Raw genomic sequence first — 186,679 nt, 5'->3', positions numbered from 1 at the left:
TGTAAATCATGCACTGGCTTTTAACACACTGTTGAGTTCTCAAGAAACGGACGCGTTCACCGTCAACCACCCGGCCGCACTCGCTTCGTTATGTCGTAATTCTTTCAGCTCCCGCGACCCGAGTCAAATTGACTCTTTTCGCGAAACCTGCCGAGAATTTCCGACCGCCCCTTTCGGGACAACCCCTTAAACGTACTCCCGCATCCGATTCCTGTCGAACCAGACACACCGGCGACATGACGACAACCGGCACGGAGCTGCTTGAGAAGGTTCCCCCGGACAGCCGACGATCAACGCCGGCTGGGTGGGACTGGTGAACTCTATGTACGACTCCGCCACCCGTCAAATCAACGCCCCACAGCAGCCCCCACACATCCCGTCTTGCCGTACGAAGCCGATATTGGTGGATATGAAACACCGTGAGCGATCATCCGACCCCGGACGCTGACCACGCCACCGACTTCGGCGGCCGCCCTGAATTCCAGCCACCTCATCCCCTACGGCCCTCGTCTCCGGTGAGTCCTCCCCGACGGGTCCTCACATCCGCCCGTCCTCATCTCCAGGCTTCCGCACCCACCGCTTCCCACCCATCCCCGGCCCTCACCTCCAGCCGCCCCCGTCTTCGGCAGCCCTCACCTCAGCGCTCCTCACCCCCGGGCACTCCCCGCCTCACTGGTCCCCGCCTCCAGTGCCCCGCACCTCCGGTTGATCCTCACCCTCAGCGCTCCCTCACCCTCAGCGCTCCCAGCTTCCGGTGATCCGCACCCTCACCGTTCCCACCGTCAGCGCTCCCAGCTTCCGGTGATCCGCACCCTCACCGTTCCCACCGTCAGTGGTCGGCGTCTCTGGGGGTCCGCGCATCAGGGGTCCTCATCCCCAACGCTCCCTGTCTCAGTGGTCCCCGCCACCGGTGCCCCACACATCCGGTGGTCCTCACCCCTCAGCACTCCCCGCCCTTAGCGCTCCCAGCTTCCGGTGGTCCGCACCCTCAGCGTTCCCCCGTCAGCGTTCCCACCGTCAGTGGTCGGCGTCTCCAGGGTCCTCGCCTCAGCGCGCCGCCCTCAGCGGTCCGCGACTCAGTGATCCTCGCCCACAGCCCTCCCCACCCTCTGTGGTCCCCGTCTCCAGTGGTACCCGCCTCCAGGAGTCCTCGCCTCCGGTGCTCCCGCCTCCGGTGACCCTCCCCCCTGCGATCCTCATACTCAGCGGTCCGCGCCTCTGGCGGTCCTCAGCCTCAGCGCTCCCTCGCCTCCATCGCTCACCCCGTGGCTCCTCCCCCCACATGGCCCGCCTTCGATGGCTCGTCTCTGGTGGTCCTCATCTGGTGGGCCTTGCCTTCGGTGGGGTCGATCTCCGCGCACGGAACGTCTTCCGGTCCATCCGGTACGGCGGGCGTTCGATGACTGCCCGCCGACGGAAAGTGTCGGTGGCCGGACGTAGCGTCGGTTTCATGTACGTCGAACGGAGCCCAGGAGCGTCGCTCGCCGAGCGGATCGCCTGCGTCTGGGTGCAGGACAGCGCCGCTGAGGGCACCCAGCTCGTCGTGCCCGACGCATGTGTCGACCTGATCTGGGGGCCTGACGGTCCCCATGTGGCGGGCCCGGACACGGGTCCGGTGCCGGTACGGATGCGCGCGGGCGACGTCTACCGGGGTATCAGGTTCAGGCCGGGCGCGTTGGGCGGGGCGCTCGGTGTTCCGGCGGACGAGTTGAGGGATGGCAGGATCCCGTTCGAGGAGCTGGGGCTTCCCTCGGACCTCACGCTGAAGGAACTGGCCGAGCGGCTGCGTGCCACGGCGGCTCCCGACCCTGCCGCGCCGGCCATCGCGGGGGCGCTGCGCGAGGGGTCGTCGGTGCGGCAGGTGGCGTGGGACCTCGGGCTGAGCGAGCGTCATCTGCATCGGCGGTCGGTGGCGGCGTTCGGCTACTCGCCGAAGGTGTTGCAGCGGATCGTACGGTTCCAGCGGGCGTTGCGATTGGCCAGGTCAGGTGTGCCGCTGGCGAGGGTGGCTGTCGACAGCGGCTACACCGACCAGGCGCACCTCTCCCACGACGTCAAGCGGTTGAGCGGCGTCTCCATGGGGCGTCTCCTCGATCCCTCGCCACCCTCCGCGGAGGGCTTTTGACGACGAGATGTCCGGCCGACTCTGGGGTCTCCGAGAGGGTTTCCATCCGCACGACACGCTGCGTGGAATGGGCTGCGGGTGGGGCCGCGTCCGACGGGTACGGCGGGGTGGGGCGACGAACAGAGGGGGGCGGGCCGGTCAGGGGGGGCGGGCCGGTCAGGGGGTGGGGCGGCCGTAGGCGTGGAGGGTGTTGAGGCGGGCGAGCGTCAGATGTCCGCCCCATTCGTGTCGTACGACGGGCGTCCACATGGGGAAGTTCGGCTCCCACCCGCCCTCGGGCGTCCTGGTCTCCAGCAGCGCGTCCAGGTGCCGCCCAATCGTCTCGTCCGTGAACAGCGACAGTCGCCGCATCGGGGCGGGGGCGAAGTCGAGGGGGAAGTGCGCCTCGCCGGTCGCGTGGGGGTCCATCGACACCATGGCCAGGATCGACTCCTTCAGCCTGGCGAACTCCGACAGCGCCCGGTCCTCGTCGTCCACCAGGTCGAGGAAGGTGAGGACGGCGCGCGCCTGGTACGGCGAGGTCTGCTCGATCTCGGCGATCGCGTCCCAGCAGAACGCCGTGGCGGGCCCCAGCCACGGATGGTCGACGGCGTGCTTGTGCAGGAGCCCGGCGAGGGAGGCGGTCGGGATGAGGTTGCCCGGCGGGTCGTCGTCGGTCTGCCACCACGGCGCGTGGGGCGCCTCGTTCACGCTGGGCAGCACGAACGGCACGCCGCCGTCCTTCGTCGTCACCGAGGAGAGGTAGTCGCAGGCGGCCGGCACCATCGGGTCGTCGAAGGCGTCGAGCTCGTCGAGGATCCAGAACGCCATCTCCACGGGTTCTGGCTGGCTGGTGGTGCCGCGCAGGTCGGGTTCGAGCGCGTGGGCGAAGCCGCCGTCGGGGTTCTGGTAGGCGCGCAGGGCCTGCAGGACGCGCTCCTTCGAGCCGCCCTTGAAGAGCGCCTCGTACCTGAGCCGGTCGAGCAGCCTGGCGTTGAGCTGGATGTAGCGCTCCACGGTGCTTTCCATGAGATCGACCTTATTGCAGCGGCGCCGGCGGGGGATTGTAGGAATCGGCCACCCCGCCGACAATCACCGGCATGGAGCAGCGGCGATGGGATGACGACGAGCGGTTCACCGGGGTGGGCGACGGCTCGGCGATGCTGCCGGCCGTACACGATCTGGCGGCGGTGATGGCGCGGGACGGGTGGGTGACCGAGGATCCCGACGCCCATCTCCTGCCCCATCTGAGGGCCGTTCCCGGCTGGCGGGTGGTGGGCGAGCGGCTGGGCGGGGACGGCGTCTACGAGGTGACGGCCCGCCCCGACGAGCCGTTGGAGGGCATCGACGTGCACCGGGCGGCGATCAGGCTGCTGTCGGCGATCGCCGAGCCGTCGTTCTTCGTACGGCAGCTCGGCCCCGGCGTGTTCGAGTGCGTGACGGGGGTGATGCCGGGTGATCCTCCCGGGTACGCCACGCACGGGCATCTCGTCCGGCTGTTCGTCACCTAGAAAAAGATCACTTCAGGTGGAAGACGGGGCCGCGCGGGTGGAACGGCAGGCGGGCGCCCTGCGGTGTCAGGAACGCGTGCTCGCGTCTGATCCGTAGCACGTCGCAGTCCCCGTCGGTGATCAGCAGGATCGGCCCGTCCCGGGGGAAGTCGTCGGCGCGCTCGATCAGGTTGACGCCCGGCTGCAGGAACGTGCCGCCCCGCCCGCGCACCCGGACCTTCGTCGCGATCTCCTCCACCGGCAGGTATCCGGCGTCGTAGGCGGCGGCGTCGCAGAACACCACGCGGGCGCGCGGCACGTCGCGGGCGATGGCGTAGGAGGCGATGGCGCCGAGCGCCTTGCCGAGGAGCTTGGTGTCCATCGAATCGGAGGTGTCGAGGACGACGCCGAACGTCGCCAGGCCAGCCGGGCCGCGGGATGTCGGGGGTGGCGGCCTGGCGGCGGGAGGCGCGAGCGTAGGAGCGGCGCTTCTCGACGGCGGGCACGTGCTCGTCGAACCAGCGGGCGAGCCTGGCGTCCCACGGCAGCGGCGGCTGGTCGAGCGCGCGGATCTCCTGCTCCAGCCCGTACGGCACCAGCCCCCGCCCGCGCAGGGTGGCGAGTTTGCGCAGGCGGCGCAGGTCGGTGGCGATCCTGTCGTAGACGGCCTCGGCCGACATCCTGGCCAGCGTGGGGTCGTGCAGGAGGCCTTCGGGCATCTCGCCGACGCCCATCTCGACCAGCCAGCCGTTGATCACGTAGTCGCAGGCGAGGTTCCAGAGGTAGGGGTCGCGCCCACCGAGGCGTTCGCCGTGCCGGAGGGCGGCGTGCAGCATCTCGTGGGCCAGGACGAAGCGCCATTCATCGGCGGAGAGACCGGCCAGCGGGTTGACGTAGATCTCGGCGGCCTCGGCGCTGACGGCGGCGATCGAGATGTCCCAGCCTCTGGCCAGGTCGGCGTCGGCGACGACGGTCATGCCGGCGGCCAGCGCGCCGAGCAGCGGGTAGGAGGAGACGAACCAGCTCAGCGCCCGGTCCCATGACCCGTCCTGCCGGGTGCGGGGTGAGCGTGACCGTTGCCTGCATCCCATCAGCGTGACGATCTCCGCGGAAAAACACATCGCAATTTCGGCGGCGCCTCCCGTAGCCTGCTCGCATGTACTGCATATGTTTCGCGCGTCTGCGCAGCGGCCGGGCTCTGGCTCGCTAGCTTCGCAGGACGCGAGCCCAGGGCCCGTCGAGATCCCATTCGTCTCGAGGACCCGAGAGGGCTTTTGCTGTGGCGCAGAACTTCGCGCACGGAAACTATTCGCACACCCAGAAGAACGCCAGGAACAGCGGTGGCGGTCGCACGCCCAGAGATCGGGCGCGGCGTGAGCTCTCGCAGAACTTCCTGGTCGATCGGCATGCCGTTGACCTGTTGGTCAAGACGGCACGGCCGAGCGGTCTCGTGCTCGAACCGGGCGCGGGCGAGGGAGTGCTCACGATGGCGCTGGCCCGGGCGGGCGCCGACGTCGTGGGCTACGAGATCGACCCGTTGCTGGTGGCCAAGCTCAAGGCCAGGACCAAACTGAAGATCGTCAAGGCCGACTTCACGACCGTGCGGCCGCCGGCGGAGCCGTTCGCGGTCGTGGGGAACATCCCGTACTCGATCACTACCGAGATCGTCGACTGGTGCCTGCGGGCGCCTGAGCTGACCTCCGCGACCCTGCTCACCCAGTTGGAGTACGCCCGCAAGCGCAGCGGCGACTTCGGCAGGTGGAGCCTGGTCACGGTGGAGAACTGGCCGTGGTTCTCCTGGGAACTGCTCGGCAGGATCGGCAGGGAGAGCTTCAGGCCCGTCCCCGCGGTCGACTCGGCGATCCTGCGGATCGAGCGGCGGCCCGAGCCGCTCGTCGAGGACGGCGGCGCGTGGCAGGACCTGGTCGAGCTGGGCTTCTCCGGTGTCGGCGGCTCGCTGTACGCCTCGCTCAACCGGCACTACGACGGGGTGCAGGCGGCCTTCGAGCGGGCGGGCATCGCCCGTGACACGGTCGTGGCGTACGTCCATCCCGACCAGTGGGTGACGCTCTACCGGTGCCTGCACCACCGGTAGGAGCGCTCAGCCGGTGACCTCGGCCTTGACGGCCGGGGGCGGCGCGGGCGGCAGGGGCGCGGCGGAGGAGATCCGCCGCGCCCACGGCATGGCCAGGGCCAGCACGGGAAGCAGCACGACGGAGGCCATCGACCAGCCGGGGTGCCAGGACGACCAGATGTGCCAGCTCTGGGTCATCCAGAGGTAGCCGATCGCGGCCCACAGCGAGGTGCCGATGATGGCAGGCCAGGCGAACCGGGTGGGCCTGGCGACCAGGAACGGCATGAACCACAGCAGATACTGCGCGCCCAGGCGCGGGGTGACGACCATGAAGGCCAGCAGGATCGCGGTGGTCAGGTCGATGGGGTCGGCCCTGCGCCACACCCAGCAGACGACCAGGACCGTGGCGTAGATCAGGTAGGTGCCGATCTTCGCCGGGGTGGCCCAGAGCTCCCAGTTGCCCCCGGTGTGGATGGCCGTCCAGCCCCACTCGCCGATGATCGGCCGGATGTCGCTCATGACCTCCATCACCTTGGGGAGGTCGGCCAGCGACGTGCCCGCGAAGATCGGCAGCGTGACGAGGAAGAACACCGGCGGGATGCCGGTGGCGGCCAGTCCGATGAGGCGCGCCCTGAAGTGCGGCAGCAGCAGGAGCATGCCGGGGATGAGCCAGATCGGCCAGCTCTTGGCGCACAGCGCCAGCCCCATGAGCAGGCCCGCCCACAGGGCCCTGCGGTAGGAGGGCGCCTCCGCAGCCGTGAAGGTGAAGGCCTTCCTGAGGTCGAAGCTCGCGATGCCCTCGCGGACCGTCATCGTGAGGCCGGGTCTGGCGGGGTCGCCGGGACCGCGGGCGACCACGAAGGCGGCCACGCCGAAGACGAGGGCGACCGGCTCGACCTGGCCGTGGACGGAGGCGACCAGCAGCGCCAGCGGGTTGAGCGCGTACTGCAGGGCGCGCAGCGACGCCCGCGGCCCGCCGGCCAGCTTCGCCACCAGCGGGATCAGCACGATGTCGGCGACCACGGTGACCAGGCGGCCCGCGTACTCCCACGGGATGCCCAGCCACAGCAGGATCCCGTAGACGTAGGGGATGGTCGGCAGGAAGTGCCAGCCGCCGTTGCTGCCGAGCACGGGGTCCTGCCTGTTGAGCACCGCCTCGCCGGCCGGCTTGAAGCTGTTGACGAAGTCGACGGGCTGCCAGGTGTCGATCGCCGACGTGTACATGATCAGGACACGCACCGCCACTCCGACCGCGATCGCGAGCCAGAGCGGGGGCCGCCAGTCACGCCACTGGGCGATGAGAGCGAACACGACACCTGAGACGAGGACGACCCCCGTGAGCACTGCGTAGTCCATGGCGGGTCCTAGCCTGCCGCACGTTCGGAGGTACTGTCACCCGAAAGGCGGGTCGCAGCATGCCGGATCATCACTCTGTGTGTTCAATTAGGAGCATGGGGGGATCACGGGGCAACGCGGTGCTGGTCGGGCTTTACAGAGAGGCGCGCAGCAGGCTCGCCGACCCAGTTACGGCCTGGGCGCAACTGACGGCCAATCCACAGCTACGGCAGGCCTACCAGCGGGGCAGGGGCAACGAGGTGGCGCCGGTCGGCGACGACGAGGTCGCCGAGCTGGTGGCGGCCGCCCACGTGCACACGATCGCCGCCTACGGGCCCGACAGGGTCGCCGCCCACTCCACTTCCATGATCTCCAGGTTCGTCGGCCTGATCGGCGGCGCGGTCCTGGTCGACCAGCCGCTGGCCGCCAGGCAGGTCTTCGGGCCCTGTTCCGAGGTGCCCGAGCCCGCCGACTGGGAGCAGGCCGCCTACGCGATCATGTGGGGCGAGAACGACCGCGCGATCCGCTCCCCCGACGCGCACTGGCTGGTGGCGGGCCGCTACAAGGGGCAGAAGGTGGTCGCGATCGGCAGCCACCCGATGCGGCTGTCGGACGAGACGATCGTGGTCCGCTCGGGCACCGACGCCGCGCTGGCCATGGCGATGGGGCACGTGCTGCTGAAGGAGTTCCACCTGGAGCGGCCCGCGTTCGCCGAGCACGCCAAGCAGCGCACCGACCTGCCGTTCCTGGTCAGGCTGCGGGAGCGCGCCGACGGCTACGTCGCCCACCGCTTCCTCAACGCCGCCGACCTCGGCGACACCTCGCCCACCGCCACGCTGAAGACCGTGGTGCTGGCCAGGGGCGGCAGGCCCGTGGTGCCGAACGGGTCGCTCGGCTTCCGCCGCGACCCCGCGAGGTGGAACCTGACGCTGGAGACCGACCCCGCTCTCACCATGTACGGCAAGGGCGGCGGCAGTGTCGAGCTCCTGCTGCCGCGTTTCGACGAGGGTTCTGGGGTGCTGCGCAGGGGGGTGCCGGTCGTGCGGGTCGGCGACCACGTGGTGACGACGGTCTACGACCTGCTGCTCGCCCAGTACGGCGTGGCCCGCGACGACCTTCCAGGCTCGTGGCCGGTCGACTACGAGGACGCGCGGGAGCCGTACACACCTGGTTGGCAGGAGCCGATCACCGGCGTCAGCGCCTCGCGGGCGGTCAAGGTGGCGCGCGAGCTGGGTGAGACGGCGCTGCGCACCGGCGGCAGGTGCATGATCATGCCGGGCCGGCTGGGCACCGAGCACGCAGACACCGCGCACCGGGCGATGCTCGCGCTGCTGGTGCTGACGGGCTCGGCGGGGGTGCGCGGCGGCGGCTGGGGCGGGCCGAGGGGCGAGGGCGAGCGGGTGGTGGAGACGGGGATCTACTTCTACCTGCACGCCGACCGGTGGCGCTACGACTGCACCGATGTGGGGATGCTGTCGTGGCAGCTCGGCGAGGGCCTGTTCAACGACCGCGCGCCGTGGCCGGTGCTGGCCGAGGCGGTGCGCGAGGGCTGGCTGCACATGGCGCCCGAGTACGACCGCAACCCGCTCGACCTGGTGTCTGAGCCGGGGCGCCGCGCCTGCGACGAGCCGGACGATCCACGCAACTGGCCGAGGGTGCTGACGCTCGCCCATGGCGACCAGGTGGACCCCTGCTTCGTCCACCACCTGGTCAACGGGAAGCTCGACCTGCTGGTGGGCGCCTCCCAGTACGCCGACGTGCCGCTGCCCGATGTGCGGATGCTGGCCGAGGCGTTCGGCAAGCTGGCCGTGGAGCACCTGGGCACGCGCAGGGAGCTGGTGCGCGGCCATCTCGTGGAGCGCAACTACCCCGAGACCGCGGCGCTGCTGGCCGCCGTGCCGGGGCCTGCCGTACGGCCCGAGGGCATGCCGTGGCTGACGCTGACGGGCCGTATGCACACGCTCGTCGACCACGACTGGATGCACGAGTACGGCGAGGCGCTGCCCACCTACCGCCCGCCGGGCACGGGGCAGCACATCAAGCCGACGGTGATGGTCAGGCACCGCGGGCAGGAGGGCTGACCAGCCGCCAGGACAGCACGTAGGGCCCGGCTCGCCGTCCCGGGAGCGGCGCGTTCTCTCGGGACGGCGGCCGGGCAGGCGCTCGGAAGGGCCGAGCGCCGGGGGGTGCGGCCCGCCGTCCCGAGGTGGAGGCGCGTGTCGCTCGGGGCGGCGGGCCGGGCAGGCGCTCGGCAGGAGCGAGCGCCTGGATCAGAATCCCGCGGTGGTCGTGGTGAGGGCGACGGCGGCTGTCAGGGCGAGCACGATGCGTCTCATGGCATTCCCCGCAGGTGGGGCTTGACGGTCTTGGAGAAGTTCCAGTTGTGGCTGGCGTCCCAGTTGATGGACCAGGTCATCGCGCCCCTGATGTCGGGGTAGGCGCGGGGAGGGACGAACGAGCCGCAGCCGGTCCGCTTGGCCAGGCAGTCGAGCGCCTGGTTGATCAGGCTCGGCGCGATGATGCCGCCGCCCGCCGCGCCGGGGCCCGCGGGCAGGCCGAGGGCGACCTGGTCGGGGCGCAGGCCGTTCTCGAGCTGGATGCAGGCCAGCGCGACCATGAAGTTGACGGTGCCCTGCGAGTAGGCGGCGTTCTGGTCGCAGCCGAGCATGGCGCCGGAGTTGTAGTACTGCGTGTGGACGACGGTGAGGATGTCCTTGATCGACAGGGCCAGCTTGAAGTACTCGGCGCCCGTCGACTGCATGTCGATCGTCTGCGGGGCCATCGTGATGATGAGGTCGGCGCCCGCCTTCGACCGCAGCGACCTGAGGGCCTGGGCCATGTAGGTGGCGTTGAGCCCGTTCTCCAGGTCGATGTCGACGCCGTCAAAGCCGTAGCTCCGCATGAGGGCGTGGACGGAGTCGGCGAACGTCGTGGCCGCGGCGGCGCTGGCGACCTGGACGCGGCCCGCCTCGCCGCCGACGGACAGGATGACCTTCTTGCCGCGCTGGTGCAGGGCGGCGACGTCGGCCTTGAACTGGGCGTCGGTGTAGCCGCCGACGGCGGTGGCCAGGCCGGGGTCGATGCCGAAGACGACCTCGCCGGGGGTCGAGGTGGCCTCGCCGAAGGCGATCGCGACCAGGTCGTACTCGTCGGGGACGGCCGACAGCTTGAGCTCGACGGCGGGGTTGACGAAGTTGTGCCAGTAGCCGGTGAGGAAGTGCCGCGGCAGCGGGCCCGTCGTGCACCCCGCGGTGGTGGCGGTGGCGTCGCGTCCGGCCGATTCGCCGACGGAGTTGTAGGCCTTGACGGTGTAGGTGTGCGTCTCGCAGGCGCCCAGGCCTGAGACGGTGGCGGTGGTGCCTGTGACGGTGGTTCTGAGGGTCGAGCCCTCGTAGATCCGGTAGCCGGTGACCGTGCCGCTTGCCGTACCCCAGGAGAGGGTGATGGCGGAGGTCGTGGCGGTGGCGGTGGCGGGGCCCGGCTGACCGGGGACCCCCGGCTGGGGTCCGCCGCCGCCGTCGCAGGAGGCGCCGTTGATCGTGCAGCCGGTGATTCCGGGGAAGTTGCCGGGGCTGCCGTTGAAGCCGAAGCTCGTGGTGGCCCCGGCGGCGAGCGGTCCTGCCCAGCTCGGCGGGGTGAAGGTGTAGTGCTGGCCGGTGCGGGACATGCTCGCGTCCCAGGCCGACGGGATGGAGTGTCCGGCGGGGACGTCGAACTGGACGTTCCAGGCGACGGGGGCGGCGGTGCCGTTGGTGATCGTCACCCTGCCCTCGAAGCCCGAGCCCCAGTCGGCGGCTTTGGTGAAGGTGGCGGTGAGGCCCGCGGCGTACGCGGGCGGGGCGACCAGGGCGAAGGCGAGGGTGATCAGGGCGATCACGGAAGCGCGTAATCTCACGCTGTTCCCTCTCTATTTTTAGGAAAGTTTCCTAAGAGTTGGCGCGATCGTAACCTTGACACCCACCCCTTACAAGGCCCAAAAATGCGCCCCTCCCGGCCTGCGAAGAGGCCGGGAGGGGCGGGCGTTCGCCGAGGTTACGGCGTGTGCGTGATCTTCACGTCGTCGACGGCCGCCTCGACCAGAGAGGCGGTGGAGGCGTCCGCCGCGTCGATGACGACCCTGACCGTCTGGCCCGCGTGCGAGCTCAGATCGGCGCTCGCCACCGTCCACGAGCCGTTCCTGTTGGCGGCGGCTCCCGCCTGGTTGACGACCGTGGTCGTGGTGGAGCCGACCACCCGCACCCTGAAGTAGTCGGCGCTGGAGGAGTTCGAGCCGTGCGCCAGGTACCACGACAGCGACAGGTTGAGCGTCCCCGAGGCCGGCAGGGCGATCGGCGGCGACTGGATGGTGGTGACGCCGCCGTCGATGTCGTAGGCCCCGGCGGACGAGCCGGCCAGGCGGCCCGTCACCAGGTCGTTGACGCCGCTGACCGTGGTACCGAGCTGCTTGGCGCCGGAGGAGGAGGTGGCGGCGGGGTCGCCGCGCTCCCACAGGCCGGTGGTGGCGGTGTCGGTGCCGCCGGGGTTGGCCGTCCAGCCGGTGGCGGTCTCGAAGGTGTCGGAGTAGACGGTGGTGCCGCCGCCGGTCCCGCAGTACTGGGCCTCCTTGCCGATGATCCGGTAAACGCAGTCGGAGTACTCGAGGAAGCGCAGCACGGCCTCCCTGTTGCGGGTGGTCTGCGGGACGATCTGCTCGTCGGGCGGGTAGAAGCCGGGGCTGGCCCCCGTCGGGTACATCTCGAACGTGAAGCTGAAGATCTTGTGGACGCCCCACAGCCAGTCGTCGATCGTGCCGTCGGTGATGTAGAGGTCGCTGGCCTGCTCGGGGGTGTAGTTGTTGGTGGCGGCCATGTTCTGGCCGAGCGTGGCGTGCGCGTCCCTGTCGTCCTGGGTCAGGCCCGGCGCGGTGTCGCTGAAGGTGTAGCCGTACGGCCACAGGACCAGCTCGCTGTAGGTGTGCCAGTCGATGTGCGACTTGATCTGCTGCACGCCGCCGACGACGCGGCCGCGCACCCAGTCGGCCACCGCCTTGACCTCGGGCGTGGACTCGACGGACGGGCCGCGGTAGGTGTCGCTGGACGGCGAACCCGACGAGCCGCCGCAGCAGCCCCAGTTGTAGCCCCAGTTGCGGTTCATGTCGGTGCCGACGGCCGAGGAGCCCGAGTTGGGCTGCCGGTTCTTGCGCCAGGACCGGTAGGAGCCGGTGGCGATGTCGTACTCGCCGCCGTCGGGGTTGAGATCCGGCATGATCCAGATCTCGCGGGTGTTGACCAGGTTGGTGATGCGCGCGTCGCTGCCGTAGCCCTCGGCCAGCAGGTGCATGATGTACAGCGCCATCTCGACCGTGAGGTGCTCGCGGGCGTGCTGGTGGGCGGTGAACAGCACCTCTGGCTCGGCCTCGTCGGAGCCGACGTTGTCGCTGATCTTGATGCCGATCAGCTGCCTGCCCTCGTAGGAGTTGCCGTAGACGAACTTACTGGCGATCGCCGGATGGGCGGCCACCAGCGCGTTGACGTCCGCGGTCATCTCCGCGTAGTTGTGGTAGCCGGAGTCCGACGGAGGGAAGTCAAAGGCCCTCGCATCGGACCGGGGTAACGGGGACGACAGCTCCACGACCTTGTAGCCGAGCCGCTTGATCGCGGCGAGCTCGGCCGCGGTGGCGGTGACCACCACCGAGTCGGCGGCCACCTCCTCGATCGCCGCGCCCGTGGCCGCCACCGCGCTGCGCTGCCGCGCGTCGGCCGGGCCCTGCACCCTGTAGTGCTTGTTGGGCGGCGGTTCCGCGCTCGCCCCTGCCCCTGTCACGCCGGTCAGGCAGATCAGGGCCAGAACGGACAACAGGATGACTAATCGGCTTCTCACCTTCAGCCTCCTCAGGCTTGACGGGTGTCTGCACTGAGAGTGAAGAAGGTCCCACAGCCGGAAAAGGCCCAATTTTCTAGAAGTGCAGAAGGGCGTCGCTCAACGGCTTCCTCGTCAGGTCGGGCACCTGCGCGTCGGGTGCGGCGTAGCCCACGGGGAAGAGGATGTAGGGCCGCTCGTTGCCCGGTCGCGCGCAGATCTCGCTGAGGAAGGCCATCGGGTTGGGCGTGTGCGTGAGCGTCGACAGGCCCATCGTGTGCAGCGCGGTGATGAACAGCCCGCACGCGATGCCCACGCTCTCGTTGACGTAGTAGTGCTTGACCCGGCCGCCGTCGGGGCGCACGCCGTACTTCTCGGCGAAGCACACCACGATCCACGGCACCACCTCGAGATAGCCCTTGTCGGAGGTGGTCTCCAGCGGCGCGAGCGCCTCCCGCCACTCGGGGGTCAGCCGCCCGCCCTCGTAGTTCTGGCGCTCCTCGACCTCGGCGGCCTGCCTGATCCGCTGCTTGGTCGCGGGGTCACCGATCAGCACGAACTTCCACGGCTGCTGGTGCGCGCCCGACGGCGCGGTGTTGGCGGCCATGACGGCCAGTTCGACGCACTCCCTGGGCACGGGTTCGGCACTGAAGAAGCGCACGCTGCGCCGCCGGTCGACGTGCTCGTAGAAGGCGCGGCCCCTGCGGATCATCTCCGCCTCGTCATATCGGTCGGCCGCATACGGGATGAACGGATACTTGTGCTCCATGGCTCCGCAGTGTTCGCATGGGTGACGATCGTGACAACACCCGGCGTTCTATGCTGCCAAATACGCACTCATCTGCTGTTTGAGGAGCCGGATTGCCAGCACGCCGTACCGGACTGGACGAACTCGACCTGCTGATCCTGCGCCTGGTGCGGGAGCGGCCGCGTACCGGGCTGCTGGAGATCGCCCGCCTGGCGGGCGTGGCGCGCGGGACCGTGCAGGCGCGGCTGGACCGGATGGCCGCCGACGGCGTGATCACCGGCTTCGGCCCCACCCTGTCGCCCGCCGCGCTCGGCTACCCGGTGCAGGCCTTCACCACGCTGGAGGTCGAGCAGGCCTCCCGCGAGCACATCTCCTCGGCCCTGCACGCCATCCCGGAGCTGCTGGAGGCCTACATCGTCACCGGCCCAGGCGACGTCTGGTGCCGCCTGGCCGGGCGCGACAACGAGCACATCCAGCAGGTCATCGACGGCATGCTGACCATCCCGGGGGTACGGCGGAGCACGACCGTCATCACGCTGTCGGAGGTCGTCGCCCACCGGGTCCACCCGCTGGCAGGCCTGGGCCGCGCCGACCGGTAGGTAGGGCCCGCGCCAGCCGCGCGGGCCCCGTATATCTAGTCCGCGCGCACCCTTTCCCTGATCCACACGCCCGCGGGCTTGAGCCTGGAGGTTCCGGCGAACGGGCCGTTCGGGCAGGTGCCGGTGGTGAAGACGGCGCCCGAACGGTGGTCGTCGGAGTAGTTCCAGTTCACCCAGCTGATCTTCTTCTGCGCCATCAGGTCGATGTACTGCTGCGACCTGGTGAAGTTGTTGGCCCCTTCACCCGCCGCGTTCTGCGTGCCGAACTCCGACACGAAGATCGGGATCTGGTCGGCCGCCCTCGACAGCGCGTTCAGGTAGTCCGAGCCGTGGGTGGCGGCGTAGAAGTGGAAGGTGTACATGATGTTGGTCGCGTTGACCGGGTTGTCGACGACCTCGCTCTCGTCCGACTCGTCGGAGACGCCGAGCGACGACCACGCGCGGGTCCCCACGAGGATCGGGGTGTCGGGGTCGTGCTGCCTGATCACCGGGATGAGCTGGTGGGCGTAGTTCCTGATCGTCGACCACGACACGTAGTTCGGCTCGTTGGCGATCTCGTACAGCAGGTTGTTCTTGCCGCTGTGCCGCTGCGCGATCTCGGTGAAGAACGTCTTGGCCCTGCTCAGGTTCACCATCGGGTCGCCGGGGTCGAGGATGTGCCAGTCGACGATCGCGTACATGCCGCGCGCCGTGGCCATCTCGATCAGGTTGTGCACCCGGTCGGTGAACAGCCGCGGGTTGGTCTCGTACCCGTCGTCCTGGATGTACATCGAGATCCGCAGGACGTCGGCCTTCCAGTCGGTGGCCAGCGCGTCCAGTGAGGCGGCGTTGAGGCACTGCGAGTACCACTGCAGGCCGTGCGAGCTCATGCCGCGCAGCTGGATCTGCTCGCCGCGCTCGTTGCACAGCCGTACCCCGCACACTACGAGCTGGCCGTTGGCCTCCACGGGAGTGCCGGAGCCGCCCGCCCTGGTGGTGGCGGTGACGGCGGCGCTCCTGTCGGACTCGTTGTCCGACGGGTCGCGGGCGGTCACGGTGTAGGTGTGCGTCGAGGAGGGCGCCAGCCCGGTGATCGTCGCCGAGGTGCCGCTCACGGTCGCCTTCAGCGCCGAGCCCTCGTAGACCCGGTAGTCCTTGATCGTCCCGCTGTTGTCGGTCGAGGCGTTCCACGCCAGCGTGATCGAGCTGGACGTCGTGGCCGTCGAGCGCACGTTGCCGGGCGTCGACGGCTTCTGCGTGTCGGGCGGCCCGGCGGCGGAGACCGTCAGCCGGTCCAGGTTGGGCCCGCCGTTCGCGGTCGTCGCGGTGGCGCGCACGGTGTTGGCCCCCGCGTTCAGCGCGGCGGTGACCGTGGTGTCGGCCCAGGTGCTCCACGCGCCCGTGCCGGGGAAGTCGTGGTTGACGGGGGTCCCGTTGACCGCGATGGCCATCGGGCGGTTGACGGTGGTGCCGTTGGCGTAGCGGAAGGTCAGCGCCGCGTTCCCGGCCGCCGCCGCGTTCACGGTGAACTCGACGGAGGAGCCCGTGACGTTGGCGTAGTCGACGAAGCCGCTGCCGGTGTATCCGGCGTGCTTGGTGTCCACGATGCCCTGCGAGATGGCCGCGTTCTCCGCCTGGTACTCGTTCGGCTGGGCGGCCACCTCGATGTCGGCGTAGTCGAGGTTGGGCCCGCCGTTGGCGGTGGTGGCGGTGGCGCGGATGGTGTTGGCGCCCGCGTTCACGGGCGCCGTGAGGGTCGTCGAGGCCCAGGTGGACCAGGCTCCCGTGCCGGGGAAGTCGTGGTTCACGCTGGTCCCGTTGACCGCGATGGCCATCGGGCGGTTGACGGTGGTGCCGTTGGCGTAGCGGAGCACGATCGTGGCGGTGCCCGCCGTCGCGGCGGTCACGGTGAACTCGACGGAGGAGCCCTCGACGTTGTCGTAGTTGACGAAGCCGGCGCCGCTGAATCCGGCGTGGTTGGACTCGACCGTTGCCTGGGAGACGGTGGCGTTCTCCGCCTCGTGGCGCGTGGGCGCCTGGGCGAGGGCGGGTGCCGCCAAGCCGGTGGTGAGGAGCGCGGTCAGGGCGAGGAAGCGGATGGGTCGGAGCATCGCCTCTCCGGTTTGTTAGGAAACTTAACTAACGAGCAATTCGGAGAATAGGTCTGACCACTTCGCCACACAAGGCCCAAAGGTGCTTTGACGCAAGATAGTTAGACGTCTTACTATCTGCCGCATGAGAACCTGGATCCGCAACGCCCGCGTCTTCGACGGACTGCAGACCATCGCGAGCGCCGACGTCCTCATCGACGGCGCCCTGATCGCCGAGCCCGACAGCCGCCCCGCCGACCTCGAGATCGACGGCTCGGGCAAGACCCTGCTGCCGGGCCTGATCGACGCCCACACCCACACCTTCGACGGCGACCTCGCCCAGGCGCTGAGGTTCGGCGTCACGACCGAGCTCGACCTGTTCTGCCTGCCCGGCAACCTCGCCCGCCAGCGCCGCGCCGCCGCCGAGCGGGACGACGTGGCCGACCTGCGCAGCTCGGGCGTCCTGGCCACCGCGCCGGGCGGGCACCCCAGCCAGCTCATGGACTCGCCAGGCGTGCGGGACCTGGGCGACGCGGCGGGGCCGTTCGACACCGTCGCCGACGCGGGCCAGGCCAAGGCGTTCGTCGAGGCCAGGCTGGCCGAGGGCGCCGACTACCTGAAGATCGTGGTCGACAGCGGGCACGTGGGCGGCCTCGACCTGCCCGTCCTGTCCCCCAGCACCGTGGCCGCCCTCGTCGAGGCGGGCCATGCGGCGGGGCTGCTGACCATCGCGCACGCCGTCACCACGCGCGACGCCCTCGTCGCGCTCGACGCGGGCATCGACGGGCTGGCGCACGTCGTCACCGACCCGATGAGCGAGGACCTCGCTGCCAGGATCGCCGCGCAGGGCGTGTTCGTGGTCAGCACGCTGACCTACTTCGAGGCCGTGCTGAACGACCCCAGCGGTGCCGAGCTGGTGCGGGACGAGCGGATCGGCTCGAAGCTGCCCGAGCAGGCCAGGGCCGCGCTCGACCGCGACACCGGCCTCATCCCCGTGCACCCAAACGGGGTCCGCAACGCCGTACAGGCGGCTGGGACGCTGCACCGGGCGGGGGTCGCGCTGCTGGCGGGCACCGACGCCAACCCGTGGGCGCCGGTGCACGGCGCCAGCATGCACCGCGAGGTGCTGCTGCTGACCGAGGCGGGCCTCAGCGCCGAGCAGGCGCTCGCGGCCGCCACCAGCGTGCCCGCCCGCCACTTCGGCCTGACCGACCGGGGCAGGATCGCTCCGGGCCTGCGCGCGGACCTGCTGCTGGTCGACGGCGACCCGACCACCGACATCACCGCCACCCGCTCGATCAGCGAGATCTGGCGGCGAGGGGTACGGCAGGCTCCCTAGGCGTCCTGGGCAGCGCGCAGCATGCCGCGCAGGATGGCGTCGAGCGTGTCGGCCTCCTGCGCGGTGAGCCTGGCGGCCAGCCTGGCCAGGTTGGCCGCGTGTTCGGTGAGCGTGGCGTCGATGACCTCGCGCCCCTGCTCGGTGAGCGAGACGCGGAAGCTGCGCCGGTCGGCCGGATCGAGGGTGCGCTCCACCAGCCCCGCCGCCTCCAGCCGGTCGATGCGGTTGGTCATGCCCGCGCGCGACATCATCAGCACGTCCGACAGCTCGGAGGGGATCTGCGTGTACGGCGGGCCCGACCGGCGCAGCGCCGCCAGCACGTCGAACTCGCCGGGACGCAGCCCGTGACGGCGGAAGACCTGCTCCACGGCCGTCTCCACCAGCCGCGACGCCTGCGCGAGGCGGGCGAAGACCCCCATCGCCGACAGGTCGAGATCCGGACGCTCGCGCCGCCACTGGGTGAGGATGACGTCGATCGCGTCCTGCTCGCTGCTCATGGTCCGACTGTATTGGACGCCTGATCGCCCTCCGCCGGGTCGGTATCCGGACATATGGCGATACTGTGAAAACCATGTTCTTCGGCGTCACCGACATCTGGACGTATGTGGCAGGAGCCTTCTTCATCATCCTGCTGCCCGGCCCCAACTCCCTCTACGTCCTCGCGCTGGCCGCCCAGCGCGGCGTGCGCGAGGGGTACAAGGCGGCGGCGGGCGTCTTCGTCGGCGACACCGTCCTCATGGTGCTGGCCGCGGCGGGCGCCGCGTCGCTGCTGCGCTCCAACGCGGTGCTGTTCACGGTCGTGAAGTACGCGGGGGCGGGCTACCTGGCGTGGATCGGCTTCCAGATGATCAGGGGCGCGTGGCAGGCGTGGCGCTCCCCCGACACCGCGCGGGCTCCGGCCAACGCGCTGGTCGACGAGCGCGGCGCGCGTCCGTTCCGCAAGGCGTTGACGATCAGCCTGCTGAACCCGAAGGCGATCCTGTTCTTCGTCTCCTTCTTCATCCAGTTCGTGGATCCCTCGTACGGGGCTCCGGCCGTGCCGTTCCTCATCCTGGGCGCGATCATCCAGGTGTTCAGCGTGATGTACCTGTCGGCGCTCATCTTCGGGGGAACCTTCCTGGCCGGGCAGTTCCGCACCAGGAGGAGGCTGTCGGCCACGCTCACCTCCGGAGTCGGCGCGCTCTTCGTGGGGTTCGGCGCCAAGCTGGCCACGGCCAGTTTGGGCTGATCTGACCGTGGCACTCCCGGGCGTCGGGTACGGTAAGCCACCGGTGCTTTGCGTGCCGGGATATCACATCGTCCCGTAGCCCGACGGCAGCGTTCGCTGATGCCTGGTCTCGCCATCTCTGGGTAGCCGCTGCTCGTGGACCGAACGACGGAGCAGAGTTGAACCATCCCCCAGTCGTGCTGCCGCGCCTGACCGCCATGGTGAGACAGGCGGTCCCTCGCCTGCTCGAAGCCGTCGTCGCTCCGCTGGCCGTCTTCTACGCCGCGTTCGGCCTGCTGGGCGAGACCGGCGCGCTGGTGGCGGTCGCCTCATGGGTATACCTCGGGGTGGCGTGGCGGCTGGTGCGGCGGACCAGGGTGCCCGCGACGATGATCGTGGCAGCGGTCGCGATCACCGCCCGCACGGTGGTGGCCCTCTGGACCGGCAACATCACGTTCTACCTGATCCAGCCGGAGGTCGGCACCATCTGCCTCAGCATGGTCTTCCTCGCCTCGGTCCGGCTGAACAAGCCCATGGTCCAGAAGCTCACGCTCGACTACATCCACCTGCCCCAGGCGGTGCTCAAGCACGAGCGGATGCGCAAGTTCTTCGCCAGGATCACCCTGCTGTGGGGATTCGTCCTGCTGACCAACTCGACCGTGAGCATCTGGCTGGCCATCCACCAGACCCTCGGCACCTACTTCCTGATGCGCACCTCAGCGGTGGCCGCTATCAGCGGGCTGGCGATCGCCTTCTCGCTGTGGGCCTTCAAGCGGGTCCTGCGCCGCCTCCACCACGCCCCCGCCTGACCTCTCGATCAGCAGGAACGTTCCAGCGAGCCCCAGCACCAGCCCGGTCAGCATCGAGAACAGCTCCACCAGGTTGGTCGCGACCATGGGCACCTTCGGGGCCAGCGGGCCCGCGGTGACGACGACGATCATCGTGTAGAGGCCCCAGGCGAACAGGTGGCCGCTGCCCAGCCACGCGACCACCACGGCCCACGGCGCGTGCCCGCCCAGCAGCCTCAGGTACGCGATGGCGGCCCCGATGACGAGCACGGCCCCGAGGGCCTGCGTGATGCTTCCGGGAACGGTCCGGGCCGCCGCCACGGCCGGGTCCAGGCCCGCGGTGCCGCCGAAGGCCCAGTACAGGTTCGCGCCGCCGACGATCAGGGTCACCAGCAGGCTGCCGCGCCCCACGACGTGCTGGAACGGCACGGACGTCCGCACGGCGGCGGGCCTGAGGACCCACGGCCACCTGTCACGGGTATATAGGGCGAAGGCGACGGTCAGCCCCATCCCCTGCAGCGAGAAACCCCCGTAGACGGCCAGGTAGACCCAGCCCTCCAGCGTGTCGCCGGTGAAGAAGACACCGGGACCCTGGAGCAGCAGGGTCAGCGGCAGGGCGGTGAGGATCTGCGCCAGCAGCGCGATGCCGACCCAGATGGGCAGCAGCACCAGCCACGCCGGCAGGCGCATCCCCCACCGCGTCGTGAAGGCCAGCGCGAGGCAGAGGCCGACGAGGTCCATGCCGAAGGTCATGGCGTTGAGCCCGACCATCGCGCCCGATGCCATCGCCGCCGGGTCGAGCACGCCCACCGTGCTCCCGGTCAGCCAGAAGATCTTGATGGTGAGGTAGGGCAGGGTGGCGGCCATCGCGACGGCCGCCGCCGTGATTCTGCCGATGCCTGCCTGGGGAACGTCCATGCCGTCGAATCTGCCCGGCCCGGGCGCCGCGGTCCTCACGCGTCGTGGGGATCTCCCTCCCCCGCGTGGGGGAGGACGACCAGTTCGAAGCCGTCGTCCACCGGGCCCGCCGTCATCGTGCCGCCCGCCAGCCGTACTCGCTCGCGCAGGCCGGTCAGGCCCATGCCGCCGGACAGCGCGGTGGATCTGCCGCGGGCGGGGCCGTTGCGCACCGAGATCCGGCCGGGCGCGACCGTTACCCGCACCCACGCCCCCGGGGCGTGTTTGGCGGCATTGGTCAGTCCCTCCTGGACGACCCGGTGCGCCAGCGCGGGCACGGGACCCGGAGCGATCTCCACGGCGACCTCCATCCCCGAGTCCCTGGCCCGCTCGACGAGGGCGGTGAGGTCCTCGTCGACGGGGGCGAGCGGGGCGGGATCGACGTCGTCGCGCAGCAGGCCGACGATCTGCCGCAGCCGTTCGGTGGCCTCCGACGCGGCCACGCGCAGCTCTCCCGCCGCCTTGGCCTGGGCGGGCGTGAGCCCCGGCGCGATCTCGAGCCCGGCCGCGCGCACGGCGATCAGGGCCAGGTCGTGGCCGAGCGAGTCGTGCATGTCGTGCGCGATGCGGGTGCGCTCGCGCAGCCTGGCCTGCGCGGCCACCGACTGCTGCGTCCGCTCGCGTTGCAGCAGCACCCCCTGCCTGAGCACCCCCAGCAGGTACGGCACGACGTAGCAGCCGACGAGCCCCGAGACCATCGTGACCCACAGCCGCAGCAGCCCTCCCTGCGACAGCACGACCCCCGCCCCGACCACGGCCGCCGCGCCGAAGACGACCACCGCGGGCCAGGTGCGCGCCAGCCGGCGGCCGGTCAGGTAGGCGTACCAGACCACGGCCAGGGTGGTGGGCGTCAGCGGGAAGATCTTCACGGCGAGCAGCGACAGCGGCCACGCCTGGTCACCCGTGGCCTGGCCCCCGCTGAAGTCCCAGCTGGCCGTGGCCAGCCCCTCGTCGAAGGCCCACGGCCCCAGCGGCAGCAGGACCACGACCGCGGCGAGCGGCCACGGCCTGCCCACCGCGACCGCCACCCCGAGCAGCAGCACCCGCCCGCCCGTCACGAACAGGAACCGTCCGGGCTCGGCGAACGGGTCGGGTCCCGAGGCGGCGGCCAGGACGGACAGGAAGAACCACAGGAGCAGGTCGTAGACCAGTTGACGGGGTTGGCGGCGCATGCGGAAGACGCTATCGGGCCGCCCCAGGCGACCGCCTCTGCCGAAAGTCAGGTACGGCCCGCCGTACCGGAAACGGTGGTGCGGGCACCACCTCGGACCTCAACGCCCGCACCAGTGTGCCCGCTCTCCTTCCCAGGTTGGATCAATGGACATGACGAAAGTAGGGGGCCGACCGTACCGATCGTCCGATGTGGGGGAACCGCCTCGATCCCTAGGTTCGAGGAGGTAGATCCCTGAGATTTCCAGGGGACGGCCGGGGTTCGTCCGGGGGCTTTTCCCCGATGCCACCGGGCTGATCCACCGCCACTCTGAGAGAACTCCTCCACAGACCGGAGCTCACACATGTCCCACGCCATCCTCGACCTGCTCAACCAGGTGATGACCTCGCCCTGGTTGTACGTCGCGCTGTTCGCGCTGGCGGTGCTCGACGGGTTCTTCCCCATCGTGCCCGCCGAGACGGCGGTCATCACCGCGGGCGTGTTCGCGGCCTCGACCGGCGACCCGAACCTGTGGCTGGTGATCGTCCTGGCCGCCGTCGGAGCCTTCGTGGGCGACCACATCTCCTACTTCATCGGCAGCAAGGCCGGAAAGCGGCTGAAGGGCAAGAAGGCCTACGTATGGGCGCAGCAGGCACTCGCCGAGCGTGGCGGCCTGTTGCTCGTCGTGGCCCGCTACATCCCCGGCGGCAGGACCGCGGCCACCCTGACCATGGGCGGCGTCCGCTATCCGCGCAGGTCGTTCGCGTTCTTCGACGCGATCGCGGCCGGGTCGTGGGCGGTCTACTCGGCGCTGATCGGCTTCTTCGGCGGCATGGCCTTCGAGAACGACCCGTTCAAGGGCCTGCTGCTCGGTCTCGGCATCGCGGTGTCGATCACCGCGATCGTCGAGCTCGTCCGCTGGCTGCGCAAGCGGCGTTCGCCGGGTTCCCACCGGGCGCTCGTCGCAGCCGAAGGCGAGTCCTGACTGTTCGCCCCCGCGTCCCTGAGCGGAGATCTCACGGACATCTCCCCATGTCTTCATCCAGGTGAAAGGAGTGCGCAATGACTGTGATCGCCGCGGCCGTGGCCCTGGTCGGCTCGTTGTTCTTCGCACTCGGCGCCGCTCTCCAGCAGTTCGAGGCCATCGGTTCGGGCTCGGCCAAGCCGAGCCTGCTGTCCCTCGCCAAGAAGCCCCGCTGGCTGCTCGGCGGGGTGTCGATCGCCGCGGGCGGAGGGCTGCACATCCTGGCCCTCGGCCTCGGCCCGCTGACCGTCGTCCAGCCGATGGGCGTGGCCAGCCTGCTGTTCGCGTTGCCGATCGCGGCCGGGCTCCACGGGCGCCGGCCGTCGCGCAACGAGCTGGCCGCGGCGGCCACGGTCGCCATCGGCCTGATCGGACTGGTGCTGCTGGTCCCCCCGCACCAGGGCCCCACGTACCTCAGCCCTGACGGGGCCGTCACCCTGCTCGCGGTCGCGGGCGTCGCGGCGGTCCTGCTGTGGGCGGGCGCGCGGGTCGCCTCCCCCGCGGGACGGGCCGCGCTCCTGGCCACCAGCGCGGGCGTGCTGTACGGCGCGACCGCGACCCTCGTGCGCGTCCTGGTCGACGGGACGTGGAACTGGTGGTACCTGCTGGCCCTTCCCGTCCCCGCGCTCCTGGCGCTCGTGCTCCTGCAGCGGGCCTACGCCGTCGGCCACTTCGGCGTCTCGTTCGCCTCGCTGCAGATCGCCGACCCGCTGACCGCCGTCGCCTTCGGCGCCCTGCTGCTCGGCGAGCCCCTCCCCCAGGGCGTCGTCCCGATCGCGGCCGCCGCGCTCACGGCGGCGGGCACGATCGCGCTCGCGCGCACCACCCCGCTCGAATCACACACCTAACTCGTAGGAGTCCCCCATCATGGCCATGCCGCTCGCCTCCTCGCCGACCGCCCGCCCGACCCTCGTGCCGGTGCCCACCAGGCCCCGCCGCGTGCTGATCTCGACCGACACCTACCCGCCCGACGTGAACGGCGCCGCCTACTTCACCCACCGCCTGGCCACGGGCCTGGCCGCGCGTGGCAACGACGTCCACGTGATCTGCCAGTCGGACGAGGGCCCCGCCAAGGCGTCGGTGGAGGACGGCGTGGTCGTGCACCGGCTGCGCTCGGCGCCGCTGCTGGTGCACCCGACGATGCGGGTGACGGTCCCGGCCAGGCTCGACCGCCTGGTGCGGGCCATCGAGCCCGACGTGCTGCACACCCAGGGCCACTTCGTGGTCGGCAGGGCGGCGATGGCCGCGGCGCGCAGGAACGGCGTGCCCATCGTGGCGACCAACCACTTCATGCCCGACAACCTGTTCCAGTTCGCGCACATCCCGGCCACGCTGCGGGAGAAGGCGGGCAGGCTGGCCTGGCGCGACTTCAGCAGGATCTTCTCCCGCGCCGACCACCTCACCACCCCCACCCCGCTGGCCGCCAAGCTGCTGGCCGACCAGGGCTTCGCGCGCGAGGTGGAGCCGGTCTCCTGCGGGATCGACCTGACCAGGTTCCACCCGCACGCCGAGCCGAAGGCGTGGGCGCGCAAGGCGTTCGGCCTGCCCGACCGCGAGACGATCCTGTTCGTGGGGCGGCTGGACGAGGAGAAGCGGCTCGACGAGCTGGTGCGGGCGCTGCCGTACGTGCTCAACAGCACCGACGCGCAGGTCGCGCTGGTCGGCAAGGGCAACCAGCGCGCCGAGTTGGAGCGGCTGGCCGGGCGGATCGGGGTCGGCGACCGGGTGTTCTTCCTCGGGTTCGTGCCCGACGAGGCGATGCCGCAGGCCTTCGCCGCCGCCGACGTGTTCGCCATGCCTGGCGTCGCCGAGCTGCAGAGCATCGCGACGCTGGAGGCCATGGCCAGCGGGCTGCCCGTGGTCGCGGCCGACGCGATGGCGCTGCCGCACCTGGTGGAGGACAACGGCTACCTGTTCGAGCCGGGCGACGTGATCGGCCTGGCCGGGCGCCTGACGGCGCTGCTGACCGACGCCGACCTGCGGGCCAGGGCGGGCAGGGCCAGCCGCGAGCTGGCGCTGACCCACGACCACCAGGCCTCGCTGGCCCGCTTCGAGGAGATCTACGCCGAGGTCGCCCGATGATCCTGGTGGCTCCCCTGGTCGCGGCGCTGCTGTGCCTGGCGGCGCTGGCCTACGCGCACCTGGCGCTGCCCCCGCAGCCGCTGGTCAGCGACTACGCGCTGGTTCCCGGCGGGATGCCCCTGGTCGTGGCCGGCATGCTGGCGCTGGCCTGCGGCTGCGTGTTCCTCGCCTACGGCCTGGCCGTGCGCGAGCCCGCCCGCACCGCGGCGGCCAGGATCCTGCTGATCGCCGCGGCCGCCGGCCTGATGCTGAGCGCGGTCTTCCCGACCGACCCCGGCATGGCCAAGTCGCTGTCCGGCGAGGTGCACCGGTGGGCCTCGGCGGTGGTGTTCACCTCGCTGCCCGTCGCGGGCTGGACGCTGGCCCGCGGCCGCGCCGCTCTCCCACGATGGAACCTGGTCAGGGCGCTGACCGTGACCTCCGTCGTCGTCCTGGCCGTCTACCTGGCCGCCCACCCCGCCTCGCTCACCTCGCCGTTCATCAGCGGGGAGGTCTACTACGGGCTGATGGAGCGGGCGGTGATCGTGGCCGAGGTCGTGCTGGTGGTCGTGATGGGCCTGGCCGCCTCCCTCGACCACCGCCTTCCCGTCGATCTGCCGGTGGCCCCGCGGGAGACCCGCATCGCCACGACCCCGCCCGCCGACCGGGCCAAGGCCGCGTGAGGGTTCGGCGGTCGCCGAACCCTCACGGGCCTACCGTAGAGACATGTCAGCTCAAGGTCTCGCCTCGTTCGCCGCGCTCATGGCCGATCCGACCAGGGCGGCGTTCTGCCTGGCCCTGCTCGACGGGCGGGCCTGGACGGCGGGCGAGCTCGCCAAGGCGGCCAAGGTCGCCCCTTCCACCGCCAGCGAACACCTCAGCAAGATGGTCGAGGGCGGCCTGCTCACCGAGGAACGGCAGGGCAGGCACCGCTATGTGCGGCTGGCCGACGCGGCCACCGCGCAACTCGTCGAGGACCTGGCCGCGCACGTCGAACCCGCCGCTCGCGGCTCCGCCCCCACGTCGTTGCGGGCGGCCAGCGCGTCGGCCGCGATGGCCAGGGCGCGCACCTGCTACGACCATCTCGCCGGACGCCTCGGCGTCGCCGTCACCGACGCCCTCCTGTCGCACGGCCTGCTGGAGCCCGGGTTCTCGCTGAGCGCCTCCGGCGCCGACTGGTTCGCCCGGCTCGGGATCGCGCTGGAGGCCAGCCGTACGCGGCCGATGGCCAGGCCGTGCCTCGACTGGACCGAACGCCGCCCCCACCTGGCCGGTACGGCAGGCGCCGCGCTGTGCCGCCACGCCTTCGAGGCCGGATGGGTCGCCAGGATCGGCGGTCAGCGGGCGCTGAAGGTGACCGACGCCGGCCTGACCAGCCTGACCGCGCTGCTGGAGATCCCCGCCGGCACACTTCGGCCCCACACTTCGGCGTAGGCCGAACTGACCGGGGCATACCGTCGTTCCATGCGCATCACCGGTTATGCGGAAGTCCGCGCCGTCCTGTCTGACACATCGTACGTTCCGCCGCCCCCGCCCGCGGACGCCGCCTACGGCACTCTGGGCTGGCTGCGCTCGCAGGTCTCCCGCTTCGCCGCGGGTGCCGTCCACGCCGAGCGCCGCGCCCTCGTCGAGGACCGGCTGTCGCGCCTGGACGCCGCCGCCCTCCGCACCGCCGCCGCCACGACCACCCGCGCCCTGCTCGACGGTTCCCCTCGCGACATGGCCGGGCGTGTCCTCGCCCACGGGGTTCCCGCAAGGGTGCTCGGTCACGCGCTCGGCGTCCACGACCTCGACGCCCTCGCGCCCGCCGTCGAGACCGCCGCCACCGGCTACCTGTCGGGCGTGGTCACCCCCGACATCGACGCCGCCGTGGCCCGGCTGCTCACGCTCGCCGACGTCCCCGAGATCACCATCCTGCTGCAGGCCCACGGCGCCACCACCGCGCTCCTGCGCAACGCCCTCGCCAGGCTCCACGAGGCGAGCAACCCCGAAGAACTCCTGCACCAGACCCTCCGCCACGACCCGCCCGTCAGCGCCACCAAGCGCGTCGACCCGGCAGGCGTGCTCGTCGAGGTCGACCTGACTCCCGACCTCGCCTTCGGCCACGGCCCCCGCCGCTGCCCCGGCTCCGGCCACGCCATGGCCATCGCCACCGGCATCCTCGAAACGATCATGGAGTACCGATGACCTTCGCCGACCTCCACCAGCCCGGCAACCCGCTCGTCCTGCCCAACGCCTGGGACTACGGCTCAGCCGCCTTCCTGGCCGCCCACGGCTACCCGGCCGTCGGCACCACGAGCCTCGGCGTCAGCGCCGTCCACGGCAAGCCCGACGCCGCCGCCGCGACCAAGGCGGAGACCCTCGACCTCGTCGATCTGGTCAAGGACCTGCCCGTCCACCTCACCGTGGACATCGAGAACGGCTTCGACGACGACCCCGCCGCCATCGCCGACCTGGTCGACCTGCTGGCGGGCATGAGCGTGGCGGGCGTCAACCTGGAGGACGGCCGCGCCGACGGCACCCTGCGCCCGATCGGCGAGCAGACCCGCATCCTGGAGGCGGTCACGGGCAGGGGCGTGTTCGTCAACGCCCGCACCGACGCGCTGTGGCACGGCACCGGCGACGACCCCTTCGAGCGCGTGCGCGCCTACACCGCCACGGGCGCCGACGGGATCTTCGTCCCCGGCACGAACGACCTGGGCACGATCTCCAAGCTCGTCGAGAGCACCCCGCTGCCGCTGAACGTGTTGTACGGCCCGCCCGTCGAGGACCTGGCGGGCGTGGGCGTCGCCAGGATCAGCACGGGCTCCCTGCTCTACCGCGCCGCGCTCCAGGGCGCGCTGGCCGTACTCCAGAAGGACGCGGCGCTGCCCACCTACGCCGAGATCGTGCGGCTCCTGCCCGAACCACGATAATCGGGGCATGCGCTTCGAGATCCTCGGTCCTGCCAGGGTGCGCGACGCCGAAGGGCGGCCGGTCGCGATCGGCGGGCCCAGGGTGCGCGCGCTGCTGGTCCTGCTGGCCATGGACGCCGGTCGCGTCGTCACCCAGGAACACCTGATCGACGGCCTCTACGGCGCCGAGCCGCCCGAGACGGCGGCCAACGCGCTGCAGTCCCAGGTCTCCAGGCTGCGCAGGGCGCTGGGCAGGGACCTGGTCGAGTTCCACCCGGCCGGCTACCGGCTCGCCGTGGAGGCGGCCGACGTCGACGCGCACCGCTTCGAGCTGCTGACCGCCCAGGCGCGCGAGGCCATGCGCACGGGCGATCCCGCACGCGCGGCCACCCTGTTCAGGGAGGCTCTGGACATGTGGCGGGGGACGCCGCTGGCCGACGCGCCGCTGGCGGAGGCGGCGGCGACCAGGCTGGTCGAGCTGCGTCTGTCCGCCGTCGAGGACAGGGTGCAGGCCGAGCTGGAGTTAGGGGCGCATCGCGAGCTCGCCGCCGAGCTGCGCGAGCTGGTCGCCGCGCACCCGTTACGCGAGCGCCTGCGCGCCCAGCTCATGCGGGCCCTGTACGGCAGCGGCCGCCAGGCCGAGGCGCTGGCCGCCTACGAGGAGGGGCGCAGGATCCTCGACGACGAACTCGGCGTCACGCCGGGCAGCGAGCTGGCCGCCGCCCACCTCGCCGTGCTGCGCGCCGACCCCTCGCTCGGCCCCGCCCGCCGGCCCGAGGGCGACGTATCGCGCAAGGGGCTGCGCGCGCAGCTGACCAGCTTCGTGGGCCGGGCCGACGACCTGGACCGGGTCCAGGCGCTGCTGGAGGAAGCGCGGCTGGTCACGCTCATCGGCCCCGGAGGCTCGGGCAAGACCAGGCTGGCCACCGAGGCGGCCGCCGTCGCGCCACGCGACGTGTGCTTCGTCGAGCTGGCCCCGATCAGCGACGAGGCGGACCTGGCGCAGGCCGTCGTGAGCGCGCTCGACCTGCGCGACTCCCTCCACGCGCCCGACCGAATCGCCGGCGACGCGGTGGCCAGGCTGGTCGCCGCGCTGGCCGAGCGCAGGCTGCTGCTCGTCCTCGACAACTGCGAGCACCTGGTCGCCGCCGCCGCCGCGCTGGCCGACCGGCTGCTGGCCGCCTGCCCCCACCTGCGGCTGATGGCCACCAGCCGCGAGGCGCTCGGCATCACCGGCGAGTCGATCTTCCCGGTCGCGCCGCTGCGCCTGCCGCCCCCCGGCGCGCCCGGCGCGCTCGACTACCCGGCGGTGCGGCTGTTCGCCGACCGGGCCGCCGCGGTCAGGCCCGGGTTCACCCTCGACGCCGAGGGCCACGTCATCCGGATCTGCAGGGCGCTCGACGGGCTGCCGCTGGCGATCGAGCTGGCCGCCGCCAGGCTGCGCTCCCTTTCCGTGGCCGAGGTGGCCGCGCGGCTCGACGACCGCTTCCGGCTGCTGGCGCGCGGCAGCCGTACGGCGCTGCCACGGCACCAGACGCTGCGCGCGGTGGTCGCGTGGAGCTGGGAGCTCCTGGACGCCGACGAGCAGGCGATGGCCAGGCGGCTGACGGTGTTCGTCGGCGGCGCGACGCTGGAGGCGGCCGAGCGGGTGTGCGGGCTGCCTGAGGAGCTGCTGACCTCGCTGGTGGAGAAGTCGCTGGTCGAGGTCGTCAACGAGCGTTACCGCATGCTGGAGACGATCAGGGCGTTCTGCGCCGAACGGCTGGCCGAGGCGGGCGAGGTCGACGCGCTCAGGCGGGCCCACGCCGCCCACTACCTCGACCTGGCCGTCACGGCCGACCCCCACTTGCGCAGGGCCGAGCAACTGGAGTGGCTGGCGCTGCTGGACGAGGAGCGCGACGACCTCCACGCGGCGCTGCGCTGGTCGCTCGGCGACGGCGACACCGCCACCGCGCTCACGCTGGTGGGCAGCCTCGGCTGCTACTGGTGGTTCAGGGGCAGGAGGGCGGAGGGCGCGGCCATGGCCGCCGAGGTGCTGGCGGCGGTCGAGCCTGGACCGACCGAGGAGTACGCCATGTGCGTGCTGGTCGCGGCGTGGGCCGACCACACCCAGGTGGACCTCGGGCCGGTGCGCTACGACGGGGAGTCGCCGTTCGGGTGGGAGTTCCTGAACGTGATGATGCCGATGTTCCACGGGCCGCCCGACAACTACGACATGATCGCGACCATGACGGCCGAGGCCATCGAGGAGCTGTCGCCGTGGATGCGCGGGCTGAGCCACGCCGGGCTCGCCTTCATGCGGCAGAACCTCGGCATGCCCGACGAGGCGTGGGCCCATCTGGAGCGGTCTCTCGAGGCCTTCCGCGCGCTCGGCGAGCGGTGGGGCAGCACGCTGGCGCTGTCGGGGATGGCCGACCTCGCCTACCAGGAGGGCGACCACGCGGCCGCCGTCGAGCTCGCGGGACAGGCCGAGGCCCTGGCCGAGGAGCTGGGCGCCGTCGAGGACCTGGCCGACTTCGGCTGCCGCAAGGCCGACGCCGTCGCCCATCTGGGCGACCTCGCCGAGGCCGAATGGCAGTACCTGCGCGTGGTGGAGCTGGCCACGCGCACCGGCGCCCGCGAGACGCTGGCGCGGGCGCACCTGGGCCTCGGCGGGGTGGCCATGTCCCGTGGCGAGCTGACGGAGGCGAAGGCGCTGATGGAGCAGGCGCTGAAGGAGTGCCCCACCGCCTGGTACAGCGCCGAGGACACGAGGATGCGCATCATGCTGGGCCTGGGCGAGGTGGCGCAGGCGGCAGGCGACGTCGAGACCGCCCGCCACTGGTACACCGCGGTCCTGACCGCCACCCACGGCAGCAACCTGCCGCTGGCCACCAAGGCGACGGAGGCCCTGTCAGCGCTCGGTGCGTGAACGGTCAGCGCGCGCCGCCAGGCTGCCGCCATGAACGTCAAATGGGGAAGCCTCGCCATCGCCTGCCTCGCCCAGCTGCTGCTGGCCATCGACCTGACCGTCCTGCACCTGGCGCTGCCCAAGCTGACCACCGACCTGAATCCGACCGTCACCGAGCAGCTGTGGATCGGCGACATGTACGGCTTCGCGCTCGCCGGCCTGCTGATCACCATGGGCAACCTGGGCGATCGGATCGGGCGCAAGAAGCTGCTGCTGATCGGCTCGGTCGCGTTCGGCGTCGCCTCGGCGATCACCGCCTACGCGCCCAGCGCCGAACTGCTGATCGCGGCCAGGGCGCTGCTCGGCATCGCCGGCGCCACGATCATGCCGTCCACGCTGTCGATCATCCGCAACGTGTTCACCGACCCGGCCGAGCGGACCATGGCGGTCGGCATCTGGGGCGGCATGGGCGCCGCGGGCTTCGCGCTCGGGCCGATCGTGGGCGGGCTGCTGCTCAACTCCTTCTGGTGGGGCTCGGTCTTCCTGATCAACCTGCCGGTCATGGCGCTGGTGCTGGTCGGCGGCGCCCTCGTGCTCCCCGAGTCGCGCAACCCCGACCCCGCGGCCATCGACCTCGCCAGCGCGGTGCTGTCGATCGTGGGCGTGGTGGCGGCCGTCTACACGCTCAAGAGCTGGGTCATCGACGGCTTCACCGCCAACGTCGCCGTCTCCGCCGCCCTGACCGTGGCAGGGCTCGGGCTGTTCGGATGGCGGCAGACGCGGCTGGCCGTACCGCTGGTGGACCTGCGGCTCTTCCGCCACCGGGCGTTCTCAGGCGCGGTGGGCGCCAACCTCTTCGCGATCTTCGGCATGATCGCGCTCAATCTGATCTTCGCGCAGTACATGCAGTACGTGCTGGGCTGGACGCCGCTGCAGGCCGGTCTCGCCTCCCTGCCCGGCGGCCTGGCGGGCGCGGTCGGCGGCGCGCTGGCCGCCCCGCTGGTCATGCGGTGGGGCCGCAACACCGTCGTGGCGCTCGGCCTGCTGGGCTCGGCCGCCTCCTTCGCCGTCTACAGCCAGGCGGACGCCACCACGACCTTCGGCTACCTGCTCATCGGGATGGTGATCGGCGGGCTCGGCGTGGGGTTCACCTTCGCCGTCACCAACGACACGATCCTGGCCGCGGTGCCCAAGGAGCGCGCCGGGGCCGCGGCGGCGCTGTCGGAGACGGCCTTCGAGCTGGGCGGGTCGCTCGGCATCGCGGTGCTCGGCAGCATCCTGGCCGGCGCCTACCGCGACAACCTGGTGGTGCCCGCCGGGCTGCCGCCCCAGGTCGCCGACAGCCTCGGCGGCGCGCTGGCCGTGGCGGGACAGGTGCCGCCTGCGGTCATCACGGCCGCCAAGCTCGCCTTCGTCGAGGCGCTCCAGCTGACCGCGCTCACCACGAGTGTCATGCTGGCGGTGCTGGCCCTGGCCGCCTTCCGCGCGCTGCGGGGAGTCCCCAAGGTCATCGGCGAGGACGTCCTCGCCCACGCCTGATCACCAGCGCCTCGCCGCTCATGTCCCACGACGTCTCGGGGAGCGCGCACCGCGTGAACACGGAGTGCGGTCAGGGGCGGTGGGCGGTGGGGAGCGGTGTGGTCGCGGGTTCGGGGACGGGGTGGAGGGTGCGCAGGCGCGCGAGGATGAGCAGCGCGACCACCCCCGTCATCGCCGGGGGCACGACGAAGGCCAGCGTCGGCCCGAAGCGGTCGACGAGCTGGCCGGCGACCGACGCCCCGGTCGCGATGCCGAGGCCGATCGCGCCCGTCAGCCAGGTGAACGCCTCGGTCCGCACCTCGGCGGGCGTCAGCCGTTCGATAATCGTGTAGCCGGTGATGATGACCGGCGCGATCACCAGCCCGGCCAGGCCCGCCGCGCCGAACAGGAGCAGGACCGAGCCGGCGAACATCAGCGCGCTGGTCGCCGCGGCGAGCAGGCCGAGCCCCCAGGCGAGGCGGGCGGGGGCGGAGACGCGCCAGCGGATCGCCCCGTACAGCAGGCCGCCGACGACGCTGGCGCCGGAGAAGGTGGCGTAGATGGGGCCCGCGAGGGCGGCCATGCCCAGCTCGGCGGTGAAGGAGGTGATGCCGACCTGCATGCTGCCGAAGACCGACCCCATCGCCAGGAAGCCGAGCGCGAGCACGGCGACGCCGCGCAGCCTGAGCACACCCCTGGTCGAGCGCACCTTGACCGGCATCGGCTCGGGCGCGCCGACCCTGGTGACGGCGAAGACGACGGTGCCGGTGAGGATGAGCGCCAGCGCGACCAGCAGCGCCACGACCGGCGAGTAGCCGGTGGACAGCAGCACCAGGAGCACGGGCGCGAGCGTGAACGTCAGCTCGTCGGTGATCGACTCGACGGCGAAGGCGGTGCCGAGCTTGCCCGAGCCGCCGAGCAGGTGCGACCAGCGGGCCCGGACCATGGCGCCGACCTGCGGCACGGAGGCGCCCGCGAGCGCGGCGGTCAGCACCAGCAGCGGCACGGCGCCGTGCGAGGCGGCCAGCGCGAGAAGCGTGCCGAGGGCGAGGGCGTGCACGGTGATCTGGGGCAGCAGCACGCGCGGCTGGCCGTACCTGTCGGCCAGGCGGCCCGTCTGGGGTCCGACGACGGCCTGTGCGATCGCCGCGGCCGCCGCGGCCACACCCGCCGCGCCGTACGAGCCGGTGGACCACTGCACCAGCAGCAGGATGCCGATCTGCAGCATCGCGTACGGCAGGCGCGCCACGAGCGCGGGTGCGAGGAAGCGCCAGGCGCCAGGGGTGGCGAGCACGTTCAGGTAGGAACTCAAGGGTCTCCGTCCAGGTCATGACGGAGCACCCGCTGCGAGGCACACCGCCGTGGTGGGCTTCGACCGGGGTAGATACCGCTGCGAGCGGCCGCCGTGCGGTCTGCCAAGGAACAACGCGACAAAGCATCATTTTATGTCAGCGGCGCGGGTGCGGCCGTCAGGACCGTCGGGGGCCGCGCAGCCACTGGGGTTCGCGCACGCAGCGCCGCTCCCGTTCGGGGGACAGCGCGCCCAGCCGCTCCCCCATCATCCTGGCCAGCCCCTCGATGGCCACGATGCCGCTGCCGTGGCTGGGCTGCCGATCCGTCTGTACGGCCAGCAGCAGGTCCCTGCCGGGCCCGTGGACGCGTCCGTAGCTGGTCACCGCCCAGGTGTTGTGGACGAACGGCCTGGGCGTCCAGCCGTTCTTCAGCGCCACCCTGTCGCCTGGCCTGGCCGCGGCGCTGATCCCCCACGCCTGGTCGCGCTGCACCTGCTCCATGAGCCGCAGCACCTGCTTCCTGTCGCTCTCCTTCAACCCCGGCCCGCCGCGCACGAGCACCCGCATGAGTTTGACGCGGTCGGCGGGGCTGGTGTTGGTGCCGCCCCAGTACTTGCTCGGCCCCGGCGTCGTCTCACGCAGGCCGAGACGGCTGTAGAGGCGGCTCATGCCCCCGCCGCCGCCGACCCGCCACCACAGCGCGTCGGCGGCCTTGTTGTCGCTCTCCCTGATCATGAGCTCGGCCAGGTCCCTCTCCTCAGCGGAGAGGCGATGCTGACGGGCCAGCAGCGCGGTCAGGATGTCGACCTTGGCGCCGCTCGCGGTGATCATGTCGTGTTCGTGCTCGCCGTACCCGAACCTGACGCCCGTGAGCAGGTCGTGGGCCATGAACACGACCCGGCCCGGCTGCCGGGCCAGGAAGCGCCTGACGTCGGTGTTCAGCGCGGCGCGGGAGGCGTCGGCGGCCTTCTGGTCCCTGTAGGTCTCCCGGCAGGGGCCTGGCAGGGTCAGCTTCATCGGTGCCAGCGTCACCACGGGCACCTGCGTGGCGCCGCATCCCGTGACGAGCAGCAGCGCCAGCACCGCCGAACGCATGTCCCACCCCCGCTATGGCACACGGGGGAAGTAACCGAACCTTTCCCGCTAGATCATGGGGCGACACCCGCTTTGAGGTGTTCGCTCATGAACTCCGCCGTCGCCTCGACCGCCTGCGTGACGTACGGCTCGGCGTCGTAGAGGTCGATGTGCCGCTTGGCGTCCAGCCACACGAGCCGCTTGGGCTGCCCCATGCGCTTGTAGGCCTCCTCGGCCCCCTCGGGCGAGCAGAACCTGTCGACGACGCCGTGCACGATCAGGCCGGGGCGGGGTGAGAGGAAGTCGGCGCCCATCATGTTGTCCATGGTGACCAGTTCGCGGATGCTTGCCACGCTCACCCTGTTGCGCCACGACGGCGACGAGGTGCCGCCGTAGTAGGCGTACGGCTCGTCGCCTGGCATGGCCGCGTCGCCGTCCTCGGCCACGGCGGGCACGTACTCCACCTCGCCGCCCTGGTCTTGCCGTTCGAGCACCTGCGTGAGGCCGGGCAGGACGGACTCGAAGTGCCTGCCGTAGGGGTTGTTGTAGGCGCCCGCGATGCCGGCGAACGCCTTCACTCTGGGGTCGAAGGCGGCGAACCTGAGCGCGTAGCCGCCGCCGAGGCAGACGCCGACCGCGCCGATCCGCTCGGGGTCGGCCTCCGGTCTGCCGCGCAGCAGCGACACGGCGGCCCTGAGGTCGGCCAGCTTGCCCTGCCAGTCCTCGTGCTGGCGGGGCAGGCCGCCCGACTCGCCCCAGTTGCGGTGGTCGAAGGCCAGCGTGACGAAGCCGTGGCCGGTGAGCCGTTCGGCGTACAGGCCGGTCACCTGGTCGCGGACGCCGGTGAAGGGGCCGGTGAAGACGAGGGCAGGGTGCGGCCCCTCGCCCTGGGGGATACGCAGGTCGCCGACGAGCGTGATCCCGTCGACCTCGAACTCGACTCTCATGCGTCCAGTCTGTCCCGATCGAGGACCGGCCCGCATCCGGACATCCTGGCCGACCCCGGCCAAGGTCGACGGGCCCGTCAGAAACCCCGGCCGAAGTTCGATGGGACCCACGCGTGCGGGCCTCACCACGTGACTTCGGCCGAGGTCTCGAGAGCTGCCTGTCAGGGGGGCGCACCGAAGAGCCGGGGTTACCCCAGGCACGCGGGGCGCGGGCTCGTCAGGCCGGGGTCAGGAGTCGAAGCCGAGGCCCATCCTGTCGAGGGTTCGCAGCCACAGGTTGCGCCGTCCCTGGTGCAGGTCCGCCTGGGCGATCGACCACCGGGTGAACTGGATCACCCCCGACCGCACGGGCTCGGGAGGGAACGGGACCGGCTTCTCGCGCACCATCGCCAGCTCGGTCCGCTCGGTGCGCTCCCCCGACAGCAGGTCGAGCATCACGTTCGCGCCGAACCTGGTCGCGCCGACGCCCATGCCGGTGTAGCCGACCGCGTAGGCGAGCCGCCCGCCGTGCGCCTGGCCGTAGAAGGCGCTGAAGCGGCTGCAGGTGTCGATGACGCCGCCCCACCGGTGGGTGAAGCGCAGCCCCGACAGCTGGGGGAAGGTGTCGTAGAAGTGCCCTGCCAGCTTGACGAAGGTCTCGTCGCGCTGCTCGTACTCGGGCTTGATCTGGCCGCCATTGTAGTAGACGGCGTCGTAGCCGCCCCACAGGATGCGGTTGTCGTCGGTGAGCCGGTAGTAGTGGAACTGGTTGGCCGAGTCGCCGACGCCCTGCCTGTTGCGCCATCCGACGGAGGCGAGCTGGGCCTCCGACATCGGCTCGGTCATCAGGGCGTAGTCGTAGACCGGCACGAGGAAGTGCTTGAGCCGCTTCAGCAGGGGCGGGAAGACGCCCGTGCCGAGCGCGACCTTGCCCGCCTTCGCCGTGCCGTACGGCGTGCGCAGCTCGATCGTGACGCCGTCGTCGGACAGCGACCTGACGGGGCTGCGCTCGTAGATGCGCACGCCCGCCTTGATGCACGCCTCGCGCAGGCCCCACGCCAGCTTGGCGGGGTCGACCATCGCGCACCCGCTGCGCTCCCACAGGCCGCCGAGGTAGGTGGGCGAGTTGACCTCGGCCCTGACCTGCTCCTGGTCCAGCGGCACGTAGTCGAGCCCGAGGTCCTCGATGAGGTCGAGGTGCTCGGACAGGTCGTCGAGCTGCCATGGCTCGGTGGCGACGTGCAGTTCGCCGGTGCGCTCGAAGGAGCAGTCGACGCCGTAGCGGGCGAGCGTCTGCTCGATCTCGTCGAGGTTCTCGACGCCCAGCCGCTCGAGGCGGTCGATGTCCTGCGGCCACCTGTCGAGGCCGTTGGGCAGCCCGTGCGTCAGCGTCGCCATGCAGAACCCGCCGTTGCGGCCGCTGGCCGCCCAGCCGATCCTGCGGCCCTCCAGCAGGACGACGTCCTGCGAGGGGTCCCTTTCCTTCGCCATCAGGGCGGTCCAGAGCCCGGAGAAGCCGCCGCCGACCACGACGAGGTCGGCCTTCGTGTTGCCGATGAGCCGCCGCAGCGGCTCGGGCCTGGCCGGGGTGTCCAGCCAGTACGGCTTGCGCTCCGCATCAGCAAGAGCCTTCAGCGGATCCACAAATCTCACATCCCTACGTGAGTGTTACTACAGCATTGAATTGATTGCCCGATCAGTCAGTTGACCGCGCGCGGGTTCCCCCCGCCTGAATCCGATCTCGCCTCCCTGTTCCTTGCCAAGGTCTCGCAGGACGCCGGTGTCAGACCACCTGGCCGCACACCGGCACCCCTACCCAGAACCCGCAGGCTGGCGGGGACGTTCCCCACCGCCTGTGGCGCATTATCCCGAAAACCCCCGCCGTGGGCGGGGGATCACGGTCATTGCTGGACGCGACGGCGCGCGGTCACCGAGTTGACGATGGCGATCGCGACGCCCACCGCGAAGATGAGCGTTCCCAGGATATTCACCTGGGGCGGGACACCGATGCGGGTGGCCCCCCAGATCCACAGCGGGAACGTCTGCATGGCGCCGCTGGTGAACTGGGTGATGACGAAGTCGTCGATGGAAAGCGCGAAGGCGAGCAGCGCGCCCGAGACCACGCCGGGCAGGATCATCGGGAACGTGATCCGCCAGAACGTGACCCACGGGGTGGCGCCCAGGTCCCTGGCGGCCTCCTCGATGGACGGGTCGAGCCCGACCACACGCGCCCTGACGGTGATCGCGACGAACGACACCGAGAACAGCACGTGCGCGATGAGCGCGGTGGTGAAACCCATGTCCACGCCGCTGCTGACGAACAGCGACAGCAGCGCGGCGCCCATGACCAGTTCGGGCGAGGAGATCGCGGCGAACATGACCAGGTTCGTCGCGCCCTGCCCCTTGAACCGGTAGCGGCCCAGCGCCAGGCCCAGCAACGTGCCGAGGACCGTGGTGATCAGCACCGATGCAACCGCGAGCTGCAGGGAGTTGATCACCGCGGCCGTCAGGTCGGGGTACTCGTCGAGCCGCCCCCACCACTTGAGCGTGAAGCCCTGCCAGGAGACGTTCGACTTGCTCTGCGTGTCGTTGAAGCCGAAGGCGATCATGACGGCGATCGGCAGGAACAGCCAGGCGATGATCACCCAGACGTAGATGAACAGCAGCCTGTCGGCGAGTCTGCGTGATCTCATCGCGCCGCCGCCTCCAGCACGTTCTCGGTGCCCAGCGCCTTGGCGTAGGCGAAGATGCCCACGAGCATGGCCGCCATCAGCGTGAACGACAGCGCCGAGGCCGTGGGGTAGTTGTTGTTGACCAGGTACTGCGTCTGGATGATGTTGCCGATCATCGTGTTCTGCGGGCCGCCGAGGATGGCGGCGTTCACGTAGTCGGCGGTCATCGGGACGAAGGTCATGAGCACACCCGCGAAGACGCCGGGCAGCGACAGCGGCAGCACGATCTTGCGGAACGCGGCCGTCCTGGTGGCGTAGAGGTCCTGGGCCGCCTCCACGACCCGCGGGTCCTGCCGCTCCAGTGCCACGTAGATCGGCAGGATCATGAACGGGAGGTAGTTGTAGACCAGCCCGCCCACGACGGCGACCGTGGTCTGCAGCACGTGGAAGTCGCCGGGCACCAGGCCCATCGCCTTCAACGGCTGCAGCACGATGCCCTCGTCGGCCAGCAGGAACTTCCACGACACCGTCCGCAGCACGAACGAGACGAAGAACGGCAGCAGCACGAGCAGCAGGTAGGTGGACTTCCTCGCCCCGCCTTTGAAGGCGATCCAGTAGGCGATGGGATAGGCGAGGGCGATCGAGATGATCGTCCCCGCCAGGCCGTAACCGACCGAACGCAGGAACTGCGTCTGGTACTGCACCAGGCTGTCGGTGAAGTTGGCGAAGTGGAAGGTCTGGACGAACCCGTCCACCACGTTGCCCTCCTGGGTGGATACCGAGGCCATGAAGACCATCGGCACCACCAGGAAGATCGCCAACCACAACCCGCCCGGAAGGATCAGCAGGTAGGGCGTGAGGCGCTTCATCGCGCTAGCCCTGGGTGATGGGTTGGAAGATGCTCTCGAAGAGCTGCTCCGTCTTGCTGTCCAGCAGCAGGTAGGAGCGCATCTTCGCCAGATCGGCCTCCGACGGGTAGATGAGCGGGCTCTTGGCGACCTGCTCAAGGAGCGCCTTGTCCTCGCCCGTAGCCTTGGCGGCGTCGGCGAGGACGATGTCCTTGGTGGCGGGCACCGGAGTGATGTAGTTGATGTACTCCACGAGCATCGCGGCGATCTTGGGCTGGTAGACGTAGTCCATCAGCGCGAGCGCGTCGACCGGGTTCTGCGCGGTCTTCGGGATGCACATGTTGTCGGTCCAGATCGTGGCGCCCTCCTGCGGCACCACGAACTTGAGGTTCTTGCCCTCGGCGACCTGCTGGAAGATGTCGCCCGACCAGGCCATCGAGATCCAGATGTCGCCGCGGACGAGCGCCTCGATGTAGTCGTTCTCGTAGTACTTGCGCACCAGGCCCGCGTCGCGCTGCTCCTGCAGCTTGGCGGCGGCCTTGCGCCAGTCGGCCTCCTTCGACTTGTCAGGGTCGATGCCGAGGGCGAACATCCCGAAGTTGGCGATCTCCTGGGCGTCGATCATCATGCCGACCTTGCCCTTGTACTTCGGGTTCCAGAGGTCGTTCATGCTCGTGACCTCGTCGACGTAGTCGGGGTTGTAGGCGATGCCCGTCACCCCGACCGTCCACGGGATCGTGTAGGTGTTGTTCGGGTCCCACGTCGGGTTCTTGACCTTCTGCGCCGCATTGGCGGCGAAGTTGGGCAGCTTGGCGTGGTCGAGCGGAGCCAGGTAGCCGAGGTTGATCGCCTTGGCGAGCTGGCTGCCGTTGGTCATGACCATCAGGTCGAAGCCGATGTCGGTGTTGGCGGCCAGCTGGGGCTGGATCTTGCCGAACCACGAACCGTTGTCCTGGATGGCCTCGGTGTAGGAGACCTTGATGCCCTTGTCCTTCTCGAACATCTGCAGGGACGGGTAGTTCTTGCCGTCCTTGTCGATGTAGAGCGGCCAGTTGGCGAAGCGCAGCACGCCGTTCTGCTTCTTGCCGGCCCAGAAGTCGGCGACGGCGTCCTGCTTCGGTGTTGCGGCTGTCTTCTTCCCCTCCACACCGCAGGCCGCGAGTGCCATCGCGGCGGCCGACATTCCGGCCAGCCTGAGTGCGTCGCGGCGACTGGTCGTCATGCCGCGTAGGAAGGCGGGGTTCGTGCGAACGTCCATGAGACGGGTATCAACTTCCAATCGCGTATGAGTGCTGCGGCTGCCACGAGAGCCAGACGTTGTCGCCACGTTCGGCGGTGGTCGACGCGTCGTGCGCGTTCTGCTCGAAGACGGTCACCTCCGCGCCGTCCGCCAGCCGTACGGCATAGCTGTTGTAGGTGCCCAGGTAGACGACCTCGGAGACGATGCCGGGGACGGCGCTGACGTTGTCCGCGGGCTTGTCGACGTCGATGATGATCTTCTCTGGGCGGACGGTCACGGTGATCTCGCCGTCCTGCTCGCCCGGGACCAGCACCCGCCCTCCCGCGACCTTCAGCACGCCCCCCGTGAGCGCGCCGGTCAGCAGGTTCGAGGTGCCGATGAAGCCTGCGACGAACGCGCTGGCGGGCTGCTCGTAGATCTCGCGGGGCGTGGCGAGCTGCTCGACCAGGCCGTCGTTCATGACGGCGATGCGGTCGCTCATGGTGAGCGCCTCGCTCTGGTCGTGGGTCACGTAGACGAAGGTGATGCCCACCTCGCGCTGGATGCGCTTCAGCTCGATCTGCATGGCCTGGCGCAGCTTCAGGTCGAGCGCGCCCAGCGGCTCGTCGAGCAGCAGCGCCTTGGGGTTGTTCACCAGGGCCCTGGCCAGGGCCACGCGCTGCTGCTGACCGCCGGACATCTCGCGCGGCCTGCGCTTCTCACGACCGGTCAGGTCGACGATGTCCAGGATCTCCCCGACGCGGCGCTTGATCTCCGCGTCGGGGGTCTTCTTCTGCTTGAGCCCGAAGGCCACGTTGTCCCACACGTTCATGTGCGGGAACAGGGCGTAGGACTGGAACACCATGTTCACGTCGCGCTTGTTCGGCGGGACGTTGGTGACGTCCTGGCCGTGGAGCTTGACCGTGCCGCGCGTGGGCTCCTCGAAGCCGGCGATCATCCGCATGGTGGTCGTCTTGCCGCAGCCCGAGGGGCCGAGGAGGGAGAAGAACTCTCCCTCCTCGATCGAGAGCGAGACGCCCTTGACAGCCTGGACGACCTCGCCATGCGAGAGGTACTCCTTGATCACGTCATCAAGGTCGATAGCGCTGGTCATACCAGGATTTATCCCACTCTTGTGTCGTTGCTATTCGCCGATGAAGTGCATGACGTGCTTTACCCGGGTGTAGTCGTGCAGGCCGAAGACCGACAGGTCCTTGCCGTAACCCGAGTGCTTGAAGCCGCCGTGCGGCATTTCGGAGACGAACGGGATGTGGGTGTTGACCCACACCACGCCGAAGTCGAGCTTGTTGGACATCCGCATGGCGCGGCCGTGGTCGGAGGTCCACACCGAACCCGACAGGCCGTACTGCACGCCGTTGGCCTTGGCCAGGGCGTCGGCCTCGTCGGTGAAGGTCTGGACGGTGATCACGGGCCCGAACACCTCGTTCTGGACCATCTCGTCGTCCTGCTGGAGGCCGTCGACGACGGTCGGCGCGAAGAAGTAGCCCTTGTCGCCGACCCGGTGGCCGCCGGTCAGGACCTTCGCGTGCGCGGGCAGCCGCTCGAAGAACCCGGAGACCTTGGCCAGCTGGTTCTCGTTGTTGAGCGGGCCGTACAGGGCCTCCTCGTTGGACAGGTCGCCGGTGACGGTCCCCGCGGCGGCCGCGCTGAGCGCCTCGACGAACTCGTCGTGCACGCTCTCGTGGACCAGCACGCGGCAGGCCGCGGTGCAGTCCTGGCCCGCGTTGTAGAGACCGGCGGTGGCGATGGCCTCGGCGGCCACCTTGAGGTCCTTGACGTCCTCGAACACCACGACCGGCGCCTTACCGCCGAGCTCGAGGTGCACGCGCTTGAGGTCCTCCGCCGCGGTCTTGGCGACGGCCATGCCCGCGCCGACGGAGCCGGTGATGGCGACCATCGACGCCGTCGGATGGCCGACGACCAGCGCGCCGGTCTCGCGGTCGCCGGTGACGACGTTGAAGACACCGGGCGGCAGCACGCTGCCGAGGATCTCGGCGAGCTTGAGCGTGGAGGCGGGAGTGGTGTCGGACGGCTTGAGCACGATGGTGTTGCCCGCGGCGAGCGCGGGGGCGATCTTCCAGACCGCCATCATCATCGGGTAGTTCCAGGGCGTGACCTGGCCGATGACGCCGACCGGCTCGTGCCTGATGACACTGGTGTGCTCGGCGAGGAACTCGCCGGCCGTGGGACCCTCCAGCGTGCGCGCCGCCCCCGCGAAGAAGCGGAAGTGGTCGGCGGCGACCGGAGTCTCGTCTTCGGCCATGCGGGCTCGGGGCTTGCCGGTGTTGAGGCACTCGGCCTCATTGATCTCGTCGGCCCGCGCGTCGATCGCGTCAGCGACCTTCAGCAGCAGTCCGGCGCGCTCGCCCGGCGTTTTCTGCCCCCACGATTCGAACGCGGCGGCCGCGGCGGCGTAAGCCGCGTCGACATCCTCCTGACCGGAGATGGGCGCCTGAACGTAGGCCTCTCCGGTGCAGGGGTCGATGATGTCGGAGAATCGGCCGCTCTTGGCGTCCACGAACTCACCGTTGATGAAGTTCTGCAGACGGGTGGTCAACGTTGACCTCCTGGTGAGGTGGCTGAGTTGTCGCGACTCTGACAGAGCGTCAGCATCGGGACAAGGGATTTCGTCGCGAAGATATCAAATTGCTACGAATTCGCTTGACAGAGTGCCCAGAACTGACACTATGTCGCATCAGGACCGCGCGAGTGCTGTGCGGCACAGGAGGGATTGCCCCGAAATGACGATGCCGCCCAAGGCACGCAGAGACGCCGATGGCAGGCCGGCCCAGGTCGTCCTCGATGACCTCTCCAAGCGCATCATCGAGGAGCTGCAGGAGGACGGCCGCAAGCCGTACGCGGCGATCGGCAAGGCGGTCGGACTCTCGGAAGCCGCGGTCCGACAGCGGGTTCAGCGACTCCAGACCGACGGGGTCATGCAGATCGTGGCCGTCACCGACCCGCTCACGCTGGGCTTCCCCCGCCAGGCGATGATCGGCATCAACTGCGAGGGCGACCTCGATCTCGTCGCCGACGAGCTCTCCTCGATCGAGGAGATCGACTATGTGGTGCTGACGGCGGGCTCTTTCGACGTCATCGTCGAGGTGGTGTGCGAGGGCGACCGTCATCTGCTGGAGATTCTCGGCAAAATCCGCGCGATCCCCGCAGTGCGCGCCACGGAGTCGTTCGTGTACCTGAAGCTCCGCAAGCAGACCTATTCGTGGGGTACCCGGTAAAACTTCCCCCTTTTTACGGCAAGCCGGGTCATGGCCACCGTGGTCACCGGTGGCCGTCCGTCCATCACGCGTGCTCCAGCGGGACTCCGCTACTGTCCGCAACGTCGCTCAGTCCAGGTCGACGCCGCCGTGGACGATGCGGCCGCCGACCATCGTGAGCAACACCTTCGTCTTGGCGATCTGCTCGGCGGGGACCTTCATGACGTTGCGGTCCAGCACGATCAGATCAGCGAACTTGCCCGCCTCCAGCGAGCCCGTGTACCTGTCCTGCCGGAGCTGGTAGGCGCCGTTGAAGGTCGCGGCGCGGATCGCGGCGGCCCTGCTGATGCGCTGGTGCGGGGTCATCGCGCCCTGCTTGGCGAACGGGCTGTCAGGGGCGGCCGTCCTGGTGATGACGGTCTTGATCGCGGTCCACTCGTCCAGCGGGTCGACCGGCCAGTCGCTCCCCAGTGAGACGCGCCCGCCTGCCCTGATCAGGTCACCCTCGGGCTCGTAGCGGGCCCACCGCTTCGGGCCGAGGTAGGGCTTGACCGACTCGACCGAGTCGGGAGCGGGCTTGGCCCAGTGGAAGCCCATGGCCGCGGTGACATCGAGCTTGCCGAACCGGGGCAGGTCGGCGGCGGCGACGAGCTCCGCGTGCGCGATCGCGGGCCTGGTCTTCGCGTGCCCGGCGGCGCGCATGGCGGCGTAGGCGTCCAGCGCGGTGCGGACCGCCCTGTCGCCGATGGCGTGGATGTGCGGGTCGAACCCGGCGGCGGCGAGCTTGCGCACCACCGCGTTCAGCTTGGCGGCCGTCCAGTACTGCGAGCCGATCTTCTTGCCCGCCACCCAGTGGTCGTGTTTGTGCACCAGGTACGGCTCCAGCAGCGCCGCCGTCTGGGCCGGGTACTGCAGCACCCCATCCATGAACAGCTTGGCGTTGTGGACGGAGACACCTGGCCTGGGCTTGGCGCGCCCGTCGTCGTAAACGCGCCGCAGCTTGGCCAGCCGCGGCACCGGGTCGGTGTCGGACACCTCGACCAGCGGCGCGAAGTGCGCCCGCGCGGTGAGCTTGCCCTGCTCGGCCAGCGTGGTGAAGGCGCGCAACGCCTCCTCGGTGGCGACGGCGTCCATGAAGGTGGTGACGCCCTGCTCGGCGAGCGCGGCCAGGGCCGTACGGGCGATCTTCAGGTTCTCCGCTCGGGTGGGAGCCGGGATCTTGGCTCCGACCAGGTCCTGAGCCCCGTCCTGCAGGATGCCGGTCGGCTCGCCCGCGGAGTCGCGTTCGATGGTGCCGTCGGAGGGGTCCTTCGTCTTGGCGGTGATCCCCGCCAGTTCCAGGGCCCTGCTGTTGACCAGGGAGGTGTGCCCGTCGCTCGAGGAGACCACGATGGGACGTCTGGTGTTCAGGGAGTCGAGGTCGGCCTTGGTCAGCTTCGTCCCCGCGGGACGGATCGCCTGCTGGTACCAGTGCACGACGCTGACCCAGCCGCCCGGCTCCTGCTCGGCCGTCTTGTCCAGGTACTCCTGGATGGTGGCCTGGACCTCCTCGACGGTCAGCGCGGCGTATTTCAGGTCGCAGTCGAGCAGCCCCTTGCCGCCGGACATCTCGTGCAGGTGCCCGTCGTGCAGGCCGGGCATCAGCATCCGCCCGCCCAGGTCGACCACCGTGGTCCCCTTGCCGGCGAACCGCATCGCGCCCTTGTCCGTGCCGACGTAGACGATGCGCCCGCCGGAGACGGCCAGCGCCTGGTGGACGCTGTCGTCGTCGTCCACGGTGTAGACGTAACCGTGGGTGAACACGTAGTCGGCGGGCGTCTGCGTGTCGGCGGAGGCGGGGCGGCCGAAGGCGGCCGCGAGCGCGCCGGAGATCAGTACGGCACGGCGGGGGAGGCTATTCTCCACGGGGTTCTCCTTGCGGGGTGGTGCACGCTTGGGGGGCGAATCGGGTGTGGATGGCGGGCTCGTCGACGGGGCGGGAGCGGATGGCTGAGCAGGGCAGGACGCAGGAGCGAGGCCGCCAGGCCCGCCGCAAGGTGGTGGAGGCGGCGCTGGCGGTGATCGCCGAGCGGCCTGTCGCGGAGATCCAGGTGCAGCAGATCGCCGACAGGGCGGGGATGAGCCCGGCCAGGGTGCTCTACTACTTCCAGTCAAGGGACCAGATCCTGGCCGAGACATTCCGGTGGAGCGAGCGCCTGCTGGCCGAGCGCCGCGGCAGAGAGCTCGGCGCGACCGGCGACCCGAAGGCGCGGCTCGACCGGTTCATCCGGCTCTACCTGCCCATCGACCGTCACGACGTGTCATGGAAACTGTGGCTCGAGGCGTGGTTGCGTTCGGTGACCAACGACGAGATGAGCCGCACGGCAGACGAGATCGACAACGCCTGGAAGCGGGATCTGACCGCGATCATCGACGACGGCGTCGCGAGCGGGATCTTCCGCTCGGTCGCCGTCGAGGCGTTCCTGGCCTCGTTCAACGCACTGCTCGACGGACTGGCGGTGCACGTGCTCATCGGCAGGATCGGCCAGGCGGAGGCCGTGCGAACCGCCGAGGAGCACGCGCTTGCTGAACTTGAATCAAGTTAAGGTTTTTACGGTGTGCCCGTCAATGGCGAAATGCCGTGTGGCGCGGTGGCGAAGCCACTGAATTCGCATGGTTCGCCGCGATGCACGATGAAATGAGGCCCGCGCGGGGCTGTGGCGGCTGGCACAGCCCCGCGGTCCCGCCTAGCGGAGCTGGATGGTGGCGATCTCCCACGCGCGCAGCGGCAGGCGGGCGGCGTCCACGGGCTCACCGGGACGCCCGCGCAGGTCGGCGCGGCGGGCCTCGGTGAACTCGCCCTCGATCGTCGCCACGGTGTCCGAGCCGGTCATGGCGACCATCCGCAGCTCCTTCCACCCGTCGCGGCGGCGCAGCGACGTCATGACGACGCCCTCGCCCCGCACCGAGAGGCCCGTGGCGGGGGCGGGCTGCGGCAGGTCCTTGTCCCCGGTCCCGGGAACGGCCAGGACGTCGTGCCTGAACACCTCGGCCGCCTCGGGGACCGCCGCCCACGTCCCCGTGTACGGCATCAGCGCCAGCCGCACCGAGCGCGGCCCTCTCGACTGCGCCGCGGGCGTCGGCAACTGGGGTCCGGCGGGCTCGGGCCTGAGGGCGTTGCGGTTGCGGGACAGGTAGCCGACCGAGCGCAGCAGCGTGAGGGCCAGCTCGTCGTCCACGAGCTCGTACTCGGTGACGTGCTCCAGCAGCGCGGCCACCCCGCCTGCGGCCACCCAGGAGGAGGCGGGGAAGGTCGGCAGCGGGGTCTCACCGCAGCCGCCCTCGGCCGTCAGGCCGCGCTCGACGACGGCGAACTGCCCTTCGGCGAAGGACGAGCCCGCCGCCTCGGCCAGCGGCACGTGCAGGCGGACCCGATGGTCGGCGCAGCGGTTGTCGAACTCCACGTGCAGCCTGACGTACGGCTCCCCGGCCCGCAGTTCCACCCGCGTGATGACGGTGACGCGCTCGACGGCCTCCGTGCGGGCGGGGTCGGGCAGCGGGTCGGCGGGCCCGTCGGCCTCGCTGACGTCGGTGCCCCTGGGCCAGGCGTAGACCCGCTCGACGTCGAGGGCGGCGACCAGCGGGCCGGAGCAGACCAGGCCGACCTCGACCGACTCGGGCTCATCGACCAGGCGGTCGGTGGCGGGCGGGGCATGGTTGTAGGTGTCACCCACGTCGCCACCGTCGACGACGCGGGCGGCGCCGGTGATCGTCACGCCGTCGCGGCCGGTGAGGGTGAGCGTGCCGTCCTCGGCGATCTCCACCCGCAGCAGCCCGTTGTCCAGCACCCGCCCCTCGGCCCGCACCCCGCGCCCCAGCGACGACCGTCCGTCGGCCGAGGTCTTCCCCGCGACCTCCGCGGAGACGGTGCCGAAGGAGGTGGCCGGAGTTTCCGGGGAGAACGGGGGCTGGGGGCGGACGCTGGTGTGGCCGAGAGCGGGGGTCTCCACCAGGGCGGCGACCGTCCTGCGGGGCTCGGCGACGATGCGGACGCGGGTGACCTCGCCCTCCGCCGCCTCCAGCGCCGCCGACACCTCCGCCACGTCGAACGTCGCCGCCGACTCGCGCGCCACCCTGAAGATCAGCACCCCGTCGGCGATCGACCAGCCGGTGATCTGCTGGCCGTACAGCTCGGTGCCGTGGACGAAGGAGAACGCCAGCGTGGGGTCCATCTCCTCGTCGAGCAGCAGCGTCGGCGCGTACTCGAGCGTCTGGACGGGCACGGCGCGCCCCGCGGCGTCGACCAGCGGGTCGTGGCCCGCCACGTCCATGAGCACCACGCCGGTGCGCGGGAAGGGCGAGGGGTTGACGACCAGGACCCCACCGGAGGGAACGGCGGCGGCCAGCCGCGAGGCCACCATGTCGCGGACGGCCTGCCCCAGGTGTTCGGCCTCGGCGATGCGGGCCGCGACCTGCTGGGCGGTCTCGTCGACGCCGCACCCGGTGACCGAGTCGTGGCCGCTGGCGTCGACCAGCCGCCACCATGCCATGTCGAGGAAGCGTTCGGGCCACGACTCGCCCCAGAGCGCCGCCAGCGGCTCGGCGTAACGCTCGACCATCCGCTCGGCCCTGCCCATCGCCTGCTTGACGTGGGCGCGCACGGAGATGACGCCGGGCAGGATGTTGGCGCCGGCGTGCGAGCGCAGCTCGCCGTGGACGCGCGGCAGCCCCTCGACGTCCGACGCCCCGAGGTAGCCGGACAGGGTGTCCATGCGGGCACCGAGCGAGGCCACCATCTCCGGCAGCCCGCGCACGGGGGCCGAGTGGTCGGTGCCGTACATCGCCAGCAGCGGCTTGGACTCCCCCTGCCAGCTCCGCATGGTCGTCACGAACTTCTCGGCCCGCTCGACGAGCTGCCCGGGGGCCTCGAACAGGTGGGCGCCGTTGCCGTACCCACCGGCGGGCAGGTACTGCGTCCGGACGGCGGTGCCGTCGGGGGCGACCCAGGCGAAGGCGTCGGTGACCACCGAGGAGGGCACCCCCCGGTAGACGCACGCCCGCGTCAGCCCCGCCAGGGCGAGGATCTGCGGCATCTGGGCGGTGTGGCCGAACATGTCGGGCAGGTAGCCGACCGGCATGGCGCCGCCGAGCTTGTCGGCCCGGCCCATGCCCAGTTCGAGGTTGCGGACGATGGTCTCGCCCGAGCACAGGAACTCGTCGAGCAGGATCTGCCACGGCCCGATCGCCAGCCGTCCCGCCTCGACCAGCGCGGCGATCCTGTCGCGGTTGTCCGGCCGCACTTCCAGGTAGTCGTCCACGCAGGCGAGCTGGCCGTCGAGGGTGAAGTGGTAGCCGGGCTCGCGCTCCATGGTGTCGAGCACCTCGTCCATGAGCGCGACCAGCCGCAGCCTGAAGCGCTGGAAGGGCTCGTACCACTCCCTGTCCCAGTGCGTGTGCGGGACGACGACGATCTCCTGGGTCACGCGCACAGCGCCATCACCTCGTTCTCGTGGGTTTCCAGCCGGAACGGTCCCTCGCCCGCGGGCACCAGGACCCGGTCGCCGCGGACGACCTCGCGCGCCCCCGAGCGGCGCACCAGGACCAGCCCGTCGGCGTCGAGGACCAGCAGCTCGTCGCCGAGCCTGAGCAGCAGCGGCCCTTCGGGCCCCGCCGAGACCGCGGTACGGCCCGCCAGCACGCCGTCGAGGACCGCGCTCGCCTCCTGCGCCAGCACCCAGGTGGTGGGCGCGCCCGGCAGCCCGTCGGCGCCGTGGCGGTGGAAGTCGCTGCCGCCGATGACGATGACGTCGTCGCGCCAGGCCTGCGCCCACGCCAGCGGCGCGCCCCAGCGCCGGTCCCACCAGCCCGAGTGCCACACCTCGGCCACCCGGGGCCGCTCGGACAGCGGTTGCAGCCACGCGCAGTCGCCGCCGAGGGGATGGTTGATCGACATCAGCCCGCGCTCGCCCCAGCGGTCGGCGGGCTGCCGGAAATCGACCCAGCCGACGTCGCCGAACACGTTGGCGTGCCCTCTGTCGGTGGTCACCTCCTGGCCGGGGATCAGCGTGATCTCCCGGACCTTGGCCAGGTGGGGGTGGTGGCTGACGGTGTTGTGGTCGGTGACGGCGAGGAAGTCGAGGCCCCTGCCGGTGGCCAGCGCCGCCAGCTCCCTGATCGTCAGCGCGCCGTCGCTGTGCACGGTGTGGGCGTGGAAGTCGCCCGCGAACCACCGCAGGCCGTCGACGTCGGGGATGTCGCGCCGCGGCGGCCTGACGGCGGGCGGCGGCTCCTCCTCCACGGCCCGCTCCGGCGCGCGCCGGTGGACCGTCACCTCCAGCGTGTACTCCAGCCCCTCCGGCGGCACCCGGTGCAGCCGCAGCCACACCTGCCAGGCGCCGGGCTCCAGCTCGCCCGGCAGATAGCCGGGCGTTGCCCAGTCACGGGTGATCGTGTACTCGTCGCGCGCGCCACCCGACCAGCCACGGAAGCCGTACGGCGAGGCGGCGCCCAGGTCGAGCACGCCCTTCGACCGGTCGTAGCCCAGCCTGACCGTCACGCCCTCGGCGCCCGCGGGCACCTCGAACGGCACCTCCCGCAGGATCCGCTCCAGCCGGTCGTCCAGGCTCCACCGGCCGTGGATCAGCGTCATACCACGTTCCCATCACGATAGATCAGCGCCCGGTCGCCCCTGGGCACCGCGAATCCTTCCGCACCGAGGGCCGGTTCGCTGCCTTCCGGCACGACAACCTGGACGATCACCGAGCCGACCTCGGGGCCGACCTCGAGCGTCACCAGGTGGGCGGCGCCCAGGTTCTCCACGATCGCCACCTTCCCGCCGAAGGCGCCCTCAACGGGCTCGGCTGAGTACGTCATGTACTCGGGTCGCACGCCGTACACGATCTGCTCGCCGTCGGACAGCCGCCCGTCGGCCGAGCTCGGCACGGGCAGCTTGCAGCCCGCGACCTCCAGCCGCTCGCCCCTGACGACCCCGTCGAGCAGGTTCATCGGGGTCGAGCCGATGAACCCCGCGACGAAGGTGTTGGCCGGGCGCTGGAAGACTTCGGCGGGGGTGCCGATCTGCCGGATGAGCCCGTTCTCCATGACCGCCATCCGGTCGGCCATGGCCAGCGCCTCCGCCTGGTCGTGGGTGACGAAGACGGTGGTGACGCCCAGCTCGCGCTGGAGCTTCTTCAGGAAGGTGCGGGCTTCGAGCCTGAGCCGGGCGTCCAGGTTGGACAGCGGCTCGTCGAACAGGAACGCCTGCGCCTGGGTGGCCATGACGCGGGCCAGGGCGACGCGCTGCTGCTGGCCGCCCGACAGCTGACCAGGACGGCGGTCCATGAGGTGGGCCAGGCCGAGCCGCTCGCCGACCTCGCGCGCCTTCCCTGCGCGGGCCGCCTTGGCCACCTTCTTGATGCGCAGCGGGTAGGCGATGTTGTCGGTGACGTCCATGTGCGGGAAGAGCGCGTAGTCCTGGAAGACCATCGCCACGTCGCGCGCGCCGGGCTGGACGCCCGTGACGTCGCGCTCGCCGATGACGATCGAGCCGTCCGTGGCGGTCTCCAGGCCCGCGATCGTGCGCAGGAGCGTCGTCTTCCCGCAGCCCGACGGGCCGAGCAGGGCGAAGAACTCGCCGTCGGGAACCACCAGGTCGAGCGAGTCGAGCGCCTTCACACCGCCCGGATAGACCTTGGTCAGGCCTGTGAGTTCGATCGCGGCCATCAGCGCTTGATCCCTCCGTGGAAGCGGAAGCCGTACTTCTTGCTGACGAACAGGTACATGAGCACCACCGGCACGGAGTAGATCAGGCCGAAGGTGGACAGGAGCGGCAGGTTGGCCTGGCCGCCCTCGGTGTAGAGGGTGAACATGATCACCGCTCCGGGCTGCTTCTCGACGTCGCTGAGCAGCAGGTAGGGCATCAGGAAGTTGCCCCAGACGTTGGCGATGGACCAGACCGCGATCGTGGCCAGGCCGGGCCGTACCAGCGGGACGACCACATGGCCGACGATCTGCAGCGGCGAGGCGCCGAAGACGCGCGCCGACTCCTCGTAGGACTTGGGGGTGGAGTCCATGAAGTCCTTGAGCATGAAGATCGCCGCGGGCAGCAGGCCGCCGGTGAGGATGAGGATGAGGCCGAGCTGCGAGTCGATGAGGTTGAGCTCGACGGCCAGCTGGAACAGCGGCACCATCGCGGCCGTGCCTGTGATGATCGAGGAGAGCAGCAGGAGCGCGTAGAGCAGCGCGTCGCGGCCGGGCACGCGCACCCGGCTGAGCGCGTAGGCGGCCAGCGCGGCCAGCAGCACGACGAGCAGTGCCGTGCCGACGGCCAGCACCAGCGAGTTGTAGAGCGAACCGAGCGCGTACGGATGCTCCAGGATCGCCTGGAAGTTGGCCAGCGTGAAGTCGGGCAGCGAGACCTCGTAGGTCGGGTCCGAGGTGAACGGCGCGGCGGCCAGCCACAGCAGCGGCACGGTGAAGAAGGCCAGCAGCACGGCGATCAGCGTGTAGAAGCCGATCCGGCCGAGGACGAAGCGGGTCATGACCTCCTCCTCAGCAGCCGCAGGTAGAAGACCGCCACCACCAGGTTGATCAGCAGGATGATCGTGGACACGGCGGCGCCGAAGCCGAGCTCGCCGCCCCTCAACGCCACGTTGTAGACGTGGACGGCCAGGACCTCCGAGCGGTGGTCGGGCCCTCCGGCGGTGAGCAGGAAGGGGGTGAAGTCGTTGAACGTCCAGAGGCTGATCAGCAGCAGGTTGGTCAGGATGTGGCCTCTGATGTGCGGGAAGACCACGTCGCGCAGCTGCTGCCAGCCGGAGGCTCCGGCCAGCCGGGCGCTTTCCAGGTGGGAGGGCGGCACGTTCCCGAGCGCCGCGCCGTACAGCATCATCGAGAAGGCGGTGCCGCGCCAGGTGTTGAACACGATGATCGACAGCATCGGGTAGTCCAGCAGCCACGCGAAGCCCGGGATCCCGAGCAGCGCGTTGAGCGTGCCGCCGTCGCGGTCGAGCAGCGCGATCCACAGGAACGACACGACCGCGCCAGGCAGGATCCAGGCCAGGATGACCAGGCCCTCGACCACGCGCTTGAGCGGGCCGCGCCGCTCGCGCAGCAGCCAGGCGATGGTGAAGCCGAGCACGACCTGGCCGATGACCGCCGAGCCGAGCACGAACTGCACGGTCAGCCAGGTGGAGTTCCAGAAGGCGCCGTCGGAGGCGGCCTTGACGAAGTTGTCGAGGCCGACGAAGCGCGGCTCGGCCGCCGCCACGCCGGTCAGGCGGTAGTTCGTCAGCCCCAGGTAGATGACCCACAGCGCGGGGAACACCAGGAACACCGCGATGAGGACCATCGCGGGCGCGATGAACGCGGCGGCTCTGGACGTGCCCAGACCCGCCGCGTCCGCGCTGTAGCGGGTCTTGTCAGGAAGCGATGTTGCCTGCGCCACCGACGAGTCCTTCGAGCTTCGACTGGTAGGCCGTGGCGGCCTGGTCCGGCGGCGTGCCGCCGACCACCTGGGCGGTGGCCTCCTGGAGCGCGGCCGAGACCTGCGGGTAGACCGCCAGCGGCGGCCGGTAGGCGGTCAGCTTGAGCACGTTCTCGGAGATGTACATCAGCAGCGGGTCGCTGGTGAGGATCTCCTTGTTGACGTCCGTACGCGGGGTGATGCGCACGTTCGACTTGGTCTCCTGCTTCAGTGCCTCGGGCGAGAGGGTGAAGGCGGCCAGCTCGAAGGCCTCCTTCGGGTGCTTGCTGTTGGGGTTGACGGTGCGCAGCGCGCCGCCCGACATGCTGACGAAGTCCTGGCCGCGGATGCCCTTGCCGGGCTCCATCGCCGGGATCATCGCGAAGCCGACGACCTGGTCGCGGTCGGCCATCTTGGCCACGCCGTCCTTGGGGTTGACGACGCCGCGCCAGAAGTAGTCGCCCTCCATCAGGATGCCGATGTTTCCGGCAGCGAACTCGGTGAAGGACTTGTCCCTGCCCTTGGCCTCCTGCTGGAGCTTGGGGTCGCCGAGGCCGCTGCCGCCGTAGATCTTCTGGTAGAGGCCGAGGGCGTCCTTGAGTGGCTGGGAGGCTCCCGACCACTTGCCGTCCTTGTAGATCTCGCCGCCCGCGCCAGCCAGCAGCGGCAGCACACCCTGCATCGAGGTGGCCTCGCCCATCGCGGTGCCCGCGTTGATCTGGATCGGCGTGCGGACACCGGAGTTCTTCAGCTTGGTCCCCGCGTCGAGGACCTCCTGCCAGCTCTTGGGCTGCCAGTCGGCGGGCAGCCCGGCCTTCTGGAAGAGCGTCTTGTTGAAGTAGAGGACGCGGCCGTCAGTGCCGATCGGCAGGGCGTACTTCTTGCCGTTGTACGTGGTCAGCCCCTGCACGGCCTCGGGGATCTGCGACCAGCCGTCCCAGCCGTCGGCCTCGGCGCCGACGACCTCCGACAGCGGCTTGATGTATCCGGCCTCGGCGAACTCCCCTGCCCAGATGCCGTCGATGTCCATGACATCGGCGCCCTTCTTGGACTTCAGGTCGAGGGACAGCTTGGTCTTGTACTGCTCGTCGTCGACGCCGCTGGGCACGAACGTGACCTTGACGTTCTTGCCCTTGGCCTTCTGCGCCGCCTCGAACTTGGGGATGACCCAGTTGGCGATGTGTTCAGCGTCGGCGGCGTTCTTGCCGCCCGCGATGGCGTTCCTGGTGATCGTCAGCTCGATGGTGTCAGAGCCGGAGGACGACTGACCGCACGCGGTGAGCGCCATCCCGGCCACGGTGAGCACCGCGACAGCGCCAATGGATCTTTTCACGCAACCCTCCGAGAGTGTCCGAAAAGCCTGGGCCAATATGTCATGACAACTGCACGACGTAAAGACCTGGCAACATTCGGGCAACCGCCCGGTTTTCGGACATCCCTTTGGTGGTGCGGGACGGGCGTCAGGGCGTGAGGGCGAGCTCCAGTTCGTGAGTGATCGGAATGCCGTCGGCGGCGGCGGGGATCGCCGTCGCCGCGCCCTCGCCGGGGATCAGCGCGTCGATCGTGAGCACGCGCAGGACCAGGTCGCGGTCTTCAGGGCAGATCGGCCGGATGTCGAGCGACATGCTCGCCACGCTAGCCGACGAGCGTCTCCTCGGTCTCGAGCATCGCGCCATCGGCGGAGACGATCGGCGGGACGGGCGTGTCGGTCGAGCCGACCAGGCGCGGGCCCGCCGGGCCGTACACCTCGCGCGGCTCGGGGAAGGCGAACAGCAGGGCGAGGTAGAGCACGGCGGCGACCGAGAGGCCGAGCGGCAGCGAGATGTCCACCCCTCCCGCCAGGTAGCCGAGCGGGCCGACGAACTGACCCGGCAGGTTGACGAACAGGATGGCCAGCGCCGCCGAGACCAGCCACGCGGTCAGGCCGCGCCAGTTCCAGCCGTGGGTGAACCAGTAGCGGCCACCCCGCTGGCGGCGGTTGAAGACCTGCAGCGCCTCGGCGTCGTACCAGCCGCGGCGGGTAACGTAGCCGAGCATCATGATGACCATCCACGGAGCCGTGCAGGTGATGATGAGCGTGGCGAAGGTCGAGATGCTCTGGGTGAGGTTGGCGGCGAAGCGGCCGACGAAGATGAAGACGATCGACAGGGTGCCGATGAACACCGTGGCCTGGACGCGGGAGAAGCGGGGGAAGACGCTGGAGAAGTCGAGGCCGGTGCCGTACAGGGCGGTGGTGCCGGTGGACATGCCGCCGACCAGCGCGATGAGGCAGACCGGCACGAAGTACCAGGCGGGCGAGATGGCCAGCAGGCCGCCGACGTAGTTGGGCGCGGCCGGGTCGACGTACTGCTGCGCCTTCACCGCGATGACAGACGCGGTGGCCAGGCCGAAGAAGAACGGCAGGATGGTGGCGATCTGCGACAGGAACGCGGCGGCCATCACCCGCGAGCGCGGCGTCTGGGCGGGGATGTAGCGCGACCAGTCGCCGAGGAAGGCGCCGAACGACACCGGGTTGGACAGCACGATCAGCGCCGCGCCGATGAACGACGGCCAGAACAGCGGGTCGCCGGGAGCGATCGTGCCTGCGTAGGAGGGGTCGAAGTCTCCGGCGAAGGCGAAGACGCCCAGGACGAACAGCAGCGACGCGGCCACGACGGCGATCTTGTTCACGAACAGCATGAAGCGGAAGCCGTACACGCAGACGATCAGCACCAGGCTCGCGAACAGCGCGTAGGCCACGCCGTATGCGGGCGCGCTCTCCGGCAGGCCGACCAGGCGGTGCGCGCCGCCGACCAGCGCGTCGCCCGAGGACCACACGGAGATGGAGAAGAAGGCGATCGCGGTCAGCAGCGACAGGAACGAGCCGACGATCCGGCCGTGGACGCCCAGGTGCGCCGAGGAGGAGACGGCGTTGTTGGTGCCGTTGAGCGGGCCGAACAGCGACAGCGGGGCCAGGATCAGCGCGCCCACCACCAGGCCGAGCACGGTGGCGGCCAGCCCCTGCCAGAACGACAGGCCGAACAGGATGGGGAAGGCGCCGAGCACGCAGGTGGCGAAGGTGTTCGCACCGCCGAAGGCGAGCCTGAACAGGTCGAGCGGGCGGGCGGAGCGGTCGGCGTCGGGGATGCGGTCGACGCCGTAGGTCTCGATCTCGGTCAGGCTTTCCCCGCGGCTCATGGCTTCTCCTTCAGCGCCAGCAGGCTGATCAGGTCGTAGGCGACGTGGGAGGCGGCGACGGAGGTGATCTCGGCGTGGTCGTAGGCGGGGGCCACCTCGACCACGTCGGCGCCGATGAGGTTCGCGCCCGCCAGGCCGCGCAGGATCTCCAGCAGCTCGCGGCTGGTCAGGCCGCCCGCCTCGGGGGTGCCGGTGCCGGGGGCGTGGGCGGGGTCGAGGACGTCGATGTCGACGGAGACGTAGAGCGGGCGGTCGCCGATGCGCTGGCGCAGCGCGTCGATGACCTCGTCGAGGCCGCGGCGCAGCACGTCGGCGGCGGTGACGATGCCGAAGCCCAGCCTGCGGTCCTCGTCCAGGTCGCGCTTGCCGTACAGGGGGCCGCGGATGCCGACGTGGCTGAGCGCCTCGGTGTCGAGCAGACCCTCCTCGACCGCCCTGCGGAACGGCGTGCCGTGGGTGTACTCCGCGCCGAAGTAGGTGTCCCAGGTGTCCAGGTGCGCGTCGAAGTGCAGCAGCGCCACCGGGCCGTGCTTGTCGGCGGCGGCGCGCAGCAGCGGCAGCGCGATCGTGTGGTCGCCGCCGATCGTGACGAGCCTGCTGTCGAGGGAGGCGGCGGCGTGCTGGATGGTCTCCACCGCCTCGCCGATGTTGAACGGGTTGCAGGCGATGTCGCCCGCGTCGGCGACCTGCAGCTGCTCGAACGGCGAGACGTCCAGACCCGGGTGGTACGGCCGCAGCAGCCGCGAGGCCTCCCTGACGGCGGCGGGGCCGAAGCGGGCGCCGGGCCGGTAGGACACGCCGCTGTCGAACGGCACGCCCACGACCGCGACGTCGGCGTGCTCGACCTCGTCGAGGCGGGGCAGGCGGGCGAAGGTGGCGAACCCGGCGAAGCGCGGGATCCTGGAGGAGTCGACGGGCCCCCTGGGCATGGCCTGTCCCCTTTCTCGTGTTTCTCGTGTTCTCTGCTTCTCGTGGCGGTGGCCGGCTGTTCGCACGAGTCTGCGCGGCGCCCCCCGGAAGGGGCAATTGTGCTGGTCACGAAGTTGTGCGTAGGCTTTGTGGGTGGCCACAAAGGTGTCGGTGGAGGATCTTCTCCGCTCCCCCGCCCTGCAACTGCGCCTGCTCGCCGGTGCGGCCGGGCTGACGCGGTCGGTCTCGTGGGCGCACGTCAGCGAGCTCGACGATCCGACGCCGTGGCTGCTCGGCGCCGAGGTGATCATGACGACGGGCCTCGGCGTGCCGCGCACCGCCGCCAAGCAGCGCGCCTACCTCGAACGGCTCGACGACGCCGGAGTGTCCGCGCTGGCACTGTCGGCGCAGCTCCATATGCCGCCCCTGCACGACGCGTTCTTCGTGGCGGCCGAGGAGCGCGGCATGCCGGTCCTGGAGGTGCCGCTGGCCGTGCCGTTCATCGCGATCGCACAGGAAGTGGCGGCGGCCGTCCAGGAGGACGCCAGGCAACGGCTCGGCGCGCAGCTCCAGGTGTTCGGGGCGCTGCGGTGGCTGGCCGCCGAGGACCTCGACCACGCCACGCTGTTCAGGCGGCTCGAACGGCTGAGCGGCTACGAGGTCTTCCTCTGCACGCCACAGGGACGGCCGCTGCTGCCCGGCGTGCCGGTGCCCTCGCTCGACGTGCTGCCCTCAGCGCCCGACGCGCCGCCGACCATCCCCGGCGGGTTCGTCCTGCCGGTGCCGTCGCCCGGCGGGCCCGCCGGATTCCTGGTCGCCTTCGAGCGCGAGGGCGCCAGGCCCGCGGGGCTGGCCGTCGTCCAGCACATCGCCACCGTCGCCGCGCTCCAGGTGGCCATGGTCAGGCACGAGCGGGAGACGCTGCGCCGCGAGGGCGCCGAGACGCTGTCGGAGCTGCTGCAGGACGTGCTCGACCCGGCCACGGCGCGACGGCGGCTGGCCAGGATGGGGCTGGAGGCGCCCATCGCGTTGTTCGCGGTCCGCCAGGTGACCGACGAGGCGCTGCGCCGCGCCCTCGACGACGCGCCGCACCTGATGCTGCGCAGAGGCGACGACCGCTACGTGCTCGGCTCCCCCGCCCTCGGTACGGCAGTCGCCGAGATCCCTGGCGTGGCGGCGGGCGTGTCCACGCCCTTCCCACCCGGCGAGCCGATGCGGGTGGCGCAACGGGAAGCGGTGTGGGCGGCCTCCAGCGCCGCCGAGTCGGGCAGGGCGCTGGTCCACTACGGCGACGACACGACCGGCAGGTGGCTGCAGGACGACCCGTGGGTGCTGACCGCGCTGGTGGATCACGTACTGGGCCAGGTGATCGCCTACGACGCCGCGCACGGCTCGCGGCTGCTGACGTCGGCGCGCACGTGGATGGAGCGCGACCGGCGCACCGAGGACGCGGCGGCGGCGCTCCACGTCCACCCGAACACGCTCGCCTACCGGCTGCGGCGCTTCGCCGAGCTGACGGGCCGCGACCTGTCGTCCAGCGCGGCCTTCGCGGAGGTATGGCTGGCCATCCGCGCCGCCCGCCGCCTCGGCCTGGAGGCCTGACTCACTCAGCTGCCGCGAGCTGGCCGCAGGCGCCGTCGATTTCGCGGCCGCGAGTGTCGCGGACGGTCACCGGCACCCCGTGGAACTCCAGGCGGCGCACGAACGCCCGCTCGTCCTCCGGACGCGACGCCGTCCACTTCGAGCCCGGCGTCGGGTTGAGCGGGATCAGGTTGACGTGCACCAGCTTGTGCTTCACCAGCTTGCCGAGCAGGTCCGCCCGCCACTCCTGGTCGTTGATGTCCTTGATCAGCGCGTACTCGATCGACACCCGCCGCTTGGTCTTGGCCGCGTACGCCCACGCGGCGTCGAGCACCTCGTGCACCTTCCACCTGGTGTTGATCGGCACCAGGCTGTCGCGCAGCTCGTCGTCGGGCGCGTGCAGCGACAGCGCGAGCGTGACGGGCAGCCCCTCGTCGGCGAGCTTGTTGATCGCGGGCACGAGGCCGACCGTGGAGACCGTGACGCCGCGCGCGGAGATGCCGAGCCCGTCCGGCGCGGGCTCGACCAGGCGGCGGACCGCGCCGATCACGGCCTTGTAGTTGGCCAGCGGCTCGCCCATGCCCATGAAGACGACATTGTTGACCCGGCCAGGACCGCCGGGAACCTCGCCCGCGGCCAGCGCCCGCGCCCCCGACACCACCTGCTCGACGATCTCGGCGGTGGACATGTTGCGGGTCAGCCCCGCCTGCCCGGTGGCGCAGAACGGGCAGTTCATGCCGCATCCCGCCTGCGAGGACACGCACATCGTGGCCCTGTCGGGGTAGCGCATCAGCACCGACTCGACCAGCGCGCCGTCGAACAGCCGCCACAGCGTCTTGCGGGTGGTGCCCGCGTCGGTGGTCAGCTCGCGCACGGAGGTCAGCAGCGGGGGCAGCAGCACCGACAGCTTCTCGCGGGCGGCGGCCGGCAGGTCGGTCATCGCCGCGACGTCGGTGGTCAGGTGGGAGAAGTAGTGGCGCGAGAGCTGGTCGGCGCGGAAGGGCTTCTCACCGAGCTCGGCGACGGCCGCGCGGCGCTCGGGCATCGTCAGGTCCGCCAGATGCCTTGCGGGCTTGGCCCGGCGCGGCGCCGTGAACTGCAGCAACGGGCGCTCGGTCTTCTCGGCGGTCATGAGCCCTCTCTTTGATCTAAAGTCCAGATGTGGCGATACACCGATCGTCTGGCGAGGGGCAAACCGAGGTCGTCCTCACCGATGGGAACCCTTACGGGAGCCGCACTCTGGTGGTCGAACGCGACGAAGCCGCGTCGGTAGCTTACCTGTGCTCTCCCGGCGGCGAGGTGCACGGAGCCGTCTGGCTGGCCAACCACACACCCGCCCCCGAGGTCGTCGATCTGGCCAGGCTGAACGCGGGCGCGCCGCCGCTCATGCCACGGCCGAACACCCGCCATCCCGGGGGACGGCACGCGCTCGGCCAGCTGACCACCTTATGGTTCGAGGAGGGCGACGGGGTCGCCCTGTATGAGAACGACGAGCTCCTCGCGGTCATTCCTGGCTGGGCGGACATGAGCAGGGGCATGCCGGGCTACGCCCGCGACGCCGTCGGCGAGACGCCGTTCGCCTGGGCGCTGCCCGAGGCGCTCGAAGGACTGCAGCCGCGGATCTCCCACGCGCGCGCCTACTGGCAGTGGCGCCACAGCGAAGGCTCGTGGACTTCCTTCCAGCAGTTCGTCATGGGTCATCTCGACCGGACCCTCGGCCCTTCGGGGCGCTACTGGGACGCCGGCGGCGGGCGGCTGCCGACGGTCGGGATCAGCGAGCGCCCGCCGTACGGGGACAGGGACTTCACGGTGCTGTCGACCGTCGGCATGAGCTGCCAGCGCATGCCCACGGTCGAGCAGTGGATCGACAGGCCCCGCGCCTACGCCAGGATCGAGCTGGCCGTCGCCACGCACGGCGACCCGCGCGAGGCGGCGCTGCTGCTGGTGTGGCTGGCGCAGTATCCGTGGCACTCGGTGACATGGCTGGGCCACGGACACACCGCCACGTGGTACCACGAGCCGTCGACGTTCCCGCTCGGCGCCCAGTACGACGGGGTGATCATGCTGGCCGACGCCCCCGGCAAGCCCGACCTGTCGGGGTTCGGGTTCGGCGGCGAGGCCGTCCGCTGGCTGTGGCTCGAAGCGTGGACCAGCCGTGACTAGAAGAACAGCGACAGCAGCAGCCACACCGGGATCAGCGTCGCCACCAGGGAGTCGAGCCGGTCCATCAACCCGCCGTGTCCCGGCAGCACCGACCCCATGTCCTTGATGCCGAGATCCCGCTTGATCATCGACTCGACCAGGTCGCCCAGGGTCGCCATGACGGCCGCCAGCACGCCGATCAGCGCGCCCTGCCACAGCTGGCCGCCCATCAGCCAGGCCACCAGCCAGGCGCCGACCGCCGTGCAGGCGATCACCGATCCGGCGAAGCCCTCCCAGGTCTTCTTCGGGCTGATGATCGACATCTTGTGCCTGCCGAACAGCACGCCGGCGAAGTAGCCGCCGATGTCGCTGCTCACCGTCACCGCGATGAAGATCAGCACCCGGTAGTGGCCGTCGCCAGGCTCGGCGAGCAGCAGCGCCACGAACCCGGCCAGCAGCGGTGGATAGGCCAGCGCGAACACCGACGCCGTGGCGTCACGGACGTAGCCGTCCTGCGGGCCGTCGAACATGCGCCACAGCAGCAGCCCGAACACCGCCACGACGAACGTGCCGAGCAGCCACGAGGCTCCGCCCCAGTACGCGCCCGCCTGCATCGCGGCCGTCGCCACGAGCACCGGGATCAGCGGCACCCTGATGTCGCGGGTGCCCAGCGCGTGGACGACCTCCGCCACCCCCACTCCCACGGCGGCCACGACCACCAGGAGGAAAATCTCCTTGATCGTCAGCAGGGAGATGAGGACCAGGGCGCCCAGACCGACGCCGACCGCGATCGCGGCCGGCAGGTTCCTGCCGGTACGGCTTGCCGGCGTGCGTTCTTCCACCACAGACTCTCCAACTCAGCGGTCAGACCGCGCCCGAGCCGTCTGATGCGCACGCTTCGCTTGATACAGCCACGGCCCCCGCGTGACGCGAGGGCCGTGCGGATGCGACCACTCAGACCTCGAGCAACTCCGCTTCCTTCTGCTTGAGCAGCTCGTCGATCTTGGCGACGTGCTTCTGGGTCAGGTCGTCGAGCTCCTTCTCGGCGCGGCGGACCTCGTCCTCACCGGCGTCGCCATCCTTGATCATCTTGTCAAGGGTCTCCTTGGCGGAGCGGCGGATGTTGCGGATGGAGACCTTGGCGTGCTCGCCCTTGTTGCGCGCGACCTTGACGTACTCCTTGCGGCGCTCCTCCGACAGCTCGGGGAAGGCCACCCTGATCACCTGGCCGTCATTGCTGGGGTTGACACCGAGGTCGGAGTCGCGGATCGCCTTCTCGATCGCGGCCATCGAGCCCCTGTCGAAAGGCTGGATGATGACCATGCGGGCCTCGGGAACATGGAACGAGGCCAGCTGCTGGATCGGGGTCGGCGAACCGTAGTACTCGGCGTTGATCTTGTTGAACATCGACGGGGTGACCCGACCGGTCCTGATGGCCGCGAAGTCCTCCTTCGCGACCGAAACGGCCTTGTCCATCTTTTCCTCGGCTTCGAGGAGAGTTTCGTCGATCACAGCGGCTCCCTGTCTATTGGTCGCTCACCTTCCTGGCTCGCTCCGCGGTACCCCATCCTTCTGCGCCAGGCACCGTTTCGCGAGCTTCGTCAGGCTCGCTCCCTATTTCCCTGCCGGACTCACCAGCGTGCCGATCTTCTCACCGCGCACCGCGCGCAGGATGTTGCCCTCGCCCATTAGGTCGAAGACCACGATGGGCAGATCGTTCTCCTTGCACAGGCTGATCGCGGTCTGGTCCATGACGGCGAGGTCGCGTACGAGAACCTCCGCGTAGTCGAGGTGGTCGAAACGGACCGCGTCGGGGTTCTTGCGCGGGTCGGAGTCGTAGACCCCGTCCACCTGAGTGCCCTTGAGCAGCGCCTCCGCGCCGACCTCCAGCGCGCGCTGGGCGGCGCAGGTGTCGGTGGAGAAGTAGGGGATTCCGAGCCCGGCGCCGAAGATGACCACGCGCCCCTTCTCCAGGTGCCTGATGGCGCGGCGCGGCAGGAACGGCTCGGCCACCTGCTGCATGGTGATGGCGGTCTGGACGCGGGTCTCGATGCCGCGCTTCTCAAGGAAGTCCTGGAGCGCCAGGCAGTTGATGACCGTGCCCAGCATGCCCATGTAGTCGCCTCGGCCGCGGTCGAGGCCGCCCGCGGACAGGGTGGCGCCGCGGAACATGTTGCCGCCGCCCACCACGACCGCCACCTGCACGCCCTCGCGGACGGCCTCGGCGATCGAGTCGGCGACGTGGCCGACCACGCCCGGGTCGATGCCCATCGGCTCACCGCCGGCGAACGCCTCGCCGGACAGTTTCAGCATGACTCTCTTGTACGACGAAGCCGCCGACGTGACGGGCTCCTGGTTCTCCTGCACGGCGGCGGCCTCCTCGATGGTGGTTCTGGTAAAGCTGTCGTCGAGGTGGGAGCCGGTGGCCCGCCTCCCACCTCGAGACTAAGCCTGGCCGACCTTGTAGCGGACGAAGGCGAGGACCTCGACGCCGTTCTCCTCGGCGTACTTGGCGATCGTCTTCTTGTTGTCCTTCACGAAGGCCTGCTGCAGCAGGGTGAAGTCCTTGTACCAGCCGTTGACGCGACCCTCGACGATCTTGGCGATCGCGGCCTCGGGCTTGCCCTCCTCGCGGGTCATCTCCTCGAAGAGCGCGCGCTCCTTCTCGACGACCTCGGCGGGAACGGCCTCGGCGTTGAGGTACTTCGGCGCCATCGCGGCGGCGTGCTGCGCGATGTCCTTGGCGACCTCGGCGTTGGGCTTGTCGAGCTGGACGAGCACACCGACGGCCGGCGGGAGCTGCGGGTCGGTCTTGTGCATGTAGGCGCCGACGTAGCCGCCCTCCAGCACGCCGAACCGGCGGATCTCGATCTTCTCGCCCAGCGCGGCGTTGGCCTCGTCGAGGTGCTCCTTGACGGTCTTGCCGTCGAAGCTGGAGGCGAGCAGGGTGTCGACGTCAGCCGGCTTGGTGGCCAGGATGTGCTCGACGACCTGGGCGGCCAGCTCCTGGAAGCGCTCACCCTTGGCGACGAAGTCGGTCTCGCAGTTGAGCTCGAGCAGCGCGGCGGCGGAGTCGCCGTCCTGCTTGAGCGCGACCAGACCGTTGGAGGCGGTGCGCGCCTCGCGCTTGCCGACGTCCTTGGCGCCCTTGAGGCGCAGGATCTCGACGGCGCGGTCGAAGTCGCCCTCGGACTCCTCAAGCGCCTTCTTGCAGTCCATCATGCCGGCGGCGGTCAGCTCGCGAAGCCGCTTGACGTCGGCCATGTTCACGGAAGCCATGTGCTTTTTCCTCGTGGGATGTCGTCGTGGATCGGGTGTGGACCCGGAAAGCCTCAGTGCCGGTGCGACCACCGGCGTGCGGTACGGCCCGCGTCTGTGAAAGCGCGACGCGAGCCGTACCTGCGCAAGCCCTAGGCCTGCTCGGTCTCGCCCTCGGCCTGCACGGTCTCGCCCTCGACACCGGCCTGAGCCTCGGCGGGAGCGGCCTCGGCCTCGGCGGCGACCTCGGCGTTGTCCTCGGCCACAGCCTCGGCGGCGACCTCGGCGTTGTCCTCGGCGGCGACCTCGGCGACCTCGGCCTCCTCGACCTTCTGCTCGCCGGCGCCCTGCTCGATGAGCTCGCGCTCCCACTCGGCCAGCGGCTCGGCGGCGGCGGGCTTCTCGTCACCGCGGGCGGCGCCGGAGCGGGCCATGAGACCGGCGGCGACACCGTCGGCGACGACCCTGGTCAGCAGGCCGACGGCGCGGATGGCGTCGTCGTTGCCGGGGATCGGGTAGTCGACCTCGTCGGGGTCGCAGTTGGTGTCGAGGATCGCGACGACCGGGATGCCGAGCTTCTTGGCCTCGGAGATCGCGATGTGCTCCTTCTTGGTGTCGACGATCCACACCGCGCTGGGCACGCGGCCCATGTCACGGATGCCGCCGAGCGTGCGCTCGAGCTTCTCCTTCTCGCGGCGGCGCATGAGGAGCTCCTTCTTGGTGAGCCCCGAGGCGGCCACGTTGTCGAAGTCGAGCTCCTCGAGCTCCTTCAGACGCTGGAGCCTCTTGTGCACGGTGGAGAAGTTGGTGAGCATGCCACCCAGCCAGCGCTGGTTGACGTACGGCATGCCGACGCGGCCGGCCTGCTCGGCGATGGCCTCCTGGGCCTGCTTCTTCGTGCCGATGAACAGGATCGTGCCGCCGTGGGCGACCGTCTCCTTGACGAAGTCGTAGGCGCGGTCGATGAACGCCAGCGACTTCTGCAGGTCGATGATGTAGATGCCGTTGCGCTCGGTGAAGATGAAGCGCTTCATCTTCGGGTTCCACCGGCGGGTCTGGTGGCCGAAGTGAACGCCGCTCTCGAGGAGCTGTCGCATGGTGACGACGGGGGCCATGTGCTGGTCCTCCAGTTTCTCGGTTGTGCGCGGCAGCCGTACGGCCTGCCGCCCTGATGCCTCGCACCCGCTCCTGCCGGACTCTCGCCCGGACCGAAGGAACGGTTCACGACGGGGCATGCGAAGTCGGCCTGTCGCTGACAGGCCACCGAAAAGCATACCTTGCAGGGAGGCCCGACCTGACCGCTCCGGCTGACGCCGCACGTCAACCGGCGTCGTGATCCTCGCCTGTCTCGGTCGGCACACCCGGCGCCGCAGTCGGCAGGCCCGGCGCGTCGGTCGGCGGACCGCTCGCGGCGCGGGCGGCGCCGTGGTCCTCCGTCGGCAGGCCCGGCGCGGGGCGGGCGGCACGCGGGAAGAGCGACAGGTGCATCTCGGCATACCGGGCGTCGTCCGGCGCGTCGGCCCTGCTGGAGGTGGAGTAAGGGCGAACGATCTCCATGATCCGCTCGCTCAGCTCCTTCATCTCCGCGGCGGTGATCAACAGGTGGGTGCGGTTGAAGAGCGTCGCCTCGCGCCACTCCTCCGGCTCGTCGGACATCGCCTCCAGGGACCGCCTGGCCTCGTTGTCCTTGTCGGCCCAGAGCGAGTCGACCAGCAGCCTCTTGGCCTCGCGGATGCCGTGCTCGTCGCCGGACTCGTAGCCGAGAGTGACGCCGCCGGGCACGACGGCCCACATCCGCTCCCTGCCGTCGCCGCTGCCGGGCGCGTCCCGCACGAACCCGTATTTCTCCAGCATGCGCAGGTGGTAGCTGGCCGCGCTCGGCGAGACGCCGACGACCTCGGCGAGCGTGGTCGCGGTCGCGGCCCTTCGCATGATCAGCTCGTTGAGCATCGACAACCTGGCCGGATGCGCCAGAGCGCGCATCGCCTTGGGGTCGCTGAGCGGCGGGCGGTCATCCTCCATCACACGACGACGATACCTGAAGGGTTGCCTTCACAAGTCTGAAGGGTTACTTTCATAGTTGTGAAGCAAACCCTTCAGAACTCCCTTCCCCTCCGCAGGCAACGCGACTACCGCCTGCTGTGGACCGCCAGGACGATCTCCATCACCGGCTCGGAGGTCTCCAGGCTGGCCGTCCCCCTCACCGCGGTCACCCTGCTGTCCGCCTCACCGGCGCAGATGGGCGTCCTGACCGCGATGGCCTCCGTGCCCGTGCTGCTGTTCGGCCTGCACGCGGGCGCGCTCGCCGACCGCCTCAGGCGGCACCGCCCGTTGATGATCGCCTGCGAGCTGGTCGCCGCGTGCGCCGCGTTCACGGTGCCCCTCGCCTGGTTCACCGGCATGCTGACCGTGCCGCTGCTGATCGCCGTCGCCCTCGTCATCGGTACGGCGGGCGTCGTGTTCAAGGCCGCGAACTTCACGCACCTGGCCGTGGTCGTCCCCGCCGCGCAGCGGACCGAGGCCATGGCGGGCTTCCAGGCCTCCTACTCCGTGGCGTCCATCGCCGGTCCGGGCCTGGCCGGACTGCTGGTCCAGGTGCTGACGGCGCCGCTGGCCGTACTGACGGAAGGGGTGTCGTTCCTGGCCTCGGCGCTGATGCTGCGCTCCATCCGCACCCCCGAGCACCATGAGCCCGGTGAGTCGCGCGGCATGTGGCGCGACGTCGTCGAGGGCCTGCGCATCAGCGTCACCAACCCCGTGCTGCGCGCCATCCTCGGCGCCGGCATCACGCTGAACTTCTTCGCCATGGCCTACATCGCCATCGCCATCCTCTACATGCTGCACGTCCTGCGGATTCCCCAGGGCATGATCGGCGCGCTCACCGCGATCACCGGCGTCGGCGGGATCATCGGCGCGTGGGCGACCACCAGGCTCGCCAGGCGCTTCGGCGAGAGCAGGCTGATGGCCTACACAATCCTGCTCTTCCCCGTCGACATCCTGACGGTCGGCCTGGTCGGCGGCCCGCTCTGGGTCAAGATCTCCATCATGGCCGCGTCCTCGCTGCTCATCGGGATGCTCGTCACGTGCTTCGCCACCTGCATGAACGTCGTCTCCATGCGCGAGGCGCCGGTCGAGGTGACGGGACGCGTCAACGCGACCATGACGTTCGCCATCCAGGGCGTCCTCGCCCTCGGCGGCCTCACGGGCGGCCTGCTCGCCGAGGTGGTCGGCCTGCGGGCGGTCATCCTGATCTGTGCCTGCGGGACCGTCCTCGCCGGGATCTGGATCTGGCGCTCACCCCTGCGTCCGCGCCGGCGCCCGCGGCCGTCGCTCGACCCCGATCCGGTGCTGACGGCCGCCCTGAAGGAGTTCTCCCTCGTCAAGATCAGGACGGGCGCGTGAGCCACTCGGGAGCGTGCTCCCCCTGGCGCGGCGGCGCCGTCCCCCACGCCGGCCGCCGCCCATCGATCCGCCCAGGCGGCAGCACATACCCGAGCCTGCCGAACGCGCTGTCCATCTCCCCTATGAGACCCGAGACATCAAGCCCCTTCGCGTCCGGCCTCCCGCCCTCACCCGTCTTCCCGCCCTCGCCCGCCTCCTTCTCGCCCGCCTGGACCCCGCCTGTCCTCCCGTCCTCGCCCGCCTCTTTCTCGCCCGCCTGGACCCCGCCTGTCCTGCGGCCCTCGCCCGCCTGTGCCCTCGCCGTCCTGCCGCCCTCGCCCGTCCGGGCCTCAGCCTCCGGCGTCCCGTCCAGGCGCAGCTCGGCCAGCCACTGCGCGGTCCTGGCCAGGCTCAGCTCCACCCGCCACGAGCCGCCTTCCTGTCGCCTCCGCATCAGCGCCGCCATGGCCCCGAACGCCGCCAGGTACCCCGTCGCATGGTCGAGCACCTGCGCCGGCAACGGCCGCGGCGGATCACCCCACGCCAGCCCCGTCGCCATCTGCACCAGACTGTCGAACCCCCGCCCTCCCTCGGCCCCATACGCGGTGATGTCCACCACCACCAGCCCCCGAACCCTCCGCGCCAGCTCGTCGACCACACCCAGCGCACCCGGCCTGACCGCCCTCACCACCACGTCGGCCTCCTCGCCCAGCCGCGCGAACGCCTCACCGTCCGGGTCGAGATGGCACGAACGCTTGCCGAACGCCGTACTGATCACCAGCCCGTCGACCTCGGGCAGCCCCGGCGTACCCACCTTGAGGACATCCGCCCCGTAAGCCGCCATCGTCCTGGCCGCCACGGGCCCCGCGATCACCCTGGTGAGGTCCAGCACCCTCGGCGCCTCCCCGCTCCGCGCCGGCCCGTCACCCACCCTGGTCACCCGCACCAGCGGCAACCCCGCGACCGCCCGCGCCCGGGGGTCCCGCCGCCACCCCTCCGGCGTCCTCAACGCCGCCGCGCACCCTCCCGCCGCCGTCACGACCCTTTCGATCTCCAGCGAGGTACGGCTCGCACACGCCAGCCGGATCTCCTCTGTCCCGAGCGCCTCGAACACGGCATCGCGATGATGATCGAAGTTGCAGTGCAGCCTGACCCACCCGTCGGCGGTCCGGTAGTCCCCCGAGAGCGGCGACCACAGGTCACTCATCTTCCCGTCGATGGTGAAAAGCCGCTCGTCCAGGAACGCGGCAAGCGCCTCCCGCACATCGACCTCGGCATCGGCGCCACACACGCCCGCCGCCGCGGCGGTCGCGGCTCCCACGGACACGGCCGCGGCCACCTCGACCGGGTACGGCGACGGCAGCCGCGAACCGTCATCGGTGACACGCAGCCTCGGCAGCCCGACACCCACCTGCTCCCCGAGACCACGAACCAGCTCTTCGACCCGCGCCCCGATCACCCGACCACCTCTCCGGCCAAACGACCCATCACCCGCCCCTCAGAGAGCATCTTCACCACCGCATTCCGTAGGGGAACCCCGGCTCCTACGCCGCCAGGATCGGCTTCCACAACCAGCCAGCCGACCACTCTCCGATTTCCACAGAACCGCGTTCACCAACGCCTGCCCCCTCATCCACCCGCGACAGTTACTCGCGTGCTCCGCCTTCCCCCCTACACCGCCGCCCATCCGGCCACTCCCCAGATGCCACGCCTGCCATCACGCCACCGCAAAGCGGTCCTGGCCACCCTCGCCCTCACCGCCCTGCTGCTATCGCCTCCCCCTCCGGCCACCGCCCTGCTCCCCACGCCCCCACCCACAAGCACCACCCAAGGCTCCCCTCCAGCTGTCGCCAGACCTCAGACGCCCTCACCACCAGCCAGCCCGCACCCGACACCGTCACCCGCGACCACCAACCAACTCCGGACGCCAACGCCCACCCGTGCCGCTCCCCTCGGGACGCGCTCACCACCAGCCAGCCCGCACCCGACACCGTCACCCGCGACCACCAACCAACTCCGGACGCCAACGCCCACCCGTGCCGCTCCCCTCGTGACGCGCTCACCACCAGCCAGCCCGCACCCGACACCGTCACCCGCGACCACCAACCAACTCCGGACGCCAACGCCTACCGGTGCCGCTCCCCTCGTGACGCGCTCACCCACAACGGCCGCCCCACCCACCTGGCGCTGGCCTCTCGACGGCCAACCGGTGGTCATCCGCCGCTTCAACCCGCCACCCGAACCCTGGCGCGCCGGCCATCGCGGCATCGACCTCGCCGCCCCACCCGGCACAACGATCCTCGCCGCAGGCCCAGGCACGGTCACCTTCGCAGGCGCCATAGCCGGTCGCGGGGTGGTCAGCATCCAACACCCAGGAGGCCTCCGAACGACCTACCTCCCCGTACAGGCCTCGGTCCGGCGCGGCCAGACGGTCGCCACCGGCGACAGAATCGGCGTCCTCGAATCCACCTCATGGCATTGCACCGCGTCCTGTCTCCACTGGGGCCTCCGCCGCGACTTCCGCTACCTGGATCCCCTACTCCTCCTCGGCTGGGGGCCCATCCGCCTCCTCCCCCACTGGCCGACGGCACCAACGTGACCCCGCGCCTCCACGGCCGCCGCGCCCCAAGCTCGGAGCCGACCGCCGCACCCCAAGCTCGGCAGCCGCCAGCCGGACCCAAAGCCCGCTGGCAGCCCACCGCATCGCGTGCTCGGCGGGATCTCAAGCTCGGACGGCCTGCCGCACCCCGAGCTCGCCGGCGACCCACCGCATCTCAAGCTCGGCAGCCGCCAGCCGGACCCAAAACTCGCTGGCAGCCCACCGCATCGCGTGCTCGGCGGGATCTCAAGCTCCGACGGCCTGCCGCACCCCAAGCTCACCGCATCGAGTGCGTGGCGGGTCTCAAGCTTGGACGGCCTGCCGCATCCCAAGGTCAGCAGTCATCCGCCGCCCCCACGCTCAGCAGCCGCCCGTCGCATCCCAAGCTCGCTGCGACCCACGGCCGCTCAAACTCGGCGGCAGCACAAGCTCGGCGGCGGCCTGCCGTAGCCCAAGCTCACCGCACGTACGCACCTCGTGCTCGGTGACACCTTGGCGTACCCAAGCTTGGCTGCGGCCTGCCGGACCTCATCGACCGTGCGCTCATCCACCACCGCCCCATGCCCGGAGCCGCCCACAAGCATGCCGTCTACCTGAGCATGGCCCGGTCTCTGGACCGGCGGCCCCACACCAGACAGATGACGGCGCAGGATCAACCACGATCTCGCCGCCTGACGCGCCCGACAAGACCCGCTGGCGTATGAGGCCCCGCCTGGTGACGCGGCCATTTGACGGCCAACGTGAGGGCCCTCGCCCGTATCCGCACGTCCGACGGGACCCACGCCAACGACTCGCCTCTCCGCTGATGTCCCAACGCCGCGAACTCGGCCCCAGGAAGCCAGCACCCGAATCCCGGACCGCTCACCCGCATCGAATCAAGCCCGTGGGTGAGCCTGCCGATATGCCGCCCGGAGTCGCTCGATCGACACGTGGGTGTAGATCTGGGTCGTGTTCAAGGAGGCATGTCCCAGCATCTCCTGAACGCTCCGCAGATCAGCCCCGCCCTCCAGAAGGTGCGTCGCCGCGGTGTGCCGCAGCCCGTGCGGCCCCATGTCCGGGGTCCCTTCGACGTTCCCCAGCCGCGCATGGACGATCCGGCGTACGGTTCCCGCGTCCAACCGCCCACCGCGTACCCCGAGGAACAGCCCGGGCCCGGTCCCCTCCCTGATCCAGCGTGGACGTCCATGCACGCACCACCGATCGACGGCCCGAAGAGCAGGCAGCCCGAACGGCACCGACCGCTCCTTACGCCCCTTGCCCAGCACGCGGATGACGTTCCGGTCCCGGTCAACGTCGTCGACGTCCAGCGCGCACAGCTCGCTCACTCTGACGCCGGTCGCGTACAGCAGCTCCAGGACCGCCTGATCCCGCAGTTCCTTGGGCTCGCTCGCCTGCGGCGCGTCCAGCACCGCCTGCGCCTGCTGCTGGTCAAGCACGGTGGGCAGTGACCGCGCCGCTTTCGCGCTGCCCAAGAGCAGTCCCGGATCATCGGGCAACCATCCCCGGCGATGCGCGAAGGCCGTGAACGTGCGCACGCATGCCGTACGCCGTGCCAGGGTCGCCCGCGACAGCCCTGCCGCGTGCTGCTCGACCAGCCACTCGCGCAACGCCGCCGTATCGAGCGCGGCCATTCCCTCGTCCAGGTGTGCGAGCAGGGCGGCCACGTCGGAGAGGTAGGCGCGAACGGTGTGGGGCGACAGGTCCCGCTCGAACCGCAGGTGCTTCTCGAAGTCCGCCAGCACCTCGTCGCCGTCCATCACGCCACCCCTCCGTCACGTGTGCCCTCTTAGATGCCCCGGCTTCCTGTGCCCTTAGGCCCCGGCGCCGCCTCGGGACCCTGGCCGAACGGACCGGGATGCCAATGCCGGGGTCGCCTGCCTGTTAGGTGCCCGCCCGCCTGTGCCTTAAGGCACCCGGTGCCGCCTCCGGGTCGCCCGCCCTCTCAGGCGCCCTGCCGGTTGTGCCCTTTGGGCGCTCGGCGCAGCCTCCAGTTCGTCTGTCCTCTTAGGTGCCCGCCCGCCTGTGTCCCTAGAGCACAGGCGGTGTAGCCTCCGGGTTCCCTGAGCAGGCAGCGTAGCCTCCGGGTCGCCTGTCTCGTTAGGTGCCCGGCCGCCTGTGCCCTTCGCTCGGCGCAGCCTCCGGTCCGCCCCGATGTCTGCCCTCGACGTCCCGACGCCGGCTATCTGACCGCGCGCGTTTCAGCCGTGCACCTAGCTCTCCCGAGAAAGCCGTCTTCAGGCCACGTCCTGGAGGTCGTGGGCTTCCGAGGCTTCGCCGTCGGCCCCTGGCCCGCTGGCAGCTCTCACGCGGTGCCGCCCATGAGCACCATCTCATGGGCAGAACGGCTGTCGACGTCGCCGGGTTGCTCCGGCGACCCGCGGTGAACGGTCATCCTGGCTGGTTTCTGCGGAGTCTCCAGCCCTTAGGAACGCGCTCCACATAACCCGCTGCGGCGAGGCCGCCGAGGCAGCTCAGGGCGGTTTGCAGGTCCACGCCCGCGGCGACCGCGATCGAGGCGGGTCCAGCGCCGCCGCGGGCGGGGACGGCGTCGAGGACGTGGCGGGTGGCCTCGCTCAGCGAGTCACGGGGTACGGCGGGCCCGCGTGCCGCCACAGCGATGTCGTCGCCGATCAACCCGACCAGCTCGATCATTTCCTCGGGTGTGGTGACGCAGACGGCGTTACGGTCGCGGATCAGCTTGTGGCAGCCCATGGACATTTCTGAGGTGATCGGGCCTGGCACCGCGGCCACATGCCTGCCAAGGGAGACGGCGTGTCCCGCCGTGTTGAGCGCGCCGCTGCGCACGGCCGCCTCGATGACGAGCGTTCCCCTGGACAGCGCGGCGATCAGGCGGTTGCGGATGAGGAAGCGAGCCCTCGTCGGGTGCACGCCGGGCGGGCATTCGCTCACCACCGCGCCGTTCTCCCTGATCGCCGCGAACAGCTCGTGGTGGCCGCTCGGGTAGCAGACGTCGGTACCGCAGGCGAGAACGGCGATGGTCGGAGCGTCACCGACGAGTGCGCCGCGGTGGGCGGCTCCGTCGATGCCGTACGCGCCGCCCGAGACGACGGTCCATCCGGCTTCGCTGAGCGCGACACCGAACTCTGCCGCGATGTGGACCCCGTACGCGGTGGCGGCCCGCGCTCCGACCACACCCACGGAACGCAGGCAGGAGAAGCGCAGGTCAGCCGAGCCGTGCACCCACAGGGCGAGCGGGCTGCTGTGGCCGAGCGCGTCAAGCTGGGTGGGCCACTCGGCCGCACCCGGGATGACCAGGCGCGCCCCGGCACGATATCCGGTCTCAAGGTCCGCGGCGGGGTCGGCGATCTCCAGTCGAGCGTGCCAGGCCTGAAAGCGGCGATGCAGTTCGGCGATGCGGCTCGGACCGTGCTCCGGGACGTTCTCCCTGGCGACGAAGCCTTCGGGCAGCGCGCCTCTACGGATGGCCTCGACCGCCGCGATGGGGCCTTGCGAGCGTACGAGACGACCCATCACGGCATCGCCGACGTCCGCGGCACGCATGAGCGCGGCTCTTGCCAGGCTCTCCTGACGATCATCGGCGGTGGCCGCAGCCTGCGGGTAGGTGTGCTGGGAACTCGACGATGGACCGGAAACGGCTGGCGATGGGACGGCCTCCGCCTCGTCCTCCGCTACTGGAGGGGTCGGGCAAGAGTGATCGCCGGAAGGGGAGGCAGCGGGTACGGCAGGCATCGCTGGGGTTCCCTCGTCAGGTGCCAGAGGGGTGAGGCACGAGTGATCCCCGAACGGGAGTGCGCCGGGTACGGCAGGCATCGCCCCTGCCCTCTCCTCCGGAGCCGAAGGAGTTGGGCACGAGCGATCGCCAGGCGCAGATGCGACGGGAACGGTTGGCGTCACCCCGGCCTCTTCCGTTGCTGGAGGGGCTGGGCATGAGCGATCACCAGGCGCAGGTGCGACGGGTCCGGCGGGCGTCACCCTGGCCTCTTCCGTTGCTGGAGGGGCTGGGCATGAGCGATCACCAGGCGCAGGTGCGACGGGTCCGGCGGGCGTCACCCTGGCCATCTCCCCCTGTGGCGAAGGGGCTGGGCATGAATGCTCCCCGAACGGGGGTGCGGCGAGTGTGGCAGGCGCCGTCTCGGCTTTCCGTGGATGCGGCACCCACCCGGGCTGGCGCGGAGGCGGGGCGGAAGCGGCAACCGGTGGACTTCCATGCTCGACGGAGGGTGCGATGGTGACCGGCCTGGGCTCAGGGGCAGACGAGGGGGCATCTCGCTCGGGCGCCTTAGGCGAGTGGCACGCCGTCGCGTCGGCTTCAGGGCGCGGCGGAACGCATGGAGTGGTGCCGGTGCCCGACGGGAGGTAGTCGGGTGTTGGAGCCCACGAGTCGATGCTCGGTAGCGCAGAAGTCGGTGGTGTGGGTGTCGGGGATGCGGGATTCGGTCGAGTGGGCGGTGTCGAGGGCGGCGGGGCTGGATTCCGTGAAGTGGGCGGGGTCAGAGGCGGCGGGGCGGGATTCGGCGGGGTGGGCAGCGTCGAGGCTGGCGGGGCGGGATTCGGTGAAGTTGGCCGGGTCAGGGGCGGGCGGGCGGGATTCGATGGGGTGGGGTTCGGTCGGGTGGGCCGGGCCAGGGCCGGCGAGGCCGGATTCGATGGGGTGGGGTTCGGCCGGGTGGGCCGGGTCAGGGGCGGCGAGGCCGGATTCGGTGGGGTGGGGTTCGGTGGGGTGGGGTTCGGTGGGGTGGGGTTCGGTGGGGTGGCTGGGGTTAGGGGCGGCTGGGCGGGATGCGATGACGCAGGTCCAAAGGGCGGGAGGGGAGACTGCGTGCGGGGCGATGGCGCAGGACTGGATGGGACGAAGGCCGACCGCGCGGGACGCGAAGGCGCGGACGCCGACCGCGCGGGACGCGAAGGCGCGGATTCCGACCGCGCGGGGCGCGAAGGCGTGGATGCCGACCGCGCGGGGCTCGGGGGCGCGGACGCCGGCTGCGCGGGGCTCGGGGGCGCGGGCTCGGATGGCGCGAGGGGGGATGGGCTCGGCGGCTGTTGGGCGGCGGGTGTGGGGACTGGCGTGGTTGGTGCCTCCTCGGCTGGCGTGGTGGTCGGGGGTGATGGCTCCAGGCCATCCCAGGTCGATGGCCTGGGGCTGATCATGTCGTTTGCTCCTATCGATGTGATGGGGGGCACCGTGAGGCGGTCACCGTTGGCGCAGTGGTGGAGCGCCTGTGCGTAATGCGGTCGCCGTTGGCGGGTGGTGAAGCGTCTGTGGTGTGAAGCGTTCGCTCTTCTACGGGCGTGGGCGGGCATGACGGCCGGCCAAACAGAGGGGCGTGGGTGTCGGCGGGTGCTCCAGCATCAGGTGCCGACGCCTAGCCACATGGCGAGGGCGGCGGAGGTTTCATCCGCTTCTGGGCGGTCTTTTCCGGCGAGGTCGGCGATCGTCCAGGCGACGCGTACGACGCGGTCGAGGCCGCGGGCGCTGAGCGAGCCGGAGTCGAGGCACGCCATCATCGGGCGCATGGCCTCGTCGGACGGGCGGTAGACGGCGTGGAGGACCGCTGCGGGGATCTCGGCGTTCGTTCGCCAGGGGGTGTCGGCCAGGCGTTTTGTGGCGCGTTCGCGGGCGAGCTTGACGCGTTCGGCGACGACCTTGCTGGTCTCGACGAACTGGCGGTCGGCCATGAGCTCGCGGCGACTGGAGCGGGCCACGGTCACCTTCATGTCGATGCGGTCGAGGAGGGGGCCTGACAGCCTGCCGAGGTAGCGGCGCCGTACGGCAGGCGAGCAGCGGCAGGACTCGCCCGCGCCGGCTGGTTGGGCGCATGGGCACGGATTGGCGGACAACACCAGCATGAACTTCGCGGGAAACGTAACGGTGCCGACCGAGCGCGACACGGTCACTCTTCCGGCTTCGAGGGGTTGGCGTAGGGAGTCGAGAACGTGCCGCGGAAACTCGGGGGCCTCATCGAGGAACAAGGCGCCTCGGTGGGCCAGGGAGACGGCGCCGGGGCGGACCACGTTGCTACCGCCGCCGACGACGGAGGCGATGCTGGCGGTGTGGTGAGGGTTCACGAACGGCGGGCGGTCGATCATTGGGCTGTCGGGTGGAAGGACACCGGCGATCGAGTGGATCGCGGTGACTTCCAGGGCATGGTCGATCTCGAGATCGGGCAGGAGGGTGGGCAGACGTTCGGCGAGGAGCGTCTTGCCGGTGCCTGGCGGGCCGACCATCCACAGGTTGTGGCCCCCGGCGGCGGCTACTTCGAGGGCACGGCGGCCCAGCGGCTGACCAACGACGTCGGAGAGGTCTATCCCGTGGTCGGGCGCCATGAGCGGACCGGCCGAGGCCGTGCCTGTGGCGTGCCTGAACGGGATGATCGTGCCGTCGATCGTCGGGCGGCCGGATGCTGTCCTGCCATGGTCGGGTGCGGCGTCGGTGCCCTGGCTTGAGGAATCGCCATGGGGCACGTCTGCGGATTCTCTGAACGCGGAAATGGGGAATGCCGCGGCCGTACCCTCTGAGCCTGACTCCGCGGGTGGGACGTAGCGAGGTGGGGCGTCGCCTCGACGCAGCCATTCCACGAGCTGGCGCAGGTCGGTGATGGGGACCACGGTGACGTCGGGGACGAGGGCGGCTTCGGCGGCGTTCGCGGCGGGGACCACGACCGTCGTGCCGCCACTGCGGGCTGCGCCGAGCACCGAGGGGAGGATCCCGCGGACGGACCGGAGCCTGCCGTCGAGGCCCAGCTCACCCAGGAAGAACGGCTCGGCGATGCGATCGGCTGGTACGGCGCCCGCCGCGCCCAGGATGGCGATGGCGATGGCCAGGTCGAACTGGCTGCCGCGCTTGGGCAGGCTGGCGGGGAAGAGGCTCACGGTGATGCGGGCGTCGGGCCAGGGGTAGTGGCTGTTGACCATGGCCGAACGGACGCGGTCACGGGCCTCGCTGAGGGCGGTGTCGGGCAGGCCGATGAGGTGGATGCCGGCCAGTCCGCTGCCGACGTCGGCTTCCACCTCGACACTGCGACCTGCGACGCCGATGAGGGCGACGCTGTGGGTGCGTGCGACTGCCATCTAGATCGCCCCCCGCACGTGGCGCAGCGCGAAGTCGTCGCCGATCCGCTCCAGCGCGATGACGTCGACGCGGACGGTGTCGAAGCGGCGGGGCTGGGCGGCGAGCCACCTGGCGGCGAGCCTGCGCAGGCGGGCCAGTTTGGCGGGGCGTACGGCTTCGAGCGCGGTGCCGTGGCTGCGGCCTGATCTGGTTTTGACTTCTACGACGACGAGGTGCGCGCCGTCTTCCGCTATGACGTCGATCTCGCCGTGGCGGCAGCGCCAGTTTCGGTCGAGGATCTGCATGCCCTCGGCACACAGGTAGTCGACGGCGACCTGCTCGCCTTGTTTGCCCAGCTCGTCTTTGGATGACATGGGACCACCTCCGGGGCTGACCCTTCCGGAGCGGTGGTGGGGTGGAGGGGGGCGAACGGGGTTCTGTGGATAGGGGGAGGTGGGGGTTGAGCAGCTGTGGATAACCGGGGAGCGCCGGCGATGGACTAGGGATCGGGGAGTCCGGCGGCGATGGGTGCCTGGAGGCGACTCGGGGCGGACCCCAACGTCATGGCGAAGAGGAACGGCTGGTATCGAGGCATCCCAGGGATAGACGTCCGCGCCAGGTATCCGGGAGCAACGACGCGCCAGGTGAGATTAGGGCTGGCCTCGCGGCGCAGGCGCAGGTCGCGGGCCGCGTTCACCCCGGGCGGAGCGCGGCGGCCGCTGGGCCGACCTGATCAGCCCGCGTTCACCGCGGGCGAGCGCGTTGGCCGCTGGGCCGACCTGATCAGTTCTGCGAGCAGCGCTCGGCGGCGGTTTCCGGTTCCTGGATCGCGTTCACCGTGGCCAGGGTGCGCTTGTAGCCGACCGGGTTCATCGGTGGCAGGGCGGAGGCGAGGCTCGTCAGCAGCGCGTCGCGGGAGGCGCAGAGGCGGGTGTCGAGGCGGAGGCAGCCGGTGGTGGCCAGGACCCCGGCCCGGCGCTCGCCGAGGCCTGGCGCGCGTCCACGTCCTACCGGGCGAGCTGCCAGGACAGCGTGTCGCTCAGCCCCGCCGGGCCAGGCGCGCATCCACGTCATACCGGGCGTGCCGCCAGGACAGCGTGTCGCTCAGCCCCGCCGTCTTGGTCGACTCGGTGTTGAAGCCCGTCGACGCCAGGCTCATCTCCATCGTCGCCTGAGAACCCCCGACCCGGCGCGACCAGGGCGTGCGCCTTCTCTGACCGGGCGCAAGGAGAGACGCGCACCCGCCCTGATCGGAATCGCCTGATGTCGAACCGGCAGGCGTTCTGGTGAGGGTACGGCCGGTCGGCCCCTACCCCGAGAAGCCCTCCTTCGGCATCTCCAGGTCCGGCTTGGCCAGTTCTTCGACGTTGACGTCCTTGAACGTCACCACTCGCACATTCTTAACAAACCGCGCCGGCCGGTACATATCCCAAACCCAAGCATCCTGCATCTTCACGTCGAAGAACACGTCCCCGTTCTCCGCCGTCCGCACGTCGAGATCCACCGAGTTCGTCAGATAGAACCGGCGCTCGGTCTCGACGACATACGTGAACAGCCCGACCACATCACGGTATTCGCGGTAAAGCTGCAGCTCCATCTCGGTTTCGTACTTCTCGAGATCCTCTGCGCTCATCCCGGTCCTCCAGCCTGATCAGGCAACTCCTGCCCCCACTCCATTCTCCCCCACGAAGGTCCGTGACACCGTCACGAAGGAGAAGCGATGGTGCGAGCACGGCCCGTGCGTGCGCAACGCCCGCCGGTGGGCCGGAGTCACATACCCCTTGTGCTCCGCGAAGCCGTACTCGGGAAAGTCCGAGGACAGCTCCGTCATCATCCTGTCGCGTGTCACCTTCGCCACGATGGACGCGGCCGCCACGCAGGCCGCGACCTGGTCCCCCTTCCACACGGCCAGCGACGGCGCGGGCAGCCCAGGGACGGGGAAGCCGTCGGTAAGGATGTATCCGGGGACGAACGGCAACCGCGCCACCGCCCGCCGCATTCCCGTGACGTTGCACTTGTGCAGCCCGCGCGTGTCGATCTCGGCCGGGGGGATCACGACCACGCCGACCTCGGCCGAGGCCATGATCTTGGCGTAGAGCGCCGACCTGACCTCGGGAGTCAGCAGTTTGGAGTCGGCCAGCCCCGCGATCTCGCGCCTGAGCACGACGGCCGCCACCACCAGGGGTCCGGCGCAGGCGCCCCTGCCCGCCTCGTCGACTCCGGCGATCGGGGTCAGACCCCTGCGCGCCAGCGCCCGCTCGTAGGCGTAGAGCCCGGAATCGCGCCGGACAACGCTAGGACGTGGTCGAAACATGACACACGCAGCGTACGCCTCATCCGCGACTCACCGCACCTTGTCAAAGATCTCGGGCCTGCTGAGGATCGTGGCGCGGGAGAAGGGCCAGTAGATGGCCCACGCCCTGCCGATCACCTGGTCCTCGGAGATCCAGTCGCCGGCCTGGCGCACGTGGGTCCTGGAGTCGACGGAGGCGGAGCGGTGGTCGCCCATGAGCCACAGCTTGCCCTGCGGCACCGTGTAGGAGAACTTCTCGCCCGAGGGGAAGTCGTCGGGGTAGAGGTAGTCCTCGTCGAGCGGGATGCCGTTGACCGTGATGCGCTTGTTCGCGTCGCAGCAGGCGACCTTGTCGCCGCCGACGGCGATGACCCGCTTGATGGTGTCCTCGCCGTTCCATCCCTTGAACACCACGATGTCGCCGCGCTCGCTGGCGCCGTGGAGCTTGTTGACGCTCACCCTGTCGCCGACCTTGAGCGTGTTCTCCATCGACTCGGAGGGGATGTAGAACGACCGAATGACGAACGCCTGCAGCAGCAGCGCCACACCGATGCCCAGCGCGATCAGGAAGAACGTCTCCTTGAGCCCGCCTTTGCGCTTCTTGCTCTCTTCAACTGCCATGGGGGTACGGCTACCGCCTCGCAAGCCAGCGTCGGCGCAGCCAGAACAGCGGCAGGGCGCCCGCGAATCCGGCGATGGCCGGAGCGGCCCCCGCGAGAGCACTGGCGGGCTGCGCGAACGTCTCGGGGATGGACAGGGTCGTGGCCCTCGACAGGGGCCAGATGATGACGAAGGCGCGGCCGATGACCTGGTCGACAGGGATCGAGCCGCCACCGGGGCGGGAGGTGTGCTCGCGGGAGTCGAGCGAGACCTGCCGGTGGTCGCCCATCACCCAGAGCCGCCCCTCTGGCACCTTGGCCGTGAAGAAGCTCTGAGAGGGCACGTTTCCAGGATAGAGGTAAGACGATTCGTCCAGCGCGACGCCGTTGACCGTGACGCGCCCCTTGACGTCGCAGCACGTGATGGTGTCGCCGCCGACGCCGATGACTCTCTTGATGTAGTCCTTCTCGCCCGGCACGACGCCGAAGGCGGTGCCGGCCCAGTGGAAGAAGGCGGCGACGGGGTTGAGGGGCGGCTCGGGGGCGAGGTCCCCGTCCCACGAGTCGGCGCCGGAGAAGACCACGATGTCACCGCGCTCGATGTCGCGGGTGTGGTAGACGAGCTTGTTGACCAGGACCCTGTCGTTGGTCAGGAGGGTGTTCTCCATCGACTCCGACGGGATGTAGAAGGCCTGGAGCACGAAGGTCTTGACGACGAGAGCCAGCACCAGGGCCATGACCACGAGCACGGGGAGTTCTTTCCAGAACGACCCTTTCCTCCGGGCAGCCGCATCCACCTTGTTGTTCCGGCTCTCGCTTTTCATCGCTGACGAGCCTAGATGAAGGCCCTGCCCGAGGGACGGTACACGCGACCCGCGTCGCTCCACATAAAGGAAATGCCCCTGCAAAGCCGAACGGCCCCGTGACCTGCGTGGTCACGGGGCCGTTGCGGAAAGTCCTACTTGCCGGCGGGCATGGCCTCGCGCTTCTCGCGGATGCGGGCGGCCTTGCCGCGCAGGTCGCGCATGTAGTAGAGCTTGGCGCGACGCACGTCACCGCGGGTGACCAGCGTGATCTTCTCGATGATCGGGCTGTGGACCGGGAAGGTGCGCTCGACGCCGACACCGTAGCTGACCTTGCGGACCGTGAAGGTCTCGCGGGAGCCACTGCCCTGGCGGCGGAGCACGAAGCCCTTGAAAACCTGGACGCGGGAGCGGTTGCCTTCGACGACTCGGACGTGCACCTCGAGCGTGTCACCGGGGCGGAAGGCCGGGACGTCGCTGCGCAGGGTAGCCTTCTCGAGCTCCTGGATCTTCGTGTGCATGAGAGCGTTTCCTCAAAGTTGAGCGAGCATGCGGAGGTCCACCCGGCAGCGCCGGGACGCTGCGACGAGGGGGACACGCCTGCTGGTTGGATGAATCAGGTGGCCAACGACGGGCACACCAGCGACTCAGTCTGCCATATCTTCCGGCTCGGCGCGAAACGAGAGCAGCAGCTCTCTGTCTCGCTTGTCGAGAGCCGAGGCGTCGAGCGCCTCGACCAGATCGGGCCGGTTCCTCATCGTACGGCGCAGCGCCTCGTCCCTGCGCCACCTGGCCACCTTGCCGTGGTGTCCGGACAGCAGCACGTCGGGCACCTCCCGCCCTCTCCAGACCGGAGGCTTGGTATAGACGGGCCCTTCGAGGAGGTTGCTCATCGCGCCGGGGGCGAAGGAGTCGTCGACGGCCGAGCGGGCGTTGCCGAGCACGCCGGGCAGCAGCCTGCCGATCGCCTCGACCATGACCAGGACGGCCACCTCGCCGCCGGCCAGGACGTAGTCGCCGATGCTGACCTCGTCGACGCGCAGGCGCGTGCCGTACTCGGCCATGACACGGGAGTCGATGCCCTCGTAGCGGCCGCAGCAGAACAGCAGCCACGGCTCGTGGGCGAGCTCCTGGGCCAGCTCCTGGGTGAAGGGGCGGCCGCTCGGGGTGGGCACCACCATGCGGGGCGCGCCGTCGCCGATGATCGCGTCGATCGCCTCGCCCCAGACCTCCGGCTTCATGACCATGCCGGGGCCGCCGCCGTAGGGGGTGTCGTCGACGGTCTTGTGGACGTCGTGCGTCCAGTCGCGCAGTTGGTGCAGCCGCACGTCGAGGGTGCCGCGCTCGCGCGCCTTGCCGATGAGCGAGACGTCGAGCGGCGTGAAGTACTCGGGGAAGATCGAGACGATGTCGAGCCTCATGACAGCAGGCCCTCCGGCGGATCGACGACGATCCTGCCCCCTGACACGTCGACCTCGGGCACGAGCGCCTTGACGAACGGGATGAGGGCGTCGTCGGCTCCGTCGCGCCGTACGACCAGGAGGTCCTGGCCGTGGTGGAGCACGTCGGTGACCTCGCCGACCGGCTCGCCCGTCACGGTGACGACGGACAGCCCGATGAGCTGGTGATCGTGGAACTCGTCGGGGTCGTCGGAGGGCGCCACGTCGGCGGAGTCGATGACCAGCATCGTGTCGCGCAGGTCTTCGGCGGCCTCGCGGGAGGTGACGCCCTCGAAGCGCACCAGCAGGATGCCCTTGTGCCAGCGGTGCCCCTCGACCGACAGCGGACCGCGCGCGGCCGGCTCGGTGGCCAGGGTGGATCCGGGGGCGAAGCGCAGGCCCGGCTCGTCGGTGCGGACCTCGACGGTCACCTCGCCGCGCACCCCGTGGGGGCGGCCGATCCTGCCGACGACCAACTGCACCTTCGCCCTACCTTTCACGAAAACGCTGCTACGAAAACGGCCCCCACCGGACAGGCCGGTGGGGGCACGTCACTCCTCGTCTAGCGGACGGCCTCGTGCAGATCGAGCAGATCGACCCGCACGTACTTACCGTCGGACAGGGCGTTGATCACAGTGCGCAACGCCTTGGCCGTGCGGCCGCCGCGACCGATGACCTTGCCGAGGTCCTCGGGGTGCACCCGGACCTCGAGAACGCGCCCGCTGCGAATGCGACGGGCACGGACGCGGACGTCGTCGGGATTCTCGACGATGCCCTTCACGAGGTGCTCGAGGGCCTCCTCGAGCATGTCAGGCCTCGGCCGGAGTCTCAGCGGGAGCCTCAGCGGCGGGCTCCGCGGCCTCTTCCTTCTTCTTGGCCTTCTTCGGCGTGGTGGCGGTGGTGCCGGTGGCGCCACCGGACAGCGCCTCCTTGGCCGCGGCCTCGTAGATGGCGTGGCGGTCGGCCTTGGGCTCGGCGACCTTCATCGGCTCAGGGGCGGCCTCGCCCTTGAACTTCTGCCAGTCGCCGGTGAGCTTGAGCAGCTTGAGAACCGGCTCGGTCGGCTGCGCGCCGACACCCAGCCAGTAAGCGGCGCGCTCGGCGTCGATCTTGATGAACGAAGGGTTCTCCTTCGGGTGGTACAGGCCGATCTCCTCGATCGCCCGGCCGTCACGCTTGGTGCGGCTGTCGGCGACGACGATGCGGTACTGCGGGTTGCGGATCATGCCGAGCCGCTTGAGCTTGATCTTGACTGCCACGGTTGTGGTCTCTCCTGCATTAGAGCGTGGGTGAGCGTTTCCTCGCCGAGTGGGGCACGGCGGAGAGTCGGCTCGAGGGACAGGCGTGGCCGGCGGGAGGTGAGAGGGCACCCACCTGGTCACGGTGTTCCAACATGCCATTCTGCCAGATCCAGAACGGTGACCGGACCCGACACGGTGTTCAGCGGAAACTGACGCCCAACTGCTGCAACGCGGTGAGGGCGAAGATGGCGAGCACGAGGACCGCGATGATCACTTGTGCTCGCTTGCCGGACATCATTGCTGCCCCGGCAGTTTCAGCTTGGAGGGGTCGAAGCCCGGCGGCAGCTCCATGCCCTTGGGCAGCTTGCCGCCCAGGCCGCCGAGGTTGCCGAGCGCGCCGCCCATCGAGGGGGTCTCCTCGGCGGCGTCGGCCTTGCCCAGCGCCGCCTTGCGCGGGTCGCCGCTGACGCGCCGCCCCTTCTTGGCCTTCTTCTGCGCCGCCTTGGCCGCCTTGCCCCTGCCGCCAGGCATGCCGGGGATGCCCATGCCGCCCGCCATCCGCTTCATCATCTTCTGCGCCTCGAAGAAGCGGGTGACCAGGCCGTTCACCGCCGTCACCGACACGCCGGCGCCGCCCGCGATGCGCGCCCTGCGCGAGCCGTTGATGATCTTCGGGTCCTGCCGCTCGCCCGGCGTCATCGAGCGGATGATGGCGGCGATGCGGTCGAGGTCGCGGTCGTCGATGGAGTTGATCTGGTCGCGCATCTGCCCCATGCCGGGCATCATGCCGAGCAGGTTCTTGATGGGGCCCATCTTCTGGACCATCTGCATCTGCTCGAGGAAGTCTTCGAGGGTGAAGCTCTCGCCCGAGGTGAGCTTGCCCGCCATCTTGGCGGCCTGCTCCTCGTCGAAGGTCTTCTGCGCCTGCTCGATCAGGGTGAGGATGTCACCCATGTCGAGGATGCGGGAGGCCATCCGGTCGGGGTGGAAGGCGTCGAAGTCCTCGAGCTTCTCACCCGTCGAGGCGAACATGATGGGTCTGCCGGTGATGTGGCGCACCGACAGGGCGGCGCCGCCTCTGGCGTCGCCGTCGAGCTTGGTGAGCACGACGCCGTCGAAGCCGACGCCCTCCATGAAGGCCTGCGCGGTCGTGACCGCGTCCTGGCCGATCATGGCGTCGACGACGAACAGGACCTCGTCGGGCGAGACCGCGTCGCGGATGTCGGCGGCCTGCTTCATCATGTCCTGGTCGATGCCCAGGCGGCCCGCGGTGTCGATGATGACGATGTCGTGCTGGCGCTGCCTGGCGACGTCGATGGACTGCCTGGCCACGGCGACGGGGTCGCCCGCGCCGTTGCCCGGCTCGGGGGCGTAGACGGCGACCTGCGCCCGCTCGCCCACGACCTGCAGCTGGGTGACCGCGTTGGGCCGCTGCAGGTCGGCGGCGACCAGCATGGGCGCGTGGCCCTGGTCGCGCAGCCATGTGGCCAGCTTGCCCGCCAGGGTCGTCTTGCCCGCGCCCTGCAGACCGGCCAGCATGATGACCGTCGGCGGCGTCTTGGCGTAGCGGAGCCTGCGGGTCTCCCCGCCCAGGATCGCGATCAGCTCGTCGTTGACGATCTTGACGACCTGCTGGGCGGGGTTGAGCGCCTGGGAGACCTCGGAGCCGCGAGCCCGCTCCTTGACCTGGGCGACGAACGCCTTGACCACAGGCAGCGCGACGTCGGCCTCGAGCAGCGCGATGCGAATCTCGCGCGCCGTGGTGTCGATGTCGGCGTCGGACAGCCGACCCTTGGATCGGAGGGAGGAGAAGACCGATGTCAGCCGGTCGGAAAGCGTCTCGAACACGTGGTTGGCCAGTCCTCGAAGCGAATGTGCGTGGTCTTGCGACTCAGCCTAACCGCTATTGGAGACCGGGGACGGCCATGCGGATGGTCAACGCGTGCTCGACCAGGGTGATCAACGCGCTCTTCACCGAGTCGCGGGCGCGTGCGTCCAGCCTGACGATCGGCACGTGCTGCGACAACGTGAGCGCGTCGCGCACCTCGTCCTCCGAGTGGACCTGCTGCCCGTCCCAGCCGTTCAGGCCGACGACGAAGGGCAGCTTGGCCTCCTCGAAGTAGTCGATCGCGGGGAAGGAGTCGGCGAGCCTGCGGGTGTCGACGAGCACGACCGCGCCGATGGCGCCGCGCACCAGGTCGTCCCACATGAACCAGAACCGGTGCTGGCCGGGTGTGCCGAACAGGTAAAGGATGAGGTCCCTGTCCAGCGACACCCTGCCGAAGTCCATGGCCACGGTCGTGGTGGTCTTGTTCGGGGTGAGCGAGACGTCGTCGACGCCCGCCGAGGCGTTGGTCATGACCGCCTCAGTGGTGAGCGGCAGGATCTCCGACACCGCACCCACGAACGTCGTCTTCCCCACGCCGAAGCCGCCGGCCACGACGATCTTCGTCGAGGTCAGCCCGCGTTCAACAGGAAACGTGCCCATCAGAGCGCCATGTGAGGTTCGTGACCGCCGGCACAGGCGATGGCGGCCAATCTCGCATGTTTCCCGTGGCTAGAGCCTACGAAGTCCACTGAGCACCCTTTCGAGCAAGTTGACGTCGGGCTTTCCAGCGTCGAGCTGCGGCTGGTGCACCCGTACCAATCCCTCCGTCGCCATGTCCGCGATCAGCACCCTGACCACGCCGAGCGGGATCCGCAGCAGCGCCGAGATCTCCGCCACCGACCTGACGCTGCGGCAGAGCTGGCTGATGGCCGCGTACTCCGGCATGTAAGACAGGTCACGCGGCTCCACCGTGGCGGAGGAGACCAGCGCCTCCATCGCGAACTTCACCCGCGGCGCCGTACGTCCGCCCGTCACGGCGTAGGGACGGACCGGCGACGCGGGCTCGGCATGGGCGGGCTGCGGGGGCTGCCAGCCGCCGCCGGGGTTCCATCTGGGGTCCGTCACTACATCACCTGGTCTGGGTCGCGCGGAGCTCGGCGCGTACGGCAGGCGTGAGCACCTGACCCGCCCGCTCCACCATCAGCGTCATTTGGTAGGCCACCAGCCCCATGTCACAGTCGGGCGCGGCGAGCACCGCCATGCACGAGCCGTCGCTGATCGCCATGATCAGCATCAGCCCGCGCTGCATCTCGACGATCGTCTGGGTGACCGGTCCCCCCTCGAAGACCCTGGCCGCTCCCTGCGTCAGGCTGATGAGGCCCGATGCGATGGCGGCCAGCTGGTCGGCCCGGTCGGCCGGAAATCCCGAAGAGGCCGCCAGCGGAAGTCCGTCCGAAGAGACCACCACCGCGTGGGCGACTCCCGGAACACCACTGACGAAGTCGGTGATCAACCAGTCGACTCCGCGTGCCGCGTGGCTCAGGTCGCTCACTCGTCCTCCTCCCTGCTGTCAACGGTCTGCGGGCCGCCCGTGTAGCGGCCCTCGCTGATGTCGTCACGTGCGGCTCTGAACCCCTGCTGGAAGCTCGAGAACCTGTTGCGCACCCGCTCCGGCGAGATCGCCGGCATGGGCGCCACTCCCTTGGGCGCCGAGGTATCGGCGGAGCCTGGGATGAGGTTGGCCTTGGGCACCCGCTTGGGCAGCCCCGCGGCGGTGGCCCCGTCCCTGACGGGCTCACGTACGGCTTCGGCCGCCGACCAGCCCGCGTCGGCCTTGGCCGTTCCCCACTCCTCGCCCTTGTCGAACCAGGCCGACTCGACCGAGGCGAAGATCGGCAGGAACTCGTCGCTCTTGCCGCCCTTCACGGCGGGGATGGGCCCTGTCGGGTTCGACTCGACCTCGGGGAAGTCGTAGCGGCCGGTGCCTGAAGCGGCGGGCGGCCCGTCCTGGAAGGACCATGTTGAGGACTGGGTGGATGGCTGGTCGGACGGTGCGGCCTCGGGCCACGCCCCCTTGCTGGGGGCCCAGACATCGGCCTCGCCGCTGTCGAAGGTGCCGCCCGCCATGCGCGGGCCCGAGGCCCACGCGCCGGTGTCGGACGGCCACTGCGCCTTGCCCGCATCGGCGGAGGGCCACTGCGCCTTGCCCGCGTCGGTCGAGGGCCACTGCGACGCGGCGCCGTCGGTGGAGGGCCACTGCGCCGAGGAGGGCCACGAACCCGCGCCGCCGCCGGTGTCGGCGCCGCCCCAGCTCGGCATGGGCTCCGGTTCGGAGTTCCAGCCGCCGGGGCCGCCCATGCCCGTGCCAGGCTCAGAGGCCCACGCGGGCCCGGTGTCGGCGGTGAAGGCGGCGGGCCGCTGGATGTCGGCCGCCCAGCCCGCGGGCATCTCCACGCCCATGCTTCCCGCACCGGCCATCGCGCCCGATCCGGCCATCGCGGGCGTGGGCCCGCCCAGCAGCGCCTCGGGCAGCAGCACCATGGCGGTCAGACCGCCGCCGCCGTGCGGGCGCAGCTGCACCCTGACGCCGTGGCGGTGCGCCAGCCTCGCGACCACGAACAGGCCCATGCGGCGCGACACCGAGACGTCCACGGTGGGCGCGTCGGCCAGGCGGGCGTTGGCGTGGGCCAGCTCCTCCTGCGTCATGCCGATGCCGGAGTCGGTGACCGACACCATCATGCCGCCGCCGTCGATCCTGTTGCCCGAGACCACCACGTGGGTCTCGCGAGGGGAGAACGCCAGCGCGTTCTCGACCAGCTCGGCCAGCAGGTGGATGATGTCGTTGACGGCCTGGCCCGCGACGGCCGCGCCGCCGGGCACCTGAAGGTTCACCCTGTCGTAGTTCTCGACCTCCGACAGCGAGGCGCGGGCCACGTCGACCAGCTGCACCGGCTGGCTCCACCGGCGCGGCGGGTCCTGCCCCGCCAGCACCAGGAGGTTCTCCGAGTTGCGGCGCATGCGGGTGGCCAGGTGGTCGAGCTTGAACAGGTTCGCCAGCCGCTGCTCGTCCTGCTCGCCCTGCTCCAGGCCGTCGATGAGGGTGATCTGCCGCTCGACGAGCGTCTGGCTGCGGCGGGAGAGGTTGACGAACATGGCGTTGACGTTGGCGCGGAGCTTGGACTCCTCACCGGCCAGCCGTACGGCCTCGCGGTGGACCTCGTCGAAGGCCCGGGCCACTTCACCGATCTCGTCGTGGGAGGAGACGCTGATGGGCTCGATCTGCGCGCTCGCCTCGTCGCCCGACTCGCGCAGCGTGCGCACGGTGTCGGGCAGCCGGCGGCCGGCGATGTGCAGGGCCTCGCCGCGCAGCCTGCGCAGCGGCCTGACCAGCGAGCCCGCCATCACGATGGTGACCGCGAGGACGATCACCAGTAGGAGCACGATGACGCCACCGAAGATCAGCGCGCCGCGCTGCTCGGCTTCCTTGAGGTCACGGCTGCGCAGGATGATCGACTCGGCGAGGTCGGCCTCGACTTCGCGCATGCGGTCGATGGTGTCGGTGGCCGCGTCGAACCACTGTCCGCCGTCGCGGATGCCGCCGAGGTCGCGCCCCGCGATCGGCAGGTTCTGACCGGCGAGCACCAGCGCCCTGGCCCTGATGAACTCGGCGCGGTCCTTCTTCTGGCCGCTGACGGTGTCGTCGTACTTCACGCGCTGGGGCAGCGACGCCTCGGACCTGAAGGTGGCGATCTCGCTGTCGAGCTGGGCGCGCGCGGCGTTGATGTCGTTGAGCTCGGCGCCGGTGAACCGGCGTGCCATGAGGCCGGCCACGATGAGCGCGCGTTCGCGGGAGGCCTGTTCCTTGGCCCTGGACAGCGCGCCGAAGCCGGCGGTGCTGTGCGCGAGTTCGGGGTCGACGGCGCCCTGGTTGATGTTGTCGTTGAGCGCCAGGAGGTCGGTGACGATCCCGTGGTACTGGGCGATGACGGTCCTGACGTCGATCTGCGACTCGACGGCCGCCTGGCGGGCGCTGGGCAGGTTCTTGAGCCGGTTGGCGGCCCGGACGACCTCGGCGCGTTCGAGCGTGTCGGAGCTGGCCACCGCGTCGAGGGAGGCCTTGACCCCGGTGGCGGCCGAGTCGACGGCCGCGAACTGCTTCTTCAGCCGGGTGTCGCCGTTGCTCGGGCGGCCGGCCGCCACGTAGAGGGCGATGAGGTCGCGTTCGAGCTCCAGCTCGTGCGACAGGCCCGCCAGCTTGCCGGCGAGTTCGGCGGTCTCGTTGACGCGCTGGTACTCGGCCGCGCTGGCGATGGAGCTGGTGATCCTGAAGCCACCGAGGAGGAGTGCCGCGGTGGTGGGGATGACGATGAGCGCCAGCAGCTTTGACCTGACTCGCCAGTTGCGCAGCTTGAAGCTGCCTCCCGCGGTCCTCTTAGGAGGAGCGGCGACCGCCCCAGCCTCGCTGGGGGCGGGCTGCTCCTTGGAGCTGCCGGAAGGAAACACAGCGTCTCCACCGGACTCCCGGTCGCTGCGTGATGATGCAGTCCTCACTTGACGTCCGCAACCTCTCCTCGGATGGTCTGATGCGTGCGGATCACGTCATGCATTTGTTTGGCGTGCGACGCCAAGACATCCATGGGGCGAGTGCTTATTTGAGCACAACCACATTAGAACGGCCAATGCCGCACGCGTCGCAAGATTCCCACAACACACTAAATAACCGCAATGCGGACATATTTTCGGCCGTCCATTGCGTGTCGCCAAACCGGATGATCAGTGCATATATCCGGACAAAGCTCGCATTCTTCCCAAGTGTGTTTCGTTCGATCACCTCCGCTACGCTGACCCGTGATTCGGCACCCCCTGGGCCGCGCCTTCCGACCTGCCGTACCGACTCGCCTGCGACCGTCGTCCCGGTGTGGCCTCACACAGCTTGGAGACTTCATGCGGTTCGGGCTAATTGAGGAAATATGCGCGCTTTGACCGAGAATCGAGTCGTCTGCGGCGTGTTAGGCGTTCTGGCGCTGCTCTGCGCCGCCGAGCTCGCCGGCAGGACGGGCCTGATCAACCCGAACCAGTTCCCCCTGGCCTCGACGGTGCTGGTCATGGCCGCCGAGCTGATCGCCGATCCCGACTTCCTGGCCGACGTCCTCAACACGTTCACCGCGTGGGCCATCGGGCTGCTGGCGACGACGGCGCTGGCCGTACCGGTGGGGCTGCTGCTGGGCAGCGTCCCGACCGTGGAGCGGGCGATCAGGCCGGTGATCGAGTTCCTGCGCCCGATCCCCTCGGTCGCGCTCATCCCGCTGGCCGCCTTCATCTTCACCGAGCGGCTCGACATGAAGATCGCCATGATCGTCTACGCCTCCACCTGGCCGATCCTCATCAACACGATGTACGGCCTGAAGGAGGTGGACCCCGTCGCCAAGGAGACGCTGCGCAGCTTCGGCTTCAGCAGGCTCGCGGTGCTTCTCAGGGTCTCGCTGCCGAGCACGGCGCCCTTCATCGCCACCGGCGTCAGGCTCGCCGCCGCGATCGCGCTCATCCTGGCGATCAGCACCGAGTTCCTCGGCGGCGGCTCGGACGGCATCGGCACCTTCATCATCCTGGCCGAGAGCAGCCCCGACGGCGTGGCGCTCACCGTGGCGGCGACGCTGTGGGCCGGAGTGCTGGGGCTGCTCACCAACAGCGCGTTCGTCGGCGCCGAGCGGCGGCTGTTCCACTGGCACACGGCGAAGACGGGAGCGGCCGCGTGAACAGGAACCTGAAAAGGCTGCTCCCCTGGCTGCTGCCGCCGCTGATCGTGATCGTCTGGGAGGTCGCCACGCGGGCCATGGGCCATGCCTACTTCCCGTCGCCGTCCACCATCGTCGTCAAGATGCGCGAGCTGTGGTTCACCGGTACGGCGAGCACGCTGTGGCTCAACGACGACGCGCTGGAGCACATCCCGAGCAGCCTCGGCAGGCTGCTGCTCGGCTGGGTCGTGGCCGCCGTGGTGGGCATCGCGCTGGGGCTGGCGCTCGGCAGGTCGCCCGTGCTCTTCCGCTTCGTCGACCCGATCATCCAGTTCGGCAGGGCGCTGCCGCCGCCTGCGCTGCTGCCGCTGTTCCTCGCCCTGTTCTCCACGGGGCCGCGCATGCAGATCATCACGATCGCGTTCGGCATCGTCTGGCCGGTGCTGTTCAACGCCTGCGACGGCGCCCGCTACGTCGATCCGCTCCAGCTCGAGACGGCCAAGGTCTTCGCCATGTCACGGGCTGCGCGGGTGCGGCGGATCATCCTGCCCGCCGCGATGCCGAAGATCTTCGCCGGCCTGCGGCTCAGCCTGTCGCTCGCGCTGATCCTCATGGTGATCAGCGAGCTCATCGGCAGCACGGACGGCATCGGCTACCAGTTGCGCGACTCGCAGCGAGCCTTCGACATCCCCGGCGTGTGGGCCTCGATCGCCCTGCTCGGCATCCTCGGCTTCACACTCAACTGGCTGTTCATGCTGGTCGAGCGCCGGGCGCTGGCCTGGCACCGCTTCTCACAGCGCACCGCCTAGCCATTTCCGTTTCATCCCGGGCGAATCCTGTTTAGGGGGTTCGCCCGCTTAATGTCCGATTGAGGGTTTGGAGCGTTCCTTTATCGGATTATTGTGTCATCTTCAACTATTGCCCAGATATAGGGAGATTTCGCGACGTGCGCTAAACTCCTGCCCTCAAGATCACATCTATGGATGTGCGTTCCGCACGTCTTCTTTCAGGAGTGTTCATGTCCGGTCTCCGCCGTCGCATGCGCATCAGTGCCCTGTTAATCGCCGCAACGACCATGGTCGCCGCCGGCTGCGGCGGGGGGTCGGAAACGGCGAGCCCCAACAAGGGCGGGCTCGAAAAGACCAGCATCACCGTCGGCATGCTGCCGTTGCCCGAGGTCGCGCCGATCCAGATCGGCATCGACAAGGGCTTCTTCAAGGCCGAGGGCCTCGACCTCAAGTTCGAGCCGATCCAGGGTGGCGCCGCCGCCATGTCCGACCTGGCCAGCGGCAAGTACGACGTCCTGCACAGCAACTACGTCTCGGCGATCCTGGCGACCTCCTCGGGGGTCGCCAAGCTGAAGGTGGTCGGCGAGGCCTACGTCGCCAAGCCGAACAACTTCATGCTCATGACGAAGAAGGACTCCCCGATCGCCACGGTGGCGGACGTCAAGGGCAAGAAGATCGGCGTCAACACCAAGCAGAACGTGGCGACCCTCACCATGAGCGCCTTGCTGAAGGTCCACGGGCTCAAGCCCGAGGACGTGGAGTTCGTCGAGACGCCGTTCCCGCAGATGGTCGGCGCGCTGGACGCGGGCCAGGTCGACGTGGCCTGGCTGCCGGAGCCGTTCCACGAGGTCGCCTCCTCGAAGATGGGCGCCAAGACGCTGGCCGACCTGATGCAGGGCCCGACCGCGGACTTCCCCATCGCCGGCTACCTTGTGACCGAGGAGTTCGGCAAGGCCAACCCCAAGACGGTCGCCGCCTTCCAGCGCGCGCTCACCAAGGCCATCGAGCTGGCCATCAGCAACTCGGAGGAGGTCGACGCCGCGCTGGGCAAGTACACCAAGATCGACGCGGCCACGGCCGACCTCATGCAGTTGGGCGGCTACTCCACCTCCGTGAACCCCACGCGGCTGCAGCGGGTCGCCGACCTGATGCTGGAGTTCAGCTACCTGAAGTCGAAGTTCGACGTCAACACGATGATCTACAAGTAGGGCGCGAGCGGACCCACGTGGCTCTCAGGGCTTCACGCCCTGGGGGCCACGCTCCATGAGGGCCTGGTGTTGAGCGCCTCGACGTCCTGGTCGGTCAGCCGGTGCTGGTTGCCGGCCACGGCCGCGAGCTCCTCGGTCGTCAGCACGTCGGCGATGTCGTCGAAACCCTCCGGCGCCCGCTCGGAGATCATCTTCATCGCCTCGTCCATGGGCAGCGACCGGTGCGCCAGCGTCAGCGCGGCCGTCTCCTCCCTGCGCTCCCCCTCGTAGGCCGCCAGGCCCGTCACCACGTCGGGCGCGGTCGCCAGGCACCTGGCCAGCACTCGGGCGTCGAGGACGGCCTGCGAACCGCCGTTGGAGCCCACCGGGTACATGGGGTGGGCCGCGTCGCCGAGCAGCGTCACCCTGCCCGACTGCCATCGGGCGAGCGGCTGCCTGTCGACCATCGGGTATTCCAGGATCCGCGCCGAGCCCTCGATGAGCGCCCGCACGTCGCAGTGCGGGTACTTCCAGTCGGCGAAGTGCGCGAGCACGTCCTCCAGACGGCCCTTCCTGGTCCAGTCGGCCTCCCCCGCGGCGCTCCTGTCGGCCACGGGCGCCTCGGCCACCCAGTTGATCAGCGGGCGTCCCGCGGCCGAGGCGCGGGCGGAGATGGGGTAGGCGACCATCTTCGCCTGCAGGCTGGAGCCCGCGACGAGCACGGTGGACCCGTCGAGGATCGGCTCTGCCTCGCACACGCCGCGCCACATCCTGACGCCGGTCCAGTGGAGCGGGTCGCCGACCGGGTTGAGCTTGGCGCGCACGGCCGAGTGGATCCCGTCGGCGCCGACGAGCACGTCCGCCCGCTCGCGCGTGATCTGGCCGCTCCGCACGTCGCGCAGCACGCCCTCGACGTGATCGTCGTCCTGCTCGACGTCCTCGAAGGCCGTCGCCGTCCTGACCGCGTCGGGGCCCAGGCGCTCGACCACCGCGTCGAGCAGGAGCAGCTGCAGCTCGCCCCGGTGGATGGAGAACTGGGGCCACCGGTAGCCCGCCGACAGCCCCCTGGGCAGCGCGACCACGACTCCGCCGAACCTGTCGGTGAAGGTCATGTAGCTGGTGCGCACCCCGGTCTCGGCCAGCTTGTCGCCGAGCCCGAGCTCGGTCAGCTCCCTGACGGCGTGCGGCTGCAGGTTGATGCCGACGCCGAGCGGGCGCAACTGCGTGACGGAGTCGACGACCACGCAGTCGATCCCGGCGGCGTGGAGGCTGAGCGCCGTGGTGAGCCCGCCGATTCCCGCACCAACGATGAGAGCGCGCATCTGTCCCCCCGCGATCGACAACGCCCAGCATTTCAACACATGGCCGACGGATAAGCCAACCTCACGAAAACGGCCGGAACAAATCACCGCATAATTGACAAATCAGACATTACCTAGCCCCTTTATAAAGGCTCTCCGATAGAGTCTGGATCATCTTTCCGACCCCCAGCGGCCCCTAGGATCCAGCGTGCTTGAGATATCGAACCTCTCCCACGTCTACGGCAGCGGCCCCAGCGCCCACCATGCCATCGAGGGGCTGGATCTGAGCGTCGCCGAGGGCGAACTGCTCTGCATCGTAGGCCCCTCGGGCGCGGGCAAGTCCACCCTCCTGCGCTCCATCGCCGGGCTCATCCAGCCGACGGGCGGCGAGGTGCGCATCGCGGGCGAACTGGTCAAGCAGACGCCCGACAACCTGGCCGTCGTCTTCCAGGACTACAGCCGCTCCCTTTTCCCCTGGATGTCCGTCGCCGAGAATGTGGCGCTGCCGCTGCGCCGTAAAGACATGAACAAACAGCAGCGCAGGGCCGCCGCCATGGAGGCGCTGGAAAGCGTCGGACTGGAGAACGCGGGCAAGAAATACCCCTTCCAGCTTTCCGGCGGCATGCAGCAGCGGGTGGCGATCGCCAGGGCCCTGGCCTACCGCCCCAAGCTGATGCTGATGGACGAGCCGTTCGGCTCGGTCGACGCGCAGACCAGAGAGGACCTGGAGGACCTCGTCCTGCAGGTGCGCGGGCACCACCAGATGACCATCGTGCTCATCACCCACGACATCGACGAGAGCGTCTACGTCGGCGACAGGGTCGTGGTGCTGTCCAAGGCGCCCGCCCACATCGTCGGCGACCTGAAGGTGGAGCTGCCCTCCCCGCGCGACCAGATCTCCACCCGCGAGCACCCCGACTTCGTCCACCTTCGCGCCGAGGTCGGACGCCTCGTGCGCGGCGTCGAGAGGACCCACGCGTGAAGCGAGCAGCACTGGCGATCGTCCTGGTGACGGCCCTGGCCGCCTGCGGCGGGGGCGGCGGCACCGGCGGCGACGCGGCCCAGGAGAAGACGACGCTGACCGTCGGCGTGGTCCCCGTGCCCTCCTCGGCGCCGCTGTTCATCGCCGAGAAGAACGGCTTCTTCAAGGCCGAGGGGCTGACGGTCAAGACCGAGATCATCCAGGCTCCTCAGGCGGTCATGCCGAAGATCCTCAACGGCAGCATGGACGCCTTCCTGACCAGCTACGTCTCGCTGCTGGCCATCAACGACTCGGGCGCGGCCAAGCTGCGGCTGTTCCAGCACGTGCAGACGGCGGCGCCGGGCATCGCCAGCGTCGTGGTCCCCAAGGACTCCCCCGTCAAGAGCGCGGCCGACCTCAAGGGCAAGACGGTCGGCGTCAACGTGCTCCAGGCGCTCGGTCAGACCGTCACCAACGCGCACCTGCAGCAGGCGGGGCTCAAGCCCGAAGACGTGAAGTTCGTCGCGGTGCCGTTCGCCGACCAGCTCACGGCGCTGTCGACCAAGAAGATCGACGCTGCGTGGCTGGTCGAGCCGTTCCTGAGCGCCGCCAAGAAGGGCGGAGCGGTCGAGATCATCGACACCACCTCGGGGCCGACGGCGGGCCTGCCGCTCGACGCGTGGGGCGTGTCGGAGGAGTGGCTGACCAAGAACCCGAAGACGGCCGCGGCCTTCCACCGCGCGCTGGCCAAGGCGCAGCAGATCGTCAGCACCGACCGCGAGGCGATCAACGCCGTCATCCCCACCTACACGCAGATCCCCGCCGAGACGGCGGCGGCGATGAAACTCGGCCAGTTCTCCGCCGAGGTGGACAAGGCCGAGTTCCAGAAGCTGGCCGACCTGCTGCACGGCTACGGCTACCTGAAGACCAAGCCCGACGTCACGACACTGATCCCCGCCAGGATCGGATGACCCCCGCTCGTCGTCAGGCGCTGGGCGTCGCGGGCGTCCTCGGCTTCCTGCTCCTGCTGGAGGCCGCGGGGCGCGCGGGGCTTATCGGGGTGCTGCCGCCGGTGTCCGCCGTGCTCGTGACGGCGGCGGGCCTGGCGGTCGACGGCGCGTTCCTGTCCGACGTCGGCGTGACGCTGGCCGCATGCGCGTCGGGGCTGCTGATCGCGGTGGTGACGGCGGTGCCCGCCGGGCTGCTGCTGGGCACGGTCCCCGCGGTCGAGCGGTCGGTGCGCCCGCTGGTGGAGTTCCTGCGTCCGATCCCCTCGCTGTCGCTGATCCCGCTGGCGATGTTCGTCTGGACCGACAGCCAGGACGCCAAGACCGCACTGGTCGTCTACACCTGCTCGTGGCCCCTGCTGATCAACACGATGTACGGCCTGGCCGACGTCGACCCCGTCGCCAAGGACACCATGCGGGGCTTCGGCTTCGGTCCCCTGTCGATCCTGTGGCGCGTCTCCCTGCCGAGCACCGCGCCGTTCATCGCGACGGGCGTGCGCATCGCCGTGTCCGTCACGCTGATCGTCGCCGTCAGCGTGGAGCTGATCGCGGGCGGTGCGGGCGGCATCGGCACCTTCCTGGTGCAGGCGGGCAGCGCCAACAGGGTCGACAGGATGCTGGCCGCCACCATCTGGGCCGGCGCCCTGGGCCTGGGCGCCAACGCGCTGTTCACCGCGGCCGAGCGGCGCCTGTTCGGCTGGCACCGGGCGAGAGCGGGTGAGGCCACGTGATCAGACGACTGTTCGGTCCGCGGCGGGCGAGGGCGGGTGAGGCCGCATGATCAGGCGACTGGCCTGGTACTGGCTGCTGCCCGTCGCGGCGCTCGCCTGGGAGGTGGCCACCCGCGCGGTCGGCGCGGTCTACTTCCCGCCCCCGTCGACGATCCTGGCCAGGATGCACGAAATGTGGTTCGCGGGCCCGCCCACCCGCCTGTTCCTGACCGAGGAGGCGGCGGGCGACCTGCTGCCGAGCCTGGGCAGGCTGGCCGCCGGATGGGCGGTGGCCGCCGCGGCCGGGGTCGCGCTCGGCCTCGCGCTGGGCCGCTCCAGGTGGCTGTCGGCGCTGGTGGAGCCGCTCGTCCACTTCGGCAGGTCGGTGCCGCCCGCCGCGCTGCTGCCGGTGTTCCTGATCTTCTTCAGGGTCGGCACGCCGATCCAGCTCGCCGCGATCGTGTACGGCGTGCTGTGGCCGGTCCTCATCAACGCCATGGACGGCGCGCGCTACGTCGACCGGCAGTACCTCGACACGGCCCAGGTCTTCCACCTGCGACGCTGGCCGATCGTGCTGGCCGCGGCCGGGCCGAAGATCTTCGCTGGCCTCCGGCTGAGCGTCGCCCTCGCGCTGATCATGATGGTGATCTCCGAGCTGTATGCCAGCAGCGAGGGCATCGGGCACCGCATGCGCGAGGCGGAGGGCAGCTTCGACATCCCCGCGATGTGGGCGGGCATCGTGCTGCTGGGCATCCTCGGCGTCGTGCTGAACGGGGCGTTCCTGGCGGTGGAGCGCAGGGCGCTCAGGTGGCATCGGGGCCGTACAGCCTCTTGATCGCCGCCTGCTGCCGCTCGACGAACCACCGCCTGGTCGGCGGCCCCGCGGCCAGGTCGCCGGGGCGCTCGACGTCGTGCCTGCCGTACTCCTCGGCCCAGAGGGCGGGCTTCACCCTGGCCAGCAGGTTGCCCATGCCGGGGCGGCGGCGGTAACGGCGCAGCGCGGCCAGGTCGAGTTCGGCGGCTGCCACCAGCGACTCGCCCTGTCCCGCCTGGGCGAGCGGGCGGCCCTCGAAGTCGATGAGTTCGGAGCCGCCGCTGGTGGAGTCGCCGGGGATGGGCAGCCCCTCCAGTCCGCCGCTGTTGGCGCAGACGACGTAGGCGAGGTTCTCGATGGCCCTGGCCCGCCGGGCGATCGCCTTCGGGGTGAGCCCGGGCGCGGAGGCCTCGGAGGTGGGGTTGCAGAACACCTCGGCTCCGCGCAGCGCCAGTGCCCTGGCCAGCTCGGGGTAGAGGATCTCCTCCGAGGCGAGCACCGCCAGGTTGCCGAGCTCGGTGCGGGCGACCGGCAGCACGGCGTCCATGCCGTAGACGTCGAGGTAGCGATCCCACACGTCGTAGGGGCTCGGGGAGAACATCGAGTGCAGCCGCCGGTAGCGCAGGACGGCCTCACCCGCCGGGTCGAGGATGACCGTGGCCTGGAAGAACAGCTCGGGAAAGTGCGGGTCGCTCTCGTAGGCGTTGACGCACAGGAACAGGTCGTTGCCGCGGGCGATCTCGCCGAGCGCCAGGTACTCGGGGCCGTCGGGGTCGAGCGCCGCCTTCGTCCGCCACTCGGCGACGCTCTCGCCGAAGGGGAACCCGGTCAGCACGTACTCGGGCAGCACCACCAGGCGCAGGTCGGGCCCGATCCACGCCTTGGCCGCCGCGGTCTGGGCGGCGATCCTGCCGATCGCGGAGTCGACGAGCGCGCGCGGCTCGGCCGAGCCGTTGACCGCCTCGGTCCTGACCTGCAGGGCCAGGGCCCGGAAGGCGCTCACCCGACGCGCTTCTCGTCGATCAGCGTACGGCGCACGCACTCCCCCGCCCTGATCCACTGCCACACCCTGCTGCGGGTCGTGCCGTCCTCGCTCAGGACGATCAGCTCGAACAGCCTCAGGTCCTCGTCCTCGGCCTTGAAGACCCAGTTCAGGTAGATGGTGGAGGCGTCGACCTCCCAGAACTCGCCCCTGATCCGCTCGGTGTCGAAGGCGCATCTCCCGGCGCCCAGGTAGGTGCCGGGGAACTCGTGGCGTTCGCTCCTGCCGTCGTCCCAGGTGTACTCGTTGACCTGGTGGTAGGCGAGGTCGTCGACGATCGAGCAGGTCACGAGGGAGCGGTGCAGGTCCACCACCTGGCCGAGGCTGTCGAGGTGGCGGTAGGTGCCCTCCCACCGGCCCTCGTGCCTGGCCAGCAGCGGCATCTCCGCGCGAAGTCCCATCTATACGCTCCAGACGGATCGGGATGATCGGTTCACCAGGTGGGCTCTGCGCCTGACGAACCGGTTGAGGGCGGCCGGGCCCATGCGGGAACCGCCGAGCCCGGAGAGGTTGAACGAGTGCTTGTCGCCCTCGTGGACGAAGGCGGTCAGCGCGGCGTCGTTGACGCTGACCGCGCCCACCCGCAGGCGGGAGGCGACCTGCCTGGCCTCGTCCTCGGTGGCCGCGAACACGGCGGCCGACAGGCCGTAGACGGAGTCGTTGGCCAGCGCGACCGCCTCGTCGACGCCGTCGAAGGGCATCAGCGGCAGGACGGGCCCGAAAGTCTCCTCCGTCATCACGCGCATCGAGTGGTCGACGCCGGTCAGCACGGTCGGCCGCATCCAGTGGCCGCCGCCGTGCCGTTCGAGCTGCCCGCCGGTGTGCACGACCGCGCCCCGCTCGACCGCCTCGGCCAGGTGGGAGGGGATGACGCCGGTCCTGATCAGCGGGCCCACGGGCCCGCCTTCGCAGGTGAGCCGGGTCGCCTTCGCCTTGTCGACCAGCAGGGCGAGGAAGTCGGCGAAGACCTCGCGGGCGACGTAGACGCGCTCGATCGACTGGCAGGCCTGGCCCGCGTTCGCGGTGCCGCCGCGCAGGATCGCGGTGGCCGCCCTGTCGAGGTCCGCTCCGGCCAGCACGATGGCGGGGTCCTTGCCGCCCAACTCCAGGAAGGCGGGGATGAAGGCGCGGGCGGCGGCCTCGGCGACCTTCCGGCCGGTGGCGACGCCGCCGGTGAACACCAGCGCGTCGACCAGCCCGACCAGCGCCTTTCCCGTCCTGGCGTCGCCCTCGACCACGTGGAGCGGCAGCTCGGGCGGCACCAGCCGCATGAGGGGTTCGACGAACCTGGGCGTCAGCTCGCTGGGCTTGACCAGCACCGCGCATCCGGCGGCCAGCGCGGGAACCGCGTCGATCAGGCCGAGCAGCAGGGGGAAGTTCCACGGGCTGATCGCGCCGACGAGCTCGTACGGCACCGCCTCGCCGCCCACCACGATGCCAGGGACGGAGGCCGGCTCCTCGGGCCGGTCGGCCAGGAGCGCAGGCGCCTGCCGTACCCATCGGTCGATGACGGCGGCCACGGCGCGCCGTTCGAGCTCCGACTCCGCGTGGCGGCCGGTGTCGGCGACCAGCGCGGCCAGCAGGCGCTCGTCACGGGCGATCGCCGCGCCGAAGGCGGACAGCGCCGCGCCCCTGTCGGCCCCGCGCCAGGCCGCCGACCGCGAGCGCAGCGAGAGCGCCGTCGCGGCCAGTTCCTCGGGCGGCACCGGCGACAGCGGGCGCTCGGGCTCGCCTGTGAGAGGGTTCACCACCATGATCACAGTCGACAATAGCCGCAAGCCCGGCGGATCTCCACCGCCGGGCCAGGACCGGGGCCACGGAGCCCCGCGGAGGTCAGCCGCGGGGGCTCACGTGGCTGGTGAGCGCGTGCTCCACCAGGGTGATCAGGGTGCTCTTCACCGAGTCGCGGGACCTGGCGTCGAGACGGACCAGCGGGATGTGCGGGGAGAGCGTCAGCGCCTCCCTGATCTCCTCCTCCGCGTGGAGGTACTGCCCGTCCCAGCCGTTGATCCCGACCACGAAGGGCAGCTTGGCCTCCTCGAAGTAGTCGATCGCGGGGAAGGAGTCGGCGAGCCTGCGAGTGTCGACCAGGACGACCGCGCCGATGGCGCCGCGCACCAGGTCGTCCCACATGAACCAGAACCGGTGCTGGCCGGGCGTGCCGAACAGGTAAAGGATCAGGTCCCTGTCCAGCGACACCCTGCCGAAGTCCATGGCCACGGTCGTGGTCGTCTTGTTCGGCGTGAGCGACACGTCGTCGATGTGCGCCGACGCGTCGGTCATCACGGCCTCCGTGGTCAGCGGGAGGATCTCCGACACCGCACCCACGAACGTCGTCTTGCCGACGCCGAACCCGCCCGCCACGACGATCTTCGTCGAGGTCAGGCCGCTAGAGCCTGCGAAGTCCACTTAGCACCCTTTCGAGCAGGTTGAGATCCGGCTTACCCGCTTCCAGCTGAGGCTGGTGGACGCGAATCAGGCCCTCTGACGCCATGTCCGCGATCAGCACCCGGGTGATGCCGAGCGGAACTCGTAAGAGGGCGGAGATTTCGGCGACCGACCTGACCGACCGGCACAACTGGATGATCGCCTGGTACTCCGGACTGAGGAGAGAAAGATCGCGGTGTTCGGATGTGGCGGAGGAGACCAACGCCTCCATCGCGAACTTCACCCTGGGCGCCGTGCGCCCTCCGGTCACGGCATACGGCCTGACCAGCGAGCTCGGCCCCTGCGGGCGTGGGGCCCCATGTCGCCCCTGATTGTTATCACCAGCCCAACCCTGATCTGTCACAGCCTTCTCCTGTCCCCCATGTCACGCCCCCGCTAGCGGGGGCGTGACGCCTGCAGCTCGGCGCGTACGGCAGGCGTGAGCACCTGTCCCGCCCGCTCCACCAGCAGCGTCATCTGGTACGCCACCAGGCCCATGTCGCAGTCGGCCGCGGCGAGGACCGCCAGGCACGACCCGTCGCTGATCGACATGATCATCAGCAGGCCGCGCTGCATCTCGATCACCGTCTGGGTGACCATGCCGCCCTCGAACACCCGGGCGGCACCCTGGGTGAGGCTGATCACACCGGAGGCGACCGCGGCGAGCTGGTCGGCCCTGTCCTTGGGGAAGCCCTCGGAGTAGGCAAGCGGCAGACCGTCGGACGACACGACCACGGTGTGCGCGACACCGGGCACGTTGTTCACGAAGTCGGTGATCAGCCAGTTGACGCCGCGGGCACCCTGACTCAGCTCTCTCATCTGTCCTCCTTGTTCTCGCGGGTGTGGTCGCGAGTGAATTCACGGCCCTGCCGCACTCCCTGCTGGAAGCTGGACAGGCGACTGCGCACCCGGTCGGGCGAGATCGGCGCGGGCGGTTCGGGAGCCGGGCTCTCGAGCGGGCTCGCCGTACCGGGAACCAGGTTGGCCTTGGGGACCCTTCGCGGCAGGCCCGAGGAGGTCGTGCCGCCCTGGGCGGGCTGCGCGGCGGCGCGCGCGGCCTGGAAGCCGCTGTCGGCGGGCGAGGACCACGAAGGTGCCGCCATGCTCTCGCCGGGCCTGCGCTGCGGCAGCCCCTGCGGGCGGCTCTCCTGCGGGCGGCTCTCCTGCGGGGGCGGCTGCTCGTCGGCCTGCCTCGACGGACGGCCGTTGAGCCGCGCGCTGTCGGCCGAAGGCTCCTCCCTCTCCTTGGCGGCCTTCAGCTCCTCGGGGTCGGGCCTGCGGAACCAGTCGGAGCCCACGGAGGAGAAGATCGGCAGGAACTCCTCGCCGTCCTCGTCCATCGGTGAGGTGCGCACGACGGGCAGCGGGCCGGTCATGTCGGACTCCGGCAGCCCCATGAACGAACTGTGGGACTCGTTGCCCTGGGTGCCGAAGGCTCCGGAGGGCTCGCGCGAGGCGTGGTCGAAGGTGGAGTAGGCCTCGGGCTCCGGCGTACGGCCGAAGGCGTCCATCGGCCGCGGCTCGGGCTCCGGCAGGCTCCTGGAGAACGGGTCGAAGGCGGGCTCGGGCCTGCTGGACGCGGGCGCGGCGGGCGCGCGGCCCGCGTCGGCGAACCCACCATCGGAGAACCCACTGTCGGAGAACGCACTGTCGGAGAAGGCGCTGTCGGAGAAGGACCCGGTGGAGAAGGCCCCAGTGGAGAAGGAACTGTCTGAGAAAGCCCCGTCGCGCGTCCCGGTCTCGGGGAAGCCCTGATCCGGCAAGCCCGTGTCCGAGAAGCCCTTGCTCGCATAACCGCTGCCCGCGAAACCGCTGTCCGAGAAGCCGCTGTCCGCGAAACCGCTTTCCTGGAAGCCCGGCTCGGGGAAGCCGGGGTCGGGGAAGCCCGTGTCGCGCGTGCTGCCGGGGAAGGCGCTGTCGGACCCGCCGTTGCCCGGCGTCCCCGTGTCAGCGGTGCCGAAGGCGTACTCCTCGCCCATCGACGGCCACGCCGTGTTGCCGCCGGGGGGCGGCAGCGTTCCGGGCCACGGCGTGTGCATCGGCTCGTCGAAGCCGCGCACGTCGGGGCTGTCCATGCCGAACTGCGCCACGGGGGCGGCCATGACAGGCGAGTCGAACGGGCTCAAGGAGCCCTGGCTCTGCTGATACGGGAAGCCGGTCTGGGCCGGGGCCGTCGCCGGCACCAGCAGCGTGTCGGGCAGCACGACCAGCGCGGTGACGCCGCCGCCGTGCTGCGAGCGCAGCTGGACCTTGATGCCGTGGCGCAGGGCCAGGCGGCCGACCACGAACAGGCCCATGCGGCGTGAGACCGCCACGTCGACGACGGGCGGGTTGGCCAGGCGCCAGTTGGCCTGGGCGACCTCGTCGGCGGTCATGCCGATGCCGAGGTCGACGACCGCGATCATCACGCCGCCCTCGGCGCGGTTGCTGGAGACGGTGACCTTGGTCTCGCGCGGGGAGAAGGAGATGGAGTTCTCGATCAGCTCGGCGAGCAGGTGGACGACGTCGGTGACGGCGGGCCCGGCCACCAGGGTGCCGGTCGGCACCTGGATGTTGACCCGTTCGTAGCCCTCGACCTCCGACAGCGACGCGCGGGCGATGTCGACGAGCTCGACCGGCTGGGTCCACTTGCGGGCGGCCTCCTGGCCGGCGAGGACCAGGAGGTTCTCGCTGTTGCGGCGCATGCGGGTGGCCAGGTGGTCGAGCCTGAACAGGTCCGACAGGCGCTGCTCGTTCTCCTCGCCGTTCTCCAGGCCCTCGATGAGCTGGAGCTGACGTTCGACGAGGGTCTGGCTGCGCCGCGAGAGGTTGACGAACATGGCGTTGACGTTGGCGCGCAGCTTGGCCTCGTCACCGGCCAGCCGTACGGCCTCGCGGTGGACCTCGTCGAAGGCGCGCGCCACTTCACCGATCTCGTCGCGGGTGAGCACCCCGATGGAGGGAACCTCGGGGATGGCCGCGCCGTCGCCGGACTCGCGCAGGATGCGGACGGTGTCGGGCAGCGTGCTGCCGGCCACCTCCAGCGCCTCGGCGCGCAGCTTGCGCAGGGGCCGCACGAGCGAGCCCGCCACCCTGGTGGTGATGACCAGCACGAGCAGCAGCAGCACGAGGATGACCGCGCCGGAGATGATGGCGTTGTTCTGCTCGGCGTCGCTGAGCTCTCTGGTCTTGCTCACGATCGCGGTGGACAGCTGCTCCTCGACCTTGCGCATCGCGTCGACCGTCTGCTCGGTGCTGTCGTACCAGAGCTTGAGGTCGCGCCGCGAGGTGGTGTCGAGGTCGCGGATCTCCTTGTACTCACGCATCTGCGCCAGCGCGCGCTGGCGCATGGCGTCGCCGCGGTCGATCTCCTGGCCTCTGACCGTCTTTCGGTAGAAGGCCAGGTCGTCGGCCGAGGCCTCGGTCTCGAAGACGGCCAGCTCGGCCTGCTGGGCGTTCCACGAGCCGAGGAAGTCGGACAGGTCGTCGTAGTCGAGGCGGCGCTCGATCTGCGCGACAACGAGGATGACCTGCTGGCGGGAGACCTCCTCCTTGGCGCGCTCCAGCGCGCCGAGCGCGGTGGCGTCACCGAGCAGGCCCTCGTTGTTGCCCGCGGCGACCAGCTCGCCCTGCAGGCCCTCCATGACATCGATCATGGAGCTGAAGGTCCTGATCGCCGCTCGGGCCGGGACGCTGTCGCCGAGGATCGACTCGCGCAGGCCGTCGAGGCCGTTGAGCCAGCGGGCCGCCTCCTCGACCTGGTGGCGGACGCGGGCCGGGTGGGCCTCGTCGATCGCCTTGGCGCTGTCGATTACCTTCTTCTTGCCGGCGTCGACCACGTCCCGCTGGTTACGCAGCTGGGAAAGGCGTCCGGCCCTGCGGTTGTCGGCGATGTACCAGGCGGTGAGCGTGCGTTCCTTGCCCAGCTCGTGGGAGAGCGCGCCGAGCCGCTGCACGAGCTCGGCCACCTGGGTCAGGCGGCGGTACTCGGCGGCGGTGCCGATGGAGTTGGCAAGCTGGATGCCCGACAGGAGGACGCCCACGACCGTGGGGATCAGGATGAGCAGGATGAGGCGCGATCGCACCCGCCAGTTGCCCAGCTGGAAACGACTGCCCGACCCGGGCTTCTTTCCTGTGTCCTCCCCCGGGGCGGCGTGCCGGGGGTTTTCCGTCCTCACTGAGTGTCGCTACCTCTCGCCATACGTGCTCGAAAATCTCTGACACGCATGTGGCGCATGGGATTGCAAGAGCGATCGTAATTGGAACACAACCTGACCAGATCAGCGAACGAGACAAAGCTCGTTAAACACCCATAAATCTGGCTTTTTCGCCCATAACGCCACACGCTGTTTAGGCCGGCCGGAACGAGTCCCGCTCAGCCGGAGCCGCGTGCTTGATCATCAGATGGCGGGTCACGGAGTACTCCTGCACCGCCTCCTGGCTCATGTCCTTGCCGAAGCCGCTGCCCTTGACGCCGCCGTGCGGAGCCTCGCTGGCGATCGGCAGATGATCGTTCACCCACGTCACACCGACGTCCAGGCGGTGCGAGACGCGCATGGCCCTGGCCACGTCGCGCGACCACACCGAGGAGGCCAGGCCGTAGCGGGTGTCGTTGGCCAGCCTGACCGCCTCGTCCTCGCCGTCGAAGGGCAGCACGACAAGCACAGGACCGAAAAGCTCGCCCTGCACGACCTCGCTGTCCTGCCGGGGACCCGCGATGAGGGTGGGCGGGTAGAAGAAGCCCGGCGCGTCGATCGGGGCGCCGCCGAAGACCACCTCGCCGCCCGAGTCGGCGACCGCGCGGGAGACGAATCCGTGCACCCTGTCGCGGTGCGCGGCCGAGATCAGCGGCCCGATGTCCGTCGTGGGGCTCCACGGGTCGCCGACCTTGATCTCGGCAAGGGTAGCGCGGATGGCCTCCACCGCGTCGCCGTACGCCTGGCGGGAGACGTAGACCCGCGTGGCCGCGGTGCAGTCCTGGCCGGTGTTGTAGGTGGCGCCCATGGCCACGCCGCGGGCGGTCTCGGCCAGGTCGGCGTCCTCGAAGACCAGGGCGGGCGCCTTGCCGCCGAGCTCCAGGTGCACGCGCTTGAGCGTGCGCGCCGCGCCCGTCATGACCGCGCGGCCCGTCTCGGTGGAGCCCGTGACGCTCACCATGTCCACACCAGGGTCGGTCACCAGCGCCTCGCCCACCTCGGCGTCGCCGGTCACCACCTGCACGAGGTGCTCGGGCGCGCCCGCCTTGGCGATCAGCTCGGCCAGCCGGAGGGTCGTGCGCGGCGTGGTCGGCGCGGGCTTGATGACCACGGCGTTGCCCGCGGCCAGCGCGGGGCCGAGCTTCCACACCGCCATGACGAACGGGAAGTTCCACGGCGCGATCGAGCCGACCACCCCGACGGGACGGCGCAGCAGCACCGAGGTGTAGCCGGCGCTGAACACCCCCGCGCCGCTGCCGTCGAGCGAGCGCGCGGCTCCGGCGAAGAAGCGCAGGTTGTCGGCGGCGAACGGCAGCTCGCCGTCCCTGAAGACAGCCGCCGGCTTGCCCGTCTCCTCCACTTCGAGCCTGGTCAGCTCCTCGGCGTCGGCCTCCACCAGGTCGGCCAGGCGCAGCAGCACGCGGGCGCGCTCGGCGGGGGTGGCCTGCGACCACTGCTCGAAGGCCGTCCTCGCCCGCCGTACGGCGTGCGCCACCTCGTGGACGGGCGTGTCGGGCACCTCGGCGAACGCTTGGCCGGTGGCCGGGTTGATCAGTTGACGCATCGTGTCTTCCCTCGGAAACGATCGGGTCGGTCGCCTGCCGTAACGGCCGGAGACCGTGCCAGAGGGTCCGGACCACGCCATCGGGGCCGGACCATGCCAGAGGGGAACGCGCGATGACGTTCCCCTCCGGCGGTGAGTCAGGTGTGGATCACTGGCCGAGCTGTTCGATCAGGTCGGCGGCCTTGCGCAGGCCGTCGCGGCGGCGGATCTCCTCGCCCTCCGCGGCCAGCCTGGCGCGCAGCTCGGCGTCGCCGAGCAGGCGGTCGAGGGCGCCCTTGAGCTCCTCGTCGGTGAAGGTGTAGGTGGCCAGGCGCACGCCGTAGCCGAGCTCGTCCACGCGCTGGGCGTTGTCGTACTGGTCCCAGAACAGCGGCAGCAGGATCATCGGCTTGCCGAAGTGCAGCGCCTCGGTGGTGGTGTTGTTGCCGCCGTGGGTGATGACCAGGTCGACCTGCGGGATGATCTTCGCCTGCGGCAGGAACTCCGCGCCCCACATGTTGTCGGCGAGCTTGATCTCCTCGTGCAGCGGGCCCTTGGAGACGATGTACTGGTGCGGCGTGGTGGCCAGCACGTCGATGACGCGCTGCATGAGCTCCACGTCGGCCGAGCCGAGCGAGCCGAGCGAGAAGTAGACCAGCCCGCCGTCGTTGCGCTCGAAGGGGAGCGTGAAGTCCTCGTCGGTCTCGCGGACCGAGGAGTCGAGGCGGTGCCAGGTCGGGCCGAGCGGGCGGGCGTCGGTGTAGTCGAGCAGCTCGGGGTAGACGTAGAGGTTCAGGTCGCCCTCGTGGATGAAGTCGAGGTCGGGCAGCGGCTCGGTGCCCTGCTCGGCGCACCACTCGTTGAAGGCGGTCCAGACCTCGCGGTGGGTGCGCTCGTACTCGGCGCGGAAGGCGTCCCACTCGGCGCGGTCGTCGGCGGGCAGGCCGGAGAAGACCGGCGCGATCGCCTCACCGCGGACCTCCAGCGGGTTGCAGGAGACGACCCTGACGAACTTCTTGCCCGCGGTCAGCAGCGCGGGGAAGGTGATGACGTTGTCCTCGACGATGATGTCCGGCTGGACCCGCTCGATGATCGCCTTGAGCTGCGGCTCGCAGTACTTCACGCCGTCGATCAGCGCGTCCCAGATGGGCTTGGTGACGGTCTCGAGCTGCTCCTTGGTGCTCTTGCGGTACTCCGGCGCGGTGTCGCGGATGAAGTCCTTCCAGAACTGGCCGGGGTCCTGCTCCTCCTCGGCGGGCGGCGCCAGGTCGACCAGGTCCTCCTCGAAACCGAGCGCCTCCAGCTTGCCCTTCCACGACGCCTCGGCGGCGAAGACGACCCGGTGCCCCCTGCGGCGCAGGATGTCGCCGATGCCGATGCTGTTGTTGGTGGGCCCGTACGCGCTCTCGGGCATGAACAGAATGGTGAGAGACATGATCAACTCCGGAGGGTGCACTCAGTTGAATTTCGATTCAAATACTCGTCTAGCGAGATGGTCAACTTCAAGGCAGTATGTGCCCGGATGACTTCAACGACGCCACAGAAACGGGGGTGCTGGTGACCGCGCGCAAGAGTCGCTCGGACCGGCGGATCGACCTCATCGAGGCGGCGCGGCGGGCCATCGTCCGCCATGGCATCGACGGCGTCCAGCTCGCCCACGTGGCCGAGGAGGCCGGGCTCACCTCGGGCGCCGTGCTCTACCACTACCCCGACCTCAGCGAGCTGCTGGTCGAGGCGCACCACGCCAGCGTCGAGCGCTTCTACGAGCAGCGCATGCGGCAGATCTCGGCCGTCAGCGACCCCGCGCGCAAGCTGGTCATGACGATCCGCTCGGGCCTGCCCACCGGGCCGCTCGACCCCGACGTGCGGCTGCTGAACGAGCTGGGCGGGGCGGCGGGCCGCAACAGGATCTACGGCCTGCTGCTGACCACCCTGTACGACCGCCAGGTGTCGATGTACCAGGCGGTCCTCGACACCGGGACGGCGCTCGGGGTGTTCACCCCGGCAACCGACTCGCTGACGATCGCGCGCAACCTGGTGGCGCTCGAGGACGCCTACGGCTACCGCATCACCGCCAGGCACCCGCTCATCGGCCCCGAGGAGGCCGTGGAGCTGATACTCAGCTACGCCCGGGCGGCCACGGGCTGCGACCTGGCCTCCCACTGACCGCCTCCCCACTGACAGCCTGCCCACCGACTCAGCCTTCCTGGATCAGCACCGCGTCGTGGGCGTCCCAGCCGAGCCTGACCTGGGCGCCCGCCTCGACCTTCGCCGCGCCCTGCTGCGCCACGAGGACCGGTTTGTCCCTGCCCTCCACGGTGACCGCGATGTGCGAGATGCCGCCGTAGAAGCTCACGTCCAGCACCGTGCCGAGCAGGCCCGTGTCGGTCAGCCGCACGTTCTCCGGCCGTACGGCCAGCAGCGCCTTGACGCCCGCCAGCTCGACCCCCTCACCCGGCAGGACGCCGAGGTCGGGCACATCGAGACCGCCGGGCACGGTCGTCCCCTCGAAGAGGTTGTTGGCGCCGACGAAGTCGGCGACGAACGGCGTGCGGGGCCGCTCGTACAGCTCGACGGGCTCGTCCACCTGGCGCACCTGGCCCGACTCGAAGACCGCGATGCGGTCGGCCAGCGACATCGCCTCCTCCTGGTCGTGGGTGACCACGACGAAGGTGATGCCGACCTCGTGCTGCAGCCGCTTGAGCTCCAGCTGCATGCCCGCGCGGACCTTCTTGTCCAGCGCCGACAGCGGCTCGTCGAGCAGCAGCAGCCGGGGGCGTTTGACGATCGCCCTGGCCAGGGCGACGCGCTGGCGCTGCCCGCCGGACAGCTGACCGGGCTTGCGGCCTGCCATCTCGGCCAGGCCGATGGTCTCCAGTACCTCGCCGACCCGCTTCTTGATCTCGGCCTTGCCGAGTTTCTCCTGCTCCAGGCCGTAGGCGATGTTCTTGGCCACGGTCATGTGCGGGAACAGCGCGTACGACTGGAACATCAGGTTGATCGGCCGCCGGTTCGGCGGCATCGACAGCAGGTCGTCGCCGTCGAGGGTGACCGAGCCCGCGTCGGGTGCCTCGAAGCCCGCCAGGATGCGCAGCAGCGTGGTCTTGCCGCAGCCCGAAGGGCCGAGCAGGGCGAAGAACTCACCCTGGCCGATCTCCAGCGAGACGTCGTCGAGGGCGGTGACGTCCCCGAACCTGCGGCTGACGCCGTCAATCTTGAGCACGGATCTCCCCGATCCTCGTCATGCGCTGGGCGACGATCACCACGGTGAAGCTCACCAGCAGCAGGATCGAGGCGAGCGCGTTGATCTCCGGGGTCACCCCGAACCTGACCATTGAGTAGATGACGATCGGCAGCGTCGGCTCGGTCGGCGCCGCCGTGAAGAACGCGATGACGAACTCGTCGATCGACAGGGTGAAGGCCAGCAGCGCGCCGGCGAGGATGCCGGGCGCGAGCTGCGGCAGCGTCACCCTGACGAAGGTGGTGACGGGTCCGGCCCCGAGGTCGCGCGAGGCCTCCTCCAGCGAGGAGTCGGCGTGGGTGAGCCTGGTCCGCACGACCGCGGCGACGAAGGCCATGCCGAACAGCGCGTGCGACAGGATCACCGAGTGCAGGCCGAGGCTGAACTTCACCACGTCGTAGAAGACCAGCAGGCCGATGGCCAGCACCAGGTCGGGCAGGATCGCGGGCATCAGCCCGAGCGCGTCGAGCAGCTTGGACCTGGTGTAGCGGGCCAGGCCCACCGCCAGCAGCGTGCCGAGCACCGTGGCGAGCGCGGTCGATCCGGCCGCCACGATCAGCGTGTTGACCAGACCCTGCAGGATCCTGTCGTCCTCGGCGAGCACGCCGTACCACTTGAGGCTGAAGCCCTCGTGGACGTACGGCGAGCGGCCCGCGTTGAACGACATCACCACGAGCACCAGGATCGGCGCGTACAGGAAGACGTAGGTCAGCCAGAACGGCACGTAGAGGAAGCGCGGCTTACCCACGGCGGCTCACCCACGACTGGATCACCAGCAGCACGATCAGGACCAGGATCACCGCGAGCGCCAGCGTGGAGCCGAACGGCCAGTCGCGCGACTTGAGGAACTCGGTGCGGATCAGCGTGCCGACCGTGGCCGAGCGCCCGCCGCCGAGGATCTCGGGGATGACGAAGTTGCCGAAGCTCGGCACGAAGACGAACACGCAGCCGGTGGCCACGCCGGGCAGCGTCAGCGGCAGCGTCACCCGCCTGAACGTGGTGAAGGCGGAGGCGCCCAGGTTGGCCGAGGCCTCGCGCAGCTGCGGGTCGAGCTTCTCGATGGCCGCGTACAGCGGCAGCACCATCAGCGGCAGGTAGGAGTACAGCAGCCCGGTGACCATCGCGCCCTGGTTGTAGAGCAGCTCGAACTGCGTGCCCAGGGTGGAGTTGATCAGACCGGGACCGCTCAGCAGGATCGTCCAGGCGTAGATCCTGATGATGAAGTTCGTCCAGAACGGCAGCACGACCGCGACCAGCGCGATCGTCTTCCACGTGCGGGGCAGCCGGGCGATCACGTACGCCGTGGGGTAGCCGAGCAGGAGCGCGAACACGGTGGTCAGCGTGGCCAGCTTGATCGACACCAGGACCACGTCGAGGTAGAGCGGGTCGAACAGCCTGCTGAAGTTCTCGGTCGTGAACTCGTAGACGATCCCGCCGAAGCGGCCGCGCCTGAAGACGGTGTAGCTGAGGATCAGGGCGAGGGGGACCAGCATCAGCACCGCCAGGTAGGCGATGCCGGGGCCCAGGAAGACGAACGCGCCCAGCCGGCGCCCCCATCCAGGGGACACCGGCCGGGCCTTGCCAACGGATTTCACGGCTTATCGGCTTTCACAGGCTTACGTGGCTCTCTTGGGCCTACCTGGCCTACTTGGCCGCGACCTCGGTCGACAGGCGGGTGTACTTGGTCGACGCCTCGCCCAGGTCGATGATCGACTCGCCCTGCAGCAGCTCGGCGGGGGAGGTGCCGAGCAGCGATCCCTCGGCGACCTGGATCTTGTCCATGGCGGCCTTGTTCGGGACCTTGTAGTTGATGTTCTCGGCCGCCCAGCGGTGGATCTCGGGGTCGAGGATGTAGTTGATCAGAGCGTGCGCGGCCTCCTTGTTCTTGGAGGACTTCATGATCACCATGGTGTCCACCCAGAGGTCGCTGCCCTCCTTCGGGACCGCGAACTTGATGTTCTTCTCCGTGGTGGGGCACCAGCCGTCCCACGCCTCGACCATGACCGCCTCGCCGGACTTCAGCTTGTCGCCGAAGGTCACGTCGTCGTAGCCCAGCAGGTGCGGCTTGGCTGCGACGAGGAGCTCCTTCGCCTTGGCGATCTCCTCGTCCTTGTCGGTGTTGACCGAGTAGCCGAGCGTCTTGAGCGCGGGCAGCGCCAGCCAGCGTTCGGTGGTCATCATCGTGACCTTCTTCTCCGCCCAGGCCGGCGGGGTCAGGATGTCCTTCCAGCTCGTCGGCACGGCCTTGACCAGGTCGCTGCGGTAGCAGATGCCCGTCGTGCCCCAGGTGTAGGGGACGGAGATCTTGTTGCCCTTGTCGTAGGAGAGCTGCGTGGCCTCGGGGTAGAGGTTGGCGAGGTTCGGGATCAGCTCGGGGTGGATCGGCTCCACCAGCCCGGCCGCGGCCAGCGCCTGCGCGTACTGGCCGGAGACGAAGGCCACGTCGATGCCCTCGCCGCCCTGGCCGGTCAGCTTGGCCATGGCGGTCTCGTTGGTGTCGTGCTCGACGATCTTCACGTCGGCGACGCCGAGCTTGGCCTTGGCCTTCTCCGGCAGTTCCTTGGGCGTGTACCCGGGCCACACGGTCACGGTGAGGCTCTGCTTGGAAAGGTCCGCCTTGGCGTTCAGCTGCGCGGCTGCGCTCGCCGCCGGCTTGGCGCTGTCGGTCGACGACTCACCGCCACACGCCGCGACGGCGAGCGCGAGTCCGGCCATCGCGACGACGGCCGGGAAACGACGGGTGTACCGGGTACGGGACACGGCCGCTACTCCTTCTAGATTCAGATGTACGAGGGGTCTCGCGACCAACCGGGCACGTCAGACCAAAGCAGGAGTGTTGCAGCCAACATCAACATGAGCAAGACTTTTCCGGACATTGTCACCAGGAAGTTTGATGTACGTGTTGAATCACGATTCAGTTTGGCGACGACTGCTGGCTCACGGTAAGGATCACGTTACCGATCAGGATGACACCGTGACCAGTTCTGCCCCGCCTCTCACAGGCGCCCCGAAGGCCGGTGAGGGGCTCACGGCGGCGTTCCTGGCGGCACTGTCGGAGCCGGTGCCCGCGCCCTTCAAGATGCGCCGCTACCTGCCCATGCCCGCTCCGTACGGCCCCGCCGAGGGCACCGTCCCCGCCGAGGGGCTTGTCCCCGCCGACCCGTGGGCCGAGCGCGGCATCGACGTCGACCAGACCAACCACTCGGTGGTCGTCGGCGAGCGGATTGTGGTGAAGTGGCTGGCCGAGCCCGCCACACTGCCGCACCCGACGCTGGCCGCCTTCGCCCACCTGACCGAGACGGGCTTCGCCCACACCGCCCCGCCGTACGCAGCGCTGACCAGGGTGGAGCCGTCCGGAGCCGAGACGCTGCTCGCCCTGGTGACCGGCTACCTGCCCGAGGCGCGGGACGGGTGGGAGTGGTGCGTGGACGAGGCGGAGGCGGGCCGTACCGGCTTCGCCGCCACGCTCGGCCGCCTGGCCGCCGACCTGCATCTCGCCCTCGCGACCTTCCCGTCTCCCGAGGGCGCACCCTCGGGTTCGGGAGAGAGCGCACCCTCGGGTTCGGGAGAGAGCGCGCCTTCGGGTTCGGAAGCGGGCGCTCCTGTGGGCGGGCGGTCCGAGCTGGGCAGGGCCGTCGAGGCGCTGCGGGAGGCGCTCGCGCTCACCGACGGCGAGGACGGGGCGTGGCTGCGCGCCCGCGAGCCTGTGCTGCGGGCTGCCCTCGCGCCCCTGGCGTCCCCCGTCACGACGCCGAGGATCCGCATCCACGGCGACTTCCACGTGGGCCAGATCCTGCAATGGCGCGACGGCTACGCGGTGATCGACTTCGACGGCAACCCGACCGTCGCCGACGCCGACCCCTACCAGCCCGCCGCCCGCGACGTCGCCCAGCTCACGACCAGCCTGGAACACGTCGCCCAGGTGGCGATCAGGCGGCGCGACGCCGACGCCTCCGCCGCCGCCGCGTGGGCCGCCGCCGCCAGAGCCGACCTGCTGGCCGCCTACCGCCTGCGCCTGGCGGAGGCGGGTCGCCCCGACCTGCTGGACGAGCGCCTGCTCGGCCCGTTCGAGATCGAGCAGGAGTGCCGCGAGCTGATCTACGCCGCGCGCCACCTGCCCCGCTGGCGCTACGCCCCGATGGGCGTGCTGCGCACCCGCTTCACCGAGGAGAACCCGTGAACCCCGAGCTGTTCCACGCCGACCTGGAGGCCAAGCCCTCCGCCCTCGCCGACCTGGCCGCGTGGCTGGAGAAGGAGCCGCTGTCGCTGCCCGAGGGGCTCAGGCGCGTGGTGTTCCTCGGCATGGGCAGTTCGCGCTACGCCGCCAACGTCGCCGCGCTCCGCCTGCGCGCCAGGGGTTTCGACGCCTACGCCGAGTACGGCTCGGCCGCCGCCACCTTCCCCGCCGGGCCCGAGACGCTCGTCGTCCCGATCTCGGCGACCGGCGGCAGCAGGGAGACCCTCGACGCCCTCGCCCGTTACGCCGGCGGCCCCTCCCCCGTCGTCGCCCTCACCAACGTCGAAGGCTCGAAGATCACCGAGGGGGCCGACCAGGTCATCCCGATGCTGGCGGGCGAGGAGCGGGGCGGCGTCGCCTGCCGTACCTTCCAGCACACGCTGGTCCTCCTGCTCGCGCTGGAGGCACGCCTGACCGGCGCCACCCGCGACCTGCCCGAGCTCGTACGGCGGGCCGCCGCGGCCACCTCGGACCTGCTCGACCGCAGGGACGAGTGGCTGCCCACCGCGCTGGAGCTGCTGGACGGGCCGCACGGCGTCTACGCGATCGCGCCCGCCGAGCGGATGTCGTCGGCCGAGCAGTCGGCGCTGATGGTCCGCGAGGGCCCGCGCAGGGCGGCCGACGCGTGCGAGAGCGGCGACTGGTCGCACGTGGACGTCTACCTGACCAAGACCCTGGACTACCGCGCGCTGCTGTTCCCCGGGTCGGTCTACGACGAGCAGGCCATGGACTGGGTGCGCTCGCGCGGCTCCACCGTCCTCACGGTGGGCGGGCACGTGGAGGGCGAGCGCGCCGCCATCAGGTACCGCCACGACGACGACCCCGACGTGGCCCTGCTGACCGAGACCCTCGTCGCCGAACTCGTCGCCGCCCACTGGTGGCGCACCGCCTGACCCCGCCGGCCTCTGGGTGAGCCGGCGGGCGGTCCGGTCAGTAGGTGGGGCCGTAGGCGGAGCGGACGGTCAGGGCGTGCTCGACGAGCGTGATGAGCGTGCTCTTGACCGCGTCGCGCGAGCGCGCGTCCGTCCGCACGATCGGCACGTGCGCACCCAGCGTCAGCGCGTCCCGCACCTGGCCCTCCACGTGCGGGAAGTGCCCGTCCCACCCGTTGAGGCCGACCACGAAGGGCAGCTTGGCCTCCTCGAAGTAGTCGATCGCCGGGAAGGAGTCGGCCAGCCGCCGCGTGTCCACCAGGACGATCGCGCCGATCGCGCCGCGCACCAGGTCGTCCCACATGAACCAGAACCGGTGCTGGCCGGGCGTGCCGAACAGGTAGAGGATCAGGTCGCGGTCGAGCGACACGCGGCCGAAGTCCATGGCCACCGTGGTGGTGGTCTTGTCGGGGGTGAGGCTGAGGTCGTCGACGCCCGCCGAGGCGTTGGTCATGACCGCCTCCGTGGTGAGCGGCAGGATCTCCGACACCGCACCCACGAACGTCGTCTTCCCCACACCGAACCCGCCCGCCACGACGATCTTCGTCGAGGTCAGGCCGCTAGAGCCGGCGAAGTCCACTGAGCACCCTTTCCAGCAGGTTCCTGTTCGGCATGCCCGCGTCCAGCTGCGGCTGGTAGATCCGCACCAGACCCTCCGCCTCCATGTCCGCGATCAGCACCCTGGCCACACCGAGCGGCATGGCCAGCAGCGCCGACACCTCGGCGACCGACCTGATCTGCCGGCACAGCTCGCTGATCGCGCGGTATTCACGCGTGTGGTTCATGCCGAGCTGCGCCGAGGTGGCCGAGGAGACCAGCGCCTCCATGGCCAGGTTGGTGCGCGGCGCGGTGCGCCCGCCGGTGAGCGAGTACATCCGCACCAGCGAGCTGCGCTCCTCCTCCGGAGGGCTGGGGGCAGGCTCGTAACTCGGCGCGGGCCGGCCGTAACCGGGCGGCTGGCCGTACCCCCTGCCGTAGTCCGGCGGCGGCCCCTGAGGGCCGTCATTCCACGAAGCCACGATCGTCTCCCATCACCAGGGGCGCGCGGATGACAGTTCCGCCCGTACGGCAGGCGTGAGCACCTGGCCGGCCCTCTCGACCAGAACCGTCATCTGGTAGGCGACCAGTCCCATGTCGCACTCTGGCGCGGCCAGCACGGCGAGACAGGACCCGTCGCTGACGGCCATCACCAGCAGCAGCCCTCGCTCCATCTCCACGACGGTCTGGGTGACCCCGCCGCCCTCGAAGACCCTGGAGGCGCCCTGGACCAGGCTGATCAGCCCCGCGGCCACAGCGGCGAGCTGGTCGGCGCGGTCCTTGGGGAACCCCCGCGAGAACGCCATCGGCAGCCCGTCGGCGGAGACGACCACGGCGTGCGCGACGCCGGGCACCTCCTCGACGAAGCCGCTGACCAGCCAGTTGACGTCCCTGGCGGCCTGGCTCAGCTCCTTCACCGCTGCTCCCCTTCCTCGTGCGCGTTCTCGAGCTCGGCGCGGCCCTTGCGCACACCCTGCTGGTAGCTGGCCAGCCTGCTCCTGATCCGGTCAGGAGAGACGGGGGGCATCGGCGGCGCGGGAGCCTGGGACTGCGGGGCGGCGGCGGTGCCGGGCACCAGGTTCGCCCTGGGCTTGCGCTTGGGCAGGCCCGAGGTGGTGATGCCGCCGAGGCTGGGGTCGTTGACCGCGCGGGCCGCCTGCCAGCCCGCGTCGGCGGGCGACGACCAGGCGTCCTGCGCCGGGGCCTGCTGGGCAGGCGGCTGCGCCGGTGTCCTGGGCGCGGCCTGGACGGCGGGCGGGTCCATCGGGCGTGGCGTCGCGGGCCTGCCCTGCGCGGGTCCCTGGTCGAGCGAGGGCGCGTCCGTGACGCCGGACGGCGTGTCCGGCCGCTTGAACCAGCTCGACTCCACCGCCGCGAAGATCGGCAGGTACTCCTCGTCGCCGGTGTCGAGCGAGGAGGTCTCCACCCTGGGCAGCGGCCTGGTGGCGTCGGGGTAGTCGTGCCTGACCGGCGCGTCGAAGGAGTCGGGCGGGAGGCGGTCGAGCGTGCCGTACGAGTCGGGGCCCTGGGAGCCGCCCAGGCCCGGCATCTCGCGGAAGCCGGGCGGGCGGCCGTCCGAGGGCCGTCCTCCGCGCTTGGGCAGCCCGTTCGAGGTGAAGTCGGACAAGTCGGCCGACGGCGCGTCGTTGGTGCCGAACCAGTCGACGGGCGGCGCGTCGGGCACCGGCGAGCTCAGCGGCGAAGCGTCGAGCGAGGGGCTCTCGTACGACATCGGCCCCGCCTGCGGCGGCACCATCGACTGCGGCGCGACCAGCGACTGCTGGGCGGCCCGGGGCTCGGGCGGCTCGGGCGGCATGGTGTGCAGGGGCGGCATGCCGTGCTGGGACGGCATGCCGTGCGCGGGCGACTGGCCAGGGATGGCGGTCAGCAGGGCCTCGGGGATGAGCACCATCGCGGTGAGGCCGCCGACGTCCTGCCTGCGCAGTTGCACGCGGATGTTGTGCCTGAGCGCCAGGCGGCCGACCACGAACAGGCCCATCCGCCGCGACACCGACACGTCCACGACCGGCGGGTTGGCCAGGCGCCAGTTGGCCTGGGCGATCTCCTCCTGGGTCATCCCGATGCCGAGGTCGGTCACCGCGACCATGACGCCGCCGCCGTCGATGCGGCTGCTGGAAACGGTCACCTTGGTGTCGCCCGAGGAGAACGACACCGCGTTCTCCACCAGCTCGGCCAGCAGGTGGACGGTGTCGCTGACGGCCTGGCCCGCGATGGCGACCTCCGAGGCCGCCTGGAGGACCACCCTGTCGTAGCTCTCGACCTCGCCGAGGGCGGCGCGCACGATGTCCATCAGCTCGACCGGCTGTGTCCACTTGCGCGCGGCGTCCTGCCCGGCGAGGACCAGGAGGTTCTCGCTGTTGCGGCGCATGCGGGTGGCCAGGTGGTCGAGCCTGAACAGGTCGCCGAGGCGGGTGTCGTCCCGCTCGCCGCGTTCGAGGCGCTCGATCAGCGTGAGCTGGCGTTCGACGAGGGTCTGGCTGCGCCGCGAGAGGTTGACGAACATGGCGTTGACGTTGGCGCGCAGCTTGGCCTCGTCGCCCGCCAGCCGTACGGCCTCGCGGTGGACCTCGTCGAAGGCGCGCGCCACTTCACCGACCTCGTCGCGCGAGAACACCCCGATGGGGGCGACCTCGGCGGGGACGGCGCCGTCGCGCGACTCGCGCAGCTTCTGGACGAACCCGGGAAGCCGCTCGCCCGCGATGTCGAGCGCCTCGCTGCGCAGCCTGCGCAGCGGGGCCACCAGCGAGCGCGCCACCCCGGTCGTGATGAGGAGTACGGCCAGCAGCAGGGCCGCGACGGCGCCCGCCACCAGGTAGGCGCGCTGGGTCTCGGCCGCGGCCAGGTCGCTGCTGCGTGTGACGATCGCGGCGGCGTGGCGTTCCTCGACCGAGCGCATGGCGTCGACGATGACGGTGGAGGCCTCGAACCACTCGCGCGCGTCGTCGCGCTTGCTGAGGTCGAGCCCCTTGAGCGGCGCTCCCGTGTTGGCCCGGGTGAGGACCAGTTCGAGCAGGAAACGCGCCCTGTCGGCCTCGCGGCCGTTGACCTTCTCGTCGAACAGCCTGCGCTCCTCGGCCGTGGCCTCGGCGGCGAAGGCCTTGCGCTCGCTCGCCTCGCGGGACCTCTCACCGAGCAGGGTGGTGAGCTGGTCCTGCTCGAACCTGCCCACGGCCAGCACGGTGGTCAGCAGCGCCTGCTGCAGCGAGACGCTCTCCTTGGCGCGCGCGAGCGCGTCGAGCGTCACCGCCTGGCGCGTCAGCGACTCGTCCTCGCCGTTCTTGCCGAGCTCGTCGTTGAGCGCGAGGAGGTCCGAGATGACGGTGGTGTAGGCGTCGAGGGCGGCGCCGGGCAGCAGGTCGGAGTCGAGGGCCTGGTCGCGCAGCGCGACGAGGTCTTCCAGGCGGGTCAGCACGGTGGCGACCTCGTCGCCCGTGCGGCCCGTGATATCGGAGCCGAGGATGGCGGCGCTCTTGCGGACCTTGTCGGCCTCCGTGTCGACCCTGGCCATCTGGCCGCGGACGTCGGACAGACCGCGCTCGGGGCGGCCGAGGGCGATGTGCCAGGCGGTGCGGGCGCGTTCGGCGCCGAGCTCATGGGTGAGAGCACCGACGTTCGCGGCGAGCTTGGCCAGCTGGTTGGCGCGGTCGTAGTCGGCGGCCGCGCTGGTGGAGGCGACGACCTGGAAGCCGCCGAGAAGGACGGCCGCGGCGGTCGGGACGAGGATGAGCGCGACTAATCGCGCGCGTACCCGCCAGTTGCGCAGCCGCCAGCCGCCGTGGTCGGCGGCTTTGGCAGGGGTTCTTCTACTCACCGAACGCAACCTCAGTTGGGGGGAGAGCCTCCCGCGAGACTCGTGTGAAAATCCAGCAAGGTGGGGGTTATTTCAGCACACCAATACCAGAACGACCAAACGAACATAACGCGACAAAACTCGTCGGGTGTGGCACAAGCTCAGATAACCTGGAGCCCCTGATTTCGGCCACCCAATAACGGATCTTGAGCCCGGAAAATCACCATATATCGGCTTCTGTCCGGTTGTGGGCGTTTGGCCCGCTCTACTTGAAGATCCACTCCGTAACACCCGAGTCTCTGGTTGGTCACGACGTTGTGATTTGCGTTATTTGGGCCCTATGTTGAGCCCCGTCGCGCCTACCCTCAACAACTCGGACCGGGCCAACCGCGGGGCCGGCAAGCTTCTGGAGGCACAAAAAAGTGGCAGCCGGGCAGGACAGTGCGGCCATCGAGGTCGGCGGGCTGTGGAAGATCTTCGGTCCACGTGCGGACCGCGTGATGAACGGCCCCGACAAAGATCTCGACCCTGCCGAACTGCGCGAGAAGACCGGCTGCACCATCGCCGTCCGCGACGTCACCTTCGACGTCAGGCCGGGCGAGATGTTCGTCGTGATGGGCCTGTCAGGCAGCGGCAAATCCACCCTCGTACGGTGCCTGACCCGCCTCATCGAGCCGACGGCCGGAACGATCGCCGTCGGCGGCCAGGACGTGGGCGCCGCCTCCCCCGCCGAGCTGCGCGAACTGCGCCGCCACCAGGTCAGCATGGTCTTCCAGCACTTCGGGCTGCTGCCGCACCGCCGCGTCATCGACAACGTCGCCTACGGCCTGGAGATCCAGGGCGCGCCCAGACCGCGCAGGCACGAGCGCGCGAGAGAGATCCTCTCCCTCGTCGGCCTCGACGGCCACGCCGACTCCTACCCCGACCAGCTGTCGGGCGGCATGCAGCAGCGCGTCGGGCTGGCCAGGGCGCTGGCGGTCGACCCTCAGGTGATGCTGTTCGACGAGCCGTTCAGCGCGCTCGATCCGCTGATCCGCCGCGACATGCAGGCCGAGGTCATCAGGCTCCACCGCGAGGTGGGCAAGACGATGGTCTTCATCACCCACGACCTGTCGGAGGCGCTCAAGCTGGGCCAGCGCATCGCGATCATGCGGGCCGGCTCGATCGTCCAGCTCGGCACGCCCGAGGAGGTCGTGGGCGCGCCCGCCGACGACTACGTCGCCGACTTCGTCCGCGAGGTGCCGCGCAGCCATGTGCTCTCGCTGCGGTGGATCTGCCGGACCCCGGAGCCCGACGAGCACCTCGACGGCCCCGTCCTTCCCGCCGACACCGTCATCAGGGACGCCATCCCCGCGGTGACGGGCTCGGCCAGGCCCATCAGGGTGATGGACGGCGACGAGCTGGTGGGCGTGGTCGACCGCGTGGACATCCTGTCCGCCATGGCGCACGCCGTACCGGAGGGGCCGATCAGCATCCCCGAGCCCACGCCGTCGCCCGAGGAGAGCGCTCCTCAGCAGGCGGACGACGGCGAGGACGTCGGATCCGTCTCCCGGGCGGGCTCGTGAGCGGCGCCGTCGCCGTCGCGGGCGCGTCAGGGATCCGCCGCCCGCCCCGCTGGGTCGTGCCCGCGGTCGCCGTCGCCGCCCTCGTGGTCGGCCATCTCACGATGAACGGCACCGCCACGCTCCCCCACGACGACGAGGCCGCCGCGTTCCTGGCCGTCAACGACGCCCGCGACTGGGTCGACGCCAACAGGAACGACAACCCCCTGTTCCTCTACTTCATCAACTACGTCCGCATCTACCTGGGCGAGCTCTACACCGCGCTGGAGACGGCGCTGTTCGCGCTGGGCTGGCCTGGGCTCGTCGGCGTGATGGGCGGCCTCGGCTGGCTGGCGGGCGGCTGGCGGATCGCGCTGTTGGGCGTGGCGGGCTTCGCCTCCTTCGGCGTGCTCGGCGTCTGGGACGCCAGCGTCCGCACGCTGGCGCTGGTGCTCGCCTCGGTGCTGGTCGCCCTGCTGATCGGGCTGCCGCTCGGCATCTGGGCCGGGCGGTCGGCCCGGCTGCGCCGGATCGTCTCGCCCGTGCTCGACGTCATGCAGATCATGCCGACGTTCGCCTACCTGACGCCGATGGTGCTCTTCTTCGGCATCGGCCCGTCCTCCGCGACCGTCGCCACCCTCATCTACGCCATGCCGGTGGCCATCAAGATCACCGCGCTGGGCATCTCGCAGGTCTCCCGCTCCGCGGTCGAGGCCTCCGACTCCATCGGCGCCACCCGCTGGCAGACCCTGCGCAAGGTCCAGGTGCCGATGGCCCGCGAGACGATCGCGCTGGCGATCAACCAGACCATCATGATGGCGCTGTCGATGGTCGTCATCGCCGCCCTCATCTCGGCCCCCGGCCTCGGTTCCGACATCATCCGCGGCCTGTCGCGCGCCAACGTCGGCTTCATGCTGCCCGCCGGCATCGCGATCGTCGTCATGGCGATCGTGCTCGACCGGGCCACGCTGGCGGCGGCCCGCCAGAGCGTCACCGGCCCGCTCGGGTACGCGGCGGCGGGCGCGCTGGCCGCGGGCGGCCTCGCGATGTCGTTCGTCCTTCCGTCCGCCTTTCCCGAGACGTGGGTGCTGCCCATCGGCGGGCCCGCCAACGACGTGGTGGAGTGGGCCAAGTTCAGCTGGTACGACGTCACCGAAGCGATCAAGAACATCACCTCCACCGTCCTGCTGAACCCGTTGCAGGACGTGCTGACCTCCACCCCGTGGTGGCTGGTGGCCGCCGCCGTACTGACAATGGCCTGGTGGGCCAGCGGGCCGCGGCCCGCGCTCGTCGCCCTGGCCTGCCTGCTGGCGCTGGCGCTGCTCGGGCTGTGGGAGCACAGCATGGCCACGCTCACCACCGTCCTGGTCGCCGCCGCCGTCGCGCTGCTTCTCGGTCTCGTGCTCGGCGTGGCCGCCGCCCGCTCACGCGCCTACTCCGCCGTCCAGCGCCCGCTGCTCGACGCCGCGCAGACGATGCCCTCGGTGGTCTACCTGCTGCCCGCGCTCGCGCTGTTCGGGCCGACCAGGTTCACCGCGATCTTCGCCTCGGTGATCTACGCGGTGCCGCCCGTGGTGCGCCTGGTCGAGGACGGCATCCGCGGCGTCTCCCCCACCTCCGTCGAGGCCGCGCTGTCGGCCGGCTCCACCCATCGCCAGCTGCTGTGGAAGGTGCAGCTGCCGATGGCGCGCGGGGCCATCCTGCTGGCCGCCAACCAGGGCATCGTGATGACGCTCGCCATGGTCGTCGTCGGCGGCATGGTCGGCGCGGGCGGGCTCGGCTACGACGTCGTCACAGGTTTCTCCCAGCATTCCGACTTCGGGATGGGCTTCGTCGCGGGCGTCGCCACGGTGCTGCTGGGCATCATGCTCGACCGGATCACGCAAGGCGCCGACAGGCGCTCTTCCCCCCAATTAAGAGGATGATCACCGGATGAAGATTCGCCTCATGGCCGGGGTCGTCGCCCTCGGCCTGGCCGTCGCGGGATGCGGCGGCGGCGCCAGGGTCGACGGCGGCACCACCTCGACGGCGGCCGCGCAGCCCAGCGGGTCCGCCAGCGGCGCAGCCGCGGGGACCGTCAAGCTGGCCATCAACCCCTGGGTCGGATACGAGGCCAGCGCGGCCGTCATCGCGCACCTGCTGCAGAACGAGCTCGGCTACACGGTGGAGAAGAAGGAGCTCAAGGAGGAGGTCGCCTGGGCGGGCTTCGAGACCGGCGAGGTCGATGTCGTCGTCGAGAACTGGGGCCACGACGATCTCAAGAAGAAGTACATCGACGAGAAGAAGGTCGCCGTCTCCGCCGGCTCGACCGGCAACAAGGGCGTCATCGGCTGGTACGTCCCGCAGTGGATGGCCGACAAGTACCCCGACATCACCGACTACAAGAACCTCAACAAGTACGCCGACCTGTTCAAGACCTCGGAGTCCGGGGGCAAGGGCCAGCTGCTCGACGGCGACCCCTCCTACGTCACCAACGACGAGGCGCTGGTCAAGAACCTGAAGCTGGACTTCAAGGTCGTCACCGGCGGCAGCGAGGCCGCGCTGCTGGAGTCGGCGGTGCAGGCGCAGGAGCAGCAGAAGGCGCTGCTGTTCTACTTCTGGACCCCGCACTGGCTCTTCGACAAGGTGAAGCTCGCCAGGGTGAGCCTGCCCCCGTACACCGCGGGCTGCGACGCCGACCCCAAGAAGGTCGCCTGCGACTACTCCGAGCTCGACCTCGACAAGATCGTGAGCAAGAAGTTCGCCGACACCGGCGGCAAGGCCTACGACCTGGTCAAGAACTTCAACTGGACCAACGAGGACCAGAACGCGGTCGCCAACGACATCCAGAACAACGGGATGTCCGCCGAGGCGGCGGCCAAGAAGTGGGTCGACGCCAACCAGGCCAAGTGGCAGGCCTGGATCCCGAAGTAAACGATCGTGCCCCCGCCCCTGCGGCGGGGGCCACGCCGGAGACCGCACATGAGAACCAAACTGCTGGCCGCGACTCTCGTCCTCGGCCTGATCCTCACCGGCTGCACCACCGAGGCCCCCCAGGCCCCCAAGGCCACCGGCACCGTCAGGCTGGCCGTCAACCCCTGGATCGGCTACGAGGCCAGCGCCGCGGTGCTGGCCCACCTCCTCAAGCACGAGCTCGGCTACAAGGTCGAGACCAAGAAGCTGTCGGAGGAGGAGTCGTGGAAGGGCTTCGAGAGCGGCGAGGTCGACGTCATCGTCGAGAACTGGGGCAGGGAGAAGGAAAAGAAAGAGTTCATCCAGGACAAGAAGGTCGCCGTCTCCGCGGGACTGAACGGCAACAAGGGCGTCATCGGCTGGTACGTGCCGCAGTGGATGGCCGAGGAGTACCCGGACATCACCAACTGGCGCAACCTGAACAAGTACGCCGACCTCTTCAGGACCGAGAAGTCCGGTGAGCTCGGGCAGGTGCTCGACGGCGACCCCACCTTCGTCACCGCCGACGAGGCACTGGTCCGCAACCTCAAGCTGAAGTACAAGGTCGTCTACGCAGGCAGCGAGGACGCGCTGATCAAGGCGATGAAGTCCGCCACCAGGAACAGGCGGCCGCTGCTGATGTACTTCTACGAGCCGCAGTGGTTGTTCACGCAAGTCAAGATGACCAAGATCAACCTCCCGTCGTACGCGATCGGCTGCGACGAGGCGGCGGCGAAGGTGGCCTGCGACTACCCGCCGTACCTGCTCGACAAGATCGTCAGCAGGAAGTTCGCCGACACCGGTGGCAGGGCCTACGAGCTGGTCCGCAACTTCTCCTGGACGAACGACCACCAGAACGCGGTGGCCAGCGACATGACCGATGGCGGCATGTCGGCCGAGCAGGCCGCCAAGAAGTGGGTCGACGCCAACAAGATCGTCTGGAAGGACTGGCTCCCCAGGTAGTGTGCCGGCGGGCCCACAACGCCCGCCCCGCACCTCCCCTCCCGCGAGCCCTCCCGCGAGCACGATGGAAAAGGCGGTGCCCTCTGGCCGAGCGCTCTCGCCGAAGGGACCGTGATGAGACTGATACGAGCGTGCGGGGCGGCCGCCGCGGTGGTGTTCGTCGCCGCGTTCCTCGTCGAGGGCGCCACCCGCGGCGACGGCTACGACCCGCTCAGGCACCCCGTCAGCTCGCTGGCCATCGGCGACCTCGGCTGGACCCAGACCGCGAACTTCATCGTCACCGGCCTGCTCATGCTGGCGTTCGCGATCAGCCTGCGCGGCACCTCCCGCTGGGGCGCCACTCTCCTGACCGCCGTCGCCGTGGGCTTCACCGGGGCGGGGATCTTCGTCACCGACCCGGTGAACGGCTACCCGCCCGCCGCCCCGACCGCTTCCACCACGGCTGGGTCGACCACCGGGGGCACCCTGCACGACCTGTTCTCCATGCTCGTCTTCGCGGGCCTGCCCGCCGCCTGCCTCGTGTACGGCAGGCGCTTCGCCGGCTGGGGCAGGCCCGGCTGGGCCGCGTACTCGATCGCCACGGGCGTCGTCTTCCTGATCGGCTTCGTGATCGCGGGAGCGGGCTTCTCCGGCGCCGAGGGCCTCACCGACGTCGCGGGCCTGTTCCAGCGGCTGACGCTCGTCGTCGGCCTGGCGTGGGTGGCTTTCCTCGATAGCGGACTCCGTACGGTGTACCGTACATAGTGTGACCGTCGAGTACACCGGCAAGGGCGACCCCGCCCGCAGCCTCGCCCTCCTGTGGCGCACCAGCGACCGCCCGAGCCGCAAGGGCAAGCCCGAGCTGAGCGTCGACCGCATCGTCCGCGCCGCCATCGAGGTCGCCGACGCCGAGGGGCTGACGGCGCTGTCCATGCGCAGGGTCGCCGAACGACTCGGCGTCGGCACCATGTCGCTCTACACCTACGTGCCGGGCAAGCCCGAACTGCTCGACGTCATGCTCGACACCGTCTACGGCGAGACCGCCCGTCCCGCCGACCTGCCCGGCGGCTGGCGCGCCCGCCTGGAGCAGATCGCCAGGGAGAACTGGACGCTCTACCTGCGCCACCCGTGGCTGCTCCAGGTCGCCACCAGCCGTCCCGTGCTCGGCCCCAACACCATCGCCAAGTACGAGTACGAACTGAGCGCTGTCGACGGCATCGGCCTCACCGACGTCGAGATGGACTCGGTCATCACGCTCGTCACCGGGTTCGTGCACGGCGCGGCCAGGGGCGCGGTGGAGGCGCTGGAGGCGGAGAAGCTGACGGGGATGACCGACGAGCAGTGGTGGGCGGCGCACGCGCCGTTCCTGCACCGGATCTCCGACGCGAGCCGCTTTCCCGTCGCCTCCCGCGTCGGCGAGGCCGCCGCCGAGGTGTACGGCTCGGCCTACAGCCCCGAGCACAGCTTCGAGTTCGGCCTCCAACGCCTCCTCGACGGCATCTCCCTCCTGATCACCACCCGAACCTGACCCTGCTCGCCGCCCTGACCACCGCCACCCCTTCGTCAGGTCCCCGCCGGGGCCCTCCGCCGTTTACGCGCTACCTAGCTTGGAACCGCGGGCGCCCCCAGATCGATGGCTGCGCCAGCGCTATCGCGAGGGCGTGGAACCCAGTTCGGCGCATTCGGCCTGGCGCCGAATGCGGTCATCTGGTGGAACAGCCTCTACATCGACACCGCCGTCCAGAAACCGCACGCCGACGGCTTTCCCGTCACCGACGAGATGTGCGCCCGGCTGTCACCCGTCTGCTACGACGCCGGGGTGTTCTCGATGGGGCGTCTATGCGCGCATGCGGTACGCAACGTCGGACAATGCTGCGGCCAGCCGGTCCACATCGTCGGCGGAGGTGAACAGGGCAGGAGTCACCCGGACGCAGTCGCCCTGCCGTACGCCTCCGCGCCGAACAGTGAAGATGCGGTGGCGCGTCATGAATTCATCAGCGATGGCGATGTTGTCTGCCTCGCTGGTGCGCCCGCGAATGCGGAATGCGGTGATGGCACCGTACATGGCGCTGTCCTCGGGGGTGAGGACGCCAACGTTGGGGAGGCTCCGCGCCCGATGAACCCATCGATCACGTAGGTAGCGCAGACGTGCCTGCTTGAGCGGGGCACCGAGGCGGTCGTGAAAGTTCAGCGCGGCGTCGGCGGTCAGGATCGGCGCGACGTTCATGGTGCCGGAGTGAACCCGGGAGCGAATGTCAGTAGCGGGATAAGTCTCGTCGGCGAAGATGGGCTCGATGTCGGCCAGCCGGTCCCTGCGGATGTAGAGGAAGCCGGCGCCCAGGGGGAAGCCCATCCACTTGTGCAGGGAGAACACAGCGAAGTCGGCGCCGAGGTCGGGAAGGGTGAAGTCCAACTGTCCCCACGAATGGGCGGCGTCGACGACGACATCGACGCCGTGCGCACGTGCCATCGTCGTGATCTCTCTGACCGGTGTGACCAGACCGGTGCGGTTGTTCATGTGGGACAGCAGAAGCAGCCTCACCTTTGGATGACCACGCAGAGCTTGAGCGTAGGCGTCGAGTACCGCCTGGCGTGAGGCGGGTTCGGGGATGGCGAACCGTTGCACGTTGACGCCGCGACGCCGGCGGAGCCAGTTCATCGCGTACTGACCGCTGTGATAATCCAGGTCGGCATACATGACCTCGTCGCCAGGACGCAGCCTCGAGTAGTTGGCGATCAGGTTTTGCAGAGCCTCCGTGCCGCCGCGGGTCAGGGCGATCTCCTCCATCGCGACGCCCAGCATGGCGGCGAGGCGTCGCCGGACCACATCGGCCTGAGCCTTGTAGGTGGTCCGTAGGAGGTGCGAGCTGACCTCATTGAGATGGTCGACGTTGCGGTGGTAGGCCAGCCGTACCGGCTCGGGCATGATGCCGTAGTAGCCGTTTTCCAGGTTGATGAACTCCGTGCTCACCCGGAACTGCCGGGCGACCGCGCCCCAGAAGCGCTCGTCGCGGGCCAGCAGTTCAGGTGTGACGCCGTGAGGAACGACTGGCGGCTCGATCGCGGGGGGTGCCGCGGCCGTAGAGGCTGCCAGCCCCGCCAGCCCCGCCACCATCTGACGTCGAGACAAGCTCATAGAAAACTCCAGGTAAGAGCAGGGACCGACCACCAGTCGGACCGGAATGGATTTCCTTCCCCCCTGCGGGCCGGAAAAGCAGGAAAAACCGCTTTGCCTAATGCTGTGCTTTTACTGGGTGCGTCCTGCCGCCCGCTGGGCATCATTGACGGCGATGCTTACGACACGACCAGTCCGTTTCAGCGGCCCCGGCGCATTGAGCGCCGGCCAGCCGCTGTCGAATGTGCTGGTCGCTCTCGCCATGGTCATCGCGGCGCTGTTCGCCCACGGCGGTGGTTGTGCGGCCATGGTGTTGTCGGAGGCGTCGGCGCACAGCTCACACATCGAGCGCCGCACGCCGACAACGACCGACACCTCGATGTCCTCGCACGACAACGGCTGCTCGCATCGCCGGCTACCGGCAGGTCATCCCCACGGAACCGAGGAAGACTGCGCGGCTACCAGCGCCGCCGGCACGTCGGCCACCTGCGAGTCGGCGATCGCCGCGGACGTCTGCGCCTCTCAACACACCAGGCGGCTTCCGGCGAGAGCGGCATGCCTACCGCAGCCGTTCTCGCCCGACCTGGCACATCTCTGCGTGATGCGCATCTAGGAACGCCGATTTATTCGTCGTCCATTTCCGCGGTATGCCGGATTCCCCGCCATGCCCGGCTAGTGCTATTCATCTCGGGGATTAACATGTCACTGCAAGCGACTTCGGCGCGCCCAGACAACGCGCCGGCAACCGGATATTCATCGCTTTCTCTAGCGGTGGGAAACACGCCGCTCACCTTCGTTTCCGGCCCCTTCGTGCCGGGTGGCGGCGGCTTCTGGGCCAAGCTGGAAGGCTTCAATCCCGGCGGCATCAAGGACCGGCCCGCACTTCACATGGTGCGCCAAGCCCGGGCACGAGGAGATCTCTTCCCCCGCGCGACGATCGTCGAATCGACCAGCGGAACCCTGGGCCTGGGTCTCGCGCTGGCAGGCATCGCCTTCGGTCACCCGGTCACGCTTGTGGGCGACCCCGGCATGGAGCCACTCATGCGGCGCCTGCTGACGTCGTACGGTGTGCGCCTGGAAATCGTGACCGACTCTCATCCCGTGGGGGGCTGGCAGCAGGCTCGCCGTGAGCGCGTTCAGCAACTCTTGCGGGAGACACCCGGCTCCTACTGCCCGGACCAGTACAACAACCCTGACAATGTCGATGCCTACGCCGGGCTGGCGCACGAGCTGCTGGCGCGCTTGCCGCACATCGACATCCTGGTGTGCTCGGTCGGCACTGGCGGACACAGTGCCGGCATCTCACAAGTGCTCCGCCGCCACTTCCCCCGACTGCGGCTGGTCGGTGTCGACACCGTCGGCTCGACCATCTTCGGTCAGCCTGACCGGCCCCGCCTCATGCGCGGCCTGGGCAGCAGCATCCACCCCCGCAACGTGGCCTACGACGCCTTCAGCGAGGTGCACTGGGTCAGCGCCGCCGAAGCGGTGTGGGCCTGCCGTGCCCTTGCCGCAGGGCACTACCTGTCCGGCGGGTGGAGCACCGGCGCCGTCACGCTGGTTGCCCGCTGGCTGGCCCTCACCTCGCCCGGGCAGACCATCGTCGCAGTCTTTCCCGACGGTCCATGGCGTTACTGGAACACCATCTTCGACGACGAGTACTGCCAGGCCCATGACCTGCTCGGCACCGTATCGGCCGAGGAACCGGATCTCCTGACCAACGCCACCGCCCGCGAGGTTCATCGCTGGACCCGCTGCCTTGATGTGAAGGATCCGCTGAACGCCACCGGGGGAACGCGGTGATCGCCACGCTGCGGCAGTTCCGCTCCTTCAACCGTCCGATCCAGCTCCTGCAGATCAACCAGGCCGGCATCAACCTCGGCTTCTACATGCTCATGCCGTACCTCGCCCAGCATCTGGCGACCGGCGCGGGCCTGGCGGCCTGGACGATCGGGCTGGTCCTGGGACTTCGGAACCTGAGCCAGCAGGGCCTGTTCCTGATCGGTGGCACACTCGCCGACAGGCTCGGCTGCAAACGGGTCATCATGACCGGCTGCGCACTGCGCACGCTCGGGTTCGCCCTGTTCGGGCTGTCGACCGCGTTGCCTGTGCTGCTCGCGGCCGCGGCGGTGACCGGGTTCGCGGGGGCGCTGTTCAACCCGGCGGCCCGCGCCTACCTTGCCAGGGAGGCGGGCGAGCGCAAGATCGAGGCGTTCGCGGTGTTCAACGTCTTCTATCAGGGCGGCATCCTGCTCGGCCCGCTGCTCGGCGTGGTGCTGCTGGGCAGCGGTTTCACGGTGGTGTGCCTGTCCGCCGCGGCGATCTTCGCGGTGCTGACCCTCCTGCAGGGGATGTATCTGCCGGAACGGCGGGACGCGGCGGCGTCGGACAGGCCGCCGGTCTCGCGCGAGTGGCGGCAGGCGTTCGGCGACCGGGCGTTCCTGGCGTTCGCCGCGTCGATGATCGCCTCCTACGGCCTGTCGTACCAGATGTACCTCGGCCTGCCCCTGGAGATGCAGCGCGCCGGCGGTGGCGACTTGGGGGTGACGGCGCTGTACGCGCTGTCGGCCGTGCTCGGAATCGCCGGCCAGGTGCGGCTGACCGCCTGGTGCGACCGGCGCTGGACCCGCGGCCAGGCAATGAGCCGGGGCCTCGCACTCATGGGGCTGTCCTTTGCCCCTATGGCCGTGGCGGCGCATGTTCCCTTTCCATGGCCGTGGGCCGCACTGCCCGCTGTCACCTGCACGCTGCTACTCACCGTGGGCACGCTGGTCGCCTACCCGTTCGAGATGGCCACGATCGCCGACATGGCCGGCGACCGGCTGGTCGGCACCTACTACGGGCTGTACAACCTGCTATCCGGGGTGGGCATTCTGGCCGGGTATCTGCTCTTCGGTGCCATGATCGACGTCGCTCGTGCATCCGGCTGGGCGGGCCTGCCGTGGCTGCTCCTGGTCACCGCGGGTTTCGCTTCCGCCGCCGCCGTCAGGCGATTGGCGAAGGGCAACCGGCTGGCCATCGGGAGCAATACCCTCGCCGCCACCTGACCCTGGAACGTCGTCTGCCCGGTGGAGCCGCCTTTCGGCCGCACCGGACAGATCGGCGTCGCCTCGTATCTAAGTTATGGACAAAGGAGTCCACCGATCTTCTACATTAGGTAGAAGTTAAACCGACCAGGCGCGACCGCCCTCCAGCACGGCGCTGGATCGTTTTGGCATGCCCTTGAGAGGCGCGCCACGGGCGTGTCCGGATCCATCGGGCGCCGGACCGGGGTCGGGCGTAGAGGCGAAGGGAGAAGCATGTCGAGCACTGAAGATCGAATGGAAGCCCGGCGGGCGAAGATCGAAGCGATGCGAGCCGAGGATCGGCGTAAGGAGTCACGCAAGAAGAACATCGCGGTATCGCTCACCGTGGTCGGCGTCTTCGTGGTGGTGGTCGCCGCCATGTTCGTCATCAACCGCTTCAGCGCGAGCCAGAGCGATGCCGTCGCCGCGGGCGAGTCGCAGCTTGTCCGCGCTGACAGCCACCGCCTGCAGACCGCCGCGGACGGCAAGGTCACCCTGGTGGAGTTCCTCGATTTCGAGTGCGAGGCCTGCGGCGCGTACTTCCCGGTGGTCGAGGAGCTGCGCAAGCAGTACGCGGGGAAGGTGACCTTCGTGGCGCGGTACTTCCCGATCGCGAGCCACTTCAATGCCGAGCGAGCGGCCCGCGCGGTTGAGGCGGCCTCCAAGCAGGGCAAGTTCGAAGCGATGTACCAGCGGATGTACGAGACCCAGAAGCAGTGGGCGGAGAAGCAGATACCGGCCGATGACGCCTTCCGCGGCTTCGCCAAGGACCTTGGCCTGGATATGGCCGCCTGGGACAAGGCGTACGACGACCCGGCGACCTTGGCGCGCGTCAAGAAGGACGCGGCAGACGGCCAGGCGCTTGGCGTACAGGGCACCCCGACGTTCTTCCTGAACGGCAAGAAGATCGAACCTCGTTCGTCCGAAGAGTTCAAGGCGGCCATCGATGCAGCACTCGCCGGCTGAGGTCGCAGCCCGGTCGACCGACGGCACCGCTGCCGGTCACGACGACCCGTATCCTCAGCTACTACCGCGCCTGTTGCTGGTAGGCGGCGTGCTCGGGCTCGGTGCCGCCTTCGTCCTGGCTGTCGAGAAGATCGCGCTCCTGAAGAACCCCGCCTACGTACCGAGTTGCAGTATCAACCCCGTCCTGTCGTGCGGCTCCGTCATGAGCACACCGCAGGCGGAGGCGTTCGGCTTCCCCAACCCGCTTCTCGGTATCGCCGCCTTCGCCGTCGTCGCGACCATCGGCGCGGCCATTCTGGCCGGCGCACGCTTCCAGCGCTGGTTCTGGCGCGGGCTGCAAGCGGGCGTCACCTTCGGAGTTGTGTTCGTCCACTGGCTCGTCTATCAGAGCCTCTATGTGATCGGAGCGCTCTGCCCTTACTGCATGGTCGTCTGGGCGGTGACGATTCCGATCTTCTGGTACGTCTCGCTGCACAACTTCCGACGCTACGGGCCGGTCAGGGCCCTTTCCGGTTACCACACCGTCGTGCTCACGGTCTGGTTCCTGGCCATCGTCTCCATGATCGGCATCAGGTTCTGGCCGTACTGGAGCACCCTCATCTGAGGCGTAGCTGCTGTTCGCGGCCATCGCCACTCTGCTCTGACCCGTTGCCTGCGGGCAAGCGCCTGTTCGGTGACCGGGCGTCACACCTTCCAGATGGCGATGCACAGGAGAGGGGCGACGAGTACGGCAAGCGGCCCACTCAGCAACAGGCTGGCCGCCGAGTAGGCAGCGGCCGGTACCCAGCTCGGCTCGGGTCGGCGGTTGAGCAGGCGCTCGAGCCGTTCGGTGAGCCCCGCGTCGGAAAGAGCGAACGCACCAGCCCCCTGGCCGCCTGCCGGGGTCGCCATCTGCACCAAGGCGCGAGCCAGTGGCAGCTCACCGTGGACCTGCCGCGCACGATCGTCGGCCATCATCTCGACCAACACGGCAACGGCTGACCTCGCCGTAGCCACTACGGGAAGACAGGGAAAGGCGTGGCTCAGTGCGATGAAGGGAAGCAGGACCAGGTCATGGCGTCCGCGGGCATGAGCACGCTCATGCGCGAGGACGGCGTCCAATTCCTGAGTGCCCAGCAGGTCCAAAGTTCCCCGGCTGAGCACGACGCGTCCATGCCTGCCTGGCACGCAGTAGGCCACGGTCCGGGCGCTGGGCAGGACGTACACGTTGTGGAGCGGCAGGTGGTCGGCGACGACGTCGACCAGGAGGCGCTGGCGTCGCTGGTCGAGTACCGTCTTCGCGGTGATCCGGATGGTGTGAGCCAGCAGCCAGAGGCATAGGCCGGCTGACCAGGCCAGAGCGGCCAGGTGAGCTGGTCCGAGCCCAGTGAGTCCATGCCCGCTGGCGATTTGCCGGGCCAGCGTGTGCATGCCGTGCGGAAAGACGGCTGCCAGGGGCCAGACCGCTGCCACCAGGCCGATGCCCACGGCGCCCAGGCCTCCGCTCAGTCCGATGGCCTGCCAGAGCACCAAGGCGGCGCGCGGATGCCGGTGGGTCCAGGTCGCGGCGGCCAACCGGCGGGCCACGCGGCTCCCCAGAACCACAGGAAGCAGCGCGGCGCCGGCGGCGATCAGCCAGACCGTCATGATGAGGTTCCGTCCCGGGCACCAAGCGCCTCGCGCAGGGCGGCCGCCACCTCAGGACTCACCGTCCCGACGAATCGCTGCACCGCCGCCTCGACGTCGGCCGCCTCGTCCAGAGCGGCTCGCATAGCCTCGGCGACGACAGCGTCCTTCTCTAGAGCGGCCTTGTACAGGTGGGCGCGTCCGACCCTTTCTCTGGAGACCATGCCCTTGCGCGAGAGTCTCACAAGGACGGTCAGCACGGTCGTGATGGCCGGCTGGGACGGCAGACCGGCCGCGAGGTCCTGAGCGAACATTCCGTCGGGATGCCGCCAGAGGGCTTCCATGATCGCCCGCTCGAGATTGCCCAGCTGCACCTGCGAGCCCTCCCATCTCCCTGCGGTTCTACTGACAGTAGAAGGTTACAGCTCATGCTTCCTTACCGGCCTTCGCCGGGGATACCTCGGTCGCCTCGCCGGCCCGCTACTCGGCATCTCGCCGGAGGTGTTGGCGCGCTGGCAGGAAGGTCGCGAGCCGGCGGCCATCTGGCGCGAGGAGGGCGAACTCGTCGAAGACGACGACTGATGCCAGGCGCCATCCCGAGGTGGAGGGTCGCCTAGCGTTCTTTGATCACGCCGCAGGCGATGCGGCCGCCGGAGTCGCCGGAGTAGGCCGGCAGGGTCGAGGTGTTGGCGCCGTCCTCGGCGGCGTGGGTCAGCGCACGGGGGCGCAACTGGTGCCTGTGACTCCCCCCTGGTGGATAGCGTGCCCGCGTGGTGAAAGTGAGAGTCACCGGCATCGTCATCGAAGACGACCGGATCCTGCTCCTTGACCAGGACACCGACACCGGCCGCTCCTGGTCGCTTCCGGGCGGGAAGGTCGAGCCGGGGGAAAGCCTCGCCGACGCCCTCGCCCGGGAGATGCGCGAAGAGACCGGCGTCGAAGTGCAGGTCGACCGGCTGCTGTACGTGTGCGATCACCTGCCCGGCAACGGCACCCACGTCATCCACATGACGTTCGAGGCCACCCGCACCGGCGGCACCGTGGGCGCCGTCGCCGAGGGGGCCGACACCACCCCGATCCGCGGCGTGCAGTTCGTGCCGCTCGCCGACCTGCCCTCGCTGGGCTTCAGCGCCCGCTTCGTCGAACTGGCCCAGGCAGGATGGCCCGAGGCGGGCTCCTACATGGGCGCCAAGTCGAACATCGGCCTGTGACGCCGCCTGAGGCGGCCGTCGAGGACGTGCAGCGGCAGGCCCCGCTCCTGCAGGCCGCTCATGCAGCAGCGCGACCAACCGCTCGGGGTGAGCGGCTTCTTGCCGTGAGCGGCTGAAGTCGGCCATGACCTCATCGACCGGGGCGGGCGGAGCGAAGGCGGCCAGCACTCCCAGCCCGACGCGATTCGGGCCGGTCTGCGAGCGCAAGCTCCACTGTGGGGGCGCCGGGTGGGGGCCGCGTAACGGCGGCCGGCCACGTGCGCTGGATGGCCGTCTCCCTGGACGGGCCCCAGCCCCGTGCCCAGGGCCAGGGTGGGCTTGAGCGGGGCTTGCCGTACCAGAGAAGACCCCCGGAAGAGACGCGGAAGGCCGCCGAGAGGAACGGCGGCCTGCCGAGATGAGGTACGGGCCGCCGGGAGGAACGGCGGCCTGCCGCGAGAGCCGGAGAAGATCAGGCGGGCGTGCCGTAGGCGGCGCGGACGCGGACGACGTGTTCGACCAGGGAGATCAGCGTCGCCTTGACCGACTCCCTGTTGCGGGCGTCGGTTCGCACGATCGGGATGTGCGGTGCGAGCGCCAGCGCCTCGCGCACCTCGTTCTCCGAGTGCGGGAACTGTCCCTCCCACCCGTTGATGCCCACCACGAAGGGCAGCTTGGCCTCTTCGAAGTAGTCGATCGCGGGGAAGGAGTCGGCCAGCCGCCGCGTGTCGAGCAGCACGACGGCGCCGATGGCGCCGCGCACCAGGTCGTCCCACATGAACCAGAACCGGTGCTGGCCCGGCGTGCCGAACAGGTACAGGATGAGGTCCCTGTCCAGCGAGAGCCTGCCGAAGTCCATGGCCACGGTCGTGGTCTGCTTGTTCGGGGTCAGGCCGAGGTCGTCGATGCCCGCCGAGGCATCGGTCATGACCGCTTCCGTGGTCAGCGGGAGGATCTCGGACACCGCACCCACGAACGTCGTCTTGCCGACGCCGAACCCGCCCGCGACGACGATCTTCGTCGAGGTGAGCCCGCCGCTAGAGCCTGCGAAGTCCACTGAGCACCCTTTCGAGCATGTTCATGTCTGGCTGTCCCTGGTCGAGACGCGGCTGGTGCAGGCGCACGAGGCCTTCGTCGGCCATGTCGGCGACGACGACCCTGGCCACGCCGAGCGGGACCCGCAGCAGCGCGGAGATCTCGGCGACGGACCGGAACGACCTGCACAGCGTCATGATGGCCTCCTGCTCGGGGGTGAGCAGGGCCATCTCGTCATCCGGGATAGACATCGAGGAGATCAGCGTCTCCATTGCCATGTGGTAGCGGGGTTCCGACCTGCCGCCGGTGACTGCGTACGGACGGAACAGGGGCTCGTCGTCCCCTGTCCCGTCGCTCCCGTACACCATCACATCACCGGGTCCTGGCAGCCTGGAGTTCCGCACGGAGTGCCGGGGTCAGCGCCTGTCCGGCACGATCCACCAGCAGGGTCATCTGGTAGGCCACCAGACCCATGTCGCAGTCGGGCGAGGCCAGGACGGTCAGCACGGAACCGTCGCTGATGGCCATCACCAGGAGCAGGCCACGCTGCATCTCCACGACCGTCTGGGTCACCGGCCCGCCCTCGAAGACGCGCGAGGCGCCCACGGTGAGGCTGAGCAGGCCCGCGGACACGGCCGCCAGCTGGTCGGCCCGGTCCGGCGGGAAGCCCTCGGAGCTGGCCAGGCAGAGGCCGTCGGCCGACACGACCACGGCGTGGGCCACTCCGGGGGTGTTCCTGACGAAGTCAGTGATCAGCCAGTCGAACCTGTGGGCCTCGTGACTCAAGGTCGTCACGCTTCCTCCTTCGTCGGAAGCGTGACGATTGGCTCGCGACGCTCGCTCACGCCTAGTCCTCCTTATCCAACCCGTTAGGGGCGGATTCGTCGTTCAGTTCCGCGCGTCCCCTCCGGACGCCCTGCTGGAAGCTGGACATCCGGTTTCTGATCCGGTCCGCCGAGATCGGCGGCATCGGGCTCATCTGCTGGGGCGGCTGGCCCGCCGTGCCGGGGACCAGGTTCGCCTTTGGGGTGCGCTTGGGGAGACCGGCGGCGGTGATGCCGCCGAGGCTGGGGTCGCTGGCCGCGGCGGCCGCCTGCCACCCTGCGTCGGCGGGGGTCCGCCACAGGTCACCATCAGAGGGTACGGCCTGCGCGGGCGGCCGCGCCTCTGGCATGTGGTACTTGGGCTCCTGCCTGGCCGAGGCCGAGGGCCCGGTCGACGCCGCGGCGGAGGCGGACGGCTGCGCGGCCTCTTCGGGACGCTTGAACCAGGCCGACTCCACCGACGCGAAGATCGGCAGGAACTCCTCCTGCTCGGCCTCCATCGGCGAGCTGTCGACCGCGGGCATGGAGACTGCGGGCATGGAGGCGGTGTGCTCCTCCCACGACGCGGCCGACGGGTAGGACGGCGCCTGCGCCGCGGGGGGCGGCGTCGCGAACATGCCCGTGTCGGCGCCTTCGGCACGCGGGGCGTGGGGGGCCTGGGGGGCGCGACGCGGCAGCCCGCTGTCGACGCTGGGGAAGGGCGGGCGCTGACCGTCCTGGTCCAGGCTCGGGAACGGCGAGCGCTGACCGCTCTGGTCCAGGCTCGGGAACGACGGGCGCCTCCCGTCCTGGTCCAGGCTGGGGAAGGGCGAGCGCTGGGCGTCCATGCTGGGGAACGACGGATGCTGGCCGTTCTGGTCCAGGCTGGGGAAGGACGGGTGCGAGCCGCCGGGGTGCGGCGCCGTCTGGTCGAGGTTGGGCATCGCGCTCAGGTCGATGCTGGGGAACGACGGGTGCTGGCCGCCCTGCCGGGGTGGCTGCTGGCGGAAGAAGCCGCCGTCGCCGCCGGTGTCGGCGGTGAAGGCGCCGAAGCCCTGGCGGGTGGCCTGGCCGTTACCGTCATGGGAGTCGAAGGCGGCGAACGCGCCGTTCTGCGCCGGGGCGCCGAAGGCGGGCTGCGCGCCGCTGCCGTAGGCGGGGGCGGTGGCCGCGCTGCCGCCGAAGGCGGGCCGCTGCGGGGGCGGCGGCTGGTTGGCGTCGGGCAGCAGCGCCGGCGGCAGCAGCACCATGGCGATGAGCCCGCTGCCCTCGCCCTTGCGCAGCTGCACGCGGATGCCGTGGCGCAGCGCGAGGCGGCCGACCACGAACAGGCCCATGCGGCGCGACACCGACACGTCCACGACGGGCGGCTCGGCCAGACGCCTGTTGGCTCCGGTGAGCTCCTCCTCGCTCATGGAGATGCCCTGGTCGCTCACCGACAGCAGCGCGCCGCCACCCTCGATGATGCTACTGGAGACGATGACCTGGCTGTTCTTGGGTGAGAACTGGATGGCGTTCTCGACCAGCTCGGCCACCAGGTGGACCAGGTCGTTGGCGGCGCTGCCGACGACCGAGGTCGCGCGGTGCACCTTGACCTGGACGCGCTCGTAGTCCTCGACCTCTGACAGGGCGGCGCGGACGACGTCGACGAGCTTGGCCGGCTGGCTGCGCCTGCGGGTGGGCTCGTGCCCGGCCAGGACCAGGAGGTTCTCGGAGTTGCGGCGCATGCGGGTGGCCAGGTGGTCGAGGCTGAACAGGTCGGCCAGGCGGCTGCCGTCCTGCTCGCCCTTCTCCAGACCGTCGATGAGCGAGATCTGCCGCTCCACCAGCGTCTGCGTGCGGCGGGAGAGGTTGACGAACATCGCGCTGATGTTGCTGCGCAGCTCCGACTCCTCGGCCGCGAGCCGTACGGCCTGGCGGTGGACCTCGTCGAAGGCCTGCGCCACTTCACCGATCTCGTCCTTGCCCTCGACGTCGATGGGCTCGACCTCGGGCGCGGCGGCGTTGCCTGAGACGCGCAGGTTGCGCACGACGTCGGGCAGGCGCGATCCGGCGATGTCGAGCGCCTCGCTGCGCAGGCGGCGCAGCGGGGTGACCATCGAACGGGCGATGAGGACGGTGAACAGCAGGACCAGCAGGAGCAGCAGGAGGATGCCGCCACCGATGAGGAAGGCGGTGCGCAGTTCGGCGCTCCTGAGATCCTCGGCGCGCTTGGTCACCGCCTGGGCGAGCCCGAGGTTCTTGGGGTCGGCGTTCGTCTCGACCTTCTGCATGACCGCGATGGCCTTGGCGTTGTCCTCGAACCACTGCGTGGGGTCGACGAGCAGCGCCCTGGCGGAGAAGGCGGGGCCGTCGCTGGTCAGCCGGATGGCGCGGGCCTTGGTCAGCTCGGCCCTGACCACGTCGCTGTCGTTCTTCAGGCCTGTCGCGAGGGCCGTGGCCCTGGTGGCGCCGGCGTCGGCGGCGAAGCTGTTGACCAGCTGCCACTGCTGGGAGCCCGCGGCGATGAAGTCGGTCACCCGCTGCGCGTCGACCCTTGACGAGCCGTAGTACGACTCCAGCAGCATGATCCGCTGCCTGGAGACCGCCTCCTTGGCCTTCACCAGCACGGTCAGCGCGCGGAAGTCACCGACGATCTGCGGGTCGGTGTTGAGGAGGCTCAGCTCCTCGTGGACGCGGACGAGCTGCTCGAGGAGGTAGCGGTAGGCGTTGGAGTCGGCCCTGGCGCGCTGCTGGGCTCGGACCGCTGACAGCGACCTGAGCTGGGCGGCGGCGAGCTTGGCGGCCTGCTCGACGCGGGGGCCGTAGGAGGCGTCCATCGTGGCCAGGTCGGCCATGACGACCTTGACCTTCTTGTCGACGATGTCCTTGCTGGCCTCGTAGGGCTGCTTGAGCTGCCTGCGCTGCTTGGTCGCGTAGTACCAGCCGCCCGTGTCACGCTCCATACCGAGCGCCTGGGCCAGGTCGCGGATGTCGGTGGCCTGGTCGGCGACCACCAGCGTGCGGTCGTACACGCCGATGCTGTCGACGGAGGAGACCACTCTCGCTCCGCCCAGCACGACGCCCGCGATGGTGGGCACCAGGATCAGGGCGGTGAGACGAGATCTCACGCGCCAGTTGCGCAGTCCCATTCGTGGCATCGACCGCTTCCCGCGGTCCCGCCTGGCGGTGCGTCCGCCGTCGGATGTCACCGTCGTCACAGCCGTCGTTACCCCTCAACCCTGTTCCACAACAGGAATCATAAAGACCGTAATTCGCCACACAACGTATCCGCCACACCTCGCGTACCAGGCAAAACGGACACAATCGTTACAAATACGACCGCAGACCGTTGCCGTTGGTTATCGGAGCGCAGCGAGCACGTGATCGCGGACTTGGGTCCGCTGCGCATCGGCGCTGAGGGGGCGTCCGGCGCGGTCCACTACGTAGAAGACGTCAACCGCCTCCGCGCCGAGAGTCTCCACGCGGGCGGCTTTCACGTCAAGCCCACATTCCCCGAAAGCTCTCCCAATTCGCCACAGAAGGCCCGGACGGTCATGGGCTCTGACTTCCACGACGGTGGCCGTCGCGGAGGCGTCGTCGATCAAGGTGACGCGGGGCGGGGCGACCGGCACCCTGGCGGGTCGCATCGATCGCGTACGGCGGGCCAGCCGCTGTTCGATGTCCAGGCGTCCGGCCAGGACAAGCCGCAGATCGGCTTCGAGAGTCGCGGGGTCGGGCGGCGTGCCGTACTCGGGGACGACGGAGAATTCGATCACGGCCGTGGCGCTCGCCGAAGCGGCGGAGGCGGAGCGGACGACCATCCGGTGCGCGGCCAGGACGCCGGCCGCCCGCCACAGCAGTCCAGGGCGGTCAGGTGCGACGACTGTGACGTTGGTCCCATTCACCCTGATCGCGCCGCCGCCGTGCCTGGCGAGCGTCGCCTGGGAGGGCGAGAGGGCGGGGGCGGGCGGCAGCGGCGAGCCCGACAGCGCGCTGCGCACCCTGCGCACGAGATCGTCGACGAGCGAGGCCTTCCAGGCGTTCCACGCGGCCGGGCCTGTGGCGGTGCCGTCGGCCACGGCGAGCGCGGCCAGCAGGTCGAGCACCTCACCCGAGCCGACCGCCGCGGCCACCTTCTCGATCGTCACGGGATCGTCGAGGTCGCGCCTGGTCGCCGTCTCCGGCAGCAGCAGGTGGTGGCGGACGAGGGTGGCGAGGATCTCGACGTCGCGCGGCGGCAGCCCGAGGCGGGCGCCGATGTCGCGCACGACCACCTCTCCGGTGGCGGAGTGGTCGCCGGGCCAACCCTTGCCGATGTCGTGCAGGAAGGCGCCGATCAGCAGCAGGTCGGGGCGGGAGACCTCGCGGGTGTGGGCGGCGGCGTTGGCCGCGGCCTCGATGAGGTGGCGGTCGACGGTGAAGCGGTGGATGGGGTTGCGCTGCGGGCGGTGCCGTACGCGCTCCCAGTCGGGCAGCAGCTTCACCAGGATGCCCGCCTGGTCGAGCTCCTCCCACACGGGTACGGCCGCGCGTCCCGCGCCGAGCAGCGCCACCAGCGCGTCACGCGCCTCGTCGGGCCATGGCACCGGCATCGGCGCCGACTGACTCGCCAGAGCGGAGACGGTGGCGGGCGCCAGCGGCAGCCCCGAGTCGGCGGCAGCGGCGGCGGCGCGCAGCACGAGCACGGGGTCGGTGCGCGGGGTGACCCCGCGGGCCAGCACGACCTCGCCCCCGTGCTCGACCACGCCGTCGGCCAGCGGACGGCGACCGCGCGGCACCGGCCCCGACAGCAGCCGGTCGACGGTGCGCCAGGTGCCGTCGAAGGCGTGGGAGATCGTCCTGCCCGCCTCGGCGAGCCTGCGCATCAGCGCCTCGGCGTCCAGCAGCCCCAGCGTGCCGGCCACCGCGTCCTGCTCCTGCAGGACCAGCCGGTCGGCGCCGCGGGCGGTGACGACGTGCAGCGCGTGCCGTACGTCGAGGATGAGCTCGTAGGCCTCACGGACGCGCGGGCCGGGCGCGGAGGCCACCCACGCGGCGGCCACGGCCTGCATGGCCTGGACGTCGCGCAGCCCTCCGCGGCCGTCCTTCAGGTCGGGTTCGAGCAGGAAGGCCAGCTCGCCGCTGGTCTCGGCCCGCTTGTCGGCCGCGGCGCGCAGCTCCACGAGCCTGCGGCGGGAGTCGGCCCGCCATTCGGCGAGCACGGACTCCCTCGCCTTCCTGGTCAGCTCGGGATCGCCCGCGACGTGCCTGGCCTGGATCAGGCCGAGCACGGCCTTCAGGTCGTCGCGGGCGACCTTCACGGCCTCGTCGACCGTACGGACCGAGTGGTCGAGGCCGATGCCGGAGTCCCAGATCGGGTACCAGATCCGGTCGGCGAGCCTGGCGACGTCCTGCCTGCCCTCGTGCAGCATGACCAGGTCGAGGTCGCTGCCGGGAGCGGGCTCTCCCCTGCCGAGCGAGCCCACGGCGACGAGGGCCACGCCCTCGCCGCCGGGGTGCGCCGTGCGCAGGAGGTCCTTCAGCCAGCGGTCGGTGTCCGCGGCCCGCTCCTTGCGGGCCGCGGCGAACGAGCGCGCTTCTGCTCTCACAGGGCCTCTGGACCGCGTTCTCCGGTGCGCACCCGGACGACGGTGTCGACGGGGACGGACCACACCTTGCCGTCACCGATCTTGCCGGTCTGGGCGGCCTTGACGATGACGTCGATGACGTCCTCGGCGTCGTCCTCCTCCGCCAGCACCTCCAGGCGCACCTTGGGCACCAGGTCGACCTGGTACTCGGCGCCGCGGTACACCTCGGTGTGCCCGCGCTGGCGGCCGTAGCCGCTGGCCTCGCTGACCGTCATGCCCTTGATGCCGAACTGCTCCAGCGCGGCCTTCACGTCGTCGAGCTTGAAGGGCTTGATGACGGCGGTGATGAGCCTCATACGTCCACCTTCTTCGGGGTCGTGGCGATCGCCGAGGACGCGCTGACGCCGGAGGCGTGCACAGTGCCCAGGTCGTAGCCGGTCTCGGCGTGCGTGGTGATGTCGACGCCGGCGAGCTCCTTGTCGGCGTCGAGCCTGAAGCCCATTGTCTTGTCGATCACCTTGGCCGCGACCCACGACACCGCGAAGGAGTAGCCGCCGACCGCGACGGGGCCGAGGATCTGCAGGCCGAGCTGGCTGAGCGGGCCGCCGTACAACAGGCCCTCGTTCTGCTGCTCGAGGAACGGGTAGGCGGCGAAGAAGCCGAGGGAGACCGCGCCGATGACGCCGCCGACCAGGTGCACGCCGACCACGTCGAGGGAGTCGTCGAAGCCGAGGCGGTACTTCAGGCCGACCGCGTAGGCGCAGGCCACACCGGCCAGCAGGCCGATGACCATGGCCGCCCACGGGTCGACGAAGCCGCACGCGGGGGTGATGGCGACCAGACCGGCGACCGCGCCGGAGGCGACGCCGAGCGTGGTGGCGTGGCCGTCGCGCAGCTTCTCGACCACGAGCCAGGCGCCCGCCGCGACGGCGGTGGCGATCTGCGTGTTCATGAAGGCCAGACCCGCGGTCTGGTCGGGCGCGAGCTCGGAGCCGGCGTTGAAGCCGAACCAGCCGAACCACAGCAGGCCGGTGCCGAGCAGGACCAGCGTCAGGTTGTGCGGGCGCATCGGCTCCTTGCGCCAGCCCTGGCGCTTGCCGAGCACGAGCGCGAGCGCGAGCGCCGCCGCTCCGGCGTTGATGTGGACCACGGTGCCGCCGGCGAAGTCCTCGATACCGAGCTGGCCGAGCCAGCCGCCGCCCCACACCCAGTGCGCCACGGGGAAGTACACGACCGTCGCCCACACCAGGGAGAAGACCACCCAGGCGCCGAACTTGGCACGGTCGGCGATGGCGCCGCTGATCAGGGCGACCGTAATGATCGCGAAGGTGAGCTGGAAGGCGGAGAAGACCATCATCGGGAAGTTGTCGGCCGCGGCCGCCTCGGCCGTGACCTGGCCGCCCTCGACGATCAGTCCCTCGTAGACCGCGTTGAACACCCCGCTCAGGCCGAGGTTGTCCAGACCTCCCACGAGGAAGTTCAGCGTGTCGTTGCCCGAGGCGTCGAAGGCCAGCGAGTAGCCGTAGAGGACCCAGGCGACCGTCACCACGATGATGCTGACGAACGACATCATCATCATGTTGAGGACGCTCTTGGCCCTGGTCATGCCCCCATAGAAGAACGCGAGGCCCGGAGTCATCAGCAGCACCAGGGCGGTGCATACCAGCATCCAGGCGGTAGTGCCGCTATCGATCATCGACGCGACCCTCCTTCACTTTCGGCCTGTTCGTGTCGCAGTGGATGCCCCCAGCAGCGCACTGACGTGTGGCCTCAGCGTGGTCTTCCGCCGTTTCGTGACTTGGACTCGGATGTTTCGCATGCGTGAAACTCGGCATCCCGGTGTTTCGCGGGTGTTTCGGATAGACCGGTACTACACTTAGGGTTGCCTTACCTAAGCGATCAAGGAAACCAGTGATGACGTTCCGTCTGGCCGGGCTCACGGCCGCCGCCCTGCTGTCCGCGCTCGCGCTCACCGCGTGCGGCGCCTCCACCCCCGAAGGGGCGGCCTCAGGCCCGACCCGGACGATCAAGCACGCGATGGGCGAGACGAAGGTCCCCGAGACGCCCAAGCGCGTCATCGTCCTCGACACCGACAAGCTGGACACCATGGTGTCGCTCGGCCTCACCCCCATCGGGGCCGCCCAGGCGTCCGAGAGCCAGAAGTGGCCCGCCTACCTCGGCTCCGCCCTGTCGGCCACCAAATCCGTCGGCACCCTTCAGCAGCCGAACCTGGAGGCGATCACGGCGCTGAAGCCCGACCTCATCCTCGGCACCAAGTTCCGCCAGGCCGCCTTCTACGACAAGCTCAGCAGGATCGCGCCCACGGTGTTCACCGAGAAGGTCGGCATCACCTGGAAGGACAACTTCCGCCTCGACGCCGACGCACTCGGGAAGAAGGCCGAGGCCGACCGGCTGCTGACGGCCTACGAGAGCCGCGCCGAGCAGGTCGGCGCGAAGTACGCCAAGGTCGAGGTGAGCCTGGTGCGCTTCATGCCCACCGAGATCAGGATGTACGGCCCCGAGTCCTTCAGCGGCATCGTGCTCGGCGACGCGGGCGTCCAGCGGCCCGAGGCGCAACTGCTCGCCGGCCAGGACGACAAGCGCTTCGGCAAGCTGAGCCAGGAGAACATCGCCAAGGCCGACGGCGACGCCCTGTTCTACAGCGCGTACGGCGACGCCGCCGCCACGAGCCAGGCCGAGGTGACCGGCGGCCCGCTGTGGAAGAACCTCGGCGCGGTCACCTCCGGCAACGCGCACAACGTGGACGACGAGGTCTGGATGCTCGGCATCGGCGTCACCGCGGCCGGCAAGATCCTCGACGACCTGGACAGGTATCTGGCGCCGCTGGCCTGACAGTGGTTGTTTGGGATACGTGAACGATTACCGCTGGTCCTTCGTCCGCCACCACCTTCCGTCCCCGCCCGCCCGCGTGGTGGAGATCGGCTGCGGCCCGCTTGGCGGCTTCGTGCCCCGGTTGCTGTCGGAGGGGTACGACGCGGTGGGCGTCGACCCCGAGGCGCCGGACGGCCCGCCGTACCACCGGATGGAGTTCGAGAAGTACGAGCTCCACGGTCAGGTGGACGCGGTCGTCGCCTGCACCTCCCTGCATCACGTCCACGACCTGGACGAGGTGTTCGCCAAGGTGGCAGGCGCACTGCCGCCCGAGGGCGTGTTCGTGGTCGTCGAGTGGGCGCGGGAGTTGTTCGACGAGGCGACGGCGCGCTGGTGCTTCTCGCGCCTGTCGCCTCTCGCGCCCGAGGACGAGGACGAGAACGACGAGGGCTGGCTGCACACGCACAGGGACCGCTGGCTGGCCTCAGGGCAGTCGTGGGAGGCGTACGTGAGCGACTGGGCCTCCAGTGAGGGCCTGCACACCGGCGCGGACCTGGAGGCGGCTCTGGGCCGCTGGTTCGAGCCTCTGGCGATGGAGTCCGGGCCCTACTTCTTCACCGCCCGCACGGGAAGCGAGGAGCAGGACGCGATCGCCGCCGGCCTGATCCACGCCACGGGCCTGAGCTACGTGGGCCGTCCGCTGGCCAGGTGAGCCCGCCGTCACGCCGGGTTGCGGTCGCGGCGGGTGCGCAGCTTCTGCCGGTTGCCGCACCTGTCCATCGAGCACCAGCGCCGCGACCCCGGTCGTGAGGTGTCGAGGAAGAGCAGCAGGCACCGCTCTCCACCGCACATCCGCACCCGCTCCACCAGCGGCCCCGTGAACACCTCCATCGCGTCCCTGGCCACCGCGGACAAGTACTGCGCCGCCGTCATCGGGTAGGCCCACCCCCTGTCCGCCGCGGGCCCGAGCACCGGCACCGGCGGCGGCGCAGCGGCGAACTCGGTCAGGGTCTTCGCCTCCGCCGCCTGCACGACGGGCGCGGTCGCACTCGCCGCCCTCTCTGCCATGGCCTGGATCGCCGCGCGCAGGCGCCGGGCCCTTTCGAGGTCGGCGGGCTCGACCCGCACCTCCCCCCGCACCTCCAGCCTGGTGCGGGGGATCCACGCGGCCAGGTCCTGCGGCGTGTGCAACTGCTCCCACTCCGCGAGTGCTCCGCTGAGCAGGAACTCCAGGCACAGCGTCCCGGCGTCGAACCGGAAGGTCTGGCCGTCCCGCGGCGTCAATTCCATCCCACTTGCCACACGCATATGATCAGTGTAACAGTTGACACCAGTTAAACCGGTGTAAGTATGGAGAAGCCATGGAAGAGATCATCGAGCTGACGGAGAAGGCGTGGGAGGCCAACAGGAACGGCGACGCCGCCTTCTACGCCGACTTCCTCACCGAGGACGTCGTGAGCGTGTCGCAGTGGGGCGTGGTCACCGACAGGGAGGCGATCCTCAAGGGGTTCGCCGAGAACCGGAACCCCTATGTCCGCACCGACCAGTCGGACCACAAGGTGATCATGTTGGGCGACGGCGGCGCGATCCACACCAGCACCGTGGAGATCGACCTGCTGTACAACGGCGAGCACAAGCAGACCATGCACATCTTCGCGACGACCGCGCTGACCCGCCGCGACGGCAGGTGGAAGGCCGCGCTGTTCCAGATCACTCCCGCGCCCGCGCAGGGCTGATCCGGACGCCGACGCGAAAGACCCTGACCGCGCCCCACGGATCGGTCCGTGAAGGCGGCCAGGGCCTGGCGGCCAGGAAAGCCCCTCAGAAGAAAGGCGTCAGGCGGCGGCGGTGGCCATCTTGCGGAGCCTGGCCAGGGCGTCGCGCTCGATCCGGCGGGCCCGGTCGCGCCCGATGCCGTAGCGCTCGCCGACCTCGGTCAGCGTGTGCTCGCGCCCGTCGAGCAGCCCGTAGCGCCAGCGCAGCATCTCGCTCGTGGCGCCCTCAAGACCGGTCAGCCACTCGTCGAGGCGCTCGCGCTCCAGGATGTCGATCGCCTGCTGCTCGGGGTCCGCCCACGTCTCGTCGGCGATCATGTCGCCGAGCTCCGTCTCGTCCTCGTCGCCCACGCCGAGCTGGAGCGAGACCGGGTCGGAGGCCCAGCGGCGCAGCTCGCGCACCCGCTCGATCGGCAGGTCGAGCACCTTCGCGAGGTCGTCGTCGGTCGGCTCGGCGTCGAACTCGGCCAGCATGTCGCGCCGTACCCGCATCAGTCTGGTCATCTGCTCACCCGCGTGGGTGGGCAGGCGCACCGGGCGGGCCTGCTCGTGGATGGCGCGCCCCACCGACTGCCTGATCCACCAGGTGGCGTAGGTCGAGAACTTGTACCCCCGCCGGTAGTCGAACTTCTCCACCGCCCGTACCAGGCCCAGGTTCCCCTCCTGGACCAGGTCGATCAGCGGCATCCCCCGCCCCGAATACTTCCTGGCCACCGCGACCACCAGCCGCAGGTTGGCCTGGATGAACTCGTCCTTCGCCCGCTGGCCCGAGATCGCCAGGCGCTCGAGCTCCTCGTCGGCCGCGTCACCGATGCGCGGCTCCGACCCCCCGCTGTCGAGCAGCTGCTCGGCGAACAGCCCCGCCTCGATCCGCTTGGCGAGCTCGACCTCCTCCTCCGCGGTGAGCAGCGGGACCCTGCCTATCTCCGCAAGATAGGTCCCGAGCAGGTCGCGATCGGCGACCTCCTGCGTGCGATTCCCCGTAGGCCTTGCCATCCCCAGGCACCTCGTTCCCGCAGCTGCGTTCTATATCCCGGCAACGTCCGGCCCGAAGCAAAGATTCCCAAAAGAACTACGACCAGCGGACGGTTTCGCACCTCCTCCTCAGGGAGGAGACGAACCCGCACCGACCTGCGGAAAAGCGCGGGGGCGGCGTCGATCCGCCGCCCCCGCCGCAGGTCACACCGCTGGAGCGGCTACGACCACAGGATGACAGGAACGCCTAACGCACCCGCTCCCCCGCCCGCCACACCTGGCGGACGAGCGGCACGCCGGGCCGGTAGGCCAGGTGCACGTACGACGGCGCGTCCAGGACGACGAGGTCGGCCCGCGCGCCCACGCGCAGCTGCCCGACGTCGTCGCGGCGCAGCGCCCTGGCCCCTCCGTAGGTCGCGGCCCTGACGGCCTCCAGCGGCGTCATCCCCATCTCCCGTACGGCCAGCGCCACGCAGAACGGCATCGACGAGGTGAACGACGAGCCGGGGTTGCAGTCGGTGGCGATCGCCACGGTGACACCCGCGTCGATCAGCCGCCGCGCGTCGGGATAGGGCGAGCGGGTGGAGAACTCGGCGCCCGGCAGCAGCGTGGCCACCGTGTTCGAGGAGGCCAGCGCGTCGACGTCGGCGTCGCTCAGGTGCGTGCAGTGGTCGGCGGAGGCCGCGTCCAGCTCGACCGCGATGCGCACGCCAGGACCCTCGGTGAGCTGGTTGGCGTGCACCCGCGGCAGCAGCCCCGCCTTGATCCCCGCCTGCAGAATCTCCCGCGTCTGGTCACCGTCGAACGCGCCGCGCTCGCAGAAGACGTCCACCCACTTCGCGTACGGCGCGCACGCCCGCAGCATCTCGCCCGTGACGGTCCTGACGTAGTCGTCGGCGTCGGCCCCTGCGGGCACCACGTGCGCGCCCAGGTAGGTCGTCTCGTCGGTGAGCGAGGTGGCGATCTCCAGCGAGCGCCGCTCGTCCTCGACCGTCAGCCCGTAGCCGCTCTTGATCTCCACGGTGGTCGTGCCCTGCGCGGTCATCTCGGCGACCAGCGCCGCCGCGCGCGTGGCCAGCTCCGCCTCGCCCGCCGCCCTGGTGGCCTCGACCGTGGTGCGGATGCCGCCCGCGGTGTAGCTCTGGCCCGACATGCGGGCGTTGAACTCGGCCGTGCGGTCACCGGCGAAGACCAGGTGCGCGTGGCTGTCGACGAAGCCGGGGATGACGCATCCGCCGCCCACGTCGTGGCGCTCGTCGCACGCGGGCGCCTGACTCGCGGGCCCAACCCACGCGATCTGCTCGCCGTCGACGACCAGCGCGGCGTCGAGGTGCTCGGCCTGCCCGTCGAAGAGCATCCCGATCCCGTCGATGAGGGTACTCACCTGATGGCTCCCATCGCCTCGTTCAGCATCCGTCCGACGTCTCCCAGCTCGTGCCGGCCGTCGGCGACGATCCGCCGACCGCCCGAGATCACACTGTGCACGTCCGCGGCCGTCGCCGCGAACACGATCGACTCCACGGCGCTCTCGCGTGTCGCGCCTGCCGTACGGACCGAGTCGAGGCGCACCGAGACCAGGTCGGCCCACGCGCCGGGGACCAGGCTGCCCGCGTCGGGGAAGCCCAGCGACGCGTGGCCCGCGGAGGTGGCGGCGGTCAGCAGCTCGGGCGCGCGCCAGTGGCCGCGTCTCTCGCTGGCCAGGCGCTCGTTCAGCTCGACCGCGCGGGCCTCCTCGAACAGGTCGATGACGGCGTGGCTGTCGGAGCCGAGCGTGATCGGCGAACCCCTGTCGTACAGCGCGCGGGCCGGGCCGATGCCGTCGGCGAGGTCGCGCTCGGTCGTCGGGCACATGCAGACGTGGGTGCGCGAGTGGCCGAGCAGCTCCAGGTCGACCTCGGCCAGGTGCGTGGCGTGGACCGCGGTGGAGCGAGGACCGAGCGCGCCGTGCTCGTGCAGCACCTGGACCGGCGTGGCGGCGTAGCGCTCGACGCACGCGGCGTTCTCCGCCCGCTGCTCGGACACGTGCGCGTGCAGCGGCGCGGCGTGCTTGCGGGAGAACTCGGCGACCGTCGCCATCTGCTCGGGCGGCACCGCCCTGACCGAGTGGATGGCCGCGCCGATCTCCACGTCGTGCCTGCCCTTGTAGGCGGTGGCCAGCGCCTCCGCCCTGACCGCCCATTCCTCGCCGGTGCCGTCGCCGAAGCGCCGCTGCGCCCCCATGAGCGCGGTGCCGACGCCGCCGGTCAGGTAGCAGGTGTCCAGCAGCGCGATGCGCAGCCCGGCGTCGTGCGCGGCCTGGATCAGCGCGTGCCCCATCTCGTTCGGATCGTCGTATGGCACGCCGTCAGGCCCGTGGTGCAGGTAGTGGAACTCGCCCACGCAGGTGATGCCCGCCATGGCCATCTCGGCGTAGGTCGCCCTGGCCAGGCGCAGGTAGGAGTCGGGGTCGAGCGAGCCCGCCACCTCGTACATCCGCTCGCGCCAGGTCCAGAAGTCTCCCTTGCCCGTCTGGGTGGCGCCGCGCAGCGCCCGGTGGAAGGCGTGGGAGTGGGCGTTGGCCATGCCGGGGATCGTCAGCCCTTCGAGGGCGATCCCCTGCCGCTCGTCCCTGCCCACCGAGACGATCCGCCGGTCCTCGACCTCGATCAGCACGCTGTCGGCCACGCCCTCGGGCAGCAGGGCGAACTCGCACCAGTAGACGGTCATCGCGCCAGCTCCTCCAGCACGCTCGCCAGGGCGGTGACCCCGTGGGCGCAGTCGTCAAGGTCGGCGTGCTCCTTCGGCGAGTGGGAGACGCCCGTGGGGTTGCGCACGAACAGCATCGCCGCGGGGACGCCCGCCGCGGCGAGGATGCCCGCGTCATGTCCCGCGCCGGTCGGCAGCACGGGAGCGGGGCCCCGCCCGGCCGCCCGCCCGGCCGTCCGCACGTCGGCGAGCGCGGCGCCGACGGCGGCGGCCAGCCGGTCGCGCAGCGGCACTTCGAAGTCGACGACGGGAGTCCACGACTCCTCGCTCACGTTCCTGCCGTCGGACAGCTCCGCCACCAGGGCCCTGACGGCCTGTTCCGCGCCGCCCCTGGCGTCCAGCCAGGCCGAGACCAGCCCGGGGACCGCGTTGGCGTTGTTGGGCGAGACCCGCACCTTGCCGAACGTCGCCACGATCCCGTGCTTCTCCGCCGCCTCGCGCGCCTGGAGCACGGCGCGGGCGTAGTCGAGCATCGGGTCGTGCCTGTCCTCCAGCCGGGTCGTGCCCGCGTGGTTGGCCTCGCCGTGGAAGTCGAAACGCCACCTGCCGTGCGGCCAGATCGCGCTGGCCACGCCGACCGGCTCGTCCAGGTCGGCCAGGCCGCGGCCCTGCTCCACGTGCAGTTCGACGAACACGCCGATCCTGGCCAGGCTCTCGTCGTCCCTGCCGAGCTCCTCGGGCCGCCGCCCCACCCCGCGCAGCACCTCGGCCATCGAGACGCCGTCGTCGTCGGTCAGGCCCCTGGCCCGTTCCGGGTCGATCACGCCGGTCAGCAGCCGCGAGCCCATGCACGGCACGCCGAACCTGGCGCCCTCCTCGTCGGTGAAGCAGGCGACGCCGATCGGCCTGGCCGGGGTGAATCCCTTGGCCTTCAGCAGGTCGAGCGCGTGGAAGGCGGAGACGACTCCCAGGGGGCCGTCGAAGGCGCCGCCCTGCCGTACGGAGTCGAGGTGGCTGCCCGTGACCACGCCGCCTTCGCGGCCCGGCTCTCCCCACCAGGCCCACAGGTTGCCGTTGCGGTCGTCGTGCAGACCGAGGCCGCGCCTGGCGGCCTCCTGCCTGAACCACTCGCGCAGCTCCATGTCCGCGGGCGACCAAGCGTCCCGCACGTAGCCGTTGGTCGCGGGATCCCGTCCGATACGCGAGAGTTCATCCAGCATGCCTTCACTCTAGTGAATGAACCCATTCACCCGCCCCGCGCCCCTCCCGAAGGCATGCTGCATACATGAAACGCACCACGATCGAACTGCCTGACGATCTGGATGCCAGAGTCCGGCATGAAGCCGCTCGTCGTGGAATGACGATGTCCGACTGGACACGGGAGGCCGTCGAGGCCCTACGAGACGGGGCCCTCGCTGGGGCGGAGGGTGAGCTCGGTCAGGTGGGCGTCGGGGCCCGCGTTGATCGCCGCCAGGACGGCCCTGGCCACGGTCTGCGGCTCCAGGTACTTCTCCGGCTCGAACGCCCCGCCCTCCTGCGCCCGCACGCCGCGCTGCATGTCGGTGGCGACGCGCCCCGGGTAGACGGTGGTGACCCGCAGCTCGGGCTCCTCCAGGCGCAGCCCGTCGGCGAAGGCGCGCAATGCGAACTTGCTGGCCGCGTACGACACCCATCCGGGGTTGGCCCGCTGCCCGGCCCCCGAGTTGATCAGCACCACGTGCCCGCCCGCCGCCCGCAGGGCCGGAAGCAGCAGCCTGGTCAGCTCGGCGACGGCGACCACGTTGATGTCCATGGTCCGCCGCCACACGTCGGCGGGGGTCTCGCCGATCCGGCCGAGGGTGACCACGCCCGCGCTGTGCACGAGCACGTCGAGCCGGTCGATGCCCTCGACGTCGCGCTCGGTGACGTCGGCGAGCTCCACCGGCCACGCGCGGGCGGCGGGGAGCTCGGCGGCCAGCGCGTCGAGGGCGGCCTGGTCGCGTCCGCCGAGGATCAGCCGGTGGGTGGGCGCCAGCGCCCTGGCGATCGCCTCGCCCACACCCTTCGACGCGCCGGTGATCAGTGCTGTTCTCATGGCCGTCAGCCTAAAGCGGTTGACACCTTACTCAAGTTTGTATTCAAATTTGAGCGTGAACACCACCCGGGTCCTGATCCTCGGCACCCTGCTCGACGACTCGATGAACGGCTACCAGGTACGGCGCAGCCTGGAGACGATGGGCGCCGACCAGTGGGGCAACGTCGCGTTCGGCTCGATCTACCACGGCCTCGGCAAGATGGCCGACGAAGGGCTGCTCGACGTCGTCGAGAGCGGCAAGGGCGGCAAGACCGTCTACGCGATCACCGAGGCGGGCCGGTTCGAGTTCCACCGCCTGCTCATGACGCTCTGGTACGAGATCAGGCCGATCGTCGACCCCTTCCAGGTGGCCATGGTGTTCATGGACAGGCTGGAGCGGCCGCAGCTCAAGGACGCGCTCCAGGTCAGATCGGAAGAGCTCACCCGGGCGATCGCCATGACGCACCGGGCGCTCGGCAGCAAGCAGGCGTTCGGCGCTCCCCGGCACGTCGACGAGAACCTGCGGCTGAACATCGGCATGCTCGACGCCCAGCTCACCTGGGTACGGCAAGCCATCCAGAAGGTCGAAGAAGGAGACCTACCCTGATGATCATCAGTGCGCGAGGCTTAAGGAAAACCTTCGTCACCAAGAGCAGAAAAGGCACGCAGACCGTCGAAGCGGTCAAGAGCGTCGACCTGGAAGTGAAGAACGGCGAGATCTACGGCGTGCTCGGCCCGAACGGCGCCGGCAAGACCACCACGATCAGGATGCTCGCCACCCTCATCGCCCCTGACGCGGGCACCGCCACGATCGCCGGGCACGACCTGGTCAAGGAGCCCCGCGAGATCAGGCGCAAGCTCGGCTACGTCAGCCAGGCCGGCGGGGTGGAGGAGCAGAACTCTCCCCGCGCGCAGGTCGTGTTCGCGGCCAAGATCTACGGCGTGGCCGACCCGGCCAGGGCCGCCGACGAGATTCTCGGGAAGATGGACCTGTCCGAGATCGCCGACCGGCCGGGCCGTACGCTCTCGGGAGGGCAGAAGCGCCGCGTCGCCATCGCCCTCGGCCTGGTCCACAGCCCTCCGCTGCTGTTCCTCGACGAGCCGACCACCGGCCTCGACCCGCAGAACCGCGCCAACCTGTGGGACAGGATCAGGGAGCTGCGCGAGCGGGGCACCAGCGTCCTGCTGACCACGCACTACCTGGAGGAGGCCGACGCCCTGTGCGACCGCCTCGCGATCGTGGACCACGGCGTCGTCGTGGCCGAGGGCACGCCAGCCGAGCTCAAGCGGTCGGTGTCCGGCGACGTGGTCACGCTCAGGCTCGACGAGCTGGAGCGGGCGGCGCGGGTGCTCGGCCCGATGGCCAAGCAGACCCGCCTCGACGAGGACACGCTGCGCGTCTACGTCGACGACGGCGAGCACGCGCTGCCGCCGCTGCTGCGCACGCTGGAGGCCGAAGGGCTCGCGCTGCGCTCCATCTCCCTCGAACGGGCCACGCTCGACGACGTCTTCCTGGCCAAGACCGGCCGGTCCCTGCGCGACACCGGAGCCGCCGCATGATCCGCGACACCTCGCTGTTCTTCGGCCACGAGGTCAGGAACACGCTGCGCAACCCGATCTGGCCGCTGTTCGGCATCATGCAGCCGGTGATGTACCTGCTGCTGTTCGCGCCCCTCTACGCGGGCATGGCCTTCCAGGGCGACCTCGGCCAGGCCCTGACCTCCTTCGCGCCCGGCATGCTGGTGATCACTGCGCTGTTCGGCTCCATGGGCGTCGCCTACGGCACCATCTTCGAGATCCGCAGCGGCGTGCTGGAGCGCATCGCGGTCAGCCCCACGTGGCGGCCCGCGATCGTGCTCGGCCGGATGCTGCGCGACGTGGTCTCCCTGATGATCCAGTCGCTGGCGGTGATCCTCATCGCGCTGCTGATGGGGCTGCGCATCGGCCTGCTCGGCCTGGTCCTCATGCTGCTCCTGCTCGGCGTCACGGGACTGTTCGCCTCCGGCGTCGCCTACGGCCTGGCGCTCGGCCTGCGCGACGAGAACGCGATGGGGCAGATCATGCAGTTCTTCGCGCTGCCGCTGATGCTGCTGTCGGGTGCGCTGCTGCCGATGGCGCTCGGGCCCGACTGGCTGGAGCGGGTCGCCTGGTTCACGCCCTTCTACCACCCCGTCGAGGCGGGACGCGCGCTGTTCGCCGGCACGCTGACCGACCTGTCGATCCCCGTGGCGTTCGGCATCATGCTCGCGCTCGCCGCGCTGACCGTCACCTGGTCGGTCCGCTCCCTACGCAGGCTCGCCGGCTGACAGGAACGTCCCGGTATCCTCCGTCATCCGCTCGTACTCCTCCAGCCTGGCCTGCGTCCGCAGCGGCGCCGCGTCGGCCATCGCCTCCACCAGCGCCATGGCCAGGGCCAGCGGGGCGGCGTGCGAGTCGAACACCAGCCGCTCCCCGACCGGCGCGTCGAGCACGACGTCGGCGGGGAAGCCGGGCCCGTCGGTGATCACGGCGGTCCTGAGCCCGAGCTTGCCCGCGTACTCCAGCGCCTGCACGACCTCCGCCGGATATCGCGGCAGCACCACCGCCACCACCCACTCCGCGCCCGCCCTGCGCGCCGCGTGCAGCCCGTCGACCAGCTCGGAGCCGCCGTGGACGAGCAGGCGGACGTCGGGGTGGACCCGCCTGGCGAAGTAGGCGAACGTGGTCGCCAGGCCCGAGGAGACCCGCAGGCCCAGCACGGGCAGCGGCTCGGTGGCCGCGAGCGACTCACCGAGCTCCTTCAGCGGCAGGGCGGCCAGCCGGTCGCGGATGAGCGTGAGGTTGCGGATCTCGTCGTCGATCGCGCCCCTGAGCAGGCTGCCGCCCTCCGGACGGCCGCCCAGCACGAGCGGGCGCAGGGCCTGGCGCAGCTCGGGATAGCCGCCGAAGCCCAGCACCATCGCGAACCTGGTCACCGACGGCTGGCTCACGCCCGCCCGCTCGGCCAGCTCCACGCTGGACAGGAAGATCGCCTCTTCCAGGTGGTCGGACAGGTAGTGCGCGATCCGCCGCTGCACGGGCGACAGCCGCCTGCCGCCCAGCAGCCCTTCAAGTCCGTCCCTCACGCCACCTCCAACGCACTGACCGGCCCAACCCCTTCCCGTCTCTCGAAGGGCGACCTGCCCGCCGGTCGACGGCAGGCGGTCAGGACTCGCGCATCGGGATGCGGACGCCGCGCTCGTCGGCCACCGCGACCGCCTCGTCGTAGCCCGCGTCGACGTGCCGCATGACGCCCGTCCCCGGGTCGTTCGTCAGCACCCTGTTCACCTTCTCGCGGGCCAGCGCCGTGCCGTCGGCGACCGTCACCTGCCCCGCGTGGATCGAACGCCCGATGCCGACGCCGCCGCCGTGGTGGATCGACACCCACGCCGCGCCCGAGGCCGTGTTCAGCATGGCGTTGAGCAGCGGCCAGTCCGCGATCGCGTCCGAGCCGTCGGCCATCGCCTCGGTCTCCCTGTACGGCGAGGCCACCGACCCGCAGTCGAGGTGGTCGCGCCCGATCACGATCGGCGCCTGGAGCTCGCCCGAGGCCACCATGTCGTTGAAGCGCTCGCCGGCCAGGTGCCGCTCGCCGTACCCGAGCCAGCAGATGCGCGCGGGCAGGCCCTGGAAGTGGACCTTCTCCCCCGCCATCCTGATCCACCTGGACAGCGCCTCGTTCTCGGGGAAGAGCTCGAGGATCGCCCGGTCGGTCGCGGCGATGTCGGCCGGGTCGCCGGACAGCGCCGCCCAGCGGAACGGGCCCTTGCCCTCGCAGAACAGCGGCCTGATGTAGGCGGGCACGAACCCGGGGAAGTCGAAGGCCCTGGTGTAGCCCGCCAGCTGCGCCTCGCCGCGGATGGAGTTGCCGTAGTCGAAGACCTCCGCACCCGCGTCCTTGAACCCGACCATGGCCTCGACGTGCTTGGCCATCGACTCGCGCGCCCTGGTGGTGAAGCCTGCCGGGTCCTTGTCGCGCTCGGCGGCCATGTCGTCGAAGGCGACGCCGAGCGGCAGGTACATCAGCGGGTCGTGCGCCGACGTCTGGTCGGTCACGATGTCGATCTCGGCGCCCCGTGCCAGCAGCTCCGGTACGGCTTCCGCCGCGTTGGCCACGACGCCGATGGACAGCGGCCTGCGCTGGTCGCGCGCCTCGTAGGCCAGCCGCAGCGCCTCGTCGAGCGTGGCCGCCTCGACGTCGAGGTAGCGGTGCTCGATGCGGCGGGTGACGCTGCGCGGGTCGCAGTCGATGCAGATGGCGACGCCGCCGTTCATGGTGACGGCGAGCGGCTGGGCGCCGCCCATGCCGCCGAGCCCGGCGGTCAGCGTGATGGTGCCGGCCAGCGAGCCGCCGAACCTCTTGTCCGCCACGGCGGCGAACGTCTCGTAGGTGCCCTGCAGGATGCCCTGGGTGCCGATGTAGATCCAGGAACCGGCCGTCATCTGGCCGTACATGGTCAGGCCGGCGGCCTCCAGGCGGCGGAACTCCTCCCAGTTGGCCCAGTCGGGGACGAGGTTGGAGTTGGCGATGAGCACGCGCGGCGCCCACTCGTGGGTGCGGAACACGCCGACGGGGCGGCCCGACTGCACCAGCAGCGTCTCGTCACCCTCCAGGGTGGTGAGCGTGCGGGTCAGGGCGTCGAACGAGGGCCAGTCACGCGCGGCCTTGCCCGAGCCTCCGTAGACGACGAGCTGCTCGGGGTGCTCGGCGACTTCCGGGTCCAGGTTGTTCTGGAGCATCCGGAGCGCGGCCTCCTGCGGCCAGCCCTTGGCGGTGAGCGTGGTGCCTCGCGGCGCGCGCACGGTACGGCTCATGCCTGATCCCTCCTGAATGAACATATTCATCTATGTCACTCGAAGAGTACATCGCCGGGTCTGGTCACCGTCACCGGGTGCCGCGGAGGAGGGCGTCCCCCGATTCGGTCACCTGGTGCAGCATGAGGTTCGCGTGGCGGGTGCTGGCGATCAGACCGGCCTGCCGTAACACCCTGGCGTGCTCGCTGGCGCTGGAGGCCCGCACCCCCGCCCGCCGCGCCAGCTCGGTCGTGCTGCAGCCGGGCGCGAGCGCGACGCACCGCAGCACCTCCGCCCTGGTCTTGCCGAGCAGTTCGGCCAGCGCGTCCCCGCCGGCCGCCCGGTCGGCGACGCCGGAGCGCGGCACGGGGTAGACCAGCACGGGCGGCAGGCTCGGGTCGGCCAGCGTGACGGGCGCGGTCCTGCAGAAGTAGGACGGGATGAGCGTCAGCCCCCGCCCGCGCAGTCGCAGCTCGCGGTCGCCCGCGGGGTAGTCGACCTCCAGCACGGGGGCGCGCCAGCGGATCGTGGGCGACAGCTGGGTGAGCAGCCCCTCGACCCCGGCGTCGGCCAGGTGCCGCACCCTGGTGCCGCGGTCCTGGCTGACGGCCCGTTCGACCCCGCCCCAGTGCTCGCCGAGCGCGGCGGTGAAGTATCCGGCCGCGACCGTCGCCACCCTGCGCAGGGCCGCGCGGTCGCGGGCGAGGTCCTCCAGGTGGGCGGGCAGGCCGTGACCGTCCTTCAACCGGTCGAGCTCGCGCTGCATCCTGGCGCGGGGCGTGTCGATGATGGCCTGGATGCCGTCCTCCACGCCCTGCTGCGCCTCGATCGGGGTGAGGAAGTCGGGGAAGTAGGCCGCGCGGGGAGCCAGCGGCACCAGCAGCCTGCGCACGTCCTGCAGGAGCCCGGCCTCGGCCAGCCCTGCGCGCGCCCTGCGCCGCCAGTCGGCCATGGCCGCGCCGCCGTCGCCCATCTGGAAGCGGTGGAGGCTGGCCACCATCTCCCACAGGGGGTCCGCCCTGGAGGCGATCCGCACGCGAGCGAGATCGTCACTGGTGAAGATGATGCGTAAGATGCCGGCCGCCATGCGACGCAGTCTCGCCACAGGCGCTTGCAAAAGCCTGAAAGTTAAATTGCTGCCCGGAAATATCCCGATATAGCTGGGTTGTTCGGGTGAGGCTGAAACTACATGACACTTCGTGGAGCGAAGTGCTGGACTTGATCCTGCCTGAGGGGGCATTCGGTCGATCCACTGACAACGGTTTCTGGAGGGATACAGGGGAGTCTCCAGGAGCCGTACGGCCCGCGCGGGCGCGCGAGCCGTACACACGAATCAGCAGGGCGAGCCGGTCACCCGCAGTGGAAGACCGGGCTGGTGTAGTTGGCCCAGTTGTGGTTGCGGTCGGCGACGCCGGCCTGGACGAGGATGCAGCGGCCCTTGCCGTACACCGAGACGGGGCCCGCGTACTGGCCGAACTGGCCGCTGTCCTGGTCGAGGCCGCGGTAGTTCTGGAAGCACTGGCTCTGGGTCTGGCCCTTGGCACAGGCGTACAGCGACAGGATCATGCCGCTCTTGGTGCCGTAGTCGACGACCCTGTCGAGTCGGGCGCAGTTGTTTCCGGTCGAGGAGTTGTAGTAGAGCTTCAGCGAACCGTAGGTGGAGCTGCCGCGCTTGACGGCGATGGTGTCGATCTGGGAGCCGCTGCAGGAGGCGGCCTGCGCGGGGGTGGCGATGCTCAGCGGCACGAGGGTGGCGCCCAGGAGGGCGGCCGCGGCGAGGCCGATCTTCGCAAGCTTCACAGATATTCCTCACATGGATCGGAAGATCAGGTCAGCCCCGACCGTAGGTTTCCCCCCATAACGGGAGACGGGTTCCGGATGTCCGGAACCCGTCCAGCTCGTTAACGGTCGTAGATCATGAGACGAGGAACTGGGTGGTGGCGAGCTCCCGGTACAGCTCGTCGGAGCCGACCAGCTCGTCGTGGGTGCCGACCGCCCGCACGCCGCCCGACTCCATCACCACGATCCGGTCGGCGTTGGTCACCGTGGACAGCCGGTGCGCGATCACCAGCACCGTCGTCTCCGTCGCCACCTCGGCGATCACCTCGCGCAGCCGCAGCTCGTTGACCGCGTCGAGCTGCGAGGTGGCCTCGTCCATCAGCAGCAGCCGCGGCTTGCGCAGCAGGGCCCTGGCGATGGCCACCCGCTGGCGTTCGCCGCCCGACAGCAGCACGCCGCGGTGCCCGACCGGCGTCTCCAGGCCCTCGGGGAGCCTGGCCACCAGGTCGTCGAGCCGGGTGCGGGTCAGCGCCCTGCGCAACTCCTCCTCGGTCGCGCCGGGGGCGGCGAACAGCAGGTTCTCCCGCAGCGTGCCCGCCAGCACGGGCGCGTCCTGCTCGACGTAGCCGAGCGCGGCGCGCAGCTCGGCCAGCGGCCAGTCGCGGATGTCCGCGCCGCCGATCTCGATCAGCCCGTCCTGGTGTTCGTAGAAGCGTTCGACCAGCGCGAACACCGTGGACTTGCCGGCGCCGGACGGCCCGACCAGTGCGGTCAGCCCTCCGGGGGGCACCTCGAAGCTCACCCCGTCGTGGACGGGGGCGCGGTCCTCGCCGTACCTGAAGACCACGTCCTCGAATCGCACGCCCACGGGGTCGTCGCCGCCGGCGGGGCCCGCCGGCGGCGTCCGGCCGACCGGCTCGCCGGGCAGGTCCTCGATCTCGCGGATGCGCCTGAGCGCGGCCAGGCCGTTCTGCAGCTGCACCCCGCCCTCGACCAGCTGGCCGATCGGCGCCACCAGGTAGAACAGGTACAGCAGGAAGGCGATCAGCGCCGAGACCTCCAGCGCGCCCGAGGCGACGCGTGCGCCGCCGACGGCCAGGACGCACAGGAAGGCGATCTGCACCGCCATCCACGTCGAGACCCCGGCCAGCGAGGTCCAGCCCGCGACCTGCAGCCCCTTGTCCCTCGCCCGTACGGCCGCCGCCCCGACGACCTCGACCTCGCGCTCCTCCGCGCCGCTCGCCTTGACCGTGCGGTAGGCCTGCAGCGCCCGGTCGAGCACCGCGCCCATCTCGCCGACGGCCTCCTGCGCCTGGTGCTGGGCCTTCTGGATGCGCGGCATGACCAGCGCGGTCATCCCGCCGATCACGATCACGACCAGCAGCGTGACCAGCAGGAGCACGCCGTCCATCAGCGCCATCATGACGATCGCGCCGATCAGCAGGAAGACCGCGCCGATCGAGTCGACGATGCCGTTGGTGAGCACCGACCGCAGCAACGTGGTGTCGCCGGTGACCCTGGACAGCAGGTCGCCGGGCTTGAGCCGGTCGACGTCGGCGACCTTCAGCCGCAGCAGCCTGTCGACGAGCCTGCGCCTGGCGCCCAGCACGATGCCCTCGCCGGTGCGTTCCATCAGGTACGTGCCGCTCGCGGAGACCACCGCGCCGACGAGAACGGCGACCGTCAGCCCGATCAGCGGGCCGGTCATCGACCGTTCCGCGCCGAAGGCGTCGACGACGTACTTGGCCAGCAGCGGCATCGCCAGCCCCGCGGCCGAGCCGATCAGGCCGAGCAGGCCGCCGACGACTAAGATCTTTCTGTGCGGCCTGATGTAGGCCAGCAGGAGCCTGATGGGTGACTTCTCCCCCTTGGCGGCCTGCTCTGTCTCGCGGTTGTCGCCGCTCACTTCACTCCGTCCCGATCAGACAAGTCCACGGTCTCTCCAACGCATGAGCGCGCGGAATCAGCACCCGTCAACTTAGATTGACGACCAAAGTATGTCAACTAAAATTGACGCTGGGCTCAGTCGATCTCGGGGACATCGGGGTCGTCGCGCTCGATATCGCCGTCGTCGGCCCGACGCAGCTTGATCTCCTCGACCCACGCGTAGGCGAACCGCCTGATCTCGTGGAGGCGCTCCTCGTCGACCCCGTAGGCCATGAACGCCTCGTCGGCCAGCAGGTCGACGCTCTCCAGCCGCTGGATCAGGTCGTCGAGCAGCCAGTCCTCCTCGTAGGCGGCGCCGAGCCGCTCCAGCTCGCGAAAGGAGTAGCGCTCGGCCGCCGCGGCCACGTCGATGAAGTCTCTGGGCAGGCCACGCACGTGCAGCGCCCGCACCTTGAGCCCGACGGCGTCGTCCTGCCCCACCACCTGGTACGGCTCCAGCGTCAGCGGCCGGTCTCTGAGCGGCTCCTTGAGCAGGCTGACCGCGCAGCTCTCACCGGCGGCCTCGTCGCGCACGACCATCCGCGCCACGCGATCGGCGACATCGAAGGCGGCCAGGGACAGGCCCCGCCGCCGCAGCTCGGCCGCCACGTCTTCGGCGACCTCGGGCAGCGGCGTGCCGTGGCCGGTCACCAGGACGAGGTCGTCGCTCGGCCGGTCGGTGAGCCCGTGGGCGTTCATCGCGTGGCCGCCGGCCAGCAGGAGGCCGTGACGTTCGCGGACATCGCGCGTGGCCTCGATCAGCCGCGCGTGGAAGGCGGGAAGTCGCACCTTCATGTCCTCAATTATGCCCGCGCTTCTTCCGGGTCGAAGGAAGGTCGTGCCGCCCCGAGACGAACTCCTGGACCGCGATCTTGGCCTTGATCACCGGCCTGCGCCAGCGCTCCTCACGGCGCAACGCCGTGGCCATCTTGCGGGGCGACTTGACCGCGAAGAACCAGTGCGCCCACGGCGAGCCTGGGCGGGCCAGCCGTACCGCACCGACGATCAGCAGCGGGGGCACGAACAGGCCCACCAGCCCCGTCCAGATCTTGCCCTTCAGCAGCGTGACCACGGCGAGCACCAGGTTGCCGAGCAGCAGCCACCAGGGCGCGACGCCGCCGACCTCCCAGGTCAGCGGGCGTAGCCCGATCAGCAGCAGCCCGGTGACCGCGATCGCGACGAAGACGGCGTCGACGGAGGTGCGCCCCTCCTCCTCCCAGTAGACGTCGTGCAGGTGGAGGATGAGCGCGAACTCGTCGAGCACGAGCGCCGCGCCGACGCCGAAGACCGCCGCGGCCACGGCGGAGGCCGACACGACCATCCCGCTGACCCCGCCGACCAGCATGAGCACCACGCCGAACACGACGTGGTGGATGTGCATCTCGCCGACGCTGACGTTGCGGAACCAGCCGATCTTGGCCCGGATCAGCCTGACGTTGATGCGGGTGGCGACGAAGGCGACGATGAGCGCGACGAAGAAGCAGAACAGCGGCAGCCGTCCTGTGTCGACGATTCGTTCCCTGACCCAGTCCCCCATGTACCTGTCATCAGGCTACCCAGCGCGGGCCCGCAGCGCCTTGAGATACTCCTGAGCGACCAGGGCGTGGCGGACGTTGTCGCGGGCCTGCTCGAACGGCGGCGCGTCCTTGCCCGCCATCCGCTCGTACTGCTCGCGCAGCCGCCGCTCCGACAGGTCGAGCCCGGCGGCGTGGATCTTGCTGAGCGCGGAGTCGAGCTCGGCCGCCCGCACTCTGGCGTAGGTGTGCTCGTCGTAGGAGGGCACGCCGGGCAGCGGCCGCCCTTCGCGGGCCGCCTGGGCGCGGCGCAGGTTCTCCGCGGCCAGTTCGCGCTGGAACCCCTGCTCGCTGACGTCGGCGAGCAGGCCCGCCTCGCGCGCCCACACCCGTCTGACCTTGTCGAGTACGGCGGCGCGCACCGCCCTGTCCCTGAGCGCCGCGCGCGGCGTGACCCCGGCGCGCGCCCGGTCCCAGAACCCGGGGCCGAGCGCGGCGCCGTCCCCGGTGAACTCGGAGATCACCTCGGCGCGGACGGTGTCGGCCGCTCTCAGCACCTCCGCCCCGACCACCGGCTCGCCCTCGACGACCGTGACCCGGTCACCGGGCCGCAGGCCCAGCACCTCGGAGACGCCCGCGGAGGCGGCCAGGCCTGCCAGGCCCTCTGCCGAGGAGCTGGAGCTGGAGCCGGTGCGGGTGAGCACCACGACGAGGGCGACGACGACACCGACGATCGCCAGGAGGAGCGCGGCCCTCGTCGTGGTGCTCTTCATGACCTCAGCCCGCGATCTTCATGTCGAAGACGTGGAAGCCGGCGTTGGCCAGCGGGCTGCCCTCGGGGAAGGTCACGGTGGCGACGGTCCTGGCCGGGTCGAGCGGCACCGCGTAGCCGAACACCGACACGCCCGATTCGGTGGTCTGTCCCGTGGCGGGGTTCTTGTGGCTGGTCTGCGTCCTGTTGTGGTAGGTCGCGCGGGCCACCAGGACGCCGCCCTGGGGCACGGTGGCCTCCCACTGGTCGCCGAACCGCACGGTCTTCTCCTCGACCGTTCCGTCGGTGTAGGTGACCTTGAAGACGCTCTCCCGCACCTTGAACGCCCCCGCGCCGAGCAGCACGAGCTTGGCGCCCTTTCCATGGAGCGCGATCGTCTGCCCCGCGGCCTTCACGTTGTCGGTCCAGCCGTACGGGCGCGGGTGCCAGACGAAGTCCGCGCCGAGGACGCTGACCGTCCTGCCGGGGACCAGCCCCGCCTTCTCCAGGCCCTGGCCCGAGTAGCTGCGCCCGCTGGTGGAGAAGCCGCCGGTGTTGGGGTTGAGGTCGGAGCTGACGGCGACGTTGTTGTAGGCCTTCTCGATCGAGGCGTGGACCACCGGCGGTACGGCAGGGCCGTTGTAGGCACCGCGCGAGACAGTGCCCGCGACCGGGTTGCCGAAGTAGTCGCGCCCGCCCACACCCTCGACGAGCGACCCGGAGCCGAGCGCGGGAGAGCCCGCGAGCAGCTTGTAGCCGTCCACGTCGCCGTAGCCGGTGGCGGTGCCGGGAGCGGCGAGGCCGGGGTCGGCGGTGATCGCCCTGGCGTCGGAGGCGGGCACGCTCACGCCGCCGTGGTAGACGTTGGCGTCGTAGGTGATGCCCGCGGCCGCCGGCAGGGTGCCGGAGGGCGCGTAGATGATGTTGTTGGCGATCCTGGAGTTGCCGGTCGGCACCGCCCAGTCCACCTTCTGCGAGGAGCAGAAGAAGGTGTTGTTGTAGATCCACAGCGGACTGCTGTTGTCGCCTGCCGCGTTGCCCGCGATCCGGCAGTCGTCCTGGGCGATGTTGAAGCGCAGGATCGCGGTCGCCCGGTAGTTGGGGAACTCGGTGCAGCTCTGGCAGCCCAGGTAGAACCCGCCCGCGTTGTCGTGGGAGTAGTTGTACTGGTAGACGCAGGAGCCCTTGATGCCGCCGTCGCAGTCCCAGGCCGTGGAGTCGAAGATCGTCGGCCGCTGCCTGGTGACCTCGTTGTACTGGAAGACGGGGTCGACCGAGTTGATCGGCCACATGCCGGCGAAGTTGCCGTCGATGTAGGGGTACTTGCCCGCGCCGCCCTCGTCGAACAGGTTGTGCTCGATCAGCGGCTTGTCCGAGGCGTGCACGACGATGCCGTCGCCGCCGACCGCGCGGATGGTGTTGCGGGCCAGGTAGACGTTCCTGTGGTAGTCCGTGCCCTTGCGGCTGATCTTGATGCCGCCGCCACCGGTGTCGTGGATGTAGTTGCCGGTGATCGTGATGCCGTCGAGGTAGCCGACCTTGCCGTCGGGCAGCGCCTGGATGCTGATGCCCGCGGAGTAGGAGAACCAGGAGGAGTTGGCGCCGGTCTTGTTGCCCCAGCCCGCGACGTCGGAGACCTCCAGGTCGCGCAGCACGAGCCCGGCCTTGGGCTCGGGGGTGGTGGAGTTGTACTGGATGCCGGTCCGCTTGGCGGTGGTCGGCGCGGGGTTGGTGACGTGCAGCTTCTCGATGGTGATGTGGCTGTTGTCGACGAGGTGGACGGCCCACTCGCCACCGTCGCCCTGGACGATCGGCTTGGGGCCCTCGCCGTACGAGGTGAACAGGATGGGGTAGGCGGCGCTGCCCGAGCCCTTCGGCTCCAACCGGCCCACGCACACGGTGCCGGCCCTGAACTTGACCTTGGTCTTGGGGCCGAGCTCCAGGGCGTTGACCGCGGCCAGGTTGTTGATCGGGGAGGCGGCGCTACCGCCCGAGCCTCCGTCGGGGGCCTGGCAGTCGACGAAGACGTTGCGGGCCGGCGCGGCCTCGGCCGGGGTGGCGGCCAGGCCGGTCGCGGCGACGGCCAGCGCCGTCGCCGCGGCCCATCTCGTTAACAGGCGCATGCGTGTCCTTTCTCGGGGGGTACAGCAGGACGCATGGAGGGGTTCAGGCGGAGCGCGACAGGCTGGCGGGCTCCACCGCGTGCTCGAACGGCAGGCCGCGGGCGTACCTGGCGAGCTCGTCCAGCGCGAGGTCGGCCATGCGGGCCAGCTCCCCGCCCAGCGAACCGGCGATGTGCGGGGTGACCAGCACGTTGTCCAGGCCGTGGAGCGGCGAGGAGGCGGGCAGGAACTCGGGGTCTGTGACGTCGAGGACGGCGAACAGGCGGCCGGAGACGAGCTCGGCGGTGAGCGCGTCCTGGTCGACCAGGGCCGCCCTGGCGGTGTTGATGAGGGTCGCGCCGTCGCGCATCCGCGCCAGGCGCGCCCTGTCGATCAGGTGACGGGTCTCCGGCAGGTCGGGCGCGTGCACGCTGACCACGTCGCTGCGGCTGACCAGCTCGTCGAGGCCGACGTGCGCGACGCCCAGGTCCTCGGTCAGGTAGGGGTCGCTGACCAGAACGTCCAGGTCGAACGGGCGCAGCAGCTCGATCACCCGGCGGCCGATCCTGGAGGCGCCGATGACGCCGACGGTCTTGCGGTAGTTGCCGAAGCCGGGGAAGCGGGCGTCCCAGTCCTCCCGGGTGCCGCTCCCCCGGTAGTGGCGGGCGATGTCGATCACCCGCTTGTTGGCGAACAGGATCGCGGCGAGCGTGAACTCGGCGACCGGCTCGGCGTTGGCCGCCGCGGCGGAGGAGACGGCGATGCCGCGCTGCCACACCGCGTCGGTGACGTGGTGCTTGACCGAGCCCGCCGCGTGCACGACGGCGCGCAGTCGCGGCGCCCTGGCCAGCACCTCGGCGGTGATCGGCGGGCAGCCCCACGAGGTGTAGAGGACCTCCGCCTCCGACAGGTCGGCCCCCGCGAAGTCCTCGACGACCAGGTCGGGGTCGATGTCGGCGACCAGCGCGAGACGGCTCCTGACCGGGCCGTGGACGAGCCGTTCGGCGACGTGGGCGCTCATGGCGAGCAGGGTCTTGGGTCTTTTCACGTTCTCCCCCGAGAAGTCGTTCACTTGACGCTGCCCGCCGTCATCCCGGCCTTCCAGAACCGCTGCAGCGACATGAAGACCACCAGCAGCGGCACCACCGACAGCAGCGAGCCGGTGATCACCAGGCTGTGGAACTCGGGGAAGGCGTTGCCCTGCTTCTCCCAGCTGAACAGGCCCAGGCTGAGCGGGTAGAGGTTCTGGTCGTTGAGCATCACCAGCGGCAGGAAGAAGTTGTTCCAGATGGCGGTGAACTGGAACAGGAAGATCGTCACGTAGGCGGGCATCAGCATGGGCAGCGCGACCCTGGTGAAGGTCTTGATCTCGCCCGCGCCGTCCGACCTGGCCGCCTCCAGCACCTCGCCGGGCACGTAGCCGGACGACAGCACCCGGGCCAGGTAGACGCCGAACGGGTGGACGAGGACCGGGATGAAGACCGCCCAGAAGGTGTTGACCACGCCGACCTTGGAGGCCAGCAGGTACAGCGGCAGCGCCGTGGCCGTCGTCGGCACCAGCACGCCCAGCAGCACCAGGCCGAACATCTTCTCCTTGCCGAGCCAGCTGTACTTGTCGAAGGCGTAGCCGCACATGACGGTGATGAAGGAGCTCACCGCCGCGCCGACGCCCGCGTACAGGACGCTGTTGAGGTACCAGCGGAAGAAGATGCCGCCGTTCTCGGCGCTGACCGCCCTGATGTTGGCGATGAGGTTGAAGTCGCCGAAGGCGAAGCCGGGCGTCGAGTACAGGTCGGACAGCGACTTGGTCGAGGCGAACAGCAGCCACGTCAGCGGCAGCAGCGTGTAGAGGGTGGCGACGATCAGCAGGACGTTGACCGTCGCGCGAGACATCCACTTCATCGACGGTTACCCCACCTGGTGACGACGTAGGAGAGCACGGCGGCCAGCAGCGCGAGGATGATCGAGGCGGCGCCCGCCTGGCCGTAGTCGTTGTTGCCGAAGGCCTCGTTGTAGGCGTACATGTTCGGCGTCCAGGTGCTGACGATGCCGTCGCTGACGTTGTCGAGCACCATGGGCTCGGTGAACAGCTGGAGCGAGCCGATGATCGTGAACAGCACGGTGGTGATGACCGCGCCGCGGATCAGCGGCACCTTCACCGACAGGGCGGTCCTGACCGCGCCTGCGCCGTCCATCCTGGCCGCCTCCAGCACCTCGGCGGGGATGGCCTGGAGCGCGGCGAAGTAGATGATCATGTTGTAGCCGACCCACTCCCACAGCGCGATGTTGACCACCGAGCCGAGCACCTGGTCGCCGCCGAGGAAGTTGACCCCGCCGAGCAGGTCCACGATGGGACTGATGCCCGGCAGGTACAGGTAGAGCCAGATCAGACCGGCGATCACGCCCGGCACGATGTGCGGCATGAACAGGGCGAGCTGGAAGAACTTCTTCGCCCGCGCCAGGCCCGAGTCCAGCAGCAGCGCGAGGGCGAGCGCGCCGCCGATCATCAGCGGGATGTAGAACACGCAGTAGCCGAGGATCACCAGGAAGCCGTCGGTGAAGGCCCGGTCCTTGAGCGTGTCGAGGTAGTTGCCGAGCCCGACGAAGACCGTCTCCGCGCCGCCGAAGCCGAGGCCCGACGACTTCTCGCTGAACAGGCTCAGATAGACCGCGTACGCCAGTGGGGCCACGATGACCGCGGCGAACAGCGCGAAGAACGGGCCGACGAAGAGCAGGATCGCTCCCCGCTTGCGCCACGCCTCACCCGGGCCCCGCGCCTGCGTCTCTGGTGTGCCGGTCGTCATCTCCACCTTCTCCTCGCTGTTCCCCTACGGCCCGCTACCGCCTTACTGCTGGGCGACGTTGAGCCCGCGGCCCTTGATCTCGCCGACGGTCGCGGTCTGGACGGTCTCCAGCACGTCGGGGATCGTCGTCGCGCCGGTGCTCACCTTGCCCAGCGCGTCCTTGAAGGAGGTCAGCGTCTGCACCATGCTCGGCCCCCACGTCCAGCCCGGCTGGATGGTGCCGTACGCCTCGGAGAACAGCGCGTAGATGTCCTGCCCGCCGTAGAAGGAGGCGTCGAAGCTCTTGGCCGCCACGGGCACCAGGTCGGCGATCGCGGGGAAGCCGCTGGAGGTGCCGGAGGACAGGCGGGCCGTCCACGCCTCGGGGGAGCCGGTCAGCCACTTGATGACCTCGACGGCGGCCTTGGTGTTCTTGCTGTTCTTGGCGACGCCGAAGGTGGTGCCGCCGAGCATGCCGCTGGCCGGGGTGCCCCAGTGGGGGATCGGCGCGATGGCCCACTTGCCGGACTGTCCGGCGTGGTTGCCCTTCATGACGCCCGCGCCCCAGTTCGCGCCGACGTAGCCCCACAGCGTGTCGTCCTCGAAGGCGGCGTTCCACTCCTGGCTGAAGGAGGGCTGCACCTTGACGAGGTCGTCCTTGACCATGCCCTGCCAGTAGCCGGCGACCTTCTTGGTGGGCTCGTCGTTGATGGCGACCTTCCACGCGTCGCCCTCGGTGCCGAACCACTTGCCGCCCGCCTGCCACGAGAGGGCGGCCAGGACGCTCGGGTCGTCGGGGAAGAACGTGGCGATGCGCGCCTTGTCGTCGGCCTTCTTCACCTTCTCGGCGGCGGCCCTGAAGTCGTCCCAGGTCTTCGGGACCTCGATCTTGTTCTTCTCGAACAGGTCCTTGCGGTAGAAGAACACCTGCGGGGCCGCGTCCATGGGCACCGACCAGGTCTTGCCGCCGAGCTCGACGAGGCTGAAGACGTTGGCCGGGTACTTGGCCTTGACGTCGGCGGCTTCGGCCGTGATGTCCTGCAGCGCGCCCTGGTTCACGAAGTCGGGAAGCTGGGGGTACTCGATGGACATCACGTCGGGCGCGTTGCCCGCCTTCACCGCGTTGGAGAACTTGGCGTAGCCGCCCGCGTTGCCCGAGGGGATCTCCTCGTACTTGATCTGGATGTCCTTGTGCGACTTGTTGAAGGCGTCGACGACCTGCTGCGTGCCCTTGGCCCAGCCCCAGAAGGTGACCTGGGCCGGCGTGCCCGCCTCACCGGACGCGGACGCGGGCGCGGATTCGCCGCTGCCGCCACCACAGGCCGCCAGGAGGGTCATACCGGCCAGCAGTCCGGCCATGCCGGCGGCGGCGCGCTTGCGTTCCATGATTGCTCCTAATCGCTTCCGATCGCTAGTGCATCATTCGCTCACAAACGAAGCTTTGTCTAGATATCGATCAGTAACGAAATGAGCGCGAAACCTTCAGGGGCGCGCGGCCGTCGACTCGCGCACCCTGAGTTCAGGCAGCAGCGCGACGTGCTGGCCGGGCTCGGCCGAGCCCCGCTCGATCCGGCGAACCAGCAGGTCGACGGCGTGACGGCCGACCGCCGCCTTGGGCGGGGCGACGGCCGTCAGCGGCGGGTCGCTGAGCGCGGCCACCTCGTCGTCGTAGGCCACGATCGACACGTCGTGCGGGATGCGCACGCCCGCGAGCCTCAGGTGCTGCACCAGCAGCAGCGCGTCCTCGTCGTTGTGGACGAGCAGGCCGGTCACCTCGCCCGCGCGGATGGCCCCCACCACCTGCGCGACCTGCTCATCCGAAGGCCCCTCCTGCTCGATGCCGAACTCGCCGCAGGTCTCCAGCCCGAGCTCGCGCACCGCGGTCAGGAAGCCGTGGCGCACCCGCGGCGCGGTGGGGCTGCTGCGGCTCACCATCGCCACCCTGCGATGGCCCAGATCGGCCAGGTGCCTGGTGCCGAGGAAGGCGCCGTGGGCGTGGTGAGAGGCGGCCGCGTCGAGGAAGGAGGCGGGGCCACCCAGCTCCGCCACCCTCTCCACCAGTACGGCGGGCACCCCGAGCCCCGACAGCCACTCGACGTGCGACTCGTCCGGCTGCCTGCTCAGCGTGAGCAGCAATCCCTCGGCCCCGCCCCCGATCAGCTGCTTGACCTGCTTGCGGTCCTCCTCGTCGTCGTAGCGGGAGACGCCGAGCACCAGCCGCGCGCCCAGGTCCTGCGCCCGGTCGCGGGCCGCCTTGATGACGCTCGGGTAGTAGTAGGTGGCCGAGGGCACCAGCATCCCGATCGTGAGCGCGCGCTCCCCCACCGGCCTGGCAGCCTCCTGGGGCATGGCGCTCACCGGCCTGGGCGGCTCCTGCGGCAGGGTGATGCCGCCGTGGACTCTGGTGACCAGCCCCCGGCCCGCCAGGTGCTCGACGTCCCTGCGCAGCGTGACCATCGACACGTCCAGCCGGTCGACCAGGTCGGCCAGCCGCACCGAGCCGCGCTCGCGCACCTCGCGCAGGATGAACTCATGGCGTTGCTCGACGAACAAGGGGGGCTCCTAACACTCGACGCGTCCGATCCTAGCGAGATAGCTTTCGTTCGTGAACGTATTCGTTCGTTCGATCATCTCCTGGAGAGCGTGTGCTGACACTTCCCGATGACGACCGATCGCTCAGCCCCTACACCGGGTGGACGCGCGCCCACTGGGAGACGGCGGCCGACGGCCTGCTCGCCGCCGTCGAACCGTACCGTTCCCATGATCGCTCGTTGGTCGACCTGCCGGGGCGGGCCAGCTGGTCCCACTGCGACGGGCTGGAGGGCTACGCCAGGACGTTCCTGCTGGCCGCCTTCCGCGTCGCGGGCGGCGGCGACCCCGCGCTGCTGGAGCCGTACGCGGAGGGGCTGGCGGCGGGGCCGCTCGGGACGTGGCAGCCGATCACCGACCGGCACCAGCCGATGGTCGAGGCCGCCTCCATCGCGATCGGGCTGCGGCTGACCCGCGCGTGGCTGTGGGACCGGCTGCCCGCCGCCGTGCAGGAGCGGACGCTCGCCTGGCTGGGGGACGCGCTGATCCGCGAGCACGTCGACAACAACTGGCACCTGTTCCCCGTGACCGTCGCCGGGCTGTTTCGCGAACTCGGCCTCGACGACCGCGGCGCCACCGAACGCGGGCTGGCCAGGATCGAGGCCTGGTACGAGGGCGACGGCTGGTACCGCGACGGCGACGGGCGCAACTTCGACCACTACAACGGCTGGGCGATGCACCTCTACCCGGCCCTGCACGCCTACCTCGGCGGGCCCGCCGAGCCGTACGCCTCGCGGCTGCGCGCCTTCCTCACCAACTACGGCGCCGCCTTCGACGCCAACGGCTCCCCCGTCTACCAGGGCAGGTCCCTCATCTACCGGTTCGCGGCCGCCGCGCCGGTGTGGGCGGGCGAACTGCTCGGCGTCTCCCCCTACTCCCCCGGCACCGCCCGCCGCCTGGCCAGCGGCGCGGTCGCCCACTTCCTGGCCGACGGCAGGGCGCTGTCGCGCGAAGGGCTGCTGACCCTCGGCTGGTACGGCCCGCACGAGCCCTCCCTGCAGGCCTACTCGGGCTCCGCCTCGCCGTACTGGGCCTCGAAGGGGTTCCTCGGGCTGCTCCTGCCTGCCGACCACCCCGCGTGGACCTCGGTGGAGGAGCCCGGCCCCGTCGAACGCGCCGACCAGGCGATCGGCCTGCCCGGACCCGGTCTGCTGATCCACTCGACGGCCGCCGACGGCCTGGTCAGACTGGTCAACCACGGCAGCGACCACCAGCCGCCGGGAGGCGGGCCAGACGATCCGCTCTACCAGCGGATGGGCTACTCCACCCGCACCGGCCCGAGCTCCCTGCCCGACAACCACGTCGGCCTGGTGATCGACGGGGAGGTCACCCCGCGCGGCCCCATCACGCCGCTGGGCGCGGGGCCCGGCTGGGCCGCCTCCTCCTGCCGCCCGACGCCCTCGACGCTGATCGAGTCCATCAGCGTGGTCCACGGGCCGCACGAGGTGCGCCTCCACCACGTCACCGCCCCCGCGGGCACCGTCGTCCGCCAGACGGGGTGGGCCGTGTCCGCCTCCGCGGTGGGCGAGCTGACGAGCGGCTTGGTGCCCCTGCACGGCTTCACGCACGCCACGGAGCTGAAGGATCCCGAGGGCACGGTCTTCGGACCCGACGCCACCATCCCCGCCCTGGACGGCGTCGTCCCCGAGACCGTTGGGATCTTCGCGTGCCTGGTCACGCTCACCGCCGCGCCCGTCGCCGCCGCGCCGCCCGCGTTCCGCCTGGACGGCGACAGGGTCGTGCTCACCTGGGCCGACGGCACCGTCCACGAGATCGACGTCGCGGGCGGACTGAGCCTGGCCGGTTGAAACCCGAGGGCTCAGGCGAGGAAGGCGCGCAGCAGCGCCGCCGTGCCCTCCAGGTGTTCGGCGACCGCCCGGCGGGCCGCGTCGGGATCTCCGGCGAGGATGGCGGCGACGATGGCCTCGTGCTGCGTGGCCGCGTGCTCGATGTTGGCCTGCAGCATGGGGATCGCGTTCAGCAGGTCGGTCACCCGCAGCCGGGCGTCGGCGCAGGTGGCCGCGAGGAGCCCGGAGCCCGTCAGCTCGGCGATCGACAGGTGGAAGGCCGTGTCGAGCCTGCGGTAGTCGTCGGGCCCCGCCTCGTTCAGCTCCGCCAGGCGGCCGAGCAGCACCGCGCGCTGCGGCTCCGACAGCGGCGTGCTCGCCAGCACCTGGGCGGCCCCGCACTCCACGGCCATCCTGAAGGTGAGCGCGTCGGCGATCGAGTCGGGGCCCATCTCGGCGACGGCCTGGCGCAGCTCTAAGCTGCCGGGGCGGGGCGGGGCGTAGATGACGAAGGCGCCGCCGTACCTGCCGCGCCGTACGTCGAGATAGCCCGCGTCCTGCAGGGCGCGGATGGCCTCACGCAGGGTCACCCTGCTGATCCCCAGTTGTACGGCGAGCTCCCGCTCGGGCGGGAGCTTGTCGCCCTGGGCGACCATGCCGAGCTTGATCGCCTGGAGCAGGCGTTCCACAGTCTCTTCAAAGGCGTTGCCCGCACGGACCGGGCGCAACACCGTCAACGGGTTCATGGCCCCCCTCAGCAGAGGTCTTGACTGCGGCTTACCAATGGTCTAACACTAGCCCAATAACAGGGAGGGTGACTGTGGCGGTTGGGTTCCTTTCACCAGACGAGTTGCGCGACGAGGTGGCCGCGGGTCGGATCGACACCGTCCTGCTGGCCCTCGTCGACATGCAGGGCCGGATGCAGGGCAAGCGGCTGTCCGCCCGCTTCTTCCTTGACGAGGTGCTACACCACGGTTCCGAGGGGTGCAACTATCTGCTGGCCGTCGACGTCGACATGAACACCGTCGACGGCTACGAGATGTCGTCCTGGGAGCGCGGTTACGGCGATCTCGTGATGAAACCCGATCTGTCGACGCTGCGGCGCGTCCCATGGCAGGAGGGCACGGCCCTGCTCATGGCCGACCTCACCTGGGAGGACGGCTCCGACGTCGTCGCCTCGCCCCGGCAGATCCTGCGCAGGCAGCTGGCCAGGCTCGAAGAGCGCGGCCTGGCCGCCTACGTGGGCACCGAGCTGGAGTTCGTGGTCTACGACGACACCTACGAGCAGGCGTGGCGGCGCGGCTACCGCGACCTGACGCCGTCCAACCTCTACAACGTCGACTACTCACTCCTCGGTACGGCACGCGTCGAGCCCCTCCTGCGCCGCATCAGGCGCGACATGGAGGGCGCGGGGATGTACGTCGAGTCGGCCAAGGGCGAGTGCAACCTCGGCCAGCACGAGATCGCCTTCCGTTACGACGAGGCGTTGCGCACCTGCGACAACCACTCCATTTACAAGAACGGCGCCAAGGAGATCGCTGCCCAGGAGGGCAAGTCGATCACCTTCATGGCCAAGCCCAACCAGCGTGAGGGCAATTCCTGCCACATCCACATCTCGCTGAGGTCTGTGGACGGCTCGCCGGTGATGGCGGGGAGCCTGCCGTACGGACTGTCGGAAACGGGAGCGAGGTTCATCGCGGGGCAGCTCGCCTGCCTGCGGGAGCTCACCCTCCTCTACGCGCCGAACATCAACTCCTACAAGCGGTACGTGCCCGGCAGCTTCGCGCCGACCGCCGTCAAGTGGGGTGTCGACAACCGTACGTGCGCGCTCCGCCTCGTGGGGCACGGGCCCTCCCTGCGCATCGAGAACCGGGTGCCGGGCGGCGACGTGAATCCCTACCTCGCGGTGGCCGCGCTCATCGCGGCAGGACTGCACGGCCTCGACAACGAACTGTCGCTGGAGGAGCCGTGCACCGGCAACGCCTACACCAGCGGAGCCGAGACCGTGCCGCACACGCTGCGTGACGCGCTCGCCCTGTGGGAAGGCTCGAAGCTGGCCCGCGAGTGCTTCGGCGAGGACGTCGTGGCCCACTACGCCAACAACGCCCGCGTCGAGCTCGCCGCCTTCGACGCGGCAGTGACCGACTGGGAACTGTTCAGGGGATTCGAAAGACTGTGAAGATCATCAATCCGGCCACCGAGGCCGTTCTCGCCGAGGTCGAGCCCGCCGACGCGGCCGAGATCGACAGGGCGGTGGAGCGTGCCAGGGCCGCCTTCCGCACCTGGCGGCAGGTCGCCCCTGGCGAGCGCGCCCGCCTGCTGAGGCGCTTCGCCGAGCAGGTCGACGCGCACGCCGAGGAACTGGCCCAGCTTGAGGTCGCGGGCGCGGGCCACACGATCGGCAACGCCCGCTGGGAGGCGGGCAACGTCCGCGACGTGCTGCACTTCTACGCCGGAGCGCCCGAGCGCCACCACGGCCTGCAGATCCCCGTGGCGGGCGGCCTCGACGTCACCTTCCACGAGCCGCTGGGCGTGGTCGGCGTGATCGTGCCGTGGAACTTCCCGATGGTCATCATGACGTGGGGGGTCGCCCCCGCGCTCGCCGCGGGCAACACGGTGATCGTCAAGCCCGCCGAGTGGACGCCGCTGACCGCGCTCAGGCTGGCCGAGCTGGCCCTCGAGGCCGGGCTGCCTGAGGGCGTGCTCCAGGTGGTGCCGGGAGCGGGCGAGGTCGCCGGCGCCCGCCTCGTCGAGCACCCCGACGTCGCCAAGATCGTGTTCACCGGCTCGACCGAGGTCGGCAAGCAGATCGCCGCCACCTGCGCCACCCAGGTGAAGCGGCTGACCCTGGAGCTCGGCGGCAAGTCGGCCAACATCGTCTTCGCCGACTCCGACCTCGACAGGGCCGCGGCCACCGCCCCCTACGCCGTCTTCGACAACTCCGGCCAGGACTGCTGCGCCAGGTCCAGGATCCTCGTCGAGGCCTCCGTCTACGACGAGTTCCTGGTACGGCTCTCGCAGGCCGTCACCAACGTGAAGGTCGGCGACCCGCTCGACGAGAGCACCGAGATGGGGCCGCTCATCAGCGCCGAGCACCTGGAGCGGGTGCGCGGCTTCGTCCCCGGCGACCCCTACCTGCAGGCCGCCTGCCCCGACGGGCCGGGCTTCTGGTTCCCGCCGACCGTCCTGACGCCCGCCGTGACCGACCGCGCGTTCACCGAGGAGATCTTCGGTCCTGTGGTGTCGGTCGTGCCGTTCGCCGACGAGGCCGAGGCGGTTCGGATCGCCAACGACACCAGGTACGGCCTGAGCGGCTCGATCTGGACCCGCGACGTGGGCCGGGCGCTGCGGGTGGCCAGGGCGGTCGAGGCGGGCAACCTGAGCGTGAACTCCCACTCCAGCGTGCGGTACTGGACACCGTTCGGCGGCTTCAAGGAGTCGGGGCTCGGCAGGGAGCTCGGGCCCGACGCCCTCACCGCCTTCACCGAGACCAAGAACGTCTTCATCGCCACCGACTGACCGGTCCGCCTCGTCACCACCGACCGACCGATCGACCGGCCCGGTCACCGCCCGGCCCACCGGCTCCGGTCACCGGCGGCCGACCGGTTCGCGGACTGAACGACATCGACCCGAGAGAGGGACATATGCAGCGCTTGCAGGACCGCGTCGCCGTCATCACCGGCGCGGGCAGCGGAATCGGCCTGGCCACCGCGCGGAGGTTCGCCGAGGAGGGCGCCAAGGTCGTCTGCGTCGACCTCGACGAGCCCACCGGCGCCAAGGCCGCCGACGAGGTGGGCGGCCTGTTCGTCCGCGCCGACGTCACCAACGAGGACGACGTGGTCAGGATGTACCAGACCGCGTTCGACACCTACGGCAGCGTCGACATCGCCTTCAACAACGCCGGCATCTCCCCGCCCGACGACGACTCCATCCTGGAGACCGGCATCGAGGCGTGGCGCCGCGTCCAGGAGGTCAACCTGACGAGCGTCTACCTGTGCTGCAAGCACGCCATCCCGTACATGCGGCGCCAGGGCAAGGGCTCGATCATCAACACCGCCTCGTTCGTCGCGGTGATGGGCTCGGCGACCTCGCAGATCTCCTACACCGCCTCCAAGGGCGGCGTGCTGGCGATGTCGAGGGAGCTCGGCGTGCAGTTCGCCCGCGAGGGCATCAGGGTCAACGCCCTGTGCCCCGGCCCGGTGAACACGCCGCTGCTGCAGGAGCTGTTCGCCAAGGACCCCGAGCGCGCCCAGCGCCGCCTGGTCCACATTCCCGTCGGCCGCTTCGCCGAGGCCGCCGAGATCGCCGCCGCGGTCGCCTTCCTGGCCTCCGACGACGCGTCGTTCATCACCGGCTCGGAGTTCCTGGTCGACGGCGGCATCTCGGGAGCGTACGTTACTCCGCTATGACCAGACCCTTGATCGGCATTACCTGTTACGTCGAGCCCGCGCGGTTCACGGTGTGGGAGATGACGACGGCGCTGTTGCCGTACATGTATGTGGAGCAGGTGGTGCGGGCCGGCGGGCAGCCGGTGATCCTGCCGCCCGCCGGTGATCCGGCCTCGGTCGTGAGCAGGCTGGACGGGGTGATCCTGGCGGGCGGAGGCGACATCGACCCGACGAGGTACGCCGAGACGCCGCACGAGCGAACCGGATTCGTCCGGACATTTCGTGATTCGGCGGAGTTTTCGCTGGTGGATACGGCGTTGAAGGCAGAACTGCCCTTCCTGGGCATCTGCCGGGGTCTCCAGGTGCTGAACATCACCCTCGGCGGCAGCCTCCACCAGCATCTTCCCGATGTCGTCGGCCATGCGGGACATGCCCCGGCCCCGGGCGAGTTCGGCCATATGCCGGTGTCCGTCACGCCCGGCAGCCGCCTGGCCGGGATCCTGGGCGAGGAGACGGTGACGGTCCCGCACTACCACCACCAGTCGATCCGCCGCCTGGGAACCGGACTGAACGCGACCGCCCACGCCGCCGACGGCGCGATCGAGGCGGCCGAGCTGCCGGGCCACCGCTTCGCCCTCGGCGTCCAGTGGCACCCCGAGGCCGCCGAGGACGGCCTGCTGTTCCGCGCGCTCGTCGAGGCGGCCGCGTAGATGCGCCTCCACGTCCGCGAGTTCCCCGGCCCCGCCGATCGGACGCTGCTCGTCGTCCACGGCGGACCCGAATGGGACCACAGCTACCTGGTGGAGCCACTCGACCGGCTGGCGGGCGAGCACCGCCTGCTCTTCCCCGACCTGCGCGGGTGCGGCCGCTCCCCCGCCGCCGAACCGCTGACCCCCGACGCGATGGTGGACGACCTCGCGGAGCTGATCGGTTCGTCGCCCGTCGACGTCCTCGGCTTCTCGTACGGCGGGCTGCTCGCCCAACGCCTGGCCATCCGCTATCCCGAGCTGGTCAGGCGGTTGATCGTGGCGTCGAGCAGCGTCCTGCCCGTCCCGCCCGACGCCTTCGCCGGGTGGGCGGAGTACGAGCGCAGGAGAGCCGCCCAGCCGTCCGTCGGGGAGCTGGAAGGGGCGGACCTGGTCCGCGCCGAGGCCTTCGCGGCGGCGCCGTGCGACGTGTGGCGGGAGGAGTCGCTGCCGGACTACCTCCGGCGACTGGAGCGGGTCACGTTCACCGCCACTTATCAGGAGGTCTACCGGAGCGGCCGGTTCCCTTCGGCGAGGTACCCCGACGCGCTCGACCGGCTGGCGGGGATCCCGCTGTTCCTCCTGCACGGGCGCCAGGACATGACCTTCCCCGCCTCGCTCGTCGCGCGGACCCCGTGCACGGACGCGGTCGTCCTGGAGGAGGCGGGCCACATGGCCCACATCGACCAGCCGGAGGCGTGGCTGGACGCCGTCAGGCGCTTCCTGTCCTTCTGAGCGGCACCGCGTCGCCGCCCCCGCTTCCTGTCCCCCCAAGCCGCCCCCGTTTCTTGTCCGTCTCAACGGCACCCAGTCGCCGTCCCCCGCCGAGCGCGACGGGGGACGGCGTGCGGATCAGTCGGCGACCAGGCGGGCTCGCTGGCCCTCCCGCTCGCGCTGCCGCCGTACGACATAGGCGCCCGGTGTGCAGCCCGAAGCCCCGTGCTCGGGATGCAGCAGGTAGGCGACGGCCGACGTCTCGAAGATGCCGATCGCCAGCAGGTCGGAGTCCGACACGTCGGCCGTCCACCGGCAGGTGCCGGGATCGGCGACCAGCGTGTGCGGGTTGCCCCCGGCCCCGCCGCGCAGCAGCTCGACACCCTCGGCAGGCACGTCGGTCCACCTGGCGTCAGGCCATGGCCGCACGGACGACGCGACGACCGGCAGCGGGATGACGATGAGGTCGCCCTGGGCCTGGAGCCCGTCGACGACAGGGATGCGCGCCGACTGCTCGAGGTGGTCGAGCACGGCGAGTCCGGTCAGCTGGGAGAGCGAAGCGAGAGTCACAGTCATGGAAATCACCTCAGGTTCGACGGACGAGAAGGGAGTACTGCTCGGCGGACAGCCCGTAGGTCCAGCCCGCGGCCTCGACGGGATCGTCGAAGAAGCCCGGCACGGTCAGCCCGTACCTGCGGCGGCGCCCATCGCGTTCGACGGAGCCGTTGACCGCGAGGAGCACCCTGGTCTCCTGCCGCAGGTCGTAGAGCCGAAGGTGCGTGAGGTCGTAGAGCCGAAGGTGCGTGCCCGGGTTGCCGGGGTCGGGCGCCGAGGCGACCAGCCGCAGCCCGGCCCTGTCGATGTAGGCAGCCCAGCCGATGTGCTCGATCGCGCACCGTCTGACCTCGACGTTCTCCTCGCGGGCGATCCGCTCCAGGCTCGGATCGGTGATCACCCAGGACGGCACAGTCGTCCCGTGCCAGGCGTGCATGTCCCATCCGTCCGCGTAACGCAGCGCCGGGCCGTACGGACAGTGCAACCGCACCTCACCGGCGGCGTCCCACACCTCCGTGCGGACGACCACCGGCCGCTCGGAGACGACGCACACGCCTTCGCGCGGCCACCACCAGCCGCACGACCGCATCACCGTCGCCCACAGGTCGAGCCGCCAGGTCTGCTCGGAGGTGAAGACCACGCCGGCCGCCCGGCGGAGGGCGTCGTAGTGGGCGACCCAGGAGGCGCACAGCGTGCCGTACCAGCCGCTCATGCGGTACGACCCGTCGTGCGCCACCTCGACCGGCCGGTGGATCGTCCTGTCGACCGACCGGGAGAGCGAGCTGCGCACCTCCCGGCGGATCAGCTGGTCCATCGGCTGATGAACCCACCTGATCCGGTCGTCGAGTTCGCGGCACAGCTGCCGCATGAGAGCGGCGAAACGGGGCGGCAGCGGCCACTCGGCCATGCGCTCCACGGCCTCCGCGGGCCGCACCCCCGGCGGGACGGTCGCCAGCGCCGCGACCGGCGAGGAGACCCAGTGGAACCGTGGTGGATCGAGCCCGATCAGGCGGTACAGCTCGGAGATGGCGGCCTCTGCGGCCGGACGGTCGGCGGGCAGCGTCGACAACGCCCAGCCCAGCCATTCTTCGCGGATTGCGGCAGCTTCCCGCTGCACGAGAACGCTCACCGGAGGGAGGTGGCGTCGTCCTTTCTCACGATCATGTGAGGGATGGTGACAGATCGGCGCGCCGCGTGTCCACTACGGTGATCGAATATTCACGTCCCGGGGCTTACGCACGGCAGCTACCTTTCTCCTGCTGGGAAGCGCCACGCGAGGCGACAGCACCATTTCGCCCACTATCGTACGGCCAGCTCGGCGGCGACGAGCGAACTCACCACCCCGATCACGGGGACTCCCGATCAGGTGTGGCATGGAAGGTAAGGGATGAGTGCCCGCAGCACCTCGGCGGCGTGCCGAGCAGCCGTCTGCTGCAGGGCGTCATTTTTGCCTTCGTCTGAGTAGTCGGAGACTCCGCGAATCACTACCCATCCGCGCATCTGAGCCAGATTGCCGCGCTCGTGGAATGCCTGAGCCAGACCGCCGGCTTCCATATCGATGATAGAAATCTTGTCGTTGTAGTGTTTAAGGTATTTTCTGATTTCGGACTCGGCGTCCGCGATGACGGCGTCGCCAGTCCCGATGATGCCGGGAATGACGTGAAACACATCCTCTTCACTTGCGAATCGTGCCGGTTCGCCATAGTCGATGAAGAAACTGTTCACGGCGTTTCCTACTATGGCAGGCGTCTCACGGTCCTCGCCTCTGCGCTTGGGCCCGTCAGCGGTTTCCTTACGGAGGTCGTAGTAGACCGCTCGCGTTGCTATGACGACGTCGCCTGCGGAGACGTCCGGATAGAACCCGCCGCCGATGCCGACAAGTGCGACGACCGCCGGTCGGAACGCCTCCCTGAGATTCTCGAACGCGGCCATGGTCGATCGCTGGCCCTGGCCCAACGATCGGATCATTGCCACCCGGGTGACCACGCCTCGGAGATCGATGGTTCCGCGCCAGAAGGGAATCCCGTTCACAGGTGCTCGTTCTAGTTTGAGGGTGTCTACGACCGCCCTGGCCTCCGAATCTTTGATCGTTATCACGCCGACGCCCGCGTGCCTGCCAGTCGCAGCCTCGGCCAAGTGGTGGTGGACGACCGTGGCACCGTCACCGATCGCGGTCCCGCTGATAGCCATAGGGCCGCCCTGATTGATTATTCCGCTGTTCGTGAAGTGACCGGTCATGCGTGGCTTCCTCCTGATGCGCTGCCAAAGTTCTCGGGTAGATCGAGTCTCACGGCGTTTGTGCCAACCGCGGAGTTGTTTACATTCATCGTCTCTCCGAAGTTCATGATCCCGGTATTGATGATGCTGGTAGCGCGTTCCTCGAACTCCGAGATGTCGACCTTGTGTTCGCGCAGGAACTCGGTCGCCGCCTTCAACAGACGGTCCTCTATTAGCTTCACGTGGTCGGAGATGAGCGTTCGATCGAGTTGGGCGGACTCCCACGGCATACGCTTCTCTTCCCGCACACTCAGCTTTGCTCCGATCTTCACACCACGTTTGGGATAGAGAATGCGGGTTCGCCGTGCTCGAAACGCCCCCAGCAGGACGGTCGGAACGCGGATCAGACGCCACGTCTGCATGATGTCGGTTGGAAGTTCGTAAAGAGCTCGGACCGCTGCCCGGAGTATGGCAGTGACTCCAGCCTCACCATAATCATCGAGGATGTGATATTCGTCCGGCGTCCGCGTCAGCGCACAGGCAGCGAAGTCGAGGCTTAGCGCGCGCCCTTTGACTGTGGTGCGAAGGAAAACGGTTGTAACCAGCTCACCGGATACCGATGTACGGATCTCAAGGAAGTGGTGGAACCGATCGAATGGCTGATCAGTGATCTCGTTGATCTCGTCCGTAGCGGGCTCGCCTTGCAGCCAGTCGCGCTCGGAGTCGACATCAGCCTCCGCTACATAGATACGGTCTGCTTTTCCGAAGCCCGGAAGGCTAGTGGCGTCATCCTGGCCGTCCAGCCGTTGCATCTCGTCCTTCAAATGAGCGACCAGTTCATGTGCCTTGAACGGGAGGGGATCAAATTCCCGATCGGCCATGCTACCTTCGCCTACCCCCAACAAGTGGATGTTGAGTGGCGGGTTCCAGCGATGGATCAACCGCCCAGCTCCGACGAATGGCTTATGCGAGTCGTCGAGCGCCAGGATGTCGCGGAAGTCCTCCGGCTCCGACTCCTCCTTCGGGGCCCTGCGATAGATGACGAACGTGTGGTACTGCTGTTCGTCGATCGCCCGATACCGGTGGCTGTCCGGCAAGGACAGCCGACCCTTGGCCGTTTGGTGCAACGCGCTACGTTGGGCGGCACCACAGCCGCACGCGACGAGAACGGTCAACATTCCCATGATCGCTGTTTGTTGCAGCAATTGAGAGAGCGGAATGCGCGCCACGCCGGAGATCACGGGAACGGCGACGACCAGGGCACCGCTGCCGATGCAGGCAAGCTTCAGGGAGCGGAGATGCTCGGCGAGGTCGTTCGACTCGCTGTGCCAGCGGACGCGCCGTAAAAACCGGTCCGCGCGCTCTTTTGCCTTGAGCGGTAAAGCAACCAGTGCGCTTCTGACGGCGACGGCGGCGGACCAGCACAGGCCGAACAACGCCGTTGTGGCGGCGGTCGCGGCGGGCGCCCATGCGATGCCGCCTAGAAGGACCGCGAGTACCAGCACCCACTTCAGTGTCTCTAAACGCCATGCCCGCCAGGCGTGCACAACAACCGGCACCAGATCGAAGCCGTAGGAGGGTGCCACCATGTGCTTGGAGTCGTTGTAGACCCGGCGGATGACCATCTCGCGGAAGTCGCGATCGAGGTAGACACCGGCACAGAGGTACCGTGTGGCCTTCGAGTCGACTGCCCCCGTGCCGTTCTCAAGACGCACCGTGCGCGATCGGGCCATGAGCCCCCCGTAGTTATTTAGGTAAATCTGACCATAAGTGCGGTCCGACTTAGAGTCAACTAGACCTTTAATAGGGGTATGGCAACGAGCAAGACAGTCCGCCCACGCCGCCCGCCCGCCTCCCTGGCCGTAACCGTAGATCTTGTGATCTTCACCGTGCGCGATGGCCAACTCCAAGTTCTGCTGATCAAGCGCGGCAATGTGCCCTACCGTGGCGAAGCGGCACTGCCGGGAGGGTTCGTCCGCGATGGCGAGGCGCTAGACGAGGCCGCCCGACGGGAACTGCGAGAAGAAACCGGAGTCGCCAGCGACAGCCTCCATCTGGAACAGCTGCACGCCTACGGCGACCCCGGTCGCGATCCGCGTGGACGCATCATCACCATTGCCTACCTCGCACTCGGCCCCGATCTACCCATGCCCCTGGCAGGAACCGACGCGTCCGCCGCCCACTGGATCCCGGTCTCCGCCATCCTCGACGGCCAGATCACACTCGCCTTCGACCACGAGGAGATCCTCCGTGACGCGCTGGAGCGGGCTAGGTCCCAGCTTGAACACACCACGATCGCCACGGCCTTCTGCAAGGAGCCCTTTACTATCGCCGACCTGCGCCAGATCTACGAGGCGGTGTGGGGCGTCCCCCTCGACCCCAGCAACTTTCGCCGCAAGGTCATGAAGACGGAGGGCTTCGTCATATCCGTCGGTGAACGTCGGCTCCCCGACATCGGCCGCCCGGCTGCTCTGTTCCGCCGAGGACTCGCCGAGACGCTCACCCCACCGTTGACTAGGTCGGGCAGCTTCAGCTGCTAGACAAAACGTAAGCTCAGGACAGCCGGTGGACCGTCAGCTCTTACTGTCACGACTCCCACGTACCTACCCGACCAGGCTCGCCGCAGAAGGCCCGTCACAGCCGATCGACCCGGCCACTTGCGGCGAGTACCGAAGTCTGCGATCGTCACGGCAGCAGCTCGAGCACTTCATCACGAGTGACGCGGAGCCGGTGGTCCAGAGCTGGCTCACCTGCTCAACGGTGTGACCTCATTTGGGACGATCAAGCTACGTGAGGCGGCGTTGGCTCACGTAGGACGTGCTCGATGAGTCGGTTGATCCGCTTGAGGAGCTGCCGGCCCGGGCCGCCAACGGACACGGTTGGTAGGCCTCCTTCATTGAGCGGCCTCATCACCCAACAGGTCGTGGTGCTCATACCGCACTTCGAGGGCCTCATGGTAGGACGTGATCAACCGGCATGCGTTGGCAGGCGAGCGGAACAGGTAGGCGGTTTCCTGTAGCGCTTTGTATTCCTCTGCGGATACGAGGTAGGCGTTGCCGTTCTTCGACACGATTTCAACGGCTGTGCGGTCGTTGTTGACCTCTTCGATAAGCGGGACCAGGCGACGACGAGCCTCACTGGCGGTGATGGACACGCACTCCTCTTTCACGAGTGGTACAACATCACGGCTCCAGTCAGGAGTGGGCTGCGCTCGTGTCGCGATGAGTGCACCAGGTAGTGCCGAGGCTCAAGGTGTCGGTGAGATTCGCCGCCAGCGTGAACACTGAGGGGCCCTTCGCGCTGAAGTCCTTGCCCTTAGTTAGACAGCAATCCGGCCGTTCAGGTCCTGCTCGGGTCCACGCAACCGGTAGGAGTGGTCACCGATGACGGCCGAGACCTCCAGATGCCCGCCCAGTGCCTCCACGTAGGCGGCGATGGCGGAGACTGTGGACACTTCGCCGCGTTCGATCTGCGAGACCCTGCCGCGTGTCACGCCCATCGTCTTGGCAAGCTCGGCCTGCGACAGCCCCGCCGCGCTGCGGCGCTCGGCAAGCTGGTGTCCGTCGATGTACGCCTGGGTACGCCGCCGGGCCTCACTCGTCCGCTCGGGTCCGGCTGCCTCGGCATGTGCCTTGTGGTCGAATTTGCTGAAGCCGGTCATCGGCCCTCCTCTTCCTCGCGGGCCTTCAAGTACAAGCCAAACAGGTGCTCGGCGCGTGGGATGGCCTCGCGGTACCAGTCTCGCCAGTTCTTGGACTTGTCCCCGGCCACCAGGAGAATCGCGCTGCGCCACGGATCGAAGGCGAAGATGATGCGAACCTCACTGGAACCCGACGAGGCAGGGCGCAGTTCCTTCAGGTTGTGAACGGACGTGGCAGTCAACTTGTCCACCAATGGCCTGCCAAGCGTCGGGCCAACAGCAGCGAGATGGGCGACGGCATCTGTCACAAGGTCCTGCGATTGCTCGTCTAGGTCCTCGAACCATTTGCCGACCTCGTCGGTCTTGTAGATCTCCCATTCGCTCACTCCGAAAGGATAGCAAATGCTATCGGCTATTGAGGGTGAGAGGCGGGATTCTCATCTCGCTTCGCAGGGACGAAGTGTGCAGGCAGCCATGAGGGCGGCGGCACCGGATACGTCGATGACACCTCGACCGGGGCCGCAAGGGTGAGTCCAAGACCTTCGCCTGGACCGGCTATCGTGACCTGCTCATCGCCGCACATCAGCAGCTCGGCGCACCGATCGTCCTAGTGTGGGACAACCTGGGCCGGACACGGCTGGTAGGAGCCGCCTTCATTGTGCGGCCTCATCACCCAACAGGTCGCGGTGCTCGTACCGCCCTTCGAGGGCCTCAAGATAGGCCGTGATCAACCGGCGTGCGTTGGCCGGCGAGCGGAACAGGTGGGCGGTTTCCTGAAGAGCTTCGTATTCCTCTGCGTCTACGAGGTAGGCGTTACCGCTCTTCGACACGATTTCGACGACGGTGCGGTCGTTGTTGACCTCTTCGATGAGCGGTACCAGCCGACGACGAGCCTCGCGGGCAGTGATGGACACGAGCTTCCCCTCCCACGTGCTCCAACATAACCACGACCGAATGCAGAACCGGCGCCGAGGCTCAAAGCGCCGGCGAGATCCACGCTGGCGCGATCACACGACGCCAGCCACACGGGGAGCGCGAGGGTTCTCCCTCGCCGGGGTGTGGGGCAAAGCCCCACTGTCACAGCCCGAGCCGCGCAGCGGCGAGGACCACGCCGCCTTACCCAGCCCCCAAAAACCCCCGAAACCGGTCAGCACTCGATGACGTTGACCGCCAGACCGCCCCGCGACGTCTCCTTGTACTTGTCCAACATGTCCCGACCCGTATCCCGCATCGTCTTGATCGCCTTGTCCAACGACACGAAATGCTGCCCATCCCCCCGCATCGCGAACCGCGCCGCCGCGATCGCCTTGATCGACGCCACCGCATTCCGCTCAATACACGGAATCTGCACCAACCCCCCGATCGGGTCACACGTCAACCCCAGATTGTGCTCAATCCCGATCTCCGCCGCGTTCTCCACCTGCTCCGGCGTCCCACCCAACACCTCGGTCAGGCCCGCCGCCGCCATCGAACACGCCGAGCCCACCTCGCCCTGACAGCCCACCTCGGCGCCCGAGATGGAGGCGTTCTCCTTGAACAGCACCCCCACCGCCGCCGCCGTCAACAAGAACCGCACCACCCCGTCCTCGTCGAACCCCGGCACGAACCGCGCACAATACGTCATCACCGCCGGAACGATGCCAGCCGCCCCATTCGTCGGCGCCGTCACGATCCGGCCCCCCGCCGCGTTCTCCTCGTTGACCGCCAGCGCGTACAACCCCACCCAATCCATCGCATGCAACGGATCACGCTCGGCCGACTCGGCCTGCAGCTTGCGATGCAACTGATGCGCCCG

172 protein-coding genes and 3 pseudogenes are annotated in these 186,679 nt (G+C 70.0%); 60 read left to right on the top strand and 115 right to left on the bottom strand.

Annotated features, from left to right (window positions below):
* Positions 1–1,450 precede the first annotated feature (1,450 nt).
* A complete protein-coding gene (locus tag ACFXJ8_RS17710) occupies positions 1,451–2,125 on the top strand; it encodes a helix-turn-helix domain-containing protein (RefSeq protein WP_379644962.1) in 675 nt (224 codons plus the stop codon).
* A 156-nt stretch (positions 2,126–2,281) separates the two neighbouring features.
* On the opposite strand, the gene ACFXJ8_RS17705 is transcribed toward ACFXJ8_RS17710, so the two are convergent.
* The gene (locus tag ACFXJ8_RS17705; protein ID WP_379644961.1) at positions 2,282–3,133 is read right to left on the bottom strand and encodes a hypothetical protein; all 852 of its coding nucleotides are present in this window, start codon (positions 3,131–3,133) and stop codon (positions 2,282–2,284) included.
* A 71-nt stretch (positions 3,134–3,204) separates the two neighbouring features.
* On the opposite strand from ACFXJ8_RS17705, the gene ACFXJ8_RS17700 reads away from it, so the two are divergent.
* Positions 3,205–3,615, top strand: coding sequence for a hypothetical protein (locus tag ACFXJ8_RS17700; RefSeq protein ID WP_379644960.1), 411 nt, complete (start codon positions 3,205–3,207; stop codon positions 3,613–3,615).
* A 7-nt stretch (positions 3,616–3,622) separates the two neighbouring features.
* On the opposite strand, the gene ACFXJ8_RS17695 is transcribed toward ACFXJ8_RS17700, so the two are convergent.
* The gene (locus ACFXJ8_RS17695) at positions 3,623–3,976 is read right to left on the bottom strand and encodes a hypothetical protein (protein ID WP_379644971.1); all 354 of its coding nucleotides are present in this window, start codon (positions 3,974–3,976) and stop codon (positions 3,623–3,625) included.
* A 328-nt stretch (positions 3,977–4,304) separates the two neighbouring features.
* Positions 4,305–4,571, bottom strand: a pseudogene (locus ACFXJ8_RS17690) (hypothetical protein); the annotation flags it as partial.
* Positions 4,572–4,873: 302 nt separating this feature from the next.
* Between ACFXJ8_RS17690 and erm the strand changes: the two are divergent.
* Positions 4,874–5,689, top strand: a complete 816-nt coding sequence (gene erm, locus ACFXJ8_RS17685; protein WP_379644959.1) for an ErmE/ErmH/ErmO/ErmR family 23S rRNA (adenine(2058)-N(6))-methyltransferase — start codon at positions 4,874–4,876, stop codon at positions 5,687–5,689.
* A gap of 6 nt (positions 5,690–5,695) precedes the next feature.
* Here the strand turns inward: erm and ACFXJ8_RS17680 are convergent, their stop codons facing one another.
* A complete protein-coding gene (locus tag ACFXJ8_RS17680; protein ID WP_379644958.1) occupies positions 5,696–7,024 on the bottom strand; it encodes a hypothetical protein in 1,329 nt (442 codons plus the stop codon).
* 95 nt (positions 7,025–7,119) lie between these two features.
* Between ACFXJ8_RS17680 and ACFXJ8_RS17675 the strand changes: the two genes are divergently transcribed.
* Complete coding sequence (locus ACFXJ8_RS17675; RefSeq protein WP_379644957.1) at positions 7,120–9,084, top strand: molybdopterin-dependent oxidoreductase; 1,965 nt, start codon at positions 7,120–7,122, stop codon at positions 9,082–9,084.
* A gap of 251 nt (positions 9,085–9,335) precedes the next feature.
* On the opposite strand, the gene ACFXJ8_RS17670 is transcribed toward ACFXJ8_RS17675, so the two are convergent.
* The 3 genes from ACFXJ8_RS17670 to ACFXJ8_RS17660 form a co-directional block, all read right to left on the bottom strand.
* The gene (locus tag ACFXJ8_RS17670) at positions 9,336–10,898 is read right to left on the bottom strand and encodes a chitinase (RefSeq protein WP_379644956.1); all 1,563 of its coding nucleotides are present in this window, start codon (positions 10,896–10,898) and stop codon (positions 9,336–9,338) included.
* A gap of 137 nt (positions 10,899–11,035) precedes the next feature.
* On the bottom strand, positions 11,036–12,862 hold the full coding sequence (locus ACFXJ8_RS17665; protein ID WP_379644955.1) for a M14 family metallopeptidase: 1,827 nt from the start codon (positions 12,860–12,862) through the stop codon (positions 11,036–11,038).
* 76 nt (positions 12,863–12,938) lie between these two features.
* Entirely contained in the window at positions 12,939–13,610 is a 672-nt protein-coding gene (locus ACFXJ8_RS17660; protein WP_379644954.1) for a nitroreductase family protein, read from the bottom strand.
* 92 nt (positions 13,611–13,702) lie between these two features.
* Between ACFXJ8_RS17660 and ACFXJ8_RS17655 the strand changes: the two genes are divergently transcribed.
* Complete coding sequence (locus ACFXJ8_RS17655) at positions 13,703–14,188, top strand: Lrp/AsnC family transcriptional regulator (RefSeq protein ID WP_379644953.1); 486 nt, start codon at positions 13,703–13,705, stop codon at positions 14,186–14,188.
* A gap of 35 nt (positions 14,189–14,223) precedes the next feature.
* On the opposite strand, the gene ACFXJ8_RS17650 is transcribed toward ACFXJ8_RS17655, so the two are convergent.
* Positions 14,224–16,278 (bottom strand): cellulase family glycosylhydrolase, encoded by a 2,055-nt coding sequence (locus tag ACFXJ8_RS17650; protein ID WP_379644952.1) that lies wholly within the window; start codon positions 16,276–16,278, stop codon positions 14,224–14,226.
* A gap of 124 nt (positions 16,279–16,402) precedes the next feature.
* Here ACFXJ8_RS17650 and ACFXJ8_RS17645 point away from each other — a divergent pair, with 124 nt between their 5' ends.
* A complete protein-coding gene (locus tag ACFXJ8_RS17645) occupies positions 16,403–17,596 on the top strand; it encodes an amidohydrolase family protein (RefSeq protein ID WP_379644951.1) in 1,194 nt (397 codons plus the stop codon).
* On the opposite strand, the gene ACFXJ8_RS17640 is transcribed toward ACFXJ8_RS17645, so the two are convergent.
* Positions 17,593–18,093 carry a MarR family winged helix-turn-helix transcriptional regulator gene (locus tag ACFXJ8_RS17640; protein ID WP_379644950.1) on the bottom strand — a complete coding sequence of 167 codons (501 nt, stop codon included), beginning with the start codon at positions 18,091–18,093 and terminating at the stop codon, positions 17,593–17,595. The genes ACFXJ8_RS17645 and ACFXJ8_RS17640 overlap by 4 nt on opposite strands.
* A gap of 74 nt (positions 18,094–18,167) precedes the next feature.
* Between ACFXJ8_RS17640 and leuE the strand changes: the two genes are divergently transcribed.
* Together leuE and ACFXJ8_RS17630 are read left to right on the top strand one after the other, a co-directional pair.
* Positions 18,168–18,824 (top strand): leucine efflux protein LeuE, encoded by a 657-nt coding sequence (leuE, locus tag ACFXJ8_RS17635; protein WP_379644949.1) that lies wholly within the window; start codon positions 18,168–18,170, stop codon positions 18,822–18,824.
* A 158-nt stretch (positions 18,825–18,982) separates the two neighbouring features.
* Positions 18,983–19,612, top strand: coding sequence for a VC0807 family protein (locus ACFXJ8_RS17630; protein ID WP_379644948.1), 630 nt, complete (start codon positions 18,983–18,985; stop codon positions 19,610–19,612).
* Here ACFXJ8_RS17630 and ACFXJ8_RS17625 read toward each other — a convergent pair.
* Both ACFXJ8_RS17625 and ACFXJ8_RS17620 read right to left on the bottom strand, forming a co-directional pair.
* Positions 19,520–20,509 carry a hypothetical protein gene (locus ACFXJ8_RS17625; RefSeq protein WP_379644947.1) on the bottom strand — a complete coding sequence of 330 codons (990 nt, stop codon included), beginning with the start codon at positions 20,507–20,509 and terminating at the stop codon, positions 19,520–19,522. The two genes, ACFXJ8_RS17630 and ACFXJ8_RS17625, sit on opposite strands and share 93 nt — an antisense overlap.
* Positions 20,510–20,544: 35 nt before the next feature.
* Positions 20,545–21,720, bottom strand: coding sequence for a sensor histidine kinase (locus ACFXJ8_RS17620; protein WP_379644946.1), 1,176 nt, complete (start codon positions 21,718–21,720; stop codon positions 20,545–20,547).
* Positions 21,721–22,062: 342 nt separating this feature from the next.
* On the opposite strand from ACFXJ8_RS17620, the gene ACFXJ8_RS17615 reads away from it, so the two are divergent.
* From ACFXJ8_RS17615 to ACFXJ8_RS17575, 9 genes are all read left to right on the top strand, one after another.
* Positions 22,063–22,683: a DedA family protein gene (locus tag ACFXJ8_RS17615; protein WP_379644945.1), complete on the top strand. Its 621-nt coding sequence runs from the start codon at positions 22,063–22,065 to the stop codon at positions 22,681–22,683.
* Positions 22,684–22,760: 77 nt separating this feature from the next.
* Positions 22,761–23,570, top strand: coding sequence for a DMT family transporter (locus ACFXJ8_RS17610; protein WP_379644944.1), 810 nt, complete (start codon positions 22,761–22,763; stop codon positions 23,568–23,570).
* A gap of 19 nt (positions 23,571–23,589) precedes the next feature.
* Positions 23,590–24,804: a glycosyltransferase gene (locus ACFXJ8_RS17605; RefSeq protein ID WP_379644943.1), complete on the top strand. Its 1,215-nt coding sequence runs from the start codon at positions 23,590–23,592 to the stop codon at positions 24,802–24,804.
* Positions 24,801–25,466, top strand: coding sequence for a DUF998 domain-containing protein (locus ACFXJ8_RS17600; RefSeq protein WP_379644942.1), 666 nt, complete (start codon positions 24,801–24,803; stop codon positions 25,464–25,466). Before ACFXJ8_RS17605 ends, ACFXJ8_RS17600 begins: the two co-directional genes overlap by 4 nt.
* A 43-nt stretch (positions 25,467–25,509) precedes the next feature.
* Positions 25,510–26,217, top strand: coding sequence for an ArsR/SmtB family transcription factor (locus ACFXJ8_RS17595; protein WP_379644941.1), 708 nt, complete (start codon positions 25,510–25,512; stop codon positions 26,215–26,217).
* Between the two features lie 30 nt (positions 26,218–26,247).
* Positions 26,248–26,970: a hypothetical protein gene (locus ACFXJ8_RS17590; RefSeq protein WP_379644940.1), complete on the top strand. Its 723-nt coding sequence runs from the start codon at positions 26,248–26,250 to the stop codon at positions 26,968–26,970.
* The gene (locus tag ACFXJ8_RS17585) at positions 26,967–27,698 is read left to right on the top strand and encodes an isocitrate lyase/phosphoenolpyruvate mutase family protein (protein WP_379644939.1); all 732 of its coding nucleotides are present in this window, start codon (positions 26,967–26,969) and stop codon (positions 27,696–27,698) included. Before ACFXJ8_RS17590 ends, ACFXJ8_RS17585 begins: the two co-directional genes overlap by 4 nt.
* 7 nt (positions 27,699–27,705) lie before the next feature.
* Positions 27,706–30,588 (top strand): BTAD domain-containing putative transcriptional regulator, encoded by a 2,883-nt coding sequence (locus ACFXJ8_RS17580; protein WP_379644938.1) that lies wholly within the window; start codon positions 27,706–27,708, stop codon positions 30,586–30,588.
* 30 nt (positions 30,589–30,618) lie between these two features.
* Positions 30,619–32,106: an MFS transporter gene (locus tag ACFXJ8_RS17575; RefSeq protein ID WP_379644937.1), complete on the top strand. Its 1,488-nt coding sequence runs from the start codon at positions 30,619–30,621 to the stop codon at positions 32,104–32,106.
* Between the two features lie 70 nt (positions 32,107–32,176).
* Here the strand turns inward: ACFXJ8_RS17575 and ACFXJ8_RS17570 are convergent, their stop codons facing one another.
* The 9 genes from ACFXJ8_RS17570 to ACFXJ8_RS17530 all read right to left on the bottom strand — a co-directional run bounded on the left by ACFXJ8_RS17570 (position 32,177) and on the right by ACFXJ8_RS17530 (position 42,694).
* Positions 32,177–33,397, bottom strand: a complete 1,221-nt coding sequence (locus tag ACFXJ8_RS17570; RefSeq protein ID WP_379644936.1) for an MFS transporter — start codon at positions 33,395–33,397, stop codon at positions 32,177–32,179.
* A 157-nt stretch (positions 33,398–33,554) separates the two neighbouring features.
* Positions 33,555–34,472, bottom strand: coding sequence for a serine hydrolase (locus tag ACFXJ8_RS17565; protein ID WP_379644935.1), 918 nt, complete (start codon positions 34,470–34,472; stop codon positions 33,555–33,557).
* 53 nt (positions 34,473–34,525) lie between these two features.
* On the bottom strand, positions 34,526–35,398 hold the full coding sequence (locus ACFXJ8_RS17560; protein WP_379644934.1) for an alpha/beta hydrolase: 873 nt from the start codon (positions 35,396–35,398) through the stop codon (positions 34,526–34,528).
* Positions 35,399–35,626: 228 nt separating this feature from the next.
* Positions 35,627–37,021 (bottom strand): NAD(P)/FAD-dependent oxidoreductase, encoded by a 1,395-nt coding sequence (locus ACFXJ8_RS17555; protein WP_379644933.1) that lies wholly within the window; start codon positions 37,019–37,021, stop codon positions 35,627–35,629.
* Positions 37,022–37,278: 257 nt separating this feature from the next.
* Positions 37,279–38,070, bottom strand: a complete 792-nt coding sequence (locus ACFXJ8_RS17550; protein ID WP_379644932.1) for an ABC transporter permease — start codon at positions 38,068–38,070, stop codon at positions 37,279–37,281.
* On the bottom strand, positions 38,067–38,918 hold the full coding sequence (locus tag ACFXJ8_RS17545; protein WP_379644931.1) for an ABC transporter permease: 852 nt from the start codon (positions 38,916–38,918) through the stop codon (positions 38,067–38,069). The genes ACFXJ8_RS17550 and ACFXJ8_RS17545 overlap by 4 nt, the downstream gene beginning before the upstream one ends.
* A gap of 4 nt (positions 38,919–38,922) precedes the next feature.
* Positions 38,923–40,155 (bottom strand): PotD/PotF family extracellular solute-binding protein, encoded by a 1,233-nt coding sequence (locus ACFXJ8_RS17540; RefSeq protein WP_379644930.1) that lies wholly within the window; start codon positions 40,153–40,155, stop codon positions 38,923–38,925.
* Positions 40,156–40,165: 10 nt separating this feature from the next.
* On the bottom strand, positions 40,166–41,230 hold the full coding sequence (locus ACFXJ8_RS17535; RefSeq protein WP_379644929.1) for an ABC transporter ATP-binding protein: 1,065 nt from the start codon (positions 41,228–41,230) through the stop codon (positions 40,166–40,168).
* A gap of 30 nt (positions 41,231–41,260) precedes the next feature.
* Positions 41,261–42,694, bottom strand: a complete 1,434-nt coding sequence (locus ACFXJ8_RS17530; protein WP_379644928.1) for a gamma-aminobutyraldehyde dehydrogenase — start codon at positions 42,692–42,694, stop codon at positions 41,261–41,263.
* Positions 42,695–42,878: 184 nt separating this feature from the next.
* Between ACFXJ8_RS17530 and ACFXJ8_RS17525 the strand changes: the two genes are divergently transcribed.
* A complete protein-coding gene (locus tag ACFXJ8_RS17525; protein WP_379644927.1) occupies positions 42,879–43,373 on the top strand; it encodes an Lrp/AsnC family transcriptional regulator in 495 nt (164 codons plus the stop codon).
* 108 nt (positions 43,374–43,481) lie between these two features.
* Here ACFXJ8_RS17525 and ACFXJ8_RS17520 read toward each other — a convergent pair whose 3' ends face one another.
* Positions 43,482–45,257, bottom strand: a complete 1,776-nt coding sequence (locus ACFXJ8_RS17520; protein ID WP_379644926.1) for an amidohydrolase — start codon at positions 45,255–45,257, stop codon at positions 43,482–43,484.
* A gap of 17 nt (positions 45,258–45,274) precedes the next feature.
* Between ACFXJ8_RS17520 and ACFXJ8_RS17515 the strand changes: the two genes are divergently transcribed.
* A complete protein-coding gene (locus ACFXJ8_RS17515; protein ID WP_379644925.1) occupies positions 45,275–45,937 on the top strand; it encodes a TetR/AcrR family transcriptional regulator in 663 nt (220 codons plus the stop codon).
* A 141-nt stretch (positions 45,938–46,078) separates the two neighbouring features.
* Here ACFXJ8_RS17515 and ACFXJ8_RS17510 read toward each other — a convergent pair whose 3' ends face one another.
* From ACFXJ8_RS17510 to speB, 9 genes are all read right to left on the bottom strand, one after another.
* Positions 46,079–48,820, bottom strand: coding sequence for a glycoside hydrolase family 38 C-terminal domain-containing protein (locus ACFXJ8_RS17510; protein ID WP_379644924.1), 2,742 nt, complete (start codon positions 48,818–48,820; stop codon positions 46,079–46,081).
* Positions 48,811–49,980, bottom strand: a complete 1,170-nt coding sequence (locus ACFXJ8_RS17505; RefSeq protein WP_379644923.1) for a CehA/McbA family metallohydrolase — start codon at positions 49,978–49,980, stop codon at positions 48,811–48,813. The genes ACFXJ8_RS17510 and ACFXJ8_RS17505 overlap by 10 nt, the downstream gene beginning before the upstream one ends.
* Positions 49,977–51,053 (bottom strand): ABC transporter ATP-binding protein, encoded by a 1,077-nt coding sequence (locus ACFXJ8_RS17500; protein ID WP_379644922.1) that lies wholly within the window; start codon positions 51,051–51,053, stop codon positions 49,977–49,979. The genes ACFXJ8_RS17505 and ACFXJ8_RS17500 overlap by 4 nt, the downstream gene beginning before the upstream one ends.
* Positions 51,053–51,871 carry a carbohydrate ABC transporter permease gene (locus tag ACFXJ8_RS17495; RefSeq protein ID WP_379644921.1) on the bottom strand — a complete coding sequence of 273 codons (819 nt, stop codon included), beginning with the start codon at positions 51,869–51,871 and terminating at the stop codon, positions 51,053–51,055. Before ACFXJ8_RS17495 ends, ACFXJ8_RS17500 begins: the two co-directional genes overlap by 1 nt.
* Entirely contained in the window at positions 51,868–52,776 is a 909-nt protein-coding gene (locus ACFXJ8_RS17490) for a carbohydrate ABC transporter permease (RefSeq protein WP_379644920.1), read from the bottom strand. Before ACFXJ8_RS17490 ends, ACFXJ8_RS17495 begins: the two co-directional genes overlap by 4 nt.
* Positions 52,751–54,127, bottom strand: a complete 1,377-nt coding sequence (locus ACFXJ8_RS17485; RefSeq protein ID WP_379644919.1) for an extracellular solute-binding protein — start codon at positions 54,125–54,127, stop codon at positions 52,751–52,753. The genes ACFXJ8_RS17490 and ACFXJ8_RS17485 overlap by 26 nt, the downstream gene beginning before the upstream one ends.
* Before the next feature lie 127 nt (positions 54,128–54,254).
* Positions 54,255–54,419, bottom strand: coding sequence for a hypothetical protein (locus tag ACFXJ8_RS17480; protein WP_379644918.1), 165 nt, complete (start codon positions 54,417–54,419; stop codon positions 54,255–54,257).
* A gap of 10 nt (positions 54,420–54,429) precedes the next feature.
* Entirely contained in the window at positions 54,430–55,971 is a 1,542-nt protein-coding gene (locus ACFXJ8_RS17475; protein WP_379644917.1) for a purine-cytosine permease family protein, read from the bottom strand.
* A complete protein-coding gene (speB, locus tag ACFXJ8_RS17470; RefSeq protein WP_379644916.1) occupies positions 55,968–56,900 on the bottom strand; it encodes an agmatinase in 933 nt (310 codons plus the stop codon). Before speB ends, ACFXJ8_RS17475 begins: the two co-directional genes overlap by 4 nt.
* A gap of 133 nt (positions 56,901–57,033) precedes the next feature.
* On the opposite strand from speB, the gene ACFXJ8_RS17465 reads away from it, so the two are divergent.
* Positions 57,034–58,482: a PucR family transcriptional regulator gene (locus tag ACFXJ8_RS17465; RefSeq protein WP_379644915.1), complete on the top strand. Its 1,449-nt coding sequence runs from the start codon at positions 57,034–57,036 to the stop codon at positions 58,480–58,482.
* Between the two features lies 1 nt (position 58,483).
* Here ACFXJ8_RS17465 and rlmN read toward each other — a convergent pair whose 3' ends face one another.
* Positions 58,484–59,593, bottom strand: a complete 1,110-nt coding sequence (rlmN, locus tag ACFXJ8_RS17460) for a 23S rRNA (adenine(2503)-C(2))-methyltransferase RlmN (protein WP_379644914.1) — start codon at positions 59,591–59,593, stop codon at positions 58,484–58,486.
* A gap of 110 nt (positions 59,594–59,703) precedes the next feature.
* On the opposite strand from rlmN, the gene ACFXJ8_RS17455 reads away from it, so the two are divergent.
* The gene (locus tag ACFXJ8_RS17455) at positions 59,704–60,624 is read left to right on the top strand and encodes a suppressor of fused domain protein (RefSeq protein WP_379644913.1); all 921 of its coding nucleotides are present in this window, start codon (positions 59,704–59,706) and stop codon (positions 60,622–60,624) included.
* Here ACFXJ8_RS17455 and ACFXJ8_RS17450 read toward each other — a convergent pair.
* The 6 genes from ACFXJ8_RS17450 to ACFXJ8_RS17425 all read right to left on the bottom strand — a co-directional run bounded on the left by ACFXJ8_RS17450 (position 60,621) and on the right by ACFXJ8_RS17425 (position 65,883).
* Positions 60,621–61,445: a phosphatidate cytidylyltransferase gene (locus tag ACFXJ8_RS17450; RefSeq protein WP_379644912.1), complete on the bottom strand. Its 825-nt coding sequence runs from the start codon at positions 61,443–61,445 to the stop codon at positions 60,621–60,623. The two genes, ACFXJ8_RS17455 and ACFXJ8_RS17450, sit on opposite strands and share 4 nt — an antisense overlap.
* A 112-nt stretch (positions 61,446–61,557) precedes the next feature.
* Positions 61,558–62,115 carry a ribosome recycling factor gene (frr, locus tag ACFXJ8_RS17445; RefSeq protein ID WP_379644911.1) on the bottom strand — a complete coding sequence of 186 codons (558 nt, stop codon included), beginning with the start codon at positions 62,113–62,115 and terminating at the stop codon, positions 61,558–61,560.
* 102 nt (positions 62,116–62,217) lie between these two features.
* Positions 62,218–62,916 carry a UMP kinase gene (gene pyrH / locus ACFXJ8_RS17440; protein ID WP_379644910.1) on the bottom strand — a complete coding sequence of 233 codons (699 nt, stop codon included), beginning with the start codon at positions 62,914–62,916 and terminating at the stop codon, positions 62,218–62,220.
* 132 nt (positions 62,917–63,048) lie between these two features.
* Positions 63,049–63,882 carry a translation elongation factor Ts gene (tsf, locus tag ACFXJ8_RS17435; protein ID WP_379644909.1) on the bottom strand — a complete coding sequence of 278 codons (834 nt, stop codon included), beginning with the start codon at positions 63,880–63,882 and terminating at the stop codon, positions 63,049–63,051.
* 131 nt (positions 63,883–64,013) lie between these two features.
* A complete protein-coding gene (gene rpsB / locus ACFXJ8_RS17430) occupies positions 64,014–64,976 on the bottom strand; it encodes a 30S ribosomal protein S2 (protein ID WP_379644908.1) in 963 nt (320 codons plus the stop codon).
* Between the two features lie 205 nt (positions 64,977–65,181).
* A complete protein-coding gene (locus ACFXJ8_RS17425; protein ID WP_379644970.1) occupies positions 65,182–65,883 on the bottom strand; it encodes an ArsR/SmtB family transcription factor in 702 nt (233 codons plus the stop codon).
* Positions 65,884–65,943: 60 nt separating this feature from the next.
* Between ACFXJ8_RS17425 and ACFXJ8_RS17420 the strand changes: the two genes are divergently transcribed.
* Positions 65,944–67,263: an MFS transporter gene (locus ACFXJ8_RS17420; RefSeq protein ID WP_379644907.1), complete on the top strand. Its 1,320-nt coding sequence runs from the start codon at positions 65,944–65,946 to the stop codon at positions 67,261–67,263.
* Here ACFXJ8_RS17420 and ACFXJ8_RS17415 read toward each other — a convergent pair.
* The gene (locus ACFXJ8_RS17415; protein ID WP_379644906.1) at positions 67,247–68,701 is read right to left on the bottom strand and encodes a CoA transferase; all 1,455 of its coding nucleotides are present in this window, start codon (positions 68,699–68,701) and stop codon (positions 67,247–67,249) included. The genes ACFXJ8_RS17420 and ACFXJ8_RS17415 overlap by 17 nt on opposite strands.
* A 243-nt stretch (positions 68,702–68,944) precedes the next feature.
* On the opposite strand from ACFXJ8_RS17415, the gene ACFXJ8_RS17410 reads away from it, so the two are divergent.
* Positions 68,945–69,841, top strand: coding sequence for a peptidoglycan DD-metalloendopeptidase family protein (locus ACFXJ8_RS17410; RefSeq protein WP_379644969.1), 897 nt, complete (start codon positions 68,945–68,947; stop codon positions 69,839–69,841).
* An 875-nt stretch (positions 69,842–70,716) separates the two neighbouring features.
* Here the strand turns inward: ACFXJ8_RS17410 and ACFXJ8_RS17405 are convergent.
* The 19 genes from ACFXJ8_RS17405 to ACFXJ8_RS17315 form a co-directional block, all read right to left on the bottom strand.
* The gene (locus ACFXJ8_RS17405) at positions 70,717–71,598 is read right to left on the bottom strand and encodes a tyrosine recombinase XerC (RefSeq protein WP_379644905.1); all 882 of its coding nucleotides are present in this window, start codon (positions 71,596–71,598) and stop codon (positions 70,717–70,719) included.
* 631 nt (positions 71,599–72,229) lie between these two features.
* Positions 72,230–73,363, bottom strand: coding sequence for a DNA-processing protein DprA (gene dprA, locus ACFXJ8_RS17400; protein WP_379644904.1), 1,134 nt, complete (start codon positions 73,361–73,363; stop codon positions 72,230–72,232).
* Between the two features lie 1,809 nt (positions 73,364–75,172).
* Positions 75,173–76,891, bottom strand: coding sequence for a YifB family Mg chelatase-like AAA ATPase (locus ACFXJ8_RS17395; protein ID WP_379644903.1), 1,719 nt, complete (start codon positions 76,889–76,891; stop codon positions 75,173–75,175).
* Positions 76,892–77,245, bottom strand: a complete 354-nt coding sequence (locus ACFXJ8_RS17390) for a YraN family protein (RefSeq protein ID WP_379644902.1) — start codon at positions 77,243–77,245, stop codon at positions 76,892–76,894.
* A gap of 409 nt (positions 77,246–77,654) precedes the next feature.
* Positions 77,655–77,936 (bottom strand): hypothetical protein, encoded by a 282-nt coding sequence (locus ACFXJ8_RS17385; protein WP_379644901.1) that lies wholly within the window; start codon positions 77,934–77,936, stop codon positions 77,655–77,657.
* A gap of 244 nt (positions 77,937–78,180) precedes the next feature.
* The gene (locus ACFXJ8_RS17380; RefSeq protein WP_067184127.1) at positions 78,181–78,504 is read right to left on the bottom strand and encodes a DUF2469 domain-containing protein; all 324 of its coding nucleotides are present in this window, start codon (positions 78,502–78,504) and stop codon (positions 78,181–78,183) included.
* An 18-nt stretch (positions 78,505–78,522) separates the two neighbouring features.
* Positions 78,523–79,185 carry a ribonuclease HII gene (locus ACFXJ8_RS17375; RefSeq protein ID WP_379644900.1) on the bottom strand — a complete coding sequence of 221 codons (663 nt, stop codon included), beginning with the start codon at positions 79,183–79,185 and terminating at the stop codon, positions 78,523–78,525.
* A 30-nt stretch (positions 79,186–79,215) separates the two neighbouring features.
* Positions 79,216–79,785, bottom strand: coding sequence for a signal peptidase I (gene lepB / locus ACFXJ8_RS17370; protein WP_379644899.1), 570 nt, complete (start codon positions 79,783–79,785; stop codon positions 79,216–79,218).
* Positions 79,786–79,795: 10 nt separating this feature from the next.
* Complete coding sequence (gene lepB / locus ACFXJ8_RS17365; protein ID WP_379644898.1) at positions 79,796–80,512, bottom strand: signal peptidase I; 717 nt, start codon at positions 80,510–80,512, stop codon at positions 79,796–79,798.
* Positions 80,513–80,721: 209 nt separating this feature from the next.
* Entirely contained in the window at positions 80,722–81,087 is a 366-nt protein-coding gene (gene rplS, locus ACFXJ8_RS17360) for a 50S ribosomal protein L19 (protein WP_379644897.1), read from the bottom strand.
* 126 nt (positions 81,088–81,213) lie between these two features.
* A complete protein-coding gene (trmD, locus tag ACFXJ8_RS17355) occupies positions 81,214–81,987 on the bottom strand; it encodes a tRNA (guanosine(37)-N1)-methyltransferase TrmD (RefSeq protein ID WP_379644896.1) in 774 nt (257 codons plus the stop codon).
* Positions 81,984–82,487, bottom strand: coding sequence for a ribosome maturation factor RimM (rimM, locus tag ACFXJ8_RS17350; RefSeq protein ID WP_379644968.1), 504 nt, complete (start codon positions 82,485–82,487; stop codon positions 81,984–81,986). Before rimM ends, trmD begins: the two co-directional genes overlap by 4 nt.
* 80 nt (positions 82,488–82,567) lie before the next feature.
* Positions 82,568–82,813, bottom strand: coding sequence for an RNA-binding protein (locus ACFXJ8_RS17345; RefSeq protein WP_192780433.1), 246 nt, complete (start codon positions 82,811–82,813; stop codon positions 82,568–82,570).
* Position 82,814: 1 nt separating this feature from the next.
* Entirely contained in the window at positions 82,815–83,264 is a 450-nt protein-coding gene (gene rpsP, locus ACFXJ8_RS17340; RefSeq protein WP_379644895.1) for a 30S ribosomal protein S16, read from the bottom strand.
* Positions 83,265–83,540: 276 nt separating this feature from the next.
* Positions 83,541–85,094: a signal recognition particle protein gene (gene ffh, locus ACFXJ8_RS17335; protein WP_379644894.1), complete on the bottom strand. Its 1,554-nt coding sequence runs from the start codon at positions 85,092–85,094 to the stop codon at positions 83,541–83,543.
* A gap of 55 nt (positions 85,095–85,149) precedes the next feature.
* Complete coding sequence (locus tag ACFXJ8_RS17330; protein ID WP_379644893.1) at positions 85,150–85,734, bottom strand: ATP/GTP-binding protein; 585 nt, start codon at positions 85,732–85,734, stop codon at positions 85,150–85,152.
* A 69-nt stretch (positions 85,735–85,803) separates the two neighbouring features.
* Positions 85,804–86,199, bottom strand: coding sequence for a DUF742 domain-containing protein (locus tag ACFXJ8_RS17325; protein WP_379644892.1), 396 nt, complete (start codon positions 86,197–86,199; stop codon positions 85,804–85,806).
* Positions 86,200–86,203: 4 nt separating this feature from the next.
* Positions 86,204–86,626, bottom strand: coding sequence for a roadblock/LC7 domain-containing protein (locus tag ACFXJ8_RS17320; protein WP_379644891.1), 423 nt, complete (start codon positions 86,624–86,626; stop codon positions 86,204–86,206).
* Positions 86,623–89,577 carry a nitrate- and nitrite sensing domain-containing protein gene (locus tag ACFXJ8_RS17315; protein WP_379644890.1) on the bottom strand — a complete coding sequence of 985 codons (2,955 nt, stop codon included), beginning with the start codon at positions 89,575–89,577 and terminating at the stop codon, positions 86,623–86,625. Before ACFXJ8_RS17315 ends, ACFXJ8_RS17320 begins: the two co-directional genes overlap by 4 nt.
* Before the next feature lie 467 nt (positions 89,578–90,044).
* Between ACFXJ8_RS17315 and ACFXJ8_RS17310 the strand changes: the two genes are divergently transcribed.
* From ACFXJ8_RS17310 to ACFXJ8_RS17300, 3 genes are all read left to right on the top strand, one after another.
* Positions 90,045–90,830, top strand: a complete 786-nt coding sequence (locus ACFXJ8_RS17310; protein ID WP_379644889.1) for an ABC transporter permease — start codon at positions 90,045–90,047, stop codon at positions 90,828–90,830.
* Positions 90,827–91,618: an ABC transporter permease gene (locus ACFXJ8_RS17305; RefSeq protein ID WP_379644888.1), complete on the top strand. Its 792-nt coding sequence runs from the start codon at positions 90,827–90,829 to the stop codon at positions 91,616–91,618. Before ACFXJ8_RS17310 ends, ACFXJ8_RS17305 begins: the two co-directional genes overlap by 4 nt.
* Before the next feature lie 209 nt (positions 91,619–91,827).
* Positions 91,828–92,805 (top strand): ABC transporter substrate-binding protein, encoded by a 978-nt coding sequence (locus tag ACFXJ8_RS17300; RefSeq protein ID WP_379644887.1) that lies wholly within the window; start codon positions 91,828–91,830, stop codon positions 92,803–92,805.
* Positions 92,806–92,837: 32 nt separating this feature from the next.
* Here the strand turns inward: ACFXJ8_RS17300 and ACFXJ8_RS17295 are convergent, their stop codons facing one another.
* The gene (locus tag ACFXJ8_RS17295; protein WP_379644886.1) at positions 92,838–94,106 is read right to left on the bottom strand and encodes a flavin-dependent oxidoreductase; all 1,269 of its coding nucleotides are present in this window, start codon (positions 94,104–94,106) and stop codon (positions 92,838–92,840) included.
* 187 nt (positions 94,107–94,293) lie between these two features.
* On the opposite strand from ACFXJ8_RS17295, the gene ACFXJ8_RS17290 reads away from it, so the two are divergent.
* From ACFXJ8_RS17290 to ACFXJ8_RS17275, 4 genes are read left to right on the top strand one after another with little or no spacing between them, the layout of a single operon-like run.
* Positions 94,294–95,067 carry an ABC transporter ATP-binding protein gene (locus ACFXJ8_RS17290; RefSeq protein ID WP_379644885.1) on the top strand — a complete coding sequence of 258 codons (774 nt, stop codon included), beginning with the start codon at positions 94,294–94,296 and terminating at the stop codon, positions 95,065–95,067.
* Positions 95,064–96,017, top strand: a complete 954-nt coding sequence (locus ACFXJ8_RS17285; protein ID WP_379644884.1) for an ABC transporter substrate-binding protein — start codon at positions 95,064–95,066, stop codon at positions 96,015–96,017. The genes ACFXJ8_RS17290 and ACFXJ8_RS17285 overlap by 4 nt, the downstream gene beginning before the upstream one ends.
* The gene (locus tag ACFXJ8_RS17280) at positions 96,014–96,784 is read left to right on the top strand and encodes an ABC transporter permease (protein WP_379644883.1); all 771 of its coding nucleotides are present in this window, start codon (positions 96,014–96,016) and stop codon (positions 96,782–96,784) included. Before ACFXJ8_RS17285 ends, ACFXJ8_RS17280 begins: the two co-directional genes overlap by 4 nt.
* Before the next feature lie 46 nt (positions 96,785–96,830).
* On the top strand, positions 96,831–97,598 hold the full coding sequence (locus ACFXJ8_RS17275; RefSeq protein WP_379644882.1) for an ABC transporter permease: 768 nt from the start codon (positions 96,831–96,833) through the stop codon (positions 97,596–97,598).
* Here the strand turns inward: ACFXJ8_RS17275 and ACFXJ8_RS17270 are convergent.
* From ACFXJ8_RS17270 to ACFXJ8_RS17230, 9 genes are all read right to left on the bottom strand, one after another.
* Entirely contained in the window at positions 97,567–98,580 is a 1,014-nt protein-coding gene (locus tag ACFXJ8_RS17270; protein ID WP_379644881.1) for a nitrilase-related carbon-nitrogen hydrolase, read from the bottom strand. The genes ACFXJ8_RS17275 and ACFXJ8_RS17270 overlap by 32 nt on opposite strands.
* Complete coding sequence (locus ACFXJ8_RS17265) at positions 98,577–99,020, bottom strand: DUF3598 family protein (RefSeq protein WP_379644880.1); 444 nt, start codon at positions 99,018–99,020, stop codon at positions 98,577–98,579. The genes ACFXJ8_RS17270 and ACFXJ8_RS17265 overlap by 4 nt, the downstream gene beginning before the upstream one ends.
* Positions 99,021–100,367, bottom strand: coding sequence for an aldehyde dehydrogenase family protein (locus tag ACFXJ8_RS17260; protein WP_379644879.1), 1,347 nt, complete (start codon positions 100,365–100,367; stop codon positions 99,021–99,023).
* A gap of 85 nt (positions 100,368–100,452) precedes the next feature.
* A complete protein-coding gene (locus ACFXJ8_RS17255; RefSeq protein ID WP_379644967.1) occupies positions 100,453–101,004 on the bottom strand; it encodes an ATP/GTP-binding protein in 552 nt (183 codons plus the stop codon).
* A 4-nt stretch (positions 101,005–101,008) separates the two neighbouring features.
* Positions 101,009–101,335, bottom strand: a complete 327-nt coding sequence (locus ACFXJ8_RS17250; RefSeq protein ID WP_358140927.1) for a DUF742 domain-containing protein — start codon at positions 101,333–101,335, stop codon at positions 101,009–101,011.
* A gap of 107 nt (positions 101,336–101,442) precedes the next feature.
* The gene (locus tag ACFXJ8_RS17245; protein ID WP_192780417.1) at positions 101,443–101,865 is read right to left on the bottom strand and encodes a roadblock/LC7 domain-containing protein; all 423 of its coding nucleotides are present in this window, start codon (positions 101,863–101,865) and stop codon (positions 101,443–101,445) included.
* Positions 101,862–105,110, bottom strand: a complete 3,249-nt coding sequence (locus ACFXJ8_RS17240; protein WP_379644878.1) for a nitrate- and nitrite sensing domain-containing protein — start codon at positions 105,108–105,110, stop codon at positions 101,862–101,864. Before ACFXJ8_RS17240 ends, ACFXJ8_RS17245 begins: the two co-directional genes overlap by 4 nt.
* A gap of 265 nt (positions 105,111–105,375) precedes the next feature.
* Positions 105,376–106,785 carry an aminobutyraldehyde dehydrogenase gene (locus ACFXJ8_RS17235; protein WP_379644877.1) on the bottom strand — a complete coding sequence of 470 codons (1,410 nt, stop codon included), beginning with the start codon at positions 106,783–106,785 and terminating at the stop codon, positions 105,376–105,378.
* Between the two features lie 148 nt (positions 106,786–106,933).
* The gene (locus tag ACFXJ8_RS17230) at positions 106,934–108,199 is read right to left on the bottom strand and encodes a glycosyltransferase (protein ID WP_379644876.1); all 1,266 of its coding nucleotides are present in this window, start codon (positions 108,197–108,199) and stop codon (positions 106,934–106,936) included.
* 77 nt (positions 108,200–108,276) lie between these two features.
* On the opposite strand from ACFXJ8_RS17230, the gene ACFXJ8_RS17225 reads away from it, so the two are divergent.
* A complete protein-coding gene (locus tag ACFXJ8_RS17225) occupies positions 108,277–108,930 on the top strand; it encodes a TetR/AcrR family transcriptional regulator (RefSeq protein ID WP_379644875.1) in 654 nt (217 codons plus the stop codon).
* Between the two features lie 31 nt (positions 108,931–108,961).
* Here ACFXJ8_RS17225 and ACFXJ8_RS17220 read toward each other — a convergent pair whose 3' ends face one another.
* The 4 genes from ACFXJ8_RS17220 to ACFXJ8_RS17205 form a co-directional block, all read right to left on the bottom strand.
* Positions 108,962–109,987, bottom strand: a complete 1,026-nt coding sequence (locus ACFXJ8_RS17220) for an ABC transporter ATP-binding protein (RefSeq protein WP_379644874.1) — start codon at positions 109,985–109,987, stop codon at positions 108,962–108,964.
* Complete coding sequence (locus ACFXJ8_RS17215) at positions 109,974–110,753, bottom strand: ABC transporter permease (RefSeq protein WP_379644873.1); 780 nt, start codon at positions 110,751–110,753, stop codon at positions 109,974–109,976. The genes ACFXJ8_RS17220 and ACFXJ8_RS17215 overlap by 14 nt, the downstream gene beginning before the upstream one ends.
* Positions 110,746–111,573 carry an ABC transporter permease gene (locus ACFXJ8_RS17210; protein ID WP_379644872.1) on the bottom strand — a complete coding sequence of 276 codons (828 nt, stop codon included), beginning with the start codon at positions 111,571–111,573 and terminating at the stop codon, positions 110,746–110,748. The genes ACFXJ8_RS17215 and ACFXJ8_RS17210 overlap by 8 nt, the downstream gene beginning before the upstream one ends.
* A 76-nt stretch (positions 111,574–111,649) precedes the next feature.
* Positions 111,650–112,765, bottom strand: a complete 1,116-nt coding sequence (locus tag ACFXJ8_RS17205) for a spermidine/putrescine ABC transporter substrate-binding protein (protein ID WP_379644871.1) — start codon at positions 112,763–112,765, stop codon at positions 111,650–111,652.
* Positions 112,766–112,979: 214 nt separating this feature from the next.
* Here ACFXJ8_RS17205 and ACFXJ8_RS17200 point away from each other — a divergent pair, with 214 nt between their 5' ends.
* Positions 112,980–114,185 carry a hypothetical protein gene (locus ACFXJ8_RS17200; protein ID WP_379644870.1) on the top strand — a complete coding sequence of 402 codons (1,206 nt, stop codon included), beginning with the start codon at positions 112,980–112,982 and terminating at the stop codon, positions 114,183–114,185.
* Positions 114,182–115,135, top strand: coding sequence for an SIS domain-containing protein (locus tag ACFXJ8_RS17195; RefSeq protein WP_379644869.1), 954 nt, complete (start codon positions 114,182–114,184; stop codon positions 115,133–115,135). Before ACFXJ8_RS17200 ends, ACFXJ8_RS17195 begins: the two co-directional genes overlap by 4 nt.
* Before the next feature lie 37 nt (positions 115,136–115,172).
* Here ACFXJ8_RS17195 and ACFXJ8_RS17190 read toward each other — a convergent pair whose 3' ends face one another.
* From ACFXJ8_RS17190 to ACFXJ8_RS17175, 4 genes are read right to left on the bottom strand one after another with little or no spacing between them, the layout of a single operon-like run.
* On the bottom strand, positions 115,173–115,730 hold the full coding sequence (locus ACFXJ8_RS17190; protein ID WP_379644966.1) for an ATP/GTP-binding protein: 558 nt from the start codon (positions 115,728–115,730) through the stop codon (positions 115,173–115,175).
* A gap of 4 nt (positions 115,731–115,734) precedes the next feature.
* Entirely contained in the window at positions 115,735–116,193 is a 459-nt protein-coding gene (locus ACFXJ8_RS17185) for a DUF742 domain-containing protein (protein ID WP_379644868.1), read from the bottom strand.
* Between the two features lie 12 nt (positions 116,194–116,205).
* Positions 116,206–116,628 carry a roadblock/LC7 domain-containing protein gene (locus ACFXJ8_RS17180; protein ID WP_379644867.1) on the bottom strand — a complete coding sequence of 141 codons (423 nt, stop codon included), beginning with the start codon at positions 116,626–116,628 and terminating at the stop codon, positions 116,206–116,208.
* Positions 116,625–119,543 (bottom strand): nitrate- and nitrite sensing domain-containing protein, encoded by a 2,919-nt coding sequence (locus ACFXJ8_RS17175; protein WP_379644866.1) that lies wholly within the window; start codon positions 119,541–119,543, stop codon positions 116,625–116,627. The genes ACFXJ8_RS17180 and ACFXJ8_RS17175 overlap by 4 nt, the downstream gene beginning before the upstream one ends.
* 479 nt (positions 119,544–120,022) lie before the next feature.
* On the opposite strand from ACFXJ8_RS17175, the gene ACFXJ8_RS17170 reads away from it, so the two are divergent.
* The 7 genes and pseudogenes from ACFXJ8_RS17170 to ACFXJ8_RS17140 form a co-directional block, all read left to right on the top strand.
* The gene (locus ACFXJ8_RS17170) at positions 120,023–121,087 is read left to right on the top strand and encodes a glycine betaine/L-proline ABC transporter ATP-binding protein (protein WP_379644965.1); all 1,065 of its coding nucleotides are present in this window, start codon (positions 120,023–120,025) and stop codon (positions 121,085–121,087) included.
* Positions 121,084–122,988, top strand: coding sequence for an ABC transporter permease (locus tag ACFXJ8_RS17165; RefSeq protein WP_379644865.1), 1,905 nt, complete (start codon positions 121,084–121,086; stop codon positions 122,986–122,988). The genes ACFXJ8_RS17170 and ACFXJ8_RS17165 overlap by 4 nt, the downstream gene beginning before the upstream one ends.
* 7 nt (positions 122,989–122,995) lie before the next feature.
* On the top strand, positions 122,996–123,976 hold the full coding sequence (locus ACFXJ8_RS17160; protein WP_379644864.1) for an ABC transporter substrate-binding protein: 981 nt from the start codon (positions 122,996–122,998) through the stop codon (positions 123,974–123,976).
* A 48-nt stretch (positions 123,977–124,024) separates the two neighbouring features.
* The gene (locus tag ACFXJ8_RS17155; protein ID WP_379644863.1) at positions 124,025–124,957 is read left to right on the top strand and encodes an ABC transporter substrate-binding protein; all 933 of its coding nucleotides are present in this window, start codon (positions 124,025–124,027) and stop codon (positions 124,955–124,957) included.
* A 114-nt stretch (positions 124,958–125,071) separates the two neighbouring features.
* The gene (locus ACFXJ8_RS17150; protein WP_379644862.1) at positions 125,072–125,701 is read left to right on the top strand and encodes a DUF998 domain-containing protein; all 630 of its coding nucleotides are present in this window, start codon (positions 125,072–125,074) and stop codon (positions 125,699–125,701) included.
* 1 nt (position 125,702) lies between these two features.
* The gene (locus tag ACFXJ8_RS17145) at positions 125,703–126,464 is read left to right on the top strand and encodes a TetR/AcrR family transcriptional regulator (protein WP_379644861.1); all 762 of its coding nucleotides are present in this window, start codon (positions 125,703–125,705) and stop codon (positions 126,462–126,464) included.
* Positions 126,465–126,569: 105 nt separating this feature from the next.
* Positions 126,570–126,734, top strand: a pseudogene (locus ACFXJ8_RS17140) (Tn3 family transposase); the annotation flags it as partial.
* Positions 126,735–126,773: 39 nt separating this feature from the next.
* Here ACFXJ8_RS17140 and ACFXJ8_RS17135 read toward each other — a convergent pair.
* On the bottom strand, positions 126,774–128,072 hold the full coding sequence (locus ACFXJ8_RS17135; protein ID WP_379644860.1) for an aminotransferase class V-fold PLP-dependent enzyme: 1,299 nt from the start codon (positions 128,070–128,072) through the stop codon (positions 126,774–126,776).
* A gap of 46 nt (positions 128,073–128,118) precedes the next feature.
* Here ACFXJ8_RS17135 and ACFXJ8_RS17130 point away from each other — a divergent pair, with 46 nt between their 5' ends.
* The 5 genes from ACFXJ8_RS17130 to ACFXJ8_RS17110 all read left to right on the top strand — a co-directional run bounded on the left by ACFXJ8_RS17130 (position 128,119) and on the right by ACFXJ8_RS17110 (position 132,683).
* Complete coding sequence (locus ACFXJ8_RS17130; RefSeq protein WP_379644859.1) at positions 128,119–128,664, top strand: hypothetical protein; 546 nt, start codon at positions 128,119–128,121, stop codon at positions 128,662–128,664.
* A 158-nt stretch (positions 128,665–128,822) separates the two neighbouring features.
* The gene (locus tag ACFXJ8_RS17125; RefSeq protein WP_379644858.1) at positions 128,823–129,851 is read left to right on the top strand and encodes a PLP-dependent cysteine synthase family protein; all 1,029 of its coding nucleotides are present in this window, start codon (positions 128,823–128,825) and stop codon (positions 129,849–129,851) included.
* Positions 129,848–131,095, top strand: a complete 1,248-nt coding sequence (locus ACFXJ8_RS17120) for an MFS transporter (RefSeq protein ID WP_379644857.1) — start codon at positions 129,848–129,850, stop codon at positions 131,093–131,095. Before ACFXJ8_RS17125 ends, ACFXJ8_RS17120 begins: the two co-directional genes overlap by 4 nt.
* Before the next feature lie 252 nt (positions 131,096–131,347).
* Entirely contained in the window at positions 131,348–132,079 is a 732-nt protein-coding gene (locus ACFXJ8_RS17115; protein ID WP_379644856.1) for a DsbA family protein, read from the top strand.
* Complete coding sequence (locus tag ACFXJ8_RS17110) at positions 132,060–132,683, top strand: vitamin K epoxide reductase family protein (protein ID WP_379644855.1); 624 nt, start codon at positions 132,060–132,062, stop codon at positions 132,681–132,683. Before ACFXJ8_RS17115 ends, ACFXJ8_RS17110 begins: the two co-directional genes overlap by 20 nt.
* A gap of 80 nt (positions 132,684–132,763) precedes the next feature.
* On the opposite strand, the gene ACFXJ8_RS17105 is transcribed toward ACFXJ8_RS17110, so the two are convergent.
* Positions 132,764–133,705 carry a M56 family metallopeptidase gene (locus ACFXJ8_RS17105; RefSeq protein WP_379644854.1) on the bottom strand — a complete coding sequence of 314 codons (942 nt, stop codon included), beginning with the start codon at positions 133,703–133,705 and terminating at the stop codon, positions 132,764–132,766.
* A complete protein-coding gene (locus tag ACFXJ8_RS17100; protein WP_379644853.1) occupies positions 133,702–134,058 on the bottom strand; it encodes a BlaI/MecI/CopY family transcriptional regulator in 357 nt (118 codons plus the stop codon). Before ACFXJ8_RS17100 ends, ACFXJ8_RS17105 begins: the two co-directional genes overlap by 4 nt.
* Before the next feature lie 396 nt (positions 134,059–134,454).
* Here ACFXJ8_RS17100 and ACFXJ8_RS17095 point away from each other — a divergent pair, with 396 nt between their 5' ends.
* Positions 134,455–134,895, top strand: a complete 441-nt coding sequence (locus ACFXJ8_RS17095; protein WP_379644852.1) for an NUDIX domain-containing protein — start codon at positions 134,455–134,457, stop codon at positions 134,893–134,895.
* A gap of 451 nt (positions 134,896–135,346) precedes the next feature.
* Here ACFXJ8_RS17095 and ACFXJ8_RS17090 read toward each other — a convergent pair whose 3' ends face one another.
* From ACFXJ8_RS17090 to ACFXJ8_RS17060, 7 genes are all read right to left on the bottom strand, one after another.
* Complete coding sequence (locus tag ACFXJ8_RS17090) at positions 135,347–135,931, bottom strand: ATP/GTP-binding protein (RefSeq protein WP_379644851.1); 585 nt, start codon at positions 135,929–135,931, stop codon at positions 135,347–135,349.
* Positions 135,912–136,277 carry a DUF742 domain-containing protein gene (locus ACFXJ8_RS17085; protein ID WP_379575328.1) on the bottom strand — a complete coding sequence of 122 codons (366 nt, stop codon included), beginning with the start codon at positions 136,275–136,277 and terminating at the stop codon, positions 135,912–135,914. Before ACFXJ8_RS17085 ends, ACFXJ8_RS17090 begins: the two co-directional genes overlap by 20 nt.
* A gap of 4 nt (positions 136,278–136,281) precedes the next feature.
* Positions 136,282–136,704 carry a roadblock/LC7 domain-containing protein gene (locus tag ACFXJ8_RS17080; RefSeq protein WP_183648813.1) on the bottom strand — a complete coding sequence of 141 codons (423 nt, stop codon included), beginning with the start codon at positions 136,702–136,704 and terminating at the stop codon, positions 136,282–136,284.
* Positions 136,705–136,756: 52 nt separating this feature from the next.
* Positions 136,757–139,822, bottom strand: a complete 3,066-nt coding sequence (locus ACFXJ8_RS17075) for a nitrate- and nitrite sensing domain-containing protein (protein ID WP_379644850.1) — start codon at positions 139,820–139,822, stop codon at positions 136,757–136,759.
* Positions 139,823–140,053: 231 nt separating this feature from the next.
* On the bottom strand, positions 140,054–142,282 hold the full coding sequence (locus ACFXJ8_RS17070) for a [protein-PII] uridylyltransferase (RefSeq protein ID WP_379644849.1): 2,229 nt from the start codon (positions 142,280–142,282) through the stop codon (positions 140,054–140,056).
* Positions 142,279–142,617 (bottom strand): P-II family nitrogen regulator, encoded by a 339-nt coding sequence (locus tag ACFXJ8_RS17065; protein ID WP_093259464.1) that lies wholly within the window; start codon positions 142,615–142,617, stop codon positions 142,279–142,281. Before ACFXJ8_RS17065 ends, ACFXJ8_RS17070 begins: the two co-directional genes overlap by 4 nt.
* Positions 142,614–143,957, bottom strand: coding sequence for an ammonium transporter (locus tag ACFXJ8_RS17060; RefSeq protein ID WP_379644848.1), 1,344 nt, complete (start codon positions 143,955–143,957; stop codon positions 142,614–142,616). The genes ACFXJ8_RS17065 and ACFXJ8_RS17060 overlap by 4 nt, the downstream gene beginning before the upstream one ends.
* Before the next feature lie 218 nt (positions 143,958–144,175).
* Here ACFXJ8_RS17060 and ACFXJ8_RS17055 point away from each other — a divergent pair, with 218 nt between their 5' ends.
* Positions 144,176–145,114, top strand: coding sequence for an ABC transporter substrate-binding protein (locus ACFXJ8_RS17055; RefSeq protein ID WP_379644847.1), 939 nt, complete (start codon positions 144,176–144,178; stop codon positions 145,112–145,114).
* A gap of 19 nt (positions 145,115–145,133) precedes the next feature.
* On the top strand, positions 145,134–145,805 hold the full coding sequence (locus ACFXJ8_RS17050) for a class I SAM-dependent methyltransferase (protein ID WP_379644846.1): 672 nt from the start codon (positions 145,134–145,136) through the stop codon (positions 145,803–145,805).
* Between the two features lie 8 nt (positions 145,806–145,813).
* Here ACFXJ8_RS17050 and ACFXJ8_RS17045 read toward each other — a convergent pair whose 3' ends face one another.
* Entirely contained in the window at positions 145,814–146,401 is a 588-nt protein-coding gene (locus ACFXJ8_RS17045) for a CGNR zinc finger domain-containing protein (protein ID WP_379644845.1), read from the bottom strand.
* Positions 146,402–146,454: 53 nt separating this feature from the next.
* Between ACFXJ8_RS17045 and ACFXJ8_RS17040 the strand changes: the two genes are divergently transcribed.
* Positions 146,455–146,829, top strand: a complete 375-nt coding sequence (locus ACFXJ8_RS17040) for a nuclear transport factor 2 family protein (RefSeq protein WP_379644844.1) — start codon at positions 146,455–146,457, stop codon at positions 146,827–146,829.
* 99 nt (positions 146,830–146,928) lie between these two features.
* On the opposite strand, the gene ACFXJ8_RS17035 is transcribed toward ACFXJ8_RS17040, so the two are convergent.
* The 4 genes from ACFXJ8_RS17035 to ACFXJ8_RS17020 all read right to left on the bottom strand — a co-directional run bounded on the left by ACFXJ8_RS17035 (position 146,929) and on the right by ACFXJ8_RS17020 (position 151,748).
* Positions 146,929–147,864, bottom strand: coding sequence for an RNA polymerase sigma factor RpoD/SigA (locus ACFXJ8_RS17035; RefSeq protein WP_379644843.1), 936 nt, complete (start codon positions 147,862–147,864; stop codon positions 146,929–146,931).
* A 226-nt stretch (positions 147,865–148,090) separates the two neighbouring features.
* Positions 148,091–149,200 (bottom strand): imidazolonepropionase, encoded by a 1,110-nt coding sequence (gene hutI / locus ACFXJ8_RS17030; protein ID WP_379644964.1) that lies wholly within the window; start codon positions 149,198–149,200, stop codon positions 148,091–148,093.
* Between the two features lie 23 nt (positions 149,201–149,223).
* Positions 149,224–150,549, bottom strand: a complete 1,326-nt coding sequence (locus ACFXJ8_RS17025; RefSeq protein WP_379644842.1) for a formimidoylglutamate deiminase — start codon at positions 150,547–150,549, stop codon at positions 149,224–149,226.
* Positions 150,546–151,748 carry an allantoate amidohydrolase gene (locus ACFXJ8_RS17020; protein WP_379644841.1) on the bottom strand — a complete coding sequence of 401 codons (1,203 nt, stop codon included), beginning with the start codon at positions 151,746–151,748 and terminating at the stop codon, positions 150,546–150,548. Before ACFXJ8_RS17020 ends, ACFXJ8_RS17025 begins: the two co-directional genes overlap by 4 nt.
* Before the next feature lie 65 nt (positions 151,749–151,813).
* Between ACFXJ8_RS17020 and ACFXJ8_RS17015 the strand changes: the two are divergent.
* Positions 151,814–151,915, top strand: a pseudogene (locus ACFXJ8_RS17015) (CopG family transcriptional regulator); the annotation flags it as partial.
* A gap of 9 nt (positions 151,916–151,924) precedes the next feature.
* On the opposite strand, the gene ACFXJ8_RS17010 reads toward ACFXJ8_RS17015, so the two are convergent.
* Entirely contained in the window at positions 151,925–152,602 is a 678-nt protein-coding gene (locus ACFXJ8_RS17010; RefSeq protein ID WP_379644840.1) for an SDR family oxidoreductase, read from the bottom strand.
* Between the two features lie 55 nt (positions 152,603–152,657).
* Here ACFXJ8_RS17010 and ACFXJ8_RS17005 point away from each other — a divergent pair, with 55 nt between their 5' ends.
* The 3 genes from ACFXJ8_RS17005 to ACFXJ8_RS16995 are packed head-to-tail and all read left to right on the top strand — an operon-like array spanning position 152,658 to position 154,887.
* The gene (locus ACFXJ8_RS17005; RefSeq protein ID WP_379644839.1) at positions 152,658–153,188 is read left to right on the top strand and encodes a PadR family transcriptional regulator; all 531 of its coding nucleotides are present in this window, start codon (positions 152,658–152,660) and stop codon (positions 153,186–153,188) included.
* On the top strand, positions 153,188–154,141 hold the full coding sequence (locus ACFXJ8_RS17000; protein WP_379644963.1) for an ATP-binding cassette domain-containing protein: 954 nt from the start codon (positions 153,188–153,190) through the stop codon (positions 154,139–154,141). Before ACFXJ8_RS17005 ends, ACFXJ8_RS17000 begins: the two co-directional genes overlap by 1 nt.
* Positions 154,138–154,887, top strand: a complete 750-nt coding sequence (locus ACFXJ8_RS16995) for an ABC transporter permease (RefSeq protein WP_379644838.1) — start codon at positions 154,138–154,140, stop codon at positions 154,885–154,887. Before ACFXJ8_RS17000 ends, ACFXJ8_RS16995 begins: the two co-directional genes overlap by 4 nt.
* On the opposite strand, the gene ACFXJ8_RS16990 is transcribed toward ACFXJ8_RS16995, so the two are convergent.
* The 14 genes from ACFXJ8_RS16990 to ACFXJ8_RS16925 all read right to left on the bottom strand — a co-directional run bounded on the left by ACFXJ8_RS16990 (position 154,867) and on the right by ACFXJ8_RS16925 (position 170,801).
* Positions 154,867–155,685 carry a MurR/RpiR family transcriptional regulator gene (locus ACFXJ8_RS16990; RefSeq protein ID WP_379644837.1) on the bottom strand — a complete coding sequence of 273 codons (819 nt, stop codon included), beginning with the start codon at positions 155,683–155,685 and terminating at the stop codon, positions 154,867–154,869. The genes ACFXJ8_RS16995 and ACFXJ8_RS16990 overlap by 21 nt on opposite strands.
* 79 nt (positions 155,686–155,764) lie before the next feature.
* Positions 155,765–157,414: a urocanate hydratase gene (gene hutU / locus ACFXJ8_RS16985; RefSeq protein WP_379644836.1), complete on the bottom strand. Its 1,650-nt coding sequence runs from the start codon at positions 157,412–157,414 to the stop codon at positions 155,765–155,767.
* 70 nt (positions 157,415–157,484) lie between these two features.
* Positions 157,485–158,480 carry a DUF5937 family protein gene (locus tag ACFXJ8_RS16980; RefSeq protein ID WP_379644835.1) on the bottom strand — a complete coding sequence of 332 codons (996 nt, stop codon included), beginning with the start codon at positions 158,478–158,480 and terminating at the stop codon, positions 157,485–157,487.
* A 263-nt stretch (positions 158,481–158,743) separates the two neighbouring features.
* Positions 158,744–159,193 (bottom strand): hypothetical protein, encoded by a 450-nt coding sequence (locus tag ACFXJ8_RS16975; protein ID WP_379644834.1) that lies wholly within the window; start codon positions 159,191–159,193, stop codon positions 158,744–158,746.
* A gap of 115 nt (positions 159,194–159,308) precedes the next feature.
* Positions 159,309–161,078: an ABC transporter ATP-binding protein gene (locus ACFXJ8_RS16970; protein ID WP_379644833.1), complete on the bottom strand. Its 1,770-nt coding sequence runs from the start codon at positions 161,076–161,078 to the stop codon at positions 159,309–159,311.
* A gap of 116 nt (positions 161,079–161,194) precedes the next feature.
* A complete protein-coding gene (locus tag ACFXJ8_RS16965) occupies positions 161,195–161,893 on the bottom strand; it encodes a hypothetical protein (protein ID WP_379644832.1) in 699 nt (232 codons plus the stop codon).
* 4 nt (positions 161,894–161,897) lie between these two features.
* Positions 161,898–162,635 carry a hypothetical protein gene (locus ACFXJ8_RS16960; protein ID WP_379644831.1) on the bottom strand — a complete coding sequence of 246 codons (738 nt, stop codon included), beginning with the start codon at positions 162,633–162,635 and terminating at the stop codon, positions 161,898–161,900.
* A gap of 15 nt (positions 162,636–162,650) precedes the next feature.
* Positions 162,651–163,385: a hypothetical protein gene (locus tag ACFXJ8_RS16955; protein WP_379644830.1), complete on the bottom strand. Its 735-nt coding sequence runs from the start codon at positions 163,383–163,385 to the stop codon at positions 162,651–162,653.
* A 4-nt stretch (positions 163,386–163,389) separates the two neighbouring features.
* Positions 163,390–165,486, bottom strand: coding sequence for a right-handed parallel beta-helix repeat-containing protein (locus ACFXJ8_RS16950; RefSeq protein ID WP_379644829.1), 2,097 nt, complete (start codon positions 165,484–165,486; stop codon positions 163,390–163,392).
* A 43-nt stretch (positions 165,487–165,529) separates the two neighbouring features.
* Positions 165,530–166,537 (bottom strand): hydroxyacid dehydrogenase, encoded by a 1,008-nt coding sequence (locus ACFXJ8_RS16945; protein ID WP_379644828.1) that lies wholly within the window; start codon positions 166,535–166,537, stop codon positions 165,530–165,532.
* Positions 166,534–167,367, bottom strand: coding sequence for a carbohydrate ABC transporter permease (locus ACFXJ8_RS16940; RefSeq protein ID WP_379644827.1), 834 nt, complete (start codon positions 167,365–167,367; stop codon positions 166,534–166,536). The genes ACFXJ8_RS16945 and ACFXJ8_RS16940 overlap by 4 nt, the downstream gene beginning before the upstream one ends.
* Complete coding sequence (locus ACFXJ8_RS16935; RefSeq protein ID WP_379644826.1) at positions 167,364–168,269, bottom strand: carbohydrate ABC transporter permease; 906 nt, start codon at positions 168,267–168,269, stop codon at positions 167,364–167,366. The genes ACFXJ8_RS16940 and ACFXJ8_RS16935 overlap by 4 nt, the downstream gene beginning before the upstream one ends.
* Before the next feature lie 42 nt (positions 168,270–168,311).
* Positions 168,312–169,634, bottom strand: coding sequence for an ABC transporter substrate-binding protein (locus ACFXJ8_RS16930; protein ID WP_379644825.1), 1,323 nt, complete (start codon positions 169,632–169,634; stop codon positions 168,312–168,314).
* 96 nt (positions 169,635–169,730) lie between these two features.
* The gene (locus tag ACFXJ8_RS16925) at positions 169,731–170,801 is read right to left on the bottom strand and encodes a substrate-binding domain-containing protein (protein ID WP_379644824.1); all 1,071 of its coding nucleotides are present in this window, start codon (positions 170,799–170,801) and stop codon (positions 169,731–169,733) included.
* Between the two features lie 92 nt (positions 170,802–170,893).
* Between ACFXJ8_RS16925 and ACFXJ8_RS16920 the strand changes: the two genes are divergently transcribed.
* On the top strand, positions 170,894–172,645 hold the full coding sequence (locus tag ACFXJ8_RS16920; RefSeq protein ID WP_379644823.1) for a DUF2264 domain-containing protein: 1,752 nt from the start codon (positions 170,894–170,896) through the stop codon (positions 172,643–172,645).
* Positions 172,646–172,656: 11 nt separating this feature from the next.
* On the opposite strand, the gene ACFXJ8_RS16915 is transcribed toward ACFXJ8_RS16920, so the two are convergent.
* Positions 172,657–173,370 carry a FadR/GntR family transcriptional regulator gene (locus ACFXJ8_RS16915; protein WP_379644822.1) on the bottom strand — a complete coding sequence of 238 codons (714 nt, stop codon included), beginning with the start codon at positions 173,368–173,370 and terminating at the stop codon, positions 172,657–172,659.
* A 74-nt stretch (positions 173,371–173,444) separates the two neighbouring features.
* Here ACFXJ8_RS16915 and ACFXJ8_RS16910 point away from each other — a divergent pair, with 74 nt between their 5' ends.
* The 5 genes from ACFXJ8_RS16910 (at position 173,445) to ACFXJ8_RS16890 (ending at position 178,493) form a co-directional block, all read left to right on the top strand.
* Positions 173,445–174,803 (top strand): glutamine synthetase family protein, encoded by a 1,359-nt coding sequence (locus ACFXJ8_RS16910; protein ID WP_379644821.1) that lies wholly within the window; start codon positions 173,445–173,447, stop codon positions 174,801–174,803.
* On the top strand, positions 174,800–176,143 hold the full coding sequence (locus ACFXJ8_RS16905) for an aldehyde dehydrogenase family protein (protein ID WP_379644820.1): 1,344 nt from the start codon (positions 174,800–174,802) through the stop codon (positions 176,141–176,143). The genes ACFXJ8_RS16910 and ACFXJ8_RS16905 overlap by 4 nt, the downstream gene beginning before the upstream one ends.
* 125 nt (positions 176,144–176,268) lie before the next feature.
* Positions 176,269–177,033 carry a 3-oxoacyl-ACP reductase gene (locus ACFXJ8_RS16900; RefSeq protein ID WP_379644819.1) on the top strand — a complete coding sequence of 255 codons (765 nt, stop codon included), beginning with the start codon at positions 176,269–176,271 and terminating at the stop codon, positions 177,031–177,033.
* Positions 177,030–177,722 carry a gamma-glutamyl-gamma-aminobutyrate hydrolase family protein gene (locus tag ACFXJ8_RS16895; protein WP_379644818.1) on the top strand — a complete coding sequence of 231 codons (693 nt, stop codon included), beginning with the start codon at positions 177,030–177,032 and terminating at the stop codon, positions 177,720–177,722. The genes ACFXJ8_RS16900 and ACFXJ8_RS16895 overlap by 4 nt, the downstream gene beginning before the upstream one ends.
* The gene (locus ACFXJ8_RS16890; protein ID WP_379644817.1) at positions 177,723–178,493 is read left to right on the top strand and encodes an alpha/beta fold hydrolase; all 771 of its coding nucleotides are present in this window, start codon (positions 177,723–177,725) and stop codon (positions 178,491–178,493) included.
* A 117-nt stretch (positions 178,494–178,610) separates the two neighbouring features.
* On the opposite strand, the gene ACFXJ8_RS16885 is transcribed toward ACFXJ8_RS16890, so the two are convergent.
* From ACFXJ8_RS16885 to ACFXJ8_RS16870, 4 genes are all read right to left on the bottom strand, one after another.
* Complete coding sequence (locus tag ACFXJ8_RS16885; RefSeq protein ID WP_379644816.1) at positions 178,611–179,048, bottom strand: hypothetical protein; 438 nt, start codon at positions 179,046–179,048, stop codon at positions 178,611–178,613.
* 10 nt (positions 179,049–179,058) lie between these two features.
* Positions 179,059–180,156 carry a DUF6745 domain-containing protein gene (locus tag ACFXJ8_RS16880; protein WP_379644815.1) on the bottom strand — a complete coding sequence of 366 codons (1,098 nt, stop codon included), beginning with the start codon at positions 180,154–180,156 and terminating at the stop codon, positions 179,059–179,061.
* A gap of 233 nt (positions 180,157–180,389) precedes the next feature.
* On the bottom strand, positions 180,390–181,265 hold the full coding sequence (locus ACFXJ8_RS16875) for a hypothetical protein (protein ID WP_379644814.1): 876 nt from the start codon (positions 181,263–181,265) through the stop codon (positions 180,390–180,392).
* A complete protein-coding gene (locus ACFXJ8_RS16870; protein WP_379644813.1) occupies positions 181,262–182,977 on the bottom strand; it encodes a hypothetical protein in 1,716 nt (571 codons plus the stop codon). The genes ACFXJ8_RS16875 and ACFXJ8_RS16870 overlap by 4 nt, the downstream gene beginning before the upstream one ends.
* Positions 182,978–183,055: 78 nt before the next feature.
* On the opposite strand from ACFXJ8_RS16870, the gene ACFXJ8_RS16865 reads away from it, so the two are divergent.
* Complete coding sequence (locus tag ACFXJ8_RS16865) at positions 183,056–183,784, top strand: NUDIX domain-containing protein (protein WP_379644812.1); 729 nt, start codon at positions 183,056–183,058, stop codon at positions 183,782–183,784.
* A gap of 353 nt (positions 183,785–184,137) precedes the next feature.
* Here the strand turns inward: ACFXJ8_RS16865 and ACFXJ8_RS16860 are convergent, their stop codons facing one another.
* The 5 genes from ACFXJ8_RS16860 to ACFXJ8_RS16840 all read right to left on the bottom strand — a co-directional run.
* Complete coding sequence (locus ACFXJ8_RS16860; RefSeq protein ID WP_379644811.1) at positions 184,138–184,398, bottom strand: type II toxin-antitoxin system Phd/YefM family antitoxin; 261 nt, start codon at positions 184,396–184,398, stop codon at positions 184,138–184,140.
* Positions 184,399–184,563: 165 nt separating this feature from the next.
* A complete protein-coding gene (locus tag ACFXJ8_RS16855) occupies positions 184,564–184,905 on the bottom strand; it encodes a helix-turn-helix domain-containing protein (protein ID WP_379644810.1) in 342 nt (113 codons plus the stop codon).
* Complete coding sequence (locus ACFXJ8_RS16850; RefSeq protein ID WP_379644809.1) at positions 184,902–185,270, bottom strand: type II toxin-antitoxin system RelE/ParE family toxin; 369 nt, start codon at positions 185,268–185,270, stop codon at positions 184,902–184,904. The genes ACFXJ8_RS16855 and ACFXJ8_RS16850 overlap by 4 nt, the downstream gene beginning before the upstream one ends.
* A gap of 267 nt (positions 185,271–185,537) precedes the next feature.
* Entirely contained in the window at positions 185,538–185,798 is a 261-nt protein-coding gene (locus tag ACFXJ8_RS16845; RefSeq protein WP_379644808.1) for a type II toxin-antitoxin system Phd/YefM family antitoxin, read from the bottom strand.
* 233 nt (positions 185,799–186,031) lie between these two features.
* Positions 186,032–186,679 (bottom strand): L-serine ammonia-lyase (locus tag ACFXJ8_RS16840; RefSeq protein WP_379644807.1); only part of this gene is annotated, 648 nt, incomplete at its 5' end.

Source organism: Nonomuraea sp. NPDC059194, assembly GCF_042754765.1.
In the GTDB taxonomy this organism is placed as follows: Bacteria; Actinomycetota; Actinomycetes; order Streptosporangiales; family Streptosporangiaceae; genus Nonomuraea.
This window is presented reverse-complemented; position numbering and strand designations above follow the sequence as displayed.

Excerpts from the sequence above, each read along its gene's own strand:
- ACFXJ8_RS17710 (WP_379644962.1), top strand. The coding sequence starts at position 1,451 with ATGTACGTCGAACGGAGCCCAGGAGCGTCGCTCGCCGAGCGGATCGCC.
- ACFXJ8_RS17705 (WP_379644961.1), bottom strand. The coding sequence starts at position 3,133 with ATGGAAAGCACCGTGGAGCGCTACATCCAGCTCAACGCCAGGCTGCTC.
- ACFXJ8_RS17700 (WP_379644960.1), top strand. The coding sequence starts at position 3,205 with ATGGAGCAGCGGCGATGGGATGACGACGAGCGGTTCACCGGGGTGGGC.
- ACFXJ8_RS17695 (WP_379644971.1), bottom strand. The coding sequence starts at position 3,976 with ATGGACACCAAGCTCCTCGGCAAGGCGCTCGGCGCCATCGCCTCCTAC.
- ACFXJ8_RS17680 (WP_379644958.1), bottom strand. The coding sequence starts at position 7,024 with ATGGACTACGCAGTGCTCACGGGGGTCGTCCTCGTCTCAGGTGTCGTG.
- ACFXJ8_RS17675 (WP_379644957.1), top strand. The coding sequence starts at position 7,120 with ATGGGGGGATCACGGGGCAACGCGGTGCTGGTCGGGCTTTACAGAGAG.
- ACFXJ8_RS17660 (WP_379644954.1), bottom strand. The coding sequence starts at position 13,610 with ATGGAGCACAAGTATCCGTTCATCCCGTATGCGGCCGACCGATATGAC.
- ACFXJ8_RS17650 (WP_379644952.1), bottom strand. The coding sequence starts at position 16,278 with ATGCTCCGACCCATCCGCTTCCTCGCCCTGACCGCGCTCCTCACCACC.
- ACFXJ8_RS17645 (WP_379644951.1), top strand. The coding sequence starts at position 16,403 with ATGAGAACCTGGATCCGCAACGCCCGCGTCTTCGACGGACTGCAGACC.
- ACFXJ8_RS17640 (WP_379644950.1), bottom strand. The coding sequence starts at position 18,093 with ATGAGCAGCGAGCAGGACGCGATCGACGTCATCCTCACCCAGTGGCGG.
- leuE (WP_379644949.1), top strand. The coding sequence starts at position 18,168 with ATGTTCTTCGGCGTCACCGACATCTGGACGTATGTGGCAGGAGCCTTC.
- ACFXJ8_RS17625 (WP_379644947.1), bottom strand. The coding sequence starts at position 20,509 with ATGGACGTTCCCCAGGCAGGCATCGGCAGAATCACGGCGGCGGCCGTC.
- ACFXJ8_RS17620 (WP_379644946.1), bottom strand. The coding sequence starts at position 21,720 with ATGCGCCGCCAACCCCGTCAACTGGTCTACGACCTGCTCCTGTGGTTC.
- ACFXJ8_RS17615 (WP_379644945.1), top strand. The coding sequence starts at position 22,063 with ATGTCCCACGCCATCCTCGACCTGCTCAACCAGGTGATGACCTCGCCC.
- ACFXJ8_RS17610 (WP_379644944.1), top strand. The coding sequence starts at position 22,761 with ATGACTGTGATCGCCGCGGCCGTGGCCCTGGTCGGCTCGTTGTTCTTC.
- ACFXJ8_RS17605 (WP_379644943.1), top strand. The coding sequence starts at position 23,590 with ATGGCCATGCCGCTCGCCTCCTCGCCGACCGCCCGCCCGACCCTCGTG.
- ACFXJ8_RS17600 (WP_379644942.1), top strand. The coding sequence starts at position 24,801 with ATGATCCTGGTGGCTCCCCTGGTCGCGGCGCTGCTGTGCCTGGCGGCG.
- ACFXJ8_RS17595 (WP_379644941.1), top strand. The coding sequence starts at position 25,510 with ATGTCAGCTCAAGGTCTCGCCTCGTTCGCCGCGCTCATGGCCGATCCG.
- ACFXJ8_RS17590 (WP_379644940.1), top strand. The coding sequence starts at position 26,248 with ATGCGCATCACCGGTTATGCGGAAGTCCGCGCCGTCCTGTCTGACACA.
- ACFXJ8_RS17585 (WP_379644939.1), top strand. The coding sequence starts at position 26,967 with ATGACCTTCGCCGACCTCCACCAGCCCGGCAACCCGCTCGTCCTGCCC.
- ACFXJ8_RS17580 (WP_379644938.1), top strand. The coding sequence starts at position 27,706 with ATGCGCTTCGAGATCCTCGGTCCTGCCAGGGTGCGCGACGCCGAAGGG.
- ACFXJ8_RS17575 (WP_379644937.1), top strand. The coding sequence starts at position 30,619 with ATGAACGTCAAATGGGGAAGCCTCGCCATCGCCTGCCTCGCCCAGCTG.
- ACFXJ8_RS17565 (WP_379644935.1), bottom strand. The coding sequence starts at position 34,472 with ATGCGTTCGGCGGTGCTGGCGCTGCTGCTCGTCACGGGATGCGGCGCC.
- ACFXJ8_RS17560 (WP_379644934.1), bottom strand. The coding sequence starts at position 35,398 with ATGAGAGTCGAGTTCGAGGTCGACGGGATCACGCTCGTCGGCGACCTG.
- ACFXJ8_RS17550 (WP_379644932.1), bottom strand. The coding sequence starts at position 38,070 with ATGAGATCACGCAGACTCGCCGACAGGCTGCTGTTCATCTACGTCTGG.
- ACFXJ8_RS17545 (WP_379644931.1), bottom strand. The coding sequence starts at position 38,918 with ATGAAGCGCCTCACGCCCTACCTGCTGATCCTTCCGGGCGGGTTGTGG.
- ACFXJ8_RS17540 (WP_379644930.1), bottom strand. The coding sequence starts at position 40,155 with ATGGACGTTCGCACGAACCCCGCCTTCCTACGCGGCATGACGACCAGT.
- ACFXJ8_RS17535 (WP_379644929.1), bottom strand. The coding sequence starts at position 41,230 with ATGACCAGCGCTATCGACCTTGATGACGTGATCAAGGAGTACCTCTCG.
- ACFXJ8_RS17525 (WP_379644927.1), top strand. The coding sequence starts at position 42,879 with ATGACGATGCCGCCCAAGGCACGCAGAGACGCCGATGGCAGGCCGGCC.
- ACFXJ8_RS17505 (WP_379644923.1), bottom strand. The coding sequence starts at position 49,980 with ATGACGCTGATCCACGGCCGGTGGAGCCTGGACGACCGGCTGGAGCGG.
- ACFXJ8_RS17500 (WP_379644922.1), bottom strand. The coding sequence starts at position 51,053 with ATGGCCGCGATCGAACTCACAGGCCTGACCAAGGTCTATCCGGGCGGT.
- ACFXJ8_RS17495 (WP_379644921.1), bottom strand. The coding sequence starts at position 51,871 with ATGACCCGCTTCGTCCTCGGCCGGATCGGCTTCTACACGCTGATCGCC.
- ACFXJ8_RS17480 (WP_379644918.1), bottom strand. The coding sequence starts at position 54,419 with ATGTCGCTCGACATCCGGCCGATCTGCCCTGAAGACCGCGACCTGGTC.
- ACFXJ8_RS17475 (WP_379644917.1), bottom strand. The coding sequence starts at position 55,971 with ATGAGCCGCGGGGAAAGCCTGACCGAGATCGAGACCTACGGCGTCGAC.
- speB (WP_379644916.1), bottom strand. The coding sequence starts at position 56,900 with ATGCCCAGGGGGCCCGTCGACTCCTCCAGGATCCCGCGCTTCGCCGGG.
- rlmN (WP_379644914.1), bottom strand. The coding sequence starts at position 59,593 with ATGACCGCCGAGAAGACCGAGCGCCCGTTGCTGCAGTTCACGGCGCCG.
- pyrH (WP_379644910.1), bottom strand. The coding sequence starts at position 62,916 with ATGCTGAAACTGTCCGGCGAGGCGTTCGCCGGCGGTGAGCCGATGGGC.
- tsf (WP_379644909.1), bottom strand. The coding sequence starts at position 63,882 with ATGGCTTCCGTGAACATGGCCGACGTCAAGCGGCTTCGCGAGCTGACC.
- rpsB (WP_379644908.1), bottom strand. The coding sequence starts at position 64,976 with ATGGCCCCCGTCGTCACCATGCGACAGCTCCTCGAGAGCGGCGTTCAC.
- ACFXJ8_RS17425 (WP_379644970.1), bottom strand. The coding sequence starts at position 65,883 with ATGGAGGATGACCGCCCGCCGCTCAGCGACCCCAAGGCGATGCGCGCT.
- ACFXJ8_RS17410 (WP_379644969.1), top strand. The coding sequence starts at position 68,945 with ATGCCACGCCTGCCATCACGCCACCGCAAAGCGGTCCTGGCCACCCTC.
- ACFXJ8_RS17405 (WP_379644905.1), bottom strand. The coding sequence starts at position 71,598 with ATGGACGGCGACGAGGTGCTGGCGGACTTCGAGAAGCACCTGCGGTTC.
- dprA (WP_379644904.1), bottom strand. The coding sequence starts at position 73,363 with ATGCGTGCCGCGGACGTCGGCGATGCCGTGATGGGTCGTCTCGTACGC.
- ACFXJ8_RS17395 (WP_379644903.1), bottom strand. The coding sequence starts at position 76,891 with ATGGCAGTCGCACGCACCCACAGCGTCGCCCTCATCGGCGTCGCAGGT.
- ACFXJ8_RS17390 (WP_379644902.1), bottom strand. The coding sequence starts at position 77,245 with ATGTCATCCAAAGACGAGCTGGGCAAACAAGGCGAGCAGGTCGCCGTC.
- ACFXJ8_RS17385 (WP_379644901.1), bottom strand. The coding sequence starts at position 77,936 with ATGCGCGCCTGGCCCGGCGGGGCTGAGCGACACGCTGTCCTGGCAGCT.
- ACFXJ8_RS17380 (WP_067184127.1), bottom strand. The coding sequence starts at position 78,504 with ATGAGCGCAGAGGATCTCGAGAAGTACGAAACCGAGATGGAGCTGCAG.
- ACFXJ8_RS17375 (WP_379644900.1), bottom strand. The coding sequence starts at position 79,185 with ATGTTTCGACCACGTCCTAGCGTTGTCCGGCGCGATTCCGGGCTCTAC.
- lepB (WP_379644899.1), bottom strand. The coding sequence starts at position 79,785 with ATGGCAGTTGAAGAGAGCAAGAAGCGCAAAGGCGGGCTCAAGGAGACG.
- rplS (WP_379644897.1), bottom strand. The coding sequence starts at position 81,087 with ATGCACACGAAGATCCAGGAGCTCGAGAAGGCTACCCTGCGCAGCGAC.
- trmD (WP_379644896.1), bottom strand. The coding sequence starts at position 81,987 with ATGAGGCTCGACATCGTCTCGATCTTCCCCGAGTACTTCACGCCGCTC.
- ACFXJ8_RS17345 (WP_192780433.1), bottom strand. The coding sequence starts at position 82,813 with ATGCTCGAGGAGGCCCTCGAGCACCTCGTGAAGGGCATCGTCGAGAAT.
- ACFXJ8_RS17330 (WP_379644893.1), bottom strand. The coding sequence starts at position 85,734 with ATGGGCACGTTTCCTGTTGAACGCGGGCTGACCTCGACGAAGATCGTC.
- ACFXJ8_RS17310 (WP_379644889.1), top strand. The coding sequence starts at position 90,045 with ATGCGCGCTTTGACCGAGAATCGAGTCGTCTGCGGCGTGTTAGGCGTT.
- ACFXJ8_RS17300 (WP_379644887.1), top strand. The coding sequence starts at position 91,828 with ATGTCCGGTCTCCGCCGTCGCATGCGCATCAGTGCCCTGTTAATCGCC.
- ACFXJ8_RS17295 (WP_379644886.1), bottom strand. The coding sequence starts at position 94,106 with ATGCGCGCTCTCATCGTTGGTGCGGGAATCGGCGGGCTCACCACGGCG.
- ACFXJ8_RS17280 (WP_379644883.1), top strand. The coding sequence starts at position 96,014 with ATGACCCCCGCTCGTCGTCAGGCGCTGGGCGTCGCGGGCGTCCTCGGC.
- ACFXJ8_RS17275 (WP_379644882.1), top strand. The coding sequence starts at position 96,831 with ATGATCAGGCGACTGGCCTGGTACTGGCTGCTGCCCGTCGCGGCGCTC.
- ACFXJ8_RS17265 (WP_379644880.1), bottom strand. The coding sequence starts at position 99,020 with ATGGGACTTCGCGCGGAGATGCCGCTGCTGGCCAGGCACGAGGGCCGG.
- ACFXJ8_RS17245 (WP_192780417.1), bottom strand. The coding sequence starts at position 101,865 with ATGAGAGAGCTGAGTCAGGGTGCCCGCGGCGTCAACTGGCTGATCACC.
- ACFXJ8_RS17235 (WP_379644877.1), bottom strand. The coding sequence starts at position 106,785 with ATGCGTCAACTGATCAACCCGGCCACCGGCCAAGCGTTCGCCGAGGTG.
- ACFXJ8_RS17230 (WP_379644876.1), bottom strand. The coding sequence starts at position 108,199 with ATGTCTCTCACCATTCTGTTCATGCCCGAGAGCGCGTACGGGCCCACC.
- ACFXJ8_RS17225 (WP_379644875.1), top strand. The coding sequence starts at position 108,277 with ATGTGCCCGGATGACTTCAACGACGCCACAGAAACGGGGGTGCTGGTG.
- ACFXJ8_RS17170 (WP_379644965.1), top strand. The coding sequence starts at position 120,023 with ATGAACGGCCCCGACAAAGATCTCGACCCTGCCGAACTGCGCGAGAAG.
- ACFXJ8_RS17160 (WP_379644864.1), top strand. The coding sequence starts at position 122,996 with ATGAAGATTCGCCTCATGGCCGGGGTCGTCGCCCTCGGCCTGGCCGTC.
- ACFXJ8_RS17155 (WP_379644863.1), top strand. The coding sequence starts at position 124,025 with ATGAGAACCAAACTGCTGGCCGCGACTCTCGTCCTCGGCCTGATCCTC.
- ACFXJ8_RS17150 (WP_379644862.1), top strand. The coding sequence starts at position 125,072 with ATGAGACTGATACGAGCGTGCGGGGCGGCCGCCGCGGTGGTGTTCGTC.
- ACFXJ8_RS17135 (WP_379644860.1), bottom strand. The coding sequence starts at position 128,072 with ATGAGCTTGTCTCGACGTCAGATGGTGGCGGGGCTGGCGGGGCTGGCA.
- ACFXJ8_RS17130 (WP_379644859.1), top strand. The coding sequence starts at position 128,119 with ATGGATTTCCTTCCCCCCTGCGGGCCGGAAAAGCAGGAAAAACCGCTT.
- ACFXJ8_RS17115 (WP_379644856.1), top strand. The coding sequence starts at position 131,348 with ATGTCGAGCACTGAAGATCGAATGGAAGCCCGGCGGGCGAAGATCGAA.
- ACFXJ8_RS17110 (WP_379644855.1), top strand. The coding sequence starts at position 132,060 with ATGCAGCACTCGCCGGCTGAGGTCGCAGCCCGGTCGACCGACGGCACC.
- ACFXJ8_RS17105 (WP_379644854.1), bottom strand. The coding sequence starts at position 133,705 with ATGACGGTCTGGCTGATCGCCGCCGGCGCCGCGCTGCTTCCTGTGGTT.
- ACFXJ8_RS17085 (WP_379575328.1), bottom strand. The coding sequence starts at position 136,277 with ATGGTGTACGGGAGCGACGGGACAGGGGACGACGAGCCCCTGTTCCGT.
- ACFXJ8_RS17065 (WP_093259464.1), bottom strand. The coding sequence starts at position 142,617 with ATGAGGCTCATCACCGCCGTCATCAAGCCCTTCAAGCTCGACGACGTG.
- ACFXJ8_RS17060 (WP_379644848.1), bottom strand. The coding sequence starts at position 143,957 with ATGATCGATAGCGGCACTACCGCCTGGATGCTGGTATGCACCGCCCTG.
- ACFXJ8_RS17055 (WP_379644847.1), top strand. The coding sequence starts at position 144,176 with ATGACGTTCCGTCTGGCCGGGCTCACGGCCGCCGCCCTGCTGTCCGCG.
- ACFXJ8_RS17045 (WP_379644845.1), bottom strand. The coding sequence starts at position 146,401 with ATGCGTGTGGCAAGTGGGATGGAATTGACGCCGCGGGACGGCCAGACC.
- ACFXJ8_RS17040 (WP_379644844.1), top strand. The coding sequence starts at position 146,455 with ATGGAAGAGATCATCGAGCTGACGGAGAAGGCGTGGGAGGCCAACAGG.
- ACFXJ8_RS17035 (WP_379644843.1), bottom strand. The coding sequence starts at position 147,864 with ATGGCAAGGCCTACGGGGAATCGCACGCAGGAGGTCGCCGATCGCGAC.
- hutI (WP_379644964.1), bottom strand. The coding sequence starts at position 149,200 with ATGCTCTTCGACGGGCAGGCCGAGCACCTCGACGCCGCGCTGGTCGTC.
- ACFXJ8_RS17025 (WP_379644842.1), bottom strand. The coding sequence starts at position 150,549 with ATGACCGTCTACTGGTGCGAGTTCGCCCTGCTGCCCGAGGGCGTGGCC.
- ACFXJ8_RS17020 (WP_379644841.1), bottom strand. The coding sequence starts at position 151,748 with ATGCTGGATGAACTCTCGCGTATCGGACGGGATCCCGCGACCAACGGC.
- ACFXJ8_RS17010 (WP_379644840.1), bottom strand. The coding sequence starts at position 152,602 with ATGAGAACAGCACTGATCACCGGCGCGTCGAAGGGTGTGGGCGAGGCG.
- ACFXJ8_RS17000 (WP_379644963.1), top strand. The coding sequence starts at position 153,188 with ATGATCATCAGTGCGCGAGGCTTAAGGAAAACCTTCGTCACCAAGAGC.
- ACFXJ8_RS16995 (WP_379644838.1), top strand. The coding sequence starts at position 154,138 with ATGATCCGCGACACCTCGCTGTTCTTCGGCCACGAGGTCAGGAACACG.
- hutU (WP_379644836.1), bottom strand. The coding sequence starts at position 157,414 with ATGAGCCGTACCGTGCGCGCGCCGCGAGGCACCACGCTCACCGCCAAG.
- ACFXJ8_RS16980 (WP_379644835.1), bottom strand. The coding sequence starts at position 158,480 with ATGGCGGCCGGCATCTTACGCATCATCTTCACCAGTGACGATCTCGCT.
- ACFXJ8_RS16965 (WP_379644832.1), bottom strand. The coding sequence starts at position 161,893 with ATGAAGGTGCGACTTCCCGCCTTCCACGCGCGGCTGATCGAGGCCACG.
- ACFXJ8_RS16960 (WP_379644831.1), bottom strand. The coding sequence starts at position 162,635 with ATGGGGGACTGGGTCAGGGAACGAATCGTCGACACAGGACGGCTGCCG.
- ACFXJ8_RS16955 (WP_379644830.1), bottom strand. The coding sequence starts at position 163,385 with ATGAAGAGCACCACGACGAGGGCCGCGCTCCTCCTGGCGATCGTCGGT.
- ACFXJ8_RS16950 (WP_379644829.1), bottom strand. The coding sequence starts at position 165,486 with ATGCGCCTGTTAACGAGATGGGCCGCGGCGACGGCGCTGGCCGTCGCC.
- ACFXJ8_RS16940 (WP_379644827.1), bottom strand. The coding sequence starts at position 167,367 with ATGAAGTGGATGTCTCGCGCGACGGTCAACGTCCTGCTGATCGTCGCC.
- ACFXJ8_RS16935 (WP_379644826.1), bottom strand. The coding sequence starts at position 168,269 with ATGACGACCGGCACACCAGAGACGCAGGCGCGGGGCCCGGGTGAGGCG.
- ACFXJ8_RS16930 (WP_379644825.1), bottom strand. The coding sequence starts at position 169,634 with ATGGAACGCAAGCGCGCCGCCGCCGGCATGGCCGGACTGCTGGCCGGT.
- ACFXJ8_RS16915 (WP_379644822.1), bottom strand. The coding sequence starts at position 173,370 with ATGAACCCGTTGACGGTGTTGCGCCCGGTCCGTGCGGGCAACGCCTTT.
- ACFXJ8_RS16900 (WP_379644819.1), top strand. The coding sequence starts at position 176,269 with ATGCAGCGCTTGCAGGACCGCGTCGCCGTCATCACCGGCGCGGGCAGC.
- ACFXJ8_RS16895 (WP_379644818.1), top strand. The coding sequence starts at position 177,030 with ATGACCAGACCCTTGATCGGCATTACCTGTTACGTCGAGCCCGCGCGG.
- ACFXJ8_RS16890 (WP_379644817.1), top strand. The coding sequence starts at position 177,723 with ATGCGCCTCCACGTCCGCGAGTTCCCCGGCCCCGCCGATCGGACGCTG.
- ACFXJ8_RS16885 (WP_379644816.1), bottom strand. The coding sequence starts at position 179,048 with ATGACTGTGACTCTCGCTTCGCTCTCCCAGCTGACCGGACTCGCCGTG.
- ACFXJ8_RS16875 (WP_379644814.1), bottom strand. The coding sequence starts at position 181,265 with ATGACCGGTCACTTCACGAACAGCGGAATAATCAATCAGGGCGGCCCT.
- ACFXJ8_RS16870 (WP_379644813.1), bottom strand. The coding sequence starts at position 182,977 with ATGGCCCGATCGCGCACGGTGCGTCTTGAGAACGGCACGGGGGCAGTC.
- ACFXJ8_RS16865 (WP_379644812.1), top strand. The coding sequence starts at position 183,056 with ATGGCAACGAGCAAGACAGTCCGCCCACGCCGCCCGCCCGCCTCCCTG.
- ACFXJ8_RS16855 (WP_379644810.1), bottom strand. The coding sequence starts at position 184,905 with ATGACCGGCTTCAGCAAATTCGACCACAAGGCACATGCCGAGGCAGCC.